Genomic DNA, 230,686 nt, shown 5'->3' on the forward strand with positions numbered 1-230,686 from the left:
CAGGCAATGAAGGAAAACAATACTGAAGTAATCTCTCCGAGTATGTGCTATGCATATGCTGCCATTGCAGAAGGCGCTCCGTTTATTATGGGTGCTCCTAATCTGTGTGTGGATACTCCAGCCATGTGGGAATTCTCCAAGAAAATGAATGTGCCCATTTCCGGTAAGGACTTCAAGAGTGGCCAAACTTTGATGAAGACGGTGCTTGCTCCGATGTTCAAGACCCGTATGTTGGGTGTAAGCGGCTGGTTCTCTACGAATATTCTGGGTAACCGTGACGGCGAGGTACTCGACCAACCGGAGAACTTCAAGACAAAAGAGGTCAGCAAGCTGTCTGTTATCGACAATATCTTCGAACCGGAGAAATATCCTGACTTGTACGGTGATGTTTATCATAAGGTACGCATTAACTACTATCCTCCTCGTAAGGATAACAAGGAAGCATGGGACAACATCGATATTTTCGGCTGGATGGGCTATCCGATGGAAATCAAGGTTAACTTCCTGTGCCGTGACTCCATTCTTGCTGCTCCCATCGCGCTCGACTTGGTTATTTTCAGTGATTTGGCATTGCGTGCAGGTATGTGCGGCATCCAGACGTGGCTATCCTTCTTCTGCAAGAGCCCGATGCACGATTTCGAGCATGAGCCGGTACACGATTTGTTCCAGCAATGGCGCATGGTGAAAGAGACTCTCCGTAACATGGTGGGTGAAACAGCACCGAGTTATCTGGATTAAAAAAACAGTGATAAGGTGATAAAAATAAGGTGGTAAGGTGATAGAGTGATAGCACTTTACCACTTTATCACTTTTATTACTTTATTGCATTTATCACTTTACCGTTTTTATCGCATTTATCACCTCATTACTTTTTTGATGAAGAAACCCTCCCTCCTCCCAGTCATTATCGGTACGGGCTTTGGCTCGGGCTTTTCTCCTTTTGCACCCGGCACTGCGGGAGCTTTGCTGGCTACGCTTATCTGGTTCGGGTTGTCTTATCTGGTTTCAAGTGCCTGCCTTTTGTGGCTGACAGTAGCATTGATTTTGGTATTTACACTTGCCGGTATCTGGGCTGCTAACCGCCTGGAGGCATCTTGGGGCGAAGACCCTTCGCGCGTGGTGGTCGATGAAATGGTCGGTGTGTGGATTGCCTTGCTTGCGGCGCCCGCCGGACATGTATGGTATGCATTGGGAGCATTTGTCTTGTTCCGTTTGTTTGATATATTCAAGCCCTTGGGCATTCGCCGTATGGAAAGTCTGCCGGGTGGAATCGGGGTAATGATGGACGATATTCTGTCCGGAGTCTACGGATTTATAATTTTGATTGTGGCAAGATGGATAATCAGTTGAAATCAAATGGCAAAGGTGTGTCGTGGCGCCATTCTGTCTGGATCTTCTTCAAGGCCCAGATTTCTGCGCAATTCGCAAGCTTTGTCGATTTTCTGGTGACTATCCTTCTGGTAAAGGCTTTTGCTGTTTTTTATCTTTATGCCACATTCACGGGTTCCGTGGTAGGAGGCATTGTAAACTGTGCCATTAATTACGGATGGGTGTTCCATGCCGAAGACTGTAAGAAAACGCATGTTGCCGTGAAATATCTCTTTGTCTGGGGAGGCAGCATTATACTGAATACCTGGGGCACTTTTGCACTGACCGAGTGGCTTACGGGCATGACATGGGTCAATGGGCTGTTGGGATATTATATAGACAATGTATTTATTCTGTCAAAGATAATAGTCGCAGTGCTGGTAGCTTTTTTTTGGAACTACCATCTGCAACGTTTTTTCGTTTATCGTAATCACAATATAAAAGGCTTTCTGAAACATTATTTAGAGAACAAAAAAGACGAATATGAATTATAGAGATTGGTTGCAGCAGGTGATATACAAGATTATCAATCCTGTGGTGCATGGTATGATTAGAATTGGCATTACGCCTAACTTTATTACGACTACGGGGCTGGTGCTGAATATCGTGGCGGCTGCCTTGTTTGTGTATGCCGGGGTGTACAAGAGTGGTGAACTGGCCTATGTAGGCTGGGGAGGCGGTATTGTGCTCTTTGCCGGGTTGTTTGACATGATGGACGGACGTGTGGCACGCGTGGGTAAAATGAGTTCTACTTTCGGTGCGCTCTACGACTCCGTACTCGACCGTTACAGCGAGCTCGTGACATTGTTCGGCATCTTCTATTACCTGATGCTGCAAGGCTATTTGTGGGGCTCCATCATTACATTCATTGCGCTGATAGGTTCGCTGATGGTGAGTTACGTGCGTGCCCGTGCCGAAGGTTTGGGGCTGGAGTGTAAAGTGGGTTTCATGCAGCGCCCCGAACGCGTTGTGCTGACTGCCCTCGGTGCCATGTTCTGCGGTATCTTTGGTGATTGTACTTTATTCGACCCGATGCTGATACTAATTGTGCCTATGGCAGTGATTGCAATATTGGCGAATTTGACGGCATTTGCCCGCTTGGCGCATTGCTATAAACTACTGAAAGACAAGGAATGAAAAATAGTTTGTTTCCCTCTGTGAGAGAGGCGGTGCTGGTGATTGTCATCACAGCGTTTTTCCTGATTCTGACAGCGGTCTGTATCGGGCTTCGTCCGGAACATTTCCTGATGGCGGGTATATTTTTGGTATTGTTCTTTGCCGGACAGACAACCCGTAAGTTGGCAGTGGCGCTGTTGCCGTTTTTCATATTCGGCATTTCGTATGACTGGATGCGCGTATATCCCAATTACCAGGTGAATCCCATTGATGTAAAAGGACTTTATGAGGCAGAAAAATCCCTTTTTGGCTTGTCTGTAGACGGTGCTGTCCTTATCCCTTGTGAGTATTTTGCTTTGAACCATTGTCCTGTTGCCGATTTCTTTGCCGGGATATTCTATCTCTGTTGGGTACCGGTTCCCATTGCATTCGGGTTGTGGCTCTATCTGAAGGGTGACCGTAAGGTATATCTTCGTTTTGCGATGGTGTTCCTGCTGGTTAATCTCATCGGTTTTGCCGGCTATTACATCCATCCCGCTGCTCCGCCCTGGTATGCCATGAATTATGGTTTCGAGCCGATACTCGACACTCCGGGCAATGTGGCAGGCTTAGGGCGCTTTGACGAATTGCTGGGATGTTCCATCTTCAACTCCATTTACGGAAGGAATGCCAATGTATTTGCAGCAGTGCCCTCGCTCCATGCCGCCTATATGGTGGTGGCTTTGGCTTACGCGGTTATGGACCGCAGCAAAAAGTGGTTGATAGCGTTGTTTGCGGTGATTATGGTCGGTATCTGGTGGACGGCTGTCTATTCGGGACACCATTATCTGATTGATGTGATGCTGGGCATCTCTTGTGCATTGCTGGGTATTTTTGTTTTTGAGAAAGGACTGATGAAGTGGGGAGCGTTCGGACGCTTCTTTGAAAGATACAGTCGATACATTAAATAAGGTATACAATGAATAATTTTGTTTTTTATAGTCCTACAGAGTTTGTCTTTGGCAAGAATACTGAAGTGCAAGTCGGTGCATTGGCGCGTAAGTATGGTGCACAAAAAGTGATGATAGTATATGGAGGCGGTTCTGTTGTACGGAGTGGTCTGCTGGATAGAGTGAAGCAATACTTGCAGGAAGCCGGTGTGGCTTATTGCGAAATGGGAGGTGTCCAGCCCAATCCCATTGACGGTAAGGTGTACGAAGGTATTCAGCTTTGCCGTCGTGAGCAGGTGGATATGATGCTTCCTGTGGGAGGTGGTTCGGTCATAGATACGGCAAAGGCCATTGCTGCCGGAGCCCTCTATGATGGGGACTTCTGGGATTTCTTTATCGGTCGTGCCAAGGTGGAGAAAGCGTTGAAAGTAGCCGTGGTGCTGACTATCCCGGCTGCCGGAAGCGAGGGTTCGGGCAATACGGTAATTACCAAGACAGAGACACTCCAAAAACTGGGTCTCTGTGCCCCCGAGCATTTGCGTCCCGTATTTTCCATCATGAATCCTGAACTGACCTACACCCTCCCGGCTTATCAGACGGCTTGTGGCATTGCCGACATGATGGCCCACATCATGGAGCGTTACTTCACGAATACACCGGATGTGGAAATCAGCGACCGGCTTTGTGAAGGCACCTTGACAGCTATCATTAAAGAAGCTTACCGGGTGAAACAGCAACCGGACAACTATGCCGCGCGTGCCAACATTATGTGGTGCGGCACTGTGGCGCATAACGGAACTTGTGGGGTAGGGCGTGAGGAAGACTGGGCATCCCATGCACTGGAACATGAAATCAGTGCTATCTATAATGTAGCCCACGGTGCCGGCTTGGCTGTAATCTTCCCTGCCTGGATGGCTTTTATGGCAGAACATAATCCGGCAAAGATAGCCCAGTTTGCCCATCGTGTTTTTGATATACCCAAGTCCGAAGATTTGGAAGAGATGGCTTTGGCAGGTACTGCCCGACTGAAACACTTTTTCCGTTACATGGGCTTGCCGGTTAGCTTTAAGGAGTTGGGTATCGAGCATCCCGATATAGACCGTATGCTCGTCAGTCTGCGGCGCAATAAAGGCGAACTGCTTGGCAACTACGTGAAGCTGACCATGACTGATTGCAGGGAAATCTATCGTTTGGCTTTATAACGAAAGGCATGTTTGGGGAGAGCTCCCCCAAAGCAAGAGCTAAAAAAGACGGCGAAGATAAATACCCTTCGCCGTCTTTTTTATTTGATTTCGATTTCTTCCTTCATGTCTATCTCTTCCCCTTGCAGGTCGTAGAATACATATTCCAGGAATGCTAATTTCTGGTTTGGAATAATCTTGATACCGAATCCGTACTTCATCTGCCACTTCCGTTTCAAGGAGACGAGTCCCTGATTGACGTAGGCTGCGATGTACGGGTGGATGTGTAACGAGAATTTCTTTATCTTCAATTTGTTGACCAGGTAGTCAATCTTACTCTCTAAGGTGTCCGTAAAGAGGATGGACGATTTGATGGTGCCTTTACCGAAGCAGGTGGGGCAGGTTTCCGTCGTATTTACATCCATAGCCGGGCGTACACGCTGGCGTGTAATCTGCATCAGTCCGAATTTACTGAGCGGCAGGATGTTGTGACGTGCTCTGTCTTTCTGCATGTTGGCACACATACGTTCGTAAAGCTTCTGTCGGTTTTCGGCTTCATTCATGTCGATGAAGTCCACCACGATGATACCACCCATATCCCTTAGTCTGAGCTGGCGTGCCAGTTCGTCGGCTGCACCCAGATTCACTTCCAGTGCGTTGGCCTCCTGCCCGTTGGCATTCTTGGTGCGGTTACCGCTGTTCACGTCTACTACGTGAAGCGCCTCAGTATGCTCAATAATCAGGTAGGCACCACTTTTGTATGAAATGGTCTTGCCGAATGACGACTTGATTTGTTTGGTGATACCAAAATTGTCGTAAATGGGGAGTTGACCTTTGTACAGCTTCACAATTCCTGCCCGTTCAGGGGCGATGAGGGTTACGTAATCCTTGATTTCGTGGTACACAGCCTCGTTGTTCACGTGGATGTTTTCGAAGGAAGGATTGAACAAGTCGCGCAACAGTCCTACGGCACGGCTGGTTTCTTCGTAAATCAGTGTCGGAAATTTGGTGGCCTTCTGTACTTTTGTAATGGCATCTTCCCAATGTTTCAGTAATACTTTAAGCTCTCCGTCGAGCTCGGCAACACGTTTTCCTTCGGCCACGGTGCGGACGATGACGCCGAAGTTTTTCGGCTTGATACTCATCAACAGTTGCTTGAGGCGTGCGCGCTCTTCGCTCGATTTAATTTTTTGTGATACGGAAACCTTGTCATTGAAGGGAATCAGCACGAGGTATCTTCCGGCAAAGGAAAGTTCGGAAGTCAGTCGCGGCCCTTTGGTAGAGATAGGTTCCTTGACAATTTGCACCACTACTTCTTGTCCCACCTTGAGTGTGTTGGAAACCGTTCCGTCCTTTTCAAGGTCGGGAAGTATGGTTGCTTTGGTAATGGGATTCAGCTTCTTCTTGTCGCTTAAAGTTTGCTTTACGTACTTCTCTAACGAGTTAAATTGAGGACCCAGGTCCAGATAATGAAGAAAAGCGTCTTTCTCGTAACCCACGTCCACGAAGCAGGCATTCAGGCCGGGCATCAATTTCTTGACGCGTCCCAAATACATGTTGCCCACCGAAAAGGAGATGTTTCTTCCTTCGCTCTGGAGTTCCACCAGCTGCTTGTCTTCAAGCAGTGCAATGGATACCTCTTTGGGCTGTACGTCTACAACGAGTTCGCTTGTCACAATAATTGGCTTTTAAATGATTCAATTTACTACTTAAACAAAGAACAAACCCGCGAGACATTTTGCTTCACAAGTTTGTTCTTTATTTTGTCCTTCAGACTAAAAATTACTTTTTGCTTTTATGTCTGTTCTTTCTTAGTCTTTTTTTACGCTTGTGCGTAGACATTTTATGTCTTTTTTTCTTCTTTCCGCTTGGCATAGCTTCAAAATTTTTATGGGTTAATACTATTGTTTATTATTTCTTCACTGAGAGGGTGAACGTTTTTGCAGGCTTAAATGCCGGAATGTTATGTTCCGGAATGATTATTGTAGTGTTCTTGGAGATGTTGCGAGCAGTTTTCTGAGCTCTTTTCTTCACTACAAAACTACCAAACCCGCGGAGGTAAACATTTTCATCTTTGGATAAAGATGCCTTTACTGCGTCCATGAATGCTTCAACGGTTGTAAGTACGGTTGTCTTATCAATTCCGGTGTTCTTTGTAATTTCGTTTACAATATCAGCTTTAGTCATTTTTCTTTAAAAAAAATATTATTACTATAGTTTTCCTAATTTTTTGGACTGCAAATATATAGCTTTTCCGTGGCTCTAAAAAATATATTTCGGACAATTTTCTAAAAAAGTCTTGGCATTAAGCTTTGTTAGGCTGAAAATGAAGTATTTTTGCAGCATGAATATTTTTAGCGGAACATTGTTGGACTGGTATGCGGAGAACAAACGCGACCTTCCGTGGCGAAATACCACGGACCCTTATCTGATATGGATTTCTGAAATCATCTTACAACAGACAAGAGTGGCGCAGGGGTATGAGTATTTTCTGCGTTTCATAAAACGCTTCCCGGATGTGGTGTCGCTGGCTGCTGCGTCCGAGGACGAAGTGATGAAATATTGGCAGGGCCTGGGGTACTATTCGCGTGCCCGCAACCTGCATGCCGCAGCCAAAAGCATGAAGGGGACATTTCCGAAAACCTATGCAGAGGTACGTGCTTTGAAGGGAGTGGGGGATTATACGGCAGCGGCCATCTGCTCCTTTGCCTATGACATGCCTTATGCGGCGGTCGACGGGAATGTGTATCGGGTGCTTTCCCGCTATTTCGGCATTGATGTTCCCATTGATTCTACTGAAGGGAAAAAGACTTTTACCGCTTTGGCGGGTGAGGTGCTCGATAAATCCAGGCCGGCAGATTATAACCAGGCAATTATGGACTTCGGAGCCGTGCAGTGTACGCTGCAGTCGCCCAACTGTCTGTTTTGTCCTTTGTCCGGCAGCTGCCGGGCATTGTCTGAAGGAAAAGTGCAGCAACTGCCCGTGAAGCAGCACAGAACCAAGACCACCAACCGCTATTTTAATTATATATATGTACGCATGGGCGCGCATACCTTGATACATAAGAGGACGGAGGACGATATCTGGAAAAATCTCTTTGAATTGCCTCTGGTTGAAACGGAAAAAGATTTATCCGAAGAGGAATTTCTGGCATGTCCGCAGTTTCATGCGCTGTTTGCAGAGGGAGAGGTGCGGATGGTCCGTACACTGCTTCGGGGGGTGAAACATGTATTGTCCCACAGAGTGATTTACACCAACTTCTACGAGGTTACTCTGCCCGATAATTCGAGCTCCTTCTCAAGTTACCAACGGGTTGCAGTCGAAGATTTGGGTCGTTATGCGGTGCCCCGCCTTATACATGCTTTCTTGGAGAAATATGTATAAAAGTTGTTTGTATTCTTGCATGGTGTGAATATTCTCGTTAATTTTGGCAGCAAATTAATAAAATAGAAGCTTATGTCAGTAAATAAAGTGATATTGATAGGAAATGTGGGACAAGACCCTAAAATAACCTATTATGAAGGTGGAAACTGTGTTGCCCAGCTTTCTTTGGCCACTACGGAGAAAGGATACACTTTGCAGAATGGTACGCAGATTCCGGACCGTACCGAATGGCATAACCTGATATTCCGTGGCCGTTTAGGCGAAATCGTTGAGAAATATGTGCATAAAGGCGATAAGCTTTACGTGGAAGGTAAGATACGTACCCGTTCTTACGATGACCAGGGAGGCATCAAGCGTTATGTGACTGAGATATTTGTCGACAATATGGAGATGCTGACTCCGAGAACGGCAACTCCCGGTGCTGGCCCTTATGCGCCGCAGGCGGGAGCCGCCCCCCAGCCACAACAACCAGTACAACCGCAGGCTGCCCCTGCACAAGATAACCCGACGGACGACTTGCCGTTCTAATTGTTTAACTAAAACCAAAATCTTTGGACCCAGACGCTTATTTATGCCAGTTGGCAGATGTTTTTAACGGTATATCCGTACAGACTCCTTCTATTTCGGCCGTTGTAGCCATTGTGTTGGCAGGTTTGCTTTTGCTTGTTTCCGGTTTTGCATCAGCTTCCGAAATAGCCTTTTTCTCTCTTTCTCCGTCAGACCTGAATGCAATAGCGGAGAGAAAGCATCCTTCGGATGAGAAAATCAGTAATCTGCTGGACAACAGCGAACGTTTGTTGGCAACGATTCTGATTACGAACAACTTCGTGAATGTAACCATAATCATGCTCTGCAACTTCTTCTTTATGAATGTGTTCCAATTTCATTCTCCCATTGCAGAGTTCCTCATTCTGACAGTAGTCCTTACATTTTTGCTGTTGCTTTTCGGTGAAATCATGCCTAAGATATATTCGGCTCAGAAGACGCTGGCTTTCTGCCGTTTTGCCGCTCCCGGCATCACGTTTTGCCGTTCCGTATTCTATCCGATGGCATCTATGCTGGTACGTTCCACCTCTTTCTTGAACAAGCATATGGTCCGCAAGAACCATAACATATCGGTCGATGAACTCTCGCATGCGTTGGAGCTGACCGACAAGGCAGAGCTTTCGGAGGAGAATAATATTCTGGAAGGTATCATCCGCTTTGGCGGGGAAACGGCCAAGGAGGTCATGACCTCTCGCCTTGATGTGGTGGACCTGGATATCCGTACCCCTTTCAAAGATGTGGTGAAGTGCATCGTAGAGAATGTCTACTCCCGTATTCCCATCTATGCGGATAGCCGTGACAATATCAAGGGGGTGCTTTATATCAAGGATTTGCTTCCCCATCTGAACAAAGGGGATAATTTCCGTTGGCAGTCGCTTATCCGGCCCGCCTATTTTGTGCCCGAAACCAAGATGATTGATGATTTGCTGCGCGATTTCCAGGCAAACAAGATTCATATAGCCATTGTGGTCGATGAGTTCGGTGGTACGTCGGGCATTGTCACCATGGAGGACATTATTGAGGAGATTGTGGGCGAAATTCATGACGAATACGATGATGAAGAACGTACATATGCCGTACTGAATGACCACACTTGGGTATTTGAAGCCAAGACCCAGCTGACTGATTTCTATAAAATAACGAAGATAGACGAGGAAACGTTCGATGAGGTGGCAGGGGATGCCGATACGCTTGCCGGACTTCTGCTGGAACTGAAGGGGGAATTTCCTGCTCTCCATGAAAAGGTGACCTACGGCCGTTATGAGTTTGAGGTGTTGGAGATGGACAACCGCCGTATCCTGAAAGTGAAGTTCACAGTAAATGCCCCGGCAGAACCCAACTCTTCTTCCCTTTAATTTTTAATTATTAATTTTTAAATTGTTCCGTGCCCCTCTTCTTGCAACATACCGCTCTTCCCTGTCGATGGGGAATTTGGAAAACGGAGGAATCTCCGGAGGAATTGCTGGCCATGCTTCCTCATCAGGAAGTATACCGGGAAGGTATGCGGCGCTTCACCGCGGCACACCGCCGTTTGGAGTGGTTGGCTGTCCGCGTATTGCTTTATACTCTGTCGGGAGAAGAGAAAGAGATTGCCTATCATCCCAGTGGGAAACCTTATCTGGCGGATGACTCCGCCTCTCTCAGTATTTCGCATACGAAAGGTTATGTGGCTGTTGTCTTGGGATTGCCGGGTCGGGAAGTGGGTGTTGACATCGAGCAGTATGGTGAGCGGGTAAGGAAGGTGGCACATAAATTCATGCGCGAAGATGAACAGCCATCCGTGTTTCGCGGAACAGACACTTGGTCACTGTTGCTGCACTGGTCGGCTAAGGAGACCATGTTCAAATGCCTGAATGCTTCCGAGGTTGATTTTCGCGGGCACATGCGCATTCTGCCTTTTGCTGTAAATGAAAGCGGCGTATTCTCCGCCGAAGAATATCGTACGGTGGAGAAACGCCGGTTCACTATTCATTATTATTTGTTTCCGGATTTTGTCTTGACATTGAGTCTGTAAATCTCTTACAGCCTTTCCAGTTGTACCGTGAAGTGTCTCATCAACGGAGCTTCCCAGGTGATGCGCACTCCGCGGGTAATACTTTCCCGTTTGTCATATACATTTTTCAAAGCGGCTGCCACCACATCCATGTGGTTGTTGGTATACACGCGGCGGGGGATGGCAAGCCGAAGCAAGTCCAGGCCGTTGAAGCGGTTTTCGCGGGTCACCGGGTCGCGGTCTGCCAGCAGATACCCGATTTCGCAGCCGCGTATGCCTGCTTCCAGATAGAGCTCAGCGGTCAGTGTTTGTGCCGGGAATTCTTCTTTGGGCACATGTGTCAGCACTTTGGGGGCATCCACAAATATGGCATGGCCGCCTGCGGGACGTTGGTAGGGTATCCCGTACTCATCCAGTTTCATGGCTAGATAGCCCACCTGGTGAATGCGGGTTTCCAGATTGTCAAATTCAGTATTTTCATCCAGGCCGATGGCAAGGGCGTTCATGTCACGACCGTTCATGCCTCCGTAAGTAAGGTAGCCTTCGAACTGCACGCAGAAGCCTTTGGCACCTTCATACCAGTCTTTCCGGCGGGTGGCTATGAATCCGCCCATGTTGACAATACCGTCTTTTTTGGCACTCATCGTCATACCGTCGGCAAGGTCAAACATCTCGCGGGTAATTTCCTTTATGCTCTTGTTGCGGTAACCTTCTTCTCTCATTTTGATGAAGTAGGCATTTTCCGCAAAGCGTGCCGAGTCAAAGAGAACGGGCTTGCCGTACTTGTCGGCAATGGCGCGGACTTCGCGCAGGTTCTGCATGGAAACCGGCTGGCCGCCTGCAGTGTTGTTGGTTATGGTGACGATGACGAACGGTATCCGTTCGCTATGTTCCTGTAATGCTTTTTCCAGTTTTTTAGGGTCTACATTGCCTTTGAAGGGAATTTCCAGCTGTGTCTGTTTGGCTTCGTCTATGGTGCAGTCCAGAGCCAATGCCCGGCGTCCCTCGATATGTCCTTTGGTGGTGTCGAAATGGGAGTTTCCCGGCACAATGTCGCCCTCGTGCACCAAGTAGGAGAAGAGTACATTTTCGGCAGCGCGTCCCTGGTGGGTGGGGATAATGTATTCAAATCCGGTGAGGCGGGTGATGACTTCCTTCAGTTTGAAGAATGAGGTGGCTCCGGCATAGCTTTCGTCACCCAGCATCATGCCTGCCCATTGGCGGTCGCTCATGGCTCCGGTGCCCGAGTCGGTGATGAGGTCGATATAAACTTGTTCCGATTTGAGTTGGAATACGTTGTAGTGGGCCTCTTTCAGCCATTGTTCGCGTTCCTGGCGGGTACTTTTGCGGATAGGTTCCACCATTTTGATTTTCCATGCTTCGGCAAATGGTAATTCCATAGACTCTGTATCTTTAATAATTTGACAATAGGTTAACGGATAAACCGATTATTGCGGTTTAATGTGCCGAATTTAGACAAAATCTATGTAATAACCAATTTAAATATGACTTTTTGTAATGTAAATGTCCGGACGAAATCACTTCGGCCGGACATCATCAAATAAACTTGGCAGAGTTTATTACCTTCTTTACTTTCTCTGAATTAGGTTTGATGAATGAAATGATGGACGGTTTGTCCGGCTCATTAGACTCAACGCTTTTTCCTCGAAAGCAATGATAAAGTATGCATGGCAGGTCTTCTGACTTGTTTCTGTTGCAGGCGCCTTCCCGGAAGAATATTCCAGTGGCATAGAGTAATTGTCTGCAACGTTGCACGAAACTTACAGCAGCGGGACTGTCCAGGATTTACACCTGATTCCCTTTTAATCGCTTTCCCAGAAGAGGGGGAGCGAACCAATGCATGACAAAGATACGGATTCTTTTTGAGAAAACAATTCTATGAGTGATAAATTTTCTTCCCCTCTCTCTTTCTTTTTGCCGACAAATTGGCAAGGTTTTGCCACCCTCTTGGCAAGACTTTGTCACCGCGTTGGCAAAACTTTGCCATAGGCATGGCAAAAGTTTGCCAAAAGCATGGCAATAGGTTGGCAAAATTACTCTCTGATTGATAGTGACTTAAGGCGATTTAAGCAATCCGTCATGTCGGTAAGGTGAAAAGATACCAATACAAGCCACACTTGCCACAAGAACCTTCTCCGGAGGTATGCAAAGCATTTTGTTTGGTGTGGTAAAACGGGCTGTTATCTCTCTTTTGCCAGTGTGAATACAAACTCCAGTCCTCCGCCTTGGTTGTTTTTGGCAGAGATGGTGCCTCCGTGAATAAGGACTGCATTCTTCACTATGGCGAGCCCCAAGCCGGTGCCGCCCAACTTGCGCGAGCGTCCTTTGTCTACACGGTAGAAGCGTTCGAACAAACGGTTCAGATGTTCGGGAGAAACGCCGATGCCGGTATCGGCAAAACTGAAATAGTAGTAATTCTCGTCTTCGCGGAAACAACTGATGTTGATGTGTATGTTGGTGCCGGCATAAGCGATGGCGTTGTCCATGAGATTGCGGAAGATGGAGTAGAGTAGAGAGTAGTTGCCCCGCAACTGTATCTTCGGTTTTAGGGAATTGACAACGGTGATTTGCTTCTGTTCCAGTTCCAGGGACACTTCGTTGACGATGTTTGAAACCAGCATGCTGATGTCCACCTTTTCCATATCAATCATGTTGGCGGCTTCGTCCATGCGGGTCAGTACGGATATGTCGCGCAGCAGGCGGCTCAGGCGGTTGCTTTGCGCGTAGCAGCGTTCCAGGAAGACCTGCATCTTTTCGGGTGCAATGTTTTCGTTGTTCACGATGGTTTCCAGATAACCTTGTATGCTGCTTACGGGGGTTTTCAGCTCGTGGGCGATGTTCTGGGTCAACTGCCGTTTCAGCCGTACTTGCTCTTCTTCCTGGGTGATGTCGTTGATGGAAATTTCAAAGCTGAGGTCTTGGAAGATGATGCACTCCACGATGAAGGTGCGTCCGTTCTTGTTGATGTGTACGGACATCCTTCGTTCTTCGTTGTAGGAGGGGCGCTTCTGCGCCTTGTTGATGAAATCCGTTATCTTCTGGAATTCGCAGATGGAGAATATCTCTTCGGTAGCCTGCAGGTTGGAGTCTGAAATCAGATTGCCGTATTGGGTGAACAGATTGTTTACCAATATCTCCTTTTTGTCTCTGTTGAATACGCCCAGTCCTTCGCGGGAGGTTTGCAAATGGGTGATAAGCTTTTCGCGCTCAATGTAAAGCGCCTCTTTGGTTTCGCGCAGGCGCTTGTATATCTGTATGATATGCTGCGAAATCTCTCCAAGCTCATTGTGCGGAAAGGCGGCTTGTATGTCCATGTCTATAGGTTCGTTCTTGTCGGCTCTTTTGGCAAACTCGCGCAGGTGGTTGATGGCGCTGCCCAGTTTGGAGGTGAATTTGTAGAAGACGGATATCAGCAGCAGTGATACAATGACCGTGAACCAGATGTAGTGTGGGTCGGCAGCCAGATTGTTCATCAGGTTGACGTTGTAGGGGAGGGCTGAGCGGATGATGCAGCCTTCGTAGGCGGTGGCAGAATAGAAATAGGTCTTGCCGGTGGTTTCGGAGATGCGCCGTAGGTCGTAGCCCTTGCCGTCTTTCAGCGCTTTCTGCACTTCGGGGCGTTTGATGTGGTTGTCCAGTTCATGGCTGTCGTTCTGGGAGCTGTCGAACAATACGTTGCCATGAAGGTCTACCACAGTGACGCGCAATTCCTTGTTCACATGCTTGGAGATGTAGCTGTCCAGCATGGAAGTCCATAGGCTGTCGGGGAGATAACGAAGTTCCTGGTGTAGTCTGTCATTATAGTCTTGCAACTGCGTGTCCAGTAGCTCCACTTTATATTCCTTTTCCCGCTGATACTGGTAGGCGATGAAGCATGCGGCGAATATGAGGAACAGTGAAATGACCGAAAGGAAAAGCTTCCGGCTGAAGGACAGAAAGTGTCTGTCGTTATTCGGCTTCGAAACAATATCCATATCCCAAGCGTGTTACGATGCATTTGCCATAAACTCCGATTTTCTTGCGTAGGCGTGTGATGTTTACGTCGATGGTACGGTCCAGCACATATACTTCATCACTCCAGATGCGGTTCAGTATATCCTCGCGCGAGAATACGCGTCCTTTATTCTGCAAAAGCAGCAATAAGATTTCAAACTCTTTTTTGGTGAGCGGTGCCTCTTCACCGTCAATGCAGACTTTCTTCTTGATGACGTTCAGCACCAGTGTCTTGTAGACAATCTGTTCCGGTGCATGCTCTGTCTCTCCTTGTTGGGTGCGTCTCAGTACGGCTTTGACACGTGCCGCTACTTCGCGCAGCGAGAAGGGTTTGGATATATAGTCGTCCGCTCCCAGGTTGAAGCCAGTCACGGTGTCATTTTCCGTATCTTTGGCGGTAATGAAGATGATGGGTATCTGGGCCGTCTTCTTGTCCTTCTTCAGCATACTTGCCATTTTGAAGCCGGAAATTTCTCCCATCATCACGTCCAGCAGTAGTAGGTTGTAGCTGCCAATGTCCATTCTCAGAGCTTCTTCGGCAGAGTTCGCCGTGTCCACTTCGTAGCCTTCGTTTTCGAGGTTGAACTTCAGAATTTCACATAAGTCTTCTTCATCATCCACTACTAAAATCCGGTAATTGTTCATTGCTTTGTTGTTTATGTATGACAGGAATAAAACAATTTTCTTGTCACAAAGTTAAACTTTATTTCTTTTTATCGGCAAAAATAGTGCAAACCGAATGCAGAATTTTCATGTTTACATGAAAAGTTGTGCCGAGATGCAGGCCATTTCTGCTTTCTGGGTACAAAAGTGAGGCTAATTTGTTACGGAATGATGAAACAAGTGTTACATTTGGGTTACATTAAATTCCCGTTTATCTAAAAGCCCCGTCACATTAAAATATTATCTTTGCTTCGTAAATACTGAATTGTATGAAAGAACTTATGTATATCAGGAGTTTCTCTAAGAGACATTTGTCGGTTATTATGGGAACTCTACTTTTAGTGATAATCGGCTCTGTCTGGCTGAATACGGCTACTTTCCGCTCGGGATTTGAGATTACGGATGAACTGGGCGGTAATATATTCCCTTCCAGTATCCTTTCGGTGGCTACTACCGATGCTCAGGTCATAGTGCCGGTAGACTCCATGTATGTAGGTAATCCGAAGTCCTGCATCGCTGTCCGTGTCCGTTCGAGGAATGCTTATAGCCGGGTGCGGGTAGAGGTTGCAGAGACTCCGTTCTTTTCCCGTTCCGTGTCGGAGTTTGTGCTGGCAAAACCGCGTACGGAGTATATTATCTATCCTGATATCATATGGAATTACGAGGCTCTGAAGAATAACAACCAAGCGGAACCCATCAGTGTGGCCGTTATGGTAGAGATGAACGGCAAGGATTTGGGGCAGAGGGTGCGTACTTTTTCCGTTCGCAGCATTAATGAATGTCTGTTGGGGTATGTCACGAATGGTACAAAATTCCATGATACCGGCATCTTTTTTGCAGCATATGTAAATGAGGAGAATCCTATGATTGACAAGCTGTTGCGTGAAGCGCTGGATACGCGTATCGTCAACCGTTTTTTAGGCTATCAGGGAGGTGCCGAAGTGGTGGACAGGCAGGTTTATGCCTTGTGGAATGTACTGCAGAAGCGTAAGTTCCGTTATAGCTCGGTCTCCAATACGAGCCTTTCCAGCAATGTGGTCTTTTCACAGCGTGTGCGCACGTTCGATGACGCCTTGGAGTCCTCGCAAATCAACTGTGTGGATGGAAGTGTGCTTTTTGCTTCTCTGCTCCGTGCCATCAACATAGAACCTATATTGGTGCGCACCCCGGGGCATATGTTTGTAGGATACTACACGGATTCCAGTCATAAAGACATGAATTTCCTTGAAACGACCATGATTGGTGATGTGGATTTGGATGATTTCTTTCCGGACGAACAGTTGGATTCGACGATGGTGGGAAAGTCGCAGAACCAGATGTCGCGCATCACCTTTGACAAGTCCAAGGAGTATGCCAATAAGAAGTATGCCCAGAATAAGGAAGGTATTCATTCCGGCAAACTGAACTATATGTTTCTGGAAATATCCAAAGAGGTGAGAAGGAGAATACAGCCGATAGGGAAATGAGGCGTAGAATGCAAACAGCCGATTTTCACGAACCGGCCGTTCCAATCATCATCTATGAATGAAGACCGTTGAGAGGCTTCAATGAATTAAAACTGAACACTAGTGATTTCTATTATAAAATTTATCAGCGCTGAAAGTATATGTAGCAGGTGTATATGTCTCTTTACCCTCAGTGTCTTTTCCATTAACAATTGCCCTTTTGATTGTTGGATTTTCACGGTTTGCATTTCTCACACTCATGCTACGTGCTGTCATGAAATAATCTGTACCATTATATATGTCACCACTGATATGGAAATTCCACAACATGGAAAGAGACCAGTTTTTATAAGTGAAACTTGTATATATTAGTATTATGCTGAAAAATAAAATGTTAATGTAGATTATATGTGGAATTTATTATTGTTAATAGTCTAACACTATTTTTTGATGAACTTATGAATCATTTTAACTAATTTGCTTTTTAGAATCCTTATCCATACTAATATCCCCACGTAATCAAGTTCTTTTTATATAAAAAGATTTATGAATATGCTTTAATGCGTAAATCAAATAGTTCAAAACATTGCTATATATAAATGATAAATGTGATGTGTTTTTCGTTTTTTCGCATCATTGAGATATATTATATACAAGTACGGCATTAATATGATTAAGAGTTAATGCTTTGAATAATTACTAAATAGATATTTAAAACTTTGCAAAAATATAAATGCAAATGTTTTAATATTTATTAGTAATTTTTAATTCGATTGATGATAGAATTTCTAAATTAATTCATATGTTTGCAAACAAATCCAAATAATAGAGCTTATGAAAAGAAATTATTGCTTATCATTAGTGTTGCTTGCATTGTTTGGGGTGTCTGCACCTTTTGCTGCTAATGCAGCTGTTGAAAGTGTGCTAAGTTCCCAAAGTACTCAGCAAGCCAAGAAAATCACAGGTAAAGTTTTAGATGCGGCAGGCGAACCCATCATCGGCGCCAGCGTGTTAGTAAAAGGTTCTGGTACCGGCGCTGTGACGGATATTGATGGAAATTTTTCTGTAGAGGCGCCGGTGGGTAGCACATTGGAGGTATCTTTCATTGGCTACAAAACAGTGACATTGAAGGTGACGAACGCCACTACTTATACTGTGAGTTTGCAAGATGACTCGCAAGCGCTGGACGAAGTGGTTGTGACGGCAATGGGTATCAAGAAAGAGCGCAAGGCTTTGGGATATTCAATGGAGGATGTGAAGTCGGATGAATTGATGAAGATGAAAACTGCCAATCCTATTTCATCCCTTTCGGGGAAAGTGGCCGGTGTGAATGTTACTCAGTCATCCGGTGCCGCTGGTGCGGGCGCTCAGATTATATTGCGTGGAGGAACGTCGGGTGCTGAAGGCAAAGACAATCAGCCGCTCTTTGTGGTGGATGGTGTTATTTTTGATAACTCTTCATCAGTGGTGGGCAATTCGGCTTTCGATGGTTCCATGCGTTCTGCCTCTACTACTTCCAATCGTTTGATGGATATAAATCCCGAAGATATAGAAAGTATGTCGGTGCTCAAAGGCCCTGCAGCTGCCGCTTTATACGGTTCACGTGCAGCCAACGGAGTTATTCTTATCACTACCAAGAAAGGTAAAGAGGGCGTGGTTGAAGTGAATATCAATTCTAAGTTTACTGCTTCATGGGTAAAGAGCCTGCCGCAAACGCAACGCCAATATGCCCGTGGATATATGGAAGACCAATATGATTCAAAGAAGAACTATACTGGTACTGTGTTTAATGACTTTGCTTATACTTCGTGGGGAGAGAAGTCGAACGCAGCTACTTATGATAACATAGGTGATTTCTTTCAAGGCGGAAACATTTTCGATGAAAGTGCCAGCGTAGCCGGGGGTACCAAGAATAGTAAATTCTATCTTTCAGGGTCTTACTATGATCAGGTAGGTGTTGTGCCCGAGACCGGATACAAGAAATATGCTTTCCGTTTCAATGGTGAGCAGAAGGTGGGGATTTTTACCTTTAACGCCAGTGCCGCATATAGCGATGCTCATACGGACCGTACTTTGACGGGTGCCGGGCTTTATAATTCGAGTGGTAATGGTGCTCTTTATGGTGTGTACAACTGGTCTCCTTTCGACCGAATGACCCACTATCAGAACGAGGATGGTACCCGTTATCGTTTGTTTGGCGATCGTCTTGATCCATGGGACGAACGCGACAACCCCTATTGGATTGTCAATCGTAACCACATGTATGACGACATCGACCGTTTCAATGGGATGCTCAGTATAAAAGCCGATATTGCCAAATGGTGGTTTGTTTCTTATAAAATAGGTATTGACCGTTATACCCAAACTGCTTCCAACCGTTTGGCTGCCAATGGCGTGCTTAAACAAGTGTGGCAAAAAGGTATGATGAGTGACAACACCCAGCAGTTCCGCTATATGAGCCATGACTTTATGTCGAACATGAGCCATAAGTTCGGTGATTTCGATTTGAATCTTTTGTTGGGTGCCACAATGGACGAAACCAAGACAGACCGTAGCTCGATGATGGCTTGGAACTTTTCCGTTCCTGATTTCTTCTCATACGCCAATGCCAGTAAAGACAATAAGCAATTCACACATGCAGCTACTAAGAAACGTTTGGTAGGAGCTTTTGGAGAATTCCGTGCATCATGGAAAAATATGCTCTATCTCACTGTGAGCGGTCGTAATGACTGGACTTCTACTCTTCCTCTTGAAAACCGTTCGTACTTCTATCCTTCGGTAAGCGGTTCATTCGTATTTACTGAAGCCTTGCAGCGACTCGGTTGGCTGGATGACAGTGTGCTCAACTTTGGTAAATTGCGTGCATCGTGGGCCAAGGTAGGTAAAGATACCGGTGTGTACGAATTGGAAACTGCCTTATGGCCTACGGGTACCTATCTTGACGGTACGGTAGGTGTGGGAAATACTTGGACACGCGGTAATGACAAACTGAAACCGGAAATGACCAAGTCTACCGAAATAGGCGTGGAATTGAGTTTCTTCAAAAACCGCCTGCACATAGACTATGCTTACTATACCAACGATTCATATAATCAGATTCTTGCTCCTCGCGGTCCGCAATCTACCGGTTACATCTTTTGGAGTATCAATGCGGGCAATGTGTATAACAAAGGTATGGAACTCTCTATTTCGGGAACTCCCATACAGACTAAGGACTGGACATGGGACATTGGCTTGAACATGGCAGGTAATCGTGGTACTTTGGACGGGCTTCCCGAAGGTATGGGCGTGATGTATGTTACCGATGTGCAATATGCCGGTATGCAGGCAGCCTCGTTCAGCGGTGGAGATTTTATGGGTATTGCCGGTACCAAATGGAAACGTAATGACGCCGGTGAGGTGATACTCGACAAAAACGGTATGCCTACTTATGACAAAACCCTTGTAGCAGTAGGTAATCGTGAGTCATCGTTTACCGGTGGATTGAACAACACCCTTACTTGGAAGAATTTTACTTTCAATATGCTATGGGAATTCCGTGTAGGTGGCGATGTGGTCAACGGTACTCAATATGCTATGGATAACAGCGGTGTGAGCCAGTTCTCTGCCGATGTACGCAATCGTTCTCTCACTGTAACGGGTGTCAATGCCAATGGTGACCCAGTGACCAATACTTGGGAGGCCGATAAAACCTATACTTTTAATGGAGTACAAATGAGTGGTTACAACATCATTAAGGATTACTATCAGAACTATTATTCTAAGGAGTCAGCCAACTATATTACCGATGTCAACTCTTTGCGTTTGCGTTCTGTTTCATTGAGCTATGAGTTTCCTAAAACGTGGCTTTCCAAGATTGGATTTGTAAAGCGTGCTTCGGTATCGGTAGCTGCTACCAATCTATTGCTCATCACCAATTACGACGGTGATCCTGAAGTGGCTGCCGCTGGTGCGGGTGTAGGTGGCTCATCATCAGTAGGATTTGACTACTGCGGTGTACCTGCCACTTCTACCATGTCATTTGGCTTGAATCTTACTTTCTAACTCTTAAAAAACAGAAGCAATATGAAATTATTCAAATCTATGATATTATGTAGTGTGGGTGCCCTTATGACTTTGTTCTCGGGGTGTAGTGACTGGCTCGATGTAAATGTCGATCCCGAAAATCCCACAGCTGGAAATGCGACCTATGATTCACGATTGGCACATATTGAATTTTATACCAACAGTGCCACTCAGTTTGCTGCTTGGCGTTCCAGTATGTCTATGGGCGATTGGACACGCTATTATGACGGCGGTACTTATTGGAGCATGTCTTATTGGAGTCCTCAGACCGGTGCCGTTACCACTCCCTACCAATGGTGGTTCTGTGGAGCTGCTGTAAATATTCCATTTTTGATTGACAAGGCTACGGCAGCCGAGGCTTGGCATTATGTGGGTGCAGCTCGCGTAATTCGTGCCTATGGTTTTATGCTTATGACAGACCTTTATGGAGAAATGCCTTACAAGTCGAGTGAGGCTGAAGCCGGTGTTACTCCTACCTATAATGACGGAAAAACAATCTATTTGGGCTGTTTGGCCGATCTTGACACCGCTATCGAGATGTTCCAAAAAGAGCAAGGGTCTGCGACAGCTTCGTTGGCTGTAGGCGATATTTGGAACGGTGGTAGTGTAGACAAGTGGCTTAAATTGGCATACTTACTTAAAGCACGTTACATTAACAAGCTTATTAAAAAGGGTGAAGGCAGTTATCTTGAAGGGAAATACGATGCCGCAGAAATCTTGGCTTGTCTTGACAAGGCTCAGCAAAGCAATGCCGACAATACCGTATTCAATCATATTGATGCCAATAATTCGCATGATGTATTGGGATGGGATGAACCGGTTGATTATTCACCGCTCTTTTCTGTATGTGGCATGAATGCCGGCTATATGCCTACCAAGATGCTTTACGATAATCTGACAAATTTTGCCGGAAGTGGAATAGAAGATCCGCGTGCCGATAAGATTTTACCTTGGGCATATTCGAAGCAATCAAGTAATTCACCCGCAGAGGTGAAGTTCAAAAACGGTTGGCGTCGTTCTATGGGTGTAGATATGATTGGCAATGATAGTCCCAGCCTTACCGGCGGACCGTTGCGCTCGAACTTCTCGGCAGCCAAAGGTTGGTGGATTGACAGTGAATCTTCTACCCGTAAGGGGGACACTATTTATGTAGAGTGTACCAGTCAGTGCAAAGCTTATCAAGGACGTCCTGATTTACTTTATCGTCGCGATGGCACTGATGCCTCTCGCGAATCGGGAACTTTCTATACTCGCGTGTCTTCTCCCACCTATATTGGAACCTATGCCGAAGCTTGTTTCATACGTGCTGAAGTACTCTTTAACCAAGGTAATAAAGGAGCGGCTTTTAATGCTTATAAGAAAGGTATTGCAGCCAGTATCGACGGTATGAACGATAAGTTGAAAGTGTGGTGCCGTGAAGATGCCAATTTGGAAGCATGCCCCTCGTTCTCTCCTATGACGCAAACCGACATTGACAACTATTTGAACAATGGTATCGGCACTGAAGAGAATATTACTTTGGGCAAGATTCTTACTCAAAAGCGTTTGGCATTGCATTTTTCCATGGAAATTTGGAACGATATGCGTCGCTACGATTTTAATCCGGAGCTTTTCTTAGGCTGGGGTATTCCTGCACGCTATGGCGTTGATGCTACTGCCCAAAAGAATATTCCGCAAGGTAAACAGTTCCGTCGTTGGCAGCAATGCAGTCATGAACTCAACTACAATACGGCCAATCTGCAAGCTATCGGTGCCACTGTTCCGGGAGCTGATACTTCAATTGCACTTTGGAATGCTGCCGAGGACGTATGGACTTTACCCGTATGGTGGGACAGTGCCCAAAACTAATTTTTCATTGCATTTTATTTTGTGATACAAATTCATTATCTTTACGCCCAAAATGTGGATTTTAAGATATAGTTAAGATATTGAAGGCTCTAATGGTCTTCATTCATAGATGATGATTGGAACAGCCGGTTCGTGAGAATCGGCTGTTTTTTTGTTTCGTTTGTTTGCATATCAACGGCGGTAATATGTTACTTTTGCCCTAAAACCGAAGATAGGCTGCACCTCAGCATAAAAAATGGACAAGTTCATTTTATTTTGCATTCGGTTTGTACTATCTTTGCGAGAAATAGCTGAGATGGTAGGAACTGTCTTTGCAAAGATTAGTCTATATATGGAACAAAGCAAGAAATTTATCTCTCCGGGGGCATGGTTCTCCATGACTTATCCGGCAGACTGGAATGAATTCGAGGACGGGGAAGGCTCTTTCCTTTTTTATAACCCCAATGAGTGGACCGGTAATTTTCGCATTTCGGCTTTCAAAGGGAATGCTACATATGGCAAGGACTCCGTGAAGCAAGAGTTACGGGAAAACTCCTCTGCCATTCCGGTTAGGATAGGCCGGATGGAATGTGCATATAGTAAGGAGATGTTCGAGGAAGAAGGTGCGTACTATACTTCCCATTTATGGATAACGGGCGCGGATGAAGTTGCCTTTGAATGTTCGTTTACGGTGAAGAAAGGAGAGCCGGTTGCAGAAGCGGAGAAGATTATCGCTTCGCTGGAAACGCGGAAGGATGGAGTGAAGTATCCAGCGGAGATAATTCCGGTGCGCCTTTCGGAAATCTACCAGATTAATGAAGCATACGAGTGGGTGGATACTACTATAAAGGAATTGTTGAAGAAGGATTTCCAGGGAGCCGAGGAAGACATTGCCAAGATGCAGCAGATGATGGAAGAAAGCAACATCGGTCCTAAGAAGAAGGATGCATGGCTGGCTTTTGGCATCGCGCTTTGTGTTATTTTCGCCAATGAAGTGGACGGTATGGAATGGCGTACCTTGGTGGACGGAAACCGGGAAGCGCCCATATTGCTGAACACGTCTACCGGTGAATGGATAGACCCCATGAAGCTGGTTTGGAGCAAAGTAAAGGCAGGAGGTAAAGTGAATCTGCCGGAGATATACAGCTCCTTGTTCTAAGGTCCGGTCATCTCGGTACTGTGATTTTCAACTTTCAATTTTCATTTTTCAACTATTAAAGCATTGGCAGCAGTAAATTCAATTCTTCAGGTGGAAAACTTGACCAAGTCGTTCGGTGACTTGGTACTATTCGAAAATATTTCTTTGGGCTTGTCCGAGGGACAGCGTGTCGGGTTGATAGCCAAGAACGGCAGTGGCAAGACGACATTGCTCAATATCCTTTCCGGCAAGGAAGGGTATGACAATGGCACCATTTCCTTCCGTCGTGATTTGCGTGTGGGTTATCTGGAACAAGACCCGCAATATCCCGAAGAGCTGACCGTGCTCGAAGCGTGCTTCCATCATGGCAACAGTACTGTCGAGTTAATCAAGGAATATGAACGTTGCATGGAAACGGAGGGGCATCCCGGCTTGGACGAAATTCTGGTGCGTATGGACCATGAAAAAGCTTGGGAGTACGAGCAGAAGGCGAAACAGATTCTGTCTCAACTTAAAATACGTGATTTCAGTCAGCACGTAAAACATCTGTCCGGCGGGCAGTTGAAGCGTGTGGCACTTGCCAATACCCTTATCACTGAACCCGATTTGCTGATACTGGACGAGCCTACCAACCACCTCGACCTCGATATGACGGAGTGGCTGGAGGAATATCTCCGCCGGAATAACCTCAGCTTGTTGATGGTGACACACGACCGTTATTTCCTCGACCGTGTATGCTCCGAAATCGTAGAGATAGACAACCGGCAGATTTATCAGTATAAAGGCAATTACAGTTATTATCTGGAGAAGCGCCAAGAGCGTATCGAGGCCAAGACTGTGGAGATAGAACGTGCCAATAACCTCTACCGCACAGAGCTGGAATGGATGCGCCGCATGCCGCAAGCCCGCGGGCACAAGGCACGCTATCGGGAGGATGCCTTTTACGAGTTGGAGAAGGTGGCAAAGCAGCGTTTCAACAACGACAATGTAAAGCTGGACGTTAAGGCTTCTTATATAGGCAGTAAGATATTCGAGGCAGACCATCTGTACAAATCCTTTGGTGACTTGAAGATTCTGGATGATTTCTCTTACATCTTCTCCCGTTACGAAAAGATGGGTATCGTAGGGAATAACGGTACGGGCAAGTCGACCTTCATCAAGATACTGATGGGGTTGGAGCAGGCAGACAGCGGTACGCTGGACATTGGCGAGACGGTCCGCTTCGGTTACTACTCGCAGGACGGCTTGCAGTTTGACGAGCAGATGAAAGTGATTGATGTAGTGCAGGACATTGCCGAAGTCATAGAACTGGGCAACGGCAAGAAGCTGACGGCATCGCAATTCCTGCAACATTTCCTGTTTACTCCCGAGACACAGCACAGCTATGTCTACAAGCTGAGTGGGGGAGAACGCCGCCGCCTCTATCTGTGTACGGTCCTGATGCGCAATCCCAACTTCCTGGTGCTGGATGAGCCGACCAATGACCTCGATATTGTGACGCTGAATGTGCTGGAAGAGTATTTGCAGAATTTCAAAGGATGCGTGATTGTGGTGAGCCACGACCGTTATTTCATGGACAAAGTGGTAGACCATCTGTTAGTGTTCAACGGACAAGGGGACATCCGCGACTTTCCCGGCAACTATACACAATATCGCGACTGGAAAGATGCGAAAGTCCATCAGGAAAAGGAGAAAGAGAAAGAAGCCGCCAAGGCTCAGGAGGACAAGACGGCGAAGGTGCGTCTGAACGAAAAGCGGCGCATGTCTTTTAAGGAAAAACGCGAGTTTGAACAATTGGAGCAGGAGATAGCTGACCTGGAAACCGAAAAGAATGCAATTGAAGAGGCTTTGTGCAGCGGTACTTTGTCTGTGGACGAACTGACGGAGAAGTCGAAACGTTTGCCGGAATTGTCGGACTTGATTGACGAAAAAACATTGCGCTGGCTGGAGCTGAGTGAGATAGAATCGAACTGAAGTTCGAAATTGAAAATTAAGAATTAAAAATTAGAACTGAGAAAGTGGGAAATCTGACGAATTATCATAGCCATAGCCTTTATTGTGACGGGCGTGCCGGCATGGAGGACTTTGTGCGTTTTGCATTGAGTGAAGGTTTTACATCTTATGGCTTTTCATCGCATGCTCCATTGCCTTTTTCTACGGCATGGACTATGGAGTGGGATATCATGGACGACTATCTATCTGAATTCCATCGTCTGAAGGAGAAGTATGCCGGACGTATCGAACTGTATATCGGTCTGGAGATTGATTATCTGAATGAAGCGAGTAATCCGTCCATCGCCCGTTTCAGGGAGTTGCCGTTGGACTACCGTATTGGTTCTGTACATCTTCTCTACAATGACAAAGGGGAAGTGGTGGATGTAGATGTACCTGCGGATACCTTTAAGACCATTGTAGACGGACATTTCTGCGGTGACTTGGAGCATGTGGTCCGTCTCTATTATGGTAGGTTGACGAGGATGCTCGAGCTGGGTGGTTTTGATATTGTGGGCCATGCCGATAAGATGCACTACAATGCAGCATGCTATCGCCCGGGATTGCTGGACGAGCCTTGGTATGATGAGCTGGTTAGGGCGTATTTCGCAGATATTGCCCGTCGCGGCTATCAGGTAGAGGTCAATACCAAAGCCTATCATGACCTGGGTACTTTTTACCCCAATGAGCGGTATTTCTCCTACCTGCATGATTTGGGTGTACGTGTGCAGGTAAACAGTGATTCACACTATCCGGAACGGATAAGCAACGGACGTCCCGAAGCTTTGTGTGCCTTGAGGAAAGCTGGATATGAATCGGTGATGGAACTACACGGAGGAGAATGGAAAGAGATGCCTATCGTGTTTTGAGTGAATAGGATACAAAAACTCCTGACTTGCCTTTTTGTAAAGGTAGTCAGGAGTTTTTTCTTTCTATTATGAACTATTCTGTTTTCAGTAAAAAGTCGTCAATCGCCTTTTTGTAGGTAGCCTTATCGGCTGCTCCGCGGAAGAGCTGAGGCTCTCCATTCATAGGGATGAATACAAAAAGAGGGATGCTTGTTGCATTGAACAACGCTGCCAGTTCCTTTTCCTTATCCACATTGACTTTGTAGACAACGATTTTATCGGCATACTCTTTGGCCAGTTCCTTCATAATGGGAGCCACCATGCGGCAAGGTCCGCACCAGTCGGCATATAAGTCTATGATGGCAGGCTTGTTTCCCTTGTATTTCCAGTCCTGGGATTTCTCATAGTCGAACACATCCTTGATGAACATGGCTTTGTTCATGACGATAACTTCTCCGTTTGTTTGAGCATAGGCCAGCATGCAGGAAAACACGAGGGCAACCATTGCTATAATCTTCTTCATTTCTTCTTGTTAAGAGTTTTGTTCTATAACGGCTTTCAAATCCTTACCGCTGATGACACCCGAGTGGCGCCATACGGCTTCGCCTTTCTTAAATACGATAAATGTCGGTACTGCTTGTATACGGTAGCGGGCAGCAAGTTCTTCGTGCTGGTCTACATCTATTTTGGCGATACGGGCAGCATCTCCTATTTCGTTTTTGAGTTCTTCCAGTACCGGATGCATCGCCTTGCACGGGCCACACCAGGTTGCAAAGAAATCAACTAAAACGGGCTTTTCTGATTGTATCAATTCTTCAAACTTTTCCATAATTTTTTCCTTTCTGTTTTTATTTATTTGTAATGATAACAAAATAGGAGGAGGATTTGTTCGCTAAATCATTATTTAATTGTCATCTCTTCAATGAGATGCGAAGCTCCCGCGTATTTGTCGATGATGAACAAGGTGTAGCGGATGTCTACACATGCTGCTCGTTGGGAGGACGGACGGAAGGCAATGTCGCCAGTCAGACCTTCGTAATTGCGGTCAAAGCCGGTACCTATCAGTTCTCCTTTGGCATTGAACACTGGGCTGCCGGAGTTTCCACCGGTATTGTCTGTGTTGACAATGAAGCAGATGGGCATTTCGCCGTTCGGCATGGCATAACGTCCGAAATCCTTTGCCTGATACAGCTGTTTCAGTTTGGTGGGGACTACAAACTCCCAATTGTCGGGATCTTCCTTTTCCATAGCTCCTTTCAGAGTGGTGTAGTAATCATATTTCACACCGTCTGCCGGAGCGTAGGGGAGTACTTGACCGTAGGTCAGGCGCAAGGTGGAGTTGGCATCCGGATAGATGGGCTGACCATTGGCAAGTTTCATGTCCATCATGCCCTTTACCCATACCTTGTGGGCGGCATTGTAGTTTTTATTGGCATCCATCATGGCAATGGAGGTCTGAAGCAGGCCGTCCGTGATGGAATATTTCAGCAAGACCATCCAGTCTGTATTAATCTTGTAGAGGCTGGGCTTGCGGATGAACTTGGCAAAGTTCTCCTTGTTGCCGAAGATGGAATGTTCAAAGCAGGCGTCGATGAAAGCGTCGCTGTTGCCCTTGAAACGCTTGTCTATGATTTGGAAAATACCGATGCGTTGTTCGGCAGGGATATACTTCATGTAGATTTTCAGCATTTCCTTGCCAACAATACGTTCCACTTCGGGGAAGGGGACAGAGGCAAAGTAGCGGTCGGCTGCCTTCTGAAGGCTGTCTTTAGCTGCTGCAATCTGTTTTTTGTCCTTGTTCTTCAAGGCAGATACCAGTCCTGCGGTGCTGGGGATACGCATGAAATCGAGTCCCGTCACCAGTGCTTCCTGAATGGCTTGCTGGTGGTAGAGGGCTGGACGGCGTTGCTTTACGATGGCGCGTATCTGGTCGAATGCTTGCTGATAGCTATTGTCGTTCAGCGAGCGTCCGCGTGCCAGGAGTGCCTCTTGCTGTGCACGTTTAGTGTCCAATACTTTCAGACGGACGAGACCTTCGTTCATACCGATGGCATTTTTCCAGTAGTTGGCAGAAGATGCATACTTGCTGGCATAGTGGATGCGTACGGCATCGTCTTGCAACATTTGTTTCATCAGAGCTTTCTGGCGGACATCGCGCACGTGGTGGCGCATGAAGTTGGTGGTTTGCATACGCTCTTCCACCTCGTCGGAAATCATGTAGCGCCAGTTGCGTCCGGGGAATCCCATGACGAAGGTAAAGTCGCCCTTGCGATAGCCGTCAAGGCTGATGGTGAGATGTTTCTTCACTTTTAGGGGAACGTTGTCTTTGCTGTAAGCGGCGGGTTTCCCGTCTTTGTCGGCATAAATGCGGAACATGGAGAAATCTCCCGTGTGGCGGGGCCACATCCAGTTGTCGGTGTCTGCACCGAACTTGCCGATGGAGGAGGGGGGAGCGCCTACCATGCGGATGTCGCTATAGGTGGTCTTTACGAACAGATAGTATCTGTTTCCACCGTAGAAGGCTTTCAGTTCCAGTTTGCGGCCGGGTGTCAGGGCGATGCCTTCGGACTTGGCGAAGCGGTCGGCTACTGTTTTCAGGTATTTGGGAGACAGATAATTGGTGCCGTTCGGGTCGTCGTCGGTTTTCAGTTGTTCGTTTACGTAGTCTGTCACGTCCAGTATCCGGTCGATGTAGGTGACGGTGAGTCCCTTGCAGGGAAGCTCCTCTTCGCGGGACATAGCCCAGAAACCGTCGGTCAGGTAGTCGTGTTCCACCGAGCTGTGTTGTTGTATGGCGCCATAGCCGCAGTGGTGGTTGGTCAGTACCAGGCCTTCGGCAGAGATGACTTCGCCGGTACAGCCACCGCCGAAATGCACCACGGCATCCTTCAGGGCAATGCCGTCGGGATTGTAGATTTGGTTGGTGGGGATGAGCAGTCCGAGTTCCGTCATGGCTACTTCGTTCTGCTTTTGCAGGTCGGTGAGCATCCACATACCTTCGTCGGCGTGTGCGGCAAGGACAGAAGATGTAATGAATAATGATAATAGGATTCTTTTCATGGTGATGTGCGTTAGAAGAGCATCTGAGAGGGGGGCTATTCAGTATACGACTGAATAGGGTTAAGTATACGACTGAATGGCATTCACTATACGACTGAATGCCATTCAGTATGGGAGGTAATCTCTCAGAGGCTTTAATTTATTCTATAATGTTCATTTCTTTTATCAGATGACTGCAATTGCCCAGTTTGTCGAGGATGAAGAGCACGTAGCGTATATCCAGTGCAATGCAACGCTGCAGGTCATTGTTGAAGTTGATGTCACCGCTCAGAGATTCCCAGTTGCCGTCGAAAGCAGTACCGATGAGCTGTCCTTCGCCATTGATGACGGGGCTGCCGGAGTTACCGCCGGTGATGTCGTTCGTCGTGAGGAAGCAAACCGGCATGGTGCCGTCTGCCATGGCGTAGCGTCCGAAGTCTTTCTTTTGAATCAGTTCTTTCAGCTTGGCGGGTACCACGAATTCACGGTCTTCGGGATTCTCTTTTTCAAGGATACCGTCGGTAGTGGTATAGTAGTCGTAGTGTACGGCATCGCGTGGGCTGTATGATTTTACATTACCATAGGTCAGACGCATGGTGAAGTTGGCATCCGGATAGGAGGGGACGGGCTGTTTCATTTCACCCAAGCCACGGATGTAGGCCTTGTGGAGCAGTTCCATTCCGCTTTCCAGTTCCATGTATTGCTTTCCGAGTTCCTGCAGCTTTTCGTTCTTGGAGCGCGAGTAAGCCGTAGCAGGGTCTTTCTCGATGGCTTTCACGGTGGGCTTTGCCAGGAATTTATCCAGGTTCTTGCGGTTGGAGAGGATGGAGTTGTCGTAAATGTTGTCTACGTATGTGTTGTAGTCGCCCTTGAACTCTCCGTTGATGGTTTGGTAGAAGGAGGGCAGCTCGTCGGCGTTCAGTGCCTTGGCAAGGGCGGGCAGGATGGCTTTGGCTACGGCGCGGTCCACTTCGTGGTCGTAGTCTTTATTGTGGATACCATCGTATGCATTTTCCAACTGCTTCTTCGAAGCTTGCAGCAATGAGTCGTTCTTCTCTTCGAGCGCTTTCTTTATGTTATCCATGATAAGGTAGGTACTGCCGAATTCGATAGCACCGCGCAATGCTTCGTTGGTATAGTAGAGCTGGCGCAGCGTGGGGGTGCTTTTCTCGATGATGGCATCAATTTTCTCTACCACACCCTCGTATTCGGGTTTTCCTTGGGCAAAGGCGGCATACTTTTTCTCGATTTCGGCTTTGGCGCCCAACACGTCATTGTCGATGATTGCCTTGTTCATACCGATGGAGTTCTTCCAGTAGTTACTGCTTCCGGCAAACTTGCTGGCATACTGGATGCGGGTCTTGTCACTGGCATCCATATACTTGCGCAGCACTTCGAGGCGTACGCCGCGCATATCAATCATTGCCTGATTCACGGCGTTCATGCGTTGCTTCACTTCGCTCTGGGTGAGGTAACGTTCTGTGCTGCCGGGGAAGCCCATAATCATGGCGTAGTCACCTTCGTTCAGACCTTTGATGGAGATGGGCAGGAACTTCGGGGTTTTCAGGGGTACGTTGCTTTCACTGTATTCAGCCGGCTCTCCGTTGGCATCGGCATAGATACGGAACATGGAGAAGTCGCCCGTGTGGCGCGGCCACATCCAGTTGTCGGTCTCACCGCCAAACTTACCTACCGAGGAGGGAGGAGCGGCAACCATACGCACGTCGCTGTATACCTTATAATAGAACATATAGAATTTGTTTCCTGCATAGAAGGGGAGTGCGCGCACTTCAATGCCCGGTTTACCCTTCAAATCGCTCTTCTCCAGTTCCTCTTTTGCCAGTTTGTTGAGGAACGGGGAAGTCAGTGCATCGATTTCCGTCACTTCGCCTGCCTTTATTTTAGCGTTGACAAGGTCGGTGATGTCTACAATGCGGTGCACGAAACGGAATTTCAATCCCGGGGTGGGCAGTTCTTCACTGCGGTTCATGGCCCAGAAACCATCTGTCAGATAATCGTGTTCCACGCTGCTGTGCTGCTGTATGGCACCGTATCCGCAATGGTGATTGGTCAGAATCAGTCCTTCCGGAGAGATGATTTCGCCGGTACAGCCACCGCCAAAGATACCTACAGCATCTTTCAGTGACACGCCGTTGGGATTATAAAGGTCGTCAGCCTCCAGCTTCAGTCCTTGCTTTTTCATCATGTCGATGGAGTTCTGCTGCTTCATCAGTTGCAACAACCACATTCCTTCGTCTGCACGCGCAGAGCAGACTGTCAGTGCGGCAATGGCCGCAAGCAAACCTTTCTTAAATGTAATCTTCATATAATCAATTATTAAGTAATGTCTTTGAATTTCATTGTCATCGCTTGTGGGCTTATGGCTTTATGGCATTGTTTCTTATTGCTTCCATAATGTTTGCAGGCGGACGCCGGTTCATCAGTTCGTTCTTCATAAAGTCCATGTATGGGGCTGCGTGACTGAAGAACTTATGATATCCTGCACAAAGGTAATTCAGTCCCGGCTCTCCGTCGGCTGTACGTGCAAAACGGTTCTTTGGACATTCGCCGTTGCAGGCAAACAGCCATTCGCACTCCCTGCATTGGGTGGGGAGAGATTGTTGCTTCATCAGTCCGAAGGCTTGTTGCCGTTCTCCGTACATCATCTCCACCAGTGTATTCTGATGGATGTTGCCCAGTTTATATTCGGGGAAAACAAAATGGTCGCACGCATATACGTCTCCGTTGAACTCCATGACGCCTGCATGGCCGCAAGTCTTTGCCATGGAACATACACCCGGTTGTTCGCCTATCCAGTTGGCAAGGGTAGAGTCGAATAACTGTATGTAGTAAGTACCCACGTCCTGCTTTACCCATTCGTCGAACAAGGCGCATAGGAAGTCTCCCCATTGTTCCGGCGTGACGGAAAAGTCTGCCAGCTGCGTGCTCTTTTCCTTGTCTGCCAGGGAGGCAAGATGGCGTCCGTCCCCATGAGGGGCAATGCGCTCCACGATGGGGGCAAACTGGATGTAATGGCATCCTATCTCCTTGAAGAAATTATAGAAGTCCAGCGGATAGTCGGCGTTGTAGTCATTGACCACTGCCATTCCGTTCCATTCCACACCGTGCTTTTTCAGCAGGTTGATGCCCTGCATCACCTTGACGAAAGAGGGCTTGCCCTGCTTGTTCTTCCGGTATTCGTCATGGAACTCCTGAGGCCCGTCTATGGAGACACCCACCAGCCAGTTGTTTTCTTTGAAAAACCGGCACCATTCATCGGTCAGCAACGTGCCGTTGGTCTGTATGCAGTTGTCTATGGTGCGTCCGTTGGCATATTTCTTTTGCAGCTCCATGGCACGTTTGTAGAAAGAGAGCGGACGCATCAGCGTCTCTCCGCCATGCCAGGTGAACAGAACCTGGGGCATGGTCTGCGAGTTGATGTACTCCTCGATGAACTTTTCCAGCAGTTCCTCGCTCATCACATGCTTGGGGTTGTCTCTATATAGTTTGGATTTCTCCAGATAATAGCAATAATCGCATGCCAGATTGCATACCGCACCTACCGGTTTCAGCATTACATAGAGCGGTTTGGCAAAAGGTGCATAGGTTGACATGTATATTTTCTCTATTTTTATGATTTATAATTGTGCAAAAATACGTAAACCGAATGAAAAATCCTTTCTTTCTATTCGGTTTATAAGGAATATTAATACCTTTGCTGGGTGTAATTCAAAAATCGTTTCTTGCATGATTAGAATGAGTGTGAACCGCATTTTACCCTTTTTGCTCCTGCTTGTGCTCTTTACTTCTTGCAACCGCAAGTATAAGATAGAGGGCAGTTCCTCGGTAACCAGCCTTGACGGAAAGATGTTGTTCCTCAAGACGCTTCGGGACGGGCAATGGGTGAACGTCGACTCGGCAGAGGTTATCCATGGGCATTTCAAGATGAAAGGCCGGGCCGATTCCGTGATGATGGTGACTCTTTATATGGACCACGAGGGCATTATGCCTTTGGTGCTGGAAGACGGCAAAATCGTGGTTTCCATCTCCAATACTCAGTTGATTGCCAAAGGGACTCCTTTGAATGACAAACTGTACGAGTTCATAGACAAGCGCAATTCCCTGGAAGTGAAGATAGAGGAGCTGGAACGGAAAGAGGCGCGTATGGTGCTGGACGGTGCCAATCTGGATGACGTGCATGGGCAGTTGGCAAAGGAAGGCGAAGCACTTGTGAAGGAGATGAACGACTACGTCCGGCAGTTCATTGTAGATAACTTTGAGAATGTGCTGGGCCCCAGTGTATTCATGATGATGTGCAGCACACTGCCCTATCCGGTGATGACTCCGCAGATTGAGGACATCATGAGAACTGCTCCCTTGTCTTTTAAAGAGAATACTTTGGTGAAGGATTTCCTTACAAAGGCGAAGGAGAACATGCAGCTGATTGAAGAGCAGAAGCGCATGAAGCAAAATGCTTCTGTAGGAGGACAGAAATAAACAGGAATGAGTTGATAATGACAAACGGAAATGCCTGAATATCCTATCAAGATATTCAGGCATTCCCGTTTGTCATTATGTCTTTATCTGTCCTGGTCTTCGTTCTTCACCATCCCTTTATACTTTTCCGGCAATGCACTCTCCACCGCCGCATAAGCCTCGTTCATGCTTGCCTTGATGTTTTCTGCCCCTTTCCCTTTGGGAGGAATAGGTTCATGGATGGTCAGTATCATCCGGTGGCGGTGTATCCACTTTCCGGTGCGTGGAAGAATCTCGAACGAGCCGTCTATAGTGACGGGCACCACTTCCAGTTGCAGTTCATCTGCCAACTGGAAAGCACCTCTCTTGAAGTACCCCATGTGTCCCGTGAAGGTACGTGCCCCTTCGGGAAATACTACCAGTGACACGCCGTCTTTCAAAGATGATTCTGCCTGCCGCATGGTGGCAAGCACCTTCTTGGGGCTGGAACGGTCGACGAAGATATGTCCTGCGCTCTCGCATGCCTTGCCGACAAACGGGATTTTGCGCAGGCTCTTCTTCATCATCCATTTGAAGTTCCGTCCCAGGAATCCGTATATCAAGAATATGTCGAAGGCACCTTGGTGATTGGGCACAAACACGTAGGAAGTACGTTTGTGTATTTTCTCCCTTCCATGTACCTCCACCGGAATAAGCAGTATATAGCAGATGAGCTGTGACCAGATTTTACCGGGATAGTAACCCCAGATATGCGCTCCTCCTATCAGCGAACCGATGATGGTGACCAATGCTGTAAGGATAGTCAGTACCAATAAAATGGGCAACGCAAAGCAAACCTGATAAATAATATAAAGTATCTTCATAGGTGTCGGATTTTTTATTGCTACAAAGATATACCTTTTTCTTATTTCGTCACTCTTTCTCTCTTACTAATTTTAGTACTGTAATTTCCGGCCATGCCCCGAACCGGAACGGCAGTCCTACATAGCCGATGCCAATATTTACGTACAAAGCCCTCTTGCCTTCGTAGTACATTCCTCTCCATTCCGGATAGATAAGTTCGGCAAGGGAATGTCCGAACAAGATGCCTTGCATGGCGTGGGTGTGTCCTGCAAGCATCAGTGAAATATCCGATTGGGGCAGTACCTCGCGCCTCCAGTGGGTAGGGTTATGGCTGAGCAATATTTGGAACATTCCCTCCGTGCCCTGCATGGCTTGCGGCAAGTCTGCAAATTGGGAGAAAGGAGGCTCCCCGTCGTTTTCCACACCGATGAGGGCTATGCTGTCACCTTTGTGATGAAGGATGTCATGCTCATTGTTCAGCAGTTTCCATCCCATTGCTTTCTGCTGCCGGATTAAATAGTCCAGATTGGCGATTTCTGCTTTCGGGCTTTGCCAGTGATAGTATGAGCCATAGTCATGGTTGCCGAGGATGGAGTATACTCCGTCCGGTGCATATAGTTGGGAGAGTATTTCTTGGAAACCATCCAGTTCGTGGCTCTGCTGGTTCACGAGGTCACCGGTGAAGACAATCAGGTCCGGCTTCTGTCCGTTGACTAAATCGACCAACTGTTTGATGGGTTCCGGATTGCCTTGCCAACTGCCGATGTGTATGTCCGATATTTGCACGATGCGGTAGCCGTCGAAACCTTCCGGAATATTGGCAGAACGGTATTCCACTTCTTTTGTATCGAAACGGGTGATGCCTGCCAGGGTACCGTAAAGGATATTGAAGAAGCTGACGACAGCCAAAACCAGTCCTATAGCGGTGAACGGGCTGCGGGGACAACGACGGATGATGAAGTGCGCCAGTACTCCCACCAGCGAGCAAAGCATGAATATGGTTTTTGGAAAGACAAACAGCATGATGGTAATTGCCAGTCTGCCTATGGCCTGCGTATGGTTTGACATCGCATTGTCGCCCGTAAGGAATATGAAGTAAACATAGCCTGCCGCTAATAGCAAGGTGGGAAGCCAATAAAGGCAGTGAAGGACTGCCTTTCTGGTTTTTCTTACTACATAAACCAAGTAAATGTAAAGGTCGGGGATGAGAAGGAAAAGGATGAAAACAAGAGTTACTCGGTGCATATATCTTTCAATTCTTCAATGTTCTTTTTAATATTGTCCAGATGTTTGTAAATCACTTTTTTGTAGAGAATATAGATAATTAGCGCGTCAAATACTACGAAAAGGGTAATCAGTAGGGCTTGTACGCTGGCTGGTGCCAGATGATATTCCATCACCCAATAGTTGAGGATATTGAAAAGGATAATCCAAATGGAGATGCCCATCACTTCATATCTGGTCCATTGGCGGAAGGTGGTCATACGGCGACTGACTTCGGCAACCCCCATTTCATCAATACGCGTGTCCTTGTTCCAGCGGTATGTTTTCCAGTCCCACCACATGCCTATGAGGATGCTTATAGCGATGAATCCCAGTAAAGCGACAATCTTGCCTTGCAGCTGCTCATTGAAGCCGAAGGTGGGCAGCAACAGCCATATAAGCAGAAGGGCTGCCAGACCTACCGCTCCCATTCCGATAGAGAAACGCTGTATGACTACGAGTCGTCCCAGACTTTTGCGGGTATTGGCCTTGTAGCCGGCAATCAGTTCGGTAATCTGCTGTTCGTCAGCAATCGGTTCTTTCTGCAACTGTTCATTCAGTGCGTTCCATGATTTCTTCAGTTCATCCAGTTCCATATATTTATTCCTCCTTATTCATTTTTTTCAATTTGTCCTTGATGCGGCTGAGTTTGGTGGCAACGTTTGTCAAGGTCAGCCCGGTGATTTCGGCAATTTCTTCGTAGCTTTTCTCTTCCAGATAGAGCAGTATGATGGACTTTTCCAATTGTCCCAGTCGGTTTATCATCCGGTAGAGCTGCCGTAGCATGGCTTGTGTCTCGTCGGTTTCTTCAGTCCGGTCGGCTTCCTGGGTGAGGGTGACGATTTCGGGGATGTTCTTTTCTTTGCGGATAAAGCTGATGCACGTGTTCAGTGCGATGCGGTAAATCCATGTGGAAATCTTACACTCCCGCCGGAACTTGGGAAATGCTTTCCATAAGTTGAGCACCACTTCCTGATACAGGTCGTTGAGGGTAGCATTGGGCGTGGTGTACAGATAGCACACCTTATATATCACGCGCTCATACTCCCGTACCACGGATACAAACTCTTGTTCTGCATTTTCCATCTTTTAGCTTCTTTCGAATTGCTTTTGCACTGTTAGTCGCATTGTGTGGCGATAAATCACAGTTCAAAAAGGATTATTTTAATGTGTTAATGTGCCTATATGCTAATGTGCCTATATGCTAATGTGCCAATGACCTGCGGCATGGTAGCACAATATACATATAGCGCAGCCAATTGGCACATTAGCATATAGGCACATTAGCACATTATTCATATTGTAGTGGCTAAAAACTTCCGCATATCCCCTATTGGCATTCCCCGGCGGCGGGCGTAGTCGTCCAGCTGGTCTTCTCCAATCTTGCCCACTGAAAAGTATCGGGATGCGGGATGTGCCAGCATCATGCCGCAGACGGAGGAGTGAGGGTGCATGGCTCCATGTTCAGTCAGCGTGATGCCTATCTGCTTCATGCCGAGCAGTTCGTCCAGCAGGAAATTCACGGATTGGTCGGGTAGGGAGGGGTATCCCACAGCGGGGCGGATGCCTTGGTATTTCTCGACCAGCAGATCCGGAATGGACAAGGATTCGTCGGGGGCATACCCCCAAGCCTCCTTGCGGACATATTCGTGCATCTTTTCTGTGGCGGCTTCGGCAAGGCGGTCGTTCAGAGTCTGTACAAGGAGATGTTTGTAAGGGTCGCTTTTATAAGTCTCTTCGGCCTCTTCACTGATGGTGGAGGCGAAAAGTCCTACGATGTCGGGCGTGCCTGAAGAGAGGGGACGTACAAAATCGCTCAGACAGAGAAATGGACCGCCATCGGGTTGGGGTGTCTGCTGGCGGAGCAGTGGGAAGGTTGTTCCTTCTATCAAGAGGTTATCTCCGTCTGCATTTGCCTGGCAAAGCCTGAAGATGCAATGGATGGAGATTGTTTCGTCCAGTCGGTCGAGCATTCTATTGGCCTCCTTGAAGAGCTGCATGGCTTCGGAAGCCTTGGTGCGTTCCTCTTCGGGAAAGGTCGTCAGCCAAAGTGCACGGCAAGAATCGCAGCCATGGATGTTTGCGATAGCTGCAAAGCGAGGCTGGAAGCCCCAGGCATGGAAGAAATAAATCCAGTTGATGTAAGGGGTTACTTCATGAATCCGATACGAAAGCAATTCATGCCCCAGTGCCAATATTGTCCTTTTCATCCCATTTCATCCCTAATCCTTAATCCCTAGCCTTCACTCTCCAAATCTCAGTTCCTCGCCACGATAAGCATCGTCCACCATGCCGTCGCTATAAACGGGATGTCCGTTGGCAAAAGTCCTTTCCACTTTCCAGTTGAAGGTATGTCCTTCCAATGGGCTCCAGCCGCATTTGCTCAAAACTTTGTCGGCTGTCACTTCCCACGGGGTATCGGGGCGTACCAGCACAAGGTCTGCCCGGTAACCTTCACGGATATAGCCGCGCTCGTTGATGCGGTAAATTTGTGCGGGAGCATGGCACATTTTTTCAACGATGGTCTCGAGTGTGAATATTCCCTCATCTACCAGTTGCAGCATGCTGACAAGCGAAAACTGTATCATCGGCATGCCGGACATGGCCTTCAAGGCACCTCCTTCTTTTTCGGAGAGCAGATGGGGCGCATGGTCGGTGGCTATAACGTCTATCAGGCCGGAGTTGACGGCTGCACGCAGGGCATCGCGGTCGGCTTGCTTCTTAATGGCAGGATTGCACTTGATACGTGTGCCCAACGTGCGATAGTCACTGAGCGTGAAGAGGAGATGGGCAACGCATGCTTCGGCGGTGATATGCTTCTCGGAAAGTGAATAGTCATTGAACAGTTGCAGTTCCTTGGCTGTGGACACATGCAGAATATGCAGCCGTGCACCGGCAATCCTTGCCAGCCGTACTGCCAGCTCAGAAGATGCACAGCATGCTGCCGAGGAGCGGATGTAGGGATGCTTGCCTATGGGAATATCATTCTCTCCGGCAAACATTTCCTTATACTTGGCAATATTGTTCTTGATGGTTTCCTGGTCTTCGCAGTGGGCGGCAATCAGCATGTCTGTACCGTTGAAGATGTTCAGCAGGCTGTTCATCTTGTCTACCAGCATGTTTCCGGTACTGGAGCCCATGAATAGCTTGATACCGCAGACGCGGTGCTTGTCCAGCTTGCCGAATTCGCTGTAATTGTCGTTTGTTGCGCCGAAGTAGCAGGAATGGTTTACGATACACTTCTCGTTCAGCAAATCAAGTTTGGCGTTCAAGGCATCCAGCGTAGTGGTCACCGGATTTGTATTGGGCATATCCATGATGGAGGTCACACCACCTGCGGCAGCCGCACGGCTTTCGGTGAGGATGTCCGCTTTGTGGGTCAGCCCGGGATCGCGAAAATGTACATGGTCGTCGATGATGCCAGGCAACAGATAGCATCCGGTGGCATCTATGGTCTCGTCACAAGGGGCGGAGAGCGGTTTCCAGTTGGTCAGTACCTCTGCAATGCGCCCGTCTTCTATCACTACGGAACCTTTCACGGATTGTCCTTCGTTGACAATCGTAGCGTTATGTATCAATGTTCTTTTCATATCTTCCTAATATTTGTAGTAAACCCCTATCACTCTATCACCCATCACTTCATCTCCTTATCTACGGTAGGATATTTATGGAACCAACTGTTCCATTTCAACCGAATCACTCCGAATACGGCTTCACCAAAAATACTACTGTTCATTTTGGAGGTGCCCAGTTCGCGATTGATGAAGATGACAGGCACTTCCTTTACCTTGAAGCCACATTTGTAGGCGGTGAATTTCATTTCTATCTGGAAGGCGTATCCTTTGAAGCGGATACCGTCCAGATTGATGGTCTCCAATACCCGGCGGCGGTAACATACAAATCCGGCTGTAGTGTCGTGGATGGGCAGCCCGGTGATGAAGCGCACATACTTGGAGGCAAAATAAGACATCAGTACACGTCCCATGGGCCAGTTCACTACGTTCACACCACTCACATAACGTGAACCGATGGCTACATCGGCACCCTCTTCGGAGCAGGCGCGGTAGAGTCGCGGCAGGTCTTGGGGATTGTGGCTGAAGTCGGCATCCATTTCGAAGATATACTCATAACCTCGTTGCAATGCCCACTTAAAGCCGGCTATATAGGCTGTTCCCAATCCCAGCTTTCCTTTGCGCTCCACCATGAAGAGGCGTTCAGGAAACTCCTGCTGCAAGGTCTTTACAATGGCAGCCGTTCCGTCGGGCGAACCGTCTTCAATGACAAGGATGTGAAAACCATGTTTCAGAGCAAAAACGGCACGGATGATATTTTCTATATTCTCCCGTTCATTGTAGGTGGGGATGATGACAATGCTGTCTGATGTTTGCATACTTATAGGTAATGGGGGTTATAACTGGGAACAAATGTAATACATTTCTTTTTTATCTGGCAGCATTTTCACACAAATCTTGATTTTGCAAAGTTCTGGCACCACGACTCTTTCATTTATGTAGCTCCTTCTAACTCCTGACTATAAGGAATGCAGGTTAAATCAAAGAACCGTATGCTTGACTTTGAACTTTAGCCTCAATCTTTAGCTATTCCCGTTTCAATCATTAACAGAAAACATTCAAACTATTAAAGAAAAACTTTCGAAGTATAAAGGATAAAGTGGGTAGATATAGGGAGAAAAAAGTGCTCTTCAGTCTTGGTCTGTCTATCCCAAGCCTTGGGATAGACAGACCAAACCCTGGGATACATGTCCGCGGGCTGGGGATAAACTTTGTGTAACATAACTCCTGAATAGGGATTGTGCAGGCTGTGTTATTCATAATTGGAGGAAAAGAAGTTTCATTGCCTTCCCCGATAAATAGGGCGATACAGAAAAAAGGTGAAGGATGTGCAGGCTGACAGCAGAAAGATTATTTCAGAGAACATAGTTGCCGACAGGTCAAAGCTAAAGATTATTTGTGTATTTTTGCACCGAATTTATTTCGGTAGGATACCTTATGAGAGGTAATATCGGGGGAAAAAGCGCAAAGCAATGAATATAACTGAACTGCAACAATCTTATGCTTCCCATCCCAATGTAGAGGGGGTGTGCAGGCTTCTGAAAGATAACTCTGTCCGTCACCTATATTGCGGAGGTTTATATGCCTCTGCCGCTTCTTTGTTTTCGTCTGTATTGGTTCAGCGGGCTACTTGTCCGCTCGTTTTCATTCTGGGCGATATGGAGGAAGCCGGTTATTTCTATCATGATTTGACGCAGATATTGGGGACAGAGCAGGTATTGTTTTTTCCTTCTTCGTTCCGCCGCGCCATCAAGTACGGGCAGAAGGATGCGGCAAACGAAATACTCCGTACAGAAGTGCTGAGTCGCCTGCAAAAAGGAGAAGAGGGGCTTTGCGTGGTGACCTATTCGGATGCGCTGGCCGAAAAGGTTGTCTCTCGTAAGGAACTGGGAGAGAATACACTGAAACTGCATGCAGGCGAGAGGGTGGATATGAACTTCGTGACGGACGTGTTGCGCAGTTACGGTTTCGAATATGTGGACTACGTCTACGAGCCGGGGCAGTATGCCGTTCGTGGCAGTATTATCGACGTCTTTTCCTTCTCTTCCGAATATCCCTTCCGTATAGACTTTTTCGGCGATGAGGTGGAAAGCGTCCGTACCTTCGAGGTGGAAACACAGCTCTCGAAAGAGAAGAAAGAAAGCATCGTGATAGTTCCCGACTTGAGCCATAGCCTGGAAAAAAAGGGAAGCGGCGGCATGGTGTCGTTCCTCGATTTCCTTCCGTCGGACAGCTTGCTTGCCATGCGCGACTTTCTCTGGTTGCGCGAACGCATCCAGACCGTGCACGACGAATCGCTCACCCCACAGGCCATCGCCGCCCGTGAGTCGGAGGAGAATGGAGCCATCACGCTGGAAGGCAAGCTGATTGATGGTGGCGAGTTCACCCTGCGCGCCCTCGATTTCCGCCGGATGGAGTTCGGCAACAAGCCCACCGGAACGCCGGATGCTACCGTCTCGTTCCATACTACGGTACAGCCTATCTTCCATAAAAACTTCGACATGGTGGCAGAGAGTTTCCGCGAATACCTCTCCCGTCACTACACCATCTACATATGCAGCGACAGCCTGAAACAGACCGACCGCATCCGTGCCATCTTTGAGGACCGTGGAGACAACATATCCTTTACCGCCGTGGAACGGACGCTGCACGAAGGCTTTGCCGACGACACTTTACGTATCTGTATTTTTACCGACCATCAGCTGTTCGACCGCTTTCACAAGTATAACTTGAAGAGCGACAAGGCACGCAGCGGCAAGGTGGCCTTGAGCCTGAAGGAGCTGAACCAATTCACCCCCGGCGACTATGTGGTGCATACCGACCACGGTGTGGGGCGTTTTGCCGGACTGGTACGTATCCCCAACGGTGACACCACGCAGGAGGTGATGAAGATTGTCTATCAGAACGAAGATGTGGTGTTTGTCTCCATCCACTCTCTGCACAAGGTTTCCAAGTACAAGGGAAAGGAGGGTGAAGCGCCCCGCCTCAACAAGCTCGGCACCGGAGCCTGGGAGAAGCTGAAAGACCGCACCAAGACGAAGATAAAGGATATTGCCCGCGACTTGATAAAACTCTACTCGCAACGCCGCGAGGAGAAGGGGTTCCAATACAGTCCCGACAGCTTCCTGCAACGGGAGTTGGAAGCCTCCTTCATCTATGAGGATACCCCCGACCAAAGCAAGGCTACTTCCGACGTGAAGGTCGACATGGAGAGTGCCCGTCCGATGGACCGCCTGGTGTGCGGTGACGTGGGCTTCGGCAAGACGGAGGTGGCTGTTCGTGCCGCTTTCAAGGCTGTGGCGGACAATAAGCAGGTGGCTGTACTGGTGCCCACTACCGTACTTGCCTATCAGCATTTCCAGACCTTCAAGGAGCGCTTGAAAGGCTTGCCTTGCCGGGTGGAGTATCTGAGTCGTGCCCGCACCGCTGTTCAGGCAAAGGCTGTAGTGAAAGGGCTTGCCGAAGGGGAAGTGAATATTCTTATCGGTACCCACCGTATCCTGGGAAAAGACGTTAAGTTCAAAGACCTTGGTTTGTTGATTATTGATGAGGAGCAGAAGTTCGGCGTCTCCGTCAAGGAGAAACTCCGCCAATTGAAGGTGAATGTGGATACGCTGACCATGACGGCTACACCCATTCCCCGTACCTTGCAGTTTTCGCTGATGGGTGCGCGCGACTTGAGCGTCATCCAGACACCGCCGCCTAACCGCTATCCCATCCAGACGGAAGTGCACACCTTCAACGAGGAAATCATTGCCGACGCCGTCAATTTTGAGATGAGCCGTAACGGGCAGGTATTCTTCGTGAATAACCGTATTTCCAATCTGGTTGAGTTGAAGGCCATGATAGAGCGGCACATTCCCGACTGCCGTGTCTGTATCGGACACGGACAGATGGAGCCTGCCGAACTGGAGAAGATAATCTTTGATTTCGTCAATTACGATTACGATGTGCTGCTTGCCACTACCATCATCGAAAGTGGCATCGACATACCCAATGCCAATACCATTATCATCAACCAGGCGCAGAACTTCGGCCTCAGTGACTTGCACCAGATGCGCGGACGTGTGGGGCGGAGCAATAAAAAAGCTTTCTGTTACCTGCTGGCACCGCCTTTGTCCTCCCTTACTCCCGAAGCAAAACGACGCCTGCAAGCCATCGAGAACTTCTCCGACCTGGGCAGTGGCATCCACATTGCCATGCAGGACCTTGACATCCGTGGCGCAGGCAATATGCTCGGTGCCGAACAGAGTGGTTTCATTGCCGACCTAGGCTACGAGACGTATCAAAAGATTCTCTCCGAAGCTGTGCACGAACTGAAGACCGACGAGTTTGCCGACCTTTATGCCGAAGAACTGAAAGCAGACGGAGGCGTCATCAGTGGAGAACAGTTTGTCGACGAATGCCAGGTGGAAAGTGACCTCGAACTTCTGTTGCCTGCCGATTACGTGACCGGCAGCAGCGAGCGTATGTTGCTCTATCGCGAGTTGGACGGATTGACACTCGACAAGGATGTGGATGCTTTCCGTTCCCGCCTCGAAGACCGCTTCGGCCCGATTCCTCCCGAAACGGAAGAACTGCTGCGCATCGTTCCCTTGCGACGCCTGGCTGCCCGCCTCGGCGTGGAGAAAGTCTTTCTGAAAGGTGGGCGCATGTCCCTGTTCTTCGTCTCCAATCCGGACAGCCCGTACTATCAGAGCCAGGCTTTCGGTAAGGTCATTGCCTACATGATGAAGTACACCCGGCGTTGTGACCTGCGCGAACAGAACAACAAACGGAGTATGTTGGTGAAGGATGTCAAGACGGTAGAAGAAGCTGTCTGTGTGTTGCAGGAGGTAGTGGCAATGCAGGTGGAAGAGTAAACTGTTGCCACTCCTGCCACTAACGTCCGAACTGCAAGGCGAATCCCAAATTGAAGAAAGTGATGTTGTTTTTGAACCAGCTATGGTCTACTCCGTCATCATACCCGTCTGTGTTATAAAGTCGTGCATCGGGGTTGGCAAACCAGTCTGCTGTCAGGAAATCACAGCGAATCATACCCGAGAGTTTACGGCTGATGCGGAACTCATAGCCTGCTGCGAAAGTTATTCCACAATATCCTTTATGGAAAAGGTGTCCGTTCCGTTCACCGCGTTTATATGTCCGTTCCTGATAGTTCATATACCCGATGCCGAACGAGAGGAACAGTCCTTGATTCCCGTTGCTCCACAAGGGCCGGTATGTGATGTTGGGGCGTATGCAGTGCAGATGTGCCTTATCCGGCAGGCGTGCCATGCGTAGATAGTCATATTGAAGTCCTGCGGCAAATAGGGGCGTGATGTAGTAGCGGCCTTCTGTCATCAGGTCATATCCCACCCGGTTGCCATTCTTGCTGAAGAAGTCGTTACGGTTTCCCTCTACATGAGGTAAGGATACACCGCCACCGAAGATGATACTGTAATTTTGCGGCAGGCATTCGCTTTGTGCCAGCAGACCTGTCGCTCCGATGGGGAGTAGGGATAGGCAGAGGAGGAGGAATCGTTTCATGCAGTTGCTGTGAGTTTCTTGGAAATATCGTATTTTTATCGTTTCCCGTATAGCTTGTCTATCAAATCCGTCCGTCCTATCCGGCGCAGTTCGTTTATGATGTTCCTGCGCTCTTCGGGTTTGTACCAGAAGAAGAATTGGCGTTGAGCCAGTTTCTCGCGCTGCGTTTTGGCACTGAATACCGGTTCCAGCGTATAAGGATGGAAGCCCGTGTACCATGCTTCGGTGGCAACGGTCATGGGAGTAGGGGTAAAGTCTTGCACTTGCTCCAGATGGAAGTCCAGTCGCTTGGTGATGACGGCAAGTTCCGCCATATCTTCCTCCTTGCATCCGGGATGGCTGCTGATGAAATAAGGAATAAGCTGCTGGCGTAGTCCTTCTTCATGGTTAATCCTGTCGAATATCTTCTTAAACTCACCGAACTGGCTGAACGGAGGCTTGCGCATGATGTTGAGCACGCGGTCTGACGTATGCTCCGGTGCTACCTTCAGGCGACCGCTGACATGGCGGGCAATGAGCTCGCGGGTATATTCCTGCGTACTTTTGTTAGTGTTCGGGTCCTTGCTCTGGTGCAGCAGCAGGTCATAGCGTACACCGCTGCCAATGAAGGACTTCTTGATGCCGGGCAGGGCATCTACGGCATGATAGATGTCGAGCAGCGGACGGTGGTCCGTATTCAGGTTGGGGCATACCTTGGGGTAGATGCACGACGGGCGTTTGCATTTCCTGCAGACGGCCTCATCCCGTCCCTTCATGCGGTACATATTGGCCGACGGGCCTCCCAAATCGCTCAAATAACCCTTGAAGTCTGGCAGCTCCGTGATGGCTTTCACCTCTTTCAGAATGCTCTCCTTGCTGCGGCTTACGATGAATTTGCCCTGGTGTGCGGAGATGGTGCAGAAGGCACATCCTCCGAAACATCCGCGATGCAGGTTGACGGAGAACTTTATCATGTCGTATGCCGGAATACGTTTTCCCTTGTATTTGGGATGGGGCAGGCGCGTGTATGGCAAGTCGAAAGAACGGTCGAGTTCAGCTTCCGTCAAAGGGGGATAGGGAGGATTGACTACTACCGTCAGCTTGCCGCTCTTTTGCAAGATGCGGGATGCTGTATATTTGTTACTTTCCTCCTCGATATGACGGAAGTTGGCAGCTTCTTTCTTTTTATCTTTCAGACATTCTTCATGGGAAAAGAGGGTGATATCCCCTTCTTGTACCACTACTTCCTTGTCAAGGTAAACCATTTGGGGAATATCGGCGATGAGCTTTTTGAAGCTTGGGGCGTCCATCTGTGTCTGTTGGCGTTTCAGCCTTTCCGCAAGTTCCACCACCGGTTTCTCTCCCATACCGTAGATGAGTGAGTCGGCTCCGCTGTCGAGGAGGATGCTGGGGCGTACACGGTCCTGCCAATAGTCATAGTGCGTCAGGCGGCGCATGCTTGCCTCGATGCCGCCCAGTACGACGGGGACATCGGGGAATAGCTTCTTTAATATCTGGGTATATACAATGGAAGGGTACTCCGGACGCATATCCGGACGTGCATCCGGGGTATAGGCGTCATCACTGCGCAAGCGTTTGTTGGCAGTATATTTGTTGACCATCGAATCCATACAGCCGGGACTGATGCCGAAGAACAGACGGGGACGTCCCAGTTTTTTGAAGTCGCGCAAGTCGTCGCGCCAGTTGGGTTGGGGGATGATGGCTACGCGCAATCCTTCTGCTTCGAGGATGCGGCCTATGACAGCGGCTCCAAAAGAAGGGTGATCCACGTAGGCGTCACCGCTGAAAAGTATTACATCCAATTCGTCCCAACCACGTAGTTCCACTTCTTTCTTGGTAGTAGGAAGCCAGTCTGTAAGGCGATATTCTTTCATTTGCACATTAAAAACTGTAATGTCATCCGTTCTCCGTCGTAAATCTCACGGAAGCCTATCTGCTGTTCGGAAAGATACTCTTTCATGTCATTGAAGGCAGCAGCGTCGTCCATGATGATTTCCAGCTTCTCGCCTTTTCCGGCCTCGCACATGGCCTTGATGGCAGGGATTAAAGGGCTGTAATGCTGTTGTCCGCAGGTGTCGATGGTTTTCATTTATTCTTCTTCTATGGTGTCTTGTTGGGAAAGCCATTGCAGATAGAGCTTGATGAGCTGTTGTAGTCCGAAGGCCTTCATGTTGTTGTGATAGATAACGTCGATACAGAGGTCGAGCAGGTCTTTGCTGTCTTCCTCTTGCGCGGCGATGAGGGAGCGGATGTTCAGTTTCAACTTGTCGAGCACGGTTTCGTCCACAATACCGTTGCTGTCGATGAGATGGCGGAAGAGGCCGTATTTCTCGATGGTGGCAAGATTCTCTTCAGAAACTTCTAAACTACGGGTTCCGCTGGGGTTGGCTTGTATAGTGTACATGATGTTTAATGTTTAGTGGTTAATGTTTAATGATTAATGGAAGCAAAGATAGTTTTTTCACTACAGATTACACAGATTTTCACAGATTATTTATAGGGATTGCTATTTTGTCTGTGTTAATCTGTGTAATCTGTGGTGAGAAAGCGGAGTATGGATGCCATAATTACATTTCTGGATGTTTCTTCCCGGATGCTTTCAAAAGGGAATCCCATGACAAAAGTGCGATAATCACTGCCTTGATAGGCTACGGCGGCGGGTGTGTTGCCGATGGCATAGGTCATGACTGGAAAAGCGGGAGACATGGGCAGGATGCAATCAGGGGAAGTGACCGGATAGCTTTGCTCATTCGGCAGGCGGGGAAGGGTGAAGGTATGCCCCAGTCCCCGGACAGCGATTTTGTCCCCGTCTGTTTTCAGAGAGTTGCCATGCCGGTACTTCAAGATATTCTGAATAAATTCTTTATTGCCCTGCGAGCTGTCCATATCGCTGCCTACATAGGCACCGCTGACCAGGAGATGACCTCCCGACTGGCAATAGGAAGTCAGTATGCGCTGCATGGGCGAGGAGAATGTTTTGTAGTAGGTATTGCGTGCCGGATTGCTGGAATTGTCTTCTTTCTCAAGTCCGAGGATATAGTCCACTATCGGATAATCCTCTAATGAGAGGATGCCCTTTTCCACAGCCTCGTCGCTGCATGAGACGAAGCTGTAATTTCCGGCTGCCTGGATGGCTTTGCCATGTACGAAGGGGTAATCGAAAGTGTTTCCGATGATTTTCATGCCTTCGTATTCGTCACTGCTCTCTCCCAGACGTCGTCCTGCTTCCTTCCGGCTAAAATTCTGCTGGGCGCCGCAGAGGGAGATGTCATAGAGATAGGGTACGCCGGGATCTTGTGACAAGTCGAAGCCTGCCGCATCGGGGGTGTCTATAACGGCAGGCCCGCTGATGCGGTCGAATCCGTTGACGATAAGTATCTGTCCTTTTTCACGCTTTGCCTTGTAGGCGGCAAGAATTTCCGAAGGGAAGCTTTCGCCACCCCGGTTTACGGCGGTTACTTTAAAGGAATAGACGATGCCCGGTTCTATTTTTACGGTGTGGGATGAGGAGCTGACGCGTACGCCATTGTCAAATCCTCCACGACCGATACGTGTATATACAATGTATTCACGTGGTTTGGCAGTCGGCTCCAACGGGTCTTCCTCTCCTTGCCAGGAAAGCTCTAAAGTATTCTTCTTTTGACCGAAGCGGATGGCAAAGTGGCTGACGGGAAGGGGTTGGACAACGTAGTCTCTGCCGTGCTGGCTGCATATGTATTGCAGAATGGCTTTATAGAGCGCACGCCCGACGGTGAACTTGAAGTTAGGGTCATGTCCCAAGCGCATATCTGCGAAGTTCTGGTGCGACAACAGTTCTACGATGGTGGAAGGGACGGCGGGCAGGCGTGTTTCACTGTAGTTGCGGTTCCATAGGCTGCGGCGTGTCCAGTCTACGTTGAAGGTAGAGCGGATATCACGCTGCAACTGCGTTAGCAGAATGTCCGAAAGGTCACGGGAGGCATGGCGGTCTGTACCGGCATGCAGTCGGCCGTTGTTGAAGTTGGTGGTATAAATGCCGAGAGTGCCTATAATCTCATCTTCCTTACTGAAACCGGCATCGCTATGCAGGGCCATACTCATTTCAAAGGGGATGCCCAAACCTTCTTCCGTCGGGTTGAATAGTGATTTTCCTGCAAGGTAATTCACTGTACGGGAACGTACGTTGATGTCGTCGTTCATATCATTCTTTCCCTCATAGCCTCCATAGACGGGATAGGGCATGCCTGCCCATTGGGCAAAGTAGCGTGCGCCTTCCAGGTATCTGGGCAAGCCGCTGGTTTGTCCTCCGCGGGCAATGTTGCCCATGCCTCCTCCAAAGCGGACGGCATCGGCACAGACCACGCCTTTCTCTTTGCTTTCGTTGCTCAATACCACCATGCCATAGTCATTCCGGCCTTTGTCGAAAGTGAATGTGCCGAGGTACACCCATGTGCCGCCTCCTATTTGCTGGTTCACCTTGAACTCCGTGACGCCTCCATTGTGAAATACAAGATATTTGGCATCGCTTACGCTGCCCGGCAGTGTTTGGTAAGATACGTATACAGCATATTCTCCCGTTTCCGGAATATCGGGTACCCATTCGGCAAAAGCCTTGTCTTTCTTCTTTTCAGTTTTGGCAAAGCGTGCCGTGCCGGAGAGGAAAGGGTTTTCATTGTCCTGATAGATTCGTTTCCGTTGGGCAAATCCGGGTCGGAAGGTCTGTTCCCAACGTGCTTTCCGGCTTTTCACGTCCAGATAAAGGGAACCTTGTCCTCCATGTCCGCTCAGGCTACCGTCATTGTCTACGATGACTTCCTGCTTCTGCGTGTCCCTTTCGCGGGGAGTGAATACATTGGCTCCTGCATTCTCTAGCATGGGCAGGAGGTAGGGCAGGATGAAGGATTGGGTGAACTGGTCTTCTGTAGTGCAGAACAGCCTCGGGCGTTGCCATCCCCATTTGTCCTTGTCATTGATATAATATTTCCCGTGGCTTTGCCAAAGGGCGATGTGGCGTCCTTCCAGTCCGCGGGTGATGTCGTAGGGGCGCGAGGTACGGGTTACCCAGGGGGTACCTTTGTATTCCAGGTGGCTGAACAGACGTGCCTTGTCTTTCTTCCCTTTCCGGTAGAGGTTGGGGATAAGCTCTTCGATGCTCTTCCCGTCAGCAAAGACGGTGAGGTCGAAATAGTTCACCGGTCCTGGCAGGATTTGTCCCAGATGGCGGTAAATGGCATCAACGGTTTCAGGCCGTAGAGGCTGGTAGGCAAAGCGCTCGTTTGTATAGACAAGCAATTTCTTCTTCCGGAAGTCAATGCGGAAACTATCCAGCTTGCAGGTACCGATGTTGGCCGTATGGGTGGTGTATTCCCTAAAGAATGTCTGGAGGCGTTCTTCCACATTCTGCTCTAGTTCTTGTGCCGGAAGGAGGAATCCACACAAGAGCCATATGCCGGTTAGGATAAGTTTTTTCATACTGATGAAATATTGAAGTTGCCAATATCTGCTTTTACCAGACGGTGGTGCGTGCAAAAGTACATAAAAGAAAGCTTCACTGATGAGCGGGTTACTTTCTTTTTATTATTTTGCAGACATATAAGTAAGTCTTAAGAATTAAAAAGCATTAATCGGCAATCTTTTTCAGTTCTGTCAGTTCCGTAACTTTGTCCGGATAGAGGATGGCGTTGTGCGCAGCCATTTGAGCTGCTTTCTTATGGATTGGGTCTATTCCTTCGGGAGAATATGGGTTTTCTGTTACATTCCGATGGGTCAATGCCTCAAACCATGTGCAGGCAGCTGTATATCTGCCTATGGTTAAGTCAAGGTGGTATCCGTCCCTATTCATATGGTCGCCGATAAAGGAGGTACGTGCATTTTGTATGGCGGTTCCCGAAGGGATAATTTTCTTGATACCCACCAGGTTGGCGGCTTTCTTTACTGCATCCACAATGCTGGTGTACATTTTCATTTGGTTCTGGTCATAGTTTTTGAATCCGGTGTGGTTGGCATTGGTAGCATAAGCCCATGTCTGGTGCATCATTAATACGGTTTCCTTTCCAATTCGTTCCCTAATATAGTTAACCAATTCAGGTAGGGAAGCTTTGTAGCTGTCATAGATACCAGACAAAGGGCTGGCCTGCTGAACACTGATATAGTCCCATTTCTCATCGGCCAGTGCTTTCTCAATAGTCATTGACCGGGTTTCTGTTTTTTCCCCGTCTTTCTCTACTTTGCGATAGGCATAGGCCGGAGCGTTGTTGCGTATGTTTTGTACGTGCCGTTCCAGTGAACATCCTCCGATAAACATATTGCCGATAATCATGGTGATACCTTCAGCTTCTCCCAGTTCGTGCAAATATTGCTCTACTGCATCTTGTGAAAAGCTGTTGCCTATTGCCAATACTTTGATGGTGTCGTTATTGGCATGGCATCCATTTGCAAACAATGTAAATGGTGTGAGTAGGAATAAAATGACAAGGATGTTGATAGCATACTTTTTCATAATGGGGTTTGTTTTTAAGTTTTGTCGTTTCGATAAATAAGTAACAAAATTATTTGATTGTTTTTATATCTGCAAATATTCTTTGGGAATATAAGAAGGCTGAGACATGAAAAAATGAGATGCATTGCCGGAGCAATACATCTCATCCTATTGTTAATATTTTATCCGTTTATAGCGGAATGTATTCCACAAAGGCTTCCATCGCCTCATAGGAAGCAAGTCCGAGGCTGTCATACAAGGCAGCTGTTCCGCGGTTACGGTCCTCGCTGCGTTGCCAGAACAGACGTTCGTCATTGCCCAGGAACGGTGCGCTTTCCATCTGCGATTGATGCTTCAGGATAGAGTTACGCTTGGCACGCAGTTCTTCCGGGCTGATGGGCACAGCCATCTCGATGTTTTCGATTTCCCATTCGGCCCATGCACCGCGGTACATCCAGATGCGGCATTCCTTCAACCATTTGGCACCTTCTTCTTTTTCCAAGTCAATGGCGGCAAATACGGCGTCCGTACAAACACGGTGTGTGCCGTGCGGGTCGGCCAGGTCGCCGGCAACGAAAATCTGATGGGGTTTCACTTCACGCAATAGGTTGCGTACAATTTCCACGTCTGCTTCGCTGATAGGATTCTTCTGTATCTTGCCCGTTTCGTAGAATGGCAGGTCAAGGAAATGACAGTGATCCAGAGGGATATTATTGTATGTACATGCAGTGCGTGCCTCGCCACGGCGAATCAGTCCCTTGATGGTCAAGATGTCGCGTGTATCCATGTCACCGTCTTTCTTCTCCTTCAAGTATTTACGGATTTCAGTATATTTGTCATTGATGACCTGGTCTTCGCTGTTGTTGAAGATTTGGTTGAACCCGTTGATGAAGTGCAGGAAGCGGATAACTTCTTCATCGCCTACGGCAATGTTACCGGAAGTTTCGTAAGCCACATGCACGTCATGTTTCTGCTCTACCAGACGACGGATGGTGCCTCCCATGGAGATAACGTCATCATCGGGATGCGGAGAAAATACGACCACACGTTTTGGATAGGGCTTTGCACGCTCAGGACGATAGGTGTCGTCAGCATTCGGCTTGCCGCCCGGCCATCCGGTGATGGTATGTTGCAGGTCATTGAATATCTTAATGTTCACGTTATAGGCTGAGCCGAACAATGCCAGCAGTTCGCTCAGACCGTTTTCGTTGTAGTCCTTGTTGGTCAGTTTCAGAATGGGTTTTCCGGTGAGTTGGCACAACCAGACGATGGCACTGCGGATGAGCTTGTCGTTCCATTCGCAGGAGGTTACCAGCCAGGGGCGTTGGATACGCGTCAAATTGGCGGCGGCAGACAAGTCGATAGCTACATGTGCATTGTTGTGAGTCTGCAGATAAGATGCAGGGATAGTATCTGTTACCGGACCTTCAACGCATTCTTTCACCTTTTGCGCTTTCTCCTCACCCCATGCCAGCAGATATATTTTCTTTGCCGAGAGGATGGTGGCTACTCCCATGGTGATGGAGCTGATGGGGGTATTTTCAATGCTACCGAACATCTTGGAAGCTTCATTGCGGGAGTCGTTGTCCAGCAATATCAGACGAGTGGTAGAGTTCAGGCGTGAACCCGGTTCATTGAAACCTATATTACCTACACGGCCAATGCCCAGCAAAGCGATGTCTAAGCCACCGAAACTTTCAATGCGCTGCTCGTAAAGACGGCAATATTCAAAGATGGCGTCTTTGGCGATGGTGCTGTCGGGGGTGAAAACATTCTGTTTGTCAATGTCCACATGGTCTATCAGCATTTCCTTCAATGCGTTGAAGTTGCTGTTGATGGCATTGGGAGCTAATGGATAATATTCGTAGAGGTTGAATATGACTACGTTGCGGAAACTTAATCCCTCTTCCTGGTGCATACGTACCAAGTCTGCATATACATTGCGCGGAGAGTTACCGCCTGCCAGTGCCAAGACACAGAAACGTCCCGCCTTTTGCTTGTCACGGATTAACTGTGCAATGTCAAGGGCAATCTGGTTGGCGCCTTCTTCCGCAGACTCATAAATATCTGTCGGGATTTTTTCCAGTCGGGTCAATACCGACCGTTCAAATGCATTCTCAGGTCTATAGTACCTGGGGGAGACTCTGTTGAGAGTGATTTGAGAGCTTAGATTGGTTTTCATAAAATTTATTATTAATAAATGATTAAGTATTGAACTGTTCTTTCAATCAACAAATATACGAAAAACAATGTTCATCCGCATATTGCTGAAGATTAATTAAGAAATACTGGTCGTCCCATATCTCATATGGGTTTTGACGGTTGTACGGAAAGTGTCTTCGGTCATTCCATAAAGTCACGGCCAACCGCCACCGTGAGTATGGATTTTACGTTGGGTCAACATAGGATTTAGGGGTTAGAATTATTAAATTAATCATGTTGTCGCTTTGACATTGTTTCGAAGGACAAAAATAGGTACTTTTTGGAGAAGATGTACTCCTTCTTTTGGGTATTTTCATTAAATACTCTAAAAAAGAGGATTTGGTGCATTTTGTATAATGTCTCGTTCGTTTGGGGTATAAGTGAGGATAATCATATAAAAATAGACCATTCATCGCACTTTTTGTCGTTTGGGTTTGTTATATTTGTGTGTGTTTATAAACTCTAAAATATCAATGTATGAAAAGCTGGAAAGTAGAAGCAGCCATCATAGCCGTGGGGCTGCTTTTGTTGGGAATCATGGTAAAAGGCGGTATCAACAATTTTGTGAATAAGGACCGTGTGGTCAGTGTGAAAGGGCTGGCCGAAATGGAAGTGCCTGCCGACAAGGTAGTCTGGCCTCTTGTCTACAAAGACATAGGTAATGACCCTGCACTGCTTTATGCCAATATGGAGAAGAAAAACGCTGCCGTCGTGAGTTTCCTTGAAAACAACGGTATTGAGAAGGAGGAAATCAGTATTGCACCGCCCGAAGTGATTGATATGCAGGCCGAACGTTACGTTGACCGCAACGTGGCCTATCGTTATAATGCCACGTCTGTCATCACTGTCACTTCCAAGAATGTGGATAGGGTGCGTAAGCTCATGTCGGGGCAGGCTGAACTCTTGAAGCAGGGTATTGCCATCACGGGAGGGGATTATAAATATAATGTGTCTTATGAATTCACCGGTCTCAACGAAGTGAAGCCCAGAATGATAGAGGAGGCCACGAAGAACGCTCGTGCTGCAGCCGAGAAGTTTGCCAAGGATTCGGACAGTGAACTGGGGAAAATCCGCAATGCCTCGCAAGGGCAGTTCTCCATAAGTGACCGCGATGCCTATACTCCTTATATAAAAAGCGTACGTGTAGTGACTACTGTGAACTATTATTTGAAGAAATAACGAACTCGTCCGCATCTTTCCAAGCGGGAAACTTTAGCCTGAACTCCTGCAGGGAGGAAAGGTTGAGGGAGGCGGTGGCAATCGCCTCTTCGTTGTCGGGCACAGTGGCAAGCACTTCCCCCTTCGGAGAGTAGACCACACTGCCTCCGCTGTGTGGAATGTCTCTGCCGTCCTTGCCGATACGGTTGACACCGCAGACATAACTGATGTTTTCCAGCGCGCGCGCTTGCAGCAGGATGTCCCAGACTTTCCGGCGGGGAATGGGCCAGTTGGCGACGTAAATCAGGAGGTCGTATTCATTGCTCGTATTGCGGCTCCAGACCGGGAAACGAAGGTCATAGCATACAAGCAGCAGTATGTTCCAGCCGCGATATCGGATGATGGGACGCCGGTTACCGGAGGTGAAATGTTCTGTCTCGTGCCCCATCCGGAAGAGGTGGCGTTTGTCGTAATAGTAAGTATTGCCTTCGGGCGTAAGGAAGAATGCGCGGTTGTAGTAGGATGGCTTTCTGCCTTCCGAGGCTGTTTCGCAGGCAATATAGCTGCCGGCAAGAGCAAGCCGGTACTCTTCGGACCATTGGCGCAGTGTTGCGATGGTTTCTCCCGTTGTGGGTTCGGCCAAGCTGGCGGTGTCCATACTGAAGCCGGTGGAGAATGTTTCCGGTAAAACAACAATCTCCGTTGTTCCACGAAGAGTTTCTAACTTCTCGCGGAGACGACGGAGATTTTCTTGTTTATTTTCCCAGACGATGTCTGTTTGCAAGATGCTTATTCGCATGGCATTAATGCTTAATACCTGATTAGATATTTCCTAAATCAAAATTTTCGGGATTTTTTCCTTTAAAGTTCTTGAAGTACAGTTTTATCTCGCGCATATCCTTTTCGATGTCTCCGGTAGGCATGACAGCCTTGGTAGAGGAGATGGTCTTGGAAGGATAATCAATCCCGATAAGCATGATGGGCACTTGTGCTTTAAGTGCTATGTAATAAAAACCTTTCTTCCAGTTGGGATTGGCTTTACGGGTTCCTTCCGGTGTAATAGCCAGGTGGAAATGCTTGCTGTTTGCAAACTTTTCGGTCATTTGGTCCACTAAGGAAGATTTACGTCCCCGGTTCACCGGAATGCCGCCAACGGCTTTGAATATCAGTCCCAGAGGAAAAAAGAACCATTCCTTTTTCATCATGAAACTGGTCTTGCGACCGATGGCACCATAAAACAATTTACCGATAAATAAGTCCCAATTGGAAGTATGGGGTGCCGCACAAATTACACATTTGTCGTAGTCGGGCACCGTCACGTTTGTCTTCCAGCCCAGCAGGCGATAATAAATGAAGCTATAAAAGGCTTTCTTCATCTTATTTCAGTTTGCCCATTGCGTCAATAATTTCGTCTACTTTTGCATTGAAGTCAGCACGAAGTTTTTTGTAGAAACCTTTTACATTTCCTGGCTCGGTGTGGCTGATGCGGCTTATGAATTCATCTTGCATTTTCAGAATTTCAGCCATCAGTTCATCGGCTTTTTGTTTGTCTGTTCCAGGCACATATAAGCTGTTTACAAGACACTCTGTGAACAATTCACCTGCAATATAGTTTATATTCTTCTTTAGTTCTTTTCTACTTGCCATAATCTTTACGTTTAAAATGAATAATCTGAATTATTTTCGGTAAAGATAATGTTTTTCTTTGTTAGTGTAGAGCAAAAAAGGGTTTTTATGTGTTTTTAATTTAGTAGTTTTGTGGAATTATTCCACAAACTGTGGACACATTCCACAGGGAAAAATGGAGGATGCCACCATGAATAAAGAACTGCCGTCTGCTTTTCTGCTTGATATATAGTTTGTTAGACGTAATGGATGAGATGGTGATAGATTGGCATCGGATTTGCTTTAATAGAAAGAAACAGGGTTAAATTTAATATACAAACAAGCATGAGACAGTTTTTTACGAAAAAAGAATTGAAACTAAAGAAGAAGAGGTTGCTGATGATGGTTGCCTGCATGGCGGTATTGTTGGCAGGTTACGTTATTCTGACTTGGCCTAAGAAGGTGGAATCGGAAGCTCCTACCGTGATTGTGGAATCTGCGGAAAAAGGAGATGTGGAGATATATGGCGAGTACGTGGGACGTATTCGCGCTCAGCAGTTTGTAGAGGTACGTGCGCGTGTGGAAGGGTATTTGGAGAATATGCTTTTCGCAGAAGGAACATATGTCACCAAGAACCAGGTACTTTTTGTGATAAACCAGGACCAGTATAGGGCAAAGGCTGACAAAGCTCGTGCACAGTTAAAGAAGGATGAAGCGCAGGCATTGAAGGCAAAGCGCGATTTGGAGCGTATCCGCCCCCTCTATGCGCAGAACGCTGCCAGCCAGCTGGATTTGGACAATGCCCAGGCTGCTTACGAGACTGCAGAAGCCTCAGTAGCGATGAGCCAGGCCGATTTGGACCAGGCTGAATTGGAATTGGGATATACGTTGGTCCGTTCTCCGCTATCGGGACATATCAGTGAAAGAAATGTGGATTTGGGAACATTGGTCGGACCGGGAGGCAAGTCCTTGCTGGCTACGGTTGTGAAAAGTGATACGGTTCTGGTAGATTTCAGCATGACGGCATTGGATTACCTGAAAAGCAAGGAACGGAATATCGATATAGGGCGTCAGGACTCTACACGTTCCTGGCAGCCGAACATTACGATTACTTTGGCGGATAATACCGTCTATCCTTATAAGGGCTATGTGGATTTTGCCGAACCTCAGGTGGACCCTCAGACCGGAACATTCTCCGTGCGTGCCGAAATGCCGAACCCTAACAAAGTGTTGTTACCGGGGCAGTTTACAAAGGTTAAGCTATTGCTGGATGTACGTGAGGGTGCTGTCGCCGTTCCTCAAAAGGCGGTTACCATTGAGAAAGGTGGTGCATATATTTTTGTGATGCGCCGGGACTCTACGGTTGAAAAGCGTTTCATTGAACTGGGACCTGAATTTGGCAACAATTGGGTGGTTGAGCGTGGTCTGGTTGCCGGAGAACAAATTGTGACTGAAGGTTTCCACAAGCTGACTCCGGGTATGAAAGTACGTGCCCAGGCTGCCGTTCCTAAAAAGGAGGAAGAGCAGACGAGTGATTCTCTGAACAAGCAGGTTGTTTCCGAAACGAAGCAGACTACTCCGGCTGAGAATAAATCAAAGGACAACAACCCTTCAAAGTAATGATGTTATGAAAGTAAGTTTCTTTATAGACCGCCCGGTATTCTCGGCGGTGATATCGATTGTGATTGTAATTGTCGGTATCATTGGCCTGACCATGCTGCCGGTAGACCAATATCCGCAGATAACGCCTCCCGTAGTGAAAATCAGTGCTTCCTATCCGGGAGCCAGTGCATTGACTGTTTCGCAGGCGGTGGCAACCCCTATCGAGCAAGAGATAAACGGTACTCCCGGTATGCTGTACATGGAGTCCAACAGTTCTAATTCCGGAGGATTTTCAGCTACGGTCACTTTCGACGTGTCTGCCGACCCGGATTTGGCTGCCGTAGAAATACAGAACCGTGTGAAACTGGCGGAGAGCCGTTTGCCAGCCGAAGTGATTCAGAACGGTATTTCTGTGGAAAAGCAGGCTCCCAGCCAATTGATGACTATCTGTCTGACTTCCAGTGACCCGAAGTTCGACGAAATTTATTTGAGTAACTTTGCTACTATCAATGTACTCGACTTGTTGCGCCGTATCCCCGGTGTGGGACGTGTTTCCAACATCGGTAGCCGCTACTATGCCATGCAGATATGGGCGTTGCCCGACAAACTTGCCAACTTCGGACTGACGGTGCAGGATTTGCAGAATGCCCTGAAGGACCAGAACCGTGAGTCTGCTGCGGGTGTTTTGGGACAACAGCCGGTGAAGGGACTCGACATTACTATCCCTATCACTACCCAGGGACGCTTAAGTTCGGCAAAGCAGTTTGAGGACATTGTGGTCCGTGCCAATGCCAACGGTTCCATTATCCGTCTGCGCGATGTGGCGCGTGTTTCATTGGAAGCATCTTCATATAGCACGGAGAGTGGCATCAACGGTGAGAATGCTGCCGTTCTCGGTATCTATATGCTTCCCGGGGCCAATGCAATGGAAGTTGCAAAGAGCGTAAAGGCTGCTATGGAGGAAATCAGTGCAAATTTCCCTGAGGGGATGAGTTATGAGATTCCCTTCGACATGACGACTTATATTTCCGAATCCATTCACGAAGTGTACAAGACGTTGTTCGAAGCGCTGATTCTGGTGGTGCTGGTTGTATTTCTATCCTTGCAAAGTTGGCGTGCGACGGTGATACCGATTGTTGCGGTACCTATTTCCCTGATTGGTACCTTCGGTTTCATGCTTATTTTCGGTTTCTCTCTGAACATACTGACTTTGCTTGGATTGATTCTCGCCATCGGTATTGTGGTGGATGATGCCATTGTGGTGGTGGAGAATGTAGAACATCTTATGGAGACGGAGAAATTGAGCCCGTATGAAGCTACCAAAAAGGCGATGAACGGATTGGCAAGTGCCTTGATTGCCACATCGTTGGTGCTCTGTGCCGTGTTTGTGCCGGTAAGTTTCTTGAGCGGAATCACCGGACAGTTATACCGTCAGTTTACCATTACTATCGCCGTTTCCGTATTGCTTTCTACGGTAGTGGCCCTGACGCTTAGTCCCGTCATGTGTTCGCTCATATTGAAGCCCGACAGTGGAAAGAAAAAGAACATAGTTTTCCGCAAAATCAATGAATGGCTGAACTTGGGCAATCACAAATACGTGGCTGTCATTAACCGGGTCATCAGGAATCCCCGCCGCTTGATGAGTGCGTTCGGCCTGGTACTGGTTGCCATTTTCATTATCCACCGGTTGGTGCCTACCAGCTTCCTGCCGGTAGAAGACCAGGGCTATTTTAAGATAGAGTTGGAGTTGCCGGAAGGTGCTACTTTGGAGCGAACCCGTGTGGTGACCGACCGTGCCGTGCAATACTTGGAGAAGAATCCCTATGTGGCCTATGTGCAGAACGTGACGGGTAGCAGCCCCCGTGTGGGTAGCAACCAGGCACGCAGTGAGCTGACGGTTATTCTGAAACCGTGGGAAGAGCGTAAGGGGATTTCCATCGATAAGATAATGGAGAATGTGGAGAAGGATTTGAAGGAATATCCCGAATGCAAGGTCTATCTTTCCACGCCTCCGGTCATTCCGGGATTGGGTACCTCGGGAGGTTTCGAAATGCAGCTTGAGGCGCGTGGAGAGGCGACGTTTGACAACTTGGTGCAGGCGGCAGATACGCTGATGTATTATGCCCAGAAGCATAAGGAGCTGACGGGGCTTTCATCATCCTTGCAGTCTGAAATACCGCAACTTTATTTTGATGTGGACCGTGATAAGGTGAAAATGCTGGGTGTGCCCCTGGCGGATGTATTCTCTACCATGAAGGCCTATACCGGTTCAGTATATGTGAATGACTTCAATATGTTCAACCGTATATATAAGGTGTATATCCAGGCCGAGGCTCCTTATCGTGAGCATAAGGACAATATCAACTTGTTCTTTGTAAAGGCAAAGGACGGAGTGATGGTGCCGCTTACTTCCTTGGGAAATGCCTCTTATACCACCGGTCCGGGCAGTATCAAGCGTTTCAATATGTTTACCACTGCCGTCATCCGCGGTTCTGCGGCACAAGGCTACAGTTCCGGCCAGGCAATGGAGATTATGGAGCAGATTGCACGTAACCACTTGCCGGACAATATCGGTCTGGAGTGGAGTGGCCTTTCCTATCAGGAAAAGAAGGCGGGAGGACAGACGGGTCTTGTGCTTACGCTGGTATTCCTTTTCGTATTCCTCTTTTTGGCTGCGCAATATGAAAGTTGGACGGTGCCTATCGCTGTATTGCTTTCACTGCCGGTTGCCGCTTTGGGTGCCTATCTGGGCGTTGTGATATGCGGATTGGAGAATGATATTTATTTCCAAATCGGCTTGGTGATGCTGGTGGGGCTTGCGGCAAAGAATGCCATTTTGATTGTGGAGTTTGCCAAGGTGCAGGTTGACAAGGGAGGAGACTTGATACAGTCTGCCATCCATGCTGCCCAACTCCGTTTCCGGCCTATCCTGATGACTTCCCTCGCCTTTGTATTGGGAATGCTTCCTATGGTGTTGGCAAGCGGACCGGGCTCGGCGAGCCGTCAGGCCATCGGTACGGGTGTTTTCTTCGGAATGATATTTGCCATTGTATTCGGTATTGTGCTTGTACCGTTCTTCTTTGTCCTGGTATACAAGACAAAAGCCAAAGTGCAGCATAAGATTAAGAAAGACTGATTTTAAAGACAACGTTTATGAAAAGAAAGAACATATATATTATTTTGTTGCTGAGTATGTTTGCCCTTACCTCATGCAAGGTGGGCAAGAGCTATGTGCGTCCGGAGATGGCATTGCCGGATAGCCTGGCACAGCAGCAGGATAGCATGAGCATAGCCGATGAACAGTGGCAGGCGGTTTATACGGACAGCACGCTGCGTGCTTTGATAGACCGTGCTCTGGAATATAACAAAGACATGCTGATTGCAGCTTCCCGTGTCAAGGAGATGGCTGCCCAAAAACGTATCAGTGTTGCCAACCTTCTGCCGCAGCTCACCGGAAAGGTGGAGGCTGAGCGCGAGGTGGAGAATTACGGTGGTCATAGCCGTGATGTAGGCAATACTTACGAAGCCAAGGCGTTGCTCTCTTGGGAACTGGACCTTTGGGGAAACTTGAGATGGAAGAAAGTGGCTGCTGTGGCCGAATATTTGCAAAGTGTGGAGGCGCAGCGTGCGTTGCGCATGACCATCGTTGCCGAAGTGGCGCAGGCTTATTATGAGCTGGTAGCCCTTGATACGGAACTGGAGATTGTGCGCCAGACACAAAAGGCGCGTGAAGAGGGAGTGCGCTTGGCGCGTATCCGTTTTGAAGGAGGGCTGACCTCGGAGACCTCTTATCAACAGGCTCAAGTGGAGTTGGCTCGTACGGCTACTCTTGTTCCGGATTTGGAACGCCGTATCTCTCTGAAAGAAAATGATATATCCTTCCTTGTGGGGGAATTCCCTACCCGTATCAAGCGTGTCAATTTTCTGCAGGAACTGGATGTGCCGGAGTCCTTACCGGTAGGTCTGCCTTCCGATTTGTTGGAACGTCGCCCCGATGTCCGTGTGGCGGAGCAGCAGTTGAGGGCTGAACATGCCAGAGTGAAAGTTGCTTATACCAATATGTTCCCCCGTTTGGCCCTGACCGGACAATTTGGATTGGAAAGTGATGTGTTATCCAATTTCCTGGAATCTCCCTATTCCTTATTGAATGGGGCAGTCTTGGCACCACTTTTCGGTTGGGGAAAGAACCGTGCTGCATTGAATGCACAGAAGGCTTCTTTTGAAGCCGAAGTGCATAGCTATGAAAAGACAGTGCTGAATGCTTTTAAGGAAGCGAAGAATGCCATTGTAGATTTCAATAAGATAAAGGAGGTCTACCAACTGCGTGCCAAACTTGAACGTTCTGCCAAGGGATATGTGGATTTGGCACAGTTGCAATACATCAACGGCGTCATCAATTATATGGATGTGCTCGATGCCCAGCGTGGTTATTTCGATGCCCAAATAGGGGTGAGCAATGCCATCCGCGACGAACTTATTGCCATGGTAAATGTCTATAAGGCATTGGGGGGTGGCTGGCAAACCGAATGACGTGTGATTAAAGAAGACAGCAAGGGCGTGTATGTACCGAAATATTTGATGGTATATACACGCCCTTGTTCTATAATTGGCTTATTTCATCTAGGATTCTGTATTTAGAGTCTCCTTGTTTTCTTTCTTTTCCTTTGCCTTTTCTACTTCAAGAGCTACGTTTACAGCATTCATGCCTTTAAGGCCACGTTCGAGGTCGAACGTCACAATATTGTTTTCTGCTATATCTGTCAGCACATTGTTAATGTGGAAAAAGTATTTTTCGACCCCGGATAAGTCCTTGATGAAGCCGAAGCCTTTCGATTCATTGAAAAACTCGATACGTCCTCTGCGGATGACCGGTTCTTCCTTGTCTTTTTTGGGAGTTGATATGACGATTTCTTCCAGCTTTATTTCTTCTTTGGGAGTGTTTTCTGCCGGAGGAGTAGAGGTTATCATGCCGTTTTCGTCAACATAGGCAATCATATCTTCAAAGCTATTGGCTTTGTTGGATAGTTTTTTTTCTTCTTTCTTTTTTTGTTTTTCAGCTCGTCGGGCGAGTCTTTTCTTTTCATTTTCACGCTTGTCTGCGGAGATGGATTTGGCCATGTATTTTTATTTATTGAGTTATAAAAAAAGCAGGGGGCATTGCTACAACACCTCCTGCTTTTGTCAGTAGTTAAGAATATTAATATCTTCTAGAGTTGTAACCGCCTCTTCTGTCGCGATTGCCGCCATTGGAAGGTCTTTCTTCGCGGGGGCGTGCCACGTTTACCGAGATTTGTTTGTGGTCAAATTCAGCACCGTTCAATTCGTCAATGGCTTTTTGGCCTGCTGCATCGTCCGGCATTTCTACGAAACCGAAACCTCTGGATCTTCTTGTTTCTCTGTCTGTAATGATTCTTGCAGAAGAAACTTCTCCGTACTCTGAAAATAAATCGTTTAAGTCAGCGTCTGTTGTGCTGAAATTTAAACCTGAAATGTAAATGTTCATTTGAAATTTTAATTAATTGTAATTATTAAATTGGAGTATGGAGAATAATTATGGAAGAGACCGCCTAATAATAGTTGTATATTAAAAGAAGAACAATGCGATAACGACTCGTAACTCAAACTTTGCGGCAAAGATAACACAATAAATCAGTTAATTGCTTTCTTCTCCTTTTTATTTTAGGATAAAAAACGATAAATGTCATTTTATACATTATTTCGGCCTCTCGTTTGCATATCTTACGAAAAAAAGCGAAATTTGCGACGCTTTTAAACGGAACTTTACTAACACCTTTAAATAATTAAGAGAAATGACTAAAAGTGCATTGCAAATTGCAAGGGCTGCCTATCAGCCCAAACTTCCGAAAGCGCTGAAAGGAACTGTTAAGGCTGCAGAAGGCGCAGCTACTCAGTCTGTTGCTGACCAGGAAGAAATCAAGAAATTGTTCCCCAATACGTACGGAATGCCTTTGATTAAGTTTGAAACTACCGATGAGGTGGTTAACTTCCCCGCAATGAACGTGGGTGTTATCCTTTCCGGTGGACAGGCTCCTGGCGGTCACAATGTGATTTCCGGTATTTTCGACGGTATCAAGAAGCTGAACAAAGACAGCAAATTGTATGGCTTTATTCTGGGTCCTGGCGGCTTGGTTGACCATAATTATATGGAACTGACTGCTGACATCATTGATGAATACCGCAATACGGGTGGTTTTGACATCATCGGTTCGGGCCGTACCAAGCTGGAAAAGGAAGAACAGTTTGAGAAAGGTTATGAAATCCTGAAAGAACTCGGCATCAAGGCATTGGTTATCATCGGTGGCGATGACTCCAACACTAATGCTTGCGTACTGGCTGAATACTATGCTGCCAAGAATTATGGCGTGCAGGTAATAGGTTGCCCCAAGACCATCGACGGTGACTTGAAGAATGATATGATTGAAACTTCTTTCGGTTTCGATACTGCTTGCAAGACTTACTCTGAAGTAATCGGCAACATCCAACGTGACTGTAACTCTGCTCGTAAATACTGGCACTTCATCAAGTTGATGGGACGTTCCGCTTCTCATATCGCTTTGGAATGTGCATTGCAGGTTCAACCCAATATGTGTATCATCTCTGAAGAGGTTGAAGCTAAGGATATGTCTTTGGACGACATCGTGACCAGCATTGCCAAGGTCGTTGCTGAACGTGCAGCCCAGGGTAACAACTTCGGTACGGTTCTTATCCCCGAAGGATTGGTTGAATTCATCCCGGCCATGAAGCGTCTGATTGCTGAGTTGAACGACTTCCTTGCTGCCAATGCAGAAGAGTTTGCTCAAATTAAGAAATCTCACCAACGCGATTATATCATCCGTAAACTCTCTCCGGAGAATGCGGCCATCTACGCAAGCTTGCCCGAAGGCGTGGCTCGCCAGTTGTCTCTGGACCGCGACCCGCACGGAAACGTACAGGTATCTCTGATTGAAACAGAAAAGTTGCTGTCCGAAATGGTTGGCACTAAGCTGGCTCAGTGGAAAGAAGAGGGCAAGTTCGTAGGCAAGTTTGCTGCACAGCACCACTTCTTCGGTTACGAAGGACGTTGCGCTGCTCCGTCTAACTTCGACGCTGACTACTGCTACTCTTTGGGTTATGCAGCATCTGCATTGATTGCTAACGGAAAGACCGGTTACATGTCTTCTGTACGCAACACTACTGCTCCTGCCGAAGAATGGATTGCAGGCGGTGTGCCCATCACTATGATGATGAACATGGAACGTCGCCACGGTGAAATGAAGCCAGTTATCCAGAAGGCTCTGGTGAAGCTGGACGGTGCTCCGTTCAAGGCATTCGCTGCTCAGCGTGACCGTTGGGCTATGGAAACAGACTACGTTTATCCAGGCCCTATCCAGTACTTCGGTCCGACAGAAGTTTGCGACCAGGCTACGAAGACTTTGCAGCTGGAGCAGGCTAAATAAGTTGATGCATCAACAAGTTGACAATAAAACGGAGGGGCGGTTCATTCCGCCCTTTCTTTTCCTTTGCTCATGGCAACCAAGACCTCCACAAATATCCGGCGTAAAACTACTGCCGCCCGTCGTTCTTCCTCTCCGCGGAGCAAGAAGAAAATGCAGCCACGTACCATGCCCGTATGGTTGCGCAATCTTTTGGCGGTCTGTATCATTCTTGTTTTTTCTACCGGCTTTTACTGGTTTTTCATTCGTCCTTATGCTTATCGCTGGAAGCCTTGTTATGGTCAGAAAGGTTACGGTGTATGTATGCCTTGCAACTATGAGGTGCATGGCATAGACATATCCCACTATCAGGGAAAGATAGATTGGGAACTCCTGACACATAATAGAGAAGCCCAATTTCCCATTCACTTTATTTTTCTGAAAGCTACCGAAGGCGGCGATCATGGTGACGATACGTTTACGCAGAACTTCGGCCAGGCGCGTAAATACGGTTTTATCCGTGGTGCCTATCATTATTTTATCCCTAAGACCGATGCCCGCAAGCAAGCCGATTTCTTTATCCGTACCGTGCAGCTGGCAAAGGGAGACCTGCCTCCCGTACTTGATGTGGAGACTACCGGCAAGCAGTCACCGCAGGAACTTAAAACGGCAGTCAAGACTTGGCTGGATAGGGTAGAGGCGCATTACGGCGTAAAGCCTATTCTTTATACTTCCTATAAATTCAAGAAACGCTATCTCAGCGATTCCATTTTCAATGCTTATCCTTATTGGATAGCCCATTATTATGTAGATTCCGTGCGTTATGAGGGCAAGTGGCACTTTTGGCAGCACACGGATGTAGGCACTGTGCCCGGTATTGAAGAAGAGGTGGATTTGAACGTCTTTAATGGTACAATGGAGGAACTTTTGGAGCTTACGTTGAAAACTCCTTGTATAGAACGCTAAAGGTCAACTTTAGCTTCCTGATATTGACCTTTAGCTTTTTAGTATTGACCTTTATTATTTTTGGAATTTCACTGCTGCCCACCGGTTCTTCTCACGATGGTGGACAAAGTGCAGCCCGTTGCGTTCGGCTTCTTCGCGGATGACGGGAATGTCATCTATGTAGAAACCGCTCATCAACAATTCCGCTCCGGGATTCATGCGGGCTATGTAGTGCTTCATATCTGCCAGGAGGATATTGCGGTTGATGTTGGCGATAACCATATCAAAAGGACCTTTGCTTTCCAGAGAGGAGGCATCGCCTTGGGATACGGCAATATTGTCCACTCCATTCAATTCTATATTTTCGAGGGAGTTGCGCACACACCATTCATCTATGTCGATAGCTGTACAAGGGGAGGCTCCACGCATGCGTGCCAGTATGGCAAGGATGGAAGTCCCACAACCCATATCGAGCAATGCTTTGCCTTGCAGGTCACTATCCAGCAGTTCGCCTATGATGAGGCTTGTTGTCTCGTGGTGCCCTGTGCCGAATGCCATTTGCGGATTGATGACGATGTCATATTCTGCTTGTGGGACATCGTTGTGAAAAGTGCTGTGAATGACACAACGGTCTCCGATAACGATGGGCTGGAAGAAGTTCTTCTCCCATTCCTCGTTCCAGTCTTTGTCTTCGGCTTCTATGAAATTATATTCTATCTGTGTATCGGGCAGAGGGAAGTCTGCAAGTGCTTCTTTGAGTAGAGATTCGTTATACAGCTCTTTCTGTATATAGGCAGTGATACCGTCGGTCTGCTCAACAAAACTTTCAAAGCCAGCTTCACCCAAGACTCCGGAAAGTACATCGTTGACTATTTCTGTGCACGGAACAGTGCGGAATGTAAATTCTAAATATTTCATCGGAATATGATTGTTTGTTAAATGCAGAAGAAGATTTTAAAGAACAAATCTATTTCTGCGTATCTTTGTTTTCACACTGCAAAGGTAATGTAAACCGAGGGCAGAATAAAATGAACTTGTTCATTTTTTATGCGGAAGTGCCGCTTGCCTCGTCAAAAGGCGGGGTATTTAGGGAATTCCCTATAAATCTTTGGGGAAAATCTGCTGCATGGGATAAAATCCGGCGTTATCTTTGTGACGTGAAGAAATAGATAAACGTAAAATCCATAAACCAAACTAATATGAAAAAGATTGTTTTTTTATCGCTTTTTGCCTTGTGCCTCCCATGGACACTGGTGGCACAAAGTATAGATGACGACCTTTACTACACTCCTTCCAAGAATAAGGAAGAGAAAAAAGAAGAGGTGAAGCAGGAGAAGAAAGTCGCTGCTCCCGTAGAAGAGATTGTAGTAAAGTCGAATGTACCGACCACTGTCTATTCATCGCCGGGAAGCACTACTGTTGTAGTAAAAGACCGTAAGGGAAACACCCGCGATGTGGACGAATATAACCGCCGTTATGACTCCCGCGACAATGATTTCGTGATGGAGAACGATACCCTTTACATCAATGAAAAAGAAGATGACGGCCTGGACGGCGAATGGGTGAACGGTGAATTTGAAGGTTCGCAGGATGATTACGAGTATGCTACCCGTATCATCCGTTTCCGTAATCCCCGTTATGCCATCAGCATCAGCAGCCCGCTATATTGGGATGTGGTCTATGGCTTGAATTCCTGGGATTGGAACGTGTATACCGACGGATTATATGCATATGCTTTCCCTACATTCACCAACCGCTTGTGGTGGGATTGGCGCTATAACTCTTATGGTTGGGGCGGTTATCCTTACTATGGCTGGGGATGGAACAGCTGGTACGGTCCGAGCTGGAGCTTTGGCTGGGGCGGCTGGTACGGCGGTGGCTGGTGGGGACATCATCATCACCATCACTATCATCCCGGATATTATCCCGGTGGCGGTGGTCATTGGGGAGGTGGCCATTGGGGAAATGCATATACCAATAGACGTTCTTATGGTCCGAGCCGTTCTTCTTATGCCGGAAACAGAGTATCGTCCTCTACTTCCCGCCGTTCTTCTACTGTAAATGGAGGGCAGACTGTACGTCGTAGCAGTACTACTTCCGGTCAAGTGAGACGTAGCAGTACCGGTACGTCAACCCGTCGGGTGGTAGGTACAAGAAGTTCGTCTACAGTTCGTTCAAGTTCTTCTGCAACTCGCTCAAGTGTAAACCGTTCGAGTGCGGCTTCTACCCGCCGTTCCACTTACACCCGTCCAAGCAGTACGCGTAGTAGCTCATATAATAGTAGCGTAGAAGGAGTTCGTAGCAGTCGTTCTTCCGGTGTACGCTCTTCTGTTGGAACTTCCACTCGTAGCAGGACTTCATCGACTTATAACAGAGGTTCAAGCGCCGCACCGGCACGCAGCTACTCCAATGACAACAATCGTAGTAGCAGTCGTTCATATTCTGCTCCAGTACGTTCATCCAGTAGCACCCGTTCTTCTTCCAGCTTCTCTTCAGGCAGTAGCTCACGTTCCAGTTACTCCAGTGGTGGTGGCGGTGGTGCCAGTCGTTCCAGTGGCGGCGGTGGTTCCAGAAGACGGTAAGTATAAGTATGTTTTAATCTAACAAGACTAAGAATTATGAAGAAGATAACCATGATAGCCCTTGCTATGTTTACAGCTGTAGGCGCAGGGGCACAGACAATATATGATGCAACGAATATAGCACAGAAGGAATTGAATGGAACCGCCCGTTTTGTCGGAATGGGCGGAGCTATGGGAGCATTGGGTGGTGATATTTCTACCATAGGAACCAATCCTGCCGGTATCGGTATTTATCGTAGCAATGATGCTATGCTTACCTTTGGCTATTCAATGACGGGCACAGAAAGCAATTATGTAGGTAATAAATTTGAAACGAACAAGAACCGCTGGAGTTTTGATAATGCCGGTTTTGTGATAGCTTCGAAGATAGGCAATCATACTCCTTTGCGGTATGTGAATTTTGGTTTTAATTACCACAAATCAAAGTCATTCTATAAGAATATGACGATGCAGGGGTTGATGGGAAGCATAGATAATCAATATGTATCTCAAGTGCGGAGTATGGCGCAGCAGGCTACGGATGCAGCTTATGCGTTCTATCATCGTCCTCAATATGATTACCCGGATCAAGGAGCTTATTTGGACTATGGTCGCAAGGATATTTATCAACATAATTATGCTGGATGGCTGGGGACTATGGGGTATCAAGGTGCACTTGTTCTTGAGGATATAGAAAGTGAGGACTATAATACTTATCTTCCTTATATTCCTTCCGAAGCGGATGCTTATTTCTTGTCGCGTGAGCGTGGCGGTATTGACCAATATGATTTCAATATCTCCTTCAATATAAATGACCGTTTTTACTTTGGTGTTACTCTGGGTGCTTACGATGTGGATTACAACAAATATTCTCTCTATGATGAAATGTATGCCTACAAATGGGAGGGCGACGGGCAGATTTATGAGGAAGGCTACTCTTTGGAGAGCTTTAACCGTATACACGGTTCGGGTTTCGACTTCAAATTCGGTGCCATCTTCCGGCCGATTGAGGATTCTCCGCTTCGTATAGGTTTGGCTGTGCATACTCCTACTTATTACAAACTGACTTATACTACGGGAGCGTTGCTGACTTCGGATTTGTTTTTACCGAATGAGGCTGGGGATGAAACTCTTACTCGTACCACTGTGGATACTTATTCTGCATTAGGCGGTAGAGATATGGACCGTGATTTTAAGCTGCAAACCCCGTGGGTATTTAATGCAAGTTTGGGCTATACAGTCGGTAATAATCTGGCTTTGGGAGCTGAATATGAATATGAGGACTACTCAAGCATGAAGTTCAAATATCCTGAAGGTGACGAGATGGCATGGGAAACGGGTGAGGCTGACCTCTGTATGAAGGGGGTAAGTACGCTTCGTTTAGGAGCAGAATACAAGCCGATACCTGCTTTCTCTCTGCGTGCCGGTTACAATTACAGTACTGCAGCCTATAAAAAGGATGCTATTAAGGCATTGCCTTCCAATTCTATAAATACAGATACGGATTTTGCCAATAGCAAATCGATGAATACTTTCACTTTAGGTATCGGTTATCGCTTTTCTTCGTTTTATGCGGATTTGGCTTATAAATTCGATACTTATAAATCTGATTTCTATCCGTTTTATAATGATATAAATGGCTTGGTAACACCGCCAACAACGGAAGTTACCAACACTCGCAGTAAAGTGCTATTTACATTGGGCATGCGTTTTTAGAAGAACAATTTTCATTGCAGATAACCTTTCATTGTCAATACCTTAGGGTATAAAAGAACTCCCCGGAATGTACAAATACATTTCGGGGAGTCTTGTGTTATAGGGGAGGGATTACAGATACCATGCCACGCCAAATGAATAGGGAGATACTTCCGGTCCCTTGTCTTTCTGGAATAATCCGTATGTGGAGTAGCGCAGGTAAATGCCGATATTACCATAACCGGCTTGTGCCAGCAGGTTTATGCCGACGGGCTGCACATACATACCTTTGCCTACGGTTTTCTTCTTGCCTCCGTTGATGTGTGAGAATGACTTCACGCTGTGACGTATCTCAAATTCGGGACCGGCATTGAAGAACACTTTGTTTCTTCCCACTCTTTGCTGCCATTCCATCAATACGGGTACACGGAAGAAGAAATGGCGCAGACGGCTTTTATTGTAACTGGTGTCTTCGTTGCCTGCGGTGAAGATGCTGGTTCCGTTTTCCTTCAGCAAGGCATAGTTACCGTCGATATTGAAAGAACGGTATCCCCAGCTGACTCCCAGGTTGATTCCCCAATGCGGGTTCTTCTTGAAGTTGTGATATACGGAGAGGATGTTGAAGCCGAATTCCCATGACTTGGATAAGTCGAGTCCCATCTTGTCGCTTGCTCCGAAGGAAAGGAAGTCGTTAGCCAGCCGGCTGTAGCCAATATACAGACCGGAACAGTGCGGTTCGTAAGCATTGTATCTTCTCTTTTTGGGGATGAATGGCAGGGCGTCGAGGAAAGTGCGCTTGTCTGCATCCACTTTCTCGAGATAGACTCCTTCATAAATTTGTACTTCTTTCTTTTCTCCGTCTTCCAACTGCTCTTCGTACACCTTGATGCGCATGTCTCCTTTTCCTTTCCGGATGATGATGGAGTCGCCTTGTGTCTGTACTGTAGCTTTCTGTTCAGGGTCAGTCTGTTGTTGTGCTGCCATGCGGCCGGCCGGCACAGCAAGCAGGCAGGCCAAAATCATAATTCTGGTTTTCATATCGTATATTGTTTTTAGTGTTATTCCGATTTGTAAAGCATATCCATCATTTCCTTTTCACTGAGCAGACCCTCTATGTAAATCAAAGTGCCCATGGAGTCTTTTCCTATCTTGAAAATGATGTAGCGGTTCAGCTTCTTTCCATTGCGTTCCACCTCTTTCAGTTGGTAATAAGCGCTGCGCAGCACACCGCTTTCCATTACCTCCTGCGCCTTCTTTGCGTTATCTTGCTTGTCGTGTACAATGGCCTGCTGAATTTCCCGGCGATAGGGGGATACATTCTTGAACACAAGGCTCTTGTAGGTAGTCATGCGGTAAGATTTCAGGATACTGCCGTTCAGTTCTACCCTGGTCACGTCCTTTTGCTCGCCATACTTGCTGAATAGGTCGGCTATTTGCAGTCTCTCTTGTGCATGTACAAAGGCTGGCAGGCAAATCAGCAGGGAAAAGAGGCACAGACTACGTATGCAAATCAGTATAGATGTTTTCATAACCTTGTTATATTAGTGTTGAAACAGTAAGTTGCTTAAATCTTCATCCGTGAAGCTGGCGTTCTGCAGGGCTTCTAGTGCTTTGGCTTCCACCAGTTTCTCGTCTGTATACCGCTGGCCGTCGATGACGACATAATTTTCGGGAACACCGGAAAGCGGAAATATAATCTTAGCTACCCCGAGAAGCAGGAGCAATCCGGCGGCAATGCCGCTGACAGCATAGAATGTGCGATAGAGACGGAAAGGCTTCCGCTGTGCGGGTACTTCCTTTGCCGATTCTGTTGTTACGGATTTTTCCTCTGTCGGTTCTGCCATTGAAGTTGCTTCCCGGTTCAGATAAGCGAATAGGGGGCGGTACGTTTGCAGGTGCTCCGGCACTTCCTCTTCGGTAAAGAAACGGCGCAGTTCACGCTCTTCTTCGCAGGAAGTTTCCCCTTCGAAATATTTATCCAGCAGTTCATCTATCTTCATGGCTCATTTCTCCTTTCTTTTCTTTCTTGTATGGTTCGCAGGTAAACGTCTCTCACTTTCTTCCGGGCTCTTGACAGATTGCTGCGGATGGCTTCCGGTCCGCATCCCGTGATTTCGGCGATTTCGTCCGTTTCGTATCCTTCGATGTCCTTCATCCGCATGATGGTGCGTTGAAGATTGGGCAGCGAGTCGATGATTTCGTGCATCAGGTGGATTTCATCTTTGATTTCCAACAGCCGTTCCGGTGTTCCGGTGGGGGATGCCGCCTGCACTATGTCGAGAGATAGGGTGTCGTTGCGTTTGCAGCGCCACATATCTATACAGATGTTGTGCGTCAACGTCATGGCAAATGCTTCGATGCTCCGGTATTGCTCCAGTTCAAGCCTTTTGTTCCATAGCTTGAGCAGTACCTCCTGGACGGCATCTTCTGCATCCTCCGGTTCGTCGGTCAACTTCCGTGCATAGTTCAACAGCTTGGCACGGAGTGGAAGAACGGTTATTTTGAATTCTTTGAGTTCCATTTACACAGATAAGACGAATGGGAAATACAAACGTGACATTGTAAAGTGAAAAAAGTTGGAATAAAAAAAGGGACTTACTAACATTAGCAGTCCCTTTTCTTCACATTACTATAAAAGTATAGGATTATTTCTTGAAATAGCGGTTGTACAGACCTTCGAAACCTTTACCGTGACGGGCTTCGTCCTTAGCCATTTCGTGAACGGTGTCATGGATAGCGTCGAGGTTCAATGCTTTGGCACGGGTAGCGATACGCTTCTTGTCTTCGCATGCACCTGATTCTGCGTTCATTCTCTTTTCGAGGTTTGTCTTGGTGTCCCATACGCAGTCGCCCAGCAGTTCGGCAAACTTGGAAGCGTGTTCTGCTTCTTCCCAAGCGTAACGCTTGAAAGCTTCTGCAACTTCGGGATAGCCTTCACGGTCTGCCTGGCGGCTCATTGCCAAGTACATACCAACTTCTGTACATTCGCCCATGAAGTGGTTGTTCAGGTCCTTAATCATTTCGTCGTCGCAACCTTTGGCTACGCCGATTACGTGTTCGTCGGCAAATACCAGCGGGCCGTCAGCTGTTGCTTCTTCAACTTCTACAAACTTGCTTGCGGGAGCTTTACACAATGGGCACTTTTCGGGAGCTGCATCTCCTTCGTATACGTAACCGCATACAGTACATCTAAATTTTTTCATTTTCTCTCAGATTTTAATTAGTTGAATTAGTTATTCTTTGTTGTTCTTAAACGTTCTTCTTCTATGCAATGTTTACAGATTCCTTTATAATAGTAGTGGATTTCCTGCACATCGTGCCCGTCCATATCCATGTCGACCACTTTCTTGATGTTGTTATTGCACATCAAGTCATAAATCTTTCCGCAACGCTTGCACAAGAAATGACCGTGCGGGCTGGTATCGGCATCATAACATGTGTTACGCTCGTCGATAGTCAGGGTTTGTGCGGCACCTTGCTCGCTCAGTAGTTTCAAGGTATTGTATACCGTTGTTTTAGACAGTGTCGGTATGGAGGGAGACAGTGCCGTATAGATTTCATCCACCGTGGGATGCGTACGATGCTCTATCAAGTAATTCATGATGGCTATGCGCTGTACTGAAGGCTTGATATTATGATTCTGCAATCGTTTTACTACATCCATATAATCTAAAGTTTCAAACTTGTAATTATTACATTTTTAATTCACTTGCAAAGATAGGAAGTTCCTATAATTCTCCAAAAGATTTTTGGAAAATTTTTAGTTGCGGTCATTAAAATTGTTTATATATGTTCCTCTTCTTGTAGGTAGGTTGCCGTATTTTTGTCATAAAAGCGAAGGCAGGATGCACCCGGTTTTAGTCAGTTTCTCGTGCCGATATAGATAAAACGTTTTTCCCTTATCTCTCTTAATCAGAATTTTGCCGTATCTTTGCACCGAATAAATAATATAGCATCCTTATGAATTACGGATATGTAAAAGTAGCGGCGGCTGTGCCCCGTGTCAAGGTGGCTGACTGTAAGTTCAATGCCTCAGAGATTGAAAAAGAGATTATTATAGCCGATGGGAAAGGTGTGCAAATCATTGCTTTTCCGGAGTTGTGCATTACCGGATATACTTGTGGCGACCTCTTTGCCCAGCAACTTCTGCTCGAAGAGGCGGAAATGGGGCTGATACAGATTCTGAACAATACGCGCCAGATGGATATCATTTCGATATTGGGCATGCCCGTTGCACTGAACGGTGTGTTGCTGAATGCGGCGGTTGTCATTCAGAAGGGGAGAGTGCTGGGCGTTGTCCCGAAGACTTATCTTCCCAATTATAAGGAGTTTTATGAGAAGCGCTGGTTTACTTCCGCATGTGATGTGGCGGAAAACAGTGTGCGCCTTTGCGGGCAGATTATTCCGATGGGGAGAGACCTGCTGTTCGAAACGGCAGATACCACTTTCGGAGTGGAGATATGCGAAGATTTGTGGGCACCCATACCGCCCAGTTCCACGCTGGCACTGCAAGGTGCGGAAATCTTGTTCAATCTTTCGGCCGACAATGAAGGTATCGGCAAGCACAATTATCTGCGCTCGCTTATCAGCCAGCAGTCGGCACGGTGCATTGCCGGTTATGTATTCAGCTCATGCGGTTTCGGAGAATCCACTACGGATGTGGTGTTTGCCGGCAACGGACTGATTTATGAGAACGGGACTCTGCTGGCGGCAAACGAACGCTTCTCTTTCGAAGGGCAGGTGGTCATCAGTGAAATTGATGTGGAACACTTGCGTACGGAGCGCCGGGTGAATACGACCTTCGCGGCTTGCCATGCAAATTGTGTTTCGGCCCTTCCGGTACGAATCTCTACGGAGTATGTCAACAGCAGGGATTTGAACCTGACACGTACTTTTGAACCGCATCCATTTGTTCCGCAGGGGATAGCGTTGGACGAACGCTGTGAGGAGGTATTCTCCATCCAGGTGTCCGGACTGGCGCAACGTCTGGTGCATACTAAAGCGAAAAGTGCCGTTATCGGCATTTCGGGTGGACTGGATTCTACGCTGGCGCTGCTGGTTTGCGTAAAGACTTTCGATAAGTTGGGATGGTCCCGCCAGGGTATTGTCGGTGTCACCATGCCGGGATTCGGAACGACCGACCGTACTTACACGAATGCCATCGACCTGATGAACTCCCTCGGTGTGACTGTCCGCGAAGTCAGTATCAAGGAGGCCTGCATACAGCATTTCAAAGACATAGACCATGATGTCCATGTGCACGACGTGGTTTACGAGAATGCGCAGGCACGGGAGCGTACCCAAATCTTGATGGATATTGCCAACCAGACCTGGGGAATGGTTATCGGTACGGGCGACCTTTCGGAACTTGCTTTAGGATGGGCCACTTACAACGGCGATCACATGTCGATGTACGGTGTGAATGCCAGCGTCCCCAAGACTCTGGTGAAGCACTTGGTGAAATGGGTGGCAGAGCATGATATGGACGATGCTTCACGTGCTACCTTGCTCGATATTGTGGATACTCCCATCAGCCCGGAACTGATTCCGGCAGATGAGAACGGTAATATCCAGCAGATTACCGAGGATTTGGTGGGGCCGTATGAGCTTCACGACTTCTTCCTTTATTACTTCCTGCGCTGCGGTTTCCGTCCTTCCAAGATATTTTTCCTGGCAGCACGCACATTCAAGGGGATGTATGATGAAGAAACCATCAAAAAATGGTTGCAGACTTTCTGCCGTCGTTTCTTCAACCAGCAGTTCAAGCGTTCCTGTTTGCCGGATGGTCCGAAGGTGGGCAGTATCTCTCTGAGTCCGCGCGGTGATTGGAGAATGCCGAGCGATGCTTCGTCGGAGATGTGGCTAAGGGAGGTGGAAGGACTCTAATTCTTTACTTCGGGTATTCCGTAATATCGATATGGGTATTTGATGACTGCATCTTGTTTGCATTCTTGCTGCATGTATTTTGCAGTGCGACTGCAAACGTGTTGCAGTATCACTGCATAACTGTTGCAGTCGTACTGCATATCGGTGTGCAGTGCCACTGCAACGACTTTGCAGTGGCACTGCAAAATGTATGCAGGATTTTGCAGTAATAAGCTGTTGATTAATAACTAGTTGTAAAAGTAGGGATATGCTGCGTGTATGGAAAAGTGCAGCTTAGTTTCGTTTCCCGTAGTATCGTTTGTAGATTTTTTTGTATTCCTTTCCCTTTTTGAAACTATCCAGCCATGTGTTGAGGCTGTCCAGCAGGATAGGGGACTGTTTGCTTACTCCCCAGGAATAGAATTGCGTGAAGCTGATGGCGGTATTGATGTCTATTTGAGGAATGCTGTCGGCTGCGGTACGGGCAATGCTTTCGTCGCATACGGCATAGTCGATGTCTCCATGGGCTACCAAGGCAATCAGTTGTTCGGAACCGTACTTCTCTATTTCCTCAACGTAGATGGTGTCGCCTATCTCATTTCCCAGGTTGCGGATGCGTAGTATGGAAGGGGAGCCTTTCACTACGTGCAGTGTCTTTCCAGCCAGGTCCAGTTGGCTTTTGATGAATAATGACGAGTCGGAAATATTCTCAAGCTTGCGTTGCACCAGCACTTGCTTGTTCAGCACAATAGGGGTGGTAAGCAGCAAGGAGTCTTTCAGCTCACTGGTGGCGAGGATGCCGTAGGCAATCACGTCATATTGCCCGTCGGCCAGGCCTTCCAGCCGCTTGTTGAAGCTCATTTCCGGTGATATGGCCGCTTGCAGCCCGTGGTCGCGTGCAAAAGCTTCTATCAGCTCGTAGTGGAAACCGGACAAGGTGTCATCATCCACATAGAAACTGATGGAGTTGTATTCCGTCGAAGCATGTATGATGCCTTCGGCAGCTATCTCGGCATAATCGCGCGGATGACCTTTCGGTTTCTCTTCTTTCTCGATGAGATAGTGGGCAATGAGAGCCGCTGCAATTCCCAGAAGTGCGTATTTGAGCAGTCTGCTTTTCGTCATACAGTCATCTGTTAATCATAGAAATTCCATGAGACGCCAATTTTGAACAAGCGCGGATTGATGGGGTAGTGCGGCACCAGGAAGGAATTGGCGCTTCCCATACCCGCGTTGACGTGATACATCATGGCAAAGATACGCGTCCGCTTCAAGTGCAGGTTGGCATATACGTTTACGATGGGGTAACCGCCTATTTCCACCAAATCGTCCGTAGGTTGCAGATGGAACTGCTGGACGCCGGGTGCATAGGCAGGTGCGTTGTACTTGGTGAAGTAACGGACATCGGCACCCAACTGAACGGTCAGCACCTTCTTGGCGAGTTTAGCCAGTATGTAGAAGTTATGGTAGAGCGAGAGTTGGGGCAATGGAAGTACTGTTTCATTGCTCGTCTTCTGCCAGGTCACCTCATTGTCCAGGTGGAAGACACCGAGGCGGAAGTCTTGTTTCAGTGTGGCGGACAGCACTTGTATGTTGCCTCCGTTCTGTTCGGGCAGGGCGCTTTGGTTGAAGTAGGTGTAGTTCTTGATATTCTCTACGCCGGCACGGAGATTGGTTCCCCAACGGGAAATGTTCAGCTCGCCTTCCACACGCGTACGGAATTCCTTGTCCATGTTGTCGTTGTCCCAGTTGTAGTGGTTGGAGTGGTAATGGCGCATGTAGAAGGAAGGAAGCGTGTTGCTCACATAACCGCGGGCGTAGAAGTTCACCGTATCTTTCCATAGACGGAAGTTCAGGTCCAGATTGGCGTTGACGCGGAACTGCCCGATGGCTTTGTCTACCAACCCCACTTCACCGTTTACGTTGTAGTGCAGCAGTTTGCCTTCGCGCTTGGCGAGTTCGCCACCCAGGAAGATTTCCTGCTCGGTGTAGCGGATGCGGCGCATGTCGGTAAGTGTGTCCGTATTCATCAGGTCGTACCGGCTGAACTTGTGGGAGATATAAGCCGTAAGTCCGGCTTTGGCGTATTTGTTGAAACCTTCCAGCAAGGCTATTCCGAACACGTTCTTTACACTGAATGCCGTGGTGGAGTCGTTGCTGTAATTCTTGTAAAGCTTGTAGTCTTCCGGGAAGAATCCTTCGGGCTCGCTTCCCGAACGGAATTGGTGTCGCGACCGCTCTACTTTCAAGGTATGGATAAAGCTGGTGACGGGGACGAACTCTTCTTCGAAAAGTGAGTCGTTGTCTGCGGTAGAAACAGACGGCAGGCTGTCATTGGCAGCTGCAAGTGTGCTGACCGATTTTGATGCTATGCTGTCGTTTGGCAATGCTATGTCGTTGTTCGAAGCGGATATTTCGGCTTCAGAGGACGGGGAGGATGAGGCTTTGGGTGCGGATACCGTCGGTTTGCCTTCTTGTGTGTTCCGTACTCTCCGCGTAAAACCAAGACGATAGCGCTGTGTCAGATAGATATAAAAATCCTTGTTACGGTTGGAACTCTGTTCCAATTTGACCGGAATAGTGGTGGACTCGTACTCTTTCTTTCCTCCGGACATGTTTTCGGGACGGGTGATGTATTGGTCGTCTGCAATACCGCCGTTCTCGTTCATCTTCAGGAAAAAGTTGTTGTAGACTGCTTGTACCTGGTATTTCTCGCCGATATAGCTACCGAACAGACCTGCATTGAAGTGCGAGGTGGACTGGTTCTGGTAATAACCGCGTCCGTACAGATAGTCGATGTTAAAGCCAAATGCCAACTGCTTGTTGACGTTGACGGAGAAGTAGGACTTGAAGCGTTCTTCACCGTTCACTTTGCTGCCGGCTTTGTAGTAGGTAAGATTGGTGTAAGGCACGTTGCTGTTGGTGAAAAGCACCTGGTCGGGACGTGTGAAAAAACTGGAGAAGGGAGCCATGAAGATGGTAGGTTCGCTTTCCTCCCGTTCGAAGAACAGACGTGAGAGGCGTGGAGAACCTAAATTTCCCAAGTAGTTGTAATGGCCGAACATTCCTTCCACCAGATTGGTGCTCTGGAAGTTGAGGCTGGCTGTGTCGGCAGGTATGATGGTACGGTTGCCCAGTGTCTCACTTAGTTTCCACATGTAAAGCTTGGGTGGAAGACTTTGAATCTCAGTATTGGTACTGTCTTCCAGATTGTCCGGCTGGGTATTCGGGTCAATCTGGTTACCGAACCGGTCGCGATTGTTCATCGGGTTTAAGGTGTTTTGCGCCATAGCCCCCCATATCCCTATAACGGACAGAAATATATATGTCAGTACAATTCGTCTCATAATTAGGCGCAAAGATACAATAAAAAATTATTTGCTTACTGAATTCAGCCTTTTTTGCTTCTTTTAAACTGTCTTGTTTTCTGTTTTGTTCTATACTGCTTCCGGTTCTCTGCCCTTGAATCCATACTTTTTCCGGCTTGAAATGAAATAAGCCCTTGCAATAAATCAATATCACAAGGGCTTATCCGTTTTCCTTTATCTCTTATTCTGGCGTAAAGTTCCTCCTCTTATGGGGAGTGGCTTTACATAGCCTTTCATTTCATTTCCTGAATAAGTTCCATTCCTTTCTTGATAGCTTCTTCGTTCATCGGTATCAAGTGGTGGTGGCGTTCGGGCAGTGTCTTCTTCAATCCTCTGAGTACACTGTCCAGTGTAACCATCGGCTTGATTTTCAATAATCCACCCAATACAATCATGTTGAATGCCTTGGCGTTGTTCATTTCATTGGCGGCATCCATGGCGTTGATGCGGTAAACGTGGATGTCCTTACGCGTCGGCGGGTTGATGATGCCGTAACCGTCGTAGATAAGTACGCCTCCGGGTTTTACCTTGCTTTCGAATTTCTCCAGTGACGGCTGGTTCAGGATGATGGCGGCATCGTACTTGCTTAAGATGGGTGAGGATATTTTCTCGTCACTTACGATGACTGTTACGTTGGCTGTACCACCACGTTGTTCCGGTCCGTAAGCCGGCATCCAAGTCACCTCTTTGCCTTCCATCAATCCGGAATATGCCAAAATCTTTCCCATGGACAATACACCTTGTCCACCGAAGCCTGCTATAATGATTTCTTCTTTCATTGTTCTTCTGTCTTTAGCATGATTATTTATCTTTCAGGTCGCCCAGCGGATAGAAGGGGAACATGTTCTCTACCATCCATTCATTGGATTTCGCAGGAGACATCTTCCAGCCGGAGTTACAGGTGGAAACGATTTCCACAAGGTTGGAACCTTTGCCTGCCATAGAGTTCTCGAATGCTTTGCGGATAGCCTTTTTCGCTTTGCGGATGGCGGGAACGGACTGTACGCTTTGGCGTGTCACGTAAGCGGTTCCTTCCAATTGTGCAGCAATATCGGCCATCTTCAGCGGATAGCCGTGCAGATGCACGTCACGTCCGTAAGGGCTGGTCGATGTCTTCATGCCTACAAGGGTAGTGGGAGCCATTTGTCCCCCGGTCATACCATAGATGGCATTGTTGATGAAGATGATGGTGATGTTTTCGCCGCGGTTCAAGGCGTGGATGGTTTCGGCAGTACCGATACAAGCCAGGTCGCCGTCTCCTTGGTAAGTGAACACCAGGCGGTCCGGCCAAAGGCGCTTGATGGCAGTGGCAAGTGCGGGCGCACGTCCATGGGCGGCTTCCTGCCAGTCGATGTCTATATAATTATAGATGAACACGGCACATCCCACGGGGGAGATGCCTATTGCTTTGTCTTCCAGTCCCATTTCTTCGATAACTTCGGCTACGAGTTTATGAACTACGCCGTGACTGCATCCCGGGCAGTAGTGCATGGGATTGTCGTTCATCAGAGTCGGTTTCTTGGCAACCAGATTCTCGGGCTTTATAATATCTTCTTTTGTCATAATCACTTCTCCTATCTGTTGGTGAACCGTATGAAAAACTCCATCAACTTGACGAATATCGCCGCGCCGCAGACGTAGATGAACAGCTTGAAGTCATCTTTTGCAGCAAAATATATAATGATAGCTGCCAGGGCAAGTACCATGAAGAGAATGTTCAGTACGTTTCTTATTTTATCAGGATTCATTTCTTAATCAGTTTTTCTTTCAATGCATCTACTATCTCATCCGGATCGGGAACAATGCCGCCGAGGCGTCCGAAATGTTCCACTTTCACTTTACCGTTCACGGCAAGGCGGACATCTTCCACCATCTGTCCGGCATTCAATTCTGTAACGAGCATACCTTTCACCTTGTCGGCATACGCGGCAATGACTTTGGTCGGGAACGGCCACAACGTGATGGGGCGGAGCATACCTACCTTTATTCCTTCTTCGCGTGCCAGCTCCATTGCTTTCTGTCCGATGCGTGCCATAGAGCCGAAGGCTACAATCAGGTAGTCGGCATCATCGCAATGAATTTCCTCGAAGCGAACCTCATTCTCTTCTATCTGCTTGTATTTGGCCTGGAAACGGATGTTGTTCTTTTCCATTTCTTCCGGTTTCAGTTCCAATGAGGTGATGACGTTGGGTTTGCGGCCATTGGTTCTGCCGGTAGTGGCCCATGGGCATTGTTCGATGACTTCCGCATCGGTGCGGCGTGGCTTTTGTACCGGGAGCACCACTTTTTCCATCATCTGGCCGATGACACCGTCGGCAAGGATGATTGCCGGATTACGGTATTTGAAGGCAAGTTCGAATGCCAGTCCTACGAAATCTGCCATTTCTTGTACGGAAGCCGGAGCAAGGGCAATCAGACGATAGTCACCGTGGCCGCCTCCTTTTACTGTCTGGAAATAGTCGGCCTGGCTCGGTTGGATGGTTCCCAGACCGGGACCGCCGCGCATAACGTTTACAATCAAGCAAGGCAGCTCGGCACCTGCCAGATAAGAGATACCTTCCTGCTTTAGGCTGACACCGGGGCTGGAGGAGGAGGTCATGACCATTTTACCACTTCCGGCACCGCCGTACACCATATTGATAGCTGCCACTTCACTTTCTGCCTGAAGAACCACCATGCCGGTCGTCTCCCAGGGTTTCAGTTCGGCAAGAGTTTCCAATACCTCCGATTGCGGAGTAATGGGATATCCGAAGTAACCGTCTGCACCGCAACGGATGGCTGCGTGGGCGATGGCTTCGTTTCCTTTCATTAATACAACTTCTTCTGCCATATTCTACTGATTTACAGATTTATTCTACTTTTATTTTATATACTGAGATACATCCGTCCGGACATACTGTGGCGCACGAGGCGCAGCCGTTACAAGTATCTTCCAATATTTGGTGGGCATAGTTATACCCTTTCACATTCACCTCCTTGGTGAGGGCTATTACGTTGAGCGGACACGCTACCACACACAAGTTGCAGCCTTTGCAACGTTCGGTGTCTACTACGATTGCTCCTTTGATTTTTGCCATAATTTACGTTCTTTATTTATTGATTGTACATATCCTTGTTGTAGAAGTTCAGGATGTCCATAGCCATTTGATAGGCATGTTGTGCCGGGCTTTCGGGGTTCAGGTCGATGGCATACTGATAGTTGTTCAGTGCTTGTTGCCAGTTGCCTTGTTTCCGATAGGCATTTCCCCGCAGGTAGTAAGCTTCGTCTTTGCCGGGAAAGTCTGTTTGCAGTATTTCGTCAAGCTGCTGGATGGCTTGCTCTACATTTCCCTGGTTGATAAGCTCTTTTATGGTATTCAGTCGTTCCATATCTAAAAAATATCCGGGTTATCGAACCACAAAGATAGTTTTTATTTGAAGACAATGAGCATCTTCACTGTGAAAAATAAGAAAAAGGGGCAAATAAAAAGCCCGAAGTTTCTCACGATTCTATCAGAATGTCAGAGCTTCGGGCGGATATCATAAAGAAGGTGATTCTATTGCTTTACAAGTGTACCGGTATCTTGTCCACTCTTCGTTGGTGGCGTCCGCCTTCGAATGGTGTACTGAAGAATTCCCTCATAATCATGTCGGCTTCTTCGGTACTGATGAATCGCCCTGGCATGACAAGCACATTGGCATCATTGTGCTGGCGTGCCAAATGGGCTATTTCTGCCGTCCAGCAGAGGGCTGCGCGGATACCCTGATGCTTGTTCAGCGTTATGCTGATACCTTCACCGCTTCCGCAGATGGCAATTCCCGGATAGCACTCTCCGGCTTCAACGGCCAGTGCCAAAGGATGTGCAAAGTCGGGATAGTCGCAACTCTCGGTTGAGTAGGTCCCGAAGTCCTTGTAAGCCCAGCCTTTGGCTTCCAACCAGCCGCGAACATATTCCTTCAATTCGAAGCCTGCATGGTCGGAACAGATTCCTATTGTTTTCATGATGGTCAGTTAATATACCAATGTGCCAATGTGCTGATGCCTGCAGCTTGTAGGGCGCGGGCAATCAGCACATCAGCACATTGGATAATGATTATAACATTGCTTTTACTTGTTTGTAAACGTTCTCTGCGGTGAAACCGAGCTTTTCGTCCAGCACTTTATAAGGTGCCGAGAATCCGAATGATTCCAATCCCCATACTTTACCGCGGGGACCTACCAGCCCTTGCAGTGTGACGGGCAGACCGGCTGTCAGGCCGAATACCTTGGCACCACACGGGATAATGCCTTCTTGATATCCCGGAGCTTGGCTACGGAACAGACCTTCGGAAGGAACGGACACGATACGCACCTTGATGCCATCCTTGCGCAGCAATTCAGTACCGGCTACCAATGTGGCAACTTCCGAGCCTGAAGCAACGAGGATTATATTTGGATTTTCATCGGAGCCGGCTACAATATAAGCGCCTTTGGCAGCTTGTTCGTAATCGTTGCCTTCGGGCAGGTTGGCGATGTTCTGGCGGGAGAAAATCAAACCGGTTGGGGTTGTGGTATTTTCCATTGCCAGTTTCCATGCCACAGTTGTTTCTTCTGCATCTGCCGGGCGGAGTACCAACATGGAATTATGTCCCTTGTGGTTTTTCAGTTTTTCCATCAGGCGGATTTGGGCTTCCTGCTCTACCGGTTCATGGGTAGGACCGTCTTCACCTACACGGAAGGCATCGTGTGTCCAGATGAACTTCACGGGAACTTCCATCAGGGCTGCCATACGTACGGCAGGTTTCATGTAGTCGGAGAATACGAAGAAAGTTCCGCAAGCGGGGATTACACCGCCATGCAGTGCCATACCGATACAGCAACATGCCATAGTCAGCTCGGCAACACCGGCCTGGAAGAATGCACCGCTGAAGTCACCTTTCTTGAAGGCATGTGTTTTCTTGAGGAATCCGTCTGTCTTGTCGGAATTGGAAAGGTCGGCAGAAGCAACAATCATATTTTCTACTTGAGTGGCGAGAGCACTGAGCACAGTGGCAGATGCTGCGCGGGTGGCAACGCCTGCTTTCTGTTCGATGGCGGCCCAATTCACTTCGGGAGCCTTGCCGGAGAAGAACATTTCCAGTTTGGCAGCCTTTTCCGGATTGGCTTTTGCCCATACGGCTTTGGCTGCATACTTTTCAGCCATGATTTTCTTCAGCTCAGTTGCACGCTTGGCATATAGTTCGGCCACTTCGGGGAAGATGACAAACGGATTTGTCGGGTCACCACCCAAATTCTTGATAGTGTTTATATAAGCGTCGCCGCCCAGAGGAGCACCGTGCGTGGCACAATCAGCTTCGTAGCTGCTGCCGTCTGCCTTGCGGGCACCTTTACCCATTACGGTATGGCCGATAATCAGCGTCGGACACTCTTTCTCAGCTTTGGCTTCGTTCAGTGCACCGCGGATGGCATCGGGATCGTTACCATTGATTTTAATGACTTTCCAGCCCCAAGCTTCGTATTTCTTGCCGGTATCTTCGATGGTCACATCCTTTGTCTCGGTAGAAAGCTGAATGTCGTTGGCATCATAGAACATGATGAGATTATCCAACCCTAATGCTCCGGCGATACGGCCTGAGCCTTGGGAGATTTCTTCCTGGATGCCACCGTCAGAAATATAAGCGTAGATGGTCTGTGGCATTACTTCTTCGAAACGTGCCTTCATGAACTTGGCTGCGATGGCTGCACCGACTGCAAATGTGTGTCCCTGGCCGAGCGGTCCGGAAGTGTTTTCGATGCCGCGCATGATGTCACGTTCGGGATGTCCCGGAGTAGGGCTTCCCCATTGGCGGAACTCTTTCAGTTCGTCCAGCGTGAACTTGCCGGTCAGGGCCAATGTAGAGTAAAGCATCGGTGACATGTGTCCCGGGTCGAGGAAGAAACGGTCACGACCTTCCCAAGCCGGATTTTCAGGGTCATATACCAGGAACTCTGAGAAGAGTACATTTACAAAGTCAGCACCACCCATGGCACCGCCCGGATGCCCGGAGTTGGCTTTCTCAACCATGGATGCAGCAAGGATACGGATATTGTCCGCCGCACGGTTCATAAGTTTGTTGTCGTTCATATTGAATCTAATTAATTTTGAATATTATCAATAGGTTATTTGGTCCTTGTAGGTTTTCCAAGGGCAAAGATAACTCTTTATGCGTAATTCACAACACTCGAAGAGTGTCTTTTTTATCAGTATTACTGCCTTTTTGCTGCTAAAATGATACTAAACGTATTTAGCTGATTTTGTGCGGTGCACGGTAGTTTTACTGTAACTCAATAGTAACGATTGATTTGGCCGGAAGTTTAATCTTGAGAATATCTTTATTGATTTTTACCTCTTTGAACGGAACGGGTTTCACATTGTCGGGATTTTCAAATGAATTGTAGTCCGTCAGATTGGTGGAAGTCAATATTTCACCAACTGCTTTCTTGGCTTTCGTTCCAGACAGATTGATGGTCACTTCCTGTGCATTGTCTGCATCTACGTTGGACATGGAAATGTGTATCTTGCCGTTTGGGTCTTTGGAGGCGGTAGCGCTGACCATTGGTATTCTGCGGTTGTCGCGTACATCCATCATGTCGCAGTTCAGCTCAAGAGGAATGTAGGTGGCATCCTGGTGTACATTGTACATTTTGAATACATAATAAGTGGGGGTGAGTACCATGTTTTTTCCGCTGGTCAGAATCATGGATTGCAATACATTGACGATTTGGGCAATGTTTGCCATTTTCAGACGGTCGGTATATTTATGGAAGATGTCGAAGCTGAGGGAAGCGACAAAAGCATCACGCAATGTATTCTGTTGGTACAGATGTCCGGGATTGGTACCCGGTTCAGTGTCCCACCAGGTTCCCCATTCGTCAAGCATAAGAGCCACGTTCTTTTGAGGGTCGTATTCATCCATAATGGTGCAATGCTTCTTGATGACATCTTCTATTTCGCGGCATTTGCCCAGTGTCCAGTAATAGTCGTCTTTACTGAATTGGGTGGCGGCGCCTTTACTGCCGTTCCATCCGCTGACGGTATAGTAGTGCAAGGAAAGACCGTGCATACGGCCGCCTACGCGGTCCATCAGCACTTTGGTCCAGTTATAGTCGTAGTCGCTGGCACCGCTGGCTATCTTGAAAAGACTATTGCCGTCATAGTTGCGGCAGTAGGTGGAATAGCGGCGGTAGAGGTCGGCATAATATTCGGGACGCATGCTTCCACCGCAACCCCAGCTTTCGTTACCCACGCCGAGGTATTTTACTTTCCAGGCTTTGTCGCGACCGTTCTGGCGGCGCAGGCGTGCCATGGGGGAGTCTCCTTCGGAGGTCATGTATTCCACCCATTTGGCAAGTTCTTCTACGGTACCACTGCCTACGTTTCCACTGATATAGGGTTCACATCCCAGCATTTCGCAGAGATTGAGGAACTCATGGGTTCCGAAACTGTTGTCTTCGATAGTGCCTCCCCAGTTGTTGTTCACCATTTTGGGGCGGTTTTCTTTAGGGCCGATACCGTCCATCCAGTGGTATTCATCGGCAAAGCAGCCTCCCGGCCAGCGAAGGACGGGTACACGGAGCTCCTTCAGTGCATTGAATACGTCGGTGCGATAACCGTTGATGTTGGGAATATCGGAGTTTTCACCTACCCAAAGTCCACCATAGATACAAGTTCCCAAATGCTCTGCAAATTGGCCGTAGATTTCTTTGGGAATGATTTGCCCGCTCTGGTCTGTGTGTAAAGTGATAGTGGCACTTTTCTGTGCGAAGAGTGACAACGAGGTGGAGAGAAATATGCTACTGATAAATAACTTTGTGTTCATAGTTTTTTAGTGTTATTAAATACTTAGTTCTTGAATCTTACTGCTGCTTCTTCGATGGGCAAACCAGCTTTATAGCTTTCGATGTAGGTGTTGAATCCGCTTACATCTTCGGCTGTCGGTGAGATTTCAATACCGGCATTTCCGGTGAATACATGCTTGTCCAGGAAGTCGGCAAGGGATTGGTCGTTTCCGTTGTTTGCAAGGTAGGAAGCGAGGAGGGCAATACCCCAGGCACCACCTTCGCCGGCTGTTTCCATAACGGAAATGGGTGAATTGATGGCAGCTGCCAGTATTCTCTGGCCTACTCCTTTGGTTTTGAAGAGTCCTCCGTGACCGGTGATTCTGTCTACTCTGATTTTCTCTTCATTGAAAAGGATGTCGTTGCCGATTTTGAGAACTCCCACTGAAGCATACAGATGGGTGCGCATGAAGTTGGCAAGGTTGAACTTGTCGTTTGCCGAACGTACAAACAGTGGACGTCCGGCTGCCAGTCCCGTTATAGGCTCGCCTGATATGTAGTTGTAAGAGATGAGGCCTCCGCAATCTGCATTGCCTGTCAGGGCGTGGTTATAGAGTTTTCCGTAGATTTCGTCCATATCTACGGGGATACCCATCAGTTCCTGGTATTCTTTGAAAATATTGATCCAGGCATTGAGGTCGGAAGTGCAGTTGTTGCAATGCACCATAGCTACGAGGCTTCCGTCGGGGGTGGTTACCATGTCAATCATTTCGTAGGGCTTGGACAATTCTTTTTCCAATACAATCATTGAGAAAGAGGAGGTGCCTGCCGATACGTTTCCAGTGCGCTGCTTTACGGCGTTGGTGGCAACCATGCCGGTTCCAGCGTCACCTTCGGGTGGACAGACGGGAATTCCTGCTTTCAGATGTCCCGATACGTCGAGGCGACTGGCTCCTTCGGGAGTAAGGAAGCCTGCGTTTTCACCGGCCGACAATACCTTCGGCAGAATATCCCGAAGTTTCCAGTCGTATCCTTTCGGAGCAATAAGTTTGTCGAACTTATCCACCATTTCAGAAGAATAGTTTTTGGTGATGGGATCGATGGGGAGCATACCGGAGGCATCTCCTATGCCCAGTACCTTTTGGCCGGTTATTTGCCAGTGGACAAAACCTGCAAGGGTGGTCAGGTAATTGATGGATGGAACGTGCTCTTCATTATCCAGGATGGCTTGGTAGAGGTGGGAGATGCTCCAACGCAGAGGGATGTTGTAGACAAATAGTTCGGATAGGGCTGCGGCAGCCTGGCTGGTATTAGTATTTCTCCAGGTACGGAAGGGTACAAGGATTTCTTCTTTTTCATTGAATGCCATATAGCCGTGCATCATGGCACTGACACCGATGGCTGCCAGGGTTTCTATCTCTGTATCGTAGAGGCTCTTTACATTGGTACGAAGGTCTGCGTAGCAATCCTGCAACCCATACCAGACAGCCTCGACGCTATATGTCCACAGTCCGTCGACTAACTGATTCTCCCAAGTATGGCTTCCCTGGGCGATGGGTTTGTTTTCCTGGTCAATCAAAACCGCCTTGATTCGTGTGGAACCGAGTTCTATACCAAGGATGGCCTTACCTGCCTCAATGGTTGATTTTGCATCTAATTTCATGGTATTAATGATAAATTACGGATTTATAGTACGATTATAAACTACGGATTACTGATTGCAAACTACTAGTTACGTTTGTGGTACGTGTAATTAGTAGTCCGCAATCGGTAATCTGTAATGATTATCAGCAAAGTGCCTTGTTCAGCATATAGTAGACTTCATTCATACGCAATTCTTTTTTGAACTCGCTAATGGTGGTATTTTCATCGATAACCACCATTTCGATGCCGGCCATTTCGGCAAAGTCTTCCCAATATTCCACCGTCAAGTCGTAGGAGAAGCTGGTATGATGTGTACCTCCGGCCAGAATCCAGGCTGCAGCGCCCACCTCGAGGTTGGGCATTGGAATCCACAGTGCACTGGCAACGGGCAACTTGGGCAGAGGCTTGCTCTTGATGCATTCTACTTTGTTCACAATGAGGCGGAAGCGGTTGCCCAGGTCTACGATGGTAGCGGCTACACCTTCACCTTGCTTGCTGGTAAATACCAGGCGGGCTGTTTCGCTGTCGATACCGATGCTCAGACGGTGCACTTCCAGTTTCGGCTTCTGTTCGGCAATCAGTGGACAGACTTCCAACATATGTGCTTGCAGGATGGCGCTCTTTTCTCCGTCGAAGTTCAGCGTATAGTCTTCAAGGAAGGAGCACCCCTTCGGCATACCTTGACTCATCACCCAAGTGGTACGGTACAGTGCTGCAGTTTTCCAGTCGCCTTCGGCACCGAAGCCGTAACCTTCTGCCATCAGTCGCTGTGAGGCCAGTCCGGGGATTTGGTCAAAGTCGCCCAAATCGTTGAAGTTGGTGGTGAAGCCTTTGGCACCCGTGTCTTTCAGCACGCGGCGAATGGCGATTTCGGCCTTGGCGGAGTTCCATACTTTGGTGTAGGCTTCCGTACGTGCGTCTTCCAGTTCGGGAGCGTGGTCGTAGAGCTTGAAGTATTCTGCTACGAGTGCCTTCACGTCCTCGTCGCTGACAGCATTGTAGTATGTCATCACATCATTGATGGGATAGTAGTCCACATGATAGCCCAATACCTGTTCGGCGCTGACCTTGTCACCGTCTGTCACAGCCACGTTGTTCATCTGGTCGCCGAAGCGGATGATGAGCATATCCTGCGCATCAGCCCATGCGGCAGCTACGCGCATCCATGCGGCAATCTGGTTTTGGGCTTTTTCGTCCTGCCAGTGGCCTACTACCACTTTGCGGTTCTTTCGCATACGTGTCACAATGTGTCCGAACTCGCGGTCGCCGTGAGCCGATTGGTTCAGGTTCATAAAATCCATGTCCATCGTCTCCCAGGGAATTTCCTTGTTGAACTGTGTATGGAAGTGTAGTAATGGCTTCTTCAGTTCCTGCAAACCGTGAATCCACATTTTGGCAGGAGAGAAGGTGTGCATCCAGGTGATGACCCCGATACACTTTTCGTCGTTGTTGGCGGCCTTGAAGGCAGCAGTTACTTCTTTGGATGAATTGACCGTACCTTTATATACTACCTTTACGGGCAGTTTCCCGGAATCATTCAGACCTTTCACCATTTCATTGCTATGTGCGTCTACCGCGATAACTGCGTCACCTCCGTACAAGAGCTGTGCTCCGGTTACGAACCATACTTCATATTGTTCAAATGCGTTCATACAATTTATTTTTATAGTTTATATTTAAAGAATGATAGTTATTTCTGTCCATAATAAGCGTTAGGACCGTGCTTGCGGCTGAAATGCTTTTCTATCAGTAACGGATTCATGGTCAGATTGGGGTTCACGGCATAGGCTATACTTGCCATTTTTGCCACCTGCTCCATCACTACGGCATTATGTACCGCTTCGTGTGCGTCTTTTCCCCACGAGAAAGGACCGTGGTTCTTTACCAATACTCCGGGAGTATGTACCGGGTTCAGCCCCTCAAAGCGTTTTACGATGACATTTCCCGTTTCCAGTTCATACGCTCCTTCCACTTCCTCCTTCGTCATGTCTGCTGTGCAGGGTATGGCGTCGTGGAAGTAATCGGCATGTGTTGTCCCGATATTCGGTATGTCACATCCGGCTTGTGCCCAGGCTGTGGCGTAAGTAGAGTGCGTGTGCACCACACCGCCGATTTCGGGGAATGCTTTATAGAGAACCAGGTGGGTCGGCGTGTCTGAAGAGGGCTTTAACCGTCCTTCCACGACCTTGCCGTCAAGATTCACTACCACCATATCCTCTGCTTTCATTTCATCGTAACTCACCCCACTGGGCTTGATGACTACCAGACCAGATTCGCGGTCAATGCCCGATACATTGCCCCATGTGAAGATAACCAATCCGTGCTTCACCAGTTCAAGGTTAGCATGGAATACTTTGTCTTTCAGTGCTTCCAGCATATTATTTAAATTACTAATTACAAGTTGTTGAATATTAGGTTCTCAGAGCTTAAATTTCGGAGCTTTGCGGTATGCCTTCTCATTAAACTGATATAAAGCAGCTCCACGTTTGGACCCCGTTTTGTCTATTTTGTCAGTTTTTTCTATATAGTCCATTTCTGCTATGCGTTTTCGGAAGTTCCGTTTGTCAATGCTCTCGCCGTATATAGCTTCGTATAAGCTTTGCAGTTGTGACAGCGTGAACAGTTTAGGTAGTAGATTAAAGCCGATTGGTTCGGTGGACGCTTTTTGTTGCATCAACTTCCGAGCTTTCTCCACCATTTGCGGATGATCAAAGATTAGCGCTGGCAGTTCATTGATATTTACCCAGAAAGCATTGTGTTGCTGTACGGATTCTTTGTCGTATTCGTTGATGTTGATGAGCGCATAGTAAACAATGGAGACTACGCGTTCTCCTGGGTCACGATCTATGGCTCCGAAAGCTTGGACTTGTTCCATATATACATCTTCCAGTCCGGTTAGTTCATTCAGGACTCGTTTGGCTGCATCATCCACGCTTTCGTCTTCCTGCACGAATCCACCCATCAGCGACCATTCGCCCATTGCCGGTTCGAAGTTACGCTTCAGCAACAGCAGGTTCAATTCTCCTTCATTGAAACCGAAAATAATGCAGTCGATACCTACATAAAGTTTCGGATTTGAACTATAGTAATTACTCATATCTTAATTTTTGTTTAAGGGGTATGCTGCATGGATATATATCATAGCAACATACCGATTTACCAGAAATACCAATAAAAAGCAGCAGTAATACCCAGGATGATAAGGGTATGAATGATATCCCATTTATTCCAACTCGCACGTGTAGCTGCTTTTTGTTCAGGAGTTGAAGTTCCGAATACCAGCCCTTGAATCTTTTCAGCGCTTGGGGCAGCTGTAAACATGCTGACTGCGATAACCACTACGATGCAGAACAAGAACATCCATCCGCAGAAAAACAGCCAGTTCATATCATAGAACAGATACTTGAAGGTACTGCTTGACACATCTCCTACATTGCTGTAATATACTTTTGCCCCCAGACGGGTTAAACCGATAATCATTCCGGCAATCAGTCCCCACATACCGCCTTGTGCAGAGGTGCGTTTCCAGCAGATCCCCAAGAGGAAGGCTGCGGCAATGCCTGGTGCTAATACAGATTGTACATCTTGTAAGTAGGTGTAAAGTACATCGCCTACACTGCGCATAATGGGAATCCAGAGTATACCCAATATCACAATCGCAACAGTTGCCATCTGTCCAATTCCTACCAGCTTTTTTTCAGAAGTGTTCGGCTTGAAACGTTTGTAGAAGTCAATGGTGAAAAGCATAGCAGATGAGTTGAACAAAGATGCGAGAGAACTCATCAATGCTGCAAGAATACCGCAAACAACCAAACCTTTGACTCCTGCAGGAAGCAATTTTGCTACTAGAGTTGGGAAAGCAGCATCTGCATTGGCATTTCCGTTTGCCAGCATAGGTAGAAAACCTTCTCCCCCGGTTCCGAGATATTTTTGGTGTAATGCGAAAGCAATCATGCCTGGGATAAGGAATAAGAATACGGGCAATAATTTCAGGTAAGCTCCGAAGATGGTACCGCGCCGTGCTTCCTTTTCATTCTTTCCGGAAAGTACGCGTTGCACGATGAACTGGTCTGTACACCAATACCAGAATCCGATAATGGCTGAACCAATCAGTGCACCCAACCAAGGGAAGTTAGGGTCGTTATTACTGCGTATAAGTTCTGTCATTGTGTTGCCATAATCGTTCACTGTGACTGCACCGCAGATTCTCATCATCTCATCCCAGCCTCCCAATTCTTTGAAGCCGAGTACAAGGATTATCAGTGAACCTAACAGCAAGATGGGGGTCTGCAGGATGGAGGTATAAAGTACCGACTTCATTCCTCCGAAGATTGTGTAGAGCGCAGTCAGTATAACCAGACCGATGGCGGCAATCCAAAAGAAGTCGATTCCCCAAAGTTCTTTTATACCGAATACTTGTTGGAATACTAATCCTCCTGCATAAACCGTCACGGCAACTTTTGTCAGTACATAGCTGATTAAAGATATTACAGACAATATTGTACGTGATTGTGGATTATAGCGACGTTCTAGGAATTCAGGCATCGTGAATACCATGCTTCGCGAATAGAACGGTACGAATACCCAGCCTAAGATAAGGATCATCCAACCTTGTATTTCCCAATGTGCCATCGCCATACCGCTGGAAGCACCGGCACCGGCTAATCCGATTAAGTGTTCCGAACCGATGTTGGATGCAAAGATAGATGCACCGATAGCGAGCCATGTGGCATCACGACCACCTAAAAAATAGTCTGCTGAGTCATTCTGTTTCTGTTTGACAACCCAGACAATAATTCCAATCAAAGCCAGGAAAAAGATTCCAATGACTAACCAATCTAATGTTTCCACGATAATAAATGATTTATAAGGTTATTGTTATTTTTCTACGGAAAATTTGAAGACACATTCACTGTTGTAAATTTGTCCGGGTTCCAGTACGACAGAAGGCCATTGGGATTTGTTGGGGCTATCCGGATAATGTTGTGTCTCGAGGCATACGGAAGCGCGCTGGTTGTAAGTAATGCCTTTTTTACCTTTTACGGTGCCATCCAGGAAATTCCCGGTATATACTTGTATGCCTGGCTCATTGGTATAAACTTCCAGGGTGATGCCGCTTATAGGCGATGTCAGTTTGGCTGCCACTTGGGATAGGTCACCTTTAGTATTCAGTACCCAATTGTGGTCATATCCGTTTCCGTTCTTTATTTGTTCAAAGTCCGTCCGGTTGATGTCTTGTGCCACACTCTTGGGAGTGGTAAAGTCCATTGGTGTTTCTTTGACGGAGATGATGTCACCCGTTGTCATGAAAGTACTGTCTACCGGAGTATAGTTGTCTGCATTGATGTATAAGATGTGGTCTGTTGCTGCCTTTGAAGGGTCACCTGATAAATTGAAATAAGAATGGTTAGTCATATTGATAACCGTCTTTTGGTCTGTTGTTGCACTGTATTTTATATCAATGGCATTGTCATCCGTTAACTTGAAAAGTACTTTTGCCGTAACATTACCCGGGAAATTCTCGTCTCCATCCGGTGAAATGCGGGTGAGCTCCAGAGTTGTGCTGTCAATGGGATTGGCACTGTATACTTGGTATTGCCATCCTTTGGGGCCACCGTGCAGGCAATGTCCGAAATTGTTCTGTGGTAACTGTATGGTATCTCCGTCAAGAACGATTTTCCCTTGATTAATCCGGTTGGCGTAGCGTCCGATAGAAGCACCAAAGTCACTTGGAATGTTGATGTAATCGGCAATGCTGTCAAAGCCCAATACTACATCCTGCATAACTCCATTTTTGTCGGGTACCATAATGGATACAATACGTCCCCCAAAGTTTGTGATGCATACTTCCATGCCCGCTTTATTCTTCAGCGTATAAAGCTGTGTCTGGGCGTCATTGACTGTTGTTTGGAATTTTACTGGATCAAGACCGGACAGCGTAAGCGTTGTTTCTGTCTTTTGATTGCACGCAGTTAGCATCATTGCGGCAATTCCTGCAAGTAGAACATGTCTTTTCATGGTTTTGTATTTAATGTAAATGAGATGATTATCTTTCTTTGGGTGTAAAAGTAACACTTTTCTTTAGTGTAGGCTGTACACTTTTATATGTTATGCAACATAAGTGTCAAGAAACATATCTGTGCCAACTGGCTGTACAGATAGATGTGTTCGGAATAAACTTCTCGGATGATTTTGTTTTTAGAGTGGAAAACGGTGGAATAGGGGAGAAGAAAAAGGCGCTTCCCATTACTGGGAAACGCCTTTTATTTGAATGCTGATGTCTATTATTCTAATCTGCGGGCACCGTCGCTGATGACTACATCATATACTTTTGGGCTTCTGCCGAACTTCTTCTTGAATTCATCTTTTGCTTTTTCGATGAATGTACTGTACAATTCATCCTTTACCAGATTGATTGTACATCCACCGAATCCACCGCCCATGACACGTGAACCGGTAACTCCACAATCGAATGCAAGGTCATTCAGAAAATCGAGTTCTTCGCAGCTTACTTCATACAACTTACTCATGCCATGATGTGTTTCATACATCTTTTGGCCTACAGTTTCATAATCGCCTTTCTCCAGGGCGTCGCAAACGTCGAGTACGCGTTGAATCTCTTCGATGACATATTCTGCACGCATATAGTCTTCTGCGCTGATGTCGGCTTTGGCTTCTTCCAGCATGCCCATGGTAACGTCACGCAGGAATTCTACGTGTGGATGCTTCTTCTGAACAGCGGCAACAGCAGCTTCGCAGCTTTGACGACGTTTGTTGTATGCTGAAGATGCAAGTTCGTGTTTCACTACAGAATCTACAAGAACCAGACGATAGCCTTGCGGGTCGAATGGGAAATACTGATATTCCAGTGAACGGCAATCCAGGCGGATGAGGCTTCCTTTCTTTCCGAATACAGAAGCAAATTGGTCCATGATACCACAGTTTACGCCACAATAGTTGTGTTCTGTAGATTGTCCCACTTTTGCCAATTCAAATTTGTCTATTTTGTTGTCACCGAACAAGTCGTTCAAAGCATAGGCATAGGTACTTTCCAAAGCTGCTGAAGAGGACATTCCTGCACCCAGAGGCACATCGCCTGCAAAAGCTGTATTGAAACCTTTTACATCTACACCGCGTTTCATCATTTCCCGGCACACGCCAAAGATATATCTTGCCCAGCTTGCGCGGGGTGCATCTTCTTCATTCAAGCCAAATTCCACATAATCTTTCAGGTCGATGGAATAAGCTTTTACTGTGTTTGTGCCGTTGGGCTTTATTTCTGCAATCATTCCCTTATCGATTGCTCCGGGGAATACAAAACCACCGTTATAGTCTGTATGCTCACCGATAAGGTTGATGCGACCCGGAGAAGCATAAACAGCTCCCGTTGTTCCGTCAAAGTGCTTGATGAAACGGCTTCTTACGTATTCTATATCCATGATATTTATATTTTATAAGGTGAATAAATAAATTACCTATATTTTCTTGTTAATCGACCTTGATGTCCTTATTGACATTTTTGCAGCCTACCAAACCGTAGAACAACAGATAGCCAAGGGCTGCGATGATAACCCAGTAACTCGGCATGAAACCTGCAATGTCGGCCACCAAACCTTGGATAACGGGCAAGATGCCGCCGCCGCATACCAATACCATGAACAGACCGGAAGCCGCTGCCAGATATTTACCCAATCCTTCTACGGCCAGATTAAAGATACCACCCCACATGATGGAAGTACACAGACCTACCAGTACCAGATACATTGCGTTGATAGGTACTTCTGCAAATCCGAAAGAGAGACCTCCCGTAGCACTTTGTTGGAGTACCGGCAGATTGACAAGCGAACCGGTAGATGAGAAGATGGCAAGGAATACCAAAAGTAAGCCTAATGCGGAAGTAAAGGTAAGCATTGCCTTACTGGAGATTTTTGCACCCAATGAAGCGCCGGCCAGACGTCCAATCAGCATGAGGAACCAATATGTACCTACAACAAAACCGGAAATGGTGGAAGAAATGCCTGCTCCTCCCTTTTCAATCGGATCGGTCAAAAACAAGTTCAGAGTACCCGGTACACCAACTTCGACACCTACATATACAAAGATTGCTATAGCTCCCAAAATGAAGTGGCGGAATTTTAAAGCGCCTGACATCAACTTACCGATAGGTTCTGTTGAAGTTGCAGCATTGGGTTCCGGTATGGGCACAATCAAAAGAACGAAGAACGCGATGGCAAATACAGCCATTGCTGTGTACATTACAGGGAATATCTGAGAGATAGTAGCTTTTTCAATGGAACCGGCAATCAGGATACCTACGAACATCGGAGTAATGGTGGCCATTACGGAGTTGAAAGAACCACCCACTTGGATAAGCTGGTTTCCTTTGTTACCTTCGCCGCCGAGCTTGTTCAGCATCGGGTTGACTACCGTATTAAGCAAACACATGGAGAAACCGGCGATGAAAGCGCCAATCAAATATACGGCAAAAGCCATATCAGGGCTTGAATGACCTGATAAATATTGGATACCTACACCGATAAAGCCTACAGCTACTGCTATCAATGCCGTTTTTTTATACCCTACCCGTTGTAGTAAGATGCCGCTTGGTATTCCCATCACTGCATATGCAATAAAGTTACCAAAGTTACCCAACATTCCTAAAGCGTTGGATACTGAAAACTGATTTTTCAGTACGATTCCCATAGGGGCAGCAAGGTTGGTAACAAATGAAATCATACCAAAAAGGAAGATCATCGTGATAATTGCGATGAGTTTACCATTCTGTTTTTGTTGTGTCATGGTTTTGTAAAATTAATAAGTTTATAAATTGGATTAGTTATTTCATTCTTGTACACCAAACTTGTAGATTGTCACTTGCTGGTACTCATCACCCGGTAGCAATACTGCCGACGGAAAATGGGACTTGTTGGGCGTATCGGGAAAACACTGGGCCTCAAAGCAGACTGCACTTCTTGCAGGGAAAGTGGCTCCATGGGCACCTTCAAAGCCCCCGAGCCAGTTTCCTGTGTAGAGCTGGACGCCATTTTCAGTGGTATATACTTCCATCGTTCGCCCGCTGTTGGGCTCTATGCAGGTGGCTGCAAGGCTCAGCTCTCCACTTTCAGTCTTGTTCAGTACATAGCAATGGTCATATCCTGTGCCATTCACAATTTGCGTATGTTTCTCATCAATTCGTTCACCAAGAGTATGGGGAGTACGGAAATCCATAGGAGTACCTTCTACCTTCAATATCTCTCCGGTAGGAATGGATACTTCATCGATGGGTACATAAAAATCTGCGTTGATGGTAACAATATTGTTTAAGACTGTAGGGGAGGGATTGGCTATACCGGCAAGATTGAAGAAACCGTGATTGGTCAGATTGACGATGGTGGCTTTATCGGTAGTAGCCCGGTATTCGATGACCAGAGCATTGGTCTCATCCTCCAGGCGATAAGTCATTTCTACTTCGAGATTTCCGGGGAAGCCCTCTTCGCCGTCAGCGGATGTGTAGTTGAAGATGACTGTTGATGGCTCTGGCTGGACAGCATCCCATACACGGGTATGAAAACCAGTCGGACCACCATGCAGTGAGTTGGGACCATTGTTGATTGCCAATTGGTGCTCTTCGCCGTATAAAGTAAACTTTCCTTTAGCTATCCGGTTACCGTAGCGTCCGATGGTAGTGTTTAGAAAAGGTTCCGGGCTGTTGATTACATGTTCAATACTGTCGTGTCCTAATACAACATTGGCATATTTGCCATTTTTGTCGGGTACCATGATGGAAAGTATTGCACAGCCGTAATTAGTAACTGCAACTTCCATTCCCTGGGCATTCTTCAGGATAAACAAATCTGTCTTTTTGTTATTTATATCCTTTTGAAAGTCTTTTTGGTTCAAACCGGACAAATTACTTTCTGTTGGAGTAGTGTTTATCATATCCATGGTATTAATTAAATTTCTTGCAAATAAAAAGAAATTCTTTTGTTCCCCCAAGTAATTGGAAGGAAATGTGGAGAACATTTTAGGAAAGTTTAGCGTTTAACAAATGGAATACAAATTGATATTTTTTGTATGTTTGCCCCCGGAATCTAAAAAAATCACATCATTAACAGAAAGTTCTAATAAAAACAACGAATGTATCCTCTAAAATTTGAGCCTATTCTGAAGCAGACGCTTTGGGGAGGCGACAAGATTATTCCATTCAAACATTTGAATGATACCCTTGCCAATGTAGGCGAGAGTTGGGAAGTGTCGGCAGTAGAAGGCAGTGAGTCTATAGTGGCCAATGGTGCAGACAAAGGATTGACGCTGCCGGATATGGTCAGAAAATATAAGGAAGACCTGGTAGGAGAAGCCAACTATGCACGTTTCGGAAATAAGTTTCCTTTATTGATAAAGTTTATTGATGCCAAGTTGGACTTGTCGATTCAGGTACACCCGGGTGACGAGTTGGCTAAGAAACGTCATAACAGTTTTGGTAAAAATGAAATGTGGTATGTTATTGCTGCTGACCAGGGTGCCAAGCTGATTTCCGGTTTTGCAGAGCAGATTACTCCGAAAGAATATAAGGAACGAGTGTATAATGGTACGTTTGCGGATGTTCTGCAGACTTGCGCCATTAAACCGGGCGATGTGTTTTATGTGCCTGCAGGTCGGGTACATGGAATCGGTGCGGGAGCTTTTGTAGCAGAAATACAGCAAACGTCGGATATCACTTACCGTATTTTTGATTACAATCGTAAGGATAGGGATGGTAAATCAAGAGAACTGCATACAAGCCAGGCCATTGATGCCATTAATTTTGCAGATGTGCAGGACGATTTTCGTACGGAGTACGAGCAGGTGCAGAATGAACCGGTAGAAATGGTGGCAAGCCCGTATTTCACGACTTCCATCTATGATATGACGGAAGAAATCACTTGTGACTATTCTGAACTGGATTCTTTTGTTATCTTTATTTGTGTGGAGGGTTCTTGCCGTATTATTGATAATGAGAAGAATGAAGTTTCCGTACAAGCGGGCGAAACAATCCTGCTGCCAGCTGCAACCCAAGAAGTGACGATTGTGCCTGAAGGAGCAGTGAAGTTGCTTGAGACGTACGTATAAAAGTGCTCAGACTATATCGGATAAAAAAAGAGGGGATGACTGTTATGGCCATCCCCTCTTTTTTTATCCGATATTCTATCTCTTTCTTCCAAATATTTTTCTGAATTTCTTCATTACCTTTACCCCCAATACTATACCGTCAAAAACAGCCATACCCGTGTTGAATGCTCTCATCATGGCATTTGCCTTGTTGGTAGCTGGTTCCAGCGGAGCAAAAATTTCTTGTGTAAGCCCAGTCATGATTTCTTTCTGGAGTCGTATTTCTTGTAGCAGCATGGCTTTTTTCTGGGCGATGCTTTCTAAAGTGACGGGAGTCGTATTGGTCGTATTATCCATGAATATTTCGAATTAATTGTCTAAGAATAATTCTGCGATAAGTTTTACTGTCGGATCAATAATGAGCTTTTTGCGGAATAGGACAAGCAGAACGATGAGTAGGATATGGAAGCACGTGATAAGTGCAAAACTCATCATTAGCCCGCCTACCAGCGGAGCTAAAATATAGACCAGCGTAAACGACAGATGAAACAGAACCACTACGCCGAGTATGACGACCAATAGCACCAATAAAAGCGTAGAAAGCAGTTTGGACAGTTTTTCGGTGACTTCCAGTTTGGTATATTCTTTTTGCAGCTCCAGGTATTTCTTGAATTCAATGAAGAGCTGCTGCATATTTTCTATACTTTTGTCGTCTGCAAACATAGTGGTTCTGTTTTTTACCTTATTCCGTTACCTCACCTTTGATTTCCGCAGCAATTTCATCTACCAAGTCTTCCATTTCGCTTCGGTTCAGACGAATCCCTTTCTTACGGAGAATTTCTGCGATTTTGTTACGGGTGTCTTCTCCTTTTTCAGGAGCAAATAAGATACCGAGGGCTGCACCTACTGCGGCGCCACCCAGGAAAGCTGCTAAAACATTTAATCCTTTCATAATGATATTCCTTTCTTTTTTGAGGTTCGTACGACAAAACTAACAAATTTTTTTGAAACTTTGTTCGGAATATCAGTTTTTTTATGATTGTCTTTATCTTCCAACTCCTTTTGGGGTGTTGTTTTGCGAGGTTTGCTTTTTTCTTCTCCAAAAGTCTCCATTCGTACGGCTCCCGCGATAGATTTTGTTTTCCTTGGTTTTGGCCTTAATTTCTTCAGTCTTGATTTTCTGGGCTTTTAAACCATCGGCGGTGACAAATGGGTGTTCTTTTATTACTGGGATACTTTTCCCTATCAATTTTTGGATATCTTTCAGGTAAGGCAGTTCTTCCGATTCGCAAAAGGAGAGGGCAATACCGTCGTGGCCGGCACGTCCGGTTCGTCCGATACGGTGCACGTATGTTTCCGGAATGTTGGGCAACTCATAGTTGATGACGTGTGATAGTTGGTCCACGTCGATACCTCGTGCTGCAATATCGGTTGCTATCAGTACACGCAGTTCATGGTTCTTAAAGCCGGTCAGTGCTCGCTGTCGGGCATTCTGCGACTTGTTTCCATGTATGGCTTCGGCTCTTATTCCGGACTTACTAAGGGTACGTGCAAGTTTGTCTGCTCCATATTTAGTTCTGGTGAAGATAAGTACGGACTTGATAGCCGGATTCTTCAGCAGATGAATCAGTAAGTCTTTTTTCTCTTTTTTCTCAACGAAATAGACTGATTGGGAGATTGTGTCAACCGTAGACGATGCAGGGGTGACTTCCACTTTCTCGGGGTGCGTCAGCATGGAGTTTGCCAAGGTCTCTATTTCCGGAGGCATTGTGGCCGAAAAGAAGAGAGTCTGCCGTTTTGCGGGCAATAGCTTTAATATGCGTCGGATATCATGTATGAATCCCATGTCCAGCATCCGGTCTGCTTCGTCCAATACGAAGAATTCGAGTGCTTTTAGGTTAATGAAACCTTGGTTGACCAGGTCTTGCAGTCGTCCGGGAGTTGCAACCAGTATTTGTACTCCACGTTTCAGTTCATCTGTCTGTGGCTTTTGTCCTACACCGCCGAAGATGACGGCATGTCTCAGTCCGGTATACTTACCGTATGCACTGAAGGATTCTCCTATCTGTATGGCCAACTCGCGGGTCGGCGTCAGAATGAGTGCTTTGATACTTTTGCGATTATCCGTTTTATATAACTTTTGCAAGATAGGGATGGAAAATGCGGCGGTTTTGCCTGTTCCGGTTTGAGCACATCCTAATAAGTCTTTTCCTTGAAGTAATATAGGGATCGATTTTTCCTGGATTGGGGTAGGGGTGGAATACCCCTCTTCTTGAAGAGCCTTCAATATAGGTTCTATCAAATTCAAATTTTCAAATGTCATGTAATCAATTAAGTGAGCCTCATGCTCTGTTTATATTTGGCAAATATACGTCAAGTCTTCCGGGAAATCTCTTTTTATGGAGGGGTTTAATTATATTTAACTAAGGATGCTGAGGTATAATCGCATGTTATGGTGTACTTTTGTTCCATATTTAGATAGTGGCATGGAAAAATGATGAAATTGCATTTAAAATATCTTTGGATTGTATTGGTGGCTTGTACTTTGACCGCTTGCATGAATGGTGGGGGTGACTTGGCCGGTAAGTGGCAGTTGCGTCAGTATCAATATGCCGACGGTACATCAGAGAAGGTGGACAGTGTATTCTATAATTTTCAAAAAGGAAGTTTTTCTGCCATATGTTTGTTGAAAGATGGAGGGTTGACTACGTTTTTTGGAAATTATTCTTTGAAAGGTGCTGAAATTTCCATTATTTTGTTGCCTGAAAGCGTTAACGATAAAAATTATGATACTTATTTCGGGTGGCCGGAAGGAAAATGTACCTTTAAAGTAGAAGATTTGTCCTACTCTTCATTGCGTTTGGAATATGAGGGCACGAAATCTATTTTTCGAAAATTTTGAGATAAAGAATAAGAATAGACGATTTTACTAATAAAAACAATAGAAAAGATGAAAAAATTAGCCGTATTGGGAATGGGAGTATGCATAGCTCTGGCATTCTCTTCTTGTAAATCAAGTGAAAGTGCTTATAAGAAAGCATATGAAAAGGCAAAACAGCAGGAATTGGCTGAGCCGCAAACAACTGCCCCTGCTGAAGAGGTGGCTCCAGTGGTTACCGCTCCAGTAGAAGTAAAGGTGGTGGAAAGTGCACCTGCCGGCATGCGTCAGGAAAAGGTGACTGTGGTATCAGGTGGTACCAGCTTGAAAACCTTTAGTGTAGTTTGCGGAGCTTATAGCGTGAAAGCTAATGCGGAAGGTGTGAAGCAGGCATTGGTGAATGAAGGCTATACTGCAATGGTGGTTTACAATGCAGAAAGAAACCTGTATCGTGTAGTTATCGGTACATTCGATGACAGAGCATCCGCCGAGAATCTACGCGACTCTTTCAAAGCTAAACATCCTTCGAATGATGACTTCCAGAAGGCATGGTTGCTGTATAGCGTCAATTAATAGAATTCTTTTTGGTAATTCATAACAGAAAGGAATGTATGTTTCCTTTCAAGATGAGGCAGTAACTGCGAAGTTACTGCCTTTTTCATGATATGCCGAAAGAATGTGAAGGCTGGCGCTGTCGCGTGTTTGGTTTGGCAAAACAAAGTGTTTTCTTTAACAGAACAGTTTGTTTCATTAAAGAGAACACTTTGTTTCTCTTAACAGAACATCTCGTTCTATCGCATAAAAACAAAATGTTTTTATATACTGAAACAACTTGTTTTTAAAGGTTGAAACAAAGTGTTCAGTACTGTGAACTAACGGACTAATTGAGAAAAGACCCAGATAAACTCATGTTGTCACAGTCTCTTTAGTTCCTCTTCCTTCGTGAATATTTCACTCTATTTCTCTGCTCCGGATTGATTTTTCTGATTGTGAAAAGTGCTTATAATATTCTCTCTTTCGTTTAAAAGAAGTTATAAAACAAGAGGTGGAAACTTTTAGACCTGAAAAAGTTTTTAATTTTGTGCCTTATCTTTGAGAAGAATATAGTATGGAACGACGATATATACTGAATGCGATTGATGCCGCTTTGCAGGCTGGCGAGAAAATTCTTTCCATTTACGATGATCCGGCATCGGATTTTCAGGTAGAAAAAAAAGCGGATAATTCTCCTCTTACTATTGCCGACCGTAAGGCTCATGAAACTATCTGCCGTTTTTTGGCTGATACACCTTTCCCTCTGCTAAGCGAGGAAGGCAAACATTTGCCTTTTTCGGAACGACGGAGTTGGGAAACTTTATGGATTGTAGACCCTTTGGACGGTACGAAGGAGTTCATTAAGAGGAACGGTGAGTTCACAGTGAATATAGCTTTGGTGCATCACTCAGTACCGGTAATGGGAGTCATTTATGTGCCGGTAAAAAAGGAGCTCTATTTTGGAGTGCATGATTCGGGTGCTTATAAGCTATCTGGTATTACTGCACGTGATGGAATGTCGTGGGATGAACTGCTTGCGAAAGCTGTCCGGCTGCCGGAAACAAGCGTGCACGAACGGTTTGTAATTGTGGCTTCCCGTTCGCATCTGACGCCCGAGACAGAAGATTATATCGAGAAAATGAAATGCAGCCATGCGGAAGTTGAGCTTATATCAAGTGGAAGTTCCATCAAGATTTGTCTGGTAGCTGAAGGCAAGGCTGATGTATATCCTCGTTTTGCCCCTACGATGGAATGGGATACGGCGGCTGGGCATGCTATTGCACGTGCTGCCGGAATGGAAATTTATCAGGCGGGGAAGGAAGAACCTTTGCAATATAATAAGGAGGATTTGCTGAATCCGTGGTTTATCGTAGAACCCAAGCATACCGAAATAAAATAACGACTTTATGACATTTGAGATATTGTTTGTGCTACTGGCATTGTTGGGCATGGTGATTGCCTTGGTTCTGGATAAAATGCGTCCGGGCATGGTGCTCTTTTCTGTCGTAGTATTGTTCTTGTGTGCAGGTATCCTCACTCCTAAGGAGATGCTGGAAGGGTTCAGTAATAAGGGGATGATGACTGTTGCCATGCTGTTTTTGGTCAGTGAAGGCATCAGGCAGTCGGGTGCTTTGGGGCAAGTAATCAAGAAGCTGCTTCCCCAAGGTAAGACTACGGTCTTTAAAGCGCAGTTCCGTATGTTGCCCACCATTGCTTTTATTTCAGCTTTTCTAAACAATACTCCGGTGGTTGTTATCTTTGCTCCCATTATCAAGCGTTGGGCCGAATCTGTAAAATTGCCTGCTACCAAGTTCCTTATACCCCTTTCTTATGTGACGATACTTGGCGGAATCTGCACCCTGATAGGGACGTCGACCAATCTGGTGGTGCATGGTATGATATTGGAAGCCGGATATGAAGGCTTTACTATGTTCGAGTTGGGTAAAGTGGGCATTTTCGTCGCGATTGCAGGCATCCTTTATCTGTTCGCTTTTTCCTCAAGGCTTTTGCCGGATGTTCGTACGGATGCGGTAAAGCTGGATGAGGAGCCGGAGGAGCATGGAGATTTACATCGGGTGGAAGCTGTACTCGGCGCCCGTTTTCCCGGTATCAACAAGAAACTTGGTGATTTTAACTTCAAGCGGCATTATGGGGCCGAAGTGAAGGAGATTAAGCGTAGCGGTCAGAGCATTGTCGGAAATCTGGAAAATGAATATCTCCGCGAAGGGGATACGCTGGTGGTGATGGCTGATGACTCTTTTGTAAAGACCTGGGGGGAATCTTCGGTGTTCGTGTTGCTGGCCAATGGCAAGGATACGGAACCGGTGCCCGGAAAGGGAAAGCGCTGGTTTGCCTTGGTTTTGCTGATATTGATGATAGTGGGTGCAACGGTTGGTGAACTTCCGGTTGTCAAGGAAGCTTTTCCGGAAATCAAGTTGGATATGTTTTTCTTCGTTTCCATTACTACTATCATTATGGCCTGGACAAAGATATTTCCGGCCCGCAAGTATACCAAATATATATCTTGGGATATTCTGATAACGATTGCTTGTGCTTTTGCTATCAGCAAGGCGATGGTGAATTCCGGAGTGGCAGATGCTGTGGCGCGTTTCATTATAGGCATGAGCCATCATTATGGCCCCCACGTGTTGCTGGCTGCTGTGTTTATCATAACGAACTTGTTTACAGAGCTGATTACGAACAATGCGGCCGCGGCACTCGCTTTCCCGTTGGCACTTTCCATCTCTTCACAGATGGGAGTCAGTCCGATGCCTTTCTTCGTTGTAATTTGTATGGCGGCTTCCGCCAGCTTCTCCACTCCTATAGGGTATCAGACTAATTTGATTGTACAAGGTATCGGTAACTATAAGTTCACGGATTTTGTACGCATCGGATTACCTTTGAATATCATTACTTTCCTGATATCCATTTTCTTGATTCCTTTAATTTGGCCATTTTAAAAAAAAGAAGAAATAATAACATATGGAAGAAAACAACCACATATATCCGATATTTGACAGAATGCTGATGCGGAAAGACAAAGAAGACTTGTTGAAGCAGCACAGCGTGATGGTTTGGTTTACCGGCTTGAGCGGCTCCGGCAAAAGTACGATAGCCATTGCCTTGGAGCGCGAACTTCATAAAAGAGGATTGCTTTGCCGTATCCTGGATGGTGACAACATCCGCAGTGGCATCAACAATAATCTCGGTTTTACGGAGGCCGACCGTGTGGAGAATATCCGGCGTATAGCCGAAGTTTCCAAACTCTTTCTTGATACGGGTGTTATAACAATCGCGGCTTTTATCAGTCCTAATAACGATATTCGTGAAATGGCGGCTGATATTATCGGACAAGACGATTTTCTGGAAGTTTATGTCAGTACCCCGCTTGAAGAGTGTGAACGCCGTGACGTGAAGGGACTTTATGCCAAGGCACGTAAGGGAGAAATCAAGAATTTTACAGGTATTTCCGCGCCTTTTGAGGAACCGGCTCATCCGGCTTTGACGTTGGACACCTCTGTTCTCAGCCTGGAAGAATCGGTCAATAAACTGTTGGAACTCATTTTACCAAGAATTCAGAAGAAATAAGATATAATGAAAGAAGAATATAAATTGAGCCATTTGAAGGAACTCGAAGCAGAGTCCATTCATATTATCCGTGAAGTGGCAGCGGAGTTTGAAAATCCGGTGATGCTGTATAGTATCGGCAAGGATTCTTCGGTTATGGTGCGCTTGGCCGAAAAGGCGTTTGCTCCCGGCAAAGTGCCGTTCCCGTTGATGCACATCGATTCCAAGTGGAAGTTTAAGGAGATGATACAGTTCCGTGACGAGTATGCCAAGAAGTATGGTTGGAACCTGATAGTGGAAAGCAATATGGAAGCTTTCAATGCAGGTGTCGGGCCTTTTACGCATGGCAGCAAGGTGCATACGGACTTGATGAAAACGCAGGCTTTGCTCCACGCATTGGATAAGTATAAGTTTGATGCGGCATTCGGTGGTGCTCGCCGCGACGAGGAGAAGTCACGTGCCAAAGAGCGTATTTTCTCTTTCCGCGACAAGTTCCATCAATGGGACCCCAAAAATCAGCGTCCCGAATTGTGGGATATTTATAATGCCCGGGTACATAAAGGAGAGAGTATCCGCGTATTTCCGTTAAGTAATTGGACGGAGCTGGACATCTGGCAATATATACGTTTGGAAAACATCCCTATTGTGCCGTTGTATTTTGCCAAGGAACGTCCTTGTGTGGAGATTGACGGAAATCTGATAATGGCGGATGACGACCGCTTGCCGGAACAGTACCGCGACCAGATAAAGATGCGTATGGTGCGTTTCCGTACGCTGGGTTGCTGGCCGTTGACCGGTGCTGTGGAAAGCGATGCCGATACCATCGAGAAGATTGTCGAGGAAATGATGACCACCACCAAGAGTGAACGGACGACCCGTGTCATTGACTTCGACCAAGACGCAAGCATGGAGCAGAAGAAGCGCGAGGGATACTTCTAAAGGAATTAAAAATTAAGAATTAAAAATTAAATCATTAAGGATGAACGATTCTACACTTGATATAAAGGCTTTTCTTGATAAGGATGAGCAGAAAGACTTGTTGCGCTTACTGACTGCCGGTTCTGTGGATGACGGAAAATCCACATTGATAGGCCGTCTGTTGTTCGACAGCAAGAAACTATATGAGGACCAGCTGGACGCACTGGAACGCGACAGCAAGCGCATGGGAAATGCCGGCGACCACATTGACTACGCCCTTTTGCTGGACGGCTTGAAGGCGGAGCGCGAACAAGGCATCACCATCGACGTGGCATACCGCTACTTCTCGACCAACAACCGTAAGTTTATCATTGCCGATACTCCGGGACACGAGCAGTACACACGCAACATGATTACCGGGGGCTCTACGGCTAACTTGGCAATTATTCTGGTGGATGCACGTATGGGTGTCATTACGCAGACGCGCCGGCATACTTTTCTGGTGTCGTTGCTTGGCATCAAGCATGTGGTGCTTGCTGTCAATAAGATGGACCTGGTGGATTTTTCCGAAGAACGTTTTAATGAGATAGTCGATGAATACCGGAAGTTTATAGCTCCATTGGGTATTCCTGACGTAAACTGCATTCCGCTGTCAGCTTTGGATGGCGACAATGTGGTGGAGAAATCGGAACGTACTCCTTGGTATGAGGGTATTTCACTTCTTGACTTTCTGGAGACGGTACATATTGACAACGACCATAATTTGAAGGATTTTCGTTTCCCGGTTCAATACGTCTTGCGCCCCAATCTCGATTTCCGTGGTTTTTGCGGTAAGGTGGCTTCGGGTATTATTCGTAAGGGAGATGAAGTGATGGCATTGCCTTCCGGTAAGAAGTCGCATATCAAGAGTATAGTTACATACGACGGCGAATTGGATTACGCCTTTCCGCCACAGTCCGTCACCCTGACTCTGGAGGACGAAATAGATGTGTCGAGAGGGGAAATGCTGGTACATCCGGATAACCTGCCCGTCATGGACCGCAATTTTGAAACGATGCTGGTTTGGATGGATGAAGAGCCGATGGATATCAACAAATCATTCTTCATCAAACAGACCACCAATATAAGCCGCACCCGCATCGACAGCATCAAGTATAAAGTGGATGTCAATACGATGGAGCATCTTTCCATTGACAACGGAAAGTTGAGCAAGGAAACATTGCCGATGCAGCTCAATCAGATTGCGCGCGTGGTGCTGACCACTGCCAAAGAGCTTTTCTTTGACCCTTATCGGCAGAATAAGGCTACCGGTTCGTTTATCTTGATAGACCCGATAACCAACAATACCAGTGCTGTAGGTATGATTATCGATAGGGTGGAGGATAAGGACATGCACTTAGCTGAGGACCTGCCTATACTGAATTTGCCTAAGCTGGGTATAGCTCCCGAACATTACGAAGCTATAGAAAAGGCTGTGAAAGAGCTGGAACGCCAGGGCGTGGCCGTACGGATAGAGCGCAGTACTTCTTTATAAGTATTGCAGTTCTCTCTCGGTATCACCGGAAGAAAACCATAACATATTAATATAAAGATAATAATGGGATTGTTAGAATTCAATAAGCTTCCGATAAACACCCTGGTAGGTGCGGATTGGAAAACATTCAAGGATATAACGGGCGGTCGTGACATCGGTGCTGCCTACAAAGGTAAGTATCGGCTGACAAAAGCCGTCTGCCGCCTGCTGTCCACTTTGGCTCCTCTGCAGGACAGACGCTATGAAAAGCTCCTGGCAGATAAGCCCTTGGAGCATGATCCGGTATTCATTTTGGGACACTGGCGTAGCGGGACTACGTTTGTGCATAATGTTTTCTCCTGCGACAAGCATTTCGGCTACAACACGACATACCAGACTGTATTTCCGCATCTTATGATGTGGGGGCAGCCTTTCTTCAAGAAGAACATGAGTTGGTTGATGCCGGACAAACGTCCCACGGACAATATGGAACTTGCCGTTGACCTTCCGCAAGAAGAGGAGTTTGCTTTGGCAAATATGATGCCCTACACCTATTATAATTTCTGGTTCCTGCCCGAATATCAGCAAGAGTATGCCGATAAATATCTGCTGTTTGATGATATTACAGAGAAAGAACTGAAAGTGTTTGAGGAGACTTTCGTCAAATTGATAAAAATCTCTCTTTGGAATACGAAGGGAACTCAGTTTCTTAGTAAGAATCCGCCTCATACGGGACGTGTGAAAGAGCTTGTCAAGATGTTCCCCAATGCTAAGTTTATCTATCTGATGCGTAATCCTTATACTGTTTTCGAAAGCACACGTAGTTTCTTTACTAACACCATTCAGCCGTTGAAGTTGCAGGATATCAGTAATGAGGAGCTTGAGAAGAATATTTTGTCCATTTATGCCAAACTGTATCATAAGTACGAAGCGGACAAGACATGCATTCCTAAAGGAAACTTGATAGAGGTGAAGTTTGAGGACTTCGAAGCGGATGCAATGGGAATGACTGAACATATCTACAAGGCTTTGTCCATTCCGGGCTTTGCAGAGGCACGTGCTGATATTGAAAAGTATGTAGGCGGAAAGAAAGGATATAAGAAGAATAAATACAAGTATGATGAGCGTACAGTGCAGTTGGTTCAGGATAACTGGAATTTTGCGCTGGAACAGTGGAAGTACGATTTATAATGATTGTCAATTATTAATGAGAGAAATGATTCAAAAGAAAGTTCGTATATTGGGAATGCTGTCTGCCATGCTCTGTTGCGGAGCAGTTTCTGCACAGCAGCACGAGGTAGAGATGATTCCTTTCGGAAATATGGATCAATGGATTGACCGCCAAATCAAGGAATCCGGTATTATTGGCGGTGCCACGAAGAATGTATATGCCATCGGGCCTACTGCTACTGTCACCGAGACCAAGGCATACAAGAATATGGGAGGTTCGCCGTGGGCGACATCCAATGTGATGGCCCGGGTAGCCGGTATCACGAAAACCAATACTTCTGTTTTCCCGGAAAAGCGAGGGGATGGTTTCTGTGCCCGTATGGACACCCGTATGGAGAGTGTGAAGGTTTTTGGAATAGTGGATATCACGGTGCTGGCTGCCGGCTCCATGTTTCTGGGTGAGGTGCACGAACCTATCAAGGGGACCAAGAATCCGCAGAAAATGCTGAATTCCGGCATACCGTTTACAAAGAAACCTATCGCCATACAGTTTGATTATAAAGTAAAGATGTCCGACCGCGAGAAGCGTATCCGTGCAACGGGCTTTAGCCGTATCACAGATGTGGAAGGAAAGGACTTCCCGGAAGTGAATCTGTTTCTGCAAAAGCGTTGGGAAGATGAGAAGGGGAATATCTATGCCAAGCGCGTAGGAACGATGGTCGTAAGATATTATACTACTACCGATTGGCATAATAATGCCACTTATTCCATCATGTACGGTGATATTACCGGTGACCCTGCGTACAAGGCCCACATGATGCGTCTTCAGGTTGAAGAACGCTATGCAGTTAATAGTAAAGGAGAGAGCGTACCTATTAAGGAGGTTGCCTGGGGGACGAAGGACGATGTGCCCACTCATTTGCTGTTGCAATTCACCTCTAGTCATGGTGGTGCTTATATAGGTTCTCCTGGCAATTCGCTATGGATTGACAATGTAAAATTGGTCTATTAGAATAAAAGCAGTTAAAGTTGATGTCATACTTTAGCTGCTTTTTTTATGGAGTCAACGAGACTTTGACTTACTTCTTATTTCAAATGAATTTTGTATGTCAGCCCTCCCGTGAAATATTTCATCCTCTGCATTTCGACCTGCACATGCAGATGCTTGAACAGCAGATAAGTGGCTCCCAAAGCAAAGTCCTTGGAGTCGTACTCCGCTATCACCCTCAACTGCGGATGGAAGGAGGGATTGTAGGTGACACCCAGTGCAAAGCCATTCAGTTTGTACTCCTTGCGGTTGTTGTAAAGGTAGGAAAGATGGACACCGATCTCCTCCTTACCCACAACGGGTATATGCTTGGAGGCGGCAATATAGAAACGGCTGTAATAGCCGTTACCTTCCGTGGTGCCTACCTGGCCGCCACCGGAAGAAGTGAACGGGTCGGACGTCCCCAGCACGACAGCCGGCATGTATTTCCAGAACTGCCCCTCCTTCAACACACGCAGACGGGCGGAAAAGTAGCGGTCCTGGTTCGTGAATCCGCTGTACCCGTATGGCTTCAATCCCAACGCCTCCGCCTTGAAGAGCGTACACGTGTAGGCCACTTCCAGAAAGGGGAAGATGGTGACGTTCAGGAAGTAGTTGTAGGTATGATAGTACCAGGTGGGCGGTGTGAGCTCCTTGTTCAGGAAGTTGCCGCCGACCATGAAAGTCTTGTCGCGCTGCATCTCCGCAGAGGGCGCATGCAACAGCCCGGTTGTACCATACGTCAACTGGGAAAAGGCCGAAAGGGAAAGGCTGCAAAACAGAACAATAAAGAATAGCTTAAACTTCATCATCACATATAAATTCAGTCGCTGATAAAAAATGGGTTGCTTTATAACATACATCGGACATAGTACCAAAAAAAGGCGTCTGAGTCCCAGACGCCTTCATTTTTAGAGTCTATTTGTCACTTGGAGTGTATTATTCCAGGATAACTACGCGGTTCAGGAAGTTCTTACCGAACATGTTTTCAGTACCACCGAATCCTACGAGTTCAAGCTGGTCCTTGTCAACACCCTGAGCAATCAAAGCGTCGTAAACAACCTGGGCACGCTTTTCGGACAGCTTCTGGTTCCAAGAAGCGCTACCGGTAGCCTTGTCTGCATAACCTGCAACTTTGTACTTCTTGTCCGGATTAGCCTTCAGAATCTTGGCAGCCAGTTCGATGTTAACCTTGCCATAGTCGTCCAGACGGGCGCTGCCAATCTTGAAGAAGATGGCACGCGGACCGGCAACTTCAACTTCCTTGGTCACTTCCTTAACTTCAGGTTTAGCGTTGGCCAGTGCATTCTTGCAGTTAGCCAGGTCAGCCTGAGCCTGAGCCAGTTCACTTCTATATCTGTTGATTTCCGCATTGACTGCGTCTTCGTCAATCTTAGAAACCGGAATAAACTTCTTACCGCCGAAGATGTAGCTAACACCTGCGGTCAGCATACCTGTACCTTCAGCCTTGCGATGGCTGCTGATATTACCGAAAATGGACGGAGCGATGGCACCGCGAGCTTCTACGTCAATGGTCCACTTGGTGTTGATATTGAACTTCAAGCCCAAACCGGCAGAAGCGCCTACACGTGCTCTAGCCTTTTCATCTCCATCAGGAATCATTGTTCCATCGTTTTGAATCAGCACATTTGCTGACTTTGCAACAGTTACTTGAGGACCCAAGAATCCATAAACTTCAAAGAAACGGTTAGGATTAACGCCTGCGAACAATGTAGAAAGATTGATCATTGCATCAATGTTACCACCAAAGTACGTCTTATTGTGTTCCCAATATGAGTTATCCAGACACAAGTGCTGAGTAACGCCATTGAACTGGGCACGTACACCCCATGTCGGAGTAATCAACTTACCAACTGATACGCTGAAATGCGGAGCCAATTTATTGAAACCATCATTGTTGATAGCGTGGACACCACCACCTACACTCACGAAAATATTATCGCTCCATTTCGGAGTGTAGTAGTTCGTTTTTTCTTGTGCATTCAGATTTGCTGCACAAGCGCCTGCTAATAATAAGGAGGCTATTACTAATTTACTTTTCATTATTCCTTTAGTTTAAAATTAAAATAATAACTAAAACTATTATTATTCAGCAGCACCGTCACCACCACCGGCATTGTTACCATTGCCATGACCGTGACCATGACCATGTTCAGTTGAAGTAAAGACTGGATCTACAACAGTCTTAACTACCTTCTTAATCTTTACATTAGGAATAGTGTACAGTTTGCCATCCACCACTGTAGAGATTGTATTATCAGAAGTTTCGTATTCTGTAGTAGTCTTCAAAGTTACAATAGTATAAGCAGGAACTGTTACTTTCTTAGTATAAGTTACATCTGTGATACCCGGGCTATATGATTTAACCAATGCTTTCAACACCTTTTTTACTTCATCATCAGACAATCCTCTAGTTATAGGCATAGCATCAATCGATGCATTTACAGCAGCAATATTAGTAACTTCTTGTCCAACTTTTGCTGTATATGGCAGATCCATTTCTTTTTCTTTACTACTTGTATTTTCACCACCTTTTTGTTCTCCTCCAACTTCACTAGGGGTAATAGTTTCCTCATCCTGATCAACAACAACATCTTCAGCAGCATTCAGTTCTTGTTGCAAGAAAATACTTACCGGAATCAAAGCAAATTGTCCTTTATTCAAAGCAGGAACAGTAGCTTGGCCTTCTCCAGACAGATACTCGTCTTTTGTAGCTGCAAAAGTTCTTGTTGCAGCAGCAATCTTTCCATCTGAACCAGCTTCAATTACGAAAGGATTGCTAGTAATAGCAGCACCATTTTCTGTAATGCTTGCACCATTTATGATAGAACCATCTGATAAATCATATACAGTAATAGCAACAGTAGCACTTGCAGGGTCCAATTCTACAGGCGCAACATTGAATTCTTCTTTTTCGCAGCTTGTGAACATCACACTTGTCAAAGCCACTGCCGCCAATGCTAATTTAGCATTTACGCCACTTAAAAAAATTTTCTTTTTCATCTCAATTAATTAATTAAAAATTTAACAATTCTGACTTAATAAAATATGGGTTAAAACTATTTCTTTCCATTATATTATCACTTGCTTCTGCCTTATAGTCCTTATAATAATACCTTTCATTACCCGCATTATAAGCAATGCCCATGTTAGTAGAAGTATTCACACGTGGGATATGCCCCCTTCTTTTATATTTGTATGGAGGCAATGCCACTTGAAACCGAAATCCTCCATTTGCTTTGGCATGCTCCGCCTTCATCGCATAAAAGCCTATCGAACAATAGCGGAAATGACGGATCATTTCAAACCGAACCCCCTTTTCCTTCAACAAATACTGTTCAGCCTTCAGTGTGAACAGTGTATTAAATCGTGGCCAATAGAAATTTCCACCCAAAGACCACGTCATACGCCATAATGAAGGATCATATTGGAACCTAAATCCGTCCCAACGTCCAGCTCCCGTATATCCTATTCTTGCCAACAAAGAAAAACGTTCATCTTTAAAGGGGCGAAAGAAATCTACATCAGCACCATATCGGTTACCACTAAAATAGCCTACAGAGAATTTACCAAAAACATTATAAGGCAACCTGAAACGTTGTGAAAGAGTTAGGAAACCCGGATGAACCTTTCCTTCCCGAGCTCCATATCCATCATTATAAACCGGTATCTTCACTTGTGCTGTGGCTTTCATCCCCTTCCATAACGAAATTTCTATTGCAGGGCTCAAATCAAATAGAATTTGATAAATCTGCGTAATAATCACGTTCTTGAAAGAGAATTCCGGATACACCAATATATCAATCTTGAACAAAGAACTATTTTTCAACTTTATTTTTCGTGCATTTTTCCAAGTATCACCCAATTCATAGCTTACATTCCAGTCATCACGTTCTGCTTGGAGCACCGAATCTCCCTTTATGGGATGATAATAAAGAGAAATCTGGGGTACATTATTATCCAGAACTATTATGCGGCATGACTTTTCTTCCGGTACACCTGCTAATAAATGGGCTTTCTATCTAAAACACAGACAATCCTTGGCTTCTCTCTCTTTGTTTGTCTGCTGTTGCATAGGGGATTAATGATGCCTAACGGCCATGAACAACTCTGCTAATGGTCGTCAAGCGATTGCTTTATGGCCGTAAGCAGGGTTGTTCATGACTGTTAGGCGTCACTAACCCCAAGACTTTTCGGATGAAGTACGTAGCCTGCATCTATTGTGGATAGGGCGCAAATGTATTGTACAACAACTTAAAGGACATTAGACGGCATTATTCATAGCCATGAGTTAGAAATCATCCGCTTGAATGGCTCACTCTACCGGTACCTTTCATAGTCCCTGCGGAATGATGCGTCCTACCGCCCAACTCGATATCCACCGATTTCGTAGAAGAGCAAGCTCGAAAATGCAGGAAAAACGAACTGATTGATTTATGTAGCTCTTACGTAATATTATGCTAGTAAACAGGTGGTTACTGCAAAACCTCGGCGTTTCAGGCAGGTGGAAGCAAAATTTGCTTCCACCTTTTCGGCTTGCTTCCACCGCAGGGCAAATGCCGATGGATAGGGGAATGCAGAAGGTGGGTGGAAGTGTGGAAGCAAAGTGATGGAAAATAAATTTCCAGAGAAAGTTTCCGCCGCCATAGCAATAGCCACACTCTTGATAGTTTAATTGTTACTGGCTTATTATTATATTTGTTCTTTCAGTAACGCTGTGCCCTATACTGTAAATATTTGATAGTTAATAAGGTAATTATAAAAAAAGACAAGAGTGATAGAACATGAAAGCAATTTGTAGGATTGATTTTTGTTACTGCTTTGTTACTACTAATAATAAACTGTATGTTTTTATTTAAAGAATATGAAAAAGCAATTGAATTTAAAAGAGCCAATAAAGGTGAGAACAAAAAAATTGGTTAATGGATGCCAATCCATATATCTGGATATTTATATGAATGGAAGGCGGCAATACGAATTCTTAAAGTTGTATATTATCCCTGAACATAATCAAGCTGATAAAAAAAGAAATGTCGAGACGCTAAATTTGGCAAATGCGATAAAGGCTCAGAAGATTTTGGAAATATATAATCAAACTTACGGATTTAATCATAACAGATTGTCCAATATGAAGCTGACTGGCTATATGAAATTAATAGCAGAACAAAGTGTGAACAATAGAGTACGGAAAAGTGCCATACATGCCGTTGTATGCCATTTGGAAAGATATACTCCGAATGGAATATTGCTAAGGAAGGTGGACAAGACTTATTTGTTGGGTTTTATAGATTACTTGAAGAAAACAAAACAAGAACATTGTAAGAAGGAAAAGACATTGCATGTTAACACCCAATTCTATTATTTGAAAACGCTGCGCTACTGCTTGAATAGGGCCGTCTCTGAAGATTATATAACTGTTAATCCGATGAATAAGATAAAGAACGAGGACAAACCAAAACGTAATCGAACAGAAAGGGATTATCTTACTATAAAGGAATTGACCAGATTGGTTCATACTCCTTTTTATAATACCTTATTAAGGAAAGCATTTTTATTCAGCTGTTTTTGTGGATTGAGGCATTGTGATATTATTGCATTGAGATGGGAAGATATACGCTATGATGAAAATGGCAATGCACTATTGAGTATTATTCAGAAGAAGACGAAAGAAGCCATATCGCTTCCACTCTGTTCGGAAGCCATAAAACATCTGCCAGACAGAGGAAATGCACCAGAAACGGAAAAGGTGTTTGCCGGATTGGTCTCACTGGGGAGAAGTAATGTAATTTTACACAAATGGGTTGAACAAGCTGGGATATCAAAGCATGTAACATTTCATACAGCGCGCCACACACATGCAACAATGATGCTGACACTGGGAGTAGATTTATATACGGTCTCCAAACTATTGGGACATACCAATATACAAACAACACAAATTTATGCAAAGCTTGTAGATGAAAGTAAAAAGAAAGCTATTGATTTAATTCCTAATATATCATAGGGGTTGGTTAAATGCGAAGTGCAATTTGTCATTCTCTTTAATTCTTGCAGATATTTCTTCTATTTATCCTTTTTCAGAGAAAAGTGAATTAGCAAAAACATCTGAAAAATGACTATTTGGCACAAAAAACAACATTCTGTATAGTAATTATGCACAGCTATATTAAGGATTTTAAGATAGCTAATATATTTCATATAAACATTCTGAGTATTTGTTGGGGGCTTTTGAAGAAAAAACAACATTATTTCATTTTTTCATATAAAAATCTTTGGTATTATTAAAAATGTGTCTATTTTTGCAGCATATTTTGTGTTATACGAACACAAAAAATGGTTGAAAAAGATGAGGTATAAAAACTCTAACATAAGAAAGTGCCTAAATACTAAAACAATAGCACTGTGTGCAGCGTTCTTTTTATACTGTTTGCTCCCTTTAAAAGGGATTTGCCAAACGGGGGAAAGTACTGTAGATGCTTTAGTGGAAATGGGATTTGAAAATGTTGGATGGACAGAAGATGGCAATGAACGTGTGTATGTTCTGCAGAACTCTGCATATCGTTTGCAAGGCGTAGGCATAGGCAAAGCGGTGGATGTTATTCAAAAGATGGGTTTACCGGAAGAAAAGTCATGCCGGATAATAGTTCTGGACAATAATGTACCTCAGATTTCTCTTTATTATCATCCCATAAAGGGGGATTCGGTGCTCCAAGCAGAACGTGATGACTGGAATGTAAGCTATGAATTGGGTGATACTTGGAAAAATGCACGGAAAATAAAGTTGAAAAATAGTTCTTTGTTCAAGATTGATGTATTGGTATATCCTCAATTAGCTTTCAAGAATCTGGTGATTACACAGATTTACCAGGTCTTGTTTGATTTGAGTCCTGCGATAGAAGTTTCGTTATGGAAAGGTATGAAATTAACGGCACAGTTGAAAATACCGGTTTATAATGATGGGTATGGAAGGTTTGAAGATAAAGTTCATCCAGGACATATTACAATTTCACAGCGTTTTAGATTACCGTATAATGTGTTTGGTAAAGTGACTGTGGGATGTTTTAGTGCTGACCAATATGGAGTGGACGCCGAATTTTATCGCCCTTTTAAGGATGAACGCTTTTCCTTAATGGCTCGGATTGGGTATACAGGAATGGGATATTGGAGCGGATTTCGCTATGTATATGATCCTTCGACAGCACTTGTTACTTGGTCTTTGGGCGGTAGCTTTTATTGGCCGCAATTTAACACTCAGTTTAATCTGAAAGCAGAACAGTATTTATTGAAGGAGAAAGGTGTTAAATTTGAAATGATTCGCCATTTTCGCTATTGTTCGATTGGTTTCTATGCAATGAAAGCAGAACATGCAAAGATGAATGGAGGCTTCCGATTTCAAGTGGCATTACCTCCTTATAAATATAAAAGGAAAGGATATATACCTCGTGTGAATACCTCTGCTAATATGGGCATTGTTTATAATGCAGGTAATGAAAGGTACTATTATAGACAGTATAAAGCGGAAGTTAGTGACAATATAATGGAAGAAAATAGTTTTAACCCATATTTTATTAAGTCAGAATTGTTAAATTTTTAATTAATTAATTGAGATGAAAAAGATTAAATTCTTAAACGGCATAAGTGCAGTATTTGCGTTAGCCGTAGTAGCTTTAGCTACAACTTTAACTTCTTGTGAGAAGGAAGAGTTCAACGTTAATGTAACTCCTACTAATGCACAAGCTGTTATTAGTCCGATTGTGCTTGCTATAGAGGATGGTGTTACTACAGATGTAACTGGCCAAGCCACTATCGCACCTGCAGAGTTGACATTTACTGGTAATCCTACTCTGGCTGCTAAGAGTGTTGATGTTACAGCTTCTTATAATGGTTTGAGTGCAACTGTTACAGTTAAGGTTCCTGCTTTGCAAGCTGGGCAATTTGCTACTCTGACTCCGACTATCATTCTTCAGGAAGAAGATGCTGAGACTAAGATTGTAGCAGAATCTACAAAACTTGAACCAGTAACGGATCCTAAAGTTAAGACTTGGGATAACTACGAGCTTTATTGGTTTGACATTCCATCATTCCCTTATGTAGTAAAAGAAGGTGCAAAAGTAGGTGCAAAGAAAATCAATACAACTGATCTTATTGAACGCGCAGCTATTGAATCTTTCTTTAACACGCTTGAGAATACATATGAGGAAACGACAGTAACAACACCGGAGAATAAGTATAAAGTTTATGCTAACTCTAGAACAACTGCATCTATTACTTATACTGTTGTAACAACTGAATATAAAGTAGTGAAGAAGGCTGTAACAAAAGCTGAAACAGAGCCTTTAGCTTCTATTGAAGTAGATGATTATACAACTTCTACACTGTTTGTTCTTGAAAATCAAGATATTCCTGGTCACGGTCATAGCCACGGTCATGGTCATGGTCATGGTGAAGGCAATGCCGGTGGTGGTGTTGGTGAACTTGATTAATAGAAGTTTTAGTTGTTATTTATCTTAAACTCAAGAGAAAATGAAAAGTAAATTAATGATAGCCTCCTTACTATTGGCAGGCGCTTGTGCAGCAAATCTGAATGCACAGGAAAAAACGAACTACTACACTCCGAAATGGAGCGATAATATTTTTGTCAGTGTAGGTGGTGGTATCCACGCCATCAACAATGACGGTTTCAATAAGATTGCTCCGCATTTCAGCGTGTCAGTTGGTAAGCTGATTACTCCGACTTGGGGGGTACGTGCTCAGGTAAACGGTATTACTCAGCATTTGTGTTTGGATGATGCATACTGGGAACACAACAAGACTTATGTAGGTGGTAACATTGATGCAATGATCAATCTTTCTACATTGTTTGCCGGTGCTAATCCTAACCGTTTCTTCGAAGTTTACGGTTTCTTGGGACCTCAAATTTCTGTAGCAAAATCTCAAAATGTGGATGTTACAATTAGTGCTGACGGTACTTCGCAGTCTATGGCTCCTGCCGGTGAAGCTGAAATGCGTGCACGTATCGGCGCTTCTGCCGGTTTGGGCTTGAAGTTCAATATCAACACTAAGTGGGCCATTGACGTAGAAGCTCGCGGTGCCATCGCTCCGTCCATTTTCGGTAACATCAGCAGCCATCGCAAGGCTGAAGGTACAGGTATGCTGACCGCAGGTGTTAGCTACATCTTCGGCGGTAAGAAGTTTATTCCGGTTTCTAAGATTGACGAAGACGCAGTCAATGCGGAAATCAACAGATATAGAAGTGAACTGGCTCAGGCTCAGGCTGACCTGGCTAACTGCAAGAATGCACTGGCCAACGCTAAACCTGAAGTTAAGGAAGTGACCAAGGAAGTTGAAGTTGCCGGTCCGCGTGCCATCTTCTTCAAGATTGGCAGCGCCCGTCTGGACGACTATGGCAAGGTTAACATCGAACTGGCTGCCAAGATTCTGAAGGCTAATCCGGACAAGAAGTACAAAGTTGCAGGTTATGCAGACAAGGCTACCGGTAGCGCTTCTTGGAACCAGAAGCTGTCCGAAAAGCGTGCCCAGGTTGTTTACGACGCTTTGATTGCTCAGGGTGTTGACAAGGACCAGCTTGAACTCGTAGGATTCGGTGGTACTGAAAACATGTTCGGTAAGAACTTCCTGAACCGCGTAGTTATCCTGGAATAATACACTCCAAGTGACAAATAGACTCTAAAAATGAAGGCGTCTGGGACTCAGACGCCTTTTTTTGGTACTATGTCCGATGTATGTTATAAAGCAACCCATTTTTTATCAGCGACTGAATTTATATGTGATGATGAAGTTTAAGCTATTCTTTATTGTTCTGTTTTGCAGCCTTTCCCTTTCGGCCTTTTCCCAGTTGACGTATGGTACAACCGGGCTGTTGCATGCGCCCTCTGCGGAGATGCAGCGCGACAAGACTTTCATGGTCGGCGGCAACTTCCTGAACAAGGAGCTCACACCGCCCACCTGGTACTATCATACCTACAACTACTTCCTGAACGTCACCATCTTCCCCTTTCTGGAAGTGGCCTACACGTGTACGCTCTTCAAGGCGGAGGCGTTGGGATTGAAGCCATACGGGTACAGCGGATTCACGAACCAGGACCGCTACTTTTCCGCCCGTCTGCGTGTGTTGAAGGAGGGGCAGTTCTGGAAATACATGCCGGCTGTCGTGCTGGGGACGTCCGACCCGTTCACTTCTTCCGGCGGCGGCCAGGTAGGCACCACGGAAGGTAACGGCTATTACAGCCGTTTCTATATTGCCGCCTCCAAGCATATACCCGTTGTGGGTAAGGAGGAGATCGGTGTCCATCTTTCCTACCTTTACAACAACCGCAAGGAGTACAAACTGAATGGCTTTGCACTGGGTGTCACCTACAATCCCTCCTTCCATCCGCAGTTGAGGGTGATAGCGGAGTACGACTCCAAGGACTTTGCTTTGGGAGCCACTTATCTGCTGTTCAAGCATCTGCATGTGCAGGTCGAAATGCAGAGGATGAAATATTTCACGGGAGGGCTGACATACAAAATTCATTTGAAATAATTAATGAAAAAATCAGCGGAGGGATGTTTGATACTATCAGACATCCCTTTTTCTGTATTATATATGTAAGATTAACGGAGGAATTCAAATTTTAATCGTAATTTTGTAGCCCATTATGAGTAGAATAATAGCCATAGACTACGGTCGGAAACGTACGGGAATAGCCGTGAGTGATACATTGCAGATGATTGCGAATGGACTGACAACTGTGCCTACACACCAATTGTTGCAGTTTCTTCTTGATTATGTGGCTAAGGAGCCGGTAGAGCGTATCTTGGTAGGCCTTCCTAAGCAGATGAATAATGAGGCTTCGGAAAACATGAAGAATATCGAACCTTTTGTCCGTTCGCTGAAGAAGAAACTGCCTGACATGCCGGTTGAATATGTAGACGAGCGTTTTACTTCTGTTCTGGCTCATCGGACGATGCTTGAGGCCGGATTGAAAAAGAAAGACCGCCAAAATAAAGCACTGGTGGATGAAATCAGTGCAACTATTATTCTGCAAACTTATTTAGAGAACAAACGTTTCTCTTTTTTATAATGTATAGAAAGTAATTTGTAATTAGTAATTTGTAGTAAAGGAAATGATTTTACCCATTTATGTGTACGGCCAGCCCGTATTGAGAAAGGTAGCAGAGGATATTGCCCCGGACTATCCGAATTTGAAAGAACTTATTGAGAATATGTTTGAAACGATGGACAATGCTGAAGGTGTGGGACTTGCTGCACCGCAAATAGGTTTGCCTATCCGCGTAGTAACCATTAATCTGGATGTCTTGTCTGATGATTTGCCAGAATATAAAGATTTCCGCAAGGCGTATATCAATGCCCATATTCTGGAAGTGTCCGGTGAGGAAGTTTCTATGGACGAGGGCTGCTTGAGCCTTCCAGGAATTCATGAATCAGTGAAGCGTGGCAACAAAATACGCGTGCAATACCTGGACGAGAACTTGGAACCGCACGATGAGATTATCGAAGGTTACCTGGCACGCGTGATGCAGCACGAGTTCGACCATCTGGAAGGAAAGATGTTCATCGACCATTTGTCTCCGTTACGCAAGCAGATGATTAAAGGAAAACTGAATGCCATGTTGAAAGGCAAGGCACACTGCACTTATAAGGTGAAAACCGTAAAGAAATAAGTTTAACCATATAATATGGTATAAAAGGCTCAAAAAATATAAAAAGTGTTCCGCTAATCCCGACAAGTAAACGAAAAACGTTACTTTTGTTTCGTTTACAAGCATTTATAAAACAAGATGATAAAAAAAATACTGACGGCTATTTTGCTGTTACCCACATTGTTGTATGCACAAATCAATACGGAACGGGTGATGACCATTGCTCGGAATGCATTGTATTTTGAGGATTACGTGCTTTCTATCCAATATTTTAATCAGGTAATCAACGCGAAACCTTATTTATATGAGCCTTATTTCTTCCGTGGACTGGCAAAAATCAATTTGGATGACTATCAGGGAGCGGAGAGTGATTGTGATGCTGCGATTCAGCGGAACCCTTTTGTGGTAGGTGCTTACCAAATCAGAGGATTGGCACGTATCCGTCAGAACAAGTTTGACGAGGCGATTGAAGATTATAAAACTGCCATCAAATACGACCCGGAGAATGTGGTGCTTTGGCATAATCTTTCCCTTTGCCATATTCAGAAAGAAGATTATGAGGCGGCTAAGGAAGATTTGGGTACGCTTCTGACAATTGCCCCCAGATATACACGTGCCTATCTGATGCGCGGGGAAGTCTCCCTGAAACAGAATGATACGATACAAGCTTTGCGTGATTTTGACAAAGCCATCGATATGGACCGTTATGACCCGGATGGATGGGGGGCAAGAGCCATTGTACGCCTCCAGCAGGGGAAATATAAAGAGGCTGAAGCTGATTTGGACCAGTCTATCCATCTGAGTGCAAAGAATGCCGGTAACTATATCAACCGTGCCTTGGCGCGTTTCCATCAGAATAATTTGAGAGGCGCCATGAGTGACTATGATTTGGCTTTGGATATTGATCCGAATAATTTTCTCGGGCACTACAACCGCGGTTTGCTGCGTGCCCAGGTGGGCGATGACAACCGGGCAATAGAGGATTTTGATTTTGTGTTGAAGATGGAACCGGATAACATGATGGCCACCTTCAATCGTGGTTTGTTACGTGCGCAGACGGGGGATTACCGGGGAGCTATCAGTGACTATTCCAAAGTGATTGCAGAATATCCTAACTTTATGGCCGGCTATTATCAGCGTGCCGAAGCCCGTAAAAAGATTGGCGACCATAAGGGAGCCGAGCAGGATGAGTTCAAAATCATGAAGATGCAGATAGACAAGCGTAACGGTGTTTCTTCTGGTGACAAAAAGGAAGGTGACGACAGTAAGGATGTTGCGGATAATTCCTCGGAAAACTCCAATGGAGATGGTGGGAAGACCCGTAAGAAATCCGACAAGAACATGGAAAATTATCGGAAAATTGTAATAGCGGACGATTCGGAAGCTGACCAGCGTTATAAGAGCGATTATCGCGGACGTGTACAAGACCGGAATGTGACCATCAAGCTCGAGCCGATGTATGCTTTGACTTATTATGAGAAACTGAGCGATGTGAAGCGTATCGTACATTATCATAAGTATATTGAGGAACTGAACCATTCGAAACTGTTCCCGAAGCCACTGCGCATCACCAATATGGAAGCTCCGTTGACGGAGGAACAAGTACGCTTCCACTTTGCTTTGATAGACGCTCATACGTCTGATGTGGTGGCTGACGAGAAGAACGCCAAGAAACGTTTCATGAGAGGTCTGGATTTCTATCTGGTTCAGGATTTTGCCAGTTCCATAGATGACTTTACAAAGAGTATCTTGTTGGACGACACTTTCTTCCCGGCATACTTTATGCGTGCTTTGGTGCGTTATAAGCAACTGGAATATAAAAAGGCCGAAGCCACAATGAGTGAAGGTGCCACTTCGGGTACAACGGAAATGAAGAAGCCTGAAGTGACAGCCATTGATTATGAAGTTGTGAAGAATGACCTGGATCACGTTATTCTATTGGCTCCTGATTTTGTCTATGGCTATTATAACCGTGGCAATGTGTCTTCGTTACTGAAGGATTACCGTGCCGCCTTGGCGGATTATGACAAGGCGATTGAGCTGAGTCCCGATTTTGCTGAAGCATACTTTAACCGTGGGTTGACGCACATCTTCCTGGGGAATAACAAACAAGGTATTGCCGATTTGAGTAAAGCCGGAGAGTTGGGCATTGTCTCGGCCTATAATATCATAAAGAGGTTTACAGATACACGGGAATAACATTTTTTTGCTAAAAAATAGAATATCAAAAAGAATTAGCTATTTTTGCGTTCTGAAAAATGAAATATACATATAAACTATGATAAAGATAACATTTCCAGACGGCTCTGTTCGTGAATATAACGAAGGAGTAACGGGACTGCAGATTGCAGAAAGCATCAGTTCGCGATTGGCACAAGACGTGCTGGCTTGTGGCGTGAACGGAGAAATTTATGATTTGGGGCGTCCTATCATGCAAGACGCTGAAGTGGTTCTTTATAAATGGGAGGATGAGCAGGGTAAGCATGCCTTTTGGCATACCAGTGCCCACTTGCTGGCCGAAGCTTTGCAGGAACTCTATCCGGGCATCCTGTTCGGTATAGGTCCTGCTATCGAAAACGGTTTCTACTATGATGTGGACCCGGGTGAAACGACTATCAAGGAAGCTGACCTGCCAGCCATTGAGAAAAAGATGGCTGAACTGGTGGCTAAGAAAGAAGCGGTTGTCAGACAAGACATTGCCAAGGCGGATGCTTTGAAGATGTTCGGTGACCGTGGAGAAACTTATAAATGCGAGCTGATTTCCGAATTGGAAGACGGCCACATCACAACTTATACGCAGGGTGCATTTACCGACTTGTGCCGTGGCCCTCACTTGATGACCACAGCTCCTATCAAGGCTATTAAGCTGACTTCCGTTGCCGGTGCTTATTGGCGTGGACAAGAAGACCGTAAGATGATGACCCGTATCTATGGTATCACCTTCCCGAAGAAGAAGATGCTGGATGAGTATCTTGTTCTGCTGGAAGAGGCAAAGAAGCGCGATCACCGTAAAATCGGTAAGGAGATGGACTTGTTCATGTTCTCCGACACTGTAGGTAAGGGACTCCCGATGTGGCTGCCCAAAGGTACTGCACTGCGTATCCGCTTGCAGGACTTCTTACGTCGCATCCAGGCCCGTTACGATTATCAGGAAGTAATGTGTCCACCCATCGGCAACAAATTGCTTTACATCACTTCCGGCCATTATGCAAAATATGGTAAGGACTCCTTCCAGCCCATACATACGCCGGAAGAAGGGGAAGAGTACTTCTTGAAACCGATGAACTGCCCTCACCACTGTATGATTTACAAGAACTCACCCCGTTCTTACAAAGACCTGCCTTTGCGTTTGGCAGAGTTCGGTACGGTTTGCCGTTACGAGCAGAGTGGCGAGTTGCACGGTCTGACACGTGTACGTAGCTTTACGCAGGATGATGCGCATATCTTCTGCCGTCCGGACCAGGTGAAGGATGAGTTCCTCCGTGTCATGGACATTATCTCCATCGTGTTCGAATCTATGGACTTCGAGAACTTCGAGGCACAGATTTCCTTGCGTGACAAGGTGAACCGCGAAAAATACATCGGTAGCGACGAGAACTGGGAAAAAGCAGAACGAGCCATCATCGAAGCTTGTGAAGAAAAGGGGCTGAAGGCAAAAATAGAATATGGAGAAGCCGCTTTCTATGGTCCTAAACTGGACTTCATGGTGAAGGATGCCATCGGTCGCCGTTGGCAGCTGGGTACCATCCAGGTGGACTACAACCTGCCGGAACGTTTCCAGCTGGAATATACCGGTGCTGACAATCAGAAGCACCGTCCCGTAATGGTTCACCGTGCTCCGTTCGGCTCCATGGAACGCTTCGTGGCTGTGCTTATTGAGCATACGGCCGGTAAGTTCCCGTTGTGGCTGACTCCTGACCAGGTTGCCATCCTGCCTATCAGCGAGAAGTTCAACGACTATGCGCATGAAGTGAAACAATACTTGAAGCGATATGACATCCGTGCCATTGTGGATGAGCGCAATGAAAAGATTGGTCGTAAGATTCGTGACAATGAGATGAAGCGTATTCCGTACATGCTGGTTGTAGGTGAAAAGGAGGCTGAAAACAAGGAAGTTGCTGTCCGCAAGCAGGGAGAAGGTGATAAAGGAACCATGAAATTTGAAGAATTTGCCAAAAAAATGAACGAAGAAGTTCAGAATATGATAAATAAATGGTAACTTTGCGCCCAATTGTAGAAGCATAGCATATATTAGATGTTCTAAAGTTCGCTTTTACTTAACAAAAACATTAATTTGGGAATAGTAAATAAGAAACAAACTGGAAGTAAACGTTATTTAATGAAGAATGACAGCTTAAAAGGGCAACATCGGATTAACGAACAAATCCGGGCCAAAGAAGTCCGCATAGTGGGCGATGAAGTAGAACCAAAAGTGTATCCGATAGCGCAGGCTTTAAGACTTGCTGAAGAACATGAAGCGGATCTCGTGGAGATTTCTCCAAATGCACAACCCCCTGTTTGTCGTATTATTGATTATTCTAAATTTCTTTATCAGTTAAAGAAGCGTCAGAAAGAGCAAAAGGCAAAGCAGGTAAAAGTGAACGTGAAGGAAATACGTTTTGGACCTCAGACAGATGATCATGACTATAACTTCAAGTTGAAGCATGCTAAAGGCTTTTTGGAAGATGGTGACAAGGTGAAGGCCTACGTATTCTTTAAAGGACGTTCCATCTTGTTCAAAGAGCAAGGTGAAGTGTTGCTGCTCCGTTTTGCCAATGATTTGGAAGACTATGCGAAGGTAGACCAAATGCCGGTTTTGGAAGGAAAGAGAATGACAATCCAGCTCTCTCCGAAGAAAGTGGCGGCACCTAAGAAGAGCGCGGCTCCCAAGCCTGCAGAAGATGCGCCAAAGGCTGCGTCGGCTGAAACCGAAGAAGAATAAAGAAGTGAGTAACGCCATAGGTATAGTGCGTTGCCATATAATTTAATAATTAAAAAGTTTAAAAAAGATGCCAAAGATGAAGACTAACTCCGGTTCTAAAAAGAGATTTACTCTTACCGGAACAGGTAAAATCAAAAGAAAGCACGCTTTTCATAGTCACATCCTGACTAAGAAAACTAAGAAGCAGAAAAGAAACTTGTGCTACTCTACACTTGTTAGTACAACAGATGTAAGCCAGGTGAAAGAGCTCTTAGCAATGAAGTAATTGAAAAGCGTACAAAAGTATTAAAGTTATTAACCGAATGCATTAGCTTTAAGTCCGCTGCGTGAAGTAACGGCGCTAACATTCAAAAACAAGTAAAACTATGCCAAGATCAGTAAATCATGTTGCTTCTAAAGCAAGAAGAAAGAAAATTTTGAAATTGACCAGAGGTTACTTTGGTGCAAGAAAGAACGTTTGGACCGTTGCCAAGAATACTTGGGAAAAAGGTTTGACCTATGCGTTCCGTGACCGTAAGAACAAGAAGAGAAACTTCCGTGCTTTGTGGATTCAGCGTATCAACGCTGCCGCTCGTCTGGAAGGTATGTCTTACTCTAAGCTGATGGGCGCTTTGCACAAAGCTGGTATCGAAATCAACCGCAAAGTGTTGGCTGATTTAGCGATGAACCATCCGGAAGCTTTCAAGGCTATCGTTGCTAAAGCAAAGGCTGCATAAAAACAGTTAGCAGATAAATTACGAGGTGCTGATTACTCTTTTGGTAGTCAGCACTTTTTGTTTTCTGATACTCCGGGGAGGGGTTAAAACTTGAAAAGGACTTGAAACAATTTACTGCTTTTACTTGTTTCTTTCATAGAAACTCATTACCTTTGTTATAGAAAAAATAGCCGCATTGATTGGATCGGGAAACTCATCAATTTTTATGAAATACCGAGACAAGCTTCGCTTCTCAATGGCGGGCCACGCCCTTCGGGGTAACTCTTGAGTCGGTGGATTACAAAGAGGAGGAGCACTCAAATCATGTCATACGGAGTTTCATCACATCATCGGTGCGGCTTTCTATAAAAGAGGAACGGTAATCTGTTTGGATAACCGTTCCTCTTTCGTTTTATGCGGATGTGGGTGATTGTGAAACGATGATACGTGATGCTGAAACAGATGATGTGTCAAGGGAAGATAGATGATGTGTTTATACAAGACAGACCATCTGTATCGGGTGAACAGATGGTCTGTTTTGAAAAGAGTTTTTTTAAGTTTATTTGTTGTCCCGTAAGTCTTTTACCCTGACGGCTTTTCCTTCGCTCTGCGGCAAGGAACCTTTCTTTACCAACCGTAACTTCGGAGTTACCAGAATCTCGTCTTTCAGCTGGCGGGTAATGGCTTTGCTAATCTTTTGTAGCTCGATGTAATTGTCAGTAGAGAGGTCGCTAAGTTCAACTTCCACAATCATCTCATCCTGGTTATTGACCGTTTCGAGCGTGATGAGGTAATTGCTGCCCAATTCGGGGAATTGTACCAGCACCTTTTCCACCTGCATGGGGAAGATATTGACTCCCTTGATGATGAACATATCGTCGCTACGGCCTTTGATGCGGTCTATACGGATGTGGGTACGTCCGCAAGGGCACTTGCCGGGCAGGATGCGGGTAAGGTCGCGTGTACGGTAGCGGATGAGGGGCATCATCTCTCTGTCCAGCGTTGTCAGTACCAGTTCGCCGATTTCACCTTCCGGTACGGGTTCGCCGGTTTCCGGGTTAATGATTTCGACCAGGTAGCAATCTTCCCAGAAGTGCATGCCGTCTTGTTCGGTGCACTCGAAGGCTACGCCGGGACCGTTCATTTCAGTCATACCAAAGCTGTTATAGGCTTTGACGCCAAGCATGCGTTCAATCTTTCTGCGTTGCTCGTCTGTGTGGGGTTCGGCACCGATAACAAGCGTTTTCAGACTTGTGCCGGCGGGGTCCATCCCTTCTTCCTGGAATACCTCTGCCAAGCGGATGGCATAGCTGGGAATGGCATGCAGGGCAGTGGTCTTGAAGTCGGTGATGAACTTTATCTGACGCTTGCTGTTTCCGGCAGCGGCAGGAACAGTCAGCGCACCCAGACGTTCGGCTCCATACTGAAAGCCCAGTCCTCCGGTGAACATGCCGTAACCGGAGCTATTTTGGAAAACATCCGTCTTACGGATACCTACCATATAGAGGCAGCGTGCCACTAAGTTAGCCCAAGAGTCCAAATCGTGTTGGGAGTGTACGATGACCGTCGGCGTGCCCGTAGTGCCACTGGAAGAATGGATACGTACTCCGTCCTCACGCATATCGCCTGCTACTAATCCAAAAGGATAATTGGCGCGCATATCGGCCTTGGTAGTAAACGGTATCTTACGTATGTCTTCTATAGACCGGATGCTGTCGGCAGTGATGCCATGCTCTTGGAATACCTTTTTATAATAAGGAGAGTTGGCGGCAATGCTGACAGTCTTTTTTAACCGTTGCAGTTGCAGTTCGCGCAACTGCTCACGGGGCATCGTTTCAATCTCTTCTTCCCAGTATTTGTTATTCATGGTATGTTGAAATTTAGAGTCAATTATAGTTTACATCAGTTTTTCAGCAATCTCTTTGCCGGCAGCCAACGCTTTGAGGTTCAGCTCTACAATGGCGTCGCCCTTGCGTTGGAAGATTTCGCGGATGCTGTCTTGCACCTTTGCGTAGTCGATGCCGAGGAAGGGGATGGTGGCGCCCAGCAGTACGATGTTCGCTACGCGGGGAGAGCCGACTTCTTTTGCCACTTCGTTTACGTTCAGCATGATTTTATGCGGCAGCTTGTTGATTTCGGCCTTGATGTCTTCTTCTGCCGGATAGTTGGGAATGTTGATGAAGGGGGCTTCATTGGTCACCAGCCAACCTTCGGGGCTGAGGTAGGGGAGGTAGCGCAGTGCTTCCATCGGTTCCAGGGAGATGATGAGGTCGCATTTTCCTGTGGGAATGAGGTCCGAAGCGATGGATTGGTCGCTGATGCGCAGGTTGGACTGCACGTCGCCGCCTCGCTGGCTCATGCCGTGTACTTCTGCCTGCTTCATGTAGAGTCCGTCCTTGAGGGCTGCTTTGCCGATTACGGTGGCGATGGAGAGGATACCTTGTCCTCCTACGCCGGAAAGTATGATGTCTTTTTTCATGGCTTTACTTGTTTCTTTTTTTGCGTGCTAATGTTTGGATGCATTCTCTGCGGGGGATGATGACGGATACGCCGTGGTGCTCGATTTCTTCCCGGATGATTTGCTTCATCTCTTCGTAGTTCTTCTTCAAGGGCACTACGACGCGGATGTGTTCGGGAGCTACACCGATGCCGGCGCAGATGGCTTCCAGACGTCCGGTGCCGGCAGAGTCTTGTCCTCCGGTCATGGCGGTGGTTTCGTTGTCGGAGATGACGATGGTGACGTCGGCGTTTTCGTTGACGCAATCCAGCAGTCCCGTCATGCCCGAGTGGGTGAAGGTGGAGTCGCCGATGACGGCTACGGCAGGATGCAGGCCGGCATCCGAAGCACCCTTCGCCATGGTGATGGAGGCGCCCATATCCACGCAAGAGTTAATGGCGTTGAATGGGGCATTGGCTCCCAGCGTGTAGCAACCAATGTCGCTGAACACCTTATAAGTGGGATATTCTTCTTTCAATACTTGGGTCAGCACCGTGTACATGTCGCGATGGCCGCAACCCTCGCACAAAGCGGGCGGGCGCATCTCTACCAAAGAAGGAACGCTGAATTCAGCCTTGTTCTCCTTGCCTACGGCACGTGCCACGCTGTCCGGGTTCAGCTCTCCGTCTTGTGAAAGAGTGCCGTCCAAACGGCCTTTTACTTTGATGCCGATGCCCAGATAGCCTTTTAGCTGTTTTTCTACGAACGGTTGTCCGTCTTCCAGTACCAGAATCTCGTCACATGCTTCTACCAGCTGCATCAGCTGTTTCTTGGGCAACGGGTATTGTCCGATTTTCAGTACCGGATATTCGCAACCTTCGGGATAGTTCTCCATCAGGTAGTTGTAGCCGATGCCGCATGCCACGATACCCAGCTTTTTGTTGGGGCCGTCGGTATATTTGTTGTAAGCGGAGTTTTCAGAAGCTTTGATAAATTCGTCCTGGCGTTGCAGCAATGCTTTGTAACGTTTGCGTGCATTACCCGGCAGGAGGATGAACTGACGCGGGTCTTCGCTGAAGGAAATCTCATTCTGCGGTTGTTGCTCCTTGCGCTCTACGCCGGAACGGGAGTGTGCCAGGCGCGTAACCATGCGCATCAGGATGGGTTCGCCGGTCTGTTCGGAGAAGTTGAATCCGTTGTACACCATGTCGTATGCTTCCTGCTGGTTGCTTGGTTCGTACATCGGGATGAGGGAGAAGTCGCCATAGAAGCGGCTGTCTTGCTCGTTTTGTGAGGAGTGCATGCTGGGGTCGTCGGCAGCAATGACTATCAGACCACCTTTTATGCCGGTAATGGCAGAGTTGATGAAACAGTCGGCAGCTACGTTCATACCCACGTGCTTCATGCACACCAATGAACGCTTACCTGCAAAGGACATGCCCAGGGCAGCTTCCATCGCAGTTTTCTCGTTAGAGCACCAGCGGTTATGGATATTCTTTTCGGCAGTAATCGGTGCCATCTGAATATATTCGGTGATTTCCGTAGAAGGAGTGCCGGGATAGGCATATACACCCGAAAGTCCGGCATCTAATGCAGCTTGTGCAATGGCTTCATCGCCAAGTAAGAGTTGCTTGCTCATATCTGAATATTTAAGTGTTAGTCATGGATTAATATTTGACGCAAATATAGGATTTTGCTTTTATTTTATCAGCAGATTACTTGAAAATCTTTCTTTCGTTTAATGCATTCCAATATTTTCTTGCATTTTTCATGTGCTCGGCATAATTGGATGCAAAGTTATGGGTGCCCGAGAAGTCCTCTTTGGCACACATGTAGAGGTAGTTGTGTTTCGTATGGTTCAGCACAGCATCCAGCCCGATGGGTGAGGGGATGCGTATGGGACCGGGAGGTAGTCCGGTGTTGAGATAGGTATTGTAGGGGGATTCTACTGCCAGATGGGCATTCGTAATTCTCCGCAAGCCGAAGTCCTGCAAGGCAAATTTGATGGTAGGGTCGGCTTGCAGGGGCATGCCGGTGTGCAGGCGGTTGATGTAGAGCCCTGCCACCATTGGTTTTTCGGGAGTGTTGTTTGTCTCTTCCTCGACGATGGAGGCAAGGGTGCAGACTTCCGTCGGGGTCATTCCGATGGCGGTGGCTTTGTCTAAGCGTTCCTGGTTCCAGAACTTCTGGTGCTCTTTTTGCATTCTTTCGAAGAACTCTTCTGCACTCATGTCCCAATAGACTTGGTAGGTTTCGGGGATGAAGAGGCAGGGCAGGGTCTCTTTGTTGTATCCCAGTTTTTGTTGGAATGCGGAGTCGTTCATCAATCCGGCTATTTCGGCGGAGTCTATCATGAGCTGTTTGCCTACGCTGCGTGCCAGCCGGTCCAGTGTGCGTACGCTGCCGACGGTGAGATTCGTAGGTTCTTGATATCCGCGGTACAGACGGCTGAATACGTGATATACGTTTTCCCCCGGCCGGATGGTGTAGCGTCCGGTGTGTATATTTTCGGAATATTTCTTGTATTGGGCCATCCAGCGGAAGCCGGTGAAGCTTCGAGGATGGCCTTGTTGTTCCACCTTATTATATATGGAGTCGGCGGTGTCGTCGCGGTCTATATAGATATAGACTGTCTTTTTCGGATGGAATTGCGGGGCAAACAGATAGTAGTATACTGTTCCTGCACAAGCTGCTCCAATAAGAATCAGTGCGACGAATGTTCCGATAATGATTTTCTTCTTTTCCATTTTGTTTTACTGCATCTTTAGTCGGGCAAAGTTAGTAAAAAATGGAGTGAAAACCATCAAGTCATATCAGTTAATTCGATAGCTGACAAAGGCTATGCGTTTGCTGTCCGGTGCCCATGAGTTGACATTGATGGTGCCTTGTCCGCCGAAAAGCTTTAACAATGTCTTGGGTTCTCCACCGTTTGCGGGCATTAGGCGCAGCTCTACGTTCTTGTTTGCCAGGTGCTCTCCCGGTTCCAGGTCACCTTTGTAGTAGGTGATGAATACAACGGATTTTCCGTCAGGGGAGATGTGGGGGAACCAGGAGTTACGGGTTTCGTCAAAGGTCATCTGGGTCTGTTCGGAGCCGTCTGCCTTCATGCGCCAGACTTGCATGAGTCCGGTGCGTACGGAATTGAACCAGATGTATTGTCCGCAGGGGGAATATTCCGGTCCGTCATCCAGACCTTCGGCAGTGGTCAGGCGGGTTTCTTCACCTCCTTCCGCCGGGATGGTATAGACGTCATAGTTGCCGTTTCGTTCGGCGCAATAGGCAAGCTCTTTGCCGTCGGGGCTCCAACCGTGGAGGTAGCTGGGAGCCATAGGTGTTATTAAACGGGGAGTGCCGCCCGTGATGGGAAGTGTATAAATGCGCGATTTATAGTCTTCTTTCGTCCCGTGGCTGATGGCTATCTGCTGTCCGTCGGTCGAGAGGACGTGGTCGTTGTTGCAGTTTTGGGCAAATCCGGTGTTTATCAGTTCCGGTTCGGCAGGCGAGGTGGGGGAAAGGCGGTAAAGCTTTCCTTCGCTGTTGTATAGCAGCCATTGCCCGTCGGGCGTCCAATTGGGAGCTTCAATCCGGTAGGGAAATTCTTTTACGACGGTCCGGTTACCGTTGGTTACATCCAGTATTTCGAGGACGCTGGTAATCTCGTTTTTTTGTTGAGCGGTTGCGGTCAGTGCAACAGTTGCAAAGAAGGGGATTAGATAGGGTTTCATGTTCATATCGTATTTAATAAATCTCCGCAAGATACATTTTTTATTGGAAACTACATAGTCGGAGCATGCTTTTTTCAGAGAGAATCTGTAGTGATGGTCGAATGCGTAGTGCTTATCATATGAATAGTCTCCGGGATTCTTGAAATAGTTGTCCACATACTGCCAGTTGTCGGTGTCGAGCGGCGTGTGCGAAGTCATGTACGATAGGGAGCTTTTGTCTCTACTATCTCGCTGTCCAGACTAATCAGGTCTTTGCCCAAGCGGACAATGCGGGCATGTAGTCGGTGCCGACTTCCCTCTTTCCGCCTCCACCGAATGACAACCATCCTGTACCTTCGTCATCTATCACGGCACCCGGGTCGAAAGGAGCCCTGCAGTGGCCTAATCCTTGGGTGAACTGGCTCACCAGCATACGTCTTACCGTCCGATTCCACCCGCGATACGATGGATGGCGCCCATGAGGCTATACCCCATGGCGAGAGGGCCTTTACGTCAATCAGTCCGTGATAAGTCCAATTTACCATGTCATCGGTGGACAGCATGACCAGTGAATGGGATGTATTGGTATGTGTTTTTGCCGTATTTTCCCACACTGTCCAGTTGCTGGGTGTCATTGGTTCCATACACATAGAGCCTTCCGTTGTATTCCACCGATGTCGGGTCGGCCACAAAAATGAAATCCAACAGCGGGTTGGCGTTTCCACTGAAGAATTGGGGTGATTCTACCGGACGCGTGTCTTTCTTTCTTGAATCGGAAAGCGCCCACACATCATTTCCTGCGGATATAGCCGCCAGCAGCAAAGCCGCTGTAAATAACTTGATTCTTTCCATTTTTTTATAGTATGTTATAGAAACCTATGGTAGCCTTTTGATTTTGGCTTGTGTTCTTCAATCACCTCAATCCTTTATTTAAGATTGAAAAATCGGGTTATTGAAAAGTTGCCGCAAATATTGGGAATTACTATGTATAATATAAGGTGTATTATGTTTTTAATAATGTGCCTATATGTTTCAAGTTATCATTGTAATCAGATGGTGCTGTTTTAAACTAGCTTTACTTGCTTTGGGATAATTATGCGGCTATGGATTAAACTGTTTGGAAGGGCATTGTGTTTTATGCAAATATATTCGTAGAAGAGCGTTTTTTATTCTAACAATTCTTGAAAAGAAAAAGCACTGATTATTCCAGATAATCAGTGCTTGAATATCGAGCCGCTAGCCAGACTTGAACTGGCGACCTACGCGTTACGAATGCGTTGCTCTACCAACTGAGCTATAGCGGCAATAAGCTTTTGTTTACGGGGTGCAAAGGTACATCTTTATTTGAAAAGGCAAAAAGAATCTCTGTTTTTTTTAGAAATATTTTAGTGGGATAATTTTCTATTTGAATGTCCTGAACTTTATTGCCATAAAAATTGGATAATAAAACGAAAAGAAGCATCTTTGTCGTAGGTCCTATAGCAAATAAGTCTGATACTGATTATGAATTTAAGAATCTATTATAAATATCTTTCTTCACGCATAGCGTCCAAATGGACGGTGTTGTTGGTAGATGTAATTATCGTTGTGATTTCCATGCTTTCTGCATGTTTTTTGCAATATAGGCTTTCGTCCGTATCTTATGAAATTTCTTTGTATGTATGGCTGACCATTTTGGCTGTCTTGTGTAATGTCTGTTTCTTTCATATTCTCCGTACTTATGTGGGTGTTATCCGTTTTTCCTCTTTTGTGGATATTTATCGTGTGCTTTGGAGTCTTACGATAAGCTATGCTGTACTGTTTTTAGGGAATTACTGTTGGTCTGTTTCGGGGCTTGGAGAAACTTTGCCGAACAGCATTCTGTTTATGGCATATATGTTCACCTTCTCTCTGATGGCTTGTATGCGCATTGCTGTGAAGATGCTTTATGAAGCTATTGCTTTTGATGCACGTCATTGCGTGAATGTTTTTATTTATGGATTCCATGGGACTGGAGTCAATGTTGCAAAATCCTTGAGAGTTAGTCGTAATAATCATTATCGCCTGCGTGGCTTTATTTCGGACGAACCTGATATGATAGGTAAACATACGATGGGATGCAGGGTATATCCCAATGATGAGCAGCTGTTTGACCGTCTAAAGAAAAAGAAAGTGGATACAATCATTATCTCTCCAAGCAAGGTGTCGGATTTGGAAAATTCCGGAATGCTGGATAAACTGTTCTCTCATGATATTCATGTAATGACCGTTCCTCCCTTAAGCGATTGTATGGACGATGGACTGATAAAGGACATTCAAATAGAAGATTGGCTCCGTAGAGAACCGGTGCAAGTTGACATGCGTAAAATTACGGCCCATATCGAGGGGCGTAGAGTAATGGTTACGGGAGCGGCGGGAGCTGTAGGAAGGGAAATCGTTCGCCAGTTGGCTACACTGAATCCTTATCAGTTGATTCTGGTAGATCAGGCAGAATCCCCATTGTATGATGTACAGTTGGAATTGTCTGATCATTGGAAGAATCTGGAGGTCCGTGTATTGGTTGCAGATGTTGCTAACCGTACGCGTATGGAGGCTATATTTGAAGAAACACGTCCTCAACTTGTTTTTCATTCTGCTGCGTATAAGCATGTACAACTGATGGATGATTTTGTATCGGAGGCAATTCAAACGAATATATCGGGGACAGTGAATATTGCGGACCTGGCGGCAAAGTATAGAGTGTCCCGTATGGTTATGATATCTGCTGCTAATGCACGTCATCCGGAGAATGCTATGGAATATAGTAAGCGTGTGGCGGAAATATATGTGCAATCATCTGATTGCAGGTTGAAACGCGACACAAGGGAAACTGATATGTTCATAGTACGTTTGGGTGAGGTGTATCCGACGAATACTCATTGTTTGATTACCTTGTCTGAAGCTTGTATGCTCACCCTGGAAGTGGGAGTCATGGGGGATGGGGGAGAAGTGTACATTGTGGGAGGGCCTGGGGATGGACTTTTGGATTCTGTAATCGGTGAAAAGATAAAGCGTGAAAAGGCATCTGTTGATGATTATGAACATGTGCGGGAAGAAGTGCTGGCCTTGGTGCAACATAGTTATACTGAAAAAAAGGCTATTTTGATTGGACTAATGAAAAAAATAGTGCCAATTTTTCCGCTTTCTTCTACCCGATGAAAAGACGTGAAAGTGACAGTTTTTTAATGCTTTTTCTGAAACTTAGAGGTGGAATAAATGTATATTATAAAAATAATATATTACCTTTGTGCCCGATTTATATTTATTACAAGAACTCAAAAGATTAATCAGAATATCTTATGCGTAGATTAATAACACTATTCTTTTTGGTATTTACTTTGTCAGGGGTAGCTTTTGCTCAGCAGATGTCAGATGATCAGGTTGTTCAGTATGTAAAAAGCGCTCAGCAGATGGGCAAAAATCAAAAGCAGATTACTACTGAATTAATGCGGCGGGGAGTGACAAAGGAACAAGTTGAAAGAATTCAGAAAAAGTATGAAAACTCTAAATCTGGAAGTCCGCAGAGCAATACCCAAGATGAGAAGCGTTCTCGTCAACGTGGTGAAATGAGTGGCGTAGTCAAAGGGCTGCGTACAACTTCGGAAACTTATTCTGCCAGACAAACGGATGTTGCAGGGGATTCTTTACAAATGATGGATAATCGTTCCTTGTCTCAAGAGAAGGAAACAGAGGATCCGACTTCGCAAATTTATGGTCATAATATTTTTACTAACGATAATTTGACTTTCGAACCCAATGTGAATGTTGCTACTCCCGAGAATTATCGTCTGGGGCCTGGTGACGAGGTGATTATTGATGTGTGGGGAGCTTCTGAAACAACGATTCGACAAACAATCTCTCCGGAAGGAAGTATTCTTGTGAATAATTTAGGACCGGTTTATCTGAGTGGCAAAACTGTAAAGGAAGCCAATAATTATTTGAAACAAGAATTTGCCAGAATATATTCTGGAGTAACCGGAAATGTTCCGTCTACCCAAGTTAAACTGACATTAGGAGAAATACGTTCTATTCAAGTAAACGTTATGGGTGAAGTTGTGGTGCCCGGAACTTATACCCTCTCATCATTTGCTTCCGTATTTCATGCTTTATATCGTGCAGGTGGTGTGAACCCGATTGGTAGTTTGCGCAGTATTAAAGTGATTCGCAATGGAAATACAATAGCGGATTTGGATGTTTATGATTTACTTATGAAAGGAAAAATGAAGGATGACATCCGTCTGCAGGATGGTGATGTAATTCTTGTGGATCCTTACCAGTCACTGGTACAGATATTAGGTAAGGTAAAACGTCCGATGTTTTATGAAATGAAACCCACTGAAACCGTAGGTACATTATTGAAGTATTCAGGTGGTTTTACGGGTGATGCTTATAAGAAAGCATTACGTATAATCCGTAAAAGTGGACGTGAGCATCAAATTTATAATGTGGATGAGATGGATTATTCCGTATTCCGCGTAGATGACGGTGATAAGATAACGGTTGATTCCGTTTTACAGCGTTTTGAGAATCGTGTGGAAATCCGCGGTGCTGTATATCGTGAAGGTTTGTATCAGTTGGACGGTACGATGAATACAGTGAAGCAGCTGATTAAGAAAGCGGAAGGACTTCGCGGAGATGCATTCTTAAACCGTGCTATAATCGATCGTGAACTTGAAGACTTGTCGCATGAGGTTATACAAGTAGATGTGAAAGGTTTGCTGAACGGGACGGCTGCAGATATTCCTTTGCAGAAGAATGACATTTTATATATTCCAAGTATTCATGACTTGAAGGAAGAAGCTACACTTACCATTCATGGTGAAGTTGCCAATCCGGGTACATATCTTTATTCTGATAAAATGACAGTAGAGGATTTGGTGTTGCAGGCTGGTGGCTTGTTGGAGGCGGCGGCTACAACAAAGGTTGAAGTTGCACGGCGCATGAAAGATCCGAAGAGTACATCTTTCAGTACTACAGTAGGCCAGAATTTCTCTTTTGATTTGAAAGATGGCTTATTGGTGGGAGAAGGAAGCCAGGATTTCCATCTTGAGCCTTTTGATGAAATTTATGTTCGTAAGAGTCCGTCCTATTTTAAACAACAGAATGTTATGGTGGGCGGAGAAGTCCTTTTTAGCGGTAATTATGCACTATCGAAAAAGAATGAACGTTTGAGTGACTTGATAGCTAAGGCTGGTGGAGTAACTCCCGATGCTTATATAAAAGGAGCGCGTCTTATACGTAGGATGACCGAAGAAGAATTCCGCCGTAAGGAAGATGCTCTGCGTATGGCGCAAGCGGGAGGCGGAGATTCCATATCTGTAAAAAGATTGGATTTGTCCGATACCTATTCTGTAGGTATAAATCTGGGAGAGGCCTTGAAAAATCCTGGTTCAGATGCTGATATGGTGCTTCGCGAGGGAGATGTATTATTTGTTCCGGAGTACGTAAGTACAGTGAAAATCAACGGTGCTGTAATGTATCCGAATACAGTTTTATATAAAAAGGGTGAAAGCTTGAAATATTACATCAACCAGGCTGGTGGCTTTGGTAATGACGCCAAGAAACGCAAGGTCTATGTAATATACATGAATGGTACAGTTTCTCGTTTAAGAGCAGGAAACAAGAAAGCCATTGAACCTGGTTGTGAAATAATTGTTCCAAGTAAAGAACAGAAAAAGAAGATGACTACTGCTGAAATTCTGGGAATGGGAAGTACGACAGCTTCTATTGCAGCGATGATTGCGACTATGGTTAATCTCTTTAAGTAATTTGAATTATGAGCGAAGAAAGAATACAAAACATAACTTCTCCACAACCAGAGGAACAAGAAATAGATTTGATAGAACTGGCCCAGAAAGTATGGGCTAGTCGCAAATTGGTTTTTAAGGCGTGTGGTATCGCTGCCCTTGTTGGACTGGTTGTTGCATTTAGTATTCCTAAGGAGTACTCTACAAGTGTGACGTTGGCTCCAGAGAGTGGTGGCAAATCTGGTGGCGGAAGTATGGGAGCCCTTGCAGCCATGGCGGGTATCAATTTGGGTACTTCTTCTGGTGAAGATGCTTTGTCACCCGAACTTTATCCTGATATTGTAAGTTCTACTCCTTTTCTGATTGAACTGTTCGATGTTAAAGTCAAGGATCAGAAAGCAAAAGTAGACACGACTTTATATGCTTATTTGAAAGAAGAACAGCGTTCTCCTTGGTGGAGTGCAATTTTCTCCGCTCCTTTTAAGGTGTTGGGATGGACATTGTCTTTGTTTAAGGATGAACCGGAAGAGGGGGATGCAAAGCTGGATCCTTTTCGTCTTACTAAAGATGAGTCTGCCATTGCAGATGCTTTAAGTAAACGTATCTCTGTTTCCGTAGACAAAAAGACAGGTGTGACAACCTTGTCTGTTACTATGCAGGATCCTTTGATATCTGCTTCGCTGACGGATACCGTGATGCATTGCCTGCAGAACTACATCACAGATTATCGGACTAATAAGGCTCGTCATGATTTGGCATTTACCGAAAAACTTTATGGAGAAGCAAAGGCCAGTTATGAGTCTGCCCAGAAGAAATACGCAAATTTTGTAGATGCAAACCAGAATATAATATTGCTGAGTTATCGCGCAGAGCAAGAGCGTTTACAGAATGAAATGAATTTAGCCTATCAAGTATATACACAAGTGTCTCAACAATTGCAGATGGCAAGAGCTAAGGTGCAGGAGATTACACCGGTATATACGGTTGTCCAGCCGGCTACGGTACCTTTGAAGCCTGCAAAGCCCAATAAATTGATGATTTTGATCGGCTTCATGTTCTTGGCAGGTGTCGGCAGTGTGGGATGGATATTATTTGTAAAAGATTTATTAAAGGGATGGAAAAAGCAAACAATATGATGACGGATAATGATATGATGTGCTGGCATGCATTGTACACAGCACCCAAGTCTGAACATAAGTTGATGCAGCGTTTGAATGCTGCGGGATATACTACATATTGCCCGATGCAGGCTGTGTTTGTAAAATGGAAAGGGCATACCCGGAAGGTGATTACTCCTCTTTTTTCCGGATGTTTGTTTGTTGCCGGTAATGTGTCGGAAGTTACCTCTTTGGCTTCCTCGCAGAAGGCTGCTATATTAGTAGATAATGAAGGAAAAAGTTTGTCTATTGAGGCGGGTAAAGCAGAACTTCCTGCCAAGTTTGCCCAATTGCTGAAGTTATGATGAAGCTGATAACAGAAGAGCTGCTGGATACCGTTACTTCACAAGCTAAGGAGAACTCCCGTTTACGTATGAATTATAATTTTCATGCGTCTATGGATGCTCCTATTCATCGGTTGCTGAATGCTTTGGAACCGGGAACTTATCTTCCTCCTCACCGTCATACAGATAAGGAAGAAACTTATCTGGTTTTGCGCGGGAGTCTGCTGGCATTTTTTTATGATGATGCCGGTAATGTAACAGATAAGGTATGCCTCAATCCTTCGGAAGGTAAATATGGTCTGGAAATTCCTTCTAATACATGGCATAGTATTATTGCCTTGGAGTCAGGTACCGTTATTTTTGAAATTAAAAAAGGCCCATATCAGCCTCTACCCTCAGAGGATTTGGCTTCGTGGGCTCCTCAGACTTCTGATACGGAAGGAATAAAGGCTTTTATGAAGCGGATGTTGGAACTTTAGCTCTCAAACATCCTGCTTCGTGCAAGCATACATGCCCCTACAATACCCGCCTTGTCTTTTAGTTTGGAAGTTATAATAACCGAATCTTTGTTTACTAGATTCAGAGAATATTTTCTCACAGCGGTTTTTATAGGCTGTGTAATGTAATCCCCAGTCAATGACAGTGTTCCTCCTATAATTACCAGTTCAGGATTGAATAGATTGATTAATCCTGCAATTTGTTTTCCTAACTTTTGGCCAATTTCTTCCACAATTTCAATACAGAGTAAATCTTCCTGGTTTACTGCTGCAATAATTTCGTCCAGTGTGAGTGGGTCTTCTTTAGTGGCTATACGACTGGATAATATGGAACATTCTCCGTTGTTGATACGTTCCAACAAAATACGATGCAAAGCAGAACCGGATGCTTCTGTTTCCAAGCATCCTTTTTTGCCACAGTGGCATAGAATCTCATTGTCGAACACATTAATATGTCCGAACTCTCCTGAAAATCCAGATTTGCCGGTATAGACTTTTCCATCTATAATGATTCCAATACCAAGTCCCCAACTCACATTTACGAAAATAATATTTTTCTCTCCTTTAACGCAGCCTTGCATATACTCTCCATAGGTCATGGCACGGGTATCATTATCTATGCAAACGGAATATCCAATTTTCTTAGCTAATACTTCTGCTAACGGAAGTTCGGAAAAGTTAAACATGCTGAAGCTGTAACCTGATTCAGGATTAACTCGCCCTGATATATTGATACAAATGTTTAATACCTTTTCTGGATTGATTCCTGCTTTCTTTGTAAAATTACTGATGAGTTTACATAGTTTCTCCAAGGCTTCCTGGGTATTTTCAAACTTATATGGGATATTCATTTTCAGTTCTACCATATCACCCTTGAAATTAATAAGTCCAATATTAATGGCAAACTTTTTGATGTCTACTCCTATAAAATAGCCTGATTCAGGATTGAGTCCATAGAGGCTGGGATGACGTCCTCCACTAGTTTCTAACTTTCCGTAATCATTAATATAGCCATCATCGCACATTTCGCTGATAAATTTGGTTACTGTAGGCACACTTAAATCCAGCTCTTTGGATAAATCAGTAATGGTGGAACTACCATTGTATATATAATGCGTAATGATCCTCTTTTTGAGAAGAGCATTCTTGCTTCCCATTTCTATTTCTTTTAATAGCGCTTGGTTCATAGTGATACTTTTATGTATTTCTGCCAAATATACTAAAATAATTTTGTAAATTGTTGTATCTCCTTATGAAATGATATAATTTCTATCATTCTGAGAGAATATTTTATTTTATATTAATTAAATAAGTTAATTATTGGATTTATATTAATAAAATCTTTTATTAATTATTGCATATTTAATAAATATATCTATATTTGTAGCAGATAAATAAAAGAATACTAAGAAAAACCTAAAACAAATGAGAGCAAATAATCGAAGAGATTTTCTAAAAAAGTCAGTATTAGCTGGAGCTTCACTATTTACAGTCCCCTCATTTTTGAGTGCTATTCCCAATAGTAATATAGAGCTATCTCAAGTACTGGAAAATACTTGGGAAAGTAAGTCTGATACTCTCTTAAATAATGGGTTGAAAATAACTGGAACGTTTTTAGATGAGATTTCGCATGATATTCCTCACCAGAATTGGGGGGTAAGGGAATGGGAACGAGATTTTCAATATATGAAGGGAATGGGGATTGACACTGTTATTTTAATACGTTCAGGTTATAGGAAGTTTATTACTTATCCTTCTGAATATCTGCTCAAGAAAGGTTGCTATATGCCTTCTGTAGATTTGGTGGATATGTTTTTGAATTTGGCTGATAAGTATGATATGATCTTCTATTTTGGTTTGTATGATTCTGGGCGTTATTGGGATACGGGGGAGTTAAGTTGGGAGGTGGAAGATAATAAATATGTTATTGATGAGGTTTGGAAGCGTTATGGGAAACATCATAAAAGTTTTGGTGGTTGGTATATAAGTGGTGAAATTAGCCGGAAAACTAAGGGAGCTATTAATGCATTTTATACTATGGGTAAGCAGTGTAAAGATGTCTCTGGTGGCTTACCTACTTTTATATCTCCTTGGATTGATGGGAAAAAGGCTGTTATGGTAAATGGGGGGCAGTTGACAAAAGCGGATGTGATATCTGTGGAAGAACATGAAAAAGAATGGAACGAAATTTTTGATGGTATCCATGAAGTTATTGATGCTTGTGCCTTTCAGGATGGACATATAGATTATGATGAGTTAGATACGTTCTTTACTATAAATAAAAAATTAGCAGATAAATATGGTATACAGTGCTGGACTAATGCAGAGACATTTGATCGTGATATGCCTATCCGTTTCTTGCCCATTAAGTTTGATAAGCTTCGTATGAAATTGGAAGCAGCTAAACGTGCAGGTTATGATAAAGCTATTACTTTTGAATTCTCTCATTTTATGAGTCCACAATCTGCTTATCTGCAGGCAGGACACTTATATGACAGATATAAAGAATATTTTGGAATCAAATAATATATAATAGGTATGAAGTCAAATATAAATTTTTCTTATTTAATATTTTTGTCTGTCGTGGCAGCTTTGGGAGGCTTTTTGTTTGGGTATGATGCTGCGGTCATCTCAGGAACTATATCTCAAGTAACTGTGAAGTTTGGATTGGATGAAATCCAGATTGGTTGGTTTGTTGGTTGTGCCTTGATCGGTTCTATTATAGGTGTACTGTTTGCTGGTAAGTTGAGCGATATGTGGGGAAGGAAAGTAACAATGTTGATAGCAGCGGTCTTTTTTTCAGTATCAGGTATTGGCTGTGCATTTAGTGACTCTTTGGAACAACTGGTGTTTGCACGTATGTTGGGAGGTATAGGTATTGGAATTGTTTCTGTTGTATCTCCTTTGTACATATCGGAAGTTTCAATAGCTCAGTATCGGGGACGGTTGGTTGCTTTGTATCAATTAGCTATTACTATAGGTTTTTTAGGTGCATATTTGACAAATTTACAATTACTCCATTTGTCTCAGAGTGGACTTGTGCTAAGTGTTGATTGGCTGAACCTGATTTTTGTTTCAGAGGTATGGAGAGGCATGTTGGGCTTTTCTTGTATTCCATCATTACTCTTTTTCTTTATACTCTTCTTTATTCCAGAAAGTCCACGTTGGTTGATATTGAAAGGACGTGATGGTTTAGCAAAGAGTATTCTTCAGAAAATATATCTTGTTCCACAAGATACTACAGAGCAATTGCAAGAAATAAAATCCGTCATTCGGTCAGAAGTTAAATCCGATTGGAGTTTTTTGTTGCAACCAGGAATTCTCAAAGCAGTATTAATAGGGGCGGCCATTGCTATCCTTGGACAGTTTATGGGAGTAAATGCGGTACTTTATTATGGACCTACCATTTTTGAAGAAGCAGGTCTGTCAGGTGGAGATGCTCTGTTTAGTCAAGTGCTGGTAGGTGTAGTTAATGCTGTGACCACAGTTATTGCAGTTTTCATTATAGATAAAGTTGGACGAAAGAAACTTGTGTATTATGGTGTGTCTGGTATGATACTTTCATTATTATTAATTGGATTTTATTTTAGTTTTGCTGAAACGCTCAATTTGCCAAATAACTTCTTGTTGTTTTTCTTTTTGTTTTATGTTTTTTGTTGTGCTATTTCTATTTGTGCAGTCATTTTTGTACTGCTTTCGGAAATGTATCCTATCCGTATTCGTGGGATGGCAATGTCTCTAGCCGGATGTTCCTTATGGGTAGGTACTTATCTTGTAGGACAACTGACACCATGGATGCTTCAGAATCTTACCCCCGCTGGGACATTCTTGTTGTTTGCTGTGATGTGTATACCTTATCTTCTGATTGTCTGGAAATTGATTCCTGAGACTACCGGTAAGTCTTTGGAAGAAATAGAACGCTATTGGATGAAAAAATAATCGACCTTATAAAAATATGAATTATGGACTTTAAACAGTTAGCAGCGCAGTACAAAAATGAACTTTTTGAAAATGTACTTCCTTTCTGGTTGCATCGCTCGCAAGACTTTGAGCAGGGTGGTTATTACACTTGTTTGAATCGTAGAGGTGAAGTATTCGATACGGATAAATTTGTCTGGCTTCAAGGCCGTGAAGTTTGGTTATTTTCCATGCTTTATAATAAAGTGGAAAAGCAGAAAGAGTGGCTGGATTGTGCAGTTCAAGGTGGTGAATTCTTGAAAAAGCATGGTCATGATGGCAATTATAACTGGTATTTTTCTTTGGACCGGAAGGGGGCTCCTTTGGTGGAACCCTATAATATCTTCTCTTATACATTTGCTACGATGGCCTTCGGGCAACTTAGCTTAGCTACAGGTAATCAAGAGTATGCAGATATTGCCAAAAGAACTTTTGATATTGTATTATCAAAGGTGGATAATCCTAAAGGTAAATGGAATAAACTTTATCCAGGAACCCGCAATTTAAAAGGATTTGCCTTGCCTATGATCCTTTGTAATCTGTCTTTAGAAATAGAGCATCTTCTGGATGACAAATTTCTAATGAGTACAATTGATACTTGTATTCATGAAGTAATGGAGGTCTTTTACCGCCCGGAGTTGGGAGGTATTATTGTAGAAAATGTACTTGCTAGTGGGGAACTTTCTGATTCATTTGAAGGACGGCAAGTGACTCCAGGACATGCTATTGAAGCGATGTGGTTTATAATGGATTTAGGTAAACGATTGAATCGTCCAGAATTAATAGAGAAAGCTAAAGATATTACTTTAACAATGGCTGAATATGGTTGGGATAAGGAGTATGGTGGGATTGTCTATTTCATGGATCGTGATAAATGTCCTCCACAGCAACTGGAATGGGATCAGAAATTATGGTGGGTTCATATTGAAACATTGATATCAATGCTAAAGGGATATCAATTGACGGGTGATAAAAATTGTTTGGAGTGGTTTGAGCGAGTGCATGACTATACATGGAGTCATTTCAAAGATACTGAATATCCAGAGTGGTTTGGGTATTTGAATCGTAGAGGTGAAGTTCTATTGCCTTTGAAAGGTGGCAAATGGAAGGGATGTTTTCATGTTCCACGAGGGCTATATCAATGCTGGCAGATTTTAGAACAATTAAAGAGTAATATATAATTTGTATAACTTAATTTCTATAAGACCATGAAAAAAAACACAATCGTTAGACATTGTTTTTCAAGGAAGTATATCTCCTTGTGTATATTCCTATTATTGGGGATAATAGGTGAAAAGGCTTTTGCGTATTCTGTTTGGGAAACATATGCGAATGAAACGGAAGGTATATATTTCTCTCTGCAAGAAAGTATTAAAATAACTGGAGTAGTAAAGGATAACAAAGGGGAACCAATTATTGGTGCCAACATTGTAGAACTGAATAAAAAGGGTAATGGTACTATTACAGATATTGATGGTAAGTTCACATTATCAGTTTCGAAAAATGCAGAAATAAGTATTTCATTTATTGGTTTTGATGAGAAAAAAATAAAGATAGGACAGCAAACTTCTTTCGATATTATATTAGAAGAATCCTCGCAATTTCTAGATGAAGTAGTGGTTGTAGGTATGAATAATAGACAGACTCGGCGCTCAGTGACAGGGGCTATATCTACAATTCAAACGAAAGAATTAAAACAGAGTCCTGTTGCAAATCTTAGTAATGCTTTGGCGGGTAAATTGCCAGGATTGATTACTGTACAGACTTCTGGACAGCCAGGCGAAGATGCGTCTTCTCTATTTATCCGTGGTGTCGGTACATATGGGACATCAAACCCGCTAGTTGTTATAGATGGTTTACCTCGTTCTCAAACAGATTTTAATCAGTTAGATGCTAATGAAATTGAGTCTGTAACAATTTTGAAGGATGCGTCTTCATCCTCTCTTTATGGTATACAAGGTGCTAATGGAGTTATTGTTGTGACTACTAAACGAGGAGTTGATCGTGAAAAACCGCTTATTTCTTTTACTGTTCAACAAGCGGTTCAGCAACCTATTCGTCTGCCCGAAACAATGAGTTCTTATGAGCAAGCTCTTTATTATAGAGATATGGATATGAATGATGGACAGACTGAACGCTATACGCCGGAAGTATTGGATATTATTAAAAATGGTTCAGATCCTTACTTATATCCTAACGTTAACTGGTTTGATGAAATTTTGAAGAAGAACTCTATGCAGAGCCAATATAATATCAATATATCAGGAAGTGCATTGGGAAAACTGCGATATTTTATTTCCGGAAGCTATGTAAATCAAGGGACTCTTTTGAAACATCAGGATATTTTTGAAAAGAATTATGGTGTAAAAAGTAAGTTTGATAGATATAATTTTCGTTCCAATGTTGATTTGGACGCAACTTCAATGCTGAATATACGTATTGATTTGGCCGGACGACTGGAAACTCGTGTTGGACCTGGTAGTGATTTTTCTAATGTGTTTAGTGTTATTACAACGCGTTCTCCGTCTTCTCAACCGGTATTTAATCCGGATGGAACATTGGGAGCTGGTAGCGCCCTTGAAATTCCTTTTCAGCAGAACCCTTATGGCATTGTTACTCAGAGTGGTTATTACACCAGGCATACAAATGTGATGTCAGGAACATTGTCGGCAAAACATAAATTAGATTTTATAACCAAAGGATTGAGTGCTCAGGTTTATTTTAGCTTTGAAAGCAATAACTATCAGCATACGACAAGATTACAATCATTTGATTCATTTTGGTATAAAGGCAAGGATGCTACTGGTGAAGCTATTTATCAACCACATAGTGTAAAATCTCGCTTATCGACTACTGACAGCCGTTGGGTGGAGCGTTATACTTATCTGGATGTACGTCTTAATTATGATAGAACTTTTGCGGAGAAACATCAAATTAGCGCACAACTTTTAGGAAATAGAACCTTACGTTCGCAAAATGCCGAACTCCCATATGCTTATCAAGGAATCAGTAGCCGTATTGCTTACAATTTTGATACTCGTTATTATTTAGAAGCCAATATTGGTTATAACGGTTCAGAAAATTTCCCTCCTAAAAAGCGTTATGGTTTTTTTCCTTCATTTTCTGCAGGATGGGTGTTGAGTGATGAAAAATTTATATCTTTACCATCATGGATCCAACTAATTAAATTAAGAGGATCTTATGGAACTGTGGGTAATGATAAAATTGGTGGACAACGTTGGCTGTATATTACGGAATTTACTCCTGGTGGAACTGCTATGGGAACCTATCAATTTGGAGTGTCTCCACAATCAGTAGCTGGATATAATGAGAGTAGAGTTGGTAATAAATTTGTTACTTGGGAGAAATCAGCGAAAGGTAACGTAGGCTTTGATTTGTCCTTATTTAAGGATAATGCTGTGCAGTTTACTTTTGATTACTTCTGGGAAAAAAGAAATAATATTTTGACTACTCCTGGAGATGTTCCTGATTATGTTGGTATAACTAATGTTGCTCCTAGGAATTCTGGTAAAGTAGAGAATAAAGGTATTGAGGCAGAGCTTCGTTTTAATAAGCGTATAAATAAAGATTTGTCAATTTTCGCTAATTTGCAAATGACTTATGCGCGTAATAAAGTTCTTGAGAATGATGAACCGATACCAGCTTTTGATTATCAAGATCTGAGAGGTTATGAAATTGGTTATGTACTTGGATATAAATCGGCGGGACTTTTTCAAGATGAAGAGGATATCAGAAATAGTCCAACACAAAGTTTTGGTACAGTAGTTCCTGGAGATATTAAGTATGTAGACACAAATAAAGATGGAGTTATTGATGCGTTTGATAGAGTACCTATTAAAGTGAATAATGTGCCTCGTAGTATGAGTGGACTATCATTAGGAGTGACCTATAAGAATTTTGATTTTAGTATGCTGATGAATGCATCGACAGGTGGAACTGCTTATTTATATACATATCCAAGTAGCAAAATCAATTTGGAGAGATGGACTGCTGAAAATAAGAATGCACGTATACCTGCTGCACATTCAACAACGAATAATACTGTTGTAACAGATCATTTTGTACAAAATACTGATTATATAAAATTAAGAAATGTAGAAATTGGATATACATTGCCTAAAAAGTTTTTGAGTTCATTGCGGATTTCTACAGCACGTATCTATTTGAATGGACAAAATTTGGCGGTTTGGGATAAGATGTGGTTGAAGGATCGCGATCCGGAGTCTGCAGGTGGTGCTGCATTGGCATATCCTTTACAGCGTGTATTTAATATCGGAATACACGTAGAGTTATAATTACTAATTATTATAATTAAAATAAAGTATAATTATGAAACTTATTAATTTTATTATAAAAAGCATGTGCGGATTTTCTATTTTAATTTCATTTGCTTCATGTGATGATTTTCTTGATAGAGATCCTAGTGACCGTATTACTGAGGAGGAAGTTTTTCAGAAAATACAAACTGCTGAAGAATACTTAAACAATGCTTATACATTTTTACCGGACTTCCAAACTTGTACAGAAGATTTGGGAGGACGCTATAAGTTAGGAGGCGGTACAGATGAAATCGGATATCAACAGACTGCTGGCGTTACGCAAACCCCCTATGATTTTAACAATGGGAACTGGAATGCGGCTCAATTTCCTATGCAACGTTCTTGGACTGATTTTTATGCTTGTATCAGACGTGCTAATGTTTTTATGAGTAATTATGATTTGATTCCTGATGAAGTTTCTACCGGCGGTACAAGTAACAGAAAGCAACGTTTGTTAGGAGAAGCTTATGGCCTGAGGGCATTTTACTATTTTCAGCTGTTTACCATGTGGGGTGGTGTACCTATAGTTGATAAACCTATTGATTTAGGAGAAACTACTGGTACGACTTTGACACGAGCTTCTGCTAGTGAAATAGTGGATTTTATTCTTCAAGATCTTGAAACGGCTGCTAGTATGTTACCGGCGAATCATGATGAAAGCCAATTGGGACGTTTTACTCAAACGATAGCAAAAGCTTTGGCTTCAAGGCTGACATTATATTATGCAAGTCAGTATTGGAATCCAGAAAATGACATTACAAAATGGCAAACGGCTGCAAGTACTGCAAAAGCTGCTATTGATTATGCTGAACAAAATGGTTATCGTTTGGCTGATAATTACGCTGATATTTTTTCTGCAACGGTTAATCCGGAAGTCATTTGGTGCAAAAACTCTGGTGGAAGTGAATGTGTTTGGTGGAATTGGTATGGTTTTCCTTTAGGATATGGAGGATGGTATGTAGATGGCCCTTTGCAGGAAATGGTAGATTCTTATGAGATGGCTGCAACAGGCGAGATCCCAGTATTAGGTTATGATGAGAATGATAACCAGATTATTAATCTGAAATCTGGATATGATCCAGTACATCCATTTGAAGGTAGAGATCCACGTTTTTATGTAAGTATCCTCTATCATGGGGCTCAATGGCAGGGAAGAGCGGTTGATGTATCTCCAACTGGACTAGATAATATTAATATAGGTGGTGTACCACGAGTTAATTATTTTACAAGAAAGTATTTATGGGAGCAACATAATTTGACGACTGGATCGGGGAATTCGTATCGAAGATTTGCAATTATTCGATTGGCAGAGCTTTATCTTAATTATGCGGAAGCACTGAATGAAGCAGAAGGCCCAACAGCAGAAGTCTATAATGCAGTTAATAAGATTCGTAGACGTGCTCAATTACTTGATTTACCGGCAAATCTGACTAAAGATGAGATGAGGAATAAGATCAGACAAGAAAGGCGTGTGGAACTGGCATTTGAAAATCACAGATTTTGGGATGTTAGACGTTGGAAAATTGCAGAAATAGTTGATAATAAAAAGGTGCATAAGATAACGGTAAATGCAGATGGAACATATAGTTATCCAGTATTTCAAAACCGTGTATTTGATAAGGCTAAACATTATTTATTTCCTATTCCTCAGTCTGAAATAGATAAAAATCGTAACTTAGTTCAGAATCCAGGATGGAATTAACAGAGATTGAATATTAGATTATAAGATAAAAATGACTTTATTTTGAAATAGATAATTATGAGAAAGAATTTTATATTTAAAATGAGTGTAGTATTCGTGATGGGTATTATGGCATTAGGTCAAGTATCATGTTCATCAAAGACTGAAACAAATGTAGATAAAGAAGGGGAGGCTTCTTCTGAGTCTCAAGGCGATGTGTTTTTTCAAACAAGAGGGATTATTCTTTCATGGGATGACGTCAAGAAACCAGAAGTTCTGGATTGGTTAAAACTTTCAGAAAATGCAGGTATTACTACTCTTAGTGTTTTTGGTGCTGACATATATTCTGCTGAATACCAGGAGTTCGTCTCAAAATGTCGTGAAAAGTCTATTGATATTGAATACCAAGAACATATGATGGCGACTTTGTTGCCAAGAGACTTGTTCAAGGAGCATCCAGCATATTTCCGTATGGATGAGAACGGTCAACGTACAGCAGATTTTAATTGTTGTCCTTCATCGGAAGAGGCTTTGAGTATAATAGCGGCTAATGCAAAAGTTGCCGCCCAAAAATGTACTTCTAGTAATAATAAATATTATTACTGGTTAGATGATGGCGGAAAGAGATGCCATTGCAAATTATGTGATAAATACAATGATAGTGATCAAGCTTTGTTGATAGAGAATCAGATAATAAGGGCTTTGAAAGAAGTTAATCCACAAGCAAAGTTGGCACATCTTGCTTATCAAGGTACTATTCCTGCACCGGAAATTGTAAAACCAGAGAATGATATTTTTTTGGAATTTGCTCCTTTTAATCGTCGTTGGGATAAGCCTTTGAGAGAACGTGATGCTATTCGGGATGGAATGACAATTACTCATGGTGAATATATTGATGCATTAGAGGCTAATTTAAAAGTCTTCCCTAAAGAAACGGCACAAGTTTTGGAATATTGGATGGATGTGTCTTTATTTAGTGACTGGAAAAAGCCAGCGGTACAATTACCTTGGAATAAAAATGTATTTCTTTCGGATATCAACACATATGCACATTATGGTATTCGTAATATTATTGCATATGCAGTTTATGTCGATGCTATATACTATGAAACCTATAAGAATGTCAATTTTGTACAAGAGTATGGTGATGGTCTGAAGAATTATCGTTTACCGGAATAAGATAAATGAATAGAATTACGAGTAGCAATGTATGCTACTTGTAATTCTACAATAAATAAGAAGCATAAAAAGAACTATGAGAAAGTTTTCTGTATTTTTAGGAATAATTTTATTTGTTCAGATCCTGTATAGTTGTACTTCTCCAATTATTCCTTATTCCATAGACGCGAAGAAAGAAGACCCTCCGCTAGAGACTCTGATCAATTGGGAGGGATGGTATACCATTAAGGCTATAAAACCATTTTTCGCTCCTTGGGATTATTTGGAGGATGAGACGGTATTTAGGTGTTTCTTTTCTTCACAATATTTTTATTTTAGTTTTAATGTAGCAGATGCCACTCCAATCATGTGTCGTGAGTTTGTTCAAGAGTCTGATGTTGAAGCTGAGGATCGTGTGGAAATCTTTTTTTCGGCTTCAAAAGATATGGGACAATATTATTGTATGGAGATAGATCCTAGCGGGCATGTTATGGATTATTCAGCTAGCTATTATAGAAAATTTGATTATGAATGGAATTTTAAGAGTCTGGAAATATGTTCCATAAAAGATGAAAAAGGGTATATCGTTGCAGGCAGACTGTCTGTTTCAGAACTTTTGGAATTGGGAATTGATTTAGAAGAGTTTTATATGGGAGTTTTCAGAGCAGATTTTACAACGCCTAATACGGTTATTTGGTATTCATCTGTGAGTATAAATGAGCCTAAACCAGATTTTCATAAACCCAATATCTTATTTCCTTGTATGAAAAAATAGTTATATCTTAAAAACTGATCGCTATGTATAGAAATACTTTTTTATCTGTTATGTTTCTTGCGTGTTGTTTTAATGGTAGTCTTTGTGCACAAAGTGATGCACAAATTTATGAAAGGACTTGTGATGCAAAGACTTATCCTTTTTCAGACCCATCTCCAGTTGCGACACCTAATAATTCTTATTATCCTTATTTCCGCTTTGATGGTTTTTCTATGCAAGCGCAGGAGAAGCAGTGGAAAATGGTTGTTTTGGAAAATGATTATGTGAAACTAACTGTAACTCCAGAAATCGGAGGGAAAATTTGGGGAGCCATAGACAAAGTTAATAATAAAGAATTTGTTTACACTAATGGAGTCGTGAAATTTCGTGATGTGGCAATGAGAGGACCCTGGACATCGGGAGGTATAGAATTTAATTTTGGTATTATTGGTCATGCTCCTACATGTAGTACTCCTATAGATTATCTTACAAAAAAGAATGTGGATGGTAGTGTTAGTTGTCATATATTTTCTTATGAGTGGATTACGCGTACAGTCTGGAATGTCGAAATTAATTTACCTAAGGACAAGGCTTATTTCACAACGCACACAACTTGGTTTAATCAGTCTTCTATTGATCAACCTTATTACCAATGGATGAATGCTGGTTATGCTACTAAAACTGGAACAAGATTTTATTATCCAGGTACTTATAGTATAGGACATTCGGGAGATTTGCATCCTTATCCGATTGATGAGGAGGGGCGAGATGTCTCGTGGTATGATAATAATAATTTTGGTGCTTCTAAATCTTTACATATAATAGGTGATTATAATGATTATTTTGGGATTTATTGGCATAATGAAAAACATGGTTCAGCTCATTACTCCAATTATGATGAGAAATTGGGGATGAAATTTTATCTTTGGAGTTTTTCACGTGAAGGGGCCATCTGGGAAGAACTATTGACTGATGATAGTGGGCAATATGCGGAACTACAATCTGGTAGAATGTATAATCAGCCAAGTGTGACCAGCGGTTTTACACCATTTAATCATAATGAGTTTGCTGCACAGATGACAGACCAATGGACTGAATATTGGTTTCCTATAGCCGAGATCGGTGGTCTTTCTCAAGCAAGTCCGCTAGGCGCTATATATGTAGAGCACTCTGAAAAAAATATTGAAGTTCATTTATCTGCTCTGAAAGATATTTGTACCGATATGGAAATTTACAATGACAGGCAATTATTGATGAAGATGCCTATAAAAGCTAAAATATTAACTCCTGAGTATTTTAATATACCTTTGCCTTTTGATATTCCGGAAGGAAAGCTCAGAATTATAATAGGGAATAAGGAATTGGTTTATTCAGAGATAAAAAATGATTATGAACTGAACCGTCCGAAAGAACTACCAGCTGATTTTGACTGGAATTCTACATATGGGCTTTATATGCAGGGTAAAGACTGGCTAAATCAGAAAATGTATGGAAATGCGGAAAAATATTTGAAAGCAGCTCTAGAGAAAGATGTATATTTTATTCCGGCATTGGTAAGCTTATCTTCATTGTATTATAAGAAAGGGATGTATCTTGATGCTTGTGAATTGGTAAAACGAGTGTTGAGTTTAGATACTTATCATGGAGAGGCCAACTATTTGTATGGATTATGTAGTCGTGCTATGGGAAATCTGGCAGATGCCAAAGATGGCTTTTCCGTGGCAACATTTTCTCCAGGTTTTCGTACGGCTGCTTATGAGCAGTTGGGTGAACTTTATATGAGAGAGGAAAATTGGGAAAAAGCTGAGCAATATGCATTAAAAAGTTTGGAGTATAATCAAATGAACTTATATGCGAAGCAGTTGCTGATTGTCCTTTACAGAAAAAGTAATCATGCGGAAAAAGCGTTGAGTGAAATAGAAAAAATGACAGAACAGTTGCCATTGCTACATTGGGTTCGATTTGAAGAGTATTTATTGGAAGCCTCGACTGCTGAAGAATTCAGTTCTCTTATTTGTAATGAGCTCTCTTTCGAGACTTATATGGAAATGGCTGTATGGTATGAGTCTATTGGCTGTCTGGATGAAGCTATTACACTTCTATCATTTGTAGATACTTATCCAATAGCTTTGTATCAGAAGGCCTATATATATCATTTGAAAGGGGATGAAAAGGGGGCAATGGTATTTTTGGATGAGGCTAATAAGAAGTCTCCTAAAATGGTGTTTCCTTTTCGTGCCCATACATTGAAAGTTTTGGAATGGGCAGCAGGTTTGTCTGATAATTGGAAAATAAGTTATTATCGTGGGCTGATTCAATGGAGTGTTGGCAATACATGTTGTGCTTTAAATTTATTGAATAGTTGCAAAGATGTTCCTGATTATGCTGCTTTTTATTTAAGTCGTGCTGAGTTGCGAAAGGATAAGTCTGGTTTGCCCGATTTGCTCATGGCTCAAAAACTTGATCAATCATGGAGAACACAGTACTATTTATTAAATTATTATGTTGATCATGAGCAATGGGCAGAGGCTGTAAAAGTGGGAAGGAATGCTTATAAGAGATATCCAGATAACTATTATATTGGATTAAAATATGCAATGGCTCTTTGTGAGAGTGGACAGTATATGGCTAGTCTCAATTGTCTGAAGAAGTTACAGGTACTTCCTTATGAGGGATCGTATATTGGACGTGATATTTATCGCAGGGCTTGTCTGTATCAAGCTATGAAAGAATGGGAAGATGGTAGGTATGCCAAAATGTTAACAATGATAGAGAAAACACAAGAATGGCCGGAGAACTTGGGGGTAGGAAAGCCTGATGAGGAGTTGATAGATACTCGCTTGGAAGACTATATGGCAGCTATTGCGTATGTAGAACAAGGGCAAAGTATGCAAGCAGATAAATTGTTCTCTCAAATTGCAAGTAGCAATATGTCTGAAGCTTATTTTGACTCAAATAACCTTTTGGTTGTGCTGGCATTGCGTAACTTAGGAAAAGTTGACATGGCAGATAGTCTTGTGAATGAATGGAAAGTTAAACATGTACATAATGAAATAGCTCAGTGGTGTATATTGGTTTATAATAATGAAAAGAAAAAGGCAACAGAGATACTTAATAAGTATGAAGAAACGGAAGAAATTGCTCCATGGAATGTTGGTTATAGGGATTATAACTTTAAATTGATAAGAAAATTGAGTCGTATATTGAAAAAATAAAATTCTAACCTTGTTTATTATATAATAAGAATGCAATGTGTATTTTCGTAACTATATGTTTTTTGCTCTTTTTCTGGCTTATACCTATTTCTTTATATGCAGATAATGAGATTCATCTGACATTGATACCTCCTGCTATTGTAACGAATCAAGTTGATCTTGATATTCGTGGAGGAGTTGTAAATAAGAGCAGTCAAGAGCAAATGTATATTGTTTCATTGTATTGGAATAAAGAAGATGATGAACATCTGATATGTCGTTCTACTTTCAAACTTTTGCCCGGTCAGTCAAAGACTGTTTGTTCTATTGTAGATACAGAAAAGAGGATAGGCCAAAATCGAGTAATCTTTAAGGTTAAAAGTCAAAATAAGCTATATAGGAAAGTTAAGGATATTGAAATTTGTAAGTCCGATATTCGTTCTACTCAGAGACTTTCTGGTGCTTGGACTGGCATCTATCACTGGAGTGAGACTGAGGGAAAATATTGGAACAAAAAACTTCAGGAAATGACGGATAGCCATTGGGGCGAGATGGTGAGAGCCATGGATAAGTTGAATATGAATATTATCGTTATTCAGGAGGTTTTTCGCAATGAAGAATATGCAGGCAAACATTCTGTAAATGTCACAAATTATACTGGTAAAGCCTTTTATCCTTCAAATCTGTATCCGGGACGGATGGATATCAAGGCTGATGATCCTATTGAGGCTATATTGACAGAGGCAGATAGGAGAAATATGAATGTATTTCTAGGAATTGGCATGTTTGCTTGGTTTGATTTTACTACTGAATCTCTAGAATGGCATAAACGAGTGGCTAAAGAGCTTTGGGAAAAGTATGGACATCACGAGTCCTTTTATGGGTTTTATATTTCGGAAGAGAGTGGAGGAGGGCTAGATAATTGGGAAAAGAGTCCGTTGATGAGAAAGAAGAGGAAGGAGGATATTGTAACCTTCTTTAAAGAGTTTAAGGCCTACTGTAATACTTTTGCACCAGGGAAACCTATGATGCTGGCTACCAATAGTTTTGATATTCCTAATGGAATGGATACTTATCCGGACTTATTGAAGCATCTGGATATATTATGTCCATTTGGATTTGCTAGAATGCCTAAAGAAGATTTAAAAGGACTTGAAGCTGCAAATTTATTACAAAAAGTATGTGATGAAGCGAAAGCTCATTTATGGTTTGATTTGGAGGCTTTTTTATTCAACCAGGATAATTCATTATATCCTCGGCCTATAGATGGAATCATTCAAGACTTAAATCAATTTGAGAATTTTGAGACTATTTTGTGTTATCAGTTTCCTGGTGTATTTAATGATCCGGAAATGTCTGTCTGTATAGGTGAAAAAGAGACAATTGATTTGTTTAACGGATACTTGGACTATTTGAACGAACAAAAAAAAGAAGGTAAAGACAAGATTGTTTCCGAAGTAAAGCCAATTACCGGTACATGGATAAATCTAGCTTATCAGGATGTACGTAATAAATATACCAATCTGCAATATTTTGACAATACTGACCCTGGAATGTGGGAACAGAAGGTGAAGGAATTATCAGATATGGGGATGGAATATTTAGTTTTTATGGCAGTAGCTAATGAAGGGGAAGCCTATTATCCTTCAAAACTAATGCCGTGGGCGTATTCTGAGAATAGAAAAAGCCCGGTGGATGCCATTATGGATGCGGCAGCTCGACTAGGCATGAAGGTTTTTATGAGTATTGGCTGGGCTAAAGACCAGGATGATAATTTACGCGATCCGGTGATTCAGCAAAGGCAATTGGATATGATGAAGGAGTTGGCGTCCATATATAGGACACATAAAGCGCTTTATGGATGGTATTTACCGGTTGAGGATTGCTTGTGTCCTATACTTTCTGAGCATGCTGTGAATGCGGTCAATGCTTTGGCAGAGCAGGCGCGTAGATTGACTCCGAATAAGAAAATTCTGATTTCTCCTTATGGCATGGTCGATTCTGATTTTGATGATCCGGAATATGAAAGGCGGTTGTCTAGGCTAAAGGTAGATGTCATAACCTATCAAGATGAAGTGGGATGTGTGAGGGAAAAGTTTCCTTTGGTCCGCTTGAAGGAAAACTGGCAAAAGCTGCGGACTATTCATGATAAACTGAATATTGCCTTATGGGCGAACTGTGAAACGTTTACGTGGGAAGATGAGCTTAACGACCGCACTTCTGCTTTGATTCCGGCTGCCTATTCACGCTTACTTTCTCAGCAAGCAGCAGCATCGGCAGCGGGAGTGGAGAATATTGTTTCTTTCATGTTTTGTGGCATCATTGAGAATCCGATGTCATCTTTTCAGTTAGGACAACCTATTTGGTCCAATTGTACTTTTCAGAACTATATGGATTGGAAGCGGGGTACGAGATATTGGAAATTGCTTGAAGCTTCTTTCCTTGATAAATTGGCTAATGGTGCGACACCTGAGATGATAAGGGACGAAAAGACTCCATCGGCATTATTGGATGGCTTGATTGCTGAGGAAAACACCGGAGACAGTTGTTGGATAATCTTTAATAAGGGATATCATGAGCTGCAGGTTGATTTGCAAAAGGAAATGGAGCTCCATGACGTTTTACTGCGTATGTTAAATTATAGGCCGGGAGGTATTAGACTGCCCTCGAAAGTCTATTTATATGCTTCACTAGATGGAGACTCGTATCGTTTATTATCTATTAAAGACACTCCTTCCTTCCAGAATGCCAAGCATGATGCCTGGATTGACGGAGTCTTGTTTGAAGGTATAGATGTCAATACCCGCTATCTCAAAGTTGCTTTTGAGGCAGATACGCCGGTGTATATGGATGAATTATTTGTTAATCCAGTAATCAGATAATAGGAAAGCCTCCCGATATTTTAGTGCATATTGGGAGGCCTTCTTTATTATCTCTATTTTTTTATCAGTCGAACAGACTCTTGAACTTCTTGAATATTTTCTCCTTAATCGAAGTATTTGGCTTGAAGTTATCCGATTCTTCCATCTCCTCCAGCGCCTTCTTCTCATCCTTGTTCAGCGTTTCGGGTACGTATACGCTGACATTTACCAGCAAATCTCCCGTGCCGTATCCGTTCACGTTGGGTAAACCTTTGCCGCGCAGGCGGAGCACTTTTCCCGGTTGCGTACCTGAGTCAATTTTTACTTTCACCTTTCCATCAATCGTGGGAATTTCTACCGCACCACCCAAGGCTGCTGTCGGGAAGCTGAGGAGCAGATTGTAAATCAAGTCGTTTTCATCGCGTATCAAGTTCGGGTCTTGTTCTTCCTCTACAAGAATCAGCAAGTCTCCCGGCACGCCGTTGTGCTTGCCTGCGTTTCCTTTTCCTCCCATAGAGAGTTGCATACCTTCTGCAACGCCTTTCGGAATTTTTACGGTTACTACTTCTTCACCGTATACAATGCCTTCACCGGCACACTCCTTACACTTGTTCTTGATGATTTTGCCCTCACCGCCACACGTCGGGCAGGTGGTTCTTGTCTGCATGGTGCCGAGTATGGTTTGCTGGTTACGGATTACCGTGCCGCTGCCGTTACAAGTCGGGCAGGTCTCTGAACCACCGTCACCTTCGGCTCCCGTACCATGACAGTGGGTACAAGGCACGTATTTCTTCAGTTTGAATTTCTTTTCCACGCCGGTAGAGATTTCCTTGAGGTTCAGTTTCACCTTGACACGCAGGTCCGAACCACGGTAACGGCGTTGTTGTTGTGCTCCACCGCCTCCGCCGAAACCTCCAAAACCGCCGAAACCTCCTCCACTGTGTCCGCCAAAGATGTCACCGAACATGGAGAAGATGTCGTCCATGGACATGCCTCCACTGAAGCCGCCGAACGGACCACCATTACCGGCGGCACCACCCAGTCCGGCATGACCGAACTGATCGTAGCGGGCACGCTTGTCCGGATTGCTTAGTACGTCGTATGCCTCTGCCGCTTCCTTGAATTTCTCTTCGGCTGTTTTGTCGCCCGGATTCTTGTCCGGATGATATTGGATGGCTTTCTTGCGATAGGCTTTCTTTATTTCTTCTACCGTTGCTGTCTTTTCGACTTCCAATACTTCGTAGTAATCTCTTTTTTCCATACAGTTTTATGTTATTCTCCGACTACCACTTTGGCATGACGGATCACTTTGTCGTTTAGGATGTAACCGGTTTGTACACAGTCCAGAATTTTGCCTTTCAATGCTTCATTGGGTGCCGGAATCACGGCGATGGCTTCGTGATAGTCTGTATCGAGCGGTTGTTCCTTTGTCTCTATTACCTTAACGCCGTTTTGTCCCAATACAGACATGAATTTGTTGTAGATAAGTTCAACGCCTTCTTTTACGGCAGCTACGTCGGTGGCTGTCTCCATGTTTTTGAGGGCGCGTTCAAAGTCATCCACAATGGGTAGGATACTGCTGATACTCTTTTCACCACCGTTCAGGATGAGTTCTGCTTTCTCCTTCATGGTACGTTTGCGGTAATTGTCAAACTCGGCAGACAAGCGCAGGTATTTGTCCTTCTGCTCTTCAATCTGTTCATTGGCCTTTTCCAGTTCCTGGGCGAGCTTTTCTTCTTCTGTCAGGGGAGCTTCGTTTTCTTGTGAAGTTTCTTGTCCGACAGTTTCTTCGTCACATTCGTTAGGAGTAGCTTGAGTTTTCAGCTCCTCTTCCTGGTTGTTTTCTTTTTCTTTCGGATTCATATTGTTATGCTTATTATTCTTGTAAAATGATTTAGCTTTCATTGCTGTTAAGGGTTTAAGTTAATACGATATTAGTGCTCCAGCAAAAACTTTGCCAAAACGGATATTTTTGCCGAAAACGCTGCAAAGGTAATACTTTTATGTCAGATTGACAGCGCTTCTCTGTGTCTATTCATGGAAAAATAACTATCTTTGCACTCGCAATTCGCAGACTAATAGGTATTAAATAGTAAATTGTAAATAAATAAATCGTAAATATAAAGATGATTACAGTCTCTAATGTCTCAGTACAGTTTGGTAAAAGAGTGTTGTTCAATGACGTAAACCTGAAGTTTACAAGTGGTAACTGTTATGGTATCATCGGTGCCAACGGCGCCGGAAAATCTACTTTCCTGAAAACGATTTCCGGGGAGCTGGACCCTACGACGGGCTCCATCATGCTGGCTCCGGGAGAGCGTCTTTCCGTTTTGAGCCAGGACCACTTTAAGTGGGATGCTTTTACGGTGATGGACACGGTGATGATGGGACACACGGTGTTGTGGGATATCATGAAGCAGCGTGAAGTGCTGTATGCCAAAGAGGATTTCACAGACGAGGATGGGCTGAAGGTTTCCGAATTGGAAGAGAAATTTGCCGAGTTGGACGGCTGGAATGCCGAAAGCGATGCTGCCGCCTTGTTGAGTGGTTTGGGTATCAAGGAAGACAAGCATTATCTGTTGATGGGTGAGTTGAACAACAAAGAAAAGGTGCGTGTCATGCTGGCGCAAGCTCTCTATGGAAATCCTGATAACTTGCTGCTGGACGAGCCTACCAATGACTTGGATATGGAGACCGTGACTTGGCTGGAAGAGTACCTCTCCAACTTTGAGCATACGGTGCTGGTGGTAAGCCACGACCGTCACTTCCTCGACTCCGTTTGTACGCATACGGTGGACATCGACTACGGAAAGATTAACCTCTTTGCCGGTAACTATAGCTTCTGGTACGAGTCCAGCCAGCTGGCGCTCCGTCAGCAGCAGAACCAGAAGGCAAAGGCCGAGGAGAAGAAGAAAGAGCTGGAAGAGTTTATCCGCCGATTCAGTGCCAATGTGGCAAAGAGCAAGCAGACTACCAGCCGCAAGAAGATGTTGGAGAAACTGAATGTAGAAGAAATCAAGCCGTCATCACGTAAGTATCCGGGCATCATCTTTACGCCCGAACGCGAACCGGGTAATCAGATTCTGGAAGTTTCCGGTTTGACGAAAACGCTGGAAGATGGTACGGTGCTGTTCCGCGACGTCAACTTCAACGTAGAGAAGGGAGACAAGATTGTATTCCTTTCGCACGACCCGCGTGCCATGACCGCCCTGTTCGAGATTATCAACGAGAATATGAAACCGGATGCAGGTACTTTCAACTGGGGTGTGACTATCACCACCGCTTACCTGCCGCTGGACAATACTGCATTCTTTAATACAGACCTGAATCTGGTGGACTGGTTGAGCCAGTTCGGTGAAGGCAATGAAGTCTATATGAAGAGCTTCCTGGGACGTATGCTGTTCTCCGGCGAGGAGGTGCTGAAGAAAGCAAGCGTATTGTCGGGAGGTGAGAAGATGCGTTGCATGATTGCACGTATGCAGCTGCGCAATGCCAATTGCTTGATTCTGGATACACCTACCAATCACCTCGACTTGGAGTCTATCCAGGCATTCAACAATAATCTAAAGACCTATAAAGGCAATATCCTTTTCTCATCCCACGACCACGAGTTCATTCAGACGGTTGCCAACCGTATCATCGAATTGACTCCGAACGGTATTATCGACAAGATGATGGAGTATGACGAATACATCACTTCAGACCACATCAAGGAGTTGCGTGCACGTATGTACGCAACAAAGTGATAACGGAAGCTAAGGACTAAATAAGCATATTTTAAATCGTTCCATCATGAGGAAAAAATCGTTCCACCATGGTGGAACGATTTTTTCACCACGGTGGAACGATATTTCTGCCATGATGGAACGATTCTTCTTTCATATCTTTTTTGTTTAATAAAGGCTTGTGCGATATTGAAAAAAAGAAGAAGGTGTGTTAGAATGATTTTTAGCTATCATTCTGACACACCTTCTTTTGCTATTAAAAGAGTCTCTTTGTTCTTATTAAGGCGGGGAATAGTCTGAGTTATTGTTTCTCCTTATATATAATTTTGCCTTGGCTTTCGCCGAAAAGGTTGTCGCCTAGCGTGGTAATCTTATTCCCCGTGGCAAGCACATAGCGCAGGTTGTCGCATCCCATAAATGCTCCGTACTCAATGGCGGTTACACTGGCAGGAAGCACCAGCGTGCCGCACAAACGGCCGCAGCCACTGAATGCACGCTGTCCGATGCTTCTAAGTTCTTGCGGGAGCCGTACGTTCAGCAGATACTTCTTTTGGGTGAAAGTATAGTCGGGAATTGCAGTGGCATTACTGTTGGTCATGTCGATGGAAACCAGATTGGGCATATAGTCGCGTATCAATGTGAAGTCGGCTTCGTCCATTTTTCCTTCAACGGTCAGAAAGTTAACGTCTTTGGGCTGAAATCCGGCTCTTAACAGTTCGCTGGCAAGGCTGCCCATTTTACCAATCTGCACATTTACTGTCAGTGGTTCTCCTTCAATGAATGCAAAGGTCTCCCATTTCTTTTTGGTACGATAGGAGTCACTGCATCCCAATGGAACAAATATGGCTGTAACGCTATCGGCCAATGCTTCGGACAACAGATTGGGAGCCGTTTTCTTCCGTATCTGGCATATCTTGAGATTTTTGCATCCCTTAAAGGCAGCATCTTCGATGTTCTTGGTCTTGTCGGAAAGGATAATCCTGGTCAGCGTCTCCTTACCTACAAATGTACTGTCGTCCATTTGCTTGCAGAAGGCATATGCCGGAATGCAATTGGCAGGATATACATAAAAACGGTTTGGATAAGTCCCGTTCTTGCCTGCATACATGCTGATGGAGGCATTGGAAATGTCCAGCAGTTGCAGGTTTTTGAATTCATCCCGTAGATGCCTGAAATCTACGGCATTCAGCTTGCCCTGCAGGGTCAGTTGGGTGATTTCATTGGCTTCCGCTTCTGTCATCAGTTCCACCAGGGTGCCAGGTTTGGCCACGTAGTATCTTTTGGATTTTTGTGCCGAGGCATTCAGCATTAACGCCAGTCCGGCAACGGCTAAAAGTATTTTTCTTAGTTTCATGTTTGTCGATTCCAGATTGATTTTTCAAATATAAGAAGAAACCGGCAGGAATACATGAAGTTTTTTCTTTTTATTATTATTTTTGTCGGATATTAATCAAAATGAGATACAAATGGAGACGGAAGAAACAGTGAAGGAAGAGTGTGTTGCTATGAGTAAAACAAAACGTATTTGGCTGGCATTCGTTGATATAGTACTGTTTACTGTACTTTTTATGATTTTTCTGTTTTTGTTTGCCATACCTTTTGCGATTGCTTTCCCTGAGTTGAAGACACAAGCTGGTGGGATGAGCGTCTATTTAATGATGTTGAATGAAGTCTTGATGTTGGCCAGTGGGCTTATTGCCGCTTGTATGGTGCTGGGCTTTAGGAAGCTTCCTTTTTCGGGCTTGGGCTTGTCTTTGAAGGGATGGGGTAGAAGCCTGCTGAACGGAGCTTTGTTTGTCGTGTTCTTGTATGCAGTTGGTTTTGGCTTGTCTTTATTGTTGGGGGCTGTGGAAGTGGCAGGGGTCTTGTTTTCTCCCATTTCGTTGTTGTCGAGTCTTTTGCTTTATTTTTTAGTGGCAGTTACGGAAGAAGTTATTGGACGCGGTTTCATTTTAGGGCGTATGCTGGATGGAGGCGTCAATAAGTTTGTGGCATTGCTTATCTCTGCGGTGTTATTTTCGTTGATGCATCTTTTCAATCCCAGCTTTGCCTTCGTCCCGTTTTTGAATATCATGCTGGCGGGTTGTTTCTTGGGAGCTTCCTATATATACACGCGTAACCTCTGTTTCCCCATTGCCTTGCATTGGTTCTGGAACTGGATTCAAGGTTCTGTTTTGGGATATAAAGTCAGTGGAAATGAATTTAGCAATAAGAATCTGCTGATTCTTCACTTTCCGGAAGAAAATCTGATAAATGGAGGAACTTTCGGGTTCGAAGGCTCTATTCTGTGTTCACTACTTTTAGTGCTTGGTACAGTAATTATCTTAAGACACTATTATAAGGGATTAGTGATTAGGGATTAATGATTAATGATTAATGATTAATACGGAAACCATTAACCACTAACCATTAATCACTAATCCCTAATCACTAATTCTGTTCCACTCCTTTCATTGTCAGCTGTATGCGTTTCCGGTCCATATCTATGCTGAGTACCTTTACGCGTATATGTTGATGAATGGACACTACTTCATTAGGGTCTGATATGAATCTGTCGGCGAGTTGGGAGAGGTGTACCAGTCCGTTTTCCTTGATGCCTATATCGACAAATGCGCCGAAGTTGGTGATGTTTCCTACGATGCCGGGCAATTCCATGCCTTCGCGCAGGTCGCTGATGGTGCGCACGTTCTTATCAAATTCAAATATTTTTATCGGTCCGCGTGGGTCACGTCCGGGCTTGTCCAGCTCTTGCAGGATGTCTTTCAGTGTCGGCATGCCCACGGTGGGGGAGAGGTAGCGTTCCGGATTAATCTTCAGACGCAGCTCCCGGTTGGCTATCAGCTCGGCTACGCTGCAACCCAAGTCCTTTGCCATTTGTTCTACGATGCAATAGCTTTCCGGGTGTACGGCAGTATTGTCCAGCGGATTCTTTGCCTGCGGAATGCGTAGGAAGCCGGCACATTGCTCAAACGCCTTGGCACCCATACGAGGTACTTTCATCAGTTCCTTGCGCGAGGTGAAGGCACCGTTTTCGGCGCGATAGTTCACAATGTTCTGTGCCAGTTGCGGACCCAATCCCGAGATGTAGGTCAGTAGATGGCTGCTTGCGGTGTTCAGGTTGACACCTACCAAGTTTACACAGTTTTCTACGGTCTGGTCCAGTGATTTTTTCAGCTTGGTTTGGTCCACATCATGCTGGTATTGCCCCACACCAATAGATTTCGGGTCAATCTTTACCAACTCTGCCAGCGGGTCCATCAGTCGTCTGCCTATGGACACAGCACCGCGTACGGTGACGTCGTAGTCGGGAAACTCGTCCCGTGCAATTTTAGAGGCCGAATAGATGGAAGCTCCCTGCTCGCTGACGATGAATATCTGTATGTCGCGGTTGAAGCGCTGATGTTTCAAGAACTCCTCCGTCTCGCGGCTGGCAGTTCCGTTACCTATGGCTACGGCATCTATCTTATAAGACTCTATCATCATTTGCAGCTTGGCAAATGCCTCTTTCTGCTTGCTGACCGGAGGGTGGGGGTAGATGTTCTCATTGTGGAGCAGATTTCCTTGTGCATCGAGGCACACAACTTTACAACCCGTACGAAATCCGGGGTCTATACCCATCACACGCTTTTGCCCCAGTGGTGAAGCCAGCAACAACTGACGGAGGTTTTCGGCAAATACCTTGATGGCTTCCTCATCAGCACGTTCCTTACTTTGCGTGGCAAATTCCGTCTCTATGGATGGCTTCAATAGGCGTTTGTAGGAATCCTGCACGGCTTCTGCCACTTGCTGTCCGCAGGGGTTGTTGCTCCGCACGAATTGGCGTTCCAGCCGTTCCACGCACTCCTCATCGTCCGGGCTGATGCTGACTTTCAGCAGGCCTTCCGCTTCGGCACGCCGGATGGCGAGCAGGCGGTGGGAGTTGCATCGCTTCAACGATTCGGAGCAGTCGAAGTAGTCACGGTATTTGGTCGCTTCCTCTTCTTTGCCTTTCACTACTTTGGCGGTCAGTATGCCTTGGCGGGCAAATGCGTTGCGCACGCTGTTTCGGGCACGTTCGTCTTCGCTAACATGCTCGGCTATGATGTCACGGGCACCTTTCAGTGCATCTTCCACGTTCTTCACGTCTCCTTTCACGTAATTGGCGGCGCGTTCCTCCGGATGAGGATCACGTTGCAGCATCAGCAGGGTGGCGAGGGGTTCCAGTCCTTTTTGACGGGCTGCTTCGGCACGTGTTTTCCGTTTGGGCTTGTAGGGGAGGTAGATGTCCTCCAGTAGGGTATTGTCCCAAGTCTCCTCGATGCGCTTCTGAAGTTCGGCGGTCAGTTTACCTTGTTCCTGTATGGTGTTCAGGATGGTTTCTTTACGTTTGGCGATTTCGTTCAGCTTTTCGTAGTGGGTCTTTATGGATTCAATCTGCACTTCGTCCAGTCCTCCCGTCACTTCTTTTCGGTAGCGGCTGATGAAGGGGATGGTGGCACCATCGTTCAGCAATCCGAGGGTCTGTACTATTTGTTTCTCTGATATGCCGAGGGCGGCAGATATCATGCGGTGGAAATGTTGTATCATCGGTTCTCTCTTTTTATAATGGATGCCAAAAGTACGAAAAACAATCGTCGTACGAAAATAAACCCCATATTCTTGGAAAAATCATTTATTATTGCGAAGTTTGTCAACTATAACGAACTAATAAACAATAATATGGAAGAAGCTAAAGGTCAATCGATTTTAGATAAAATGCTCACTACATTTATCAATACGTTAGTGAAAGCAGCCGAAAATGAGGCTCAAACACATTTCGGCAAAAACCTTGAGGAGGTATTGAAGCATTTCATGGCAAAAGTGAATAGCGATTTTGAAAAACAATGCCTGCTTTGGTATTTTACAAAAAAAGGTCAAACTATGACCGTGTCGTCAGAAGTCTTTGAGCGGATTGCGAAAGCGGCTGTTGCCTCGCGTGCGGCAAGCGAGAAGCTGTTTCATGGCCCACAGAAGGTAATCATTAAAGGAAAGGTCTATTATTCCCAAACCATTTCTTTCTATGAGAATGATGAATTTGATTATGCCTTGGGCTGTGCGACAATCTTCTTTGATGAGGAGGGCGTTCCCGTAGGCCTGAAGGATATTTATGACTTTAACGAAGCAAAACATCGTGATACCAATGCCGAGAGTGACACCACATTTATGGCTAAATTTGAAAAAGCAAATTTAGCAAAGTCCTACGCCATACTTTATGGCATTAATGACTATGACCTTCATGACTGATGTGTTTCGTACCATATCGTCATGTATCATAGCATTATTCTGCTGTCTGTTACCAGTGTTCTCTATTACGGGGGAGCATCCGATACTGATTATCAGTTCCTATAACCCGGATGCTGGCCGTACTTCCGGCAACATCTCAGACTTTATGGAGGAGTTCCAACGCCTGGGCGGGACAAACACCATCGCATTGGAAAACATGAACTGCAAAAGCTTCTCCGAATCTCCCCTTTGGGAACGGAGGATGGTGGAGCTATTGTCCAAATACCAGGGCGATAACAGTCCGGCGCTGACCGTCCTTATTGGGCAGGAGGCTTGGGCTGCCTATCTTTCTCTGCCCGACTCTATACGCGGCAATACTCCGGTCGTAAGTGCATTGTCCAGCCGTAACGCCATATTGTTGCCGGGCGATACGGTCGACTTAAAGACCTGGATGCCCGAATCCGTCGACTTCTTCACGGATTTCCCCAGTTCGCCTATCAAGGCTGGCTTCGTTTATGAGTATGATGTGGAGGCCAACATCAATATGATAAAGCAGATGTATCCCGGCACCAAGAATATCGCTTTTGTCTCAGACAACAGTTATGGCGGCGTTGCCATGCAAGCCTATGTAGTGAAGGAGATGCAGAAGTTTCCGGAACTCAACCTGATTCTGCTGGACGGACGCGTCCATACCATATATACCATTTGTGACAGATTGCATGAGTTACCGGAAAATACAGCTATATTGATGGGGACATGGCGTGTGGACATGAACGATGGTTACTTCATGCGGAATGCAACCTACGCCATGATGGAAGCAGCTCCCACTTTGCCCACTTTCTCGCTCAGTTCCGTAGGCTTGGGATATTGGGCTGTGGCAGGTGTCGTTCCTGCCTACCGTGCTTTGGGCAAGGAGATGGCAAGACAGTCCTACCGCCTGCTGACCACCCCTCAGGATAGTGAGACCCATATGGAAATCATTCCGAATGAGACCATACTGGACGGTAAACTTGTGAAGGAAAAGAAACGGAATATCACCGGCCTTCCGCAGCCGGTAAAGATGCTGAACGTAACCCCTTCTTTCTACGAACAGTACAAGTATCATATCTGGTCTGTCGGTGCTGTTCTGTTGGTGCTGTTGGGCGGTTTGTTCGTTTCCCTTTACTTTTATTATCATACAAAGAAGTTGAAGGATGAACTGGAGGTATCCGAGGGTGCCTTGCGCGAAGCAAAAGACCGTGCCGAAGAATCCAGCCGTCTGAAGAGTGCTTTCCTTGCCAATATGAGCCACGAAATCCGTACTCCATTGAATGCGATTGTGGGCTTCTCGGACGTGCTGTCTGCCGGAGGAGCCTCGGAAGAAGAACAGCGTGGCTATTTCGAGATTATTAGGACCAACTCTGATTTGCTGCTTCGGTTGATTAATGACATATTGGATGTGTCCCGTTTGGAGGCCGACCGCGTCATCCTTTCTTTGGAGAGCTGCAATGTAGTGCAGATATGCCAGCAGGTAGTAGCTTCCGTGGCCCAGGCACGCAGGTCGACCAATCAATTCTTATTTGAGTGTGAACGTGAGGTAGTGGAGATGCGGACGGATGTGCAGCGTTTACAGCAGGTTGTGATAAATCTGCTTTCCAATGCGGACAAGTTTACAAAAGAAGGTACGATAACCTTGAAGCTGGAGCCGGATACGGCGAGGAATGTTGCAGTATTCTCGGTGACTGACACTGGTTGCGGCATTCCATTGGACAAACAGAAACGGGTGTTCGAACGTTTCGAGAAGCTGAACGAATATGTGCAGGGAACCGGCTTGGGCTTGTCCATCTGTAAGCTGACCGTTGAGAAGTGGGGCGGCGAGATTTGGATAGATCCTGCCTATACGGATGGAGCGCGGTTTATGTTTACCCATCCTATGAACTTATAAGAACCGACAAGAAATAAGGAAATATAATGAAAAGATTTAGTTGTTTTTTTATCTGGATTTTTGTCCTGACAAGCATACTGCCTGCGCAGGAAAGAGAGGTGAAACTGAAAGTCGTACAGACCAGTGATATACACGGCAACTACTATCCCTACGACTTTATACGCCGCCGGGAGGCAACCGGCAGTCTGGCACGTGTGCATGCTTTGGTGCAAAAAGAACGTGAGGCTTATGGCAAAAATCTGATTCTCTTGGACAATGGTGACATTCTGCAGGGACAGCCCACAGCCTATTATTATAATTACATAGATACCGTTGCCCCTCATCTGGCAGCGGAGATGATGAATTTCATGGGGTATAATGCCGGCAATATGGGTAACCATGACGTAGAGACCGGCCGTACCGTTTTCGACCGTTGGGCAGGTGACTGCCGTTTTCCGATATTGGGTGCCAATATTGTGGATACTGCTACCGGAGAAACCAATTTCAAACCCTATGAGGTGCTGGAACGTGACGGAGTGAAAATTGTGGTTCTCGGTATGATAACTCCTGCCATCCCCGTATGGCTTTCAGAGAATCTGTGGAAAGGGCTGCGTTTCGACGATATGGAGGAGACTGCCCGCAAATGGATGAAGATTATCCGTGAGCAGGAAAAGCCTGATTTGGTTATCGGTATGTTCCATGCCGGCCAGGATGCCCAGCTGATGGGAGGCAAGTATCGCGAAAACGCTTCGGTGGAAGTGGCGTGCAACGTGCCGGGATTCGATATTGTCCTGATGGGGCACGACCATGCGCGCGAATGCAAGAGGGTGTACAACATAGCCGGTGACTCGGTACTGGTGATGGACCCTGCCAGCAACGGTGTCGTTGTGAGTAATGTGGATATAACCTTGAAACTGCGTGATGGTAAAGTTATAGACAAGAAGATAGACGGCATACTGTCCGATACGCAAGACTACGGCGTCAGCGAAGAGTTCATGCAACGCTTTGCCCCCGAAAATGAAGCTGTGCAGAATTTTGTTTCCAAGAAGATAGGTTCCTTTACCGAGACCATCTCCACACGTCCTGCCTATTTCGGCTCTTCCGCTTTTATAGACCTTATTCATGAGTTGCAGTTGGCAATCAGCGGAGCGGATATTTCTTTTGCGGCTCCTTTGTCCTATGATACGGAAATCCGTAAAGGAGACATTTTTGTGAACGATATGTTCAATCTGTATAAGTACGAAAATATGCTTTACACCATGCGTCTGACGGGAAAGGAGATACGCGATGCCTTGGAGATGTCGTATGATTTGTGGACCAATCGGATGAAGTCTCCGGACGACCATATCCTTCTCTTCCGTGAGAAGCGCCGCGAAGGTGCTACGGATAGGGCCTCATTCAAGAATTTCAGCTTCAACTTCGATTCTGCGGCGGGTATTATCTACACGGTGGATGTGACCAAGCCGGATGGCGAGAAGGTAACCATTCTCAGCATGGCAGACGGTACCCCGTTCGATATGGATAAAATGTATAAGGTAGCGGTGAATTCTTATCGCGGAAACGGTGGCGGCGAATTGCTGACAAAGGGGTCCGGCATCTCGCAGGATGAATTGAAGGAGCGCATCATCCACTCTACGGATAAGGACTTACGCTATTATCTGATGCAGTACATTGAGCAGAAGAAGGTGATTGAACCGCGTGCGCTGAATCAGTGGAAGTTTATTCCCGAAGAATGGGCGGCTCCGGCTTCCAAGCGTGATTATGAGTTCTTGTTTGGCAAAGTTAAAGAATAATTCACTATCTTTGCGGCTCAAAATCTATAGTATAAGTTTTTGGACGTGAAGCAGAAGAAAAAAATTATAGGTGCATTGAGCTTGCTGGTACTGTTTATCATGTACCAGGCAAGTATCACTGCGTTCACTCACGTCCATTATGTGAATGGGGTGATGATAACGCACTCGCACCCTTTTCATGGCACACACTCTCACTCTCAGACTTCCCTTCTGGTTATCGGGCATCTGTCGGTATTCCACTCTTCCGGGGTGGATGTGTATGAGGTTCAGCACCCGATGCGTCCTTTGCTGTCCATGCTCAGAGCCAAACCGGCAACGCCTACTGTAAAGGGGGAAGTTATACGTACTCTTTCCCTTCGCGCTCCTCCCGCTCTTTTTTCATAGTCATTAGGTTTAAAAACGCCTGGATTTTTTGCATGTAGATACCAGGTGTTTTAGTCTCGAATGTCCGGTATTTCAGTGAAAGAAGTGCGGTATGTCGGATTATTATCTTTTTTCAGACTTGAATTATTTTTTTATTTAGAGCGCTAATTTGATGAAACAATACATTTTGGCGTTGGTACTTGCAGTGGTAAGTGCCAGCGTAGCTTTTGCCGTAAATCCTATAAAGGAAGGCAATATGATTTCCGGCCATGTGATAGTGAAAGGTACGGAGGAAAATATACCGTATGCCACGGTTTTGATTATCGGCAGCGGTCAGGGAACGGTTTCCAATGAAGAAGGACAATTTGAGTTCCGCAAGCTTCCGGCGGGAAAATACAAGCTCCGTGTGTCTGCCGTGGGCTATAAGACCCAAGAGAAGGAAGTGACGGTGAGCAAGGACTTTACTGCCGTCATACATTTCCCGATGGAAGAGGAGAGTTTTATGACCGATGAAGTGGTGGTATCTGCCAACCGCAACGAGGTAAGCCGCAAGGCAGCTCCGGTAGTCGTGAATGTGATGAGTACCAAATTGTTCGAGATGGTCAACTCCACCGACCTTGCCAAGACACTGAACTACCAGTCGGGCTTGCGTGTGGAGAACAACTGCCAGAACTGTGGTTTCCCCCAGGTGCGCATCAATGGCTTGGAAGGTCCGTATTCGCAGATATTGATAAACAGCCGTCCCATCATCAGTGCATTGAGCGGTGTGTACGGACTGGAGCAAATCCCCGTGAACATGATTGAACGGGTAGAAGTGGTGCGTGGTGGAGGCTCTGCCTTGTTTGGAGCTAATGCTGTGGGAGGCACCATCAACATCATAACCAAAGATCCCATCAACAATTCCTTCCAGGTATCGAGTATGTTCTCCAATATGGACGGCAAGTCCTGGGAGCAATATATGGGTGGCAATGTATCGCTGGTTGCCAAAGATAACTCCTACGGCATTGCCCTTTATGAGAGTTACCGCAACCGTAACCCCTACGACCGCGATGGCGATGGCTTTTCCGAGCTGGGCAAGCTGAACATGAATACCTTCGGTTTCCGTGCCTATTACCGTCCTACGCATTTCAGCCGCATCAATCTGGAATACCATACTACTAACGAACTTCGTCGCGGAGGTAATAAATTTGATTTGCAGCCGCATGAGACGGACATTACCGAGCAGACCAAGCATATCATCAATAGCGGAGGCGTGAGCTACGATTTATTCTGGAAAGAGTACAAGCATAAGATTTCAGCTTACACCTCCATCCAGCACACCGATCGCAACAGTTACTATGGTGCCCAAAAGGACATGAATGCCTACGGCAAGACGAAAGACTTGACTTGGGTTGCCGGTGGCATGTATGTAGGCAATATGGACAACTGTTTCTTTGCTCCCGCTACCTTCACCAGCGGACTGGAATATCAGAACAACTCCCTGCATGACATTATGACCGGCTATCATCGTGACATGGAGCAGGATGTCCGCATTGCCAGTGCTTTCGTGCAGAATGAGTGGAAAATGAATGTACTGACCATGTTGGTCGGCGCCCGTCTGGACAAGCACAACCTGATTGACAAGCTTATTTTCAGTCCTCGCGTCAACCTGCTCTACAAGCCGACAGATGATTTTCAGGCACGCTTGACTTATTCTACCGGTTTCCGTGCTCCGCAGGCATACGATGAGGACTTGCACGTAACGGCAGTAGGCGGTAAGGGTGTCCAAATCAAACTGTCCGACAATCTGCGTGAAGAGCGTTCCAACAGTTACAGCGGTTCGGTAGACTGGACTGCCCATTTGGGGCACTGGCAGGCAAACATTCTGGTGGAAGGTTTCTATACAGACCTGCGCCATGTCTTTGTGCTCGAAGATATCGGCAAGAACGAAGTAGGGGATGTTATTAAGGAGCGCCGCAACGGAAACGGTGCACGTGTATATGGTGCCAATCTGGATGCGAGGATTGCCCATGGTAAGGAGGCGCAGTTCCAACTCGGATTTACGGCACAGCGCAGCCGCTATACCCATGAGGAAGCTTGGACAAAGGTGGACGGAAAAGACCTTACCACTAAGCGCATGCCCCGTACACCGGATTATTACGGGTACTTCACTTTCTCTTCCGCACCGGTAAAGAATTTTGATTTCTCTCTTTCCGGCACTTATACGGGAAAGATGATTGTTCCGCACTACGCACCGGAAGATGCTCCCGAGGGTGCCTTCTGTAATATCACTTCAGACCGCATGGAGCATACTCCCCAATTTCTGGATCTGAATGTGAAGTTGAACTATACGTTTGTGCTTCACGACCATATCAAGCTTCAGTTGAATACGGGTGTACAGAATATCTTTAACAGTTTCCAGAAAGACCTGGATAAAGGGGAATTCCGCGATGCGGGTTATTTCTACGGACCGACGCAGCCGAGAACCTTTTTTATCGGTTTCAAGATAATGAACTAAAAGTTTCCATTTAAGAATTTTTAGAGCTAAATTCCGCAAAATAGTCCTACATTTGTCGCCAAAGCACAAAAACCATGGATACTAAGAGAATACGGAATGTAGACATTTCCCAGATACATCATTTGCCGATGATTGATTTCATCGGCAATGATTTTGCTATTTTTAATGACATCAAGGATATGCCTTTGAGCTCTTATCCCACCCGTTTGAATGCTGCTTGCCTGACTGTCTGTTTGAAAGGGTGGTGCAAACTGGAACTCAACCTGCAGCAATGTGAAATGCGGGAAGGTATGTTGGGCATTATTCTTCCCGACCAGATTGTTCTGCAACGGGAACGCTCCGAAGATTTTTCCGGACTTTTCATTGCCGTTTCAAAGGACTTTATGGATATGGTGATACCTACCATGCAGCAGCTTTTCCCCATGTTCTTTATGATTAAGGAACGGCCTTTTGTCCACATCACTCCGGAGGAATCCCAATCATTTCAGGAGTATCACTCTTTTCTTTGGAGCAAGGTGAAGCTGAAAGACAACCCTTTCCGTAAGGAAATCACCCAGGGGTTGCTGTTGGCCCTTTTTTATGAGATATATAACATTTATCAAGGGCATGTCGTTCAGGAACGCATTCCCAAAAGCAGGAAGGAAGACTTGTTCGAGCGCTTTATCCGTGCCGTTTCAGAGTCTTATAAAGAAGAGCGAAGTGTGTCCTATTATGCCGATAAGATGTTCCTCACCGCCAAGCACCTTTCCACCGTAGTGAAAGAAATCAGCGGAAAGACGGCAGGCGAATGGATTGACAGTCTCGTAGTTTTGGAAGCCAAAGCCTTGCTGAAGTCTTCCGAAATGAGCATTCAGGAAATTGCGGACGAGCTGCATTTTGCCAACCAGTCCTTCTTTGGTAAGTATTTCAAGCATCACACCGGCATGTCACCTAAAGAATATCGCCGGCAATAGGTTCAATGTGACGGAATAATGTTTATTTTTGCGGTAAAGATTTACCCCCAAAATAAACTATCATGGAAAAAAGAGAAATTGACCTTACTGTTTCCTGCTATGGAAAGGTGAAAGGAGTGAAGTATGACGTTGTCATCTTGCCGTGGGGAGCTACGGAGCCCCACAATCTGCATCTGCCTTATCTCACTGATTGTATTCTGCCGCATGACATTGCTGTAGACGCGGCTGCACTGGCTTTGCAGAATTCCGGTGTACGCTGTATGGTGATGCCTCCCGTACCTTTCGGTGCACACAATCCGGGGCAGCGCGAACTTCCGTTCTGCATCCATACCCGCTATTCCACCCAGCAGGCCATTCTGGAAGACATAGTTGCTTCCCTCTATGCACAAGGCATGCGTAAGCTGATTATTCTCAGCGGTCATGGCGGCAACAACTTCAAGGGAATGATTCGTGACCTGGCGTTTGTGTATCCCGATTTTCTGATTATCGCTGCCGACTGGTTCAGCATCGTCCCTCCCAAAGACTACTTTGAGGCTGTTGTCGACGACCATGCCGGCGAGTCTGAGACTTCCGTCATGATGCATTACCATCCCGAGCTGGTGAATCTGGCTGAGGCCGGTGACGGAGAGTCCCAACCGTTTGCCATTCCTTCCTTGAATGAAAAGGTTGGCTGGGCTCCCCGCCATTGGGATAAGGCTACAGTCGACAGCGGGGTAGGGAACCCCAAAAAAGCTTCTGCCGAGAAAGGAGAACGTTATATGAAACCGGTGGTGGAAAAGTTGGCGAAACTCTTTACGGAAGTCGGCCTGGGAAGTCTGTATTGATGTACTTGGCTTCCGGCTATATATAAAAATAGGCAATAACCGTTGTGGATATTGCCTATTTTTTTAGTGCACCCTAAAAACTAATCTCTTTACTCTTATAAAAACTAATCTTTCTCTATTTCGAGTACAAAATTAGAAGGTTTTTGCGGGTTATGAATTGACATAAGTCAAAAATCTCATTCGGATATTATTTTTTCAAACGTGCCCAAAAGCCCTTCTTTTTCTGCCGGACCGGTTCACTGTTTTCGCGAAACAGTTCTTCGTAGGTCAGCCCGTCATGCACCATGCGGTAGATGCTTCCCCAGTCGGGCAGTCCGCCCAGGTTGCGGTCATCGATAAAGAGATCGGCTTTTACTTTGCGTGAAAAACCGGTGTGTGCGATGTCTTCTTCCGGATAGTCCCGGTTGACGGCATAGAATTCCACACCCCGTTTCCTACACCATTCCACAGCTTCCTCCAGGAGCTTCCCTTCACGTACCGACCATAAAATCAGCCGGTGACGCTCGTTTATCAGCATCTTCAGCGTAGCGGTGGCAAAGGGAATTTCTTCTCCTATCTGGGGATAGCGGTGTTCTACAATGGTACCGTCAAAATCAACGGCTATGGTCATAAATGAATAGCTTTTATTGGTTTCAGACTGTGGAGAAAATTATCCTTGACCGCCTGTGGTGCCGCCTGAGTGCTGGCTGACCGGATTGTTTGAATATTCTTCCTGATGTCCCGTGTAGCTTTTCAGCTCTACTTTTACGTCTTTGCTCTGGTTGCCTACCACTACTTTAAAGGTATATGTTTTCACGCGTACCATACGCTTGCTGCCATACAGCAGTACATGGTTGCCACTGACACTTGCAGTCAGCTTTTGTTCAATTTCATAAGAACCGTTCGTACCTCCCTCTTCAGTTTCAATGTAGTTGTTGATGTATGTGGCCAGTGCATCGGATGCTCCTGCAGCTTTCAGCGCTTCAGCCGGAGAAACGGTATAGTCCCATCCGTTCTTGATTTTAAGGGTCAGGATGATGTTTTCCAGTGCATCGTAATCTCTGTTCTCAATCTTGATTACCTCGGCTTTTCCATTCACTTCGTTGTAGCCGTCTGCTACACTGGCGGCAGCTTGTTTGGTAAATTTCACTCTAGGTGAATATTTGCCGGCTATCTTCTCGCCTTGCGGAATGGTAATGATGTAATTGTTATTGTTGAATCCTACGGTTTTAGCAGCGGCTCTGGTTGCAGGCGCCTCGCTGGATTCCACTTCCATGTTTTCCGGATCAAAATAGCCCAGGTTGGCATCAGTCGACGGATTGGGAATGGCAATGATGATATCTTCCTTGGCAACAGCGTCAGCCGGCTCTGTCTTGATGGCTACGTTATTTACAGAAGCCTTTGATGCTTCCGGTTGTGTGGAAGTTGCCGGATTGGCCTCACGTGCCTCTTCAAACACGACGGCTGCAATCTTGGTGTTTTCTTCCGTACCTCCGGTGGGTATGTTGATGGTGGCGGCATTCTCCTTTTCCGGATTTTCTATTTTCGGAGCCTCAATGGTGCTTCCGTCAGCCTCCTGCATCTCGCCGAATTCTATGGTTGTTGACATTTTTACATTTACCACCATCAGGCTGTGGTTGGCTGTTCCGTCTGTAAATTCTGCTGTGGCCTCGTAGTCATCATGTCCTTCAGATGTTACGGTGAGCGTGTAGATGCCGGTTTTGTTCACAGTCAGTGAGTATACGCCTTTTGCATCGGTTGTGGCAGAGTATTCGCCGCTTTTTACGGTGGCTCCTGCCAATGGACCGTTGGCATCGGTAATGGTACCTGCAATGTAGTAGGCTGTTTGACTTCTTAGCGGGTCTTCCACTTCTTCATACTTCTTGTCGTCATCGTGGCAAGATGTAAGGACTGTTGTGCTGAAGGTCATTGCAAACATCAATGCACCTCCTAAAAATAAACTTTTCTTTTTCATAATTTTCGTCATTTGATAAAACTAATCTGTTTAAATTATACTTATTCCGATTTTTCCTTTTGTTGCTCCTTTATGAGGAAATAGCGTATATAGTCCGGCTGGTAGAAGTTGCTGCTCCGGTTTTCGTTAGGGCGTGTACTGTAACTTTTGCCCAGTTGTTTTTCTATGTACTCTCCATCTGCCACCATGCCGTATGCCCATGCAAAGTAGTCAGCCGGCTTTACTCTGAAGAATCCTTTTCTACTCCATTTCTTTCCCGGCAGGGGGATGGCAAAATGAAATCCTCCGTTTATCTCTCCGTCTGTACAAAGGGCATACAAGCCGATGGCATACTCTCCGAAGTGCCGCGTACAGTCTCCTCTCACTCCATAATCACCGTAAATATATCTTCCTGCTTTCAAGTCGAACTGCAAGTTGAGGCGTGGTTCGTAGTACGAAGCATTCAGTGAGGCATTGATACGCTGTTTTCTGCCTATATACCAGCCGTCTTCCCGGGTGATGGCGGAGAAACCGGTGGAGCCTGCCGTTCCGCCCAGTTCCCAGCGTCCGTTGTTGGTGCGGTATTTTATTTCCAGTTGTGCACCATATCTGTTGTTGGTGAAGTTACCCACCGTCATTTTCCCGAAGATGTTGTGCCTGAAGCGTACATCCTGCGATAGAGCTATGATTCCCGGTCTTATCCGTTTCATCTCTCCACTCAGATTGGTGGCTACGGGCAGTATCACTTGTGCGGTCATTTTCCCACCTTTCCATAGAGCCATTTCCACTGCCGGATTCAGGTTGATGGCATATGTATACAGTTCGTCAAACGTATTGTTCTCCAAAAACAAATCGGGGTATATCATCAAATCCACCTTCCAGGCAGACGGCACTTCTTCCTGACCGGCATTTTTCAATGCTTTCATGGCCGCATCCGTATCTACCGTAATTCCCATTTGCTGATATACTTGTATCAGGCTGATTTCCCCGTTTCTGTATGCTTCCGTCAATGTATCCGGCAGATTGATGCAAAGCCTGGGAATCCGGTTTTCCAGTACCACCAATTGCAAATCGCCCTTCGTCTTGCTTCCCAAGCAGGCATCTATGGCTTTGCCCACTCCGGTGTAGGTACTTCTATATACATTGTTCTCAAAACTTACAGTGGTTACCCCTGGGGTCTGTGCACATCGTATATTTTCCATACCGATGGCTTTCAGGCTCTCTGTCACTTGGGCATCTGCCATTGCAGAAATACCACAGAACCATACTGCCAGTATCCACTTCAAACCGCTTTTTCTCTTGTTTTTCATCCTACTCTTTAATCCCTAATCCTTAATCCTTCATCCCTCTCTTAGTGCAACAGCCTGCATTCATACCGTATCCCTCCCGATATGCTGTTGAATTCTCTGGTAAACACATGGATGGAGAGATGCCTCCATAATCTGGCGGCAGCTCCCACATTGAAACCTTTCGAATCATATTCGGCTATGACAGTCATTTCCCGGCAGAAAGCAGGGGAGTAGCTGATGCCTCCGAAAGGACCGTCTTGTATACTGTGTTTGTTCAGTGGCAGGTAATATCCGGCAGTCAGTGCTAGTCGGTCTCCTTTTGCGATGGAGAAGCCTTTGGTCAGTACGCCATATATGGTTGCAAAGTAGTTGGTTCCAGTGTCTTTGAAAGGGTCATTGGTACCTATGACTATTGCCGGATGATATTTTCCTTCCTCTATCGGACGTATACGTGCAGATAAAGAACGGTCTTGCTGGAAATATCCTTTCTTACCGTCATACCGGGTGGTTTTCAATAGCGTACACCGATAACTCAACTCCAGAAAAGATAAGAATGTGATGTTGACGAAGTAATTTCCGGTGTTGAAGTTAAACGGTGTCATGCCGTTCGGAAGATAATTACCGCCTCCCATAAAGGTACCGGCCTTCTGCATATCCGCTGTCGGGATGTTCAGCAGTCCGGTGTTGCCCATGGAATATTGGGCCTGCACCCCCATACAGCAACCAAGTAGCAGTAGGAGCAGGCACCATTTTCTTATTCTCGTTTTCAGCATGTCCGAGGAGGGGTGTTTTCGCTATCCATTTGTGCTCTCATATAGAGCTTCTTCACAAATGCCATGTCATGTGTCACCATGATTTTCACCAGTTCTTCAAAAGAAGTCTTGCGTGGATTCCAACCCAGCAGTGTCTTGGCTTTGGTCGGGTCACCCAGCAGTTGTTCCACTTCGGCAGGACGGAAGTATTTGGGATCCACTTCCACCAGCACTTTACCGGTTTTGGTATCAATGCCCTTTTCATTCACGCCTTCTCCTTCCCAACGTAGTTCCACACCGGTTTCCTTGAAGGCAAGTGTAGTGAAATCACGTACGGTATGATATTCTCCGGTAGCTATGACAAAATCCTCCGGAGTGTCGTGCTGCAGAATCAGCCACATGCACTCCACGTAATCTTTGGCATATCCCCAGTCGCGCAGCGAATTCAAGTTACCCAGATATAACTTGTCTTGATACCCTTGGGCTATACGTGCAGCTGCCAGTGTAATTTTGCGTGTCACGAAGGTTTCTCCGCGCCGTTCGCTTTCGTGGTTGAAGAGAATGCCGTTTACAGCGAACATACCGTAGCTTTCCCGGTAATTCTTCGTAATCCAGAAGCCGTATTGCTTGGCCACACCATATGGACTGCGTGGGTAGAACGGGGTTGTCTCCTTCTGTGGTACCTCCTGCACCAGACCGAACAGTTCGGAAGTCGAAGCCTGATAGATTTTCGTTTTTTTCTCCAGTCCCAGGATACGTACTGCTTCCAGCATACGCAGGGTGCCTACGGCATCTGCTTCCGCAGTATACTCCGGCACATCGAATGATACTTTCACATGGCTTTGTGCCGCCAGGTTATAGATTTCGTCCGGCTGCACCTGCTGTATGATGCGGATAAGCGAGCTGCTGTCCGTCATGTCCCCGTAGTGGAGGTTTACGAGACGGTTCTTCTTCATGTCACGCACCCATTCATCCAGATAAAGATGCTCTATGCGTCCGGTGTTGAACGATGACGAACGACGCAGAATGCCGTGTACTTCATATCCTTTTTCAATTAGGAACTCGGCCAGGAATGAACCGTCCTGACCGGTGATGCCTGAAATCAATGCTATTTTCTTATCCATGATTCGGGTTTTAAAATCAGTTTTTATTTATGTTATGATGTAAATTTCTCTTTTGTGATATTCCATAAGAATAAGCAGTTCCCGATGATATATCTTCTCCACATTCTTTTGGGTTCCTTTATCAGCCGGTACAGCCATTCCAACCCGTGTTCCTGCCACCATACGGGAGCACGTTGCACGTTTTCAGCAAAGAAGTCGAACACAGCGCCAATAGTACCGATGGGACCGTTTACCTCCAGTTCTTTCAGGTGTGCATAAGTCCATTTCTCTTGTTTGGGAGCGGTCATGCCCACCCAGAGCAAATCCGGCTGTGCCTGGTTTACGGCGGCTATCATGGCTTGATTGTCTTCTTGGGTGAATTCCGGCTTGTAGGGTGGGGAATAAGTCTCTATCCGGATATTGGGATATAACCGGACGGCTTTTACCTTTATTTTCCTCAGGGTGTCTTCGCTACTTCCCAGAAAGAAGCAGGTTCCTCCTTTCCGGTTCAGTTTATTCATTTCGTACAGAAACAAGTCCCATCCCGCTGTGCGCTCTATCTTCTCATGTCTCAGGAGTTTGAATGCCAGTACAATGCTTGCTCCGTCTGGAATCAATGCGTCTCCCCTCAGCAAAGCTTCTGCAAAGGCAGGATCTTTCAATGCTGTGTTATACGAGTGCGCATTGATGGTGTTAATCAGCAGTTTGCCTTCGGGCAATGCGTCAAGCTCACTTCTGTGTTCCAGAAGCGAAATCGTCTTTAACTTCAACATGTAAAAAGGAGTATAATTTTCCGCAGAGTACGCTACGCTGTCGCCCGTCACATGGAAAGGTATTTTTGAACGGAACGATGCAATATGTCCGAGAACTGCGGCAAATGTAAAGATTATGTGTGTAATATACAAGAGGAATGTGAAAAATGTAATTTAGTTGGTCTGGTGGTTGATGCAGATACCTTTCAAATACCATTCGTACAAACGGTGTATTCCTTCGTCTATTTCTATTTTATGATGCCATCCCAGGTTATGCAGTTTGGTCACATCCGTCAGTTTGCGCAGTGTGCCGTCCGGTTTCGAGGCATCCCATCGCAGCTCACCTTTGAATCCTATTTCGGCTATAATCTTTTCAGCCACTTCCTTTATGCTGAGTTCCTTTCCGGTGCCCACATTGATGTGGCAGTTGCGTATTTCTTTACTGTCCGGAGCATATGTGTCTTTAAAGTCTACATTCAGCAGTACATGTACACTGGCATCTGCCATTTCTTCGCTCCATAGGAATTCACGTAACGGTTTGCCGGTTCCCCACAAGGTGACCGCTTCCGGGGTTATTCCGAAGTTGGCAAGCTCTGCCAGAATCTCCTCGTTGCTATAGCTGCCGTTTACCCCTTTCACCGGACGCAGGTCGATGTCTTTGCGCACAGCATCCCAGTCCCCTTCGTTGAGGCATTGGGCAAGGTAGACTTTGCGAATCATGGCAGGCAGTACATGGCTGTTTTCCAGGTGGAAGTTGTCGTTCGGTCCATATAGGTTGGTAGGCATCACGGCTATGTAATTGGTTCCGTATTGCAGGTTGAAGCTTTCACACATCTTCAGCCCGGCTATTTTGGCTATGGCATACGGCTCGTTGGTGTATTCCAGCGGAGAGGTCAGCAGCACTTCTTCCTTCATGGGCTGCGGAGCTTCACGCGGGTAGATGCAGGTGCTTCCCAAGAAGAGCAGCTTCTTTACTCCGTGACGGAAACTCTCACCGATTACGTTCTGCTGGATTTGCAGATTCTGATAGATAAAGTCTGCCCGGTATTGCAGGTTTGCCATGATGCCACCCACGTGGGCAGCAGCCAGTACCACCGCTTCAGGTCGTTCTTCATCGAAAAATTTCTTTACGGCGGTTCCGTCCAGCAAATCCAGTTCTTTGTGTGAGCGTCCTACTAAGTTTGTGTAACCTCTTTGTTGCAGGTTGTTCCAGATGGCGGAACCTACTAAACCACGATGCCCCGCTACAAAAATCTTTGCATTTTTTTCTAACATGACTAATACCCTAGTTATAAAATTAATTTTTTCTATTTACTTCTTGTATGAAGCTATACATTCTTTTAAAATATCTTTCATCCGGTTCTCAAACTTTTCCAAAGTGAATTCCCTTTGAAATTTTTCTTTACCGGCTTTACCCATTTCAGCACATATCATGGGATGGTCTATTAAATATTCTATCTTTTCTGCCAGCTGTTGCGGACTATGTTTTTCCACGATAAAGCCGGTTTTGCCTTCCTCTATGATACCGGGTATTCCTCCCTCGTTTGTGCTGATGCAGGGGAGGCTTTGTTCCATGGCTTCTAATAGCACCAATGGGAAACATTCATTATCGTAATAGGTAGGAAAAACAAATATATCGGCTTTTTGCAGAAATGCGTCTTTTTCATTATCATATTTTGCTCCATGGGCAAATACACATTCTTTAAGGTTCTGTTTGTTTATTACGTCTTTAAACCTATCTTCTGTAATATTACTCCATTTTCCTACAAAATGGCATTTTATAGGCTTTCCTTTTTTTTGTAATATCGCACACGCTTCTACTAAATCCCATACGCCTTTTTCTTTTATCATATTTGACAAAAATAGAATGTTAAATTCTTTTTGAGGAGCTGTAGGTAGATTTTCATGGGTAGGTATTCCATTGGGGCAGATATAAACGTCTTTGTAATTTACGTATTTCTTTATGTCTTGATATAAATTTTCTATCAATAGAATAACTTTCAGATTTTTGAAAAAAGTGCTATATAATAGATTATCAAAATATCTATTTTGTCTGGTAGCTATGCCTTTGTTGTGATAATGTACAACGATGTTTTGTCTCATCATTTTTAAAAGCATAACTACAAAAAAATCTTTGTAGAAAGCACCACCTTTTGCGTTAGGAGTTACATAACAAAGTTGTGGCACTATTAATTTTGTTTGTTTCCTAATTTGTTTTAGTTGCTTATAGAACTCTTTCAGTTTTCTTATTCCTCCTTTACCAATATCATCCAGATCTTTTGCTAATGCAAGATTTAGATAATGACATTCAAAGGCATTATTTATAATTTTACTGTCATGTATATATTTTCCTACCATGGATGCACCATGTACTGGTGGGGGCATGTGGAGGATAAATAGGACTTTGCTATATTTTGTAGATTTGTTCATATTCAAATTGCATTTTTTCTATAGAAAAATTTGTTTTCGCATACCCGTATGCTATGCTTGCGTATTCCTCATAATACGTTGTGTCTTCTAAGGATAAAATTAGTCTGATAAAATCATCCACTTTGTTGTCATTTACTTTTAAAGGCCATGTTTCAGGCAATGTGTCTTTTAAACCGGGGCAGCTATTGATAATGGTCGGCGTGTGTGCCAAACTTGCCTCGATAGGCATTAAGGCAAGGCCTTCGTGATTTGAGGGCATAAATAAATAATCAAAATCTCCTATGTATTGGTTCAGTCCGAAAATCTTGTCATAAAGAGATGCATTAGATAGTGGCTCTAAAGCCTTGTGTACTTTCTCTTTCATTGAGCCATTTCCCACAACGTGAAAGTAAAACTTAGGATTGTCTTTTAATGCTTTTACGACTTCTATCAGCTGATCTACTCCTTTTTGATATTCCAATCTGCCGGCAAATAAGATATTTATTTTGTCCGCTATGATGTGGTTGAATTTTTTCTGTTCTACAGATTGCAATCCATTGAATATGATTTGTGGTGTCTCTCCATAAATATGCTGATAACATTGTTGTGTTGACTCGCTGATGGCTATATTGGCATGCTTTTTAGAATAAAAATATTCAACTTTTTTGCCTATTTGGGCCCATTGATTCCATAGCTCTGTGTTGTGGATTGTTCGTACATATTTTATGGATGGAAACATCCAACCGAATATTTTGTTCCATAAGTATATGCTGAGGTCTGGAATTTCTGTATGTGTATGGATTACTTGTGGTTTCCATTTTAGTGACAGATATACAAACCATAGAGGAAACAATAAAATAGCGATTTTATTGTTTGTAATATGCGAACGGTGGAAACAAATACCGCAATCATGCAGTTCTTTAATGAAAGCCTGGCTGAATTCTCCGTTTCCACGTACTACTTCCACAAGATGATATTCCATCCCTGTAGTTTGTGACTTGGCAATGTTGACAGCTACTCTTTCTGCCCCTCCTATATCAAAATGAGTGATAATGTGGAATATACGCATATATTAGTAGTTTTAGTGTTGTATATAATCCAAAAACTTTTTAGCGGTTGATTCCCATGTAAAATATTCTATGATTCGTTTTCGTGCATTTTGAACTTTTTTACCGGAGAGTATTGTTTGGGCTATTTCTTCCACTGAGTTGCATAGGAACCCACTTCTCCCGTTTTCTATGATACAGTCTGGGCCGGGTGCATGTCGCGCTACTATTGTTACATTATGGTACATTGCTTCAAGAATTGCCATTCCGAAAATTTCATTGGGGTTGAAATTTATCACATAATCAGCAACTTCATAATATGCATGGATTTTTTCATTTGGAAGTTTCCCTATGAATAATATATTGCTATATTTCTCACTTGACTTTAATTTGGCCATATATTCCTCTGTTTGCATCCAAAGAGCTCCTGCATGCACTAATAAGTATTTGTCTCCTAATCTTTCTGCTAAGGGAAAAATATCCATCGGATGCTTGTCCGGTCTTAATGCACACACCAAGAATACGATACTTTTATCTTTAGGTAATTTCAGTTCTGCCCTTTGTCGCTCTTTAGAGCTTGTCGCCAATGGAATAATGTCTGTGTCTAAGCCTACAGGAGCCCATTCTGCACTTGTCACCCCTTTTTGTTTTAATTCATTTACCACAGTTGGAGTTTTACAAAAGACTTTTGTCTTTTTGAATGCGGAAAAATTTCTGCTGCTTAACTTGTCCATTATCCAGCGTGAAATAGCTTTAGGCGAAGAGCTATGCACTGTACCTACGTAGCAATAATATTTCAGATTATGTTTCAGGCAGAAACTCACGGCTTCCGGTACACAAAGCAAGTTGTCGCTTTGCAAGTGATACACATCGATGCCAAGTGTTAGTAGTAATGAAAAATCAGGCCATACGTGATGTACAAACTTTCTTTTATAGGGCAAATACACTTTCTTAATATTGGAGGTCGTGTTTACTTCCGTTCCGCAGCGCCTGTCTTTGGGAGACATCCAGTACACAATCGTTGTTTGGTGTCCCATTTGTTCCAAGGCTTTTGCCAATCCGATTTCTTGGATGTTATAACTTCTGGTAGTCCATTCCCCATAGTCTAAATGAATATATCCAATGTTCATTTGTTTCAAAGTTTATAACGCTTTAGTAGATGTTTAAAATGCATCATAATGTTGCAATACAGAGCTATGCCTCTTGAGTATTTCTTTTTAAGAAGCCACAATTCTATTCTGTGCAGTATGCCTTGAGGAATAAAATGCATCATAGCTGTATAGTAAGGTTGGGAATAGACAGCAGCTTCAATGTCTTTACTTTTTAAGTTTTGGCTTTTATAATTAGAAATTAAATCAATAATCCAGCGTGTCCATCTGCGTTGAAAAATATTCGTTGTTTCTTTGGGAAAGTTTTGTAAATTAAAAACATTACTTATATTCGTAAATACTATTTGGTAGTCCAATCCATGCTGTAGAGCCCGTTTTCCTGTAGCGCTGTTTAAGTTTTGTCTATAATAATATACAGGTGTATTTATAGCCATAAAATTGTGTATGTATTGATAATAAGCAAGCGAAAACATAAAATCCTCACACGTTTTCATACTTTCATTAAAACGGATGTGATGTGTTTCTATAATATTTCTATTAAAAACTGCACAGCATACTGATAATGATACTATTTCTAAATTTACAGCCTCTTGATATAAGCTATGGATGCTATGGTACATTCTGTTTGACAATCTAAATCTGCCTTTTTCTTGTTTGGCATTATTTATCCAACGAATATAATTATATATAGCGAAATCCGGATGGCTATCTATTATGTCTTTGATGATTTTTAAATAGTTGCTGGCTACAAAATCATCGCTATCGATAAATGAGACATATTGTCCTTTAGCTTTGCTAAGTCCGTAGTTTCTAGCCTTGCTTACACCTCCGTTTAGAATATGAAAGCATTTTACTCTTGTGTCTTTTTGTGAATATTCATTGCAAATTTTTCCAGAATCATCCGTTGAGCCGTCGTCTATTAGCAGTAATTCAAAAAGAATATCATTTTGGCATAAGATGCTCTCAATACATTCTTTTAAATATTGAGAGGTATTATATACGGGAATGATGATGCTATGGAGTAACATGGCCTTTATAATATATGTTGGTAGAACGTAGAATAAATGTCAATAGTTGTGTAAGGCTTTTCTATTTAGATTCGTTGTGATGCACTTTTTTAGTTTTTGCAATCCTATATGTACCCATATCCATTTACTTAATTTCCAATACCATTTTTTTCGGCGGTCAAGCTTTTGTTTGGCTTCATCAGGAAGCCACGATCCCATATATAAATGTACAGTAGTGGTATTGGAAGTTTTATCCCAGTTTCCAAAAAAGTCCATTGCATTAAAGTATGTACGTGGATATATATGTACATCTCCTATCAATTGTTCGCTATTATCTGTTTTTAATCTATATTTCTCTGCTAAATAATTGGTGACTATTACTACATTGGAGGTGTTTTGTGTGATAATATCCATAGAAAATGGTTGGTTATAGTACTCTAAAAGTTCAGCTATTATGTGATGCTTAGGAGGAAATCCCATTACTCCCATTGATAATACTTTTCCATCTTCAAATCCCATAAAAGCGATATCTTTTTCAACAAATGGATTTAGACTCTTTTCCATTTTTTCATCTGTATCCAAGTAAATTCCACCATTTTTATAAAGTGCTATTAGGCGTACATAGTCTGCAACAAAAGCATATTTCTTGTTTTCATAAGCTCCTTTGCACCATTCGCTACTATTTATGTCAAAATTTTCTTCATTCCAAAGTTTAAACTCATAATCGGGAAGATGCTCTTTCCATGATTTAATACATTTTTGTACCAATGGAGGCATCTCCTTTCCTCCAAACCAACAGTAGTGGATTATTTTAGGAATCATAATTTTAACTATAATATTTTGTGTGTTCTAATCCTCTCTTTGAAATCACTTTTCCCGGATTGCCTACTACTACCGAGTTATCAGGAATATCTGTTACCACAATAGCTCCGCTACCAATCATCACATTATTCCCAATAGTAATATTCCCAATTACTTTAGCTCCAGAGGCTATCACGACATTATTTCCAATATGAGGTGCACCACCTTTAGGACCGCGTACACTACCTACTGTTACACCATGGTAGATGGTACAGTTGTCCCCAATTATAGCTGAACCGTTGATGACAATGCATGAATAATGTGGAAACATTAGTGCTTTACCTATTTTTGTACCAAATCCAATTTGAATACCTGTGAGATATTGATTGTGCTTATGAATAAGCTGGACGCACCTTAAACAGAATTTAGCCATAAAGTGGTGTTTAGTTATTAGATAGGAACCAATTCTAAACCAAAAGGTGATTCGAAATGACGCATTAAATAGAAGCGATTTTACCCCCCCCCATTTATTAATATTTGTTAACCTTTCCAGGTCGGATACAATAAGACTTTTGCATTCTTTCCAGATCATAATTTGTAATAGTTTTTGTTTTATACTTTGAATAAATCCTTTTGTGCAGTTACAAAAGGCAGAAATCTTTTCATTAGAGGTATAATGATTGAATATGAAGCTAAAGTAATGCATACTGTACACCAATAAGCTCTGTCGTGGTTACTGATAATCTTGTTGATGATAAGCGATACGACGGCTAATAGCAGAAGATGGGTAACCAATAACATAATTGAATATCTTCCTATATAGCTTATAAATGGTATTTTTACTATAGCTTTTGATATAAACAGTACACACAAAGTTCCTGTTATTCCGGAAACATAAAAAGCTATAGGATGTACATCGAACTTATTTTCTATATACATAAGGTTTCCTCCGGAAAGTAGGTAAGTAATACCACCAGACATAAGTACAAATAATATCCAATACTTATCCCATTTATTAGGTTCGAGTATGTGGGTATATTTCCTGAAAATGTACCCAATGGCAAAGAACGGGAGCACTGTCATACTAGTGTCAATAAATATCTGGATATTGACATTATTCCTTCCCATAAAGAATCCTATTATACCAATTATAAATAAGATACATATAAGTGTGGCTATTTTGAAGCACTTTGTATATTTTTCTATAAAAATCAAACAAAAATAAAAAATGATATTGGTTTCAAACAAACTTAACAAGAACCATAAAGGGATATTTGTGAATTTCTCATTATAAAAATCAATGAAACTATGCCATCCTATGACAGACTTGATTCCCATATCTACATTTAATTCTTGTAGAATGAATGGTACAATCACTCCTGTACAAAAATAGAAAAAGAAAAAGGGTATCAATAATTTGTTCGCTTTTCTGATAGCAAAATTAAAAAATCCATTATATGGTTTGAAGAATAGTCCTGATAAGAAGTAGTATAATGGCATGCGGAAAGTGTTACCAACCATTGTGTTGAATTCATATCCAATGTGATAGAAATATATGTCACAGTGGAACAATACAACAAGGATAATACAAAAACCTTTAGCTAAATCAATATATTCTATTCTCCCCCCCCCTGGTGTATCTTATTTTTACTATTTATCATAATCTTTGTCTGTTTATTACATTAAAGTGTAGCTTATTTATGTTTGCTTTACCTGCTTTTATCCAAAGATTTGGCCAAATACAACGGAGATGAATTGTGAAATAATGCTTCAGTGCAATACAGAATCCATAATGTCTGTTCTCTAAATGAAATATTTCCATTGGAGGCATTCCATTGGGGCGGTACATAAGTTTCCAACGCTTCTTTAGCGGTATTTCTGGGTCGCACCAGGCATCAATGTGTTCATGCGCATCACATTCGCCAAGTGGATGTCCTACCTGCCATAATTCTATTCCAGCTTTACGGGCGCGCAGCCCGTAATCAAAATCACCGCGCGCATGTGTATAGTAGGGGTCAAGTGTCCCCAATTTCTTGTACACGCTGTGAGGAACCAATACTATATTTCCATTCATCATAATTACTGGCACAGGGCTGTCATCAGAAGATGGGCGTGCCACTTTTCCAGTTTTATCTCTGCCTCCATACGTTAGTTTGCTACGTGTCTGAGTATCCACTGTAGACCCAAGTACGATGGTTCTGTTTTTTTTCAATAGGCTTACACGGAGCAAAGATGCGATACAGTCTTTGTATATGAAGGTGTCATCGTTTAGCCAAAGGTAATAATCATAGTTGCATCCATTTCGTTTTTTTTCCTCGGCCATTTTCCATGCTTCTATCATACCGCGATTCCAGAATACTCCATCTACGGTTTTGATGTTAACATGGGGAAACTGTGTTTTTACGCTTTCTACAGTTCCGTCAGTAGAACCTCCGTCCACTATATAAATGTCAAACTTAGTGTCAGCTGGAAGTGATTGTGCTGTTATGTTGCGCAGGCACTTTATGGTTTTCTCCTTACGGTTAAATACAGTCAAAAGTATGGCTATATGGTTCATATTGCAATTGATAAAGGGGAATATATTATGGCTTAATTTTATGATAAATATATCGTATAAACCATTGTAAGTTCAATCGAGGTGATTTGTGTAGGAAAATTATAGGTTTATACTTATCATTTGGGTGTATTGGAATTTTATAGGCATAGAATGGTGATTTATAGGTTTCGGGGTGCTTTCCACGTTGGCTGATGTCTCGATGGGGGGATATTCCATGTTTTTTGCATAGTAATGAAAAAATGCTTTGATCTTCACGATGAGCAACGAATGCTTCTCCAAAATCGGTTGTAGGAACATCGAATTTTCCTAATCCTGCTGGTGATAATAGTTCAAAATCACAACATAGTGACAGCCATTCTTTCATAAATTTACGTGTGGCAGGAGTTACAAGAAAGCAGAAATAAGTTGCGATGATTTGATTACTTGCTTTATACTTTTCTTCCGTAAGCCCCATCTTTTCAAAGCATACTGGTTTCGTAAAACAAGATTCGAGTAATGGTATATCGCAAACGAATAGAGGCTGTTTTTCTGAAAGATTTGCGATTATCCCCCTCCCTATAAAGAAAGATCCTGAATCACAGTAGAATATGATGTCTCCATCAGAACAATCAGACAGAGCCTTATTTACAAAATAAGGTTTCCAAAGCCACAAGCCGTTTCCTCTTTTTTGTGATAGGATGTCGTGATGTAGTTTGGCAAATGATTGATCTATGTCATTAGGAGTATATTCATATACTTTATCAAATCTAGCAATATACCTACCAGTTAATGTATTCCATTTACGGGCAGGCTCATATTGCTTGTCTGCGTAGTTTATAAGAATTTTCATTTATATAGTCCTTTTTCTTTCATTTCTAGGATAGAGGCATCATACATATCTGCTTGTATCTCCTGTGTATTTACCCATTTACAGAATTCGCCTATACCATCGGAAAAGCTCCATTTGGGTTCATAGCCTAATATAGTACGTGCTAATGTTATATTGGCATAATTATGTCTGATATCTCCTAAACGATAATTTCCTGATATTGAGATGGGAACCTTAATATTATATTTTTCACACAATGTATTTGCTACTGTAAGAACATCAGTGCTAACTCCTGTACCGATATTGAAAGCGTGACCGGCAGCCTCTTTGGTTTCAAGGCCTAAAATAGTTGCATCTACTACATCTTCGATGAATACAAAATCTCTTGTCTCTTTTCCGTCTTCAAAAATATTGATTTCATTTCCATTTTTTATTCTGGTTGAGAATATGGAAAGAATTCCTGTATATGGATTGGAGAGTGATTGCCCCGGACCGTATACATTTTGGTACCTGTATGAAACAGCATCAATGCCAATGGAAGGGCATACCAAATGTACCAATTGGCCTTGTACTTGTTTGGTTATGCCGTATACGGAAGAGGGATGTATCTTCGAGTCTTCAGTGGTAGCCACTAATTGCAGTTTTCCGGCATTAGGATAAGTACATTCAAATTCTCCTTTGCACATATTCTCGTCTAAACGTTCTTTCGGATAAACATCTTTTTCCAATAGTGGGCTATAGTATTTGCCTTCTCCATAGATGGCACGGCTTTCAGCTACAATAACGCGCTTTACGTTGTGCTTGGCATTGGTCAAAATATCAAGCATTAACGCTGTTCCACCGATATTAGTATTTACATATTTTTCTATTTCATACATAGACTGCCCTGTACCGGTCTCTGCTGCCAAGTGAATAATGGCTTCTTGACCATCAATGGCTTTTAGCCAATCTTCCCGTGATGTGACACTTCCTTTGATGAACTTGACTTTATCTTTTATAGATAGATAAAGAGGGGATGTCTCTTCCGGTTTTTGTCCGTGTATTTGCTCAGACAAAGAGTCTAATACAGTCACGTTAACTCCTTTGTCAACTAACTTTGATGCAATGTTAGAGCCGATGAAACCAGCTCCGCCTGTAATCAAGACATTCTTAAATGTAAGTTTCATATTTGTTGTATTTTAAAAGTCTCCTAGTAGAATTTTTTTAGTATAATGGTTATACCTAAGTAAGGATGCAATTGATAGAGATAGTATAACTATTAGTGTTGATATTAATATTGAAAATAATATAAGAGGATAGTCATTGTTCCACAAATGTTTATTGAAAAAATCTTTTATGAGTTTTATAAAAATGAAATGTATGGTATATATGCAAAGTGTATATTTCCCATAATGAATAAGTTTTTTTATAAGGATGTTGTTTTTAAAATACTTTGTGATTAATATGCAACCATATATTATTGATAAACTTCCAGTTACAGCAATTGCAAATCGAAATATGGCTATGTGTGATATCGGTATTATAGAACTGAATTTGTGAAAGCGAATAGGAGTAATATAAACAGAATCCTCAAAAGTCCAATGTTGATATAGGATTATGTAAATCATTAATATAGGTAATACTAATTGCCAAGTTAGATATTTATTATGTTTATTCAACCAATATCCTATAGCTAAGAAAGGCATTAAAAAATTAATCTTTACAAAGTAACAGTATGGTGTGAAATAGGTTATTATACATGCCACCGTAAATACAATAAGGTTATTGGTAGTGATTTTTGTAATAATGGCTAATATGCAGAAGCAGAAAAATAGGCAGCTTAAAAACCAATATGATTCTAATGATGCTTTTACTTCAGGTATTTCTCTAAATAGGCAACATTGGATTATATACCAAGAAAAAGCGGGTACCATTAGATGCTTAAATTTCGAAAAACAAGATGTTGTAATTTTATCAGTTCTCATTCTTTTAGGGTTGATAAAATAGCCGCTTAATATCATAAATAGGGGCATATGAAAAGATATAGTGCCTATGAAGAAACTGTTTTTCAAGGCTTCATCGGGAGCAATGCTTTGAATTGTATGATCATAGCATACAATTATCATTGTTATGATTTTGCATAAATCAATCCATTCTATTCTTTTTTTCATTTATGCTGTCTTACTAATTCTGTACTTTGCAGTCCATTCATACTAATCACCTTTGCAGGGATTCCGGCTACTATGCTGTTTGATGGCATATCATGAGTAACTACAGCATTGGCTCCCACAAAAACATTATCTCCAAGAGTTACAGAACCTAGAATTTTACTTCCTGGTCCCAACACACAATTATTTCCAATAGAGGGTACGCCAGCATTGCTTCCTCCCATTTTTAGAGCTGTTGTTACGCCATGAAATATGGTACAATTATGTCCTATTTGGGTTGCTCCATTAATAATGATACATGAAAAATGATTAAAGCTTAATCCTCCTTTTACGGGGGTACCTAATGGCATCTGAATTCCAAATTTAAACATGTAATGCCGATGCATCATCCATGAAAGGATATAGATAGGTAGTACTCTTTTCTTTCCTTTTGACCAGCTGCCCAATCTGAACCAAAAACAAAATTTGAATGAATTGTTGGTAATTAAATATCTTAGGATATATAAGTATTCGGATATTTTTCCATGTGGCTGTTGTGTCAGCACCTTACGGAAATCTTCGTGTATTAATTGGCGGCATGTTTTGAAGCTCATACTTGCATTATTGGGTGATTCGGATAAAGTCATTCATTATATAGGAAGCGGTGGTTCGTGCATTATATTCTCCTTCTGTCAACTTTTTAGCATGTTTGCTCATTGTTTCTATGACTTCCGGATGTTGCTTTAGGTAAATGATTTTTTCTTTCCATGCTTCGACATCGTAAGGTTCTATTAAATAGCCGATGCATTCTTTTTCTAAATCTATGTGTATATCGGGGTTATGTGTCATTAGGATTGGAATGTAGTAGGGCAATGCTTCTATTATATTGGTGTAGCCTACTCCATATTTTCTTCTCTCACAAGGAATAGCCAATATGGATGCTTGACCTTGTTGTTGCATAATGTACTCATATTCATTGTTTATATGCAGGTCTTCCATAAATGTGAATTTTATGTATTGACTGTTTTTGAACTTTTCCGCTGCTTTTATATTGCTTTCGTGGCGGCGGGTAATGATATGGCAGTTTGTCTGAGTTTGCTCGCAGGCTTCACTGAGTGTTTGGTAGTCTCTGCTATCCTTTCCTGTAGCCATTACCAGAAAATTGTCTTTTTGGGGAATAAGATATTTTTGATACCATTCGACTTCTGTTCCTCTGCTCAGTGTTGTTATTTGGCAATCTTTTACAATATTATGACTCAGTGCATGCCGTGTATGGTTATCAAACATCATGTAAATTCTGTCTATTCCTTTCCAATAAAAGAACTTGATAAACCAATTTTTAATAGGGTTGGAATATTCTTTACAGTAAGTATATTTCCATGCAACTATTTTACATTTTAGGATTCCGATTCGTTTTAAAACTACCAACTTGCCGAGACCTTGCAGGGCGCCTAGATACAGAATATCAGGATTGATATCTTTTATTGTTTTTACTAAGGCGATTAGAACCTGAATGCTATTGCCTTTTTGTAAAGATAATGGATTTAGCAAGTACACATCTATTAAATTGCTATTCATTATGCTTTTAATGTAATATGTAAAATTATCAGGTTTTTCTAAGATTTCTTTTTGATTATATTTTGTAATATATAATACTTTAATCTTTGATGACATATTATAAAATAAAGTATATTGTAATTTAATTTACCAATAGCATGCCCCTTCTACATTAGCCGCATTCGAAGGTCGCTCTGATTCTGATGGATAAACCCAAAATTCATTCATTAAATTGTTGTAATAGTTTTCCTTTAAGAATGGAAGGAATACCTTACCATAATAAGGGTTGATCCAACGTTTTCCTTTGATTCCAAATAGTAATTGTAAAGCTCCACCTAAGTGTACTGCTTTTTTTCCTGTCCGTTTTACATGAGCAGCTAAGGGGAATCCGTATGCTCCACATCCAATGAGTGCAATGTCATAATCTCGTTTATCAATTTCATCTTTCATATATTCTAATGCATCGAACCAGGTATTGAAAGGACTTTGCCCGCCAAGACTTTGAACAGCCTTAATTGTTTCTAGTTGAAATTCAGGTAGTACATCTGGATTTTTGAATAATAATGTTCTTTTTTGTTCATATTGATGTTGTATTGTTTCAGCAAAAGGGTGTATGACTAATACCTTTTTCCCCTTAAGAACTCTTGACCATGGATGTTTTGCATGGTATGGTTCTAAAAGTAGTAATTGTATAGTCTTTACTTTGTTTATATCAATAAGTCTACGTTCTTCTATACGCCATGAACCTAATATGTCAACATGTTTTGAATCTTCGATCATTAATTCTCCAAATCTTTCTAAATTTAGTTCTGTAAGTGGAAAAAAACCAGAAAGATGTTGCATGTTGTATATGCCAATCTGATTCCACCAAAATTGGGGTATTTTATCTGTGATATAATCTATAATGTTATGCTTATATTTTTTTATCCCTAAATAGTTATTTACGCATAATATTTCTGTACTTCCATATCGAGCAACCATTGAAGGTGAATCTGATTTTAGTTGTTGATATATAATGTTGGACGCCTTCTCAGGATCCATTATGCTGTCAATCGGTTTTAGGTATGAGCCATAATGGTTAACGTAAAGTCGATGTGTTCCGCGTAGAATTTTATCTGTTAAATAGTTCATTGTTTTATGATATTTTATTTATATATACTTCTTGATGCTTTTAAAAGTATTTGATGATAAATGTTTTTGTTATAAAGTCAATATATTTTCACAGGCGAGTACGATCTTAATAACTCTTGTTGGATTTCCTGAGTCTGGTGAGCACTATTCAATAAATGGTATGTTGGTATAATGATGATTACCTGTGATGACCTTTTAGTTTTGGTGCTACAATTATTTTTAATTCAAAGATGTAGCTTCACTTTTATTTCTTTCAATAATGACATAGATGCCGATAATATGATTTTTCTTTCTTTAGGCGAAAACACAAATCCCCAACAACATGAAATAATAAATATTATCGTAGTAGTACATAAAATGATAACTAAACGCAAAAATGATTCATCCATATATACTGTAATTATCCCACTGATTGATAATGTAGAGATTGTTATTAGTAGTATAGGATATATTATAATTTTGAAAAAATCAGCATATTGCATTCCGCAATTTTTATGTGCATAATATAGAATGATGAGACTGCCTATTCCATTCCATGTAAATATCCATATGATATAAAACCAATAAGGTGAAAATCCTAAATGAAAAAGAAATAGACTAATAGGTAATGGCAGGAAATATGAACATCCACGAAGTATCGAATAATATTTTATCCGTCCTTCTGCATTGATGGCACTTGTTAATGTGATAGTTAATTGGTCTAACATATTTCTTGTTATTTCAAATCTAAAGAAACATACACTCCATTCCGGAACATTTTTTAGCCATAGTTGGAGTATATAAGGGGTTTCAATAATAAAAGGAAAGGCAAAAAAGGCGATGATGAGAAAAGACATTTTTGAACTGAATAATGAAATACGCATCATATTAGTTATGTCATTACTGCCGGCCTTTTTCCCAATAATAGGGTTGATTGCCATTAGCATAGTACGTGAAAACACCATTAGCTGACCGGATATTTGGTTGGCTACCCCTTGAGCTGCACTTAATATTGTACCGAAGAACGAATTTAATACAATTCCCATCCCGTATTGTGCAAACATCGAAGAAGAGGAGTTTATAAATCCCCAACCAGCAAATGAAGTCATTTCTTTCATTAGTTCTTTATTGTGATATTTGTGGATGCTGTATGTACATTCTGAGTAATTCCGATGGCAATAAATTTGAAGAATAATCATGAATATTAATGAGACAAAGGTTGTGAGGATACCATATAGAATTAATTTATCTGTATATACATGGACTACTATTAATGCTATAACTAACTTCATAAGTGTTTGAAAAACGCCTATAATACTTAGATACCGCATGTTTTCATGAGCATTGATAATAGCATTATAAGGTACGGTCTGGATGGTTAATACTGTCGATAAAAGCATTAACTGATAAATCCATTTGGCTGAAGGAATTCGATCAGAAGGAATATTTAATATACCATCAAAGAAGAAAAAATAGGCTATCTCGAAAATGATAACCATCAATAATGATAATAGAAAATGGATACTTATACTTACAGTGAAAATACTTTTTTGTTTTTCGGGTTTTCCTTCTCCTTCTGCATAATTAATAAAGCGTTGGGTGGTGGTTGACATGGCTGCATTTAAGAACCCTAACATACCGATTGCTCCTCCGATAATGCAGAATATGCCAAAATCGGAGCTTCCGAGTGCATTGAGAATTAGACGGGTGGAATAGAGGGAAACAAACATGGATAGTCCCATGCTAAAATATAGATATCTGCTATTCTTCAATACTCTGTTAGCAACTTCTGACATAGGATGTATTTGTTTTTTTTAAGCTGTTAGCTATGAAGTAAGGATATAACATCATGGTAAAGAGAGCAACATTCATAATGTGGGGCTGGCTTAATCCCATATTTAAGACTAATAAAATTCGTACCATAATGTCCCAGATACTCTTATTATACTTAAATACTTGATGGAAACAAAAGCCAAATAATATGGAAAATGACATTATTCCTACGGCGAGAAGTAGGAAGAGAAAACCAGCACATCCTTCCACTCCCATATTATGTAATTCGTCATAACCAACTCCAATCAAGGTGATAGGGTGGTTGTATACGGTAGTCAATACGCTACTTATACTTATTGTACGTGCACCACCGGAATTAAGAGAGAAATCCAATTGACCATTTGCGTAAATTTTGTGGAATACAACTGTGTTCATGAATTCATTACCGAGTTTTGTCATTGACATAAAAAGCATAGTGCCGATAATCGTAATTATAATAGCGTATTTCATTCGTTTGTCTATTGTTTTTAAGGAATGCAATAGGTAACAGAAAACCAATATTACTATTCCGATATAACCGCTTGTAGAAAGAGTTGTAATCAAGGCAAGGAAGAACACGATTATATATCGTATTCGCTCTTTAGCTTCAAAAAGGCGAGGATGGAACATGATGAAGTATAAAGCAGAGGAAAGCACACATTGATATTGCCCAGGTTCGCTGAACGGACCACAATTTCTGTCACTGTGTAAAGTCACAAAACGGTATAAAAATCCTCCGTAACTGTACACTTCTCCTCCTCTAAAAAATGAAGTGTACAGATGTGGAAATATGCTTGAAAATGAATTGAAGCCATATATACGCGTGATAGTAAAGAGGATGATACTGATTAAAGCAATATAAAAAATGAGTTTGATAAATCTTTGTAGGTAGTTGGCCGGATCTATTTTGTAGGTGGCGTATATGATTAATGGTATAGAAGTCACACTGAGTGCTGTACCTAAACTTAATGTAGAGCCTATTATGACTAGAAGCATTGAAAAAAACAAGCATCCGATGAAAAGTAAATATTGCTTTTGAAGATGAAATAATGTCTTTTTCTTCAATACATAGTATATTCCCATTAATAGTGTCAATATGATGAAATTATCATTCCCTATATAGGCGGGTAAGGCCATTCCTGCGGAGGATATCATTATGTATATATAGAGGTATTGAATGATACAGGTTGTATATTTATGAATATAATTCATCGGATTTTATAAGGAGTGTTTATCACTTTTTCAAAAAATAGTTTCTTAATCTCTTCTAAAAATATCCCTCGTATAAACTTTCTCTTTCACCTCTTCCAGGCAGATGTCATACCTATTGGCGATAATCGCATCACTCTGTAGTTTGAATTCATCCAGATTATTCATTACTCTGCTGCCGAAGAACGTGCTTCCATCTTCCAGTGTCGGTTCGTAGATGATAATCTCTGCCCCTTTTGCCTTTATCCGTTTCATTACACCTTGAATGGATGATTGTCGGAAATTATCCGAATTGGACTTCATCGTCAAGCGATATACGCCAATTACAACTTGCTTTTCTTTTGCAACATCATAATTACCTTCTGCATAACTATAGTAACCGGCTTTCTGCAATACACGGTCAGCAATGAAATCCTTGCGTGTGCGATTGCTTTCCACAATGGCGGTCATCATGTTTTGGGGGACGCGGTCGTAATTGGCAAGGAGTTGCTTTGTATCTTTAGGTAAACAATAGCCGCCGTAACCGAAAGAGGGGTTGTTGTAGTGTGTGCCGATACGTGGGTCGAGACATACTCCGTTGATGATGGCTGCGGTATCAAGCCCTTTCATTTCGGCATACGTGTCGAGTTCGTTGAAATAGCTGACACGCAGGGCAAGGTAGGTATTGGCGAAAAGTTTTACGGCTTCGGCTTCTTTCATACCCATAAATAGGGTATCTATGTTCTCTTTAACAGCACCTTGTTGGAGCAATGTTGCGAAAATTTTGGCATATTCTTCCGCATTGGGATTGCTGATGGCATTTATAGCTGTATTTTCTTCTGTAAATTCTGTTCCTTCAATAATTTTAGGATAACCTACTATGATGCGAGAAGGATAAAGGTTATCGTAAAGTGCTTTACTCTCACGCAAAAATTCCGGAGAAAAGAGCAGGTTGAATTTTTTGCCTTCCAGTTCCGGATTGTGAAGGAATTGTTGTGCATATTTTATATAGAGTGAGCGGGTGTAGCCTACGGGGATGGTTGATTTGATGATCATTACCGCATCCGGATTTACGCTGATGACGAGGTCTATCACATCTTCGATATGATGGGTGTCGAAGAAGTTCTTCACCGGGTCGTAGTTGGTAGGAGCGGCAATAACGACGTAGTCCGCATCTTTGTAGGCTGCCTTGCCGTCCAGAGTAGCAGTTAGGTCAAGCTCCTTTTCTGCCAAATACTTCTCTATATATTCATCCTGAATGGGTGATTTCTTGTTGTTGATAAGTTCTACTTTATTAGGGATTATATCGACAGCAGTGACATGGTTGTGCTGTGCAAGCAAAGTTGCAATACTCAGACCTACATAGCCGGTACCTGCAACGGCAATATTATATTGTTTCATAATCATGATTATATTTTATATGGAATAGCTGCTTACTTTCTCTAATATCTATACCATAAAATTCACAGATTCTTGTAGGTAATTTTTCTTTTCAATTTCTGTCAATTTATGTAATCAGTGGTAAGCCGAAATGACACCTGTGTCACCCCTTAAACATAAATACCCGTTACGCGCGCGAGACAAATTATCAATATGCACAGACCTGTATCGTTTGTGTGTGATAAATATTAGCCTAATAGGGAGTATTGGAAAAAGGGTGCCACAAGTGTCAAGGTTGCAAGTGAAGTTAAGGCTTCAGGACTCCGGTATGGATTCTGTAGTTCCTCAAATCACTCTCCAGGCAATCTGCTACCTCTTTCTCAAAGCTCTCCTTTTCTTGTTCGGTTTTAGGGAACGACCGCCAGAAATGCGTTACGGCATGTATCTGGTTGATGTTGTTACTCAGCCCTTTTTTAAAAGGTTGTAGGTTCTGGTACTCATCATCGTTGCTTGGGCGATGGTCTCGTTGGTCAGATGTCTGCCGTTAACGAGCTGTTCTTTCTGGCATTTGCTCAGAAAGGCTCCGAATGCCGGTGTCACCGGCTCTTTCTTTGTCATGTTGACTCTTTTAATTGTTAAACAATAATAAAAACAAGCGAAATCATTTCCATGTAGTGGAAACGACCGGACTTGTGTATCTGGGTACTTATGCGTTCCTTCGCGTCGTAATTTTAAACATAAACAAAAATCAGTAAATTATGGAACACCGCAATATCAGCCTTTTCAGAGGCTATTCGGACACAGAATCAGTAGAAACTTCTCTTGAAGAAATAGTCAACATCATTAAATGCGACGCTGCCCTGCGAGACCGCACCGAGAAACATCGCTACTACTTGCAGCAAGACCTGCGTAGGGATGCCGACCGCGAGAAGTCCGGCTGTCCCTGCTTCGCTGTTGCCGTCTGCTTTGAAGGTGGGAAGACCCGCGAACATATCTGTGCCTGGACCGGCTATACCTTGGTCGACCTGGACCACATCGCTCCCGAGCGGATGGCTGCCACACTGACATTGATTTGTGCCGACAAGTATACATTGATGGCCTACACCACCATCAGTGGTCATGGCATCCGTATCATCTGCCGCATCGATGACCTGAACGGAGCGGAAAAGGGAAAAGCCTTCCGGCAATACGCCAAGTATTTCAATCAAGTCAACGACTACTATTCCTGCCTGGTGGGCTTCGAAAGCGACGGGCAGTGCAAGAATGCTACCCGTATCAGTGGACTGGCTTCCGACCCTCATGTATATTACAATCCCAGTGCCGCTTCTTTTGTTTTGCAAGATAGTCCGATTGCTCCCCAACCGCAGGATGGCGCTTCCGAAGCTGTGCCGACAAAGCGCAACAAACGTTTGGAGAAGGTGGTGAAAGCTGCCGAACGCCTGCTGGAAGAGGAGGGAGTGAGTTATTGTGAACATCATCATAACGAATATGTGATGCGCATGGGTTATCTGCTCAACCAGTACGGAGTGGCTCGGAAGACAGCCGCTGCTTGGGCAGCGGAGCACTTTCCTGACTATGACGGGGATGTGGCAGCTGTCATCGGCTCCTGCTACGCGAATACCGGGGAGCATGGCACCCGTTCCCTTGTCCGCAGGGGAGAGGACGATGAAAAGTTTGCCACGGTGGCAGATATCGAGCAGTTCCTTTCCGAACAGGCGAAGTTCCGCAAAAATACGGTGAGCGGCAAGTTCGAAGTCCTGATGGCCGACTGCGGAGAGGAGTATGCGGAGCTGACCGACCGCTACGTCAACACGTTGTGGAGCCGCATGAACAAGGCAGGGATGCTTGCCCGCATTGCTGACATACGTTCCGTGCTCGATTCGGAGTACACGCCGCTTTTCAATCCCTTTGTAGCCTATCTGGAGGGGCTGCCTACTTGGGACGGTACTACTGACCCTATTGCCCGTCTGGCTGCCGGCGTACATGTGAAGGACGACCAGAAGCTTTTCGGCATCTACTTCAAGAAGTGGCTGGTGGCCACCATTGCTTCGCTGCTCGATACCAAGGTGGTGAATCATGAGATTCTGGTCTTCATCGGTAAGCAGGGCATCTACAAGACTACCTGGATGCAGCGTCTGCTTCCTGTCGAACTTCAGCGTTATTTTTACGTGAAAAGCAACAGCCGGCGCGTCAGCAAGGACGACCTTTTTACGCTGACCGAGTTTGCACTGGTATGCCTTGAAGAGCTGGAGGAGATGACCTCTGCCCAGGTCAGCCAGTTGAAGGCCATCACCGGCATGACAGACGTGAACGAGCGTGCCGCCTACGGACACTTCAAGGAGAGCCGTCCGCATATTGCCAGTTTCTGTGGCACGAGCAACAACGTCACCTTCCTCAACGACCTCAGTGGCAACCGCCGTTGGCTTCCCTTCGAGGTGGATTCCATAGACAGTCCTTTCGATTATCCCATAGATTATGCCAGAGTGTATGCGCAAGGCTATGCCCTCTGGAAGAGCGGCTTCCACTACTGGTTTGAGCAGGAGGAGATTGATGCCGTGAATCTTCATAACCGTTATTTTGAGGTGCCCTGCCTGGAGCGTGAGCTCGTTCAGGTGTACTATCGCCGCCCCATACCGGGCGAGGAGTGTATGTTCTTGACCAATGCCCAGATACTGGGACATATCAACATAGGTATCCGGCAACCCTTGAGTCCCACGCGCCTCGGTCTGGTGATGAAGCAGGAGGGCTATGAGGCTGTCCGTTCCGGTGGCCGCCGTGGTTATCGGGTGGTCGAGCTGAAAGGGGATGAAATCTACCGCAACCAATGCGCCATGGCGCGCTATGTGGGGGATTGATTCTTTCATGGTTTTCCTAAATACCTGAATATAAGTTCCACCTGTAGGGAGGTGAATATTTTCTGGGAGCCTTTGTAGCCGGTATGCCGCAGGGCTTCGTCCAGTTCCAAATTCAGCTTCATCCATTTGGACAAGCGGTTGAGTGCGGATGCCGGTGAAATGGTGGGGGCGTATGCCTCTGCCAGTTCACGTTTGTAATAGGGGCGGACGGGCCACTCTTTGCCGGGGATATTTTCGTAGTCTTCAACGTACTTCATAAACAATGCTTTAACTGGTTATTACACTGTAAATGTACGGAATTTTTTCTGTATACCCATTGCCGGAACCCGGTATAATCTTACCTAATCTCACATTTTCCCACATCCCTTCATATCACTTCACCGCATCTCTTATTCTGCCCGGAGGTACGTCGTATCTTTGTTCTGTCAGACGATGAGGGGTGAAGATTAGTAATCGTGACGCGCGAAGATTAGTAATCGTAAGCCCCTGGGATTAGTATCGTCTCCCTATCTTTTAATTTTTAACTTATAATTTTTAATTTATGATTAACTACAGTATCGTGATGCGTGGCAATCCTACCGATAAGACGGTTGCCAAAAAAGCGTACGCAAGTGCGCAGTATTCGGAAGTGATGGACATCAACCGCTTTGCCGAGCATATAGCCAGTCATGGCTGCGTGTACAAGCGTTCGGATATCGTTGCCATCCTCACCATGTCCGTGGATTGCATGCGGGAGCAGTTGCTGGCCGGACAAAAAATCCAGTTGGGCGACCTGGGGAGTTTCTACATCAGCATCAACAGTATCGGCGCGGCTTCTGCCAAGGAGTTCAATCCTGCCATCCATATCCGTAGGCTGAATGTGAACTGGACCTGCGGCCAGCGTTTTGGAGAGCTGCTGGAGGAGGCGGAATTCAATCTGGTGGCAACCCGAAGTGCAGCCCGTGCCGTGGTGAAAGCCCTGAAGGCCGGAAAGACTACCGTGGACCTGACCGGAGCCACTGGCGGGGGTGAAGATGCCGGTGGAGGCAGCAACCCGGGAGGCGGTTCGGACGGAGACCAGGGGGAAAATCCGTTAGGATGAAACGAAAAGACAAAAGAGAGAAAATAAATATGTTCTTCTGTCTAAAAAATGCAGCTAACCATAGTGTTTAATTCCTTAATTGCAAATTGTTATGAGTGAGAAAACAAAATCAAAATCTGTATGGGGCATTGTCCTTAAAGTGATTATTACCGTGGCCACTACATTGGCCGGAGTGTTTGGCTTGACTTCCTGCATCAACCGTTAGCCGGATGAAAGCAGGCAGTTTCTATCAGAACTATCGGGAGGTAACCCTCCTGGTAGTTCATTGCAGCGCTACGCGCTGTGACCGTCACTTCTCGGTGGAGGCGCTTCGCCGCAGTCATCTGGCACGGGGCTTTGCCGATATCGGTTATCATTTCTACATCACCCGTGACGGCGAGGTGCATATTTGTCGCCCGGTTCATCAGATTGGAGCCCATGCCACCGGCTGGAACGACAAGAGTATCGGCATCTGCTATGAGGGTGGGCTCGACGAGAATGGTGTCCCTGCCGATACACGTACCTATGCGCAGAAATGCTCTTTGCTTGACTTGCTTCGGCAGCTGAAGACCGACTATCCCAATGCCCGTATTTCAGGGCATCGGCAACTCAGTTCCTCTATCCATAAGGCTTGTCCTTGTTTTGACGCCAAAAGCGAATACGAGACAATTAAAAATTAATTCTCTCCACGTATCCTATCGGCATGTCCACATGTGCGCAGCCCAGCATATCCAGCCGGACTGCCACTTTGCTTTTTCCTCCTATCATGACCAGTTCTCCCTCCAATCCGGCAAGGGGGCCTTTTATTACTTTCACGGCATCACCTGCTGCCAGAGGTGTACTGCAAATCTCTACAGCCTCCGGGCTATAATCCAGCATAAAGCGGAAACGTTCCATCTGTTCCTCGGGAATGACGGCGGGACGGCTTTCACCGCGCAATACCATGTACCGACTGATAGCTTGTAAGGTAAGCGGCAGGGGGCGTTCCTGCGGAGTGACATGCACGAAAATCATCATCGGGATGACCAGGCGGTCCACTTTCTTGCGCCGGTCGCTCCATTGGCGTATTTCGCTTTGTATGGGTAAGTAATATTCCACTCCCATAGCTTTCAGCCGTTCGGCAGTCTTCTTTTCCAGACAAGACTGCACGTATGCCACCAGCCATTGGCGACGAGGAATAATATGAGGGGTGATATCAGTATGGTTCATGTAAAATCCTTTAAAGGTGTATTTCTATGGTTCATAAATAGTTGAGGTTCGGGCGCGCTACGCGGTCGCCTGTCACATTGGAGGGGCGGGGTTAATTAAAAATTAGAAATTAGAAATTAGAAATTAAAAATTAGACACTCGATTATTTACTCTCAACTCTTAATAGCTAGTCGCTAACTCAACTGTATCCGTATTTCTTACCGTAGCCGTAATACTTTCCGTATTTACCATAGCCGTAGTAATAACCGTATTTTTTCTTCTTCATATCGATTCCGTTGACTACTGTGCATAAGTTGGGGAGACGATGATGCTCCTGAAGCTCGTTGATGAGCTGGTAATCGGTCTTATGCGTATAATCTGCACGACAGACGTAGATGCTGGCGTCCGCTACGCGCGAAAGGATGAGCGTGTCGGTCACCATGCCGATAGGGGCTGTATCCAGTACGATATAGTCATATTCTTTGCGTAATGTACTGATGGTGTCTTCCAGTGACTGGCGTGCCAGTAGTTCCGTAGGATTGGGTGGGATGGGACCGCCCAATAGCAGGTCGAGGTTGGAAGTTATGCCGGAAGGCTGTATCAGCGCATGAAGGTCTGTGGATTTGGGGGCGACAAGGTATTGGGTGATTCCTTTTTCTTTGTGTGAAAGATGGAACAACTTGTTCAATCCCGGTTTGCGTATATCCAATCCTACCAGAATGACCTTTTTGCCGAGCAGCGCCAGACTGAGGGCGAGGTTGGAAGCTATGAAAGTCTTGCCTTCACCGCTTATGGTGGAGGTAACCAGGACGACTTTCTTATCCGGATCGCCCATCATGAAGAGCAGGTTGGTGCGCAGGCTGCGGAAGGTTTCCGTCATGATGTCGTTGTCGTCTTCGCGTACGGCAATGGCAGACTCTTCATGCTTGTTTGAACCGGTAAGGGGGATGTCACCGATAATGGGAACCTTTGTGAGCTTTTCCACATCGGTATGCCCTTCAATGCGGAAACGGAGCAGGTTCAATAGGAAAATGATGCCCAAGGGAATGCCGATGCCGATGACAAAGGTAATCATATAGATTTTTTTGCCTTGGGGAGAAACGATGCCGGCAGGCATGGGTTCTTCGATAATGCGTCCATTGTTAGCGGTTGCAGCCAGTGTGATGGCGTTTTCCTCGCGTTTCTGCAGCAGCATGATGTAGAGGGTGGCCTTGATTTCCTGCTGGCGTGCGATACTCATGAACTCCTGCTCCTGCTTGGGGGCGTTGCTGATGCGGCTTTCGTACTTGCGCGACTGTCGGTCGATGTTGCTCCGGGTGATTTGCAGGCCTTTCAAAACACTGTTTACGGTGGTTTTCACATTGTGGCGCATGGCCTCGATCCCCGTGTTCAGATTGATGATGGCGGGATTGCTTTCGGAGGAGGTACGTAGCAGGCGCTTACGCTCCACGATGAGATTGTTGTACTTGTCTATGGCGGAGGTCAGGTTCATGTCGCTCAGTCCTACGTTGGCAGGGATGATCTCGTCGTTGTTTGCAGGATTGTTGATGTAGTCGCGCAGATAGTTCACGAGGTTGATTTGGGTGGCGTTCTCTGCATATTGCTGTTCATACTTGGAACTTTCCTGAAGGGCAAGCTGCGCGTCGCTGCTGATGTCGGTCAGTCCGGCGCGTTGCTTGAATTCCGCCAGTTCGGTTTCTGTGGTGCCCAGTTCGTGGTTGATGATGCTGATACGTTCCTCGATGAAGTCGGCGCTTTTCTGGGCCACTTCATTCTTTTCGGTGTTGGTGTCCTGATTATAGAGTATTATCAGTTCTTGGGTGAAATCGGAGGCTCGTTGTATATGGGTGTTTTGTACACTGATGGTGGCAATGGTACTGGTATTGGATATAGGGGCTACGGTCAGACCTGCCCTATAGCCTGCTGCTGCGGCAGTGGGGGTACTGATGATAGCCTTCAGATTGACGGGCTCTTGCGGAGCAGGCGATGAATCATTGTGCGAAATGGTGATGACACCTACCGGGAGTGGTAGAATGGCAGGTAGTTCGTCGAAAGATTTGGTCGTTTCTTGCTTGTCTCCGTTTTGTATATAAAAGGCTGTGACAATCAGTTGGCCGGTAGGGGAGTATATCAGTTCCAGCCGAATGTTCCCTTCCAGTTTGTCAGCTTCCTCGGCGGTCATGAACACATCAAGAGGGGAGTTTTTGTAAAGTGGAACATCGTAGCCGAAAGATTGTTCGATGGCGATGTTAGTATAAAGGTTCAGACGTGACACGACTTTCTTGATGAGTGTCCTTGATTTCAGAATTTCCAGCTCATTGTCAAAGTTGCTGGTCATGGAAAGCATACCAAAATCCTGCATGGCAGACAGTGCATTGTTGGTACTTTTCTTGTCGTCTTCTTTAATTAGGATAGAAGATGACACTTCGTAGACGGGTATTTGGTAACGGAGATAAGCAAAGGCCAGGCCAGTGCATATCAATACGCTTGCCACAAACCAGGGCCAATGAATGATGTATTTGAAAAAGAGGGCTTGGAAATCTGTTTTTTCCTCTTTTTCGTTTAAAAGGTCATCGTATAAATCTTCTTTCATTTTTTGAGGATTAAAATTATCTTACAATGTTGACAATCAGACTTGCGAGTGAAACAAGGGAAGTTATCACAGAAACCCAGATAGTGGTACTGTTACTGACGCTTGCACTCTTTGCCTTGGTTTTATTTGGAGCTATATAAAGGATATCATTCTGCTGCATGTAGTAGTAGGGAGAATGAAGAATATTCTGCTCGTTCAAGTTTAGGCTGATGACATTTCGCTGGCCGTTACAGTCTTCGCGGATGAGCTTGACGTTGTTTCGTATACCGTAAATGGTCATGTCGCCTGCCATGGCAAGCGCCTCGAAAATATTCACTTTCTCATTATTGATAGTGAAAGTTCCGGGACTGTTCACTTCACCGAGGACAGAAATTTTGTAGTTGGACATACGTACAGTGACAATAGGTATTTCTTTGAGATAAGGACGAAGCTGTTCACGGATAAGGTTCTCGGCTGCATTTTTAGTTAAGCCGCCTACTTGCAGTCTGCCTATCACGGGGAAGTCTATCTCACCTGCATTGTCTACGAGATATTGTTGCAGAGCTGGTTGCGATGTAGTGCTGGCATTGGATTGTGCTATGTTATTATAGGTCTGCATGGTCAGGTTGAACGGTGCGGCAGCTTGCGGATCAGTGGTGTTTATGGTGATATTCAGCAAGTCTTTAGGTTGGATACGCGCATCGTAGAGGGTATCCTGCTGGTTGACTTCATTGATGACGATTTCCTTATAACTCTTATCTGTAAGTGATTCGTAACTTTGTAGATAAGGTACTTTTTTGTAAGATTGGCAGCTTGCCAATGTAATTGCCGCCATCAAGATGGCTATACTTTTCTTGTTTTTCATTACTGCTCCTTTTAATTTTTGATTTTCAATTTTAATTCTCAATACGCTTCTTTCTCGCCTTGAATGGCGTTTCTGATTGTCTTGTATATAATGTATAAATCCAATAGAAAAGTCCAGTGTTCCAGATACCATACATCGCGCTGTACACGTCCTTCCATTTGCCAGAGTTCTTTGGTCTCACCACGGTAGCCGGTGACTTGGGCCCAACCGGTGATGCCGGGCTTTACCAGATGTCTGACCATATATTTGTCGATAAGGCGTGAATATTCTTCAGTGTGTTTCAGCATATGGGGGCGTGGCCCTACAACGGACATTTGCCCTAGTAACACATTGATAAATTGGGGAAGTTCGTCAATGCTGGCTTTACGGATGAAATCTCCGATTTTTGTTTTGCGCGGGTCATTGGCGGTGGCTTGTAGTTCGTCACTGTCTATGTTGACACGCATCGAACGGAATTTGTAACACCAGAATTCATTTCCATTCTCTCCGCTTCGTTTTTGTTTGAAGAAGATAGGACCGGGGGAGGATAGCTTGATAGCGGTACCTATGATGATGTAGACGAAGGGGAATACTGTACACAGAAAAACGAGGGAGAAAAAGAGGTCGAAGGCTCTTTTCAGCAGGCGATTTTCCATTTGTGCCAAAGGTTCCTCGCGGATAGTGAGTACGGGGATATTGCCAAACATCTCGAAGTGCATGCGACGATGCAGGTAATTGCGAATATTAGGTACACTATAGAAACGAATCAAGTGATTTTCGCAATAATTGATGATTGGAAGTATTTCATGGCTACGTGCAGAAGGCAAGCAGCAATAGACTTGTTCTATATGGTGTTGCTGTAAATAAGTGACAACTTCTTTAGGCTGCCCTAAATAGGGGACATCTTCGGGAAAATCATCAGAAGGTACATCACAGAAATAGCCGGTAATGCGGAAGCCCGTGGTGGGATCTCCGGTCATTTCTTGATAGAGTTCTGTCATGTTTTTGTTACTGCCGATTAAAATGACGGTACGTGAGTTACCTCCATGTTCTCGATATTTTTTCAGTAAATACCGGAAAAGAAGACGATATATAGCGAGGCAGATAAAGAAAATACTATAAAAGCATGTAAAAAAACGGAGTGAACTGGTACCGATATCTGCTAAAGTAGCCAAGCTGATGAACAGCGTGGCGTGAAAAGTTGTATTACGGAGAGCCCGACGTACAATGCGTTCCGGACGTACAATACGTTCATGCAGTACGACGCCATTGGAGTAATTGCAAAGTAGATAGACTAGATTCAATAATACCAATAGCTGGGACAATGAATGTGTAAATTCATTGCCCAGTGTTTGGTAGTCAAAAATGTGATATAGCGAGATGAAAATGATGTTCAGTAAGCATAAGTCACCAAAGATAATGACGAACTTAATCACTTTATTGAAATGGAGAACTTGTTTCATAATTCACACTAATTCAATAGCTTTTTTCTTTCTCAATGGTATTGAAAGAGAAAAAACTGTTCATTCTTGTTTGTTTAATAATTCTCTTACTTACAAGGTAATGGATACCAATACTCTCTTACTTACAAGGTAAGAGGTGGTATTTTATTTGGAGAATAATCTTATAAACCAGCCATTAAAAGGTATTTTACATTAAAAGACTATATATGTAATTAAAATGTAAAACGATATTTTATCTCATAATTAAATTTAATTTTTGAATTCAAAATGGGGGCGTTTATGTAAATATATAAGACTGAAATACAAGTGGCTGCAATGTGTCTTATATCTATATATGAGATAAATATGAATTAAAAAATAAATCTATTTTTTTGCGATTGTAGTAATCTTTTTCATATCTTTGCAGCCACAAAACATATTCTCTTACCTTGTAAGTAAGAGAATAAAATTGGATAATAAAAGTACTCCTATACAAATAGGAATACTTTTACAAATTCTAGTTTTTAGGGCTTTTTCTTTTTGTTTGGATGGATTGTTGCAATCACTTTTTTATTTGCTTTACTCATCGCATTGTTGTCAAAAGAAGCAAGGTAAACGTGAGTTACCTTTTCAGAAGTATGTCCTAAGCTTTCACTAATCACAGAAATGGCCACTCCTTCGTCTTTGGCAGTGGTGGCCCAGCTATGGCGGGCTACATAAGATGTTAATGGAATGCTTAACCGTAACATCTTCGAAAGTGTGTGTAAATGTTGGTTGTAGAGCCGTAAAGCACTTTTGTATTGTCTGTAACCATCTTCCCCGGTCAGTGATAATATCGGTAGCAAATAGGGGGAAGAGGCGGCTTCGTTCTTATACCTATTTATAATCTGTGCGGCATACGACTCTATATGTACGGACAATTGCTGACGGGTCTTATGACGGTAATAATAAATGGTATTGTGCTTGACATCCGTTTTGCGGAGATGTACAAGGTCTACGAACGGAATGCCTCGTAAGTAAAAACTTAACAGAAACATGTCGCGGCTGAAACGCAAGGCGGGTTTCTTCTCCAAATCAAGATTTACCAAGCGCCGGATTAGTAAAGGAGAGATGGCCCGTTTGGCGGTAGGCTCATAACCGGTGAATACATAGGCGAACAAATCGTCTATACTGTGTGTGAATGGAATGCCTTGTTCGGCAGCTTGGTGAGAGATGGAACGGAGCATACGCATATAGGTGGATATGGTATTATGGCGCCGTCCTTCACCGAGCAGCCGGTCTTCGTATTGCTTGATGAGGCTGGGGGTAAGCTCTGCAAAAGTGATGGAACGGTGGCCGACGAAGCGGAAAAAGCTGTTCACTGTACTGGTATATATACCGGATGTACTGTATCGTCCGGCTTGTTTTGTCCGCTGTATCAGGGAAGCGGAAAAATTATGTATAGTATTCATAATCTGAATTTTAATATTTTAAATACATATAAAACAACCTTGAGCATGAAATGATTGTATGGCAATCAATGCACGCTTAGGGGAGAAATGGTAAAATTTCTATATAAATTCAGATATGTATTCTCCGGGCAGACAGGAGGAGGGTTACAGTATGCCCGAACGTACCCGACTCAGTGTTTCGGGGGTCATCAGCAGATAGGACGCAATGTGCGACAAAGGAGCCCGCTTGATGACTTCGGGCTGATGTTCCATGAGCTGGTTATAGCGCTCGCGTGCAGTCTCAAACCGCCAGGAGTCAGCCTTTATCTGTGAAACAATCAGGGAATATTCCAGAATCTTCCGATAGAACATGTTTATTTCCCATGAGATTTCGGTAAGTGTCAGCAGCTTGTTGTATGGCAGCAGGTATACGACACTCGGTTCGAGTGCCTCAATCATGAGGTGGGTGGGTTCCTGCTTCAAGGTACTTTCTATGCAGATGATGATGCAGCCTTCATAGGAAAAGTGTTCGGTGACGTCTTTACCGTTTTTATAATAGAATTGGCGCAACATGCCTTTTCCTACAAATACGATATTATGGCTTATCTGCCCTTCATTGAGTAATAATGCGCCCTTTTCTACTTCCTTGCGAATGAGGATTTCCTCTATCAACCTTCTTCCCTCGGGAGCCATGCCTGGATAGCGGGAGTTGATAGCGGCATCTACGGTTTCTTTCAATAGTGCATCCATAAGACCATGATTTATTTGTTCAGTAAGCAAGACCGGTAAAGTTCGGTCCGCTTCTGCTTTCGGGGAGCAAAGATAGGACTTTTGGAATTAAAAACAATTCCGGATGAAGCTTTTGTTTACCCATTTCATGCCATACCAGCGGCGGACGAAAATGAAGCCGCGGATATTCTCGTCCAACAGGAAGGCTACCCACATGCCGCAGATACCCCAGCCGAAGGGGAAGCCGAAAAGGTATCCCACACCTACAGCTACACTCCACTGCACCACCAACCCTACGTAGAAGGGGTAGTTGACATCTCCTGCCGCACGAAGGGCGTTGGTGGCGAAGATGTTGATGGGGCGGCCTATTTCGAGGAGTACATCTATGATAAGGATGGTGGCACCCATACGTATGATGTCGGGGTTGGACGTGAGCCAGCCAAAGATGGCATGCCCCGAAAGAGCGAGGATGCAGGACAGCATGACGGTAATCATGACGGATTTCTTCATGACGTATTTTCCCATAAGGAAGGCTGCGTGAGGTTTCTTCTCGCCTATCAGATGCCCGATACAGATGGCTCCGCCTTGTGCCATGGAGATGCTGAACAGATAAGCGAACATGATGATGTTGACACAATAGGTACGGGTGGCGAGCGCTTCCACTCCCAGCATGTTGATGAAGTAGGTGATGACGACTTGCGACGAGCTGTACGACAATTGTTCGCCGGCGGAGGGCAGGCCTACCTTCATCAGGTTCTTTAGTTCTATCCATGGAAAAGGGCGGAAGTATGCCGGTGGGAAACGGTGGATGTGCTTGCGGAACAGTATGACGAACAGTATAATCATGGAGACACCCCGGCTGAAGGCTGTGGAGATGGCGGCGCCTTCCACGCCCAGTTCCGGAAAGCCGAAGCGGCCGAAGATGAGGGAGTAGTTGCCGATGATATTGAGGATATTGACTACGACGGTGACCATCATCGGGTAGATGGCCTTGTTGGCACTGCGCAGGGAGGCGGAGAGGGTGAGGGATAGTGCCTGGAAGAAGGCGAAAGCGCCTACGATACGCATATAGTCCATGCCGTCCTGCATCAGTTCAGCGGTGAGCCCCATCAGCCGGAGGATGGGATGGGCGCAGGAGAACAGTACCAGGCTGACCGTGATACCTACCGCCAGGTTGACGAGGATGGATACGCCGACTACTTGCACTACTTTCTTGTGTAGTTTCGCACCGAGATACTGGGAACACAGAACGGACGTTCCGAGGTTGATGACTTCGAAAACGAGGAAAGTGAGCATGATAATTTGGTTGACTACCCCTACGGCGGCAACACTGTTGTCCGAGTGGCGGCTCAGCATGATGGTGTCCACCGCACCGAGCATCATGATGAGAAGTGTCTCTATAAAAATGGGGGCGGCCAGCTTGGCAAGCCGCTTTTTTAGGCTTTCTTGTTGTATCATTGTCCGTGTATGTGCACTATACTTTAAAAATCGCGCAAAGATAAGGAAAGGTTGAAAAGGACGGTTTGATATGTATCAAATTTTTTTTCTTGTTTTAGGGTTTGAGTGTTAACGTGTTATCTCAAATTGTATGAAAACGGTGAAAAAAATATGTAGGAAAGATTTGCACAGTCCAAAAGTTTGCCCTACATTTGCACCGCATTTGAAAAGAATGCTGGTTATAAAAAAGGAAGTTTGGGTGAGTGGCTGAAACCACCAGTTTGCTAAACTGACGTACGGGTAACCGTACCGGGGGTTCGAATCCCCCAGCTTCCGCCAGATGCACTCTTAGCTCAGTTGGTAGAGCAACTGACTCTTAATCAGTGGGTCCAGGGTTCGAATCCCTGAGGGTGTACAAGACAAATGCGAGGGTGGGTTCATCTAACGGTTAGGATACATGCCTCTCACGCATGGTATACGAGTTCGATTCTCGTACCCACTACAAAAACAAGAAAGCGGTTGACTGATGAAACGGTTAACCGCTTTTTGTTTTTCATTTTTCTGTTGTAATCCGAAAATAGTTTCTATATTTGCACCCGCTATGGCGAAATGTATATTCTATATCTTGTTAGGGTTGTTCCTCATATCGAAGTTCACTTCCGTTTCTGATGATATGGAGGGATGTAAGACACTCCCTACTGCGGATGTGCATTATTTCTCCGGAGCCCAGCACAGCTTGTCGGGGGCAGATGGCAGACAATGCCAGGAAAAAGGGGAGGACGCGAATTATAATTGCCTGGCAGATGCCGGTTGCATAGGAAATACCTTCTCATTACGGCATGCCTCTTGCTCGAAATTGTTGAGGCTTAATCCGGACTTCATTGCCGCCAAGGTTGCGAGAACCCTGAAAACTCTGCTCCCGGAAGAAAAGACAACTTCTTTCCCCTTTACTTTCCATCCCCATAAGATTTCATATAGATATTATGTATATACGCTGAGGCGTATTCTTATTTAGTACTTTCCCTTCCTCTCTTTCGGGAGCCAGAGAGATTGCCCGTCTCCCCATGCCGAGTTTTTCTCTATTTTTTAAGTACTGATAATCAATATATAATGGATTTTCTATTAGATTTTATTCTCCATATCGATCAGTATATGATTGATATAGTGCAGGAATATCATATGTGGGCGTATGCCATATTGTTTCTGATTATTTTCTGCGAAACGGGGCTGGTGGTCACACCTTTCCTGCCGGGCGATTCCCTGCTTTTTGTGGCGGGAGCTATTGCCGCACTGCCCGACATGCCTCTCGAGGTCAATGTGCTGGCTTTGATATTGTTTGTTGCCGCGGTATTGGGCGACTCTTGCAACTACATGATAGGGCATTTCTTCGGGCAAAGGCTCTTCAATAATCCCGATTCCAGAATATTCAAGCAAAGCCATCTCGACAAGACCCATGAGTTCTATAAGAAGTATGGAGGCAAGACAATTATCATAGCCCGTTTTGTGCCTATCGTCCGTACGTTTGCGCCATTCGTGGCGGGGATGGGTAAGATGCATTACTATTACTTCATGCTGTACAACCTGATTGGGGGCGCCTGCTGGATTGCCATCTTCTGTTATGCGGGTTATTTCTTCGGTGACCTTCCGTTTGTACAAGAGAACCTCAAACTGCTGATTGTGGCCATTATTGTGGTTTCCATACTGCCGGCCGTGGTAGAAGTGCTGCGTGCAAGACTGAAACAACGAAAACAAAAATAAATTAATATACTTAGTACATTTATCCATTATGAAGAATTCTTTTTTTAGCCGGTTCACACCGAAAGAACCGAAATTCTTTCCTTTGCTGAAGCAATTGTCTGAGATTTTATTGTCCTCGTCGGCTCTGTTGATAGAAATATTGGGCCATGACTCGCCTGAGAAGAGGGCGGAAGATTATAAACGAATCAAAGATTTGGAGCGCGAGGGCGATAAGCTGACCAATCTGATTCTGGATGAACTGGGCACTACTTTCATTACTCCTTTTGACCGGGAGGATATCCATGACCTGGCTTCGGGCATGGATGATGTGATTGATGGAATAAACAGCTGTGCCAAGCGTATCACTATCTATAATCCGCATCCTATTTCGGACAAGGGGAAAGAGCTGGGACATATGGTTCAACAAGAAGCGGCCCTCATCGGCCAGGCCATGGATGAACTGGAGGCATTCCGCAAGAGTCCGGATAAGCTGCGCGCATATTGCAACCAGCTGCATGACATAGAAAACCGGGCAGATGATATTTATGAATTTTTCATCACCAGGCTTTTTGAAGAAGAGAAGGACTGCATTGAACTCATCAAAATCAAGGAGATTATGTATGAGTTGGAAAAAACGACGGACGCAGCCGAACACGTGGGCAAGATTTTGAGGAGCCTGATTGTGAAATACGCATAAACGAACGGACGCATGGAACTATTAGTGATTATCATTGTACTGGCTCTGATATTCGATTATATCAACGGTTTTCATGATGCGGCCAATTCTATTGCCACCATTGTGTCTACCAAAGTGCTTACACCGTTTCAGGCGGTGATATGGGCGGCTTTCTTCAATTTTGTGGCCTTTTTCATCGCCAAGTGTGTCATCGGCGGTTTCGGCATTGCCAACACCGTATCGAAAACGGTGATGGAGCCTTACATTACTTTGCCTATCATTCTGGCCGGCGTGATTGCGGCTATTGCCTGGAATCTGTTCACTTGGTGGAAGGGAATCCCTTCCTCTTCTTCGCACACGCTTATCGGAGGTTTTGCCGGAGCTGCCATCATGGCACACGGTTTTGAGGCCATCCAGTTGAGTATCATTCTGAAGATTGCGGCATTCATTTTTCTGGCTCCCTTGATTGGTATGGTGGTGGCATTCGGTTTTACGTTGTTGGTCTTGTACATTTGCCGCAGGGCGCATCCCCATACGGCCGAGGTGTGGTTCAAGAAACTGCAGCTGGTGTCTTCGGCTTTGTTCAGCATCGGGCACGGTCTGAATGATTCACAGAAGGTAATGGGTATCATTGCTGCGGCTATGATAGCCGGACATTCGGAAGGACTGGGAATGGGGATAAACAGTATTGATGACCTGCCGGACTGGGTGGCATTCTCTTGTTTTACGGCCATTTCACTCGGTACCATGTCCGGCGGGTGGAAGATTGTGAAGACCATGGGGACTAAGATTACGAAGGTGACGCCACTGGAAGGGGTGATTGCGGAAACTGCCGGTGCGTTTACGCTTTATCTGACGGAGTATCTGAAGATTCCGGTAAGTACGACACACACCATTACGGGAGCTATTATCGGAGTAGGGGCCACGAAGCGGCTTTCGGCTGTGCGTTGGGGAGTTACGAAGAGTCTGATGACCGCTTGGGTGCTGACTATCCCCGTCAGTGCTTTGCTGGCAGCAGGGATTTATTGTATCGTATCCCTTTTTTAGAAGTGCTGCCGCATAAAAAATAGACGGGTTCGTTTTATTTTGCATGAGGTTTGCACTATCTTTGCAGCCTGAAACTGTAAAATAGAATGCACATTGGACTGGCTATATAGTTTATTCGTCGAGCACTCCGCCTTGCAGGCGGTTGTGGTACTCTCACTGATTTCCGCTATCGGATTGGGATTGGGGAAGATACATGTTTGCGGCATTTCATTGGGAGTGACGTTTGTATTCTTTGCCGGCATCATTGCCGGGCATTTCGGGTTGTCCATAGACCCGCAGATGCTGAATTATGCGGAAAGCTTCGGGCTGGTGATATTTGTGTATGCTTTGGGTTTGCAGGTGGGACCGGGTTTTTTCAGCTCTTTCCGTAAAGGAGGGGTACAACTGAATATGCTCGCCACGGGTGTAGTGCTTATCGGCACCCTGCTGACTGTACTGGGCAGCTATGGGTTGGGAGTATCCCTGCCGGATATGGTGGGCATACTTTGCGGTGCCACGACAAACACACCGGCACTCGGTGCGGCACAGCAGACATTGAAACAGATGGGATTGGAGTCCAGTACCCCTGCTTTGGGGTGTGCGGTGGCATATCCGCTGGGGGTGGTAGGGGTCATTCTGGCCGTACTGTTCATCCGTAAGACGCTGGCGCATAAGGAAGACCTGGAATTGAAAGAGAAGGATGACGTGAACAAGCCTTACATTGTTGCGTTCCAGGTGCACAATCCTGCCATCTTCAACAAGAGTATCAAGGAAATAGGCGGGCTGAACAGCTATCCGAAGTTCGTGATTTCCCGCTTGTGGCGGGATGGGAATGTGAGTATTCCTACCTCGGAAAAGATTATAAAGGAAGGTGACCGCCTGCTGGTGATTACCTCGGAGAAAAATACGCCGGCTCTGACTGTGCTTTTCGGCGAGCAGGAGCATACTGATTGGAACAAGGAAGATATAGACTGGAATGCCATAGACAGCCAGTTGATTTCGCAACGTATCGTGGTGACGCGCCCGGAGTTGAACGGCAAGAAGCTGGGTTCTCTCCATCTGCGTAATCATTACGGTATCAATATCAGCCGGGTTTATCGTAGCGGCGTGCAGCTGCTGGCCACAGCGGAACTGACCTTGCAATTGGGTGACCGCCTGACCGTAGTGGGCGAAGCCGCTGCTATACAAAATGTGGAGAAGGTGCTGGGCAATGCTGTGAAAAGCCTGAAGGAACCGAACTTGGTGGCGGTATTTATCGGCATTGTCATCGGTCTGGCTTTGGGAGCAATTCCTATTTCCATTCCCGGCATCAGCGCTCCCGTGCGGCTCGGATTGGCAGGAGGCCCTATCATCGTAGGTATTCTTATCGGGACATTCGGTCCGAGGATGCACATGGTGACTTATACTACGCGCAGTGCGAACCTGATGCTCCGTGCATTGGGATTGTCTCTTTACCTGGCTTGCCTGGGACTGGATGCGGGTGCCCATTTCTTCGATACGGTATTCCGGCCGGAAGGGCTGTTATGGATTGCTACGGGTTTTGCGTTGACTGTGGTTCCGGTATTGATTATGGGTATCGTTACCTTCAAGTGGCTGAAGATAGATTTCGGAACAATGGCGGGTATGCTGTGCGGAAGCATGGCAAACCCCATGGCGCTGAACTACGCCAACGACACCATTCCGGGAGACAATCCGTCTGTAGCTTATGCTACGGTTTATCCGCTGTGCATGTTTCTACGGGTAATCATAGCCCAAGTGCTGCTCATGTTCTTCATTAATGGATAATGAAGAATGAGGGATATTATCAACTGTCAATTATCAACTATCAATTAAATAACTATGGGAAATATAACTCCGGAAAGTATTGTCAATGACTTGCGTTATTTGCAATTATTATCACGCAGTTTTCCTACCATTGCTGATGCCAGTACAGAAATCATCAATCTGGAGGCCATTCTGAATCTGCCGAAAGGTACAGAGCATTTTCTGACGGATATTCATGGCGAGTATGAGGCTTTTCAGCATGTGCTGAAGAATGCATCGGGGGCAGTGAAACGTAAGGTGAACGAAATATTCGGGCATACACTGCGCGAAAGTGAGAAGAAGGAAATCTGTACGTTAATTTATTATCCGGAAGAGAAGCTGCAACTTATCAAGGAGCAGGAAACGGACCTGGATGACTGGTATTTGATAACACTGAACCAGTTGGTAAAAGTATGCCAGAACGTTTCGTCCAAATATACCCGTTCGAAAGTACGCAAGGCACTTCCAGCAGAGTTCTCGTATATCATTCAAGAGCTGTTGCACGAATCGAGCATCGAACCTAACAAACATGCCTATATCAATGTCATAATCAGTACCATTATCTCTACGAAGCGTGCGGATGATTTTATTGTGGCGATGTGCAACCTTATCCAGCGCTTGACCATCGACTCGCTGCATATCGTGGGCGATATATACGACCGCGGACCGGGTGCGCATATTATCATGGATACTCTCTGTGATTATCATAATTTCGACATCCAATGGGGTAACCACGATATTCTGTGGATGGGTGCCGCATCGGGTAATGATGCTTGTATAGCCAACGTAATCCGTATGTCGATGCGCTATGCCAATTTAGCAACGCTGGAGGATGGTTATGGCATCAATCTGTTGCCGCTTGCAACGTTTGCCATGGATACCTATGCGGATGACCCTTGCACCATCTTTGCGCCGAAAATGAACTTTGCCGATGCGGAATACAATGAGAAGACCTTGCGGCTGATTACACAGATGCACAAGGCGATTACGGTTATCCAGTTGAAACTGGAGGCGGAAATCATCAGCCGCCGTCCTGAGTTCGGTATGGAGAACCGGAAACTGCTGCATCTGGTGGATTTCGAGCGTGGTGTGTTTGTATACGAAGGCAAGGAATATCCGTTGCGCGATGTGAATTTCCCCACCGTAGACCCGGCGGACCCGTATCGTCTGTCGGACGAAGAGCGCGAACTGATGCACCGGATTCATTCTTCTTTCATGAACAGCGAGAAGATGAAGAAGCACATGCGCTGCTTGTTTACGTATGGCGGCATGTATCTGGTGTGCAACAGTAACCTGCTTTATCATGCTTCCGTGCCTCTGAATGCGGACGGCAGTTTTAAACATGTCCGCATCGGCCAAAAGGAATACTGGGGACGTAAGTTGCTGAAAAAGACCGACCAGCTGATACGTACCGCTTACTTTGACGAGGACGGTTCGGACGAGAAACAGTTTGCACTGGATTATGTCTGGTACATGTGGTGCGGACCGGATGCCCCTTCCTTCGATAAAGACAAGATGGCTACCTTTGAACGCTATTTTGTGGCCGACAAAACATTGCATAAGGAGACGAAAGGGCATTACTATGCTTTGCGCAACGAGGCTGAGGTGTGTGACCGCATTCTTGAAGAGTTCGGCGTGAAGCCGGGGCCACATTCGCATATCATCAACGGACATGTACCGGTAAAGACCATTAAAGGTGAGAAACCCATCAAAGCGGATGGTAAGCTGCTGGTGATTGACGGTGGTTTTTCAAAAGCCTATCAGCCGGAAACGGGAATTGCGGGATATACGCTGGTATATCATTCCCACGGCTTGCAGTTGGTGCAGCATGAGCCGTTCCAGAGCCGTCAGAAAGCCATTGAAGAAGGACAAGACATCAAGTCTACAACCCTGGTTGTCGAATTCAATTCGCAGCGTATGATGGTGAAGGATACGGATAAAGGAAGTGAACTCGTTACGCAGATTCAGGATTTGATGAAACTGCTGGTGGCGTATAGGACGGGGCTGATTAAGGAGAAACAATAATTTATAATTTCAGTATCGTCACCCCGCCCTCTACAATGATGCCTTTGTCATAGGTTTTCCCTTGGGTGTAGTAGCGGCTGCCGCCATAACCGCCGGTGAGGAATATGCCAAAGCGCTCGGTCAGGTGGTATTCCAGATTGACACGTGCCTGGAGGGCATAGAGACGTGCCGGAATGCCGTAGTCCTTGTTCTTGAAGGTTTCTATATGTTGGTATCCCAGATCTCCGCTGATGAACAGCTGTTTGTAGAGCGGTAATTCAAGACCGGCACGGTAGAAGAGGGCAGCGGAAAACTTATCGCCAAAATCCAGATAATGGGTACCGCCACCGAGGATGGTATAGAAGAGCCGGTTCTTGAAACGGGCACCTACATTCAGCTTGGTGGCATTACCACCGAAAAACATCAGTTGAACTTTTGTTTGGGGATTGGCATTGACTAATCCCAACTGGAAACCATCTAATTTTTCTTTGTAGTAGTTGAATAGACCTATTTGAAGCCCTTTGGCACGTATGGCCATATTGGCAGCGCCTATTTGTAATCCTCGGGCTGTACCACCCACCACATTGCCCAGGCCGGAAACCTGAACACCGGTCATATCTCCGGCGGTGATGTTAGTAAGGGCGGACATCTGCATGCCATTCAAGTCTTCACCGATTACACTTAGCAGGCCGGCCCCTGAAAATCCTTTGAAATTTCCACCGGAAATATTGGCGAGTCCGGCAAAGTGTATGCCGGAAGCACCTTCTCCGCTGATATTCAACAGGCCGCCTATGGAGGCGCCACGATTATAGTCCCCACTGATGTTTGCCAGACCGGAAATGATGACGCCTTGCGCATGGTTTCCGGTGATACCTACCAGTCCCGAAACGGATACTCCGATAAGGCTGTTGCCATTGATGTTGGTAATTCCTGCTATCTGCATGCCTCGCATGCTTCCCCCCACCATATTTGACAGACCTGCCATCTGTACACCGTTCACATCCCTGCCGGTTACACTGCCAAGAATATTCATGCCGAGGCCATTCAGACGGTTCATGGAGGAGAACACACCCAGATTGAAGCAGGTGCTTCCTATGGTATCAGTCCGCTGTGTGGAGATGTTTTTCCATAAGGAGATATTGATACCTACCGGGCCATGGTCTGTTCGTGGAGAGCGTTGTTTCCGGAAAGATTTCTCGGAGGATTTCTGAATCGTATCCGGCTGTACGCTGCCCGGATTATGTTCTTGGGCAAGAGCTGTCCCTGCAAAAAGCAGGGACACAAGGAGGAGGGAAAGGTTTCGTTTCATACTTTTTTCTATATTTCGTCCGGCCAGGGAGCTGGTTGGCGGGTGGCACGCAACAGAGGGCGCTGCGCATCCACAGACCGGAGGTAATTACTTAATTTCCGTGACAACTCTTTGACAACTTCAGGCTTCTCTCGGGCCATATCATGTTTTTCACTGATGTCGGCGGGGATGTTGAAAAGTTCCCGTCTACCGTCACCGAAATAATACACCAGCTTCCACTCGCCCGAACGGATGGAGCAAGTGGCTCCGATGCCCGGGCCGGAAGGACCCCAGCTATTGGGATAATGCCAGTAGATATCACGGTCTTTCATTTTACCTTTTCCGGTGAGCAATGGCATGAAACTGATGCCGTCGCGTTGCTGTACGGTTGTATAGTTGTCTACGCCTGCCATCTCAAGGATGGTGGGGAAGAAGTCCTCTATCATCAGGTAATGGTCGCATTGGGTTTGGGGCGCTACGATGCCCGGCCAGCGGACAATCATCGGTTCACGTATGCCTCCTTCGTAGGCGGAACCTTTACCACTGTTGAGCGGATAGTTCTGGACATGCAGTTGTCCGGCGCGGGTATGGGCCGCCAAACCGCCATTGTCGGACATGAAGATGAGGATAGTGTTTTCCGTCAGGTTGTTCTTGTCCAGATAATCCATAATGTCTCCCAGACTTTTGTCCATACCCTCAATGAGAGTAGCATAGGCAGCTTCTACCGGAGGAAGGCCTTTGTCCAGGTACTTCTGGTAGAAACGCATGTCAGGTTGTATAGGGGTATGGATGGCATAGTGTGCCATGTACAGAAAGAATGGCTTGTCAGTCTGCTGTGCATCGTCCAGGGCCTTCATGGCCTCTATGGTAAGGGCTTCACTTAGGAAAGTGTCGGTTCCATGATATTTCTCCAGACCGGGTACGGCAGCCAGCGGGCTTTTACCGTCTGTTTTGTTGCCGAAATTCTCCTTGCCATAGTAGCTGGCAGGTGAACCGGCAGCATGTCCGGCTATGTTCACTTCAAACCCCATTTTCAACGGGTCGGCTCCGGGAGTGCCTTCAGCACCGAAGTGGGCTTTTCCGCAATGAATGGTGTGATAGCCATGGTCTTTGAGCACTTCGGCCAGGGAGGTGACTTGTGTGGTCCGTTCCACGCCAGGCTCTTGACAAATGCCGTTAACGTTCCATTCCGGATAAATCATGACCGAGTCGGGTTGTTCATGGGTAGTGTTCTTGCGGAGGGTCCAACTGGTGACTCGATGCCTGGCAGCATTCATTCCCGTAAAAAGGCTGACACGCGTAGGTGAACTGATGCTGCATGCATAGGCCTGCGTAAACATTTTGCCTTGTGTAGCCATCCGTTCCATGTTGGGAGTATGGTACGTATCGTTGTACTTGGTACGCTGTGTCCAAAAGGGGAGGGACGTGTCTTGCCATCCCATGTCATCCACTAGGAACAGAATGATGTTTGGCTGCTCTTTTGGAGCAGGTACGGCATCCCCAGGCGGCATGCCATACGCTTCTCCCGCCATTCCGCATATCGGAAGCATGGCGGATAATAATAATTCGTTTCTCATTTAGATAATAATTTAGAAAGGGTTAGATAGGTTGTAGTTTAATTGTTTTTTTACATTATCCTTTGGCCTCCTGATACAAGAAGCGTTTGATAGATTTCTTCGGCGTTTTTTCAAATTCTTCAGGATAGATTTTCATTTTGAATATCTGGCTGTATGCGGGCAGTTCTGCATTCAGTGCCACACGGTTTTCCTCCATGACGCGTTCGATGTCGTCATTGTTCAGCCCATGGGCAAAGGCATCATCGAAGTCGGGGTAAACCAGACCTACCAGTTTCTCATTCTGCTGCACGATGATGCTTTCGGCTACATACGGCATATTGTTCAGTTTGTCTTCTATCTCTTCCGGGTAGATATTCTGACCGCTCGGACCAAGGAGCATGTTCTTGCTGCGTCCCTTGATGCTTACGTTGCCTTCGGCATCCATCAGGGCAAGGTCTCCGGTGTGCAGCCAGCCGTCTTTGTCGAGTACCTGTACGGTGGCCTCGTCGTTCTTGTAGTAACCCAGCATGACATTGGGACCACGGCAGACAATCTCTCCCGGAATGTTTTCGGGATCGGATGATAGGATTTTCACCTCCATACGCGGTGCGGCCTTTCCGCAAGAACCGGGTTTGAAGCGGGTCCAATCCTCGTAACAGATGATGGGGCCGCATTCCGTCATTCCATAGCCTACCGTATAGGGGAAATCTATCATCTTTAAGAACTGCTCCACTTCCTGGTTGAAGGCAGCTCCTCCTACAATGATTTCTGCAAAGTTTCCGCCAAAGGCTTGAATCATTTGTTCGCGTACGGTCGCCTTTATCTTGTCATTGATGATGGGTACTTTCAGCAACAGCTTCATGGCGGGAGTTTCCAGCTTGGGCAGTACGCTCTTCTTTATAATCTTTTCGATAATGAGCGGAACAGCCACAATCAGGTTAGGCTTCACTTCGGTGAAAGCCTGGAAAATGATTTTGGGGCTGGGCATACGAGTGAGGAAGAATATGTGGCAACCTACGGCGAATTCATACAGAAACTCGAATGCAAGTCCGTACATATGTGCCATTGGCAGCATGGAGACAATCTTGTCACCGGCTTTCAGCGGCAATACTTCGAAAGCAAAAGTGGTGTTTGACCAAAGGCTGCGGTAGGGCAGCATCACTCCTTTGGAGTAACTGGTGGTGCCGGATGTATAGTTGATGACCGCCAGTTCGTCGGGCTGGTCCTTGTGATAACTGACATGCTCCTTGCGGAAGTTCTTGGGGTATTTCTTACCGAACATTTCGTTGAGATGTTCGCGGGCATAGTCCAACTTTTCGCTGCGGGAGACAAGAATGTAGAAGTCTGCCATCATCATGATGCCCTCCAGCAGCGGCATGGCACTTTCGTTGAGGTTTTCCCAAACCTGGTCGCCTACGAAAAGCAGTTTGGCTTCGGAATGGTTCACGATGTTGTGTACATTGTCTGCCTTGAACTCGTGAAGGATGGGGACGATTACCGCACCGTAGGTCAATGTTGCGAGGAACGTTACGCCCCAGTGGGAACTGTTGCGGCCACAGACGGCAATCTTATCGCCTTTCTTGATGCCGCTTGCCTCGAAAATGATATGCAGCTTTTCTATTTTGCGGGCTACGTCCTTATATTGTAGGGTTGCTCCCTTATAGTCGGTCAGAGCGTCTAAATCCCAATTTTCCTTTATGCTATTCTCTATATAGGCGATAAAACTTTGTTCCATGATATTAATTGCACATTTGGTTGAAAATTGTGCAAATATAAGGGTTTATATATAGAAAGCAAACTTTTATAGGGAAAATAGTTTTTATGGCGGCTATTTGCTAAAACTCGACAGTTATACCTAAAGTAGGCAGGATAGTGCCGCTTTCCTGCTTGAGGTATTTCATTTTATAGCGCTGTTCGGCAACAGGAGCGGACGGATTTTCGATGATGCCCGTACTCATTATCACATCCGGCTGCTTCAGTTTGTTGCCGGTGACACCGTAATCGTTTCCTTTGCATGCCAACGGAATGTTGTCTTGGAGGGAAAGTGGCATACGGCTGTAACGCTTGAAGAAACCTTCTGCAGAAACCATGAACCGGTCTTGCAGGTGCCAGTCCAGACCGAGGCTGCTTTCAAAGACCTGCATGTACTTCAGGTTTTTGTTGAGATATTGCCCTTCATTGTCTTTATATCCCAAAGCGGTGTAGGGAGGCAATTGGTGGTAGAGGCCGGTACTTCCGCTCAGGGTCCATTGTTCCGAGAGTTTGTAGGATGCAGAGAGGCGTGGGGAGAACTGTTTCCATAGCTGCCGCATCTTTCGGTTGTAAGTGTTGCCATCCATACGGATACCGGCAGAAAGGGCCAGACGCTTGTCGGCGGTGGTATAGTTGGAAGAGAAGAAAGCCCCCCAGCCGAAGATGTTGAGTGAGGTTTCGTAGATGGAAAGCGTACCCGAATGACTGCCGTATAGTCTTTGCCTGCTGTGGTTTGTATAGATGGAGTTGTTCAGTTCTGCTCCTTCTTTTAGGGTCCATGCTCCCAAGCGCGTTTGGTTTTCGAAACGCAGGGTGGTCTTTTGTTCTGTGGAGCGTAGGCGCAGGGTCAGGTTGTCTTCGGAAGAGTCATCGTTGTTGCGGTATTTCAGATTGCGGTTGTTCAGGTAGTTATGGCTCAGTATAAGGGATTGTACGTGCCTTCCATTGTAGTGTCTGTAAGAGGCTCCGAGAGTGAATGTTTCCTGATGGATAGTGGGGAGATAGCTGAGCAGATATTCGGCATCTTCTCCTTTTTCATCGGTATTCAGTTTCATCTTGTCAATGCCTGCAAGACCAAGCAGGGTCAGCTCGCTGTGCTCGTTGAAACGGGTTTTTGTTTTGAATTGTCCGTCAATGAAATTGGGCAGGAAGGGCAGTCCCAAAGCCTTGAACAAAAGTTGCAGGTAGGACTGGCGTGCGGAGAACAGATAAGTGGTGCGCTGCCCCAGATGGCCTGCTCCGCTGAGCGAGACTTCCGATGCGCCGATGGTGGCTTTGAACGCCTGCTTGTCCGGATTTCCGTCCTTGAGGCGGAAGTCGAGGACGGAACTCAAGGCTCCGGAGCGGTTGGCGGGGAAGGCGCCTGTATAAAATGTAATCTCGCGTATCAGGTCGGCATTGACAATACTTACCGGTCCTCCGGATGCACCCTGAGTGGCAAAGTGGTTGATGTTGGGGATTTCGATGCCATCCATATAAAAGCGGTTTTCGGAAGGAGAACCGCCCCGAACAATCAAGTCGTTGCGATAGCCGATGGGAGAGAAAGAGACGCCGGGATAGGAGCGTACGATGCGCGAAACATCCCGGTTGGCTCCGGGACTTTTCTCTATTTCCTGCAAGCCGATGATACGCATGCTGACCGGGCTTTCGATACTTCGCCGGAAGGGAGAAGGCACCACCACTACTGTGTTCAGCAGATTGGCATCCTCTTCCATCTCTATCTCGATGAACGGGGTTGAGGCTGAAACAATATATTCGGGGGTGGAAACAGTCTGGTATCCTATGCAGGATGCCTCAAGGCTATAGATGCCCGGAGGTACCTGCTCTATCTTGAATGTGCCGAGTGAATCGGTGGATGCCCCTTTCCCGGGGATGCCGGCAACGAAAACGTTGGCGTAGGCC

The 230,686-nt window shown here is 45.0% G+C and carries 195 protein-coding genes, 4 tRNA genes, 1 pseudogene and 1 riboswitch (2 of these 201 running past the window's edge); of the genes and pseudogenes, 85 read left to right on the forward strand and 115 right to left on the reverse strand.

The window, feature by feature from the left end:
• The 6 genes from NQ510_RS10765 to NQ510_RS10790 all read left to right on the forward strand — a co-directional run.
• Positions 1-738, forward strand: partial view of an inositol-3-phosphate synthase gene (locus tag NQ510_RS10765; protein ID WP_034525517.1) — the 3' portion only. It extends 552 nt beyond the left edge of the window; 738 of the gene's 1,290 nt are visible here — the last part of the coding sequence; its start codon lies beyond the left edge, outside the window; its stop codon occupies positions 736-738.
• A gap of 138 nt (positions 739-876) precedes the next feature.
• Positions 877-1,350, forward strand: a complete 474-nt coding sequence (locus NQ510_RS10770) for a phosphatidylglycerophosphatase A family protein (protein ID WP_005826764.1) — start codon at positions 877-879, stop codon at positions 1,348-1,350.
• Positions 1,335-1,862, forward strand: coding sequence for a GtrA family protein (locus NQ510_RS10775; RefSeq protein WP_005826761.1), 528 nt, complete (start codon positions 1,335-1,337; stop codon positions 1,860-1,862). The genes NQ510_RS10770 and NQ510_RS10775 overlap by 16 nt, the downstream gene beginning before the upstream one ends.
• Positions 1,852-2,505 (forward strand): CDP-alcohol phosphatidyltransferase family protein, encoded by a 654-nt coding sequence (locus NQ510_RS10780; RefSeq protein ID WP_005826758.1) that lies wholly within the window; start codon positions 1,852-1,854, stop codon positions 2,503-2,505. The genes NQ510_RS10775 and NQ510_RS10780 overlap by 11 nt, the downstream gene beginning before the upstream one ends.
• Positions 2,502-3,434 carry a phosphatase PAP2 family protein gene (locus NQ510_RS10785; protein WP_005826756.1) on the forward strand — a complete coding sequence of 311 codons (933 nt, stop codon included), beginning with the start codon at positions 2,502-2,504 and terminating at the stop codon, positions 3,432-3,434. The genes NQ510_RS10780 and NQ510_RS10785 overlap by 4 nt, the downstream gene beginning before the upstream one ends.
• Positions 3,435-3,442: 8 nt before the next feature.
• On the forward strand, positions 3,443-4,615 hold the full coding sequence (locus NQ510_RS10790) for an iron-containing alcohol dehydrogenase (protein ID WP_005826754.1): 1,173 nt from the start codon (positions 3,443-3,445) through the stop codon (positions 4,613-4,615).
• A gap of 80 nt (positions 4,616-4,695) precedes the next feature.
• On the opposite strand, the gene NQ510_RS10795 is transcribed toward NQ510_RS10790, so the two are convergent.
• Together NQ510_RS10795 and NQ510_RS10800 are read right to left on the reverse strand one after the other, a co-directional pair.
• Positions 4,696-6,270, reverse strand: coding sequence for an Rne/Rng family ribonuclease (locus tag NQ510_RS10795; protein WP_005826752.1), 1,575 nt, complete (start codon positions 6,268-6,270; stop codon positions 4,696-4,698).
• A 235-nt stretch (positions 6,271-6,505) separates the two neighbouring features.
• A complete protein-coding gene (locus NQ510_RS10800) occupies positions 6,506-6,781 on the reverse strand; it encodes an HU family DNA-binding protein (protein ID WP_005826750.1) in 276 nt (91 codons plus the stop codon).
• A gap of 157 nt (positions 6,782-6,938) precedes the next feature.
• Between NQ510_RS10800 and mutY the strand changes: the two genes are divergently transcribed.
• The 4 genes from mutY to NQ510_RS10820 all read left to right on the forward strand — a co-directional run bounded on the left by mutY (position 6,939) and on the right by NQ510_RS10820 (position 10,539).
• Positions 6,939-7,979 (forward strand): A/G-specific adenine glycosylase, encoded by a 1,041-nt coding sequence (gene mutY, locus NQ510_RS10805; RefSeq protein ID WP_005826748.1) that lies wholly within the window; start codon positions 6,939-6,941, stop codon positions 7,977-7,979.
• A gap of 72 nt (positions 7,980-8,051) precedes the next feature.
• Positions 8,052-8,507, forward strand: coding sequence for a single-stranded DNA-binding protein (locus tag NQ510_RS10810; RefSeq protein ID WP_005826745.1), 456 nt, complete (start codon positions 8,052-8,054; stop codon positions 8,505-8,507).
• A gap of 23 nt (positions 8,508-8,530) precedes the next feature.
• On the forward strand, positions 8,531-9,880 hold the full coding sequence (gldE, locus tag NQ510_RS10815; protein WP_005826743.1) for a gliding motility-associated protein GldE: 1,350 nt from the start codon (positions 8,531-8,533) through the stop codon (positions 9,878-9,880).
• Between the two features lie 29 nt (positions 9,881-9,909).
• Positions 9,910-10,539 (forward strand): 4'-phosphopantetheinyl transferase family protein, encoded by a 630-nt coding sequence (locus tag NQ510_RS10820; RefSeq protein WP_005826741.1) that lies wholly within the window; start codon positions 9,910-9,912, stop codon positions 10,537-10,539.
• Between the two features lie 5 nt (positions 10,540-10,544).
• On the opposite strand, the gene NQ510_RS10825 is transcribed toward NQ510_RS10820, so the two are convergent.
• The 3 genes from NQ510_RS10825 to NQ510_RS10835 all read right to left on the reverse strand — a co-directional run bounded on the left by NQ510_RS10825 (position 10,545) and on the right by NQ510_RS10835 (position 15,177).
• On the reverse strand, positions 10,545-11,918 hold the full coding sequence (locus NQ510_RS10825) for a tryptophanase (RefSeq protein WP_005826739.1): 1,374 nt from the start codon (positions 11,916-11,918) through the stop codon (positions 10,545-10,547).
• A gap of 273 nt (positions 11,919-12,191) precedes the next feature.
• A riboswitch (cobalamin riboswitch) is annotated at positions 12,192-12,393 on the reverse strand.
• Positions 12,394-12,719: 326 nt separating this feature from the next.
• Positions 12,720-14,513, reverse strand: a complete 1,794-nt coding sequence (locus tag NQ510_RS10830; RefSeq protein WP_005826731.1) for a sensor histidine kinase — start codon at positions 14,511-14,513, stop codon at positions 12,720-12,722.
• The gene (locus NQ510_RS10835) at positions 14,488-15,177 is read right to left on the reverse strand and encodes a response regulator transcription factor (protein WP_005826729.1); all 690 of its coding nucleotides are present in this window, start codon (positions 15,175-15,177) and stop codon (positions 14,488-14,490) included. Before NQ510_RS10835 ends, NQ510_RS10830 begins: the two co-directional genes overlap by 26 nt.
• Before the next feature lie 287 nt (positions 15,178-15,464).
• Between NQ510_RS10835 and NQ510_RS10840 the strand changes: the two genes are divergently transcribed.
• The 6 genes from NQ510_RS10840 (at position 15,465) to NQ510_RS10865 (ending at position 26,531) form a co-directional block, all read left to right on the forward strand.
• Positions 15,465-16,661, forward strand: a complete 1,197-nt coding sequence (locus NQ510_RS10840; protein ID WP_005826727.1) for a hypothetical protein — start codon at positions 15,465-15,467, stop codon at positions 16,659-16,661.
• Positions 16,662-17,474: 813 nt separating this feature from the next.
• On the forward strand, positions 17,475-20,684 hold the full coding sequence (locus NQ510_RS10845; RefSeq protein ID WP_005826721.1) for a SusC/RagA family TonB-linked outer membrane protein: 3,210 nt from the start codon (positions 17,475-17,477) through the stop codon (positions 20,682-20,684).
• A gap of 21 nt (positions 20,685-20,705) precedes the next feature.
• A complete protein-coding gene (locus NQ510_RS10850) occupies positions 20,706-22,553 on the forward strand; it encodes a SusD/RagB family nutrient-binding outer membrane lipoprotein (RefSeq protein ID WP_005826719.1) in 1,848 nt (615 codons plus the stop codon).
• Positions 22,554-22,884: 331 nt separating this feature from the next.
• Positions 22,885-23,691 carry a DUF3805 domain-containing protein gene (locus NQ510_RS10855; protein ID WP_005835988.1) on the forward strand — a complete coding sequence of 269 codons (807 nt, stop codon included), beginning with the start codon at positions 22,885-22,887 and terminating at the stop codon, positions 23,689-23,691.
• Between the two features lie 63 nt (positions 23,692-23,754).
• Positions 23,755-25,644, forward strand: a complete 1,890-nt coding sequence (locus tag NQ510_RS10860) for an ABC-F family ATP-binding cassette domain-containing protein (RefSeq protein WP_005826716.1) — start codon at positions 23,755-23,757, stop codon at positions 25,642-25,644.
• Positions 25,645-25,688: 44 nt separating this feature from the next.
• A complete protein-coding gene (locus NQ510_RS10865) occupies positions 25,689-26,531 on the forward strand; it encodes a histidinol-phosphatase (RefSeq protein WP_034525511.1) in 843 nt (280 codons plus the stop codon).
• Between the two features lie 73 nt (positions 26,532-26,604).
• On the opposite strand, the gene NQ510_RS10870 is transcribed toward NQ510_RS10865, so the two are convergent.
• The 5 genes from NQ510_RS10870 to NQ510_RS10890 form a co-directional block, all read right to left on the reverse strand.
• The gene (locus NQ510_RS10870) at positions 26,605-27,033 is read right to left on the reverse strand and encodes a thioredoxin family protein (RefSeq protein ID WP_005826712.1); all 429 of its coding nucleotides are present in this window, start codon (positions 27,031-27,033) and stop codon (positions 26,605-26,607) included.
• A 9-nt stretch (positions 27,034-27,042) separates the two neighbouring features.
• On the reverse strand, positions 27,043-27,339 hold the full coding sequence (gene trxA, locus NQ510_RS10875) for a thioredoxin (protein WP_005826711.1): 297 nt from the start codon (positions 27,337-27,339) through the stop codon (positions 27,043-27,045).
• A gap of 71 nt (positions 27,340-27,410) precedes the next feature.
• Positions 27,411-29,570 (reverse strand): S46 family peptidase, encoded by a 2,160-nt coding sequence (locus tag NQ510_RS10880; protein ID WP_005826710.1) that lies wholly within the window; start codon positions 29,568-29,570, stop codon positions 27,411-27,413.
• A 139-nt stretch (positions 29,571-29,709) separates the two neighbouring features.
• Positions 29,710-31,875 (reverse strand): S46 family peptidase, encoded by a 2,166-nt coding sequence (locus NQ510_RS10885; protein WP_005826709.1) that lies wholly within the window; start codon positions 31,873-31,875, stop codon positions 29,710-29,712.
• A gap of 52 nt (positions 31,876-31,927) precedes the next feature.
• Positions 31,928-33,163, reverse strand: a complete 1,236-nt coding sequence (locus NQ510_RS10890; protein ID WP_005826708.1) for an anaerobic sulfatase-maturation protein — start codon at positions 33,161-33,163, stop codon at positions 31,928-31,930.
• A 133-nt stretch (positions 33,164-33,296) separates the two neighbouring features.
• Between NQ510_RS10890 and NQ510_RS10895 the strand changes: the two genes are divergently transcribed.
• Entirely contained in the window at positions 33,297-34,046 is a 750-nt protein-coding gene (locus tag NQ510_RS10895; protein ID WP_008663699.1) for a DUF4369 domain-containing protein, read from the forward strand.
• A gap of 83 nt (positions 34,047-34,129) precedes the next feature.
• Here NQ510_RS10895 and NQ510_RS10900 read toward each other — a convergent pair whose 3' ends face one another.
• From NQ510_RS10900 to NQ510_RS10930, 7 genes are all read right to left on the reverse strand, one after another.
• Positions 34,130-34,888 carry a lysophospholipid acyltransferase family protein gene (locus NQ510_RS10900; RefSeq protein ID WP_005826706.1) on the reverse strand — a complete coding sequence of 253 codons (759 nt, stop codon included), beginning with the start codon at positions 34,886-34,888 and terminating at the stop codon, positions 34,130-34,132.
• 49 nt (positions 34,889-34,937) lie between these two features.
• A complete protein-coding gene (locus NQ510_RS10905) occupies positions 34,938-36,113 on the reverse strand; it encodes a metallophosphoesterase (RefSeq protein WP_005826704.1) in 1,176 nt (391 codons plus the stop codon).
• A complete protein-coding gene (locus NQ510_RS10910; RefSeq protein ID WP_005826703.1) occupies positions 36,101-36,727 on the reverse strand; it encodes a hypothetical protein in 627 nt (208 codons plus the stop codon). The genes NQ510_RS10905 and NQ510_RS10910 overlap by 13 nt, the downstream gene beginning before the upstream one ends.
• Before the next feature lie 4 nt (positions 36,728-36,731).
• The gene (locus tag NQ510_RS10915; RefSeq protein WP_005826701.1) at positions 36,732-37,217 is read right to left on the reverse strand and encodes an RNA polymerase sigma factor; all 486 of its coding nucleotides are present in this window, start codon (positions 37,215-37,217) and stop codon (positions 36,732-36,734) included.
• Positions 37,218-37,426: 209 nt separating this feature from the next.
• Positions 37,427-38,341 carry a vitamin B12 dependent-methionine synthase activation domain-containing protein gene (locus tag NQ510_RS10920; RefSeq protein ID WP_005826699.1) on the reverse strand — a complete coding sequence of 305 codons (915 nt, stop codon included), beginning with the start codon at positions 38,339-38,341 and terminating at the stop codon, positions 37,427-37,429.
• 33 nt (positions 38,342-38,374) lie between these two features.
• Positions 38,375-39,721 carry a dihydroorotase gene (locus tag NQ510_RS10925; RefSeq protein ID WP_005826696.1) on the reverse strand — a complete coding sequence of 449 codons (1,347 nt, stop codon included), beginning with the start codon at positions 39,719-39,721 and terminating at the stop codon, positions 38,375-38,377.
• Positions 39,722-39,765: 44 nt separating this feature from the next.
• Positions 39,766-40,521 (reverse strand): polyprenol monophosphomannose synthase, encoded by a 756-nt coding sequence (locus NQ510_RS10930; RefSeq protein WP_005826694.1) that lies wholly within the window; start codon positions 40,519-40,521, stop codon positions 39,766-39,768.
• A gap of 654 nt (positions 40,522-41,175) precedes the next feature.
• On the opposite strand from NQ510_RS10930, the gene mfd reads away from it, so the two are divergent.
• On the forward strand, positions 41,176-44,565 hold the full coding sequence (gene mfd, locus NQ510_RS10935) for a transcription-repair coupling factor (RefSeq protein ID WP_005826689.1): 3,390 nt from the start codon (positions 41,176-41,178) through the stop codon (positions 44,563-44,565).
• A gap of 19 nt (positions 44,566-44,584) precedes the next feature.
• Here mfd and NQ510_RS10940 read toward each other — a convergent pair whose 3' ends face one another.
• The 7 genes from NQ510_RS10940 to NQ510_RS10970 all read right to left on the reverse strand — a co-directional run bounded on the left by NQ510_RS10940 (position 44,585) and on the right by NQ510_RS10970 (position 53,868).
• On the reverse strand, positions 44,585-45,229 hold the full coding sequence (locus NQ510_RS10940) for a hypothetical protein (protein WP_005826687.1): 645 nt from the start codon (positions 45,227-45,229) through the stop codon (positions 44,585-44,587).
• 35 nt (positions 45,230-45,264) lie between these two features.
• Positions 45,265-47,103, reverse strand: coding sequence for a YgiQ family radical SAM protein (locus NQ510_RS10945; protein ID WP_005826685.1), 1,839 nt, complete (start codon positions 47,101-47,103; stop codon positions 45,265-45,267).
• Complete coding sequence (locus tag NQ510_RS10950) at positions 47,100-47,318, reverse strand: sulfurtransferase TusA family protein (RefSeq protein ID WP_005826683.1); 219 nt, start codon at positions 47,316-47,318, stop codon at positions 47,100-47,102. The genes NQ510_RS10945 and NQ510_RS10950 overlap by 4 nt, the downstream gene beginning before the upstream one ends.
• Complete coding sequence (locus tag NQ510_RS10955; RefSeq protein WP_005826681.1) at positions 47,319-47,633, reverse strand: hypothetical protein; 315 nt, start codon at positions 47,631-47,633, stop codon at positions 47,319-47,321.
• A gap of 116 nt (positions 47,634-47,749) precedes the next feature.
• The gene (locus NQ510_RS10960; RefSeq protein ID WP_005826679.1) at positions 47,750-50,680 is read right to left on the reverse strand and encodes a golvesin C-terminal-like domain-containing protein; all 2,931 of its coding nucleotides are present in this window, start codon (positions 50,678-50,680) and stop codon (positions 47,750-47,752) included.
• A gap of 148 nt (positions 50,681-50,828) precedes the next feature.
• Entirely contained in the window at positions 50,829-51,707 is an 879-nt protein-coding gene (locus NQ510_RS10965) for a DUF4886 domain-containing protein (RefSeq protein ID WP_005826677.1), read from the reverse strand.
• 169 nt (positions 51,708-51,876) lie between these two features.
• Entirely contained in the window at positions 51,877-53,868 is a 1,992-nt protein-coding gene (locus tag NQ510_RS10970; protein ID WP_005826674.1) for a glucosamine-6-phosphate deaminase, read from the reverse strand.
• Positions 53,869-54,365: 497 nt separating this feature from the next.
• Between NQ510_RS10970 and NQ510_RS10975 the strand changes: the two genes are divergently transcribed.
• The gene (locus NQ510_RS10975; RefSeq protein WP_005826670.1) at positions 54,366-55,067 is read left to right on the forward strand and encodes an SIMPL domain-containing protein; all 702 of its coding nucleotides are present in this window, start codon (positions 54,366-54,368) and stop codon (positions 55,065-55,067) included.
• Here the strand turns inward: NQ510_RS10975 and NQ510_RS10980 are convergent.
• The 3 genes from NQ510_RS10980 to NQ510_RS10990 are packed head-to-tail and all read right to left on the reverse strand — an operon-like array spanning position 55,039 to position 56,693.
• Positions 55,039-55,845 (reverse strand): amidohydrolase, encoded by an 807-nt coding sequence (locus NQ510_RS10980; protein ID WP_005826667.1) that lies wholly within the window; start codon positions 55,843-55,845, stop codon positions 55,039-55,041. The genes NQ510_RS10975 and NQ510_RS10980 overlap by 29 nt on opposite strands.
• 22 nt (positions 55,846-55,867) lie before the next feature.
• A complete protein-coding gene (locus tag NQ510_RS10985) occupies positions 55,868-56,422 on the reverse strand; it encodes a 1-acyl-sn-glycerol-3-phosphate acyltransferase (protein ID WP_005826663.1) in 555 nt (184 codons plus the stop codon).
• 1 nt (position 56,423) lies between these two features.
• Positions 56,424-56,693: a hypothetical protein gene (locus NQ510_RS10990; protein ID WP_005826660.1), complete on the reverse strand. Its 270-nt coding sequence runs from the start codon at positions 56,691-56,693 to the stop codon at positions 56,424-56,426.
• Positions 56,694-56,996: 303 nt separating this feature from the next.
• Here NQ510_RS10990 and NQ510_RS10995 point away from each other — a divergent pair, with 303 nt between their 5' ends.
• From NQ510_RS10995 to NQ510_RS11005, 3 genes are read left to right on the forward strand one after another with little or no spacing between them, the layout of a single operon-like run.
• Positions 56,997-58,271: an efflux RND transporter periplasmic adaptor subunit gene (locus NQ510_RS10995; protein WP_005826657.1), complete on the forward strand. Its 1,275-nt coding sequence runs from the start codon at positions 56,997-56,999 to the stop codon at positions 58,269-58,271.
• 7 nt (positions 58,272-58,278) lie between these two features.
• Complete coding sequence (locus tag NQ510_RS11000; protein ID WP_005826654.1) at positions 58,279-61,389, forward strand: efflux RND transporter permease subunit; 3,111 nt, start codon at positions 58,279-58,281, stop codon at positions 61,387-61,389.
• Positions 61,390-61,406: 17 nt separating this feature from the next.
• Positions 61,407-62,783 (forward strand): efflux transporter outer membrane subunit, encoded by a 1,377-nt coding sequence (locus NQ510_RS11005; protein ID WP_005826651.1) that lies wholly within the window; start codon positions 61,407-61,409, stop codon positions 62,781-62,783.
• Between the two features lie 90 nt (positions 62,784-62,873).
• On the opposite strand, the gene NQ510_RS11010 is transcribed toward NQ510_RS11005, so the two are convergent.
• Both NQ510_RS11010 and NQ510_RS11015 read right to left on the reverse strand, forming a co-directional pair.
• Entirely contained in the window at positions 62,874-63,371 is a 498-nt protein-coding gene (locus tag NQ510_RS11010) for a cold-shock protein (RefSeq protein ID WP_005826650.1), read from the reverse strand.
• 79 nt (positions 63,372-63,450) lie between these two features.
• Positions 63,451-63,756 carry an RNA recognition motif domain-containing protein gene (locus tag NQ510_RS11015; protein ID WP_005826648.1) on the reverse strand — a complete coding sequence of 102 codons (306 nt, stop codon included), beginning with the start codon at positions 63,754-63,756 and terminating at the stop codon, positions 63,451-63,453.
• Between the two features lie 307 nt (positions 63,757-64,063).
• Between NQ510_RS11015 and NQ510_RS11020 the strand changes: the two genes are divergently transcribed.
• Positions 64,064-65,710, forward strand: a complete 1,647-nt coding sequence (locus NQ510_RS11020) for a diphosphate--fructose-6-phosphate 1-phosphotransferase (RefSeq protein WP_005826644.1) — start codon at positions 64,064-64,066, stop codon at positions 65,708-65,710.
• A 69-nt stretch (positions 65,711-65,779) separates the two neighbouring features.
• Positions 65,780-66,652, forward strand: a complete 873-nt coding sequence (locus NQ510_RS11025; protein WP_005836022.1) for a glycoside hydrolase family 25 protein — start codon at positions 65,780-65,782, stop codon at positions 66,650-66,652.
• Between the two features lie 54 nt (positions 66,653-66,706).
• On the opposite strand, the gene prmA is transcribed toward NQ510_RS11025, so the two are convergent.
• Positions 66,707-67,549, reverse strand: a complete 843-nt coding sequence (gene prmA, locus NQ510_RS11030; RefSeq protein WP_005826639.1) for a 50S ribosomal protein L11 methyltransferase — start codon at positions 67,547-67,549, stop codon at positions 66,707-66,709.
• Positions 67,550-67,830: 281 nt separating this feature from the next.
• Here prmA and NQ510_RS11035 point away from each other — a divergent pair, with 281 nt between their 5' ends.
• Positions 67,831-69,213 (forward strand): hypothetical protein, encoded by a 1,383-nt coding sequence (locus NQ510_RS11035; protein WP_005826635.1) that lies wholly within the window; start codon positions 67,831-67,833, stop codon positions 69,211-69,213.
• Positions 69,214-69,249: 36 nt separating this feature from the next.
• On the forward strand, positions 69,250-70,908 hold the full coding sequence (locus tag NQ510_RS11040; protein ID WP_005826631.1) for an OmpP1/FadL family transporter: 1,659 nt from the start codon (positions 69,250-69,252) through the stop codon (positions 70,906-70,908).
• 111 nt (positions 70,909-71,019) lie between these two features.
• Here the strand turns inward: NQ510_RS11040 and NQ510_RS11045 are convergent, their stop codons facing one another.
• From NQ510_RS11045 to NQ510_RS11070, 6 genes are all read right to left on the reverse strand, one after another.
• The gene (locus NQ510_RS11045; protein WP_005826629.1) at positions 71,020-71,925 is read right to left on the reverse strand and encodes a cytochrome c-type biogenesis protein; all 906 of its coding nucleotides are present in this window, start codon (positions 71,923-71,925) and stop codon (positions 71,020-71,022) included.
• A gap of 20 nt (positions 71,926-71,945) precedes the next feature.
• A complete protein-coding gene (locus NQ510_RS11050) occupies positions 71,946-72,416 on the reverse strand; it encodes a DUF4252 domain-containing protein (RefSeq protein ID WP_005826627.1) in 471 nt (156 codons plus the stop codon).
• 12 nt (positions 72,417-72,428) lie between these two features.
• Complete coding sequence (locus NQ510_RS11055; RefSeq protein ID WP_005826626.1) at positions 72,429-72,887, reverse strand: hypothetical protein; 459 nt, start codon at positions 72,885-72,887, stop codon at positions 72,429-72,431.
• Positions 72,884-73,408, reverse strand: coding sequence for an RNA polymerase sigma factor (locus NQ510_RS11060; protein ID WP_005826624.1), 525 nt, complete (start codon positions 73,406-73,408; stop codon positions 72,884-72,886). The genes NQ510_RS11055 and NQ510_RS11060 overlap by 4 nt, the downstream gene beginning before the upstream one ends.
• 124 nt (positions 73,409-73,532) lie before the next feature.
• Entirely contained in the window at positions 73,533-74,090 is a 558-nt protein-coding gene (locus NQ510_RS11065) for an NADH peroxidase (RefSeq protein WP_005826622.1), read from the reverse strand.
• 26 nt (positions 74,091-74,116) lie between these two features.
• Positions 74,117-74,551, reverse strand: coding sequence for a Fur family transcriptional regulator (locus NQ510_RS11070; RefSeq protein WP_005826619.1), 435 nt, complete (start codon positions 74,549-74,551; stop codon positions 74,117-74,119).
• Positions 74,552-74,847: 296 nt separating this feature from the next.
• Here NQ510_RS11070 and NQ510_RS11075 point away from each other — a divergent pair, with 296 nt between their 5' ends.
• A complete protein-coding gene (locus NQ510_RS11075; protein ID WP_005826617.1) occupies positions 74,848-76,773 on the forward strand; it encodes an NAD(+) synthase in 1,926 nt (641 codons plus the stop codon).
• Between the two features lie 273 nt (positions 76,774-77,046).
• On the opposite strand, the gene NQ510_RS11080 is transcribed toward NQ510_RS11075, so the two are convergent.
• The 20 genes from NQ510_RS11080 to NQ510_RS11175 form a co-directional block, all read right to left on the reverse strand.
• Complete coding sequence (locus NQ510_RS11080) at positions 77,047-77,877, reverse strand: transporter substrate-binding domain-containing protein (RefSeq protein ID WP_005826612.1); 831 nt, start codon at positions 77,875-77,877, stop codon at positions 77,047-77,049.
• 11 nt (positions 77,878-77,888) lie between these two features.
• Entirely contained in the window at positions 77,889-80,099 is a 2,211-nt protein-coding gene (locus NQ510_RS11085) for a putative porin (protein WP_005826610.1), read from the reverse strand.
• 254 nt (positions 80,100-80,353) lie between these two features.
• Positions 80,354-80,899, reverse strand: coding sequence for a 2-oxoacid:acceptor oxidoreductase family protein (locus NQ510_RS11090; RefSeq protein ID WP_005826606.1), 546 nt, complete (start codon positions 80,897-80,899; stop codon positions 80,354-80,356).
• 22 nt (positions 80,900-80,921) lie between these two features.
• Complete coding sequence (locus NQ510_RS11095) at positions 80,922-81,683, reverse strand: thiamine pyrophosphate-dependent enzyme (RefSeq protein ID WP_005826605.1); 762 nt, start codon at positions 81,681-81,683, stop codon at positions 80,922-80,924.
• An 11-nt stretch (positions 81,684-81,694) separates the two neighbouring features.
• Positions 81,695-81,868: a hypothetical protein gene (locus NQ510_RS11100; RefSeq protein WP_005826603.1), complete on the reverse strand. Its 174-nt coding sequence runs from the start codon at positions 81,866-81,868 to the stop codon at positions 81,695-81,697.
• Complete coding sequence (locus NQ510_RS11105; RefSeq protein WP_005826601.1) at positions 81,865-82,950, reverse strand: 3-methyl-2-oxobutanoate dehydrogenase subunit VorB; 1,086 nt, start codon at positions 82,948-82,950, stop codon at positions 81,865-81,867. Before NQ510_RS11105 ends, NQ510_RS11100 begins: the two co-directional genes overlap by 4 nt.
• Before the next feature lie 19 nt (positions 82,951-82,969).
• Positions 82,970-83,197 (reverse strand): 4Fe-4S dicluster domain-containing protein, encoded by a 228-nt coding sequence (locus NQ510_RS11110; RefSeq protein WP_005826600.1) that lies wholly within the window; start codon positions 83,195-83,197, stop codon positions 82,970-82,972.
• A 16-nt stretch (positions 83,198-83,213) separates the two neighbouring features.
• Positions 83,214-83,489 (reverse strand): tetratricopeptide repeat protein, encoded by a 276-nt coding sequence (locus tag NQ510_RS11115; RefSeq protein ID WP_005826598.1) that lies wholly within the window; start codon positions 83,487-83,489, stop codon positions 83,214-83,216.
• Positions 83,490-83,664: 175 nt separating this feature from the next.
• On the reverse strand, positions 83,665-84,102 hold the full coding sequence (gene rpiB, locus NQ510_RS11120) for a ribose 5-phosphate isomerase B (protein WP_005826596.1): 438 nt from the start codon (positions 84,100-84,102) through the stop codon (positions 83,665-83,667).
• A gap of 91 nt (positions 84,103-84,193) precedes the next feature.
• Complete coding sequence (locus NQ510_RS11125) at positions 84,194-86,203, reverse strand: transketolase family protein (RefSeq protein WP_005826595.1); 2,010 nt, start codon at positions 86,201-86,203, stop codon at positions 84,194-84,196.
• A gap of 190 nt (positions 86,204-86,393) precedes the next feature.
• Entirely contained in the window at positions 86,394-87,938 is a 1,545-nt protein-coding gene (locus NQ510_RS11130; RefSeq protein ID WP_034525510.1) for an alpha-N-arabinofuranosidase, read from the reverse strand.
• 23 nt (positions 87,939-87,961) lie between these two features.
• The gene (locus NQ510_RS11135) at positions 87,962-89,560 is read right to left on the reverse strand and encodes a xylulokinase (protein ID WP_005826589.1); all 1,599 of its coding nucleotides are present in this window, start codon (positions 89,558-89,560) and stop codon (positions 87,962-87,964) included.
• A gap of 124 nt (positions 89,561-89,684) precedes the next feature.
• The gene (gene araA / locus NQ510_RS11140; protein WP_005826587.1) at positions 89,685-91,193 is read right to left on the reverse strand and encodes an L-arabinose isomerase; all 1,509 of its coding nucleotides are present in this window, start codon (positions 91,191-91,193) and stop codon (positions 89,685-89,687) included.
• A gap of 38 nt (positions 91,194-91,231) precedes the next feature.
• On the reverse strand, positions 91,232-91,918 hold the full coding sequence (locus tag NQ510_RS11145) for an L-ribulose-5-phosphate 4-epimerase (protein ID WP_005826585.1): 687 nt from the start codon (positions 91,916-91,918) through the stop codon (positions 91,232-91,234).
• Between the two features lie 42 nt (positions 91,919-91,960).
• A complete protein-coding gene (locus NQ510_RS11150) occupies positions 91,961-92,638 on the reverse strand; it encodes an NUDIX hydrolase (protein WP_005826583.1) in 678 nt (225 codons plus the stop codon).
• A 59-nt stretch (positions 92,639-92,697) separates the two neighbouring features.
• Complete coding sequence (locus NQ510_RS11155; protein ID WP_005826581.1) at positions 92,698-94,392, reverse strand: sodium:solute symporter; 1,695 nt, start codon at positions 94,390-94,392, stop codon at positions 92,698-92,700.
• Positions 94,393-94,419: 27 nt separating this feature from the next.
• Complete coding sequence (locus tag NQ510_RS11160; RefSeq protein ID WP_008663672.1) at positions 94,420-95,559, reverse strand: aldose epimerase family protein; 1,140 nt, start codon at positions 95,557-95,559, stop codon at positions 94,420-94,422.
• A 266-nt stretch (positions 95,560-95,825) separates the two neighbouring features.
• Entirely contained in the window at positions 95,826-96,980 is a 1,155-nt protein-coding gene (gene galK / locus NQ510_RS11165) for a galactokinase (RefSeq protein ID WP_005826576.1), read from the reverse strand.
• A 49-nt stretch (positions 96,981-97,029) separates the two neighbouring features.
• Positions 97,030-98,340, reverse strand: a complete 1,311-nt coding sequence (locus tag NQ510_RS11170; RefSeq protein WP_005826573.1) for a sugar MFS transporter — start codon at positions 98,338-98,340, stop codon at positions 97,030-97,032.
• A 42-nt stretch (positions 98,341-98,382) separates the two neighbouring features.
• Positions 98,383-99,480, reverse strand: a complete 1,098-nt coding sequence (locus NQ510_RS11175; RefSeq protein WP_034523370.1) for an aldose epimerase family protein — start codon at positions 99,478-99,480, stop codon at positions 98,383-98,385.
• A 198-nt stretch (positions 99,481-99,678) separates the two neighbouring features.
• Between NQ510_RS11175 and NQ510_RS11180 the strand changes: the two genes are divergently transcribed.
• On the forward strand, positions 99,679-100,650 hold the full coding sequence (locus tag NQ510_RS11180) for a type I phosphomannose isomerase catalytic subunit (RefSeq protein ID WP_005826571.1): 972 nt from the start codon (positions 99,679-99,681) through the stop codon (positions 100,648-100,650).
• Positions 100,651-100,725: 75 nt separating this feature from the next.
• Here the strand turns inward: NQ510_RS11180 and NQ510_RS11185 are convergent, their stop codons facing one another.
• The 4 genes from NQ510_RS11185 to NQ510_RS11200 form a co-directional block, all read right to left on the reverse strand.
• Positions 100,726-100,986, reverse strand: a complete 261-nt coding sequence (locus tag NQ510_RS11185; RefSeq protein WP_005826570.1) for a hypothetical protein — start codon at positions 100,984-100,986, stop codon at positions 100,726-100,728.
• Between the two features lie 12 nt (positions 100,987-100,998).
• Positions 100,999-101,352: a phage holin family protein gene (locus NQ510_RS11190; RefSeq protein ID WP_005826569.1), complete on the reverse strand. Its 354-nt coding sequence runs from the start codon at positions 101,350-101,352 to the stop codon at positions 100,999-101,001.
• Between the two features lie 19 nt (positions 101,353-101,371).
• Positions 101,372-101,581 carry a YtxH domain-containing protein gene (locus NQ510_RS11195; RefSeq protein WP_005826568.1) on the reverse strand — a complete coding sequence of 70 codons (210 nt, stop codon included), beginning with the start codon at positions 101,579-101,581 and terminating at the stop codon, positions 101,372-101,374.
• 93 nt (positions 101,582-101,674) lie between these two features.
• The gene (locus NQ510_RS11200) at positions 101,675-102,952 is read right to left on the reverse strand and encodes a DEAD/DEAH box helicase (RefSeq protein WP_005826566.1); all 1,278 of its coding nucleotides are present in this window, start codon (positions 102,950-102,952) and stop codon (positions 101,675-101,677) included.
• A 174-nt stretch (positions 102,953-103,126) separates the two neighbouring features.
• Here NQ510_RS11200 and NQ510_RS11205 point away from each other — a divergent pair, with 174 nt between their 5' ends.
• The 9 genes from NQ510_RS11205 (at position 103,127) to NQ510_RS11245 (ending at position 112,221) form a co-directional block, all read left to right on the forward strand.
• Positions 103,127-103,531, forward strand: a complete 405-nt coding sequence (locus tag NQ510_RS11205) for a lipocalin-like domain-containing protein (protein ID WP_172685027.1) — start codon at positions 103,127-103,129, stop codon at positions 103,529-103,531.
• A gap of 48 nt (positions 103,532-103,579) precedes the next feature.
• Positions 103,580-104,080 carry an SPOR domain-containing protein gene (locus NQ510_RS11210; RefSeq protein WP_005826564.1) on the forward strand — a complete coding sequence of 167 codons (501 nt, stop codon included), beginning with the start codon at positions 103,580-103,582 and terminating at the stop codon, positions 104,078-104,080.
• Between the two features lie 535 nt (positions 104,081-104,615).
• Positions 104,616-105,440, forward strand: coding sequence for a 3'(2'),5'-bisphosphate nucleotidase CysQ (gene cysQ, locus NQ510_RS11215; protein WP_005826562.1), 825 nt, complete (start codon positions 104,616-104,618; stop codon positions 105,438-105,440).
• Positions 105,441-105,447: 7 nt separating this feature from the next.
• Positions 105,448-107,001, forward strand: a complete 1,554-nt coding sequence (locus NQ510_RS11220; protein ID WP_005826561.1) for an SLC13 family permease — start codon at positions 105,448-105,450, stop codon at positions 106,999-107,001.
• A gap of 22 nt (positions 107,002-107,023) precedes the next feature.
• Positions 107,024-107,629 carry an adenylyl-sulfate kinase gene (gene cysC / locus NQ510_RS11225; RefSeq protein WP_005826559.1) on the forward strand — a complete coding sequence of 202 codons (606 nt, stop codon included), beginning with the start codon at positions 107,024-107,026 and terminating at the stop codon, positions 107,627-107,629.
• 6 nt (positions 107,630-107,635) lie between these two features.
• On the forward strand, positions 107,636-108,547 hold the full coding sequence (gene cysD, locus NQ510_RS11230; protein WP_005826557.1) for a sulfate adenylyltransferase subunit CysD: 912 nt from the start codon (positions 107,636-107,638) through the stop codon (positions 108,545-108,547).
• Positions 108,548-108,587: 40 nt separating this feature from the next.
• Positions 108,588-110,060, forward strand: a complete 1,473-nt coding sequence (cysN, locus tag NQ510_RS11235; protein ID WP_005826555.1) for a sulfate adenylyltransferase subunit CysN — start codon at positions 108,588-108,590, stop codon at positions 110,058-110,060.
• Between the two features lie 63 nt (positions 110,061-110,123).
• The gene (locus tag NQ510_RS11240; protein WP_005826550.1) at positions 110,124-111,230 is read left to right on the forward strand and encodes a sulfotransferase family protein; all 1,107 of its coding nucleotides are present in this window, start codon (positions 110,124-110,126) and stop codon (positions 111,228-111,230) included.
• A 25-nt stretch (positions 111,231-111,255) separates the two neighbouring features.
• On the forward strand, positions 111,256-112,221 hold the full coding sequence (locus NQ510_RS11245) for a PCMD domain-containing protein (RefSeq protein WP_034525516.1): 966 nt from the start codon (positions 111,256-111,258) through the stop codon (positions 112,219-112,221).
• 74 nt (positions 112,222-112,295) lie between these two features.
• On the opposite strand, the gene NQ510_RS11250 is transcribed toward NQ510_RS11245, so the two are convergent.
• From NQ510_RS11250 to NQ510_RS11270, 5 genes and pseudogenes are all read right to left on the reverse strand, one after another.
• Positions 112,296-113,048 carry a YjbH domain-containing protein gene (locus tag NQ510_RS11250; RefSeq protein WP_034523133.1) on the reverse strand — a complete coding sequence of 251 codons (753 nt, stop codon included), beginning with the start codon at positions 113,046-113,048 and terminating at the stop codon, positions 112,296-112,298.
• A gap of 127 nt (positions 113,049-113,175) precedes the next feature.
• Positions 113,176-114,300, reverse strand: a complete 1,125-nt coding sequence (locus NQ510_RS11255) for an OmpA family protein (RefSeq protein WP_117749940.1) — start codon at positions 114,298-114,300, stop codon at positions 113,176-113,178.
• Positions 114,301-114,342: 42 nt separating this feature from the next.
• On the reverse strand, positions 114,343-115,260 hold the full coding sequence (locus NQ510_RS11260; RefSeq protein ID WP_005827850.1) for a peptidase associated/transthyretin-like domain-containing protein: 918 nt from the start codon (positions 115,258-115,260) through the stop codon (positions 114,343-114,345).
• Positions 115,261-115,273: 13 nt separating this feature from the next.
• Positions 115,274-116,257 (reverse strand): annotated as a pseudogene (locus NQ510_RS11265) (hypothetical protein); the annotation flags it as partial.
• A gap of 455 nt (positions 116,258-116,712) precedes the next feature.
• The gene (locus tag NQ510_RS11270) at positions 116,713-116,916 is read right to left on the reverse strand and encodes a hypothetical protein (RefSeq protein WP_225982718.1); all 204 of its coding nucleotides are present in this window, start codon (positions 116,914-116,916) and stop codon (positions 116,713-116,715) included.
• Positions 116,917-117,121: 205 nt separating this feature from the next.
• On the opposite strand from NQ510_RS11270, the gene NQ510_RS11275 reads away from it, so the two are divergent.
• From NQ510_RS11275 to rplT, 12 genes are all read left to right on the forward strand, one after another.
• Positions 117,122-118,261, forward strand: coding sequence for a site-specific integrase (locus tag NQ510_RS11275; RefSeq protein ID WP_005827858.1), 1,140 nt, complete (start codon positions 117,122-117,124; stop codon positions 118,259-118,261).
• Between the two features lie 342 nt (positions 118,262-118,603).
• The gene (locus NQ510_RS11280) at positions 118,604-119,851 is read left to right on the forward strand and encodes a hypothetical protein (RefSeq protein ID WP_005836064.1); all 1,248 of its coding nucleotides are present in this window, start codon (positions 118,604-118,606) and stop codon (positions 119,849-119,851) included.
• Between the two features lie 13 nt (positions 119,852-119,864).
• Positions 119,865-120,740: a DUF3869 domain-containing protein gene (locus NQ510_RS11285; protein WP_005827864.1), complete on the forward strand. Its 876-nt coding sequence runs from the start codon at positions 119,865-119,867 to the stop codon at positions 120,738-120,740.
• 40 nt (positions 120,741-120,780) lie between these two features.
• Positions 120,781-121,920 (forward strand): OmpA family protein, encoded by a 1,140-nt coding sequence (locus tag NQ510_RS11290; protein ID WP_005827866.1) that lies wholly within the window; start codon positions 120,781-120,783, stop codon positions 121,918-121,920.
• 127 nt (positions 121,921-122,047) lie between these two features.
• Complete coding sequence (locus NQ510_RS11295; RefSeq protein ID WP_034523133.1) at positions 122,048-122,800, forward strand: YjbH domain-containing protein; 753 nt, start codon at positions 122,048-122,050, stop codon at positions 122,798-122,800.
• 115 nt (positions 122,801-122,915) lie between these two features.
• Positions 122,916-123,341 carry a Holliday junction resolvase RuvX gene (gene ruvX / locus NQ510_RS11300; RefSeq protein WP_005827870.1) on the forward strand — a complete coding sequence of 142 codons (426 nt, stop codon included), beginning with the start codon at positions 122,916-122,918 and terminating at the stop codon, positions 123,339-123,341.
• 43 nt (positions 123,342-123,384) lie between these two features.
• Positions 123,385-123,942, forward strand: coding sequence for a peptide deformylase (gene def / locus NQ510_RS11305; protein WP_005827872.1), 558 nt, complete (start codon positions 123,385-123,387; stop codon positions 123,940-123,942).
• Positions 123,943-124,059: 117 nt separating this feature from the next.
• Positions 124,060-126,120: a tetratricopeptide repeat protein gene (locus NQ510_RS11310; protein ID WP_005827873.1), complete on the forward strand. Its 2,061-nt coding sequence runs from the start codon at positions 124,060-124,062 to the stop codon at positions 126,118-126,120.
• Positions 126,121-126,199: 79 nt separating this feature from the next.
• On the forward strand, positions 126,200-128,140 hold the full coding sequence (gene thrS, locus NQ510_RS11315) for a threonine--tRNA ligase (protein ID WP_005827875.1): 1,941 nt from the start codon (positions 126,200-126,202) through the stop codon (positions 128,138-128,140).
• A gap of 120 nt (positions 128,141-128,260) precedes the next feature.
• Positions 128,261-128,863 (forward strand): translation initiation factor IF-3, encoded by a 603-nt coding sequence (gene infC / locus NQ510_RS11320; protein ID WP_005827878.1) that lies wholly within the window; start codon positions 128,261-128,263, stop codon positions 128,861-128,863.
• A 67-nt stretch (positions 128,864-128,930) separates the two neighbouring features.
• Positions 128,931-129,128 carry a 50S ribosomal protein L35 gene (gene rpmI / locus NQ510_RS11325; RefSeq protein WP_005827880.1) on the forward strand — a complete coding sequence of 66 codons (198 nt, stop codon included), beginning with the start codon at positions 128,931-128,933 and terminating at the stop codon, positions 129,126-129,128.
• A 100-nt stretch (positions 129,129-129,228) separates the two neighbouring features.
• Positions 129,229-129,579, forward strand: coding sequence for a 50S ribosomal protein L20 (rplT, locus tag NQ510_RS11330; RefSeq protein ID WP_004289896.1), 351 nt, complete (start codon positions 129,229-129,231; stop codon positions 129,577-129,579).
• 538 nt (positions 129,580-130,117) lie between these two features.
• Here rplT and NQ510_RS11335 read toward each other — a convergent pair.
• The 8 genes from NQ510_RS11335 to NQ510_RS11370 form a co-directional block, all read right to left on the reverse strand.
• Positions 130,118-131,425, reverse strand: coding sequence for a phenylacetate--CoA ligase (locus tag NQ510_RS11335; protein ID WP_005827882.1), 1,308 nt, complete (start codon positions 131,423-131,425; stop codon positions 130,118-130,120).
• Positions 131,426-131,455: 30 nt separating this feature from the next.
• Entirely contained in the window at positions 131,456-132,037 is a 582-nt protein-coding gene (locus NQ510_RS11340; protein WP_005827884.1) for an indolepyruvate oxidoreductase subunit beta, read from the reverse strand.
• Positions 132,038-132,041: 4 nt separating this feature from the next.
• A complete protein-coding gene (locus NQ510_RS11345; protein ID WP_005827886.1) occupies positions 132,042-133,634 on the reverse strand; it encodes a thiamine pyrophosphate-dependent enzyme in 1,593 nt (530 codons plus the stop codon).
• A 76-nt stretch (positions 133,635-133,710) separates the two neighbouring features.
• Positions 133,711-134,742 (reverse strand): endolytic transglycosylase MltG, encoded by a 1,032-nt coding sequence (mltG, locus tag NQ510_RS11350; RefSeq protein WP_005827888.1) that lies wholly within the window; start codon positions 134,740-134,742, stop codon positions 133,711-133,713.
• Between the two features lie 66 nt (positions 134,743-134,808).
• Positions 134,809-135,720, reverse strand: a complete 912-nt coding sequence (locus NQ510_RS11355; protein WP_034525590.1) for a TolB family protein — start codon at positions 135,718-135,720, stop codon at positions 134,809-134,811.
• Between the two features lie 244 nt (positions 135,721-135,964).
• Positions 135,965-136,132 carry a hypothetical protein gene (locus tag NQ510_RS11360; protein WP_005827893.1) on the reverse strand — a complete coding sequence of 56 codons (168 nt, stop codon included), beginning with the start codon at positions 136,130-136,132 and terminating at the stop codon, positions 135,965-135,967.
• Between the two features lie 113 nt (positions 136,133-136,245).
• Complete coding sequence (locus tag NQ510_RS11365) at positions 136,246-136,551, reverse strand: hypothetical protein (protein WP_005827897.1); 306 nt, start codon at positions 136,549-136,551, stop codon at positions 136,246-136,248.
• A gap of 379 nt (positions 136,552-136,930) precedes the next feature.
• Positions 136,931-137,003, reverse strand: a tRNA-Thr gene (locus NQ510_RS11370).
• A 199-nt stretch (positions 137,004-137,202) separates the two neighbouring features.
• On the opposite strand from NQ510_RS11370, the gene NQ510_RS11375 reads away from it, so the two are divergent.
• The 5 genes from NQ510_RS11375 (at position 137,203) to NQ510_RS11395 (ending at position 143,384) form a co-directional block, all read left to right on the forward strand.
• Positions 137,203-138,876 carry an SDR family NAD(P)-dependent oxidoreductase gene (locus NQ510_RS11375; protein ID WP_008662990.1) on the forward strand — a complete coding sequence of 558 codons (1,674 nt, stop codon included), beginning with the start codon at positions 137,203-137,205 and terminating at the stop codon, positions 138,874-138,876.
• A 140-nt stretch (positions 138,877-139,016) separates the two neighbouring features.
• Positions 139,017-141,485 (forward strand): SLBB domain-containing protein, encoded by a 2,469-nt coding sequence (locus tag NQ510_RS11380; protein ID WP_005827906.1) that lies wholly within the window; start codon positions 139,017-139,019, stop codon positions 141,483-141,485.
• An 8-nt stretch (positions 141,486-141,493) separates the two neighbouring features.
• Entirely contained in the window at positions 141,494-142,600 is a 1,107-nt protein-coding gene (locus tag NQ510_RS11385) for a Wzz/FepE/Etk N-terminal domain-containing protein (RefSeq protein ID WP_005827908.1), read from the forward strand.
• Positions 142,579-142,926, forward strand: coding sequence for a UpxY family transcription antiterminator (locus NQ510_RS11390; protein ID WP_005827910.1), 348 nt, complete (start codon positions 142,579-142,581; stop codon positions 142,924-142,926). The genes NQ510_RS11385 and NQ510_RS11390 overlap by 22 nt, the downstream gene beginning before the upstream one ends.
• Entirely contained in the window at positions 142,926-143,384 is a 459-nt protein-coding gene (locus NQ510_RS11395) for a WbuC family cupin fold metalloprotein (protein WP_008662999.1), read from the forward strand. The genes NQ510_RS11390 and NQ510_RS11395 overlap by 1 nt, the downstream gene beginning before the upstream one ends.
• Here the strand turns inward: NQ510_RS11395 and NQ510_RS11400 are convergent.
• Positions 143,381-144,589 (reverse strand): ROK family transcriptional regulator, encoded by a 1,209-nt coding sequence (locus NQ510_RS11400; protein ID WP_005827914.1) that lies wholly within the window; start codon positions 144,587-144,589, stop codon positions 143,381-143,383. The two genes, NQ510_RS11395 and NQ510_RS11400, sit on opposite strands and share 4 nt — an antisense overlap.
• Positions 144,590-144,827: 238 nt before the next feature.
• On the opposite strand from NQ510_RS11400, the gene NQ510_RS11405 reads away from it, so the two are divergent.
• The 9 genes from NQ510_RS11405 (at position 144,828) to NQ510_RS18845 (ending at position 161,368) form a co-directional block, all read left to right on the forward strand.
• Positions 144,828-145,928, forward strand: coding sequence for a DUF4434 domain-containing protein (locus NQ510_RS11405; protein ID WP_005827916.1), 1,101 nt, complete (start codon positions 144,828-144,830; stop codon positions 145,926-145,928).
• A gap of 12 nt (positions 145,929-145,940) precedes the next feature.
• A complete protein-coding gene (locus tag NQ510_RS11410) occupies positions 145,941-147,341 on the forward strand; it encodes a sugar porter family MFS transporter (RefSeq protein WP_005827917.1) in 1,401 nt (466 codons plus the stop codon).
• Positions 147,342-147,364: 23 nt separating this feature from the next.
• A complete protein-coding gene (locus NQ510_RS11415; RefSeq protein WP_005827920.1) occupies positions 147,365-148,540 on the forward strand; it encodes an AGE family epimerase/isomerase in 1,176 nt (391 codons plus the stop codon).
• 27 nt (positions 148,541-148,567) lie between these two features.
• On the forward strand, positions 148,568-151,675 hold the full coding sequence (locus NQ510_RS11420) for a SusC/RagA family TonB-linked outer membrane protein (protein ID WP_005827922.1): 3,108 nt from the start codon (positions 148,568-148,570) through the stop codon (positions 151,673-151,675).
• Positions 151,676-151,709: 34 nt separating this feature from the next.
• Positions 151,710-153,401, forward strand: coding sequence for a RagB/SusD family nutrient uptake outer membrane protein (locus NQ510_RS11425; RefSeq protein ID WP_005827924.1), 1,692 nt, complete (start codon positions 151,710-151,712; stop codon positions 153,399-153,401).
• A gap of 57 nt (positions 153,402-153,458) precedes the next feature.
• Positions 153,459-154,559, forward strand: coding sequence for a DUF4838 domain-containing protein (locus tag NQ510_RS11430; protein ID WP_005827926.1), 1,101 nt, complete (start codon positions 153,459-153,461; stop codon positions 154,557-154,559).
• Between the two features lie 76 nt (positions 154,560-154,635).
• Positions 154,636-155,313, forward strand: a complete 678-nt coding sequence (locus tag NQ510_RS11435; protein ID WP_005827928.1) for a DOMON domain-containing protein — start codon at positions 154,636-154,638, stop codon at positions 155,311-155,313.
• 23 nt (positions 155,314-155,336) lie between these two features.
• Positions 155,337-158,507, forward strand: a complete 3,171-nt coding sequence (locus tag NQ510_RS11440; protein WP_080545837.1) for a DUF5107 domain-containing protein — start codon at positions 155,337-155,339, stop codon at positions 158,505-158,507.
• A gap of 35 nt (positions 158,508-158,542) precedes the next feature.
• Positions 158,543-161,368: a DUF4434 domain-containing protein gene (locus tag NQ510_RS18845; RefSeq protein WP_005827931.1), complete on the forward strand. Its 2,826-nt coding sequence runs from the start codon at positions 158,543-158,545 to the stop codon at positions 161,366-161,368.
• A 64-nt stretch (positions 161,369-161,432) separates the two neighbouring features.
• On the opposite strand, the gene dnaJ is transcribed toward NQ510_RS18845, so the two are convergent.
• On the reverse strand, positions 161,433-162,608 hold the full coding sequence (dnaJ, locus tag NQ510_RS11455) for a molecular chaperone DnaJ (RefSeq protein WP_005827932.1): 1,176 nt from the start codon (positions 162,606-162,608) through the stop codon (positions 161,433-161,435).
• 11 nt (positions 162,609-162,619) lie between these two features.
• A complete protein-coding gene (locus tag NQ510_RS11460; protein WP_005827933.1) occupies positions 162,620-163,252 on the reverse strand; it encodes a nucleotide exchange factor GrpE in 633 nt (210 codons plus the stop codon).
• 221 nt (positions 163,253-163,473) lie between these two features.
• Between NQ510_RS11460 and NQ510_RS11465 the strand changes: the two genes are divergently transcribed.
• Positions 163,474-165,093 carry an ABC-F family ATP-binding cassette domain-containing protein gene (locus tag NQ510_RS11465; protein ID WP_005827934.1) on the forward strand — a complete coding sequence of 540 codons (1,620 nt, stop codon included), beginning with the start codon at positions 163,474-163,476 and terminating at the stop codon, positions 165,091-165,093.
• A 280-nt stretch (positions 165,094-165,373) separates the two neighbouring features.
• Here the strand turns inward: NQ510_RS11465 and NQ510_RS11470 are convergent, their stop codons facing one another.
• Positions 165,374-166,426, reverse strand: coding sequence for a leucine-rich repeat domain-containing protein (locus NQ510_RS11470; protein ID WP_005827936.1), 1,053 nt, complete (start codon positions 166,424-166,426; stop codon positions 165,374-165,376).
• Between the two features lie 112 nt (positions 166,427-166,538).
• On the opposite strand from NQ510_RS11470, the gene NQ510_RS11475 reads away from it, so the two are divergent.
• Entirely contained in the window at positions 166,539-167,435 is an 897-nt protein-coding gene (locus NQ510_RS11475) for a CPBP family intramembrane glutamic endopeptidase (RefSeq protein WP_005827938.1), read from the forward strand.
• Between the two features lie 67 nt (positions 167,436-167,502).
• Here the strand turns inward: NQ510_RS11475 and NQ510_RS11480 are convergent, their stop codons facing one another.
• Positions 167,503-169,638, reverse strand: coding sequence for a Tex family protein (locus NQ510_RS11480; RefSeq protein ID WP_034525565.1), 2,136 nt, complete (start codon positions 169,636-169,638; stop codon positions 167,503-167,505).
• A 132-nt stretch (positions 169,639-169,770) separates the two neighbouring features.
• Here NQ510_RS11480 and NQ510_RS11485 point away from each other — a divergent pair, with 132 nt between their 5' ends.
• From NQ510_RS11485 to NQ510_RS11515, 7 genes are all read left to right on the forward strand, one after another.
• A complete protein-coding gene (locus NQ510_RS11485) occupies positions 169,771-170,334 on the forward strand; it encodes a hypothetical protein (RefSeq protein WP_008663017.1) in 564 nt (187 codons plus the stop codon).
• A complete protein-coding gene (locus tag NQ510_RS11490) occupies positions 170,327-172,237 on the forward strand; it encodes a sensor histidine kinase (protein ID WP_034525596.1) in 1,911 nt (636 codons plus the stop codon). Before NQ510_RS11485 ends, NQ510_RS11490 begins: the two co-directional genes overlap by 8 nt.
• 26 nt (positions 172,238-172,263) lie before the next feature.
• On the forward strand, positions 172,264-174,009 hold the full coding sequence (locus NQ510_RS11495) for a bifunctional metallophosphatase/5'-nucleotidase (RefSeq protein ID WP_005827948.1): 1,746 nt from the start codon (positions 172,264-172,266) through the stop codon (positions 174,007-174,009).
• A gap of 45 nt (positions 174,010-174,054) precedes the next feature.
• Positions 174,055-174,393, forward strand: a complete 339-nt coding sequence (locus NQ510_RS11500; protein WP_034525598.1) for a hypothetical protein — start codon at positions 174,055-174,057, stop codon at positions 174,391-174,393.
• Positions 174,394-174,544: 151 nt separating this feature from the next.
• Positions 174,545-176,869 (forward strand): TonB-dependent receptor, encoded by a 2,325-nt coding sequence (locus NQ510_RS11505; RefSeq protein ID WP_005827955.1) that lies wholly within the window; start codon positions 174,545-174,547, stop codon positions 176,867-176,869.
• 74 nt (positions 176,870-176,943) lie between these two features.
• Positions 176,944-177,822 (forward strand): helix-turn-helix domain-containing protein, encoded by an 879-nt coding sequence (locus NQ510_RS11510; protein ID WP_005827957.1) that lies wholly within the window; start codon positions 176,944-176,946, stop codon positions 177,820-177,822.
• Between the two features lie 62 nt (positions 177,823-177,884).
• Positions 177,885-178,646, forward strand: a complete 762-nt coding sequence (locus NQ510_RS11515; protein ID WP_005827959.1) for a creatininase family protein — start codon at positions 177,885-177,887, stop codon at positions 178,644-178,646.
• A 187-nt stretch (positions 178,647-178,833) separates the two neighbouring features.
• Here the strand turns inward: NQ510_RS11515 and NQ510_RS11520 are convergent, their stop codons facing one another.
• The 25 genes from NQ510_RS11520 to NQ510_RS11635 form a co-directional block, all read right to left on the reverse strand.
• Positions 178,834-179,256 carry a BT0820 family HAD-type phosphatase gene (locus NQ510_RS11520; RefSeq protein WP_005827961.1) on the reverse strand — a complete coding sequence of 141 codons (423 nt, stop codon included), beginning with the start codon at positions 179,254-179,256 and terminating at the stop codon, positions 178,834-178,836.
• Between the two features lie 39 nt (positions 179,257-179,295).
• Positions 179,296-180,600, reverse strand: a complete 1,305-nt coding sequence (locus tag NQ510_RS11525) for a carboxypeptidase-like regulatory domain-containing protein (protein ID WP_172679954.1) — start codon at positions 180,598-180,600, stop codon at positions 179,296-179,298.
• A gap of 41 nt (positions 180,601-180,641) precedes the next feature.
• On the reverse strand, positions 180,642-181,889 hold the full coding sequence (locus NQ510_RS11530; protein WP_005827964.1) for a YjbH domain-containing protein: 1,248 nt from the start codon (positions 181,887-181,889) through the stop codon (positions 180,642-180,644).
• Between the two features lie 41 nt (positions 181,890-181,930).
• A complete protein-coding gene (locus tag NQ510_RS11535; RefSeq protein ID WP_005827966.1) occupies positions 181,931-182,641 on the reverse strand; it encodes a YjbH domain-containing protein in 711 nt (236 codons plus the stop codon).
• The gene (gmd, locus tag NQ510_RS11540; RefSeq protein ID WP_005827968.1) at positions 182,635-183,744 is read right to left on the reverse strand and encodes a GDP-mannose 4,6-dehydratase; all 1,110 of its coding nucleotides are present in this window, start codon (positions 183,742-183,744) and stop codon (positions 182,635-182,637) included. Before gmd ends, NQ510_RS11535 begins: the two co-directional genes overlap by 7 nt.
• A 32-nt stretch (positions 183,745-183,776) precedes the next feature.
• Positions 183,777-184,496 (reverse strand): WecB/TagA/CpsF family glycosyltransferase, encoded by a 720-nt coding sequence (locus tag NQ510_RS11545; protein ID WP_005827970.1) that lies wholly within the window; start codon positions 184,494-184,496, stop codon positions 183,777-183,779.
• Between the two features lie 153 nt (positions 184,497-184,649).
• Positions 184,650-185,750 carry a GDP-L-fucose synthase family protein gene (locus NQ510_RS11550; protein WP_005827972.1) on the reverse strand — a complete coding sequence of 367 codons (1,101 nt, stop codon included), beginning with the start codon at positions 185,748-185,750 and terminating at the stop codon, positions 184,650-184,652.
• A 36-nt stretch (positions 185,751-185,786) separates the two neighbouring features.
• On the reverse strand, positions 185,787-186,905 hold the full coding sequence (locus NQ510_RS11555; protein ID WP_005827975.1) for a glycosyltransferase family 4 protein: 1,119 nt from the start codon (positions 186,903-186,905) through the stop codon (positions 185,787-185,789).
• Entirely contained in the window at positions 186,883-187,953 is a 1,071-nt protein-coding gene (locus NQ510_RS11560) for a glycosyltransferase family 4 protein (RefSeq protein ID WP_005827977.1), read from the reverse strand. Before NQ510_RS11560 ends, NQ510_RS11555 begins: the two co-directional genes overlap by 23 nt.
• A 12-nt stretch (positions 187,954-187,965) precedes the next feature.
• Positions 187,966-189,060 carry a glycosyltransferase family 4 protein gene (locus tag NQ510_RS11565; RefSeq protein WP_005827979.1) on the reverse strand — a complete coding sequence of 365 codons (1,095 nt, stop codon included), beginning with the start codon at positions 189,058-189,060 and terminating at the stop codon, positions 187,966-187,968.
• Positions 189,061-189,065: 5 nt separating this feature from the next.
• A complete protein-coding gene (locus tag NQ510_RS11570; RefSeq protein ID WP_005827981.1) occupies positions 189,066-190,067 on the reverse strand; it encodes a glycosyltransferase family 2 protein in 1,002 nt (333 codons plus the stop codon).
• Between the two features lie 39 nt (positions 190,068-190,106).
• On the reverse strand, positions 190,107-190,868 hold the full coding sequence (locus NQ510_RS11575) for a glycosyltransferase family 32 protein (protein ID WP_005827983.1): 762 nt from the start codon (positions 190,866-190,868) through the stop codon (positions 190,107-190,109).
• A gap of 4 nt (positions 190,869-190,872) precedes the next feature.
• Positions 190,873-191,280: a serine O-acetyltransferase gene (locus NQ510_RS11580; protein ID WP_050758074.1), complete on the reverse strand. Its 408-nt coding sequence runs from the start codon at positions 191,278-191,280 to the stop codon at positions 190,873-190,875.
• Between the two features lie 179 nt (positions 191,281-191,459).
• Entirely contained in the window at positions 191,460-192,467 is a 1,008-nt protein-coding gene (locus NQ510_RS18900) for an acyltransferase family protein (protein ID WP_080545838.1), read from the reverse strand.
• A 37-nt stretch (positions 192,468-192,504) separates the two neighbouring features.
• Positions 192,505-193,404 carry a glycosyltransferase family 2 protein gene (locus tag NQ510_RS11585; protein ID WP_005827989.1) on the reverse strand — a complete coding sequence of 300 codons (900 nt, stop codon included), beginning with the start codon at positions 193,402-193,404 and terminating at the stop codon, positions 192,505-192,507.
• Between the two features lie 25 nt (positions 193,405-193,429).
• Positions 193,430-194,233, reverse strand: a complete 804-nt coding sequence (locus tag NQ510_RS11590; RefSeq protein WP_005827991.1) for a hypothetical protein — start codon at positions 194,231-194,233, stop codon at positions 193,430-193,432.
• Positions 194,230-195,378, reverse strand: coding sequence for an NAD-dependent epimerase/dehydratase family protein (locus NQ510_RS11595; RefSeq protein ID WP_005827992.1), 1,149 nt, complete (start codon positions 195,376-195,378; stop codon positions 194,230-194,232). Before NQ510_RS11595 ends, NQ510_RS11590 begins: the two co-directional genes overlap by 4 nt.
• A gap of 12 nt (positions 195,379-195,390) precedes the next feature.
• A complete protein-coding gene (locus tag NQ510_RS11600) occupies positions 195,391-196,362 on the reverse strand; it encodes an acyltransferase family protein (RefSeq protein WP_005827994.1) in 972 nt (323 codons plus the stop codon).
• A complete protein-coding gene (locus NQ510_RS11605; protein WP_244058281.1) occupies positions 196,359-196,985 on the reverse strand; it encodes a serine acetyltransferase in 627 nt (208 codons plus the stop codon). Before NQ510_RS11605 ends, NQ510_RS11600 begins: the two co-directional genes overlap by 4 nt.
• A complete protein-coding gene (locus tag NQ510_RS11610) occupies positions 196,960-198,012 on the reverse strand; it encodes a glycosyltransferase family protein (protein WP_005827999.1) in 1,053 nt (350 codons plus the stop codon). Before NQ510_RS11610 ends, NQ510_RS11605 begins: the two co-directional genes overlap by 26 nt.
• Before the next feature lie 30 nt (positions 198,013-198,042).
• The gene (locus NQ510_RS11615; RefSeq protein WP_005828001.1) at positions 198,043-199,026 is read right to left on the reverse strand and encodes a hypothetical protein; all 984 of its coding nucleotides are present in this window, start codon (positions 199,024-199,026) and stop codon (positions 198,043-198,045) included.
• 224 nt (positions 199,027-199,250) lie between these two features.
• Complete coding sequence (locus NQ510_RS11620) at positions 199,251-200,801, reverse strand: MATE family efflux transporter (RefSeq protein ID WP_005828003.1); 1,551 nt, start codon at positions 200,799-200,801, stop codon at positions 199,251-199,253.
• Complete coding sequence (locus tag NQ510_RS18905) at positions 200,785-201,288, reverse strand: hypothetical protein (RefSeq protein WP_333558369.1); 504 nt, start codon at positions 201,286-201,288, stop codon at positions 200,785-200,787. The genes NQ510_RS11620 and NQ510_RS18905 overlap by 17 nt, the downstream gene beginning before the upstream one ends.
• Before the next feature lie 786 nt (positions 201,289-202,074).
• Entirely contained in the window at positions 202,075-203,412 is a 1,338-nt protein-coding gene (locus tag NQ510_RS11630; protein WP_005828007.1) for a nucleotide sugar dehydrogenase, read from the reverse strand.
• Between the two features lie 435 nt (positions 203,413-203,847).
• Positions 203,848-204,003: a hypothetical protein gene (locus NQ510_RS11635; RefSeq protein WP_005828011.1), complete on the reverse strand. Its 156-nt coding sequence runs from the start codon at positions 204,001-204,003 to the stop codon at positions 203,848-203,850.
• A 140-nt stretch (positions 204,004-204,143) separates the two neighbouring features.
• On the opposite strand from NQ510_RS11635, the gene NQ510_RS11640 reads away from it, so the two are divergent.
• Complete coding sequence (locus NQ510_RS11640) at positions 204,144-206,240, forward strand: BT4734/BF3469 family protein (protein ID WP_034525568.1); 2,097 nt, start codon at positions 204,144-204,146, stop codon at positions 206,238-206,240.
• A gap of 5 nt (positions 206,241-206,245) precedes the next feature.
• On the opposite strand, the gene NQ510_RS11645 is transcribed toward NQ510_RS11640, so the two are convergent.
• Positions 206,246-206,497 carry a DUF4248 domain-containing protein gene (locus NQ510_RS11645; protein WP_005828017.1) on the reverse strand — a complete coding sequence of 84 codons (252 nt, stop codon included), beginning with the start codon at positions 206,495-206,497 and terminating at the stop codon, positions 206,246-206,248.
• Between the two features lie 284 nt (positions 206,498-206,781).
• Here NQ510_RS11645 and NQ510_RS11650 point away from each other — a divergent pair, with 284 nt between their 5' ends.
• The 3 genes from NQ510_RS11650 (at position 206,782) to NQ510_RS11660 (ending at position 207,980) form a co-directional block, all read left to right on the forward strand.
• The gene (locus NQ510_RS11650; RefSeq protein WP_005828019.1) at positions 206,782-207,321 is read left to right on the forward strand and encodes an HU family DNA-binding protein; all 540 of its coding nucleotides are present in this window, start codon (positions 206,782-206,784) and stop codon (positions 207,319-207,321) included.
• 91 nt (positions 207,322-207,412) lie between these two features.
• Positions 207,413-207,526 carry a smalltalk protein gene (locus NQ510_RS11655; protein ID WP_005828021.1) on the forward strand — a complete coding sequence of 38 codons (114 nt, stop codon included), beginning with the start codon at positions 207,413-207,415 and terminating at the stop codon, positions 207,524-207,526.
• Positions 207,527-207,530: 4 nt separating this feature from the next.
• On the forward strand, positions 207,531-207,980 hold the full coding sequence (locus NQ510_RS11660; protein WP_005828023.1) for an N-acetylmuramoyl-L-alanine amidase: 450 nt from the start codon (positions 207,531-207,533) through the stop codon (positions 207,978-207,980).
• Here NQ510_RS11660 and NQ510_RS11665 read toward each other — a convergent pair.
• From NQ510_RS11665 to NQ510_RS11695, 7 genes are all read right to left on the reverse strand, one after another.
• Positions 207,970-208,509 carry a UpxY family transcription antiterminator gene (locus tag NQ510_RS11665; protein WP_005828025.1) on the reverse strand — a complete coding sequence of 180 codons (540 nt, stop codon included), beginning with the start codon at positions 208,507-208,509 and terminating at the stop codon, positions 207,970-207,972. The two genes, NQ510_RS11660 and NQ510_RS11665, sit on opposite strands and share 11 nt — an antisense overlap.
• 178 nt (positions 208,510-208,687) lie before the next feature.
• Positions 208,688-211,081 carry a GumC family protein gene (locus tag NQ510_RS11670; RefSeq protein WP_005828027.1) on the reverse strand — a complete coding sequence of 798 codons (2,394 nt, stop codon included), beginning with the start codon at positions 211,079-211,081 and terminating at the stop codon, positions 208,688-208,690.
• 16 nt (positions 211,082-211,097) lie between these two features.
• Positions 211,098-211,925, reverse strand: coding sequence for a polysaccharide biosynthesis/export family protein (locus NQ510_RS11675; protein WP_016273479.1), 828 nt, complete (start codon positions 211,923-211,925; stop codon positions 211,098-211,100).
• 38 nt (positions 211,926-211,963) lie between these two features.
• On the reverse strand, positions 211,964-213,367 hold the full coding sequence (locus NQ510_RS11680; RefSeq protein WP_005828031.1) for an undecaprenyl-phosphate glucose phosphotransferase: 1,404 nt from the start codon (positions 213,365-213,367) through the stop codon (positions 211,964-211,966).
• 503 nt (positions 213,368-213,870) lie between these two features.
• Complete coding sequence (locus tag NQ510_RS11685) at positions 213,871-214,797, reverse strand: tyrosine-type recombinase/integrase (RefSeq protein ID WP_034525571.1); 927 nt, start codon at positions 214,795-214,797, stop codon at positions 213,871-213,873.
• Positions 214,798-214,941: 144 nt separating this feature from the next.
• On the reverse strand, positions 214,942-215,526 hold the full coding sequence (locus NQ510_RS11690; RefSeq protein WP_005828036.1) for a Crp/Fnr family transcriptional regulator: 585 nt from the start codon (positions 215,524-215,526) through the stop codon (positions 214,942-214,944).
• Positions 215,527-215,613: 87 nt separating this feature from the next.
• Positions 215,614-216,963, reverse strand: coding sequence for an MATE family efflux transporter (locus NQ510_RS11695; protein WP_005828037.1), 1,350 nt, complete (start codon positions 216,961-216,963; stop codon positions 215,614-215,616).
• 228 nt (positions 216,964-217,191) lie between these two features.
• Between NQ510_RS11695 and NQ510_RS11700 the strand changes: the two genes are divergently transcribed.
• The 9 genes from NQ510_RS11700 to NQ510_RS11740 all read left to right on the forward strand — a co-directional run bounded on the left by NQ510_RS11700 (position 217,192) and on the right by NQ510_RS11740 (position 224,209).
• Positions 217,192-217,281: transfer RNA gene (locus NQ510_RS11700), tRNA-Ser, on the forward strand.
• A gap of 3 nt (positions 217,282-217,284) precedes the next feature.
• A tRNA-Lys gene (locus NQ510_RS11705) sits at positions 217,285-217,357 on the forward strand.
• 15 nt (positions 217,358-217,372) lie between these two features.
• Positions 217,373-217,444 (forward strand) — tRNA-Glu (locus tag NQ510_RS11710).
• 99 nt (positions 217,445-217,543) lie between these two features.
• Positions 217,544-217,957 carry a hypothetical protein gene (locus NQ510_RS11715; RefSeq protein WP_005828038.1) on the forward strand — a complete coding sequence of 138 codons (414 nt, stop codon included), beginning with the start codon at positions 217,544-217,546 and terminating at the stop codon, positions 217,955-217,957.
• 95 nt (positions 217,958-218,052) lie between these two features.
• The gene (locus NQ510_RS11720; protein ID WP_005828039.1) at positions 218,053-218,700 is read left to right on the forward strand and encodes a DedA family protein; all 648 of its coding nucleotides are present in this window, start codon (positions 218,053-218,055) and stop codon (positions 218,698-218,700) included.
• A 28-nt stretch (positions 218,701-218,728) separates the two neighbouring features.
• Positions 218,729-219,376 carry a DUF47 domain-containing protein gene (locus NQ510_RS11725; RefSeq protein WP_005828040.1) on the forward strand — a complete coding sequence of 216 codons (648 nt, stop codon included), beginning with the start codon at positions 218,729-218,731 and terminating at the stop codon, positions 219,374-219,376.
• 12 nt (positions 219,377-219,388) lie between these two features.
• Positions 219,389-220,402: an inorganic phosphate transporter gene (locus NQ510_RS11730; RefSeq protein ID WP_005828041.1), complete on the forward strand. Its 1,014-nt coding sequence runs from the start codon at positions 219,389-219,391 to the stop codon at positions 220,400-220,402.
• Positions 220,403-220,495: 93 nt separating this feature from the next.
• On the forward strand, positions 220,496-222,166 hold the full coding sequence (locus NQ510_RS11735) for a putative transporter (RefSeq protein ID WP_005828042.1): 1,671 nt from the start codon (positions 220,496-220,498) through the stop codon (positions 222,164-222,166).
• A 54-nt stretch (positions 222,167-222,220) separates the two neighbouring features.
• Positions 222,221-224,209 carry a fructose-1,6-bisphosphatase gene (locus tag NQ510_RS11740; RefSeq protein ID WP_005828043.1) on the forward strand — a complete coding sequence of 663 codons (1,989 nt, stop codon included), beginning with the start codon at positions 222,221-222,223 and terminating at the stop codon, positions 224,207-224,209.
• Between the two features lies 1 nt (position 224,210).
• Here NQ510_RS11740 and NQ510_RS11745 read toward each other — a convergent pair whose 3' ends face one another.
• From NQ510_RS11745 to NQ510_RS11760, 4 genes are all read right to left on the reverse strand, one after another.
• Positions 224,211-225,497 (reverse strand): LA_2272 family surface repeat-containing protein, encoded by a 1,287-nt coding sequence (locus NQ510_RS11745; RefSeq protein WP_005828044.1) that lies wholly within the window; start codon positions 225,495-225,497, stop codon positions 224,211-224,213.
• Positions 225,498-225,505: 8 nt separating this feature from the next.
• A complete protein-coding gene (locus NQ510_RS11750; RefSeq protein ID WP_005828045.1) occupies positions 225,506-227,053 on the reverse strand; it encodes a sulfatase in 1,548 nt (515 codons plus the stop codon).
• Between the two features lie 55 nt (positions 227,054-227,108).
• Positions 227,109-228,767, reverse strand: coding sequence for a long-chain fatty acid--CoA ligase (locus tag NQ510_RS11755; RefSeq protein WP_005828046.1), 1,659 nt, complete (start codon positions 228,765-228,767; stop codon positions 227,109-227,111).
• Between the two features lie 100 nt (positions 228,768-228,867).
• Positions 228,868-230,686 carry the 3' portion of a TonB-dependent receptor gene (locus NQ510_RS11760; RefSeq protein WP_005828047.1) on the reverse strand. Its footprint extends 149 nt past the window's final position, so the window shows 1,819 of its 1,968 coding nt (coding positions 150-1,968); the start codon falls outside the window, past its right edge; the stop codon is at positions 228,868-228,870.

The organism is Bacteroides uniformis, assembly GCF_025147485.1.
Classification (GTDB): domain Bacteria; phylum Bacteroidota; class Bacteroidia; order Bacteroidales; family Bacteroidaceae; genus Bacteroides; species Bacteroides uniformis.

Coding starts and splice junctions, on each gene's coding strand:
- NQ510_RS10770 (WP_005826764.1), top strand. CDS start 877: ATGAAGAAACCCTCCCTCCTCCCAGTCATTATCGGTACGGGCTTTGGC.
- NQ510_RS10775 (WP_005826761.1), top strand. CDS start 1,335: ATGGATAATCAGTTGAAATCAAATGGCAAAGGTGTGTCGTGGCGCCAT.
- NQ510_RS10780 (WP_005826758.1), top strand. CDS start 1,852: ATGAATTATAGAGATTGGTTGCAGCAGGTGATATACAAGATTATCAAT.
- NQ510_RS10785 (WP_005826756.1), top strand. CDS start 2,502: ATGAAAAATAGTTTGTTTCCCTCTGTGAGAGAGGCGGTGCTGGTGATT.
- NQ510_RS10790 (WP_005826754.1), top strand. CDS start 3,443: ATGAATAATTTTGTTTTTTATAGTCCTACAGAGTTTGTCTTTGGCAAG.
- NQ510_RS10800 (WP_005826750.1), bottom strand. CDS start 6,781: ATGACTAAAGCTGATATTGTAAACGAAATTACAAAGAACACCGGAATT.
- mutY (WP_005826748.1), top strand. CDS start 6,939: ATGAATATTTTTAGCGGAACATTGTTGGACTGGTATGCGGAGAACAAA.
- NQ510_RS10810 (WP_005826745.1), top strand. CDS start 8,052: ATGTCAGTAAATAAAGTGATATTGATAGGAAATGTGGGACAAGACCCT.
- NQ510_RS10825 (WP_005826739.1), bottom strand. CDS start 11,918: ATGGAATTACCATTTGCCGAAGCATGGAAAATCAAAATGGTGGAACCT.
- NQ510_RS10830 (WP_005826731.1), bottom strand. CDS start 14,513: ATGGATATTGTTTCGAAGCCGAATAACGACAGACACTTTCTGTCCTTC.
- NQ510_RS10835 (WP_005826729.1), bottom strand. CDS start 15,177: ATGAACAATTACCGGATTTTAGTAGTGGATGATGAAGAAGACTTATGT.
- NQ510_RS10840 (WP_005826727.1), top strand. CDS start 15,465: ATGAAAGAACTTATGTATATCAGGAGTTTCTCTAAGAGACATTTGTCG.
- NQ510_RS10845 (WP_005826721.1), top strand. CDS start 17,475: ATGAAAAGAAATTATTGCTTATCATTAGTGTTGCTTGCATTGTTTGGG.
- NQ510_RS10850 (WP_005826719.1), top strand. CDS start 20,706: ATGAAATTATTCAAATCTATGATATTATGTAGTGTGGGTGCCCTTATG.
- NQ510_RS10855 (WP_005835988.1), top strand. CDS start 22,885: ATGGAACAAAGCAAGAAATTTATCTCTCCGGGGGCATGGTTCTCCATG.
- NQ510_RS10870 (WP_005826712.1), bottom strand. CDS start 27,033: ATGAAGAAGATTATAGCAATGGTTGCCCTCGTGTTTTCCTGCATGCTG.
- trxA (WP_005826711.1), bottom strand. CDS start 27,339: ATGGAAAAGTTTGAAGAATTGATACAATCAGAAAAGCCCGTTTTAGTT.
- NQ510_RS10880 (WP_005826710.1), bottom strand. CDS start 29,570: ATGAAAAGAATCCTATTATCATTATTCATTACATCTTCTGTCCTTGCC.
- NQ510_RS10885 (WP_005826709.1), bottom strand. CDS start 31,875: ATGAAGATTACATTTAAGAAAGGTTTGCTTGCGGCCATTGCCGCACTG.
- NQ510_RS10890 (WP_005826708.1), bottom strand. CDS start 33,163: ATGTCAACCTATGCACCTTTTGCCAAACCGCTCTATGTAATGCTGAAA.
- NQ510_RS10895 (WP_008663699.1), top strand. CDS start 33,297: ATGATTAGAATGAGTGTGAACCGCATTTTACCCTTTTTGCTCCTGCTT.
- NQ510_RS10900 (WP_005826706.1), bottom strand. CDS start 34,888: ATGAAGATACTTTATATTATTTATCAGGTTTGCTTTGCGTTGCCCATT.
- NQ510_RS10905 (WP_005826704.1), bottom strand. CDS start 36,113: ATGCACCGAGTAACTCTTGTTTTCATCCTTTTCCTTCTCATCCCCGAC.
- NQ510_RS10910 (WP_005826703.1), bottom strand. CDS start 36,727: ATGGAACTGGATGAACTGAAGAAATCATGGAACGCACTGAATGAACAG.
- NQ510_RS10915 (WP_005826701.1), bottom strand. CDS start 37,217: ATGGAAAATGCAGAACAAGAGTTTGTATCCGTGGTACGGGAGTATGAG.
- NQ510_RS10920 (WP_005826699.1), bottom strand. CDS start 38,341: ATGAAAAGGACAATATTGGCACTGGGGCATGAATTGCTTTCGTATCGG.
- NQ510_RS10925 (WP_005826696.1), bottom strand. CDS start 39,721: ATGAAAAGAACATTGATACATAACGCTACGATTGTCAACGAAGGACAA.
- NQ510_RS10930 (WP_005826694.1), bottom strand. CDS start 40,521: ATGCAAACATCAGACAGCATTGTCATCATCCCCACCTACAATGAACGG.
- mfd (WP_005826689.1), top strand. CDS start 41,176: ATGAATATAACTGAACTGCAACAATCTTATGCTTCCCATCCCAATGTA.
- NQ510_RS10940 (WP_005826687.1), bottom strand. CDS start 45,229: ATGAAACGATTCCTCCTCCTCTGCCTATCCCTACTCCCCATCGGAGCG.
- NQ510_RS10945 (WP_005826685.1), bottom strand. CDS start 47,103: ATGAAAGAATATCGCCTTACAGACTGGCTTCCTACTACCAAGAAAGAA.
- NQ510_RS10950 (WP_005826683.1), bottom strand. CDS start 47,318: ATGAAAACCATCGACACCTGCGGACAACAGCATTACAGCCCTTTAATC.
- NQ510_RS10955 (WP_005826681.1), bottom strand. CDS start 47,633: ATGTACACTATACAAGCCAACCCCAGCGGAACCCGTAGTTTAGAAGTT.
- NQ510_RS10960 (WP_005826679.1), bottom strand. CDS start 50,680: ATGAAAAAACTTATCCTAACCGGCATATGGCTCTTGTGTGGATTCCTC.
- NQ510_RS10965 (WP_005826677.1), bottom strand. CDS start 51,707: ATGAAAAAGTATGCTATCAACATCCTTGTCATTTTATTCCTACTCACA.
- NQ510_RS10970 (WP_005826674.1), bottom strand. CDS start 53,868: ATGAAAACCAATCTAAGCTCTCAAATCACTCTCAACAGAGTCTCCCCC.
- NQ510_RS10975 (WP_005826670.1), top strand. CDS start 54,366: ATGAAAAGCTGGAAAGTAGAAGCAGCCATCATAGCCGTGGGGCTGCTT.
- NQ510_RS10980 (WP_005826667.1), bottom strand. CDS start 55,845: ATGCGAATAAGCATCTTGCAAACAGACATCGTCTGGGAAAATAAACAA.
- NQ510_RS10985 (WP_005826663.1), bottom strand. CDS start 56,422: ATGAAGAAAGCCTTTTATAGCTTCATTTATTATCGCCTGCTGGGCTGG.
- NQ510_RS10990 (WP_005826660.1), bottom strand. CDS start 56,693: ATGGCAAGTAGAAAAGAACTAAAGAAGAATATAAACTATATTGCAGGT.
- NQ510_RS10995 (WP_005826657.1), top strand. CDS start 56,997: ATGAGACAGTTTTTTACGAAAAAAGAATTGAAACTAAAGAAGAAGAGG.
- NQ510_RS11000 (WP_005826654.1), top strand. CDS start 58,279: ATGAAAGTAAGTTTCTTTATAGACCGCCCGGTATTCTCGGCGGTGATA.
- NQ510_RS11005 (WP_005826651.1), top strand. CDS start 61,407: ATGAAAAGAAAGAACATATATATTATTTTGTTGCTGAGTATGTTTGCC.
- NQ510_RS11010 (WP_005826650.1), bottom strand. CDS start 63,371: ATGGCCAAATCCATCTCCGCAGACAAGCGTGAAAATGAAAAGAAAAGA.
- NQ510_RS11015 (WP_005826648.1), bottom strand. CDS start 63,756: ATGAACATTTACATTTCAGGTTTAAATTTCAGCACAACAGACGCTGAC.
- NQ510_RS11020 (WP_005826644.1), top strand. CDS start 64,064: ATGACTAAAAGTGCATTGCAAATTGCAAGGGCTGCCTATCAGCCCAAA.
- NQ510_RS11025 (WP_005836022.1), top strand. CDS start 65,780: ATGGCAACCAAGACCTCCACAAATATCCGGCGTAAAACTACTGCCGCC.
- prmA (WP_005826639.1), bottom strand. CDS start 67,549: ATGAAATATTTAGAATTTACATTCCGCACTGTTCCGTGCACAGAAATA.
- NQ510_RS11035 (WP_005826635.1), top strand. CDS start 67,831: ATGAAAAAGATTGTTTTTTTATCGCTTTTTGCCTTGTGCCTCCCATGG.
- NQ510_RS11040 (WP_005826631.1), top strand. CDS start 69,250: ATGAAGAAGATAACCATGATAGCCCTTGCTATGTTTACAGCTGTAGGC.
- NQ510_RS11045 (WP_005826629.1), bottom strand. CDS start 71,925: ATGAAAACCAGAATTATGATTTTGGCCTGCCTGCTTGCTGTGCCGGCC.
- NQ510_RS11050 (WP_005826627.1), bottom strand. CDS start 72,416: ATGAAAACATCTATACTGATTTGCATACGTAGTCTGTGCCTCTTTTCC.
- NQ510_RS11055 (WP_005826626.1), bottom strand. CDS start 72,887: ATGAAGATAGATGAACTGCTGGATAAATATTTCGAAGGGGAAACTTCC.
- NQ510_RS11060 (WP_005826624.1), bottom strand. CDS start 73,408: ATGGAACTCAAAGAATTCAAAATAACCGTTCTTCCACTCCGTGCCAAG.
- NQ510_RS11065 (WP_005826622.1), bottom strand. CDS start 74,090: ATGAAAAAATTTAGATGTACTGTATGCGGTTACGTATACGAAGGAGAT.
- NQ510_RS11070 (WP_005826619.1), bottom strand. CDS start 74,551: ATGGATGTAGTAAAACGATTGCAGAATCATAATATCAAGCCTTCAGTA.
- NQ510_RS11075 (WP_005826617.1), top strand. CDS start 74,848: ATGAATTACGGATATGTAAAAGTAGCGGCGGCTGTGCCCCGTGTCAAG.
- NQ510_RS11080 (WP_005826612.1), bottom strand. CDS start 77,877: ATGACGAAAAGCAGACTGCTCAAATACGCACTTCTGGGAATTGCAGCG.
- NQ510_RS11085 (WP_005826610.1), bottom strand. CDS start 80,099: ATGAGACGAATTGTACTGACATATATATTTCTGTCCGTTATAGGGATA.
- NQ510_RS11090 (WP_005826606.1), bottom strand. CDS start 80,899: ATGAAAGAAGAAATCATTATAGCAGGCTTCGGTGGACAAGGTGTATTG.
- NQ510_RS11095 (WP_005826605.1), bottom strand. CDS start 81,683: ATGACAAAAGAAGATATTATAAAGCCCGAGAATCTGGTTGCCAAGAAA.
- NQ510_RS11100 (WP_005826603.1), bottom strand. CDS start 81,868: ATGAATCCTGATAAAATAAGAAACGTACTGAACATTCTCTTCATGGTA.
- NQ510_RS11105 (WP_005826601.1), bottom strand. CDS start 82,950: ATGGCAGAAGAAGTTGTATTAATGAAAGGAAACGAAGCCATCGCCCAC.
- NQ510_RS11110 (WP_005826600.1), bottom strand. CDS start 83,197: ATGGCAAAAATCAAAGGAGCAATCGTAGTAGACACCGAACGTTGCAAA.
- NQ510_RS11115 (WP_005826598.1), bottom strand. CDS start 83,489: ATGGAACGACTGAATACCATAAAAGAGCTTATCAACCAGGGAAATGTA.
- rpiB (WP_005826596.1), bottom strand. CDS start 84,102: ATGAAAACAATAGGAATCTGTTCCGACCATGCAGGCTTCGAATTGAAG.
- NQ510_RS11125 (WP_005826595.1), bottom strand. CDS start 86,203: ATGAACGACAACAAACTTATGAACCGTGCGGCGGACAATATCCGTATC.
- NQ510_RS11130 (WP_034525510.1), bottom strand. CDS start 87,938: ATGAACACAAAGTTATTTATCAGTAGCATATTTCTCTCCACCTCGTTG.
- NQ510_RS11135 (WP_005826589.1), bottom strand. CDS start 89,560: ATGAAATTAGATGCAAAATCAACCATTGAGGCAGGTAAGGCCATCCTT.
- araA (WP_005826587.1), bottom strand. CDS start 91,193: ATGAACGCATTTGAACAATATGAAGTATGGTTCGTAACCGGAGCACAG.
- NQ510_RS11145 (WP_005826585.1), bottom strand. CDS start 91,918: ATGCTGGAAGCACTGAAAGACAAAGTATTCCATGCTAACCTTGAACTG.
- NQ510_RS11150 (WP_005826583.1), bottom strand. CDS start 92,638: ATGAGTAATTACTATAGTTCAAATCCGAAACTTTATGTAGGTATCGAC.
- NQ510_RS11160 (WP_008663672.1), bottom strand. CDS start 95,559: ATGAAAAGACATGTTCTACTTGCAGGAATTGCCGCAATGATGCTAACT.
- galK (WP_005826576.1), bottom strand. CDS start 96,980: ATGGATATAGAATACGTAAGAAGCCGTTTCATCAAGCACTTTGACGGA.
- NQ510_RS11170 (WP_005826573.1), bottom strand. CDS start 98,340: ATGACACAACAAAAACAGAATGGTAAACTCATCGCAATTATCACGATG.
- NQ510_RS11175 (WP_034523370.1), bottom strand. CDS start 99,480: ATGATAAACACTACTCCAACAGAAAGTAATTTGTCCGGTTTGAACCAA.
- NQ510_RS11180 (WP_005826571.1), top strand. CDS start 99,679: ATGTATCCTCTAAAATTTGAGCCTATTCTGAAGCAGACGCTTTGGGGA.
- NQ510_RS11185 (WP_005826570.1), bottom strand. CDS start 100,986: ATGGATAATACGACCAATACGACTCCCGTCACTTTAGAAAGCATCGCC.
- NQ510_RS11190 (WP_005826569.1), bottom strand. CDS start 101,352: ATGTTTGCAGACGACAAAAGTATAGAAAATATGCAGCAGCTCTTCATT.
- NQ510_RS11195 (WP_005826568.1), bottom strand. CDS start 101,581: ATGAAAGGATTAAATGTTTTAGCAGCTTTCCTGGGTGGCGCCGCAGTA.
- NQ510_RS11200 (WP_005826566.1), bottom strand. CDS start 102,952: ATGACATTTGAAAATTTGAATTTGATAGAACCTATATTGAAGGCTCTT.
- NQ510_RS11205 (WP_172685027.1), top strand. CDS start 103,127: ATGAAATTGCATTTAAAATATCTTTGGATTGTATTGGTGGCTTGTACT.
- NQ510_RS11210 (WP_005826564.1), top strand. CDS start 103,580: ATGAAAAAATTAGCCGTATTGGGAATGGGAGTATGCATAGCTCTGGCA.
- cysQ (WP_005826562.1), top strand. CDS start 104,616: ATGGAACGACGATATATACTGAATGCGATTGATGCCGCTTTGCAGGCT.
- NQ510_RS11220 (WP_005826561.1), top strand. CDS start 105,448: ATGACATTTGAGATATTGTTTGTGCTACTGGCATTGTTGGGCATGGTG.
- cysC (WP_005826559.1), top strand. CDS start 107,024: ATGGAAGAAAACAACCACATATATCCGATATTTGACAGAATGCTGATG.
- cysD (WP_005826557.1), top strand. CDS start 107,636: ATGAAAGAAGAATATAAATTGAGCCATTTGAAGGAACTCGAAGCAGAG.
- cysN (WP_005826555.1), top strand. CDS start 108,588: ATGAACGATTCTACACTTGATATAAAGGCTTTTCTTGATAAGGATGAG.
- NQ510_RS11240 (WP_005826550.1), top strand. CDS start 110,124: ATGGGATTGTTAGAATTCAATAAGCTTCCGATAAACACCCTGGTAGGT.
- NQ510_RS11245 (WP_034525516.1), top strand. CDS start 111,256: ATGATTCAAAAGAAAGTTCGTATATTGGGAATGCTGTCTGCCATGCTC.
- NQ510_RS11250 (WP_034523133.1), bottom strand. CDS start 113,048: ATGATGAAGTTTAAGCTATTCTTTATTGTTCTGTTTTGCAGCCTTTCC.
- NQ510_RS11255 (WP_117749940.1), bottom strand. CDS start 114,300: ATGAAAAGTAAATTAGTAATAGCCTCCTTATTATTAGCAGGCGCTTGT.
- NQ510_RS11260 (WP_005827850.1), bottom strand. CDS start 115,260: ATGAAAAAGAAAATTTTTTTAAGTGGCGTAAATGCTAAATTAGCATTG.
- NQ510_RS11275 (WP_005827858.1), top strand. CDS start 117,122: ATGAAAAAGCAATTGAATTTAAAAGAGCCAATAAAGGTGAGAACAAAA.
- NQ510_RS11280 (WP_005836064.1), top strand. CDS start 118,604: ATGAGGTATAAAAACTCTAACATAAGAAAGTGCCTAAATACTAAAACA.
- NQ510_RS11285 (WP_005827864.1), top strand. CDS start 119,865: ATGAAAAAGATTAAATTCTTAAACGGCATAAGTGCAGTATTTGCGTTA.
- NQ510_RS11290 (WP_005827866.1), top strand. CDS start 120,781: ATGAAAAGTAAATTAATGATAGCCTCCTTACTATTGGCAGGCGCTTGT.
- NQ510_RS11295 (WP_034523133.1), top strand. CDS start 122,048: ATGATGAAGTTTAAGCTATTCTTTATTGTTCTGTTTTGCAGCCTTTCC.
- ruvX (WP_005827870.1), top strand. CDS start 122,916: ATGAGTAGAATAATAGCCATAGACTACGGTCGGAAACGTACGGGAATA.
- def (WP_005827872.1), top strand. CDS start 123,385: ATGATTTTACCCATTTATGTGTACGGCCAGCCCGTATTGAGAAAGGTA.
- NQ510_RS11310 (WP_005827873.1), top strand. CDS start 124,060: ATGATAAAAAAAATACTGACGGCTATTTTGCTGTTACCCACATTGTTG.
- thrS (WP_005827875.1), top strand. CDS start 126,200: ATGATAAAGATAACATTTCCAGACGGCTCTGTTCGTGAATATAACGAA.
- infC (WP_005827878.1), top strand. CDS start 128,261: ATGAAGAATGACAGCTTAAAAGGGCAACATCGGATTAACGAACAAATC.
- rpmI (WP_005827880.1), top strand. CDS start 128,931: ATGCCAAAGATGAAGACTAACTCCGGTTCTAAAAAGAGATTTACTCTT.
- rplT (WP_004289896.1), top strand. CDS start 129,229: ATGCCAAGATCAGTAAATCATGTTGCTTCTAAAGCAAGAAGAAAGAAA.
- NQ510_RS11335 (WP_005827882.1), bottom strand. CDS start 131,425: ATGAATAACAAATACTGGGAAGAAGAGATTGAAACGATGCCCCGTGAG.
- NQ510_RS11340 (WP_005827884.1), bottom strand. CDS start 132,037: ATGAAAAAAGACATCATACTTTCCGGCGTAGGAGGACAAGGTATCCTC.
- NQ510_RS11345 (WP_005827886.1), bottom strand. CDS start 133,634: ATGAGCAAGCAACTCTTACTTGGCGATGAAGCCATTGCACAAGCTGCA.
- mltG (WP_005827888.1), bottom strand. CDS start 134,742: ATGGAAAAGAAGAAAATCATTATCGGAACATTCGTCGCACTGATTCTT.
- NQ510_RS11355 (WP_034525590.1), bottom strand. CDS start 135,720: ATGAAACCCTATCTAATCCCCTTCTTTGCAACTGTTGCACTGACCGCA.
- NQ510_RS11360 (WP_005827893.1), bottom strand. CDS start 136,132: ATGCTGGTGAGCCAGTTCACCCAAGGATTAGGCCACTGCAGGGCTCCT.
- NQ510_RS11365 (WP_005827897.1), bottom strand. CDS start 136,551: ATGGAAAGAATCAAGTTATTTACAGCGGCTTTGCTGCTGGCGGCTATA.
- NQ510_RS11375 (WP_008662990.1), top strand. CDS start 137,203: ATGAATTTAAGAATCTATTATAAATATCTTTCTTCACGCATAGCGTCC.
- NQ510_RS11380 (WP_005827906.1), top strand. CDS start 139,017: ATGCGTAGATTAATAACACTATTCTTTTTGGTATTTACTTTGTCAGGG.
- NQ510_RS11385 (WP_005827908.1), top strand. CDS start 141,494: ATGAGCGAAGAAAGAATACAAAACATAACTTCTCCACAACCAGAGGAA.
- NQ510_RS11390 (WP_005827910.1), top strand. CDS start 142,579: ATGGAAAAAGCAAACAATATGATGACGGATAATGATATGATGTGCTGG.
- NQ510_RS11395 (WP_008662999.1), top strand. CDS start 142,926: ATGAAGCTGATAACAGAAGAGCTGCTGGATACCGTTACTTCACAAGCT.
- NQ510_RS11400 (WP_005827914.1), bottom strand. CDS start 144,589: ATGAACCAAGCGCTATTAAAAGAAATAGAAATGGGAAGCAAGAATGCT.
- NQ510_RS11405 (WP_005827916.1), top strand. CDS start 144,828: ATGAGAGCAAATAATCGAAGAGATTTTCTAAAAAAGTCAGTATTAGCT.
- NQ510_RS11410 (WP_005827917.1), top strand. CDS start 145,941: ATGAAGTCAAATATAAATTTTTCTTATTTAATATTTTTGTCTGTCGTG.
- NQ510_RS11415 (WP_005827920.1), top strand. CDS start 147,365: ATGGACTTTAAACAGTTAGCAGCGCAGTACAAAAATGAACTTTTTGAA.
- NQ510_RS11420 (WP_005827922.1), top strand. CDS start 148,568: ATGAAAAAAAACACAATCGTTAGACATTGTTTTTCAAGGAAGTATATC.
- NQ510_RS11425 (WP_005827924.1), top strand. CDS start 151,710: ATGAAACTTATTAATTTTATTATAAAAAGCATGTGCGGATTTTCTATT.
- NQ510_RS11430 (WP_005827926.1), top strand. CDS start 153,459: ATGAGAAAGAATTTTATATTTAAAATGAGTGTAGTATTCGTGATGGGT.
- NQ510_RS11435 (WP_005827928.1), top strand. CDS start 154,636: ATGAGAAAGTTTTCTGTATTTTTAGGAATAATTTTATTTGTTCAGATC.
- NQ510_RS11440 (WP_080545837.1), top strand. CDS start 155,337: ATGTATAGAAATACTTTTTTATCTGTTATGTTTCTTGCGTGTTGTTTT.
- NQ510_RS18845 (WP_005827931.1), top strand. CDS start 158,543: ATGTGTATTTTCGTAACTATATGTTTTTTGCTCTTTTTCTGGCTTATA.
- dnaJ (WP_005827932.1), bottom strand. CDS start 162,608: ATGGAAAAAAGAGATTACTACGAAGTATTGGAAGTCGAAAAGACAGCA.
- NQ510_RS11460 (WP_005827933.1), bottom strand. CDS start 163,252: ATGAAAGCTAAATCATTTTACAAGAATAATAAGCATAACAATATGAAT.
- NQ510_RS11465 (WP_005827934.1), top strand. CDS start 163,474: ATGATTACAGTCTCTAATGTCTCAGTACAGTTTGGTAAAAGAGTGTTG.
- NQ510_RS11470 (WP_005827936.1), bottom strand. CDS start 166,426: ATGAAACTAAGAAAAATACTTTTAGCCGTTGCCGGACTGGCGTTAATG.
- NQ510_RS11475 (WP_005827938.1), top strand. CDS start 166,539: ATGGAGACGGAAGAAACAGTGAAGGAAGAGTGTGTTGCTATGAGTAAA.
- NQ510_RS11480 (WP_034525565.1), bottom strand. CDS start 169,638: ATGATACAACATTTCCACCGCATGATATCTGCCGCCCTCGGCATATCA.
- NQ510_RS11485 (WP_008663017.1), top strand. CDS start 169,771: ATGGAAGAAGCTAAAGGTCAATCGATTTTAGATAAAATGCTCACTACA.
- NQ510_RS11490 (WP_034525596.1), top strand. CDS start 170,327: ATGACTGATGTGTTTCGTACCATATCGTCATGTATCATAGCATTATTC.
- NQ510_RS11495 (WP_005827948.1), top strand. CDS start 172,264: ATGAAAAGATTTAGTTGTTTTTTTATCTGGATTTTTGTCCTGACAAGC.
- NQ510_RS11505 (WP_005827955.1), top strand. CDS start 174,545: ATGAAACAATACATTTTGGCGTTGGTACTTGCAGTGGTAAGTGCCAGC.
- NQ510_RS11510 (WP_005827957.1), top strand. CDS start 176,944: ATGGATACTAAGAGAATACGGAATGTAGACATTTCCCAGATACATCAT.
- NQ510_RS11515 (WP_005827959.1), top strand. CDS start 177,885: ATGGAAAAAAGAGAAATTGACCTTACTGTTTCCTGCTATGGAAAGGTG.
- NQ510_RS11520 (WP_005827961.1), bottom strand. CDS start 179,256: ATGACCATAGCCGTTGATTTTGACGGTACCATTGTAGAACACCGCTAT.
- NQ510_RS11525 (WP_172679954.1), bottom strand. CDS start 180,600: ATGAAAAAGAAAAGTTTATTTTTAGGAGGTGCATTGATGTTTGCAATG.
- NQ510_RS11530 (WP_005827964.1), bottom strand. CDS start 181,889: ATGAAAAACAAGAGAAAAAGCGGTTTGAAGTGGATACTGGCAGTATGG.
- NQ510_RS11535 (WP_005827966.1), bottom strand. CDS start 182,641: ATGCTGAAAACGAGAATAAGAAAATGGTGCCTGCTCCTACTGCTACTT.
- gmd (WP_005827968.1), bottom strand. CDS start 183,744: ATGGATAAGAAAATAGCATTGATTTCAGGCATCACCGGTCAGGACGGT.
- NQ510_RS11545 (WP_005827970.1), bottom strand. CDS start 184,496: ATGTTGAAGTTAAAGACGATTTCGCTTCTGGAACACAGAAGTGAGCTT.
- NQ510_RS11550 (WP_005827972.1), bottom strand. CDS start 185,750: ATGTTAGAAAAAAATGCAAAGATTTTTGTAGCGGGGCATCGTGGTTTA.
- NQ510_RS11555 (WP_005827975.1), bottom strand. CDS start 186,905: ATGAACAAATCTACAAAATATAGCAAAGTCCTATTTATCCTCCACATG.
- NQ510_RS11560 (WP_005827977.1), bottom strand. CDS start 187,953: ATGCGTATATTCCACATTATCACTCATTTTGATATAGGAGGGGCAGAA.
- NQ510_RS11565 (WP_005827979.1), bottom strand. CDS start 189,060: ATGAACATTGGATATATTCATTTAGACTATGGGGAATGGACTACCAGA.
- NQ510_RS11570 (WP_005827981.1), bottom strand. CDS start 190,067: ATGTTACTCCATAGCATCATCATTCCCGTATATAATACCTCTCAATAT.
- NQ510_RS11575 (WP_005827983.1), bottom strand. CDS start 190,868: ATGATTCCTAAAATAATCCACTACTGTTGGTTTGGAGGAAAGGAGATG.
- NQ510_RS11580 (WP_050758074.1), bottom strand. CDS start 191,280: ATGGCTAAATTCTGTTTAAGGTGCGTCCAGCTTATTCATAAGCACAAT.
- NQ510_RS11585 (WP_005827989.1), bottom strand. CDS start 193,404: ATGAACCATATAGCCATACTTTTGACTGTATTTAACCGTAAGGAGAAA.
- NQ510_RS11590 (WP_005827991.1), bottom strand. CDS start 194,233: ATGAAAATTCTTATAAACTACGCAGACAAGCAATATGAGCCTGCCCGT.
- NQ510_RS11595 (WP_005827992.1), bottom strand. CDS start 195,378: ATGAAACTTACATTTAAGAATGTCTTGATTACAGGCGGAGCTGGTTTC.
- NQ510_RS11600 (WP_005827994.1), bottom strand. CDS start 196,362: ATGAAAAAAAGAATAGAATGGATTGATTTATGCAAAATCATAACAATG.
- NQ510_RS11605 (WP_244058281.1), bottom strand. CDS start 196,985: ATGACTTTATCCGAATCACCCAATAATGCAAGTATGAGCTTCAAAACA.
- NQ510_RS11610 (WP_005827999.1), bottom strand. CDS start 198,012: ATGTCATCAAAGATTAAAGTATTATATATTACAAAATATAATCAAAAA.
- NQ510_RS11615 (WP_005828001.1), bottom strand. CDS start 199,026: ATGAACTATTTAACAGATAAAATTCTACGCGGAACACATCGACTTTAC.
- NQ510_RS11620 (WP_005828003.1), bottom strand. CDS start 200,801: ATGTCAGAAGTTGCTAACAGAGTATTGAAGAATAGCAGATATCTATAT.
- NQ510_RS18905 (WP_333558369.1), bottom strand. CDS start 201,288: ATGAAATACGCTATTATAATTACGATTATCGGCACTATGCTTTTTATG.
- NQ510_RS11630 (WP_005828007.1), bottom strand. CDS start 203,412: ATGATTATGAAACAATATAATATTGCCGTTGCAGGTACCGGCTATGTA.
- NQ510_RS11635 (WP_005828011.1), bottom strand. CDS start 204,003: ATGACAAAGAAAGAGCCGGTGACACCGGCATTCGGAGCCTTTCTGAGC.
- NQ510_RS11640 (WP_034525568.1), top strand. CDS start 204,144: ATGGAACACCGCAATATCAGCCTTTTCAGAGGCTATTCGGACACAGAA.
- NQ510_RS11645 (WP_005828017.1), bottom strand. CDS start 206,497: ATGAAGTACGTTGAAGACTACGAAAATATCCCCGGCAAAGAGTGGCCC.
- NQ510_RS11650 (WP_005828019.1), top strand. CDS start 206,782: ATGATTAACTACAGTATCGTGATGCGTGGCAATCCTACCGATAAGACG.
- NQ510_RS11655 (WP_005828021.1), top strand. CDS start 207,413: ATGAGTGAGAAAACAAAATCAAAATCTGTATGGGGCATTGTCCTTAAA.
- NQ510_RS11660 (WP_005828023.1), top strand. CDS start 207,531: ATGAAAGCAGGCAGTTTCTATCAGAACTATCGGGAGGTAACCCTCCTG.
- NQ510_RS11665 (WP_005828025.1), bottom strand. CDS start 208,509: ATGAACCATACTGATATCACCCCTCATATTATTCCTCGTCGCCAATGG.
- NQ510_RS11670 (WP_005828027.1), bottom strand. CDS start 211,081: ATGAAAGAAGATTTATACGATGACCTTTTAAACGAAAAAGAGGAAAAA.
- NQ510_RS11675 (WP_016273479.1), bottom strand. CDS start 211,925: ATGAAAAACAAGAAAAGTATAGCCATCTTGATGGCGGCAATTACATTG.
- NQ510_RS11680 (WP_005828031.1), bottom strand. CDS start 213,367: ATGAAACAAGTTCTCCATTTCAATAAAGTGATTAAGTTCGTCATTATC.
- NQ510_RS11685 (WP_034525571.1), bottom strand. CDS start 214,797: ATGAATACTATACATAATTTTTCCGCTTCCCTGATACAGCGGACAAAA.
- NQ510_RS11690 (WP_005828036.1), bottom strand. CDS start 215,526: ATGGATGCACTATTGAAAGAAACCGTAGATGCCGCTATCAACTCCCGC.
- NQ510_RS11695 (WP_005828037.1), bottom strand. CDS start 216,963: ATGATACAACAAGAAAGCCTAAAAAAGCGGCTTGCCAAGCTGGCCGCC.
- NQ510_RS11715 (WP_005828038.1), top strand. CDS start 217,544: ATGGCGAAATGTATATTCTATATCTTGTTAGGGTTGTTCCTCATATCG.
- NQ510_RS11720 (WP_005828039.1), top strand. CDS start 218,053: ATGGATTTTCTATTAGATTTTATTCTCCATATCGATCAGTATATGATT.
- NQ510_RS11725 (WP_005828040.1), top strand. CDS start 218,729: ATGAAGAATTCTTTTTTTAGCCGGTTCACACCGAAAGAACCGAAATTC.
- NQ510_RS11730 (WP_005828041.1), top strand. CDS start 219,389: ATGGAACTATTAGTGATTATCATTGTACTGGCTCTGATATTCGATTAT.
- NQ510_RS11740 (WP_005828043.1), top strand. CDS start 222,221: ATGGGAAATATAACTCCGGAAAGTATTGTCAATGACTTGCGTTATTTG.
- NQ510_RS11745 (WP_005828044.1), bottom strand. CDS start 225,497: ATGAAACGAAACCTTTCCCTCCTCCTTGTGTCCCTGCTTTTTGCAGGG.
- NQ510_RS11750 (WP_005828045.1), bottom strand. CDS start 227,053: ATGAGAAACGAATTATTATTATCCGCCATGCTTCCGATATGCGGAATG.
- NQ510_RS11755 (WP_005828046.1), bottom strand. CDS start 228,767: ATGGAACAAAGTTTTATCGCCTATATAGAGAATAGCATAAAGGAAAAT.